Source organism: Hoeflea sp. 108 (genome assembly GCF_000372965.1).
In the GTDB taxonomy this organism is placed as follows: Bacteria; Pseudomonadota; Alphaproteobacteria; order Rhizobiales; family Rhizobiaceae; genus Aminobacter.
Map to the genome: position 1 here is coordinate 57,672 of NZ_KB890026.1, position 229,915 is coordinate 287,586.

Here is a 229,915-nt window from a genome sequence, read left to right on the forward strand (position 1 = left end):
TCGCTCCTTCAGGACTTCGTCGCAAATGTAGCTTGCCTGCTCCGCTTCATCGGGTACGCTAACGATGAACGGTTTTTCCTGAGATGTCCGTTCGGTCCAGAGGTTCTTGGTGAAGCGTTCGGTCGCTTCGCCGATGACAGCGTTAGCTGCATTCAGAATAGCGTCGGTCGAGCGATAGTTCCGGTCGAGCGTGACGACTTCGGCCGGCTCGGGAAACAGGGTAGGGAAGTCGAGGATGTTGCGGACTTCTGCCGCACGGAACGAATAGATCGACTGGGCATCATCACCAACAACAGTCAGGCCGCGGCCGTCCGGTTTGATAGCAGTCAGGATTGCTGCCTGTAGCACGTTCGTATCCTGATACTCATCGACGAGGATGTGGTCGAAACGCGAGGCGAGATGCGCCGCGATCTCCGGCTCGCCGGCCATCTGGGACCAGTAGAGAAGCAGGTCGTCGTAATCGAGGATGTTTTGGGCCTGCTTGGCCTCGACGTAAGCACCGAACAGCTTTTTCAGCTCGTCGCTCCAGGCGACGCACCACGGAAAATAGCTGCCCAGGACCGCCTCCAGCCGCTCTTGAGAGTTGACCGCACGCGAGTAGATCGAAAGGCACGTGGCCTTGGTGGGAAAACGGTTCTCGGTCTCCGAGTAACCGAGTTCGTGCCGCACCAGGTTCATGAGGTCGGCGGAGTCTTCGCGATCATGGATCGTGAAGCTGGGCTCCAAGCCGATTTCCCGTGCGTAGTCTCTTAGCAATCGTGCGCCAATTGCGTGGAAAGTGCCAGTCCAGGTGAGACCTTCCGTGAGGCTCGCTGCGCGTTCTTTTAGAACGTCGGCGGCGATGCGCTCAACGCGTTTGCCCATCTCGACTGCAGCCCGACGGGAAAAGGTCATCAAAAGGATGCGTCGCGGATCTGCCCCCCGCACAATGAGATGTGCGACGCGATGGGCGAGCGTGTTGGTCTTGCCCGATCCAGCGCCGGCAATAATGAGGAGGGGGCCAGAGATGGCTCCGTCGCCGTACATGGCCGCAAGCCGCTGCCCGTCATTCAGTTTGGACAGGTAGATGGGTTCTTCGGTCGAATCACGGATAGCGACGTTCATGGAGCCATGAAGCATTGTTTCCGTTTCGTTCGCAATGTTTCCGACGGCTTTTGGTGGCCGCCACGGAGATTCGCAAGGCGAAGTCTCTGCGGCGCGGATCAAGGCGATCATCTTGCAGACATCATGTGCTTTCTAATGACTCTGCCTCACATTGGCGCGCATTCCTCCGCCATGCCGCCCATGCGCATTCAAGGGGGCCGCTCGCGAGCTGTCCCCCGCAAGGGAAGCTCCGCCGCGCCCGAAATCACTCATTGTTTCAGTTTCCGACACGCGCCCTTGCGACCTCCGCTCTTCGCGGTTTGCGGGTGGGGTTCCGCAATACTGCGAGGAAACTGGGCAAGCAGGGTGTGACGTGCAGGCGTCCGGGAAGACGATGACCATGGCCGCCGCGATCATGGAGCAACGTCGGCTCGGCCTGATTGCCAAGGCGATGCTGACGGTCCCCGGTCACTGCCTCGCGCAGGGTCGCGCGCGAATTCCTGGCGCTCTACCCGAACGCCCGCATTCTCGCTGCGGACGAGACGAACTTCACCAAGGACAAGCGGGCGCGGTTGCCGGCGGTGTCTGTGTAGGTGATCAGGACTTTTTCACCTTCCTTCAACGTGCTGGCCTTGATGGTTGCCGGAAGCACGACTGATTTGCCATTGTCCAGCACGACGGCCCCGCCATGCTTGCGGCTGCCATCTTCTTCAGCATGCGGCGTCGGCGCTGGCCGTTTCGACGGTCTCCACAGCGCGTCACCTGCCGTCTATGTCCACGTGCTGCCCGATGTGGCGCCGGTCGACGCGTTCATCGTCGCCGAGCGTCGACACGAGACGCGATGTCGTGACGCCCACGCTGTGGCCTACGCCGTTGCCAACCAGCCGCTGACCGCTTGGCGTCTCGCGGTCGACAGCTAACTCGCACATCGACCGCACATTGCGGTTGCCTGCCCCCTTAAGGGCCGGTTGCCTAAAGCGGCGCCGGCCCGCTCCGCTTCTGTGGTTTGCCAAGAGCTGACCTATCGCTCAAGCCTCCCGCGATACTTTGAGAAGCGAGCGGCCAAGCAATTTTGCTACCGTGCGATCTTAACGTGTTCGCACAGCGCAGCGATCTCGCTCCAGTGATGGACGCTTCCAGATCGCGTCGTGATCATGCAGCGCGGCCGATGGCTATCGTGCATAGTCTCGACGGCATACTTCAGCGCAGCTGACAAGCTCGCGAACGGGATCATGTCGATTGCGGCAAGTGTTTGCCCCTTCTTTTCTTTGAACGAAAGTTCTGCAGGCTCGTCCAGATTCACGGCCTCAAAACGGCTGTTCATAAGAAGCTCCCTTCCAATGTGTGAAAGCAACCACAGGTAAAGCACCAATGGCGCTGACCGACAAGCAGCATAACTTCGTCACCGGATACCTTGGCGGCACCGCGTATGGTTCCTTCAAATCAGTATGGAGAAGCCGGCTCGCCGGCCGTTATTCGGAGTTTGGGAGATTCGGATTCCTCGTGACCATCGGTCTCCCAGGTGATGCTAGCCGTCCCGTTGCTGCGTCAGGTCCGCGCCACTTCACCGGCCGCGAGAAGCTGATCGCACAGTTCAACGAACTGAACGCCCAGGCGGCCAGCGAGTAGGCGCCAACTCGAGGGACGATCATGGCCGATATCTACGGAACCCTCGCAGGGGCCACGGCCTATCACGCCGATTGGGACAATTCGGCCTGGGTTGCTACCGGCGTCACCGATGCCAAGCGCAACGCCGCCCTTGTACGCGCCGCCGCTGCGCTTGATGGCCATTATGGGGGACAGTTCCCCGGCCGAAAGACCGGGGTCCGTGTGCAGGCCCTAGCATGGCCGCGAACGGGCGCACGAGACCACTGAGCCGGTGAGGACATCCCGGATGATGAAATCCTGGCTCAGGTCGTCAGCGCGGCCTATGAGCTTGCACTAGCCGAGCTGCAGCGGCCGGGCTCTTCATCGCCGACGGTAACGCCGGGCAGGGTGGCCAAGCGACAGAAGGTCGAGGGCATCGAGCGAGAGTTCTTCTCTGCATCAGAGGGCGGGTTCCATGTCGCCCGATGCTAGGCGGTCTGACTTGATGGCCATGGAAGACGCCCTGCGGTGCATCCTCACGCCGGCCAGCGCGTCGGTAGATTTGCTGCGGGTGTAGTGCCTGCTGGTCCCCGCCACTGGGGCCAGCGCCCGCATCATCAGTAGGGCTTGTCCTATGCCTTGGTCTTCCGCGGGGCTCGCTTCGCAGGCGTCTTCTCGGCAGGCTTGCGACCAAGGCCGAGTTCCTTCGCCAGCTGTGAACGCTGTGCGGCATATTTGGCGGCTACCATCGGATAGTCTGCGGGCAGGCCCCATTTGGCGCGATATTGATCCGGAGTAAGCCCACGGATCGATAGGTGGCGCCTCAGCGTCTTGTAATGCTTTCCGTCCTCAAGGCTGATGAGATAGTCGGGCGTGATTGTCTTCTTGATTTGGACCCGCGGCGTCGGCGGTACTTCCGCTGGGACTGCTGCAGCGACCAGAGTGCTGATGCTCGTGTGAATTTGGGCAATCAAACCTGGCAAATCCCCGGCGGGAATGGGGTTATTGGAAACATAGGCCGATACGATGTCGGCGGTCAGCTCAATCAGCTGATCATTCGGTTTGGACAATACTTCGGTCATTAGATTTCTCCGGCTATATCTCCCCGCTGAAATTCGGGTAGCCGAGATTTCGTTCCTGCGAAAGCAAAAATGTTGGTGCTCTGATGGTCGGCTTCTACGACGAGATGGCAGACATGGCGTGGGAACTTCTCGCGCCTGAACACGAAGGCGGGTTAGGGCACGGTATCGTCCAGTTGAAGCGCGTCACCACAGCACCGTGGCCGGACGAATGGACGCCGGGAGTGGAGACTCTCGCGACTTGGCCACTGTCGGCAACGGCCAAGAGACTGCACCAACGCTACGAGAATGGCGTACTGATCGTCCAGGCCGGCGACATGGTGACGTTGGCGATGCCGGAGGTTGAACCCCAGATCACCGACAAGCTAGTCATTGATGGCGCTGAACGTGCCATCACGAACCTAACACCGATTCCGCCGGCAGGAACGTCGTGGTTTGGAAGGCGTCGTGCGCCGCCTAGGAATAGGCCGCACTTGCAATCAAATACGCCACCAGTGCTAGCGCGAGTAAAAATTGCATCGTCATTGATGGTGCATTCGCTTGTCTTAATGCTCAAACGCCTATCACCTCGCGAGCGGGTAGAACAGCTTATCCCGAAAACGGTCGTAGAGTGGAAGGCGCGCGGGCGGCTTAGGGCTTCAAGTTGCGCCTGACTTCTTCGACTTCTTCGCGAGCAGGCGTGTCTGGGTTCTGTGCCGGATTGTCGCGAGTATCCCTAACGGGTTTCTCTTTCGCCGGATCTGGCTTGGGCTTAGGCCGCTTCTCCGTCTTCACATGTTTGGTCACGGGTCCGATCTCCTTTTGAGATCGACCAACCCGTTGACCACAACGATGGTTCCCCGATGCTTGTTCCTCTGACGCCTAGGCAGCGGCTGGAAATCCTCGCCAGCCAGTTCGAGCCTCTATTGCGTGCTGCCTTCATGGAGGCGATTGAGGATATCAGGTCGCAGGGCGTCTTGCGCCGGATTCTTGAGCGTCTGGAGCGTGGTGACATCGCCGGCGCCCTGGATGGCCTGAACCTCGAGTCTCAGAACCCAATCGACCAAGTCGACAAACCCAAACCGATCGCTCTCAAATGTCCCGACACCAACGGGGGAGCAGCCGAGGTAGATCATGTCCCCGAGGTCGGCGCCGTTGATGACCAGGATCACGTCACCCAAGTCCGCCGGCACCGCAACGCTGGGGTTGGCCCGCGACAGCGTTGGCATCGCGTCTGTCGGCGCCATAAGCGACGCCCGGAGGAAGCCCGTATCAACTGGCGCAAGCTGGTTCAGTTGCGACACCAACTCCTGGGCGGCTTGCTTGACCAACATCGCCGGTGCCCCCGGTGCGACCTACACACTGGTGGCCCGTGACGCGACCAGGAGCATTTCCGTCACGCGATCGGCAACTTCGAGAGCGAGCAGGAACGCTATCACCGGCATCTGGCCGATGCGCGCCGCAGGCTCGCATCCTTCCGTCAGCCGTGTTACCGATCTGATGTCCTCTTACTTCTTCTCGCTGGATCAGCCCGTCATGGTGTGGAGCACAGACACTCAGTTGCGCTTGTGCGGCTTGCGGTGGTTGACCACGGTGGCCGGCGTGACCCTGCCTGTGGCCTTGCAACCCTGGCACATTGGCTCCCTGGCGAGTTGCACCTTGCGAGCCTTGAGCCACACCTTCAGCCCATATCAGCGGCGGTAGATTTGAGCCTCAGGACTACGTCTTCGGGGCATGTATTCCTCTCGCCGGTTTGAGCGGTCGATTGGGTGAAGGGAACTCTCTGGCGTGCAGACTGTTGATTCCGGTCATCTAAGGAGATAGTCCGATGAACAGCAACACGGGCGTGTACGTGGCACTTGCCGCCCTGGCTTTCGCGGTCATCGCGATGTTCACATTGGGAATAGTGGACCTGGCGCACCGTCCCGGCCCCACCAAGGAAGCTACCCAGGTAGCGGCCGGCAAATGAGGCATCGTGCCTCACCGACCTCGATGTGCGGTGCTCCCGCCATCCGGTAAACGACACTCGCGGTCCCTGCGGAGCGTATGCGGCGGAAGTAATCCGGCATTCCCGTCCCGGCGCCCAAAGGCCACAACCTGAGTGGCCTGCACGCCAGTGCCCGCGCGCCTGAGGGGTCGCGGGCACCGCCCAACAGGCGAGGACCCGATTGGTTCCGGATTCGATGCTCTTTCGCCCGAAAAACAAAAGAATAGACGAGCGACTCGAAGGATCTAGGCAGGAACATGCAACAGGTTGCATCGTTTGCGTTTGGCAGATTTAGACCGTCGATAGGAGAAATCCTCATGAGGACGCCATATCTCGGATTGGCCTTCAACTTGGTGCTGAGCGCCATTGATCATGTTTGCGATGATCGATACAAGCGCGGATTTCTACAATAACATCAACATGGTCTATATGACGTTGACGATGTTGGCGCCGATGGCCCTGCTGATGCTCGCGACCATGGGACATATGTACCAACGACGGGCGCTCAATGCCGTACTTTATGTCGGCTTGATCTCTATCTTTATCGTTTCCCTAATATTCATCCGCGGCCAGCGCTATGTCGGCGACGAGCAATTCCTGCGCTCGATGATCCCGCATCATTCCGGCGCGATCCTGATGTGCCGCAAAGCAGGGATTGTCGATAGACAGATCAAAGACCTCTGCGACCGAATCATCGTAGCACAGCGCGCGGAGATCGATCAGATGAAGACAATGCTTCAGAGGGTCCACGGGACAGCAAGGTAGACGCTGACGCCGTGCCACTCCGCAGCAATGCCGTCAGGTCGTCTGGCGAGACCACCGGATGGTCGGGCCCGAATGGTTTCATGACGGCTCATGATCTGCATCCCAATAGTGCCAGAGCTTTCTCGTAGCGGTCGCGGCGTTCGGCATCGCCATCGGCCGAACTAGCTCGTAGATTGTCGCGCAAATCTGCAAGCTTGACCGGTAGCGCTAGAGCATTGCTGGCGGCACGCTTGACGAAGTCGAAGTAGTCTTCGTTCCGCCGGCGGGTCATGCAATCGACCGCACCGATCACCTCATCCTGAAAACCTTGGACAACGAGGTCGCCAAGGGTCAGATCGCTCTTTTCGACAACGTCATGAAGCACGCCGACGATCCGGCTCAATTCGTCATCCTGCGCCAGCATGACGCGCAAGGGATGCAAGATGTAGGGATCGCCATTCTTGTCCAACTGGCCCTCGTGGATTCTAGCTGCAAGGCAGATGGCGGTTTCAAGCTTCGACATGATGCTCTCCCGGCAAATTGAAGACTCAACGGCGCAATGGCGATTCCAGTTCCGACAATTTCACGCCTTCTCCCCGCCGGGAACCGACCGAAATGTCGCAAATTGGATGTTTGTCGGCGAGCATATCGCCTCCCCAATCGTTGACTGAACACACCAAAACTCCGGCCCGATCGTGATCGCCCTCGACGGAACCAGTCGGCATCGCGGCGGTTTGCCTACGTCCCGACAAGAACAGCTGACCAGTCGGCCATGCGGGGTAAGCTCGGCAAGTGGCTTCCACTGGAAGGGACAACAACCACAGAATGATCCAAATGGAGGCTCCCATGCTGATCAACGGAAAACAGGTCGACCTGAACGAACCGGCGACGTTCTACGAAAACCGCTTCAATCACGGTACTTTCTTTCCCTACCTCTCGCAGGCGATCCGCCATGCCGTTGCCGTCCCATCTGCAAGGCAACAACAGGCAGCGAGCATAGTCACACAATCTGGAGAACAGTTTGGCTGGGCCGAAATCAGCCTGTTGCACGACCATCTTCGACATGCTCAGGCAGAGCATTCGACCCCTCGGCGTGCCTAGAGCACCAGCGCTGCTAGCACCAGATAGAGGGCGGCGAAGGAAACCGATAATACGACGAGCATGACGGCATATTGCCGGACGGTTTTCGCAAGACCTCGCTGAACGTTGTGGTCCTTCATCCGTTTGAGTTCCTTCTGCGTCAGGGTCAATCTCGCAGGAGCTTTTCCGTTCCAAAGGACCACACCATTGTCGGGCCCATGGGAATTGTCGGGACGTTCGCGGGTTGAGCCCCACATCGCGCAAAGCTCTGAGTGAAGGAGAACAGCCGTGCTATCGCTACACTCGAAGATCGTTCCGTTCGACGGGACGGTGACAATCATTTTTTCGGATGCAATCATCGCGTCCAGCACCCAAGCCAAGATGCTCTGCGTCAATGGGGAAGGCGATGTCTTCTACGTCCCGTTCGAAGATGTCTATTTCGACTTCCTGACGGCCATGGAGCGAACAGTCTACCGTGTCGGCTGGGGTGCAGCTCACTTCTGGCGTGTGTCAGCCTGTGGCGCCGCCGCACAGGACTTCATGTGGGCCTACTTGGATCCTGAACCTGGGGTGGAATTGCTAGCCAACCACGGTGCCTTCAACCCAGAACTTGCTCGGATAGAGGCGATATCGGCGAGGCCACAGCCCACGCCCGCCGACATGCCTATATGATGTGAAGGATTGTAATCATGAACGCCCCAAGAAGCCGCGTGCTCACCTCAGCGCCAGCGCTGCCCACCGATGACGAACTCGTCCTCCATCTCGTCGAGACGAGCGACCTGTCGCCCTTGCAGGCTCAGGAGCTGGTTCGCCGATATGGCCATGACAAGGCAAGGCTGGAGGAACTGGCAAAGACTTGGAAGGCCGAAAGCTGATTTCGGCAGAGCAATTGTTGTCGCGAAAAATCAAGGAACCTCCTCCGAAGTCAGTTGTTACCCACCCATGTCCAGCAATGGAGACCGACATGATGTTGCGACTTTCGAGCACTGCACTGTTACTGGCTCTCACAACTTCGGGACTGTACGCCCAGACGCTCGTCCTTGAGCCAGCCCAGCAGACCATCGTGCGCGAGTATGTCATCGCGCACCCCGTTCAACCTGTTCAACCCCCGCCGGATTTCCAGATCGCCGTGGGTGCTGTCATCCCCGACGTGGTAGAGATTACGCCTCTGGATGCCCCTGATCTTGGCGCGAGCTACAGCTATGTCGTCATCGACAACCAAACCGTGCTGGTAGACCCCGGTACGCGCAAGATCGTTCAAATCATCCAATAGCAGACGGATATAGGGCCCATCCATGTCCGGCTGGGCCCTATATCGTGGGTGCCCAAGCAAATCCTCCTCAACAACCGAAGCATTCTCAGCGCCCGGCCCTGTCTGCGTGCCGTGCCAGCCACTTAGCTGCTTTGGTCTCGTCTTGCTCCATCCATGCGCTGCCTCTGTTCCGTACAGAACCAAGCTGAGACTGCAGCTTCCCGGCAGACCAGGCTTCAACTACGCCTGGGTGGATGTAGCCCTTCCGGCATACAGTTCGGGTATTGCCGAGATGATGTGCTACCTGATCGATTACCTCATTGCAGGCAAGCACTGCCGCCCGTTTGGCTTCTGGAAGAGGTCGTTCGGCAAAGAGCGCCAAAGCCCGAACGGTTCCTCCCCAGGTTCGAAAATCCTTCGATGAAAACTGTTCGCCGGCCGCCTCTCGGATGTAATCATTGACCTCGTCGGAACTGACAGCCGTTCGTGTGCCGCCTTCTTCCTCGACGTATTGAAACAGGCTTTGGCCCGGCAATTCCTGAATTTGCTTGACGACCCGGGCAATTCGTCTGTCGCTCAGCCTCACCAGCCATTCCTTGCCCGACTTGCCCTTGAATGCGAATTTGAGTTTCTCTCCCTCAATCTCGACATGGCGCGTGCGGAGTGTCGTCAGTCCGAAGCTCCCATTGTCACGGGCATAAGTGACGTTGCCGATCCGGATCATCGCGTTGTCCAGTAGCCAGACGACCGCGGCGAGGACCTTGTCACGCGGAAGGCCGCGTTTTCCCAGATCCCTGTGAACGCGTCGTCTCAAACGTGGGAGAGCCTTGGCGAAATCGCCGAGGCTGGCAAACTTTGCCTGATCACGGGTCTCTGACCATTTAGGATGATATCTGTATTGCTTGCGACCACGCAGATCGCGGCCTGTGGCCTGTATGTGACCTGTCGAATCCCGACAAATCCACACGTCGGTCCAGGCCGGCGGGACCGCTATGGCATCGATTCGATCGATATCGCCGGCATTTGTCAGCCTTTGTCCGTTGGCGGTCACGTAGCGGAAATGCTTGCCGGAGCGGCGACGTGCAAGGCCAAGCTCTCCGTCATTCACGTATCGCAACGAGGCGGCAGTCGCCGTGATCTTCGGGAGTTGGCGATGATTGTCCACTGTCGTAAATGACCTCACGGCCGGCATTCGCCGGCCGCCCTATCCTCATTTCTGCGGCACCCTCTAGGCAGCCCGAGCCGACGGTGGGGTCTTGTTGATCGCAGTTACTGCCAGGCTTGTCAGCTTGTTGTTAGTTGCCTTCTCCTGGTCGAGAATCTCACTGAGAAGGGTGTGCGCCTCTTCGTGGCCGAGGTCCTTGGCCCACTCGCGCAGCGAACCGTATCGCGATATTTCATAGTGCTCGACTGCCTGGCAGGCGGCCAGCAGCCCAGCATCGAGCGCTGTGCCCGAGGCTTCCTTCATCAATCCGTCGGCCTCCTTGATCAGGCCCTCGATCGCATCGCACTTCGTGCCCGTCGCCTTTTTGCCGATGGATTTGAAGACCTGCTCGAGCTTCTTGATTTGCCCCTTGGTCTCTTCAAGGTGGTCCTCTGCCGCCTTCTTCAGCTTGGCATCCTTGGCGGCGTTGGCCACTTTTGGTAGCGCTTTGGTGATCGCATTCTCGGCGAAGTACATGTCCTCGAGCGTGTGCTCGAAAATCTCAGCCAACGTCTTCATCTGCGGGGTCCTCCTGCCAGGATTGGCACGGAGGGAATGGATCAAAGGGGAGATGGTTCCCTCAGGCAAAAGCCAATCGACTGCTGAACCTTCAGCCCGCAGCCGCGTTCAATGTTCGCTACGGATCGTGTCAACCGGACCTGACGGTACGATGAACAGAAGGTCTTTTTCCCGGTTTCTCCTCCTGGCCAACGAACAGGCAGACGAGCATCTACCCCGTCCGATCCGTAGCGCTTTTTTTCCGAGCCCCGGAACGACCGAGGCTCCCACGGCGTTCGAAAAACACAACCAAGGGGAAGTCGTATGTTGCGTTTCGTTGCCTTACTGCTCTTCGGCTACTGTAGCTATCGCATCGGCCGTGAGTTCATTGACAGCATACCGGACGATTTCGAGCTCGTTGCCGAACCGCGGGGCCTCCTGGCTTCGCCGGAGCGACAAAGACACGATGCTCACATGGCGCGGAAGGATCGGATAGCGCGAAGGAAGCGCGCTGCCCACAGCTGATACTGTCGATCACAATTTCCGTCGCCTGCAACCCGAGCCCACCGAACGTCATTTCGATAGCAAGGTGCATGGGAGGCTTCAATGAACAGCCAACATACGTTCCATACCATTCCTTGCAGGCAAGGCTGGCGCGTCAAGGAGGGCGGAGAAATCCTTTCTACTCATCCCACGCAGAAGGAGGGATGGGACGCAGCGGTCAAGGCAAGCCGTTTGACCCTCGCTCAAGGCAAGCGATGCAGGGCAATCCTTCATCGTCTGGACGGTTCCATCCGCGAGGAGCGCGTGTACGGCCGAACTCTTCCGTGACAGGGCCCTCAGATGTCGGCCTGTCGCCTCGCGATCACAATCACGCCTTGCCCGGAACGGATCGCCGTCTGAGGTGTTTGTCGAACTTACCGACAAAGGAGGCAGACATGCCGCGCGGCGACAAAGACAAATACACCGACAAACAGAAACGCAAGGCCGAGCATATCGAGGATAGCTACACGGACCGTGGTGTGTCCGAAGACGAGGCCGAAATGCGGGCGTGGGCGACGGTCAACAAAGACTCCGGCGGCGGCAACAAGTCGGGATCGGGCCGCGGAAAGCTAGACACCAATGTGTCCGCAAAGAAAGGTGGTCAATTGGGGGGAGAGGCATCTGGCCGACGCTCGGCGGCCGCCCGCTCGGCTTCGGCCAAGAAGGCCGCCGCTACCAGAAAGCGCCGAGAGGCCCATTGAACATCTGGAGGTAGGCCATGTCGGCGCGATCCGAAGCGACGAAGCAACAAACGATCCAACGGAAAGTTCAATCGGACGACAAATCGAAGATGGAGATCGAGGCTCCGCCGATGCAAGCCGGGGCACGGCTCTACCCGGTTCCTCCATTCCCGAAGCAACAACTGTCTAAACCGGGCCATGAAAGCCTGGTGGAACCTGCTCCCCTCTACGACGCTCCTTACTACAAGGGCTCGGAGAAGCTGGCCGGCAAGGTGGCGCTCATCACCGGGGGGGATTCCGGCATTGGGCGAGCCGTAGCTGTTCTCTTCGCTCGCGAGGGCGCCGATGTCGCTATCAGCTATCTGAGTGAGCACCAGGATGCAGAGCGCACCAGGCAGGAAGTGGAGGCCGAGGGGCAAAAGTGCTTGCTGCTACCCGGCAACATCGCCGACAGAGACGTGTCGCGCAAGGCGGTCAGGGAAACCGTCAGGGAGCTCGGCCGGCTCGACATTCTCGTCAACAACGCCGCGTTCCAGATTCATTCCAGTGACTTCGCCGACCTGACCGAAGAGCATTTCGACACGACGATCAAGACCAACCTATACGGCTATTTCCACATGAGCCAGGCGGCGATCGAACACATGCCGCCGGGTTCGGCGATCATCAACACAGGGTCGGTGACAGGCATTCGCGGCAGCAAGGAACTTGTCGACTATTCAATGACGAAGGGTGGCATACATGCCTTTACCAGGGCGCTTGCCGCCAACTTGGTGGACAAGGGCATCCGGGTAAATGCCGTGGCACCGGGACCGGTCTGGACACCGCTCAATCCGTCCGACAAGGAGCCTCAGGATGTCTCGACCTTCGGGGCGAAAACACCGATGAAGCGGCCCGCGCAGCCCGAAGAGATCGCACCCGCATATGTGTTCCTCGCATCACCCCACTGTTCCAGCTACATCACCGGGGAGATCCTGCCGGTAATTGGCGGATACTGAAGCCACATGGGATCGAATGGGGCTTCCAGCCGTTTGCCGAAGGCGAGACGGAGGGTCCGATCATGATCAAACATCATAGCGACAAGCCTGGCGAGGCAGTTGCGCTCATCGACCGCTAAAGGGAAATCTAAGCTGGACGCAATTGCCCCTTGAAGGAGCAAACCGCCAGTTGAGTGCTCTTACCTGGCGCCGGCGACCGCGGTGCCGATTTCCTTCAGGATGCGGAAACGCGCTTCAGAGGGAGATTTCTTTCACGAGCGGTCTCAGCAAGATCCTGCTCCAAGGCTGAAGAGGCTGAAGGCCCATCGAGTTGGTGAGCTTACCAATGGGCCTTCATCACGAGGGGCGACCGAGAGACCAGCCCCCAGGATATCGCAACGCGGGTTGCGGGTTTTCGTTCCCGAGAAGACGCTGCATTGCTGCGGCCTTCGTCGGAACCCAACGGTTAATGCCGAGTTACGGTCTGAAGGAGGCGATCAGTCGGAGGTCGTCGGAGATGCGACATGACCGTCGAAGAAGTTCTTTACATCATGGTTATCTTGGCCGCCCTAGGTACTATCATCTGGCAGATGAGCTGAAAAACCGGGGAGCGCTTGACATGCAGGCTGTATCTTGCCGTAGGTGCCGCCGGCGGGCTTTTTTTGCCGACTGACTTCTAGGCAAACGATCAGCGGAACAAGCACCGAGCTATGCCAAGCTTGTTCCCGTATAGCGGCTCTGCACGGCATGTGCGATCGCGTCGCGACTCTCCCCCGGCTCCAGTTTCTCGTTGCGTTCGATAGCGTGGGCCTCGGCGGCGAGTTCCTTGTCCTTGACCTGATCGCGGAACCATTTCGAATAGTCCCCGCTCCTGAGGTGGTGTTCCCAGGTCGCGTCGTCGATACCTTCGGCGATATGCAGGAACATCATCAGGTTCTGGGCTTTCAATCGGAGCGCACCATCGACACCGCGGAAATAGAAGCTGCTGTCTCCAAGATCGCCTTCTGCATACTTGCGTTTGTGCCGCGTTCTCGCCTGTTTTGGCCTGTCTACCTTAATCTTCCGCACCGGCTGTTCGGTGGTGCGATTCCAGAACAGGATTTCTTGCTGAGCTGGTTCGTCTGACCACTTTGGAGGATCGATGCCGACAGCCTCGGAACATGTGGCAAGGATCTGGCTGGCATCCGCCCCAAGCGCCATGACCGTTTCAACTTTTTGCAGCACGTCCTTCGAGATCAGATTGGGGTGCACCGTCACCAGTACGGTTGCCGGAAGGTCCTTGGGCAAGGCAAAGGAGTTTCCAACTCGCGCCGCCGGCATAAGATGATGCGCCTCATCGATTACGAGCCAGTGCGGGCGACCTTTTCGCGCCCTGAGCGAGCCAAGCTCCGGAAGAAGCTTGGCGAAATAGTCCGGCCTCTCGTCGGTCTTGAGGCCAAGCATGTTGACAGCGACGTTGGTCGCAGGACTATCGAGCAGGTCCATGACCTCGCGAATGCTAGGTGGCGCATTAGCGTCGCCCACAACCACGACATTGTCGAGATGACTGTAATCGCCTTCGGGATCGAGTACGCAGAATTGGTAGCCCTTCTCGACGAAGCGCTCCGTCAACAGCGTTGCCAGCGTGGACTTACCGATTCCGGACGTTCCCGAAATAAGGCTGCCGCCGCCATAGGGTGAAATGACAGCCGGCACCCCGGCCCGATCGGCACCGACGTGTATCCGCTGCCTCGAGCAGGTCATGAGCTCGGCATCTTTTTCGAGGATCTTGGCGGCAAGTTCCGCGACACCAGCCCCCCGGGCTGCTCGTGTCGTGGCATCCGCTGTTTCCTTCAGAGTCGGCAAGGCGTTGGCGACAGCGACACCGTAACCGACAGCTTGCAAGAAGGCGTGGTCGTTCTCCGCATCTCCGATCCCGACGACATTGTGCGCGGAAAGGCCTAGTTCCTCCAGTGCAGCGGCAAGGCCGCTCGCCTTGTTCACTCCGCTGGGCAGCACCATCACCGCACCCTTGTTGAAGATGATCTTGAGCTCGAGGCCAAGTTTGCGGATTTCGTCCAGGACGATAGCCTCGTTTGGGACCAGGGTGGCTACGATGGTCTGCCCGACATATAGCGGTACGACCTCTCTTTCTCGCAGCCTGGAGACGAATGCCGCCGATGGCGCTGGAGCCAACGACCGCGCTTTACGAGTTGCCGGGTCGTAGAGCAAAGCCCCGTTCTCGGCGACAATCCTGTCGAAAATCTCGTGCTCGGGAAAGACGCGTTGCAAATCGGGCAGCTCCCGCCCGGTTACGAGCAGCAGCTTGCGCCCGGATTCCTTCAGTTTGCCCATAGCCTCAAGCGTATCTGCAGACACGCAGCCATGATCGGCAAGGGTTTCGTCATAGTCGGTGGCCAGTGCCAATGCATACATCGGATCACATACTCGTTTCAGGATGTGGGTTAACCACCCAGCCACCTGTTCGTTCCCTGCCCTCCGCGTGGAAACTCCATGGAAAAATCTGGAACCATCGCCGTTCGGAGGGATTTTCCCAAGGGCGGCGTGTGAATGAACGACGACAGGAAAACCAATGAAAATTGCCCAGGTTGCGCCGCTCTACGAGAGCGTGCCTCCCCGGCTATACGGCGGAACGGAACGGATCATCAGCTACCTGAGCGATGGCCTCGTTGATCTCGGACATCAGGTGACGCTTTTTGCCAGCGCCGAATCCGAGACGCGTGCCGAGTTGGTGGCGACGCGAGATTGCGCCTTGCGCCTCGATCCCTCGTTCCCGGTTTCGGCAATCGCGGCGCATCTGTCTGCGCTGCATGAAGTCCGCCGCCGCGCTGGGGACTTCGACATCATCCACTTCCATCTCAGCCATTTTCTCCACTTCCCGTTCTTTGAGGACATGGCATGGAAGACGGTTACCACCCCGCATGGCCGTCTCGACTATCGGGATCTTCCAAGCGCCTACAAGCACTGGCCCCGGTTCCCATTGATTTCCATCTCGGACCGTCAGCGATATCCTCTCGCTGACGCGAACTGGCTCGCCACGGTCCAGCATGGTCTGCCATCACGAGCACCGGGCTCTGTCGAATGGGCCGGCTCAGGCAAGTACCTGGCGTTCCTGGGGCGGCTGTCGCGCGACAAGCGTCCTGATCGGGCTATCGAGATCGCGATCCGAAGTGGTTATCCGCTCAAGATCGCGGCAAAAATCGGCGATGACGACCGAAGCTACTTTCGAGACAAGATTGAGCCGCTGATCGACGGCTCCAGCGTGGAGTTCGTCGGGGAGATCGATGAAAGCCAGAAGGACGAATTCCTGGGCAACGCCACAGCTCTGCTGTTCCCGATAGACTGGCCGGAACCCTTTGGATTGGCCGTAATCGAAGCCATGTCGGTGGGTACGCCAGTTGTCGCCTGGGACAATGGCGCGATGCCGGAGATCGTGGACGAGAACCTCACCGGAGCTATAGTCGATAGCATCGAAGCCGCCGTGGAAGCGGTTCATCGTGTTGCCAAACTGGACCGTTCGACGGTCCGTGCCACGTTCCAACGCCGCTTCACGGCCGAACGCATGGCGCGAGACTATGCCAACGCATACGCGCAACTCCTCGCCCTGCATGACCGATCCGGGAATTGAAAACATGGCCCAGCTCGACGAACGCCATCTCGACCCCGCGGTAGCCCTTGCCACCCTCGACGATACGCCCCCGAGGGCTCCACATCGACAGTTTGCCCTGAAAGACGGAGATTGCTTTGTCGTCACCAACGACCGTGGCGATATCCAAGGCCGCGGCGACGGCTTCTTTCGCGACGATACCCGCGTTCTGTCCCTGTTTCGCTTGACGGTCGGAGGCCGCGAGCCCTCGCTCCTGGGAGCATCCCTCAGCCAGGACAACATCATTTTCACGGCAAATCTGACCAACATGCCGATGGAGCACGTGCCCCAGGGCGTAATCCACATCGAGCGCTCGCGCTTGCTGTGGCAGGATCGGATGTATGAACGCATCCGGCTGTGGAACTACGGCGAACGGGATATGCAGATGCCCCTGTCGCTCGAATTCGATGCCGATTTTCGTGACATGTTCGAAGTCCGCGGCAGCACGAGACCCAAACGCGGCAAGACATTTGCAAGCGAGACATCGGCTGGTCACGTGTTGCTCAAATATGAAGGTCTGGACACCCTGGTCCGGCAGTCGGTGATCTCGTTCTCCGAACAACCGGTCCAGCTGAGCGCCGGAAGCGCCGAGTTCCGCATTGCTCTCCCCCGCCATGACGGCTTTTCCTTGTTCATCGAAGTTGGCACCAGCAACGTCGAACGGCCGAGCCGCGAACGCTATCGGTCGGCTGCTGCACATGCTCGATGGCGGATGCGTGCCAAGCGTCGGCACGGCGCGACACTTCATAGTTCGGGCCGGGTCTTCAACGACTGGATGTCTCGCGCTCGCGCCGACATCGCTCTTTTGACGACCGAACTGCAGACGGGTCCTTATCCTTACGCCGGCATCCCCTGGTTCTCGACCGCATTTGGTAGGGACGGTGTCATCTCGGCCCTCCAGATGCTGTGGCTCAATCCGGGCCTCGCCAAGGGCGTTCTCGCATTCCTTGCTCTGCATCAGGCGACCGAGACCCTAGCGTTCAGCGATTCCCAGCCCGGAAAGATTATGCATGAAACCCGCAAAGGCGAGATGGCGGCACTCCGAGAGCTGCCGTTCGGCCGCTATTATGGTGGCGTGGACACCACTCCACTCTACATCTACCTCGCGAGCGCCTATGCGAAGCGTACAGGCGACATGGCCTTCATCGAGCAGCTCTGGCCATCACTTCGGGCGGCGGCCGGCTGGATGGATGCCATGCAGGCACAGCATCCCAAAGGTCTCGTTGCCTACAAGAGAGCCTCCGAGACCGGACTGTCCAACCAGGGATGGAAGGACAGTTCCGATGCGATCTTCCACGCCGATGGCAGTATTCCCAAGGGACCGATCGCGCTGGTGGAGGTCCAGGGATATGTCTTTGCAGCCTATCGCGGCCTGGCCCAGTTGGCCGCCCGGCGTGGAGAAAGCGATCTGGCGAAGAACTGGGAAGACAACGCCGAGCGAATGCGTGCCTCCGTCGAGCGCGTCTTCTGGATGGAAGACCGCGGCTACTATGCCATAGCCATTGACGGCGAGGGTCGTCCCTGCAAGGTGCGTGCCTCCAATGCCGGGCACCTGCTTTACGTCGGTCTGCCGTCAAAGGACCGTGCCCGGCAGCTGTCCGAGGCCCTGCAGACAGCGGCGTTCCAAACCGGGTGGGGCGTTCGAACGCTCGCAGACGACGAGACCCCATTCAACCCGATGTCCTATCACAATGGTTCGATATGGCCGCACGATACCGCGATCTGCGGCGCGGGCATGGCGCAATACGGTGAACGCGACAGCGTGGTCAGACTGATGAGCGGTACCTTCGAGTCCGCCGTGCACTTCAACATGCGGCTGCCGGAACTGTTCTGCGGATTCACGCGGTCACCTGGCGAAGCACCGGTCGCTTATCCCGTCGCGTGCCTTCCCCAGGCATGGTCTTCGGGCTCGGCATTCATGCTCATGCAGGCGTGTCTGGGTCTGGAAGTCGACGGCTTCGAAAGCGAAATCCGGGTAAGCCGTCCAAGATTGCCAATCGGCATAGATACTCTGACCATCCGACGATTGAGAGTCGGCAATGTCGAAGTGGACGTGCATTTCCAGCGCGTTGGCGACCGCGTTGCGTGCTTCCTCGATGCCAGGGACGAAGGACGAGCGCCTCTCGTCGTCCGCAGTTGATCAAATCCAACTCCTGGGAGGAACTGATCCTCCGGGGATGAGTTGAGGTTCGGGTCAGGCACATGGTCGGCCCGATCTTCCTTTCATCCACTGAGGGCCAGCGGGCATGACCGACACAGCATTCTTGACCCTGGCCGGACTTGCCGCCGTGACGCTCCTGGTGTCGGCGGTTGCCTTGTGGTTTTCCATTTCAGCCATGCGTCGCGGGCCGGCATCAAAGCATGTGCCGCCGCCGGAACAACCCGCCAACGCCCAACTGCTTCCGGAGTTTGAGCAGAACAGTCGTCCGTCCGAGACCCCGCACATCACCTGGTCGCCCCAGATGATGCGGCAGGTAATCGCCCGCGACCTACCGGAGGCAGAGATCATCCTCGTCTCGAACAGGGAACCCTACATTCACGACCTTAGGGATGGTGAGGTCGAGATGCTGGTTCCGGCCAGTGGGCTGGTGTCTGCCCTGGAGCCTGTCATGCGGGCCTGTGCTGGCACCTGGATCGCCCACGGTGGCGGCAGTGCTGATCATCTGGTCGTCGACGAGCATGACCGCATCGACGTTCCTCCAGGGAGACCTGCCTACACTCTCAGCCGTGTCTGGCTCAGCGAGGAAGAACAGAATGGCTATTATCTGGGTTTCGCCAACGATGGACTTTGGCCGCTCTGCCACATTGCTTTTACCCGACCGGTGTTCCGGGCAAGCGACTGGGAGGCATACAAGGCAGTGAACCAGAAGTTCGCAGATCGCGTCGTCAAGGAAGCACGTACCTCTGACCCCGTCGTTCTGGTTCAGGATTATCACTTCGCGCTCTTGCCCCGGATGGTGCGCGAGAAACTTCCCGATGCCACCATCATCACCTTCTGGCACATCCCTTGGCCGAATTCGGAAGTGTTCAGCATCTGTCCCTGGCGCGAACAGATCCTCGACGGACTGCTCGGCAGCTCGGTCGTCGGGTTCCATATCCAATTCCACTGCAACAACTTCACCGAGAGCGTCGATCGCTTCCTGGAAAGCCGCATTGAACGCGAGCATTCATCGATATCGTATGGCGCTCAGACGACGCTGGTTCACCCCTATCCAATCTCGATCGAGTGGCCTCCCACAGTCCTTGAAAACCAGCCGTCAGTTCAGGATTGCCGCGACAGGCTAACTGATCGCTTCAATCTTCCGGCAGGCACGAGGCTGCTGGTCGGTGTGGAGCGACTGGATTACACCAAGGGCATCATCGACCGATTCCTAGCACTGGAGCAGCTATTCCTTCGGCACCCGGAATGGCTTGGCAAACTGGTTTTCGTCCAGATTGCAGCTCCGAGCCGGGGGACCCTGCCTGCCTACAAGCACTTGCACGACGAGTGCCGTGCCTTTGTCGAGGCGTTCAACGAACGGTTCGGGCACCAGCAATACCAGCCGATCCTGCTGCTCGACCAACACCACAACCAGGGCGACATCTACAGTGCCTATCGCGCTGCTGACGCGTGCGTCGTCAGCAGCCTCCATGACGGGATGAACCTTGTAGCCAAGGAATTCGTCGCCTCGCGGGATGATGAGCAAGGTGTGCTGATCCTCAGCACGTTCGCCGGCGCATCGCGCGAGTTGCTCGATGCCCTGATCGTCAATCCATTCGATCCCACGGCGATGGGCGACGCGATGCTGCGGGCCATCACCATGTCTGCGGACGAACAGCGCGACCGAATGATCCGCCTGCGCGATGTCGTCCGCACCAATAACGTCTATCGCTGGGCTGGCACCATGCTTCAGGACGCAGCCCGACTGCGTCTGCGTCAACGCGCTATGGATGCCGACGGGGGAAGCATGACCGCCACGCCCTCCAACAAGCTGACCCCGGCGCTCCTGCAAAGGCTTTTCCGCAAACCCAAGAGCTTGCGCCAGACATTGGAGCGGCGGAACTACCCAAGGGCATCAGCGGCGCGGCGAGGTGCCTCTAAGCCATCTGCTGGACCACAAGGGTCAACACCCCGTCCTCGGTAACGCCGGCAGCAACCACCTGGCTTGGATCAAGCCCGATGGACGCAAGCGTTATGACTGCTTGCCTCGTTTCCCCGATGATACCCTGCATCTTCTTCAGATCGCCGGCGGCAGTTTCATTGACGATCGTCTCCACCTCCTGTTTGGCGGGCGGATTCAACGTCTCGAATGGGATGACGATCACGTCGCTGTACACCTCGTCCGGGTCAAGCTGCGGAGATGCAAGGTCCGGCGGAATTGTCTGCGGAAGTGTTTCCTGAGCGATGGCCAAGCCACAGAACATGCCTGCAGCCAGGAAGAATGGAAGCAAGACCTTCATCATACTGGCCTCCTCTACACGCCCGGTCCTCTCACGGGCTCTCAAAGGGTGTCTGTCTCGAACCCATCGCAGAGCAGATGGTTCCAACAATCATTACAAGGCAAAAAGATCGGCATCTCGATCCTCGCGCCCTATGATGGACGAACAGACGATCTCGGCGGCAAGACGAGAGTATGTGATCCCGTTCCCTCCGTATCCCATGATCGCGAATACTCTTGGTCGACGTGGCACTGCTCCGATGTACGGCAGGCCAGTCTCGGTCGTCCCGAACGAACCCGTCCAAGCGAACTCTGGCGTTGCATCGAGTTGCGGCAAGAGTCGCTTCAATTTCCGCGACAGATTGCGAGATTTCGCAGCAATCAGGGAATCCCTCCTTTTCTCGTCGGTGAAGTCCTCATCCTCACCGCCGCAGATGACTCTCCCGTCCGGAAGAGCACGCAGGTAGAGATATGGATCCGAGGCTTCCCAGATCATGACTTCGTTTGGCCAGATAGAGCGCTTCTGCCGAGAAGTGGCTATCGCCCATGTTGAGATGATCCGGTGACCAGCCGGCCCTTGAATCCCCTTCATAAGTTCGTAGCCAGTCGCGACCACGGCATGGGATGCAGCTATCGTCGGGCCAGCTTTAGTTGAGACGACCACCTCGCCACCATTCGATACGATTCCGACAGCTTCGACCGGACTGTAAAGTCTTGCGCCGCGTCCATGCGCCCGGTTCAGCAGACCAGCAGTTAGTTTGCGAGGGTCAAGCGTCAGGGCTTCATGGCTTAAGATCGCTCCCTTTCTAACAAGCCCAAACTGCTCGTGAAGGTCAGCCATCGACAGGTAGGTCGAGTGCACGCCGCAATGGCAACGGGCGGCCACCTCCTCTCGAAGGTCATCTGGAGACAGAATGTCTCCAGCGAGATAAAGGGATTGTCGAAACTGCAGCCGACAATCCAGGCTGAGTTCCTTGATCCTCGCCTGCAGGTTCATCAATGCAGACCTTGACCTAATCCAGGCGCGCTGCGCGTTGTCTCGGCCTATGCGACGTGCCAATAGTGTCAGCGGCTGGTCGATCTCGTACATTACAAGTGCCGTCGTCGCAGCCGTAGATCCGGCGATCGGACCGCGGCGATCAATGCACGCAACTGCCAAGCCGCTGTCAGTCAGCGCATCAGCCGCCATTGCTCCACTGATGCCCATGCCGACGATCACTACATCGACCCTGATGTCGCTGTTCAGTTGGTCAGTGGAAATGGCAGGTAGGCGATAGGCCGACCAGACCGAGCGTCCCGTCCTTAGATCCAATTGGCGCGCCAAATGCGATGCCCCCGACAAACACGGCTGGTTGTAGGCAACGCCTCCATACCGTCATTGTTCCCCCGTCCTTGGCTGCAAGGATCATTACCCGCGCTGCTGGCGGCGCGCAGATGCTAGTTCATCTGGAGTCGGCGAGCGGTTCGAGTCGCGACTGCTGCAACTGCAACAGCGAGGCGAGCCGCCATTTTGCGCGCTCCAGAACTATGGTCAGTTCTCGATCGAGAGCGCCCTGCCGTCCCATTTTATGAGGAACACCTCGTTACGCGCCCTGGCTTCACTGTCTTCGCCGCCGACAACGAGCATGCCTCCGGGTACCGAGAACGAAGCGCCATAGCCGAGCCCCGTCGGCAGCTTGCCGACCTCCTGCCAAGCCTTGCCGTCGAAGGCGTAGATCTCGTCGCGCCAGCCCTTCTTGAGCCCTTCATGGGCGAACCACTTGCCCGCATCGGCGTTTGCCTGGGCGCCGACAAAATTGCCGCCGCCGGCGATGAGAACGATACCGTCGGCCTTGCCAGCGAAAGCGCCAGCAACGCCTTCCTGGCGGCTGTTGGCAACTGGCCTGGGTAGGTCGGCCAGCTTCTGCCATGAGGCAGAATGGCCATCGACCTTGACCTGCTTGACCTCGGGCGTACGCAAGCCGGGCTTGATCTCGCCGCTGATGACGGTGAAGGCATCGCCGCCTAGCGCCACCACGGCGGGGTCGCAGTTGGGCAGGAACGGGTTGTCGCCAAGGCTGCTCCAGCTGTTCGCCCCGGGATCGTAGGACAGCACCTTGGCGTTCCAGCGATAGTCCGTGGGCTTCATTCCCATGTAGCCGTCGACCAGCTTCTTGTAACCTTCCGGGTTTTTGTCCTTGTCGGTGGCGGCGACGTCGGCGAGATATCTGTCGAACAATTCCTTGTTGTAGCCGCCAACGATGGCGATGCGGCCGTCCTTCAGCGACAGCGCCCTGGCGCCCGACAGGCCGACCGGCGTTACCGTTTCGACCTTGGCCCAGACGTCGGCGGTCGTGTCATAGGAATAGACCGTGTCGAAGATGACAGGCGACTTTGCGTCCGCACTTGCCTTGCCGTTGCCGGAGAAGATGAAAACCCTGCCGCCCGAGACGGCCGCAGCCGCGCCATTGGTCGCCGGGCCGGCAAAAGCGGCGCGCTTGGCCCAGCCCGAGGCGGGATTGGTGAGATCAAGCGCGTAGAAGTCGGTGCCGGCAGAACCGAGGCCGACGTAAGCCGTATCGCCGACGCGCACGGCGACGCCGTTCTTGATGCCGACGGGCAGGTCCGGCCAGGCGTCAGCGGCCATGGCCGTCCCCGAGGACAGGAAAATTGCGGCAGCGGTCATGACCAGGACTTTCGACATAGGGTTTCGGGACATGCAGGCACTCCTCTCCATTGTGTTGCGTGCAGGGGTGACGGTGGTCGAGGCAGCGCGCGAGAGGGCACGGTCGGCGTCGAACGCACCGACTTCGGTAAATGAGTAGCGCACCGTCGCCGGCTGCAGGCGAGCTCGGCTTTCGACCCGATGAGGCCGAACGGTCAGACGGCATCCGGTTCGCAGAGCTGTGGACGACAGCACGATGGCCGGCACGCGGCGGCGAATGCGCTTCGGTCGTCCAGGCATGTGCGCTATCCCTCTGATGGAAATAAGCAACAAGTGGGCATTCTAATATCCCGTTGACAGATATCCTACAAGTGGGTAGGTACTCCATTCATAGCTGTTTTTCGGAACGCCCACAGGCAACCGGAGACGAAGATGAGCCTGAAATCGATCAAGCCCCTGAAGCGCGCGCCGCTTTTGCATGTGTCTGTGCAGGAAAGCCTGCGTGCCTATATCGACGACAACGGCCTCGCGGCCGGTGCGCCGCTGCCGCCGGAAGGCGAGCTCGCCAACCAGCTCGGCGTCAGTCGCAACTCGGTGCGCGAGGGCATCAAGGCGCTGGAATCGCTCGGTGTGGTGGAATCACGGCGCGGTATCGGCGTCTTCGTCAAGGCATTCTCATTCGAGCCTTTGCTCGAGAACCTGGCCTACGGGCTCGGTGACGCGCTGAAGCAGATCGAGGAGGTCATCACCATCCGCCGCACGCTCGAGGTCGGCCTCATCGACAGGACACTGGCGCTGATCGGCAAGCACGACATCGCCGAGCTGCGCGAGACGCTCGACAAGATGAAGGCGCTGGCCGAACGCGGCGAGAGCTTCCCCGAAGAGGACCGCCACTTCCACTATCTGTTGTTCCGCTGCCAGGACAACGAGGTGCTGTCGCGCCTGATCGAGGTGTTCTGGCTGGCCTTCTACAAGGCCTCCGACTTCGTCAACCTCGACAATGCCGACCCTGTCCAGACTTGGCGCGACCACGCGGCAATCGTCGACGCGGTCGAGGCCGGCGACCTCGCCGCCGCCCGGGACCGGCTCGACAACCATTATGCGGGCATCAATCGCGTGATCGCCGACAACAAGACAAATCAGTCAAACGGGAGGAGTACATGAACTACAGGACGATGATCTCGGCGCTTGCCTTGTCGGCGGCGCTCTTCGCAGGTGCTGCCACGACGGCCGCGCCGGCCTTTGCCCAGGGGGCAACCATCTCGGGCGGCTTCGATGTCGGCCCCGGCGGCTTCCAGGGCAACTTTAACCCGTTGGCCGCCACCGGCGGCTTCACCTGGCTCGTCACCTATTTCGAGCCACTGGTGATCTATGACGACAAGCTCGCCAACGTCATCGGCGCGCTGGCCGAACGCTATGAGGTCAGCGCCGACCAGAAGGCCTACACCTTCAAGCTCGTCGACACCAAATGGCACGACGGCAAGCCGTTTACCTCGAAGGACGTGAAGTTCACCATCGAGCTTGCCAAGAACGACAAGGCAGGCTCCGTGTTCGCCGCCCGCCTCGGAGCAATCGACGCCGTCGAGACCCCCGACGACCGCACCGTGATCGTCAAGCTAAGCACGGCCACGCCGAGCATGCTCGACACGCTGACCAAGCTGATGATGCTGCCTGAGCACGCGCTCGCTTCGATCCCGGCCGAACAGATCGCCAAGAATGCCTGGTGGTCGACCTCGCCTTTGGGCACAGGACCGTTCAAGTTTACCAAATATGTCGCCGACCAGTATGTCGAGCTCGCCGCCAATCCCGACTACCACGGCGGCAAGCCGGCGGCCGAAAAACTGATCAACCGCTATTTCGCCAATCCGGCGGCGGCCATCGCAGCGCTCCGCGCTGGCGAGATCCAGTTCACCTATGTCGATTCCAACGACGTTTCGACCTTCACCGGCGACAACGCCTTCACCGTCATCGAGGGCGACTCCTATGTCGTCAACTATGTCGGCTTCAACCAGGAAGTGCCTTTGTGGAAAGACCTCAAGGTCCGCCAGGCCTTCATGCATGCCATCAACCGCGACGCCATCATCCAGAGCCTCTATGGCGGCGCCGCAAAACCGGCCAACTGCGTCTATGTCGCCGACCGGCTGGTGCCCCAGGGTATCGACCCCTACGCCTATGATCCCGAAAAGGCCAAGCAGCTGCTCGCCGAGGCCGGCTGGGACAAGATCAACGGCGACAAGCCGATCACCATCCTGACCTATTACACCTCGCCGCTGGCCACCAACGTGCTGGCCGCCATGCAGGCGATGCTCGCCCAGGTCGGCATCAACATCGTGCCGCGCGCCGTCGACACGCCGACCTACAATTCGGTCGTCTACCAGCAGTCGGGCAATGCAGGCGACTTCCCGCTGATCTATGCCGGCCTGCAGAACGGGCCTGATGCCTCGAACATCAATATCGGCCTCAACGAAAAGCAGATCCCGCCGGCCGGCGCCAATCTGATGCGCATCCGCATGCCCGAGGTGACCGGCGCGCTCGACGCCGCCCTTGCCGAGACGGACGCCGCCAAGCGCGACGCCCGCTACCAGGACGTCTGCAAGGCGACCAACGCCAACCTGCCCTGGGGCACGATGTGGGTCGCCAACCGTTACGGCGTGGCCTCGAGCAAGCTCAAGGACTTCGTCTGGACTCCGGCGCCTGCCGGTGGCCCCTACCAGGCCCACCCGGAAAAGTGGTCGATCGCCGAATAGGCCAACTCCTCCCTCGGGGGGGGCGGCCATCCCAGTGGTCGTCCCCCAATTTTCTCCGGACGCCTGTTTCCTGCCGGACGCTTGTTTCCCCGGGGAAGCCGGCTTCTTGCTGGAGCCCGTTTGTTGCTGGATGCCCGTTTCTTGCTGGATACTTGCCGCCGCTGGCCTCGCTATCCGTTCGACAGAGAGCCCCAATGCTCCGCTATTGCCTCAATCGCCTGTTGATCGGGCTCGGCATGCTGCTCGCACTGACAGTGCTGATCTTCGTGCTGCTGCAGCTGACGCCGGGCGATCCGATTGACGCCTATATCGACCCCAACGTTGCCATGTCGAAGGAGGCGATGGACGCGCTTCGCGCCCAGCTCGGCCTCGACCGGCCGCTGCCGGTGCAATATCTCGCCTGGCTGTCGCAGGCCGTGCAGGGCAATCTCGGCCACTCGCTGCAGCGCTTCAACGAGACCGTTTCAGGCCTCATCGTCTCGCGCATCGGCCCGACGCTCCTGTTGATGGGGGCGGGCCTGGCGATCGCGATCATCATAGGCATCGCGTCCGGCATCGTCAGCGCCGTGCGCCGCAACTCCTTGTCCGACTACTCCTTTTCGGTGCTGGCGCTGCTCGGCATTTCGAGCCCGGCCTTCCTGACCGCCTTCCTCGGCCTGTACCTGTTTTCGGTCCGGCTGAAATGGGCGCCGTCCGGCGGCATGCTGACGCCGGCCAGCGATTTTTCGGTCGGCGACCTTCTGCACCACCTGATCCTGCCGGCCTGCGTTCTGTCCATCGGCCATGCCGCGTTGATCATGCGCTACATGCGCGCCTCGATGCTCGAGGTGCTGAACCAGGACTATGTCCGCACCGCCCGCGCCAAGGGCGTTAAGGAGTTCTGGGTGGTGACCAAACATGCGCTGCGCAATGCGCTTCTGCCCGTCGTCACGCTGATCGGCTCGACGATCGGCCTCGCCGTCGGCGGCGCGATCTTCATCGAGAGCGTGTTCAACTGGCCGGGCATGGGCCTGCTTTTGATCAGCGCTGTCGAGACCCGCGACTATCCCGTCATCATGGGGGCGACGCTGGTCATCGGCGCCTGCGTCATATCAGTCAACATCCTGACCGACCTTGCCTATGCCGTCATCGACCCGCGCATCGAGGTGGCCTGACATGAGTTTGCTGACCCTGTCCTCGACCGGCCCGATGGCCCGCGCCTACAACCGCTTCACCCAGAACCGGGCAGCACTTTTCGGCGTGGCACTGCTCTTGCCCATGCTGGTTGCCGTGCTCACCTATCCGCTGTGGCTGCCTTACAAGCCCAACGACATCGACCTCCTGGCGATGAATGGCGCCCCGTCCTTTAAGCATTGGTTCGGCAGCGATGGCGTCGGGCGCGATGTATTGGCCCGCACGCTCGAGGGCGGCCGCATCTCGCTGCTGGTGGCGGTCTCCTCGGTCGTCATGTCGACTGCGATCGGTTTCCTAGTCGGCGCCATCTCGGCCTTTGGCGGCCGCTGGGCCGATGCGCTTGCTATGCGCTCCGTCGACCTCGCAATGACACTGCCACCGGTCATCTTCCTGCTCGTGCTCGCCTCGATCGTCGGTTCGGGCATCTGGTCGACCGTCGTGGTCATCGCGCTGCTGTCCTGGCCGGTGCTGTCGCGCATGATCCGCGCCCGGCTTCTGGAGCTGCGCGAACGCGAGTTCGTCATGGCCTCGCGCGGCATGGGTGCTGGCCTCGGCCACCTGCTGTTCCGCCACGGCCTGCCCAATTCGATCGACATCCTCGTCGTCTACGCCACGCTGCAGGTCGCCAACGCCATCCTGCTCGAGGCCGGCCTGTCCTTCCTCGGCCTGGGCGTGCCACCACCCGCCGCAAGCTGGGGCAACATGCTGAACGCCGCGCGCTCGACGGCGGTGCTCGAACAATTCCCCTGGCAATGGCTGTTCCCGGGCGGGGCGCTGGTCCTTGTCGTGCTTGCCATCAACTTCATCGGCGACGGTCTGAGAGATGCTTTCGACCCCCGCGCCGAACTCAACTAACCCCTGGAAGAGAAGCTAAAAATGTCCAAGTTCTTCGGTGTCGTTCCTCCCGTCGTCACCCCGCTCAACGACGATTTTTCCGTCGACTACGCCTCCTATACGCGGGTCCTCGAATATCTCATCGACAATGGCTGCCACGGCCTGTTCCCGCTCGGATCGACAAGCGAAGTGGTGTTTTATGACGATGCCGAGCGTCGCAAGATCCTCGAACACACGGTCAAGGTCGCCAATGGCCGCGTGCCCGTGATCGCCGGTGTCATCGACCCGACAACCGACCGCGTCATCCGCCACGCCCGCACCGCAAAGGACGTCGGTGCCGACGCCGTCGTCGTCACAGCACCCTTTTACACCATCACCAACCAGACCGAGACGCTCGACCACTTCCGCATGATCCGCGACGCCGTCGACCTTCCGCTGATCGCCTACGACATCCCGGTCTGCGTCAACACCAAGCTCGCCCGCCAGACGGTGGTGACGCTAGCCAAGGAAGGCACGATCATCGGCCTCAAGGACTCCTCCGGCGACGATGGCAACTTCCGCTACGCGCTGAGCGATCTCGCCGGCAACAAGGACGTGTTCCTCATGACCGGTTCGGAAATTGTCGTCGACAACGCGTTGCAGATGGGCGCCCACGGCGTCGTTCCTGGCCTCGCCAATGTCGACCCAGCCGGCTACGTCCGTCTCTGGAACCACGCCGAGAAAGGCGACTGGGACGCCGCGCGCAAGGAGCAAGAGCGGCTCTGCCGGCTGTTCGAGATCGTCTGGGTCGCCGCCGGTCGCGTCAGCGGCGGTGCATCAGGCGTCGGCGGCTTCAAGACAGCGATGCGCAGCCTGGGCGTCATCTCGACCAACGTCATGGCCCGCCCGCGCGCTCCGCTCAACGACACCGAGGCGCGCAAGATCGACGAGATCCTGCGCTCGGTCGGCCTGCTCAACTGAGGTCGCCGATGAGCACCGAACCGATCCTCGAAATCAAGGGCCTGAGGACCGTTTTCCGGGTACGTGGGCGGGAGATCGCTGCCGTCAACGGCATCGACCTGGTCGTGCGTCCGGGCGAGACTGTGGCGCTTGTCGGGGAATCGGGTTCGGGCAAGTCGGTCACCAGCCTGTCGGTCATGCGGCTGCTCGCCCGCAAGATCGGCGCGATCGACGCGGGCCAGATGCTGTTCCGTGGCAAGGACGGCAAGGTCCGCGACCTTGCCATCCTTACAGAAGAAGAGATGCGGCGTATCCGCGGCAACGACATCGGCATGGTGTTCCAGGAGCCGATGACCAGCCTCAATCCCGTCTACACAGTGGGTGACCAGATATCGGAATCGCTGCGCGTCCATCGCGGCACGGGCAAGCACGAGGCGCTGGAAGCTGCCGTCGCCCTGCTCGACAAAGTCGGGATCCCCGATGCGCGCCGCCGCGCCGGCCAGTATCCGCACGAAATGTCTGGCGGCATGCGCCAGCGCGCCACCATCGCCATGGCGCTCGCCTGCGACCCGACGCTGCTGATCGCCGACGAGCCGACGACGGCGCTCGACGTCACCATCCAGGCGCAGATCCTCGAGCTGATGCAGGGACTGCAGCGCGAGCGCGGCATGGGTATGCTGTTCGTCACCCACAATCTCGGCGTCGTTGCCGAGATCGCACATCGCGTCGCGGTCATGTATGCCGGCCGCATCGTCGAATTCGGCCCGGTGGCCGAGGTCTTCCGCAAGCCGCGCCACCCCTACACGATTGGCCTGCTCAACTCGATGCCTCGGCTTGGTGCTGCCACCGCCATGAAACGCGCCGGCGAAAAGCTTAATGCCATTCCCGGCATGGTGCCGAGCCTCGCCAACATGCCATCCGGCTGCGCCTTCGCGCCGCGCTGCAGCTTCGCCGTCGACGCATGCCGCACCACCATTCCCGAACTCGCCAGCGTCGCAGCCGGCCACGGCAGCCGTTGCATCCGCTGGCAGGAGATCGCCCGATGACCCCAGCCCCGCTTCTTTCGGTCCGTGGCCTCGCAAAGCACTACCAGACGCGCGGTGCGACGCTGAAGATCCTAGAAAACATCTCTTTCGACGTCGCCAGGGGCGAGGTGGTCGGGCTGGTCGGCGAGTCCGGCAGCGGCAAGACCACGATCGGCCGCTCTGTACTTCGGCTGATCGATCCTACTTCCGGTGAGGTGACGTTCGACGGCACCGACATCACCAGGCTGTCGCATAGCGAGATGCGGCGCAGGCGGCCGCGCATGCAGTACATTTTCCAAGACCCATACGCCTCGCTGTCGCCGCGCATGACCATCGGCGAGATCCTGACCGAGGGGCTCGATATCCAAGGCATCGGCACCAAGGCAGAGCGTCTGGAGCGGGCGAACAAGGCGCTGGAGCAGGTCGAACTGCCGCCCGATGCCATCAACCGCTACGCCCACGAGTTCTCAGGCGGCCAACGTCAGCGCATCGGCATTGCCCGGGCGCTGACGCTTGCGCCTGAATTCATCGTCGCCGACGAACCCGTCTCGGCGCTCGACGTGTCAATCCAGGCGCAGGTGGTCAACCTGTTGCGCGACCTGCAGCAGCAGCTCGGGCTGACCATGCTGTTCATCTCCCACGACCTCGCTGTCGTCGAATACATCTGCGACCGAGTGATCGTGCTCTATCTCGGCCGCATCATGGAGATCGCCACCAGCGAGGATCTCTACGCCCGGCCGGAGCATCCCTACACACGTGCGCTGATGTCGGCGATTCCCTCGCCCGATCCCGACACCAGGAAAGAGCGCCAGATTCTCAAGGGCGATATCCCGAGCCCGGCCAATCCGCCCAGCGGCTGCGTCTTCCGCACCCGTTGCCCCAGTGCGGTCGATGCCTGCGCCGGCAGCGTCCCCGAACTTCGCGAGGTCAGGCCTGGACACTTCAAGGCCTGCATCCGCGACGACCTGTGAACGGCATATTCTCAGACCCTGATTTCCAGGAACTGCATCCACGTACCTTCGAGCAAATGGACCCGACATGAAAATAGCGTTCCTCGGCGTCAGCCACTGGCATGCGACGATGCATGGGGAGGCGGCGTTGGCGGCGGGCGCAGTATCGGCTTCTGCCTGGGATCCAACGCCTGGAGCAGCCGAGAGCTTCGTCGGTAAATTCGGTGGCGTCGTTGCCTCGAGCCTAGAAAAGGCGCTCCAAAACGTCGATCTCGCAGTGGTCATGGGACGGCCCTTCGAGATCGCTGAACGGGGGCTCGCGGCGATCGAATCGGGGCTGCCAGTGCTCGTAGAAAAGCCTGTCGGTATTTCAGCCGCCGCCTCCGATGTACTGATCGAGGCTACCGAGCGCAAAGGCACGTTCGCGGCCATGGCATTGCCGCACGGTATCGGCATGATGGCGGCGTTGCACGACCTGGACGTGAGCGGCCGGTTGGGGCCCATCTCGCACTCGCATTTCCGCCTCATCAACGGCCCGCCCCAGCGCTACGTCGATGACGATGTCTCATGGGTGCTGGAGCCCAATATTGGCGGCGGTGGAGCCCTGAGGAATCTCGGCATTCATGGGGTAAACGCCTTCCTGATGCTCTCAGGCGGGCAGAATATCGAGGTCATCAGCGCCTCCTTCGGAAGACCGATTCACGACACCGAAGTCGAGGACTATGCTGCTGTTGTGTTGCGCGCCGCAGACGGCATGTTGGGATTGATCGAAGCCGGCTATACCTTCGCCTCGATGAAGCGTGGCATCTTCGAATGGCGGGTGTCGTCCAGGAACGCCACACTCAGCGATTTCGGCGACAGGTTGACGCTGGCGACGCTCGATGATGAGCGGCAACTGGACCTGCCGGTCACGCCGACGGCCCGCCGCTATGACGACGTCATGACCGACACGCTTCGACGGCTTGCCGAAGGCCTGCCTCCGGCAGTGTCGCTCGCCGACAGCAGGCGCGCCATGGCCATCATCGACCAATGCTACGCACTACAAGGAGCCTCGACATGATCGGGATCGGCATCATCGGCGCTGGCCATTTCGGTACGGCACACGCCCGCGCCATGCATGAGATCAAGGGGGCGCGCCTCGTCGCCTCGTGCCGCAACGACGCGGCTGGTCTTGCAGACTTCACGACGGATTTCGGCGGCAAGGGTTATCTCGACTATCGCGAGCTGCTGGCCGATCCAGACGTGGACGCCGTAGTGGTGGCACTGCCACATCATCTGCACACCGACGTCGCCATCGCCTGTGCTGCGGCCGGCAAGCACATCATGATCGAAAAGCCGATGGCGCCAACGGTGGCCGAATGCCGGCAAATCATCGATGCGGCGAAGGCGGCCGACGTCGTGCTAATGCCGGGTCACACCATGCGCTTCACCTTGCCGTATCTCGCTGCGCGGCGGCTGATCGACGAGGGCGGTTTCGGAGAGATGCGTTACGGCTCGAGCCGCATGATCAAGCTCTGGATGGAGGGCAACCGCCGCAACTGGCACCTCGATCCGGCAACAGGTGGCGGCATGCTGTTCACGGCTGGCATCCATGCGCTCGACAGGCTGCTCGCCTTCGCCGGCCGCCGTGCTTCCCACGTGAGCGCCATCACGGCCACGTCTTTCCACGAGCAAAAGGCAGACGACGTGGCGCTGCTGTTGCTTCGGTTCGGTGAGGAAGCCGCTGGCCAGGTCGCCAGCATCGGCTACGCCGATGGTGCCTTCATCTCGGGCGACGAGCTGGTGTTCGACCGTGGCGTACTGGCGGTAGACTTCTTCAAGGGCGTGACGCTTGGACGAGGGTTGAAATGGCAGCCGGTCGACAACTCCATCGAACAGGATGTCGCAGGTCGTGCGCTCGTCCGTCAGTGGCAGGCTTTTCTCTCTGCAGTTCGCGATGGCACCAACCCGCCCGTCACCGCCGAGGACGGCATGCATGTCGTCGCTTGTATCGAAGCGGCCTTCAAGGCATCGCGCGAGCGTCGGGAAATGGTGGTGGTGGAGTAGCATCCTGCAAAGAGTGCAGGATGGCCAAACGGGGCAGACAAATGGCATTTATAGGCCAGCTCACATGACGCGGCCACGAATGCCTGAGGCTTGTGCGCAACAAGCAGTGTGGTGGGCAGGAACCCGAGTTCCCAACACCTGATAAACTGATGCTTGGCCGCGGCCGGGGAGACCGGAGCCCCTCCCCTGGTTCCGTTTTTCTGAATACGCGCGTGAGGCGCCCGTCTTCTCGCGCGCGTTTCGTTCTTTTCGCCGTGTCGCAGACAGTTATTGCTCGACCGGCTGCCTTGCCAAACATGGGCATGCAGCACGGGTTGCCTGTCAAATTGACCGTATCATTCCGCCATCTATCCTTATGAGCGAACCTGTCACATAGGACGCTTTTTCGCTGGCGAGAAACGCGACAACATCGGCAAATTCATCCGGCCTCCCGTATCTGCCGGCCGGAATGCTGGCCGCGGATTGGCGGGCCACCTCGTCGACGCTTGCCCCGGTCCTTTGGGCGGCGTTGGCGTCGAGGGAGGCGACACGCTCCGTAGCAATCCTGCCCGGCGCAACGACGTTCACGGTGACGCCGTGCTTCGCCACCTCGCCGGCCAGGGTTTTCGACCAACCGACGAGCGCTGCCCGTACGCCGTTGGAGATCGCCAGATTGGCAATGGGCTGTGCAACGCCGGACGACGCCACCGTGATGATACGCCCCCACTCGCGCTTCTTCATTGACTGTAACAACGCCTGGGTGAGATGAATGACGTTCGCAGCCATCGCTTCGAACTGGGCGACCCAATCGGCGCGCGGCGCCTCCTCGGCGCTGGCGGGCGCCGGCCCCCCGCTGTTGTTGACGACGATGTCGACGCCGCCGGCGGCATGGATTCGTTGCGCCAATGCATCCACCGAGGCAATGTCCGCAAGGTCCAAATGAACAGGTTCGATCAAGGCTCCAAATCCCCGAGGCAGGGCCTCCGTCCATTCGGCAATCCGCTCCACATTGCGCGCCGCTGCATAAACACGCACGCCTTCCATCGCGAGCGATCGTGCGATGGCTGCGCCCAGTCCGCGGCTCGCGCCAAGGACAAGGGCGCGCTTGCCGGATAATCCGAGGTCCATGTCAGCCGATCCTTTCGAGATAACTTGTCTGCCGCCCGATCAGGAAGGTGATGTCCTTGATATCGAGCGCGTTGAGCAGCTGTCGTGGTTTGCGCATGGTTGCAGAGGTGATTGCGCCACGTTGCGCCAGGACGTGCTTACGCACGGCGAGGCCTATGCCGGGCTGCTGCTCGTAGCGGGCCAGAGGCAGATAGGCATCGAAGATGTCGTGAGCTCGCGCGATATCGCCCCGGGCGTGTGCTGAGACGACATCTACCATCATCTCCGGATAGGCAAAGCCTGTCATTGCCCCGTCGGCGCCACGCGTCATCTCGTCCGGCAGGAACAAGCCACCATTGCCGACCAGAACCGAAACCCGCCTCAGGCCGTTCTCCGCCTCGCGTTTGCGCAGAGCGCTGATCTTGTTGAGACCAGGCCAATCCTCGTGCTTGACCATGACGCAGGTGGGAAGGGCCTCGATGATACGGGTCATGACCTGAACAGGGATCTGCACGCCGGTCACAAGCGGATAGTCCTGCAGCACGAATGGTATGGAGGACCCGAGCGTCTCGGCGACGGATTCGTAATAGCTGAAGATCTGATCGTCGGAACGCAGATGTCCTGGCGGGGCGACCATGACGCCGGCTGCGCCAAGAGACATAACGTCGTTGGCAAGCTCGGCGAGCGAGGCAAGCCCGCTGCTTGAGACACCGACGACAATAGGTGCGCGGCCCATCGTCGCCTCGATAGCCGTTTTGACAAAGCTCCGGGATTCCTCGGCCGTCAGCTTGGGCGCCTCGCCCATGATGCCCAGCAATGTAAGGCCGGTGCAGCCCTTGTCGATGTAGAAATCGACCATCGAGCGCGTGCTGTCGAGATCCACCGCCTCGCGGTCGGTGAATGGCGTGACGCAGATGGCGAACACGCCTCTGGCCTGTTCGTTCAAAGTACCCGACATGTCCCCTCCTCAACCGGCCATCACGTAGGCGGTCTTCACCGTGGTGTAGAATTCGGCCGCGTAGCGGCCTTGTTCGCGTGGGCCGTAGCTCGAGCCTTTCCGTCCCCCGAACGGGACGTGGAAATCGATGCCGGCGGTGGGCAGGTTGACCATGACGATGCCTGCCTCCGCATTGCGCCGGAAATGGCTGGCATGCTTGAGACTGGTGGTGCAGATGCCCGCCGACAGCCCGAACGCCGTGTCATTGGCGATCGCGAGCGCTTCCTCGTAATCCCTTGCCCGGATCACGCACGCAACCGGCCCGAATATCTCCTCGCGGGCGATCCGCATGGAATTATCCGCTTCCGTAAACAGCGCAGGGCGCATGTAGTGGCCGGGTTTGCCGGCATCGAGGAGCTCCCCCCCCTCCGCCAGCTTGGCGCCGTCGGTGCGGCCGATATCGACATATCCCAGGTTCTGTCGAAGCTGGTTGTCGTCGACGACGGGACCGATATGGCTTGCCGGATCCAGGGCGTCACCCACCGAGAGCGATCTCATGCGTGCGACCAGCGCCGCGACGAACCGGTCGTGGATGGCTTCGGTCACGATCAGGCGGGAGGATGCGGTGCAGCGCTGGCCCGTGGAGAAGAAGGCGCCATTGGCGGCGCATTCGACTGCAACCTCGAGATCGGCGTCGTCGAGCACGATAAGCGGGTTCTTACCGCCCATTTCAAGCTGCATCTTCTTGAACGAAGACACACAGGCAGCTGCGACTCGCGAGCCAGTCTGCACCGATCCGGTGAAGGTGACTGCTGCGACATCGGGGTTGGCGAGTATCGCCTCCCCCACCACCGATCCGCGGCCGTTGACGAGATTAAACACGCCTTTCGGGCAGCCGGCGCGTTTGATGATCGACGCAAGCGCATTGGCCGTAGCCGGCACGAGATCGGCCGGCTTCCAGACAACTGTATTGCCATAGGCAAGTGCGGCGGCGATCTTCCAGGACGGCAAGGCAATCGGGAAGTTCCATGGCGTGATGATGCCGATGACACCCACCGGTTCGCGCGTGATCTCAATATCGATAGCTGGGCGAACAGAGCCGAGTTTTTCGCCGGCAAGGCGCAGCACCTCCTGGGCGAAGAACAGGAATACCTGTCCGGCCCGCGCCGTCTCGCCGACGCCCTCGGCGAGCGTTTTTCCCTCCTCGCGTGAAAGCAGACGCCCGATCTCGTCCTTGCGAGCAAGGATCTCGTCGCCAATCTGCTTGAGCAGATCATGGCGCTGCTGAGGCCCCGAATGAGACCACCCGGCGAAGGCCTGTCGTGCGGAAGCGATCGCATGGTCGGCATCCTGGCGGCTCGCCCGCGCGCTGCGGCCAACGACGTCGCGCGTGTCGGAAGGATTGATGTCTTCGGCCAGTTCACCGCCGGTCGACCATTCGCCGTCGATTAAATTGCCGTAGATCGTCTGTGACCCGGAAAGGCTCATGGTTCGTCGTTCCTATGAAAGGCGATTGCGCAGATTGAGAACGTATGGGTGGTCGGCCGTGCTTTTGGGAGCCATCGAAACACCGCCTGGTGAGCCCCAGCCGGTGACCTGATCGCCGAAGAAGGCGGCGTTGACCTCCTCGAAAGGCTTGAGATCGTCAGGCAGGTCGACTTCGGCAAAGATCGCCTTGACCGGACAGACCGAGACGCAAAGCCCGCAGTTGATGCACTCCTCAGGCTGGATGTACATCATCGCCCCACCCTCATAGATGCAGTCAACGGGACAACTCACCTGGCAGGCGCCATCCTTGACGTCGATGCAGGCAGTGGTGACCACATAAGGCATCGTCCACCTACCTGCCCTGCCAGACAGGGGCGCGCTTCTCGCGGAAGGCCGTGACGCCTTCATGCTGGTCGCTGCTGCCGAGTGCCGTCATCAGGGCTGGCAGGCGCATGCCACTGGCGTCGTACGCGCCATATTGCTCGACCGCGCGGACCATCTCCTTGACCGCTTTGAGCGACAAGGGGGCGCAGGCAAGAATGCCTGATACCCAGCGGTCGACTGCGGCATCGAGCTGTGCGGGTTCGACGATCTCGTTGACGAGGCCGACGCGATGAGCCTCCGCTGCGTCGATACGCGCCCCGGTCAACAGCATACCCATGGCGATCGCCCTGGGTATGCGCTGCGACAGCTGGGTGATGCCGCCGGCGAGCGCCAGCCGCCCGAAGCGCGGCTCGGGAAGCCCGAAGGACGCCGTGTTCGAGGCAATCACGATATCGCAGCCGAGCACCATCTCGAATCCGCCGCCGAGCGCCAGGCCGTTAACACGTGCAATGACGGGAACATTGAGCGTGGTGCGCGTCGAGATACCGCCGAAGCCTCCGCCGAGCATCGATGCCCAGTAGTCGAGCCCCCGCTTCTCCGAGCCGCTCTTCATGTCGGCGCCGGCGCTGAAGGCGCGTTCGCCGCTTCCGGTGAGCACCACGCAACGCACGTCCGGATCGGCCTCGATCCGGCTCCAGATATGGGTCAGCGCGGCCTGGGTTTCGGCGTCGACCGCATTCATCACTTCGGGGCGGTCGATGGTGACGCGCGCCACATGGTCCTTCAATTCGTAGAGGACTGTCATCTTGTCATTTCACCTTCGAACCCGAAGCCAAGGGCCGCGGGCGCTGTTGCGTTGTGCGTTGGCGCGCATTAGGCGCGCTTTGCCGTGCGAAGTTCTTCAGCCGTATCAACTGGCTGCCGTGATCGCGTTTCCAGCTCGGCCAGGATTTCCTGGGTGTGTTCGCCAAGGCGCGGAGGGTCGTGACGCAGACGGAACGCGCCCTCCTGCATTCCAAGAGGCGAGCCGAAATAGCGTTCGCCGTTCTGGGTGGCCACGAGCCTGGCGTTGACCGAAGTCTGTGGATGATCGAGCGCTGCGCCAAGATCCAGGACAGGCGCGCAGAGAATATCCTGCTCGTCGAAGCGTCCGAGCCAATAGGCGGTCGTGTTGGTGGCTATGGTCGTGCGGAACAGGTGCTGCAGTTCCGGCTTGTGGGCGATCTGACCGTTGATGTCGGCGTATTTCGCCTCCTGCGACAGGTCGGCCACGCCGAGCGCCCTGCAGATGAGCTGCAGCGGATTTTCCTTGAAGGCACCGACGATGACGATGGCGCCGTCGGTCGTTGGAAAGACGCCGCTCAGTGGGCGGTCCCCCCAGTTGAGCTCGCGACCGTCCTTGAACCAGACGGCTACCTCCTGCATCTGCATCGCCAGCATGGAATCGAACATGGCCACCGCGACCTTCTGTCCAAGGCCCGTCTTCTGGCGCTGGAGAAGCGCCAGCATGATCGCCTGGGCGAGATGCATGCCTGCGGTGTAGTCGCAAAGGGCGGTGGCAAAGATGGCCGGTGGCGCATCGGCGTTTGGCTTTCGCGCCATCACGCCCGACAGCGCCTGAAGCAGAATGTCCTGCCCGCCCTTGTACGCGAGCGGGCCGGTGGCGCCGAAACCGGTGCCCGAGGCGCAGATGATGCGCGGATTGATTTCGGACAGGACGTCATAGCCGAAACCGAGACGTTCGATCACGCCTGCACGGAAATTGTCGACGACAATGTCGGCGGTCTTGACCAGATCGTAGATGATCTGGCGCCCTTCTTCACTTCGGACATCGACCTCCATCGAGCGTTTGTTGCGATTGACCGAACGGTAGACAGCGTTCTCGATACCGTCCGGATCCTCCTTGAACGAATGCCTGATGAGGTCGCCGAAGCCGGGCTTCTCGATCTTGATGACGTCGGCGCCATAATCCGCCAGCACCAGCGTGCCGCAGGGACCGAACATGACCTGGGTGAAGTCGATGATGCGCACGCCTTCCAACGGCTGGGGCATTTTCTGTTTGTCCATGTGCTTGCCTCCAGCTGTGATCAAAGCGCCATCTCGGCGGTCTGGGCCTCCGTCGGTGCGTCACCGGGGTCGGCGCCCTGGCTGCGCAGCAGGGCGCGAACCTTGGCGATGTCGACGTCGGCCACATCCACGCCGGCGTTCAGGGCGACGGCTGCAGCCACACCGACGGCCTCGCCCATGGCCATGCAAGGCGGGATCTCGCGGGAAATCTTCTGTGCGTCGGACGAGGACGAATAATGGCGCCCGGCGACGAGCAGGTTGTTGACGTCCTTCGGCAGGAACGAGCGATAGGGATAGTAGTAGTCGCGTCCGCGGGCGACGGTATCGTTGAAATACCGGCGCTCGAGCACGTCCTGCTTGGTGACCACATACTGGCCCTGCAGCAGGCGCGTCTGGCGCACGCCGAGCTGTGGCGCCACGTCGATGAAATAGGCGTTGGCGAAGCCGGGCAGATGGGCCTTGGCATAGTCCATCGCGTCATGCATGCGGCGACGGCCTTCGATGTCGGCCCTGGTCATATCGTCGACCTTCAGGCCGTCAAAGCCGGCCATATGTGGACAATTGCACCAGATCACGCCGGGCAACGGCGTCTTCAGCCACCACTTCTCCCAGCTGCCGCCGAGGATGCGCTTCACCTCCCGATCGATCTTCTGGAATTCCTCGGGCGCTTCATGTTCGAAGCGTTCGGCCTCGTCGGTGTCGATACCGCCAAGGCGGAACACCGTCGTGAGAATGAAGGCGCCGGCGGTGAAGGCGCTGCCCGCGGAGGCCGCGACGTCGAGATCGCCCGAGGCATCGATGATGATCGATCCCATGATGGCCTGGCGGCCTTCCTTGGTTTCGCAGATGACGCCGACCGCACGCCCGTCCTCGACGATGGTCTTCGAAAACCACGAGTGGGTGCGCAGATGCACGCCGGCATCCGTAACGATGTCGTTGGAGGCGCGCTTGAAGGCATCGGGGTCGAAGGCGGCCGCCGGGCAGATCTCCGGCGGCTTCTTCTTGGAATGCAGGTGGTAGACGCCCCAGCGGCCCCATTTGCGATAGAGCTCGGGGCTGGAGCCGTGCTCGGCCACCGGCGGAACGACGCAGAGACCCATCTTCTCCATGCGCTCGATGATCTCGGAGCAGATGCCCCGAACCGTCTGGTTCTTGCCGTCGGACATGTCGTCGAGGACGAGCACCATGCCGCCCGATGCCAGGCCGCCCAAGTAAGGGTAGCGTTCGAGCAGGATGACCTTGGCGCCGTTTCGCGAGGCGGCTACTGCGGCACTAATGCCAGCCGGCCCACCGCCGACAACCACGACGTCGGCATGTGCGACGACGCGGACATGGCCCTGATTTTCGACAATATGATCCCGTGCAATGGACATTGCATATTCCTCCAGATTCAGATTTTCGTGTATAAGATCAGCTAGTTAGTGCCGTCGAAACGCCACTTCAGCATGTGCTTTTCAAGCCAGGCGACAAGTCCGAAGAAGATCGCCGAGAAGGCAGACGCCACGATGATCGTCGCATAGAGCATCGCGGAGTCGTACTGGTAGGTTGCCTGGATGATGAGCGCGCCGATGCCGGTCGTGGCCCCGATCCACTCGCCGATGATCGCGCCCACCACAGCGCTCGAGGCCGTGATCTTGAGCGCGGAAAATAGGTAAGGCAGCGCCCCATAGAAACGCAGCTTAACGAAGACCTCGCGCTCGGAGGCAGAGAGGATCTTCATCAATTCGAGATGCTGCTCGGACACGTCGCGCAGGCCGCGCGTCATGTTCACCAGTGTCGGAAAGAAGCAGATCGTCGCCACGATGATGATCTTCGGCACGAAGCCATTGCCGAGCAGGAGCACCAGGATCGGCGCCTTGGCGACCAGGGGAATGGTGTTGATGACCACGATCAGCGGAAAGAAGGCCTGGTCGATCCAGCGGCGGTAGACAAATGCCACCGCAATCAGACAGGCAAAGACGTTGCCGATGACAAAACCCACGATGGACTCGAAGGCCGTCACGCCGAGGTTCTGCATGAGCATCGGAAATTCCGAGACGAGCGTGCCCATGACCGTCGAAGGCGCAGGCGCGATGAACGCTTTCACCTCGAAGAAACGCACTGCCCACTCCCAGAGAAGCAGTGCGCCCGCAAAGACCAGGAGCGGCAGGACGACCCCCTTGTTGCGGTCCAGGAAGCCCGGCCTCCGCATGGTCAGGGCAGAACGGGTCATGCTGTTGGCTGATGCGACGGCATCGGCTGGGGAAGAGAGCATCAGCAGGACTCCAGAGCTTTGCGCAGGCGTATCGAGGTTTCCACGAATTCCGGCAGATCCTTGGTTGCCGAAGTGCGGGGCCGCGGCAGCGGTATGTCGATGGTGTCTTTGGTCCGACCCGGACGGGCCTGCAGCAGCAGCACCTTCTGGCTGAGAAAGGCTGCCTCGTAGATGGAATGCGTGACGAACATGATCGTCACGCCCGTCGTTTCCCAGACGCGCAAGAGGGCCTCGTTGAGGTGATCGCGCGTGATTTCGTCTAGCGCGCCGAATGGCTCGTCCATCAGAAGCAGTTTCGGCTGGTTCACCAGCGCCCTTGCGATCGAAACCCTTTGACGCATGCCTCCGGAAAGCTGCCCCGGCAATGCATCGCACCTGTCGGCGAGCCCCACGAGCTCGAGCAACTCCATTGGATCGCGGCGATTGGCCTGTGCACCTGCATTGCCGATTTCAAGCGGCAGCCGCACGTTGTCGAGCGCGGTGCGCCACGGCAAAAGAGCGGAGTCCTGAAAGACGAAACCGATATCGCGACGCTTGCGCGCCTCCTCCGCCGTTCCGCCCAGGATCTCGACCACCCCCTGGGAGGGGCTGATCAGATCCGAGACAACGCGCAGCAAGGTGGACTTGCCACATCCTGATGGCCCCAGCAGCGTCAGGAAGTCGCCCTCCGCAACATCGAAGCTGACATTTTCGAGGGCGAGCACTGGTCCGAAATTGACGCTGACATTGCTCAGTTTCACGGCCGGCTTCGAGGCAGCCGCGGCGGGCGTCGAGCTCGCGCTTGCGGGGACCGAATGCAACATCAGGCAATCCTCGCACGCTTGCCTTGCGTGGCATCGAGGATGGCGGTTGTCATGACGGCCTCGACCTTCGGCGCGTTGGAACTGAACTGCTTGAGGTCGTCGAACATTGCGATCTGGTCGCTCCAGATCGACGGATCGAACGCGCCCCAGCCGTTGCTTGCCGACAATTCGCTCACGGCGAACTGGCGCAGGAGGCCGACGGCCTTGATCTCGTTTTCGTATTTGAGGTTCGGATAGGCCTTGATCAGGATCTCGACCGCCTTCTCCGGATTGTCGAAGGCGTATTTCCAGCCGCGCCCCGCTGCGCGCACATAGGCTTCGAAGGCCTCGTGATCGGATTTGAGTTTCTCGGAGGCTGCGAAGTAGGGCAAGGGCAGAAGGCGCACGCCATTGTCCCACAAGGGCAATTCGATGGCGTCGTCGCCCAGGAGTTCACGCTGGCCGACATTTGAACGCCAGCCGGCGATCGCATCAACCTGCCCTGACAGAAGCGGCTTGGCATCGGAGCCGATGGTGATCACCTCGACCTTGGATTCATCGACGCCGTTCTTGCGAAGCAACGCGCTCAAAAGGACCGCGCCGCCGGCGGGCTGTACGCCCACGCGCTTTCCGACCATGTCCTGGGGCGTGCTGATGGGCGCGCTCTTGAGGGAGAAATACGCAAAGGGATGAATCTGCAGCGCCACCGCAAAGCACTGGATCGGAATGCCCTTGGAGGCGGCCAGCATGATCTGCGGGCTCGAGGATTGCTGGCCGATATCGTACTGGCCGGAGGCGACAAGCGGCACCGGATCGATGTTGGGCCCGCCAGCTGAAATCTCTACGACATTGCCCTCTTCTTCCTGGTAGCCGAGTTCGCGAGCGACAACGTCGCCGATATGCTGGCTGTTGACCAGCCATCCGAGCTGGACATTGACCTGGCGCGTTCCCGCTGCCCTGGCGCGATGGGGCACGATTGCGGGGGCTGCCAGCGCCACCGTCGCTGCGGCCGAGATTTTGAGCATGGTCCGCCGGCTTATGCGGAGATTTTCCTGCATAACTACTTTCCTCCATTCACTCATCGATTGATGGTGACCGTTGTTCCCGATGAGAACGCTAGTCGAATAAGGGCATCGCAAAAAGTTCAAATATTCGAGCCCCCCGTTGCCAAGTCGGCAACGCCCTCCTACCCTCGATTTCAGCGAGTTTCTGATCCGCCCAGACCGTTGCGAGGATATGATGCACGCAGCCGTATTGCGCTATTTCGAGCAAGTTGCCGAAAACGGTTCGATCCGGGTCGCCTCCGAGGTCCTGCACGTGGCACCGTCTGCCATCACACGTCAGATCCTCAATCTCGAGGCCGAGCTCGGCTGCAAGCTGTTCGAGCGCCTGCCCACTGGAATGCGTCTGACCGCCGCTGGCCACGTGTTTTTGAGACACACCAGACGCACGTTGTCTGACTGGCGCAACACGGCAGGCGAATTGACCGCACTTACGGGCCAGATTGCCGGCGAGGTTCGTGTGCTGGCCACGCCTCCGTTGATCATCAGCGTGCTTCTGGGCGCGATCGAGACCCTCGTCGAGGAGCATCCGCGCGTTCGCTTCAATGTCACCGATGCCAATGTGGTCAACAAAGCCGAACAGATGCAGCTCGGCCATCCCGACATCGCACTCCTGCCGTTGGACAGGCGGTACAGGCAGTTCGAGCTGCTCGACCAGCTCGACGTGCGGGTCGGGGTGGTGGTGACGCCAAATCATCCCCTTGCCCGGGAAAAGACGCTCACGCTCACGCAATGCGCCGAGCATCCCGTGCTGATGGTCCAGGACATGTGGATCCAGAGACACTCGGACGTCGAATTCCAGGAGACGGGCGCCGAGTACCAGCCCCGCATCGTCTCCTCGTCCTGGCCGCTCGCGCGCGAAGCGGCGAGACGCGGCCTGGGCGTCGGGTTTTTCGCATCCGTCGGCGTTGCCAAGGAACTGGCATCGGGCGAATTGATCTTCGTCCCGCTGGACATTCCAGGCTACGTTACCAGCAGCCTGTCACTCTATGTGAATGCCGATCGAAAACTGGCGCCGGAGGTGGCGGTCACAGTCCAGCATATCAAGGCGAAGTTTGCGGAAGTGCGTGCACTTCTGCCGTCGGTGGCAATGCCGACGACAAGCAAGGTCGATACGCAAAATCGCGACCGCTGAATCTTTCTAGTTTAGGCCTTCAGGTGTTCCATGCAGCTTGGCGTAGCAACCGGAGCACAATGTTAATCCGAAACTGCCTGAAGTGCAGCATCTCCGGCCGAGAATAGGGACGTGAACATCGATCTCACAACCCGGAACGATCTCTCCAGTCGGCTTCAAATCGCCGCCAGTGTCGGTTTCATCCGGTGCGACAATGCAGTCCGAAGCGGAACACCAACGCCTTCTCGATATCCATTGAGAGATGGGGCCTCATACGGCTCATGCCTACGCTATCGGCACCCCAAACGTAGCCATCCCAGCTGAAATCAAGGTTGGCGCCAAGGTTTCCATTCATTGGTGGCCGAGTCGGTCAAATCGGCATTGGCTGGTCTAGATGGGCTCGGCTGGTACCTTCACCTCCGGCATCGCGCCGATCAGCATGCGGGCATAGTCGCTTTTCGGGGCGTCGAAGATGTGGGCGCAATCGCCTTGTTCGACGATTTCGCCGCGGTTGATCAGCGCCACGCGGTCGCAGAGGTAGCGGACGACGGCGAGGTCGTGGCTGATGAAGAAGTAGGTCAGGCCGAGCCGATCCTGCAGGTCGCACAGGAGGTTGAGCACCTGCGCCTGCACCGAGACATCGAGCGCCGAGGTGGGCTCGTCAAGGAGCAACAATTCAGGGCCTGAAGCAAGGGCGCGGGCGATGCAGATACGCTGGCGTTGGCCGCCGGAGAATTCGTGCGGGTAGCGGTGCAGGTGCTGTGGGCCCATCCCGACGAGCGACAGAAGTTCGGCGGCGCGGTCGCTGCGCTGCCGGTTGCTCAGCCCGAGCGTCTCGTGGTGGATGACGAGAGGTTCAGTGATGATGTCGTAGACCGACATGCGAGGGTTGAGCGAGGCGTAGGGGTCCTGGAAGACGATCTGGACACGGGAGCGCAGGCGACGCAGTTCGGTGTCGGAAAGCTTGCCCAGATCCTGGCCCTGCACACGGATGCTGCCTGAGGTCGGGGTTTCAAGATGCAGGATGGAGCGGGTCAGCGTCGTCTTGCCTGAGCCGCTCTCGCCGACGAGGCCGAAGCTCTCGCCCTTGCGAACGCTGAGCGACACGTTCTTCAGCGCATGGACCTCTGCCGACGAGCCGAAGATGCCCCGACGGCCGGGATAGATCTTCGAGACGTTGTCGATCTCAAGCATGATGTCAGCCATGGACAAGCGTCTCCATCTCGGCCACGCGGATGCAGGCTGCCAAATGATCGTTTCCGACCGATATGGCCGGCGGCGTCGCTGCGGTGCAGGCAGGTTGGGCGAACTGGCAGCGCGGCGCAAAACGGCAGCCCGGCGGCGGCGTGATCAGGTTGGGCACCGCGCCCGCCAGTCCGCGAAGCTCGCCGCGCTTGGTCTCGCGTGTCGGGATCGCCGACATCAAGGCGCGTGTGTAGGGATGGACAGGATTGCCGATGACAGCTGCGACCGGCCCGCTTTCGACAATGTTGCCGGCATACATGACCGCGACATGGCTGCATGTCTGGGCGACCACGCCGAGATTGTGGGTGATCAGCACGACACCCATGTCGAAATCTTTGACGCTGTTCTTGATGAGCTCGAGAATCTGCGCCTGGACCGAGACGTCGAGCGCCGTTGTCGGCTCGTCGGCGATCAGCAGGTCGGGGCGGCCAATCAGCGCCATGGCGATCAGCACGCGTTGGCGCATGCCGCCGGAAAACTGGTGCGGATAGTCGTCGAGACGAGCCAGTGCGTTGGGGATGCCGACGCGGGCCAGCATCTCGCCGGCCAGTTTACGCGCGGCCTGGCGGCGTTCGCGCCGGCCGGCATTGGGCGAACAGCCAATCACGTCAGGATCGCGCTCGGCCGCCGCCAGCGCTACGTCGACGAGCTGCTCGCCGATGCGGAAGGCCGGGTTGAGGTTCGTCGTCGGGTCCTGGAAGATCATGCCGATGCGCTTGCCGCGCAGGCGCTGCATCTCGGACGCACTGAGCTTGAGCAGGTCCTGGCCCTCGAGCAGGATCTCGCCGGCGGTGTAGTGCGCCGGAGGCGTCGGCTGCAGACGCGAGACCGACAGCCCAGTCAGCGACTTGCCGCAGCCGCTCTCACCGACGAGACCCCAGATCTCGCCACGGTTCACGGTGAGGTTTATGCCGTTCAGCACGTGCGCCCGCCCGTCGAAGCTGGACATCCTGAGGTGCAGGTCGCGGATCGAAAGGAGAGGCTGGGTCATCTCAGCGCCTCGCCTTCGGGTCGAGGACGTCGCGCAGGCCATCGCCGAGCAGGTTGAAGCCGAACACGGCCAGGAACATCGCCATGCCGGGCGCCATCGCTGTCCACCAGTAATCGGGCATGTAGGAGCGCGAGACAGACAGCAGCGTGCCCCATTCCGGCGTCGGCGGACGGACGCCGATGCCGATGAAGCCGAGGCCGGCGACGGTCAGGATGGCGAAGCCCATGTCGAGCGACATCTTGACGATGATCGGCGAGACGACGTTGGGCAGAATGTGGCGGAACAGGATGCGCTTGGGCGTGGCGCCGAGCGCGCGGGCGGCCGTGACATAGACTTCCTCGCGCGCAGCGAGCACCTCGCCGCGCACCAGCCTCGCATAGCCAGGCCACCATGACAGGGCAATGGCGATTACCATGTTGCCGAAACCCGAGCCGAGGGCTGCGGCGATCGCCATGGCGAGGATCAGGCCGGGAATGGTCAGCGTCAGGTCGGTCAGGCGCATCAGCACCTCGTCGACCCAGCCCTTGGCAAAACCGGCGATGGCGCCGACCAGCGTGCCGATCACCGAGCCGATGAGCACGACGCCGAAGCCCGCGAGCACCGATACCGTGGTGCCGGCCATGACAAGCGACAGCACGTCCTGGCCGAGTTCGTTGGTGCCGAAGGGGTGAGCCGCCGATGGCGGCATGAAGCGAGAGGCGGTATCGACGCCGCCGGCCACGTGCTCGGGATACGGGGCGAGCACGGTGCCAAAGGCGGTGAAGAAGATCACCACGGCGACGATAGCCGCACCCAGCATCGACAGCCTGCTCTGCGAAAAGCGGAAGAAGGCCCGGCGCAGCCGGTCACGGCGGGGCGTGGCGAGATCGTCCGCGGTGTTGGGCTCGATCGTGGTCATGAATAGCGGACCTTGGGGTTGATGACGCCGTAAAGCAGGTCGATGATCAGGTTGGCGAAGACGAAAAGCAGGCCAATGACCAGGGCGACGCCGATCACCGGCATCATGTCCTGCGAGACGATGGCCTTGGTGGCGTAGAGGCCGAGGCCCGGCCAATCGAACACGGTCTCGACCAGCACCGTGCCGCCGAGCAGCCAGCCGAAATAGAGACCGATCACGGTCAGCGTGGCCGAGACGGCGTTGCGGGCAACGTATTTGGTGATGATCTTGCGATGGGGCAGGCCAAGGGCGCGCGCCGTCATCACATAATCCTGCTGCATCACCTCGATCGTCGAGGCGCGCATCATGCGCATGATGGTGGCAAGCGGCGACAACGACATGGCGATCGCCGGAAGAGCGAGATGGCGCAGCGACATGAAGAACGCGTTCCAGTTGCCGGCGATCAAGGAATCGATGGTCAGGAAGCCGGTGACGAAGCGCGGCGGGATGACGATGATCGGCAGGCGGCCGCCCAACGGCAGCCACATCAACCACATCGCAAAACAGAGCTGCAGCAGCAGGCCGAGGAAGAAGCGCGGCATGGAAATCGCGCCGATGGCCGCCACCTGGGCTAGGTAGTCGGGCCAGCGGTTGCGCCAGATGGCGGTGACGAGGCCGAGCGGGATGCCTACGACAACGGCGATGAACATCGCCGCGAAGACGAGTTCGAGAGTTGCAGGGAGGTAGGCCTTGATATCGGCGGCGACGGGGCGGCGCGTCAGCAGCGACGTACCGAGGTCGCCATGGACCAGTCCGGAGACATAGGTGCCGTATTGCACCCAGATCGGCTTATCCAGGCCGTATTCGACGGCGAGTGCCGAGATCTCGGCTTTCGTGGCATTGGGACCTGCTGCGAGCGCTACCGGATCGCCCGGCAAAAGACGGGCGATGGCGAACATGATGATCGTCAGCCCGACAATGACTGGCACGAGCAGCAGGAGCCGACGCAGAATGAAACGCAGCATTGCCCATATCCTCCCGTTGGAGATTTGGCGGGCCCGGAGACCCGCCAAACATTTGACCTAGCTGAGCGACAGGCCCCAGGCTTCGATCGCGTTGGAGGCGACCGGCGTGAAGTGGTAGTCCTTCACGGTGTCGCGCATGGCCAGCTTGCGACGCTCAAGCACGCCGAAGACGTCGGGGGCGTCCTCGACGACCTTCTTCTGGAATTCTCCATAGATGGTGACACGCTTGGCCTGGTCGATTTCCTTACGGCCGGCCTCGATGAGAGCGTCGACTTCCGGGTTTTTGTAAACCGCGTTCTGCCAGGCGCCGTTGCGCGACGAGTGGTAGGCGGCATAGGCGATGTTGTCCGGGTCGCCATAATTCGCGGTCTGGTAGACCGGGAACAGGTCCGGGAAGGTTTCGGGCGATTTGCAGGCGGTCACCATGTCGGGCCAGTTCATCGGCACGATCTCGAGCTCGATGTTCAGCTGCTTGAGGCTGTCGAGCATGATCAGTGCCCAGCGGCGCTGCTGCTCGAGACCCGAGACATGGTACATCTTGAGCTTGAAGCCGCCTTCCGGCTTGGCCGACTTCGCCATATATTCCTTGGCCTTGGCCATGTCGGTTCGGTAGGCAACGAGATTGGCATCGAAGCCAAGGATGCCCTTCGGCAGCGGGCCGTTCATCAAGTCTGCATAGCCTGCCGCATCGAGAATCGCCTGGTAGTTCGTGGCGTAGGAGATCGCCTTGCGCAGGTTGATGTCGGTGCACGGACCGTGCTGCGTGTTCATCTTGATCGAGAAGGTGCGATATTCCGGCTCGATGACGCTGACAACGCCCGACGCTCCCTTCAGGGCGTCCATGTCCTCGCTAGTGAGGTCAGTGGCTATATGGGCTTCGCCGCGCTGGATCATAAGGCGCTGGGTCGCAGTCTCGCGCACGATCTGCCAGATCACGCCCTCGAGATTGCCGCCTCCGGCCTGCCATGCTTCCGGCGCGCGCGCCAGCTGGTAGAGCGTGCCGACCTCGAAGCGGGCGACAGTAAACGGACCGGAACCTGCAGTGTTTGTCATCAGGTAGGTTTCGCCTGAATCACTACCGAGATTGGCCTCGACCACCGCCTTCTCGACGATGAAGATCCACGGCAGCACCTGCAGGAACGGCGCGAAGGGGGCAGTGAGCTTGAACTTGACCGTGCCGGCGTCAACGGCGGTAACGCCATCGGCCGTGACGATGTCGCGGATCATCCAGGAGTTGCCCTTTGCGAGCTTCAGCGCGCGGGCGAAGGAGTAGACCACATCGTCAGCGGTAACGGCGTTGCCGGAGTGGAACTTGGCAGCCTTGTTCAGCACGAAGGTGAATTCAGTGCCGTCGGGGCTGACCGTCCAGCTCTCGGCGATACCGGGCGCGGGCACCGGCGGATTGCCTGAGATGCGCACCAGCGGATCATAGACGTTGCGCATGAAGAACGAGGCGGAATAGCCCGTCGCGGTGTGCGGGTCGAAATTGGGAATGTCCTGGCCGGCCGCGATGATCAGGACGCCGCCTGACTGGGCGAAAAGTTGGCGCGGGAAAACCGTGGTGGCGAGACCCACGCCGGCGAGCGCCAGCAGGCCGCGCCGCGAGATGTTGAACTGGTCAGAGGTCATTGCATTGCTCCTGTCGAATGTCTGGTCATCATTGCAAATGGGCGGCGCCAGTCGGCCGGGCGCCGCCGGATCTCGATGGGGCGGTCAGGCCCAGGCCACGTTCTCCTGCGGCGCCACGGTGCCAGAGGTTCCCGGTTCGTGGCGGTAGTTGAGCGCGACGTGGTCGGGCGTGACGAAACCAAGAGCGAGGTCGCGGGAGATTGCTGCCGGAGAACGCTCGGCGGAGTTGCCGTAGCCGGAGCCGCCGGCGAGCACGAGCTCGACCACCTGGTCGGTCCGGTGCAGCGACACCAGCTCGCCGGTGCCGCAATCGCGCAGCACGCGGCCGTCGGTGGAGAGCACCCTACCGCGGGCGCCGCCGCCGGCCCGGCCGCCGAACAGGCCGTCGATCGGGTTGTCGACGCCTTCTGGATAGACGGAGACGAGCATCTCCAGACCGTCCTCGTCCCGCTTGCGGAAGCGCACGACCTGGCCGAGGCCGCCGCGCATCTTGCCGGCACCGCCGCTGTCGGCGCGGAACGCCTTCTCCAGCACCAGCACGGGCACGCGGCTTTCCATCAGTTCGATGGACGTGTTGGCAGCTGAGGTCGGCCACAGCAGCGAGGAGTGGCCGTCGCCGCGCTCGGAGCCGCCTTGGCCGCCGCCGCAGAAGAGCATGTCCGAATAGAACTGCCCGTCAGTGGTCTTGCCGTAGATGTTTGCGGCTACGGCAAGCCCGGTGAATGATTGCACCATGTCGGGCGAGGCCGAGGCGAGTGCGGCGAAGATATTCGGCGCGAGATACCAGCCGGTGCGGGTACGCAGGTTCACGGCTGCCGGATAGGTCGGGTTCAGGATCGAACCTTCGGGCGCGGTCACGGTGAACGGGCGGTAGCAGCCGGCATTGCCGCGCACCGCCGGTGTCAGCATACACTTCAGCGGATAGGTTGCATGCGCTGCAGTGTAATTCAATGTAGAGTTAAGGCCACCCTGCGGCAACTGCGGCGGGGCGCCGTCGAAATCGACCGTGATGCTGTCGCCTTCGACCTTGACCAGGACCGGGTAGGTGATGGTCTCACCGAGCGGGTTGTTGGTGATGACCGAGCGGTACTCGCCATCGGGCAAAGCCCGGATCGCGTCGCGCATGGCCTTTTCTGACAGGCCCTGCACCACTTCGGCAAGGGCGCCGAGATCATGCATGCCATAGTCGTGCATGAAGGCGTCGAGACGTTCCGCACCGAGCTTGTTGGCCGCGACGAAGGAGAAGATGTCGCCCAGCACCTGTTCGCCGTTGCGGACGTTCTGGCGGATGAGCTGGATCAGCGTCTCATTGGGGCGACCTTCCTCGAAGATCTTCATCGGCGGGATCTGCAGGCCTTCTTCGTAGATCTCGCGGGCATGCAGCGAGTCCTTGGTGCCGCCGATGTCCGAGACGTGGCCGACGGTGCCCATCAGGCCGACGAGCTTGCCATTGCGGAAGGCCGGCGTCACGATGGCGATGTCGAACAGATGCCCGGCGCACAGCCACGGATCGTTGGTGATCAGCACGTCGCCCGGCTTCAGCGTCTCCGCCGGGTAGCGGGTCAGCAGCGCCTTGACCGCGCGGGGCAGGGTCAGGTTGAACACCGGCATGGCGCGCGGACTGTGGGCCAGGGTCTCACCGTCCTTGTCGAGCAACTCGCAGGCGAAGTCCTGTGCCTCGGCGATGACGAGCGAGAAGGCGGTGCGGCAGACGGTCAGCCACATTTCCTCGACAACGTTGACGAGGCGCGACCACATGATCTCGAGACCGATCGGGTCGCCCTTGATGCGGGCAACGGCCTCGGCACGGGTCATCTCGTCAGTGACGAAAGCTTCCGCGGCCTTGAGCGCGCCGACCTGCACGCAAAGGTTCTGGCCGGCGTCGATGGTGACGCTGTCGGACGGGCCGACGACGGTGGTGGACTCACGTTCCTCGATGATCGCGGGACCGGCGATGGTGTCGCCGCTGCGCAGCGCATAACGGTCGTAGACGGCCGTCTCGAACTTGCCCTCGTCGAACCAGCAGATGCGGTGGCCCTTAATCCGGGCTGCGGTATCGCCGCCGCCGGTGGCGCCGGTGAGCGAAAGCTGCGGCGTCGAGCCAGCGACGCGGACGCGGAAGTTGACGGATTCGAAGCGCGCGCCCTCGAAAGGTTCGGCATAGCGGGCCGAATAAGCGCGAACGAAGGCTTCGCGAATGGCCGGCAGATCGGCTTCGCCGAGCGTGGTCGTGGGCAGCTGCACGCTGATGTCGTGCATCTGGCCGACGAGGCGCATGTCGGCGCTGCGCTCGACAACGATGTCGCCTGCTGCGATGCCGGAGCGGGTCAGCTGGTGGCGTCCCTCGTCTTCTAGGGCGGTCAGCACGCCATTGACGGCGTCCGTATCAAAACCGGTCTTCAACTCGACGCGCAGCGACCGCACGCCCTCGAAGGACAAGGGAGCCGCGAGGAAGCCGAGCGCCGATGCAGCACCCGATGCCGGCGGGATCAGCACGGAGCTGATGCCCATCGCACGCGCGACGTCGACCGCATGGGCCGGGCCGGCGCCGCCGAAACCGACCATGGAGTATTCGCGCGGATCCTTGCCACGCTCGACAAGGTGCACCCGCGCGGCCGAGGCCATGCTCTCGACGACCACCTTGTGGATGCCGAGTGCGGCTTCTTCGATCGTCAGGTTCAGCGGCTCGGCGACGCGGGCGATGGCGGCGCGGGCTGCCTCTAGGTCGAGCTTCATGCGACCGCCGAGGAAGAAGTTGGGATCGTAATAGCCAAGCGTGAGGTTGGCGTCGGTAACCGTCGGCTGCTTGCCGCCCATGCCGTAGCAGGCAGGGCCCGGGTCGGAGCTGGCGGAATGCGGGCCGACCTTCAGCAGGCCAACGTCGTCGATGGCGGCGATTGAGCCGCCGCCGGCGCCGATCTCGATCATCTCGATGACAGGCGCCTTGATCGGCAGGCCGGAGCCCTTGACGAAGCGGTGGACGCGCGCGGCTTCCATCATCGGCGAGATCTCGGCGCGGCCGTCCTCGATCATGCAAGCCTTTGCGGTGGTGCCGCCCATGTCGAAGGAAATGACGTCGGACAGGCCGGCCGCCTTGCCGAACAGTGCGGTGGCGAGGCCGCCGCCGGCCGGGCCGCTTTCCAGCAGCCGGATCGGGAAGTCGCGTGCGGTTTCCAGCGACATCAGGCCGCCGGCGGAATGCATCAGCCTGAGCGCGCCCGCAAAGCCTGCACCACGCAGCGACTTCTCGAGCTTGGTCAGGTAGCGGTGCATCAAGGGCTGCACGAAGGCGTTGGCGCAGGTGGTGACCATGCGCTGGTATTCGCCCATCTCGGCCACGACCTCGCTTGAGATCGAGATCGACAGATCCGGGAACGCGGCGCGGATGATGTCGGCGGCGCGGCGCTCATGCGCCGGATTGGCGTAGGAATGCATGAAGGCGATGGCCACCGCCTCGCAGCCTTGTGCGACGAGCGCCTTGGCGGCCTGCAAGACCTGTGCTTCGTCGAGCGCCGTTTCCGCCTCACCCGAGGCCTTCATGCGCTCGTCGACCTCGAAGCGCATGTCGCGGCTGACCATTGGGTCGGGGAAGGAGACGAACAGGTCGTAGATGTCGTAGCGCTGCTCGGTGCCCATTTCGAGCAGGTCGCGGAAGCCGCGCGTCGTGATCATGCCGACCGGCGCACCCTTGCGCTCAATGACGGCATTGGTGACCAGGGTCGTGCCGTGGACGATCTCGCCGACGTCGCTGTGCTTGATGCTCTGGAGATCAAGCAATTCCTGTAGGCCGACCAGCGCTGCCTGGGACGGATCGTGCGGCGTCGTCAGGCGCTTGTGCAGCGTGACCGAGTGGTTCTGGCTGTCATAGAGCACGAAGTCGGTGAAGGTTCCACCAATGTCGAACCCCACGCGCCAGCGGTTGGGCAGATCACTCATTACATGATGTCCTTTTCTTCAAATCCGAGGGGCGACGAAAGCGCTGTCGCCCAGCTCCTCGGCTATGCGGGCGGCCCCCTTGGCGAGGGCGGCGATCATCTCGTCGCGGCCTTTGGTGTCGACGAGTGCGTGTGGGTAGACGATGCAGAGGCTGACGGCTTCGTCGGTGCGTGGGTCGGCGACCGAAATCGCGATCGCGTCGACCCCGGGGGTGGCTTCCTGGCTCGAATAGGCGAAGCCCTGGTGCCGTACTTTTGAGAGCTGCTCGGGCAGGTCCGCAAGCGCGACGTGTCCAGCGTAGAGCGCATGCACCTCGTCATCGTTGAGCCGCGCCAGGAGCGACCGGCCCGTCGAGCTGAGATGGGCGGGCAGGCGTCGGCCGATGTTGCTGACGACGCGAAGTGCATTTGTGCCCTGGAAGTCGGCCACAGCGGTCACTTCCTTGCCGTCGCGCACGGAGATGTACCCGGTATGGCCAAAAGTGGCGCTGGCTTCGGCGACCACATCGCTGGCGCGGCCGATCAGCAGCGAGGAACGGCGGTAGGCGGCGGCGAGATCGAGCATCAGGCGGCCCGGGCGGTGCCGGTGGCTGTCGCCGATCGTCTCCAGCATGTTGGCCTCGCGCATCGCCTTCAACAGGCGTGACGCGTTGGCCTTCGGCATGCCCAGCAGTCTCACGACGTCCGAGACCGTAAGGTCGGGACAGTCGTTGCCGAAGCACCTCAGCACATCCGCGGCATTGTTCAGGACCGACATTGCTCCTCCGAGTCGTTCCATTAAATGGAACTCGTGTTCCATTTTTTGAGACTAATGCTCTCGTCCGTTCATGCGGTCAAGCTAAAAAATGAGCCGACTTTCCGATGCCTGGTGGCAAGCGGCATCGCGGATCGAACAGGCAAAGCTCCGCCCATCCCGGCTGCGGCGCCGGGATCGAGCGAAGTCGTCAGATCAAGAAATTGATTTTATTGGCGCGGCCGCCCTCAGGCGGCGCCGCGCACCTCGACGAGCCGGGCCAGCAGGCTGGCGCCGACGGGCAGGATCGTGTCGTCGAAAATGAATCCGGAATTGTGCAGCGGAACGGTTCCGCCATGCCCCAGATTGAAGAAAGCGCCTGGAACCACGCGCAGGAGATCGGCCATATCCTCCGATCCCATCGTCAGTTCCGCGTTCGGCTGTGCCTTGTCGCCGACGATCTCCTGAGCCACCTCGATGAGGTTGCCGACCCGCTCCGGATCGTTCGACAGCACGTCGAAGATGTTGCGGATATCGGCCACGATCTCGATTTCGTGGGCGAGCGCGAAGCCGGCGCAGAGCTTGCGGATGCGGCTTTCGATCATTACGCCATCGGCGTCGTCGAAATAGCGGAAGGTACCGCGCAGGACCGCTGTTTCCGGAATGACATTGTAGGCGGAACCGGCATGGAACTGCGTCACCGAGACGACGGCGGGGTGCGTCGGATCGGTGTTGCGCGAGACGATTTCCTGCATTTCCTTGATCAGGCCGGAGCCGATGGTGATCGGATCGCGGCTGGCCTGGGGCATGGCTCCATGGCTGCCGCGGCCGTGGATCGTGATGTCGAAGAAGCTGGCGCCGGCCTGTGCCTTGCCCGGCCGGATCGTCAGCTGGGAATGGCCCTGATAGGGCGAATTGTGCATTCCATAGAGCTCGTCGCAGGGGAAACGGTCGAACAAGCCGTCGCGCAGCATGGCGCGCGCACCTCCGAGACCTTCCTCCGCAGGCTGGAAGATCAGCACGGCGCGGCCCGAGAAATCGCGGTTTCCCGCGAGGTAGCGCGCAGCACCCAAAAGCATGGCGGTATGCCCGTCATGGCCGCAGCCATGGAACACCCCGGGGTTCTTCGAGGCGTAGGGCAGATTGGTCAGCTCGTCCATCGGCAGGGCGTCCATGTCTGCGCGCAAGCCGATGCTGCGCCCCGGCTTGTTGCCCTCGATGACGCCGACAAGGCCGGTGCCGCCAATGCCACGCTCGACGGTGACACCCCAGCTGGCAAGCAGATCCGCCACGCGTTGGGATGTACGATGCTCCTCGAAACCGAGCTCGGGATGCTGGTGGAAATCCTGGCGTATCTCGGTGAGATCATGAGCGAACTGGGCAATCTGTTCAATCACAGGCATGGCGACCGTCTTTCGTGGCTTTGGCCTGTCAGTGGCACTGGCGTCTTGTGAAGGCAAGCGTTTCGTCCTAGGCGTCGAAGATGTGAAGGCAGGTGCGGGTCAACCGACCAGTGGGCGCCTGCGCTTCAGACCCAGCTGCCTGAAAGAGGAAAAGATGTCAGCACAGACGATCGAGACAATTGCGGAAGAAGCCGGGCAGTGGCGCCGCCACCTGCACCAGAATCCCGAACTCCTGTTCGATCTGCCCGAGACATCGGCCTTCGTCGCCGACAAGCTGAAGTCCTTCGGCTGCGATGAGGTTGTCACCGGCATCGCCAAGACGGGTGTCGTCGCGGTGGTGAAGGGCAAGCTGGGCGCCGGCCGCACCATCGGCCTGCGCGCCGACATGGACGCGCTGCCGATCGCCGAGCAGACCAACCTGGCTCACGCTTCGAAGAACCCCGGCAAGATGCACGCCTGCGGCCATGACGGCCATACCGCCATGCTTTTGGGTGCCGCGCGCCATCTTGCCTCGACCCGGGACTTTGTCGGCACGGCCGTGCTGATCTTCCAGCCGGCCGAAGAGGGCGGCGCCGGCGGCCGTGTTATGCTCGAAGAAGGACTGCTCGAACGCTTCGGCATCGAGGAGGTGTTCGGCATGCACAACGAGCCCGGCCTGCCTGTCGGTTCCTTCGCGATCAAGCCGGGTCCGATGCTGGCCGCCGCCGACCGCTTCGTGGTCACGCTGAACGGCAAGGGCTCGCATGCCGCCTCGCCGCATGAATCGCGTGATCCCGTGCTGATGGCAGCGCATCTGGTGACGGCGCTGCAGTCGATCGCCTCACGCAACGTCGATCCCTTCGACCCGGTCGTCGTCTCGGTCACCTATCTCGCCGGCGGAAGCGCGGCGGCACTCAACGTCATTCCGGAGCAGGCCATCGTCGGCGGCACGATCCGCACTATCAATCCGCAGACGCGCAAGGCCGTCGAGCAGCGCTTCAGGGATATCGTCGCCAACACTGCGCGCCTGTTCGAGGCCCAGGCTGAGATCGACTGGCGCCCCGGCTACCCGGTGACCGTCAACGACCCCGAGATGACCAAGGCGGCGATCTCAGTCGCCTCCGGCGTCGCCGGCGTGGATAAGGTCAATGGCAACTGCCAGTGCACGATGGGCGCGGAGGATTTCTCCTACATGCTCGAAAAGCGCCCCGGTGCCATCATCTGGCTCGGCAACGGTGACTCCGCCGGACTGCACAACCCAGCCTATGACTTCAATGACGACGCCATTCTTCATGGCGTTCGCTACTGGACGGCGCTCGTCAGCGAACGACTGTCGTCCCCAGACCCGCATTGAGGACATGGCAATCCTCGTGCGTACGGTCCATTGTGGCCCGCACGTGAGTGAGAGCAAGCAGCATGCGTACGAAGCTGATCAAGGTGTTCGCCATTGGCCCGGCATTGCCTCACTTTAGGCCGATGGCAATCGTCCCAATCAAAGCGCTCCGACTGGCGAGGGGGTCTCGCGGCCCCATCCCCTACCACTGTATGGCGGGGGGCATCCTTGATGAAGCGGGTCGGGTTATCCGGAAAGGACGCGCGGTAATCTTCAACGCCAGTTGCGAGAGCGCCTCACAGCTTGATCGAACAGATGCCGACGGCGTGCGCGATCTGTTGTCCGCGCAACAGAGGTGGCATTGTCGTGCCCAACCGCCGGAAGGTCAACGCCGAGTGCCATCGTCGCGAGAGAGGCACAACCATAGCTGGTCAGCTCGTCGAACGACGTATTTTTGATATCGCGACCCAGGCTGTCAGCGAGAAATTCTACAAAATAGGCACTTCGCGAGAGACCGCCGTCGACGGATAGGCTTTTGGTGATGGCAATCCGACTCGCCATCGCCTCAACCACCTCGACAGTTGCCAAGGCAATACCTTCCAGAGCCGACTGAAGCATTTGCTCTCTCGTCGTATCGGCCGTGATACCTATCCACACTCCCGCAGCGCTTCGGTCCCAGTAAGGACAGGCTAGCCCCGAAAGCGCCGGGACAAATACCAACCCGCTATCTAGCGCAGTACGGCCTTCGAAGGCTTGCAGGTCCTCGTAGCTCTTCATCAATCCGATGCGGCCCAGCCACTCGACCGCCGATCCGGCATCATAGACGCCACCATCAACGGCATAGACGGTCTCGTTGGGCGTCTGCCAGGCGACGGTGGGCAGCAGGCCGATCTCCGGACTGCGCACGATCTGCGCACCGGTCACCGCCAGGGCGAAAGCGCCGGTGCCGAACGTGATCTTGGCATCGCCTGCCTTCCGGCAGCCATGACCGTAGAGGGCAGCCTGCTGGTCGACCACCGATGCGGTGATCGGAACCTTGCCGACGCTGCCGAACACATGGCCCGCCGATGGCACGATGGCTGGGAGTGTCTCAAGCGGCACACAGAAAAGCCGACAAAGCTCCTCGTCCCAGTCCAAGGTCTCGAGATTCATCAGCGAGGTGCGCGATGCCGTCGTCGCATCGGTGACGTAGCGGCCAGCGAGGCGATCGAGGAAGAACGCATCGGTGGTGCCGAGGCGCAGCCGACCGGCCCGATGCGCATCACGGGCGGCAGGCAGGTTCTGCAGGATCCATCCGAGCTTGGAAGCGGAGAAATAGGGATCGAGCGGCAGGCCCGCACGCTCCAGCGTCATCGCCTCGACGCCTTCGGCGCGCATCTGTTCGATCACGTCCTTGGTTCTATTGTCCTGCCAGACGATGACCGGCGACAGCGGCTCGCCCGATATGGCGTCCCATGCGAGGCAGCTTTCGCCCTGGTTGTCGATACCAAGGGCATCGACCTCTCCAGCAACCTCGATACAGGCGGCAACGTTGCGCAGCAGTTCGAGCGGATCGTGCTCTACCCAGCCGGGATTTGGATAGTGCTGGGCATGGCGAACGGAATGTGCAACGCGCAGGAGCCCGTTGCCGTCGGCCAGGAGGACGCGGGTCGAAGTGGTTCCCTGGTCGATCGCAGCGATCCGCATCATGCCGTCCCATCCGTTTCGAAGCTGATCGAAATTGCCCCCGCCGTGGTCCCGGCGGCAAGCAGGTCTGCAAGAGGTATCAGGATTCGGCGCTCGGGCAGCACACTCATGCGCCTCTGCCAAATAGTCCTGCCCTCGCTCTCGGCTCGTAGAGTGCCCTTGCCGACCGCACTGACGCGGAGCTGGAGATGTCCGAGACCAGCATGTGCAGACGGCACCGCAATGCGCTGAGGCACTGCAAGCTTGAGCCCTGAGCCGCACTCGATCCCGATGGCGCGATCGGATACCGGCAGTGCTCCCTCGATATCGTCGGCGACAAAATTGCCGATCAGCTTGCCTTCCCGGAACGACCAGCCGGCGGTCTCGATCGGTCGCAGCAAATTGCCTGCCGCGAAATAGGTTGGATCGCTGCAACGCCCGTACTGATCGATGACGGGACCGCCGGAACCAGCATCGACCTTTAGATGGCTCAGGCGTGCAAGCGCCGATTCAGGTACGAAACGACCGGTCAGGAGCACACCGTCGCACGCAACTTCACGGGTGCTTCCATCCGAAAGCTGAAGATCCACAGCTTCGACCCGTCCGCCGCCCCTGATGTCGGAGATCGACGCACCATAGTGGATAGGAATACCAAGCAATCTCGGAAACAGGCCGAGCGGGCGCCGTGCGGTGGAGCGATCGCCCGCTTCGACAACCGCCACCGGACGGATGCCGGCCTTCCAGCACGTCAGCACGGCCGACAGGCTGACCAGTTCCGTGCCGACGATAGCCGGCCGACGGAACGGCTTCAGACGTTCGATATAGATGCTGTGCTGCAGGGTCCCGGTGGTGATGACGCCAATCGGTCGGTCGCCGGTCACGAACCTGGCGGAACGCGGCGCTTCGCGCGCCCCCGTGGCCAGAACGACGCGGTCAGCGATCAGCTCGCCCACACCCGCCGGTGTGGTGACGACCAGCCTGCCCGAGGGATGCAAGGCGGTAACCGATGTACCAAGCCTGATGTCGACCCCTGCTTCCGTCGCTGACCGGCAAAGCCGCCTGGCGTAGGCAGGTCCATCTAGGATGCGTCCGAATTCCCGCATGCCGAAGGGCGGATGACCGCAATGCCGTGGCACGCCACCGGCGGAGTCTTCGCGCTCCAATACGGTCACCCCGGTGATGCCCCGGGCGCGCAGGGCAAGTGCGGCTGCAATGCCAGCTGGGCCTCCACCAACGATTGCGACGCTCACCCTCTCAGTCATCCTGCGTCTCCACTGCCAATGGCTCGGCCAGCTTGCCGGCGGCGAGTGCAGAGACACGTGCCTGGCAGTAAAATCCTTGGCAGCGCCCCATTCCGGCGCGCGTGCGGCGCTTCAACCCGCCTGCATCTCCGGCTGGCAACGGACCTTGGAGCGCGTTTTCGATCTCCCGGCACGTGACCAGTTCGCAGTGGCAGACGATCTCGCCGTGGTTCTCGGCCTGCCAGTCGCGCTGAAGATGTTCGGCCAAGTTTGGCACAGATGGCCATCGCGGGTCTGCAGGCGGCGCCAGGGGCTGCCGATCGAATTCGGCATGGAGCTGACTGACATGTCTGGCAATGCCGAGTGCAGCCGTCAGTCCAGTCGAGCGGATACCGCCAACGCTGATCCATTGCTGCGCGGGTCTCGCAGTGATCCGATATTCCTTGCGCTCGGTCGCGGGCCGCAGACCGGCATAGATCGCGGTGACGGGAATGTCCGCCAATGCCGGGATCATCTCGATTGCCTTGGCGACAAGCATCCGCAACGTCGTTTCATCGACGTTGGCGCGAGTGCGATCAGGCTGCTCTTCGGCCGTCGGGCCGATCAGGACGTTGCCGAAGATGGTTCGTGCGATCACGACACCTTTCGTGCGCTCATTGGGCACGGGCAGGATGGTGGTGCGGATATGCGCCGCGGCTGCCTTGTCAAAAACGACGAACTGGCCCTTTCGAGGCATGATTGTGAAGTCCGAGGCTCCGAGCAGGCGCTTTTCGAGCACGTCACCGAAAAGGCCGGCGCAATTGACCACCGTCCGCGCCATGAAAGTGCCGCGCGCGGTCTCGAGGAACCAGCATCCATCCCTCAGTTCGCCGCCGCGCACTTCGGCATTGAATTGGGCCGTCGCTCCGTTCGACACGGCCTGGGTCAGATAGGCGAGCGGCGCCGACCAGGGGTCGATAACGTGTTCGCCCGGGACCAGCAGCGCACCGTAGGTCGAACTGGCGAGTTGCGGTTCACGCGTCAGGACTTCCGATCTGTCCAACATCCGGACGTCGTTGACGCCATTGGTTCTCGCCTGAGCCTCAATGTCGCCGAGCCTTGCAGCATCCTGCTCGGACCAGGCGACAACCATCGCGCCCGTTTCGAGGACGGGCAGGTTCAGGCGCTCGCGAATGTCCATGTACTCGCGGTAACCGGCCTGCATGCAGGCCAGTTCGACGCTGCCGGGCGGTGCGTCGAAGCCCGTGTGCAGCAGCGCGCTGTTGGCCTTGCTGGCCCCCGCCAGGATGTCCGGCGCCTTTTCGAGCAGCAGCACGCGCGCGCCATCCAGTGCGAAGCGCCTGGCGACAGCGCAGCCAACGACGCCGCCACCGACGACGGCAACGTCGAATAAGCCAGATTGGCTTGTCATCATCTTACTCTTGAGCGTTCAGGTTTCAGACGCCGGGCATCGGGAACGGTGTCGGATCCATGAACCGTCGCAGCACGTTCAGGGTCAGACGCGAGATGTTGTTGTCGAAATTGTTCCAGGGCAGCGAGCCGGAATAAGCGATCGAACCGACCGAGAACACCGCGCCGCCGTTTGGCGTCTCGAAGAAGACGAGGTCGGCGTGAACCTTGTCGCAGACGTCGCCGGTGGTGCCCATGAAATTGAACAGCATGTCCTCGACGACGAAGACGTGCGCCTCAGTATGGTGCTCGGAACTCGCCACGACGATGGAGTGCGGCGGCGACCCGACCGAAAAGTCGTGCCGGTCGAGCTCCATGCCGGCCGCCCCCCCGCCGGTCAGGCCGAAATCGCCAAGGATCTCGTCGTCCACGCCTTCCATGATAAAGGCGGCACGCGGGTCGGTAGCGCCGGGCGCGCGGCGATAGTAGGACGAGCGGTCGAAGCCCTGGGCGGTGAAGCCGACACCGACGAGATGGTTGGGGCTGCGGCCACCCTGACGCCGCCACAGGCCGCCATATTCGCCGGTGAAGCTGTGATAGTACTCGCCCGTCGGCGGCTCCCAGGCGCGGCTTCCACCTTCGGCGCGGCGCACCTCGATGATGCCGGGCTGGGTGGCATGGTAGGCGATGCGCCAATAGAAGCCATTGCCGCCGAGATAGATCAGCCGGCCGCCACTGTGGGTGAAACGATGGATGCCGTTGCGCATCTCCTTCGAATAATATTCCGGGTGGGTGGCGGTGACGACGGTGCGATATCCCTTCAGCAGGTCGTAGCCTTCCTCATGCAGGTCCTCGTCGGTGATGACGTCGTAGTCCTGATCGAAGTGCTCGAGCCAGCTCGTGATGTGCGTGTCGGCGTTGAACAGCCACAGATGCGACGGCCCCGCGCCGTGGTTGGCCTCGACCTTCGGGCGAAGGTTGAGAACGGGCCGCAGCCGCGACGAATAGTAGACGCCGCTGCCGTCCGAGTGCAGGTCGTAGAGCGAATGGCCGTATTCGCGGTGCTCGTTCAGGAACTGCTGGTGCGGGTGGAGGACGAGCGCGCGATTGAGATGAAGCTCGACAAGCCCGTCATTGGTGCCGAAATGCTCGTTGGCATATGCCATATAGGTCGCAAGCGGGAACAGGAACGCCAGCTTGGAAGTCGGCTTGCCGCGCGCCGGACGCACCACAAAGGTGACGAACTGCTCTTCGCCCTGGGCCTCGATGCGCACCGCATAGATGCCGCTCTTCATGCCTTCGGGAATGGTCAGGGTGAAATCGACCTGCCAACCGGCATCATAGATGTCATCGTCGTGAAAATGGATCGCCGACCACTGGCCCGGGCTATCCATCCAGCACATCCCGTCCTCGCCGGTGAAATTGTGTCCGGTCACACCGCGGGTCGGCATGTTGACGACCTCGCCGTGCAAACCCCGCCCGGATATGTCATCCACGCGAATGCCCGGAATATCGAGCGAGAAGTCCCATGCTCCCGCAAGCGTGCCCGACAGGCGCTCGGGCCACTGGTCGCCCCGCAGCAGCTGCAACTCGCCAAGCGAGAGGCTGGCGGCGGAGACCCGCGGCCGATCGATCTTGCCGTTGTAGAGCGCGCGCCCGACGGTGCGGCCGGCATCCTCGCCGCCCCAGCTCGCCGCAAACAGCAGTGGTGCTGCGCTCTGCCAGGCGAGACCGGCCTCGAAAGCCCCGCTTGCGAAGCCTGAATCGTTGATGGTGGCGAATTCGTGCTGCGACTGCTGATGGACGCTCACCGCCCCGGTTTCGGCATCATAGGTTGCGGCCGCGAAATACCAGTGCCGGGCAAGCATCGGCCGACCGACCGACAAGGTCCGCTTGTGCGCGCCGTCCGAAATCTCGATGCCGATAGAACCGTCCTCGGCAACGATCATGGCTACGCCACGTCCGGCAGCCTCGTCCCATTTGGAGATAATCGCCTGCCGGCCCTTCTGCGGGGTTGTCGGCATCACCATCGCCTGGAGCGAGATGCTTGACGCGTCGGCAAACGTATCGCCGCAATGGATCTGCGCGAAGGAGCCGGCATGAATGACCTGAGGCCTGCCTGCGTATTGGCCGTCGATCGAGCTCGGAACCGGCACAAGCTTCACCGGCGGCGCCTCGGGTGCCGTGTCGCCCTGGACCACCCTCACGACGCTTGCCTGATAGCTCGGGTATTCGCAGTTGATCATGAAATCGACGGAGCCGCCCGGCATAACGCTGACGCGATCGGCATAACCAGTGATTTTCAGCATGTGCGGGTCTCCAGAAGCGGCGTCGGATTAGTCGTTCAGGTCGATGTCGAAGTGGCGCTTTATGCGCCGCTTGAAGATCTCCCACTCGGCGTCGTCGAGGTTGTGGAAGACGCCGTCCAGCAAGGTCATCGGCTTGCCGCGCCCGTTCATCTGGACAAGGCGCCATTCCTCATGCGGACGCGTGCAAAGCAGCGCCAGCTTGCCGGTCATCGGCTCGCTCCGGATGCGATTGACGAGACGCTGCAGCTCCGGGCTGTGCTGGCCCGTCGTCTTGACGCGAAACTCGGCCACAAGTTCATCCAGGCTACGGCCGTTGATGAGTCTTTCCAGCTCCAGTCTTGCCACCATCGACTCCTTAAGGTCTGCGGCAACTGCACTTCGACCGCCCCAATCGGCGCCTCGTCGAAAAGCAGCGGCTGCGTCTCGCATTCGGTCAATAAAACGACTGGATCAAGCATTGTCAATGACCGAACGGTCAATTCAACAAATGACGGGAACAGAAGCACAGACTTCATGGAATTCAGACGTATCGCTTCAGACGCCCACCGGCGCCCCCGTCCGTCAGCTCGCGACGATCACCTCGACGCCGGCAGCAAGCAGCGCATCCATCATGTCTGTCGGCGGCCGCCTGTCGGTCACGAAGCGGTCGATCATGTCCAACTGGCAAACCTTGGCAAAGGCACCCCGGCCGACCTTGGAATGATCGGCGACGACGGTGAGCCGATCTGCCTGCTCGATCATTGCGCGCGCCACCTGGGCTTCGCCGAGGGAGAAGTCCATCACGCCATTGCGGGCATGGATCGCGCCGATGGTGAGAACAGTATGCGCGGCGCGGAAATTGGCGATCTGCTCGATCGTCGCCTCGCCCGTCGTCTCGCCGGCATCGGCCTGGTACAGGCCACCCAGCAAGAACACGCTGTTCGTCCGCCCCGACAAGGTGCCTGCGATCGCCGAGGAATTGGTGACAACCGAGAGATTGTCGAGCCGTGACAGCTCTTCGGCAAGGAAGAGCGTCGTCGTCCCGGTGTCGATGAACATCGTCTCGCCATTGCCGAACAGGCGCGCGGCGGTGCAGGCAATCGCCCGCTTGCCCGCTGTCTGTTCCGACATCCGCATGGAGAAAGGATTCTCGTCGACCAGGGATGGCAGACAGGCCCCGCCATGGAATTTCCGCAATGCGCCCGAAGCGGCCAATTGGTTGAGGTCCCGTCGAATTGTCTCGCTCGAAGCGGACAGTTGCAGGACCAGATCTTCGACCAGGATGCGCCCCTTTTCACGGGCGATATCCATGATCATGGTGCGACGCTGCTCGGGGGTGAAACGGCTAAAAGTCATTGATCCTTCACAATATCTCGCGTCGAAATGTATCCGGCCTTCCGGCGCCGAGTAAAGGCCCGGATCCCGGTTCCCCATCCCTCGTCCACCCCCTATCCGGCCCCTGATTACCAGGCCCTCAAGGCGGCGCGCGATGACCGAACACGAGAACGACAAAAATATTCGGTCATCCGCATTGACTGAACGGTCATATTCGATACCATATTCGGGCTAACGGTTGCCTGCAAGACGTTGCTGACAAAAACAGGGTTCGGCATCAATTCAAGGTATCCGGCGGCAAATTCAAGTAACTTGACAGAGACTACTGCTCTGTTGAAGACTTGATCTGCTGCGAGCGGGGAGGTGCGCGGTTGATGCGCCTCTCGCGCAGTGCGCAATCAACGCCACGGTCAACGTGAGGGGAGCTTTTCAATGAAGACGACTAGACGGACATTTCTTGCCGGCGCGACCGCGCTCGGCACCGGAACATTGCTGGTAGGCTCGGCGACGGGGCGCTTCGGCACGGCCTGGGCCCAGGACGCCAAGACGTTGTCCTTTGCCGCGGCCGGCACGGTGACCAGCAGTTGGGACCCCACGTCCCACACGATCGCACCGCAGATCACCGCCGAAATGCTGGTGTTCGGCCGCCTGACCAAATGCCTGATGACCTCCGAGAACCCAGGTGAAATTCTGCCCGACCTGGCGCTCGAATGGAAAGTGGTCGACAAGTACACGCTCGAATACAAGCTGCGTCAGGGCGTCAAGTTCCACGACGGCAAGGAGTTCAAGGCCGAGGACGTCAAGGCGACCTACGAATACGGCTCGCAGCCGAGCCGTCCGGCATCCGCCTGGTATCCGGGCCAGGTCGAGGTCGAGATCGTCGACGACTATACCGTTCGCCTCAAGACCGAGAAGTTCGGCTATCCGGCCCTGAACTTCTGGTATGTCGCAGCCTTCCTGCCGATCCTTTCCGCCAAGGATGTCGCCGACCCGAACGTGCTGAAGCAGCGCCCGAACGGCACCGGCCCGTTCCGCTACGTGGAGACCAAGGGCGACCAGATCGTCTTCAAGGCCAACGAAACCTACTACGACGGCAAGCCGGAGATCGAGACGCTGCTGTGGAACTACGTGCCCGACGCCAACACCCGCGTCCTGGGCCTGCTCAACGGCCAGTATCACCTGACCGAGCGCCTCGAGCCGGAGCAGTATGAATCGCTCAAGAAAGAGGCCAACATCGTCACCAATCGTGGCCTGTCGAGCGAGAACAAGTATCTGCACTTCCGCTGCAACAAGCCGCCCTTCGACGATGTTCGCGTTCGCATGGCCGCTGTCCACGCCATCGACCGGGATCAGGTGCTCGCGGTGCTGGGCGAAGCCGGCCAGGCATCGAACAGCCACATCTCGCCGGTCAAGTTCGGCTACACCGACGTGGCCAACTACCCCAAATACGATCCCGAAGAATGCCAGCGTCTGCTTGCCGAGGCCGGCTATCCGAAGGGCGAGGGCCTGCCGGAACTCGAGTTCATCACCTCGGTCGGCTTCTATGCCAAGACGCGCGAATATGGCGAACTGGTCACCGCCATGCTGCAGGAACAGGGCTTCCCCGTGAAGCTGACAACGCTCGAACCGGCAGCCTGGGAAGAGCAGATCTATCGCCGCGCCGACGGCCAGGGCCCGGGGCACATCGTCGACGTCGGCTGGATCACGGGTTCGCCCGAGCCGGACCTGGTCCTGCGCCCGAACTACTACTCGAAGTTCGCGCTGATCAACGGCATCAACGATCCCGAGATCGACGCTGCCCTCGACAAGGAGCGCAACGCGGAATCGGCCGAAGAGCGCCTGAAGATACTTCAGGAAGAAACCCTTCCGCTGCTCGCCACCAAGGTGCCGAGCCTGTCGCTGTTCTCGGCCGTGTCGCTGCGGGCGATGTCGAAGAAGCTCGAAGGCGTCTATTTCTATCCCAACGGCCCGATCGATCTCAGCAAGGCAAAGCTGTTCTAGGGAACATTTGCTTCGGCGGCCGGTGGCGCACACGCCATCGGCCAATTGATACAGCGAAGAGCGCGTCTCGCGACGCGCTCAATCCCTTCTTTGATACAGGACCATATCCATGGCCTTCGCTATCGAGTTCTTCCTCCGCCGCATAAGTCAGGGCCTGGTGATCGTTCTTTTGGTCGCCTTCGTGATCTTCACGCTTTTGCGCGTGGTACCCGGCGATCCGATCCGTATCATCCTGGGGCCCATGACCGCCGCCAGCGTTCTCGAAGAGAAGGCAAAGGAACTTGGGCTGCGCGACCCGCTGCTGGTTCAGTTCGGCCGTTTCGTGGGCCAGGTTACCACAGGAGATCTCGGCCGCTCCTACATCAGGGGTGCACAGGGCGGCAGCACTGGCGGCTCGCAGGACGCGACCGGCTTCAACCCGGAGAGCCGCGCCTCGGTCGCCGAGCTGATCGGCAAGGCCCTGCCCTACAGTCTCCAGCTCGCCGCGCTCGGAATTGGATTTGCGCTGCTCGTTGCGGTGCCTATCGGTATGGGCGCGGGCATGCGCGCGGGCAAATGGCCCGACAGGCTGGGACTTTATGTAAGCTCGCTGCTGGTTTCGCTTCCGAACATCTGGGTCGGCGTGGTCCTGATCTTCCTGCTTTCTGCAAAGACCGGGTGGTTGCCGGCCATCGGCTACCAGGGTTTTGCCTACACCATCATCCCCGCCATGGTGCTCGCCATCGAGCTGTCTCCGGTGATGATCCGCGCCATCTCCGTCTCGGTGGCGGCCAATCTCGGCGAGGTCTATTTCGATGTCGGCCTGGTGCGGGGCCTGTCGCGCCGCGTCATGATCTTCAAGCACGTGCTGCGCAATGCTGCCGTGCCGCTGCTCAATCTCTTCGGTGCACAGATGATCGGCATGCTGCTCGGCGGCCTCTTCGTCGTCGAGTACATCTTCAGCTACCCGGGCATCGGCATGCTGACCATCAACGCCGTCTTCCAGCGCGATTTCCCCATCATTCAGGCTGTCGCGATCCTGGCCAGCGGCGCGCTCGTCGCCATCAACATGCTGGTCGATTTCGCCTCGACCACCATCGACCGTCGCCTGAAGTTCTGAAGGACTGCCCGTCATGATCACTTCGACCGAAGAGGCAGCCCTGTCGACTGCCCAAACACAGCCAAAGAAGCGCGGCGTCACGGCCCGCATCGTCCGCAAGGCCTGGGGCTACACCGAGATGAAGATCGCCGCGACGGTCTTCATTGCCCTGGCGCTGCTCACCGTGTTCGGACCGTTCCTCATCGACGCTTCGGCCACCAAGATGAACGTCGCCAACAAGTTCCTGCCTCCCATCTTCATGGAGGGCGGGAAACTGCCCCACTTCTTCGGCACCGACCAGCTCGGCCGCGACCTGTTGCTGCGCTCGCTGATCGGCCTGCGCAACGCCTTCGCCATCGGGGTCGCCAGCGTCATCGGCATTTTTGTCCTCGGCTGTGCCATCGGCATCTATGCCGGCTATCGCGGCGGCTGGACCGACGTCATTCTGATGCGCCTGACCGACGTGCAGATGTCGATCCCCGTAGTCATCCTCGCGATCACCATCCTGGGCATGTCGCGCCCCTCGCCCGCCACCATCATCGCCGTTCTGGTGCTGGCGAGCTGGCCGGTCTATGCCCGCGTTTCCCGCGGGGTCACCCTGGCTGAGCGCCAGAAGGAATATGTCAGGGCTGCGAAGATTCTCGGCGCCAGCGACCTGCGCATCATGGTTCGCCACATCGCCCCCAGCGTGCTGCCGCCGATCGCCTTCGTCGCCGTGCTCGACGTTGCCCGCATGATGATCTTCGAAGCCATCTTCGGCTTCATCGGCATTGGCATCCAGCCCCCGACGCCAACCTTCGGAACCATCATCTCCGCTGGCACCCAGTACCTGCTGAACGCGTGGTGGATCACCATCGTCCCCGGCATCCTGCTGGCGCTCGGTCTCGGCAGCCTCAATCTGATGGGCGGCGTCCTCGAGCGCGCTCGCAACCACATCCTGCAGGGAGGTGAGTGATGACCCAGCCACTGAACATGCAGGACAACACCGCGACGCAGGCCCCGGTCATGGAAGTTCGCAACCTGTCGGTCGTGGCCCGAGCCGCAGCCGGCGAACGGACGATCCTCTCGGGCATCGATCTTTCGGTTGCGCCGCGCTCGGTGCTCGGCATCATCGGCGAGAGCGGATCGGGCAAGACGGTGCTGTCGCGCGCCCTCGTCAACTGGATCAAGTCGCCGCTCGCCATCACGAGCGGGTCGGTAAACTACGGCGGCCGCGATCTGCTGACCCTGCCGGACGAGCAGATGGCCGGCCTGCGCGGTCGCGAGATCGCCTATATCGGCGCGAACCCGACGAGCGCGCTCGATCCGACCGTACCGGTGGGACACCAAATCCTGGAGAAGCTTCGCGCCGTCGCGCCGAACCTGACACGCGACGAAGCGCGCAAGCGCGTCATCGAAACACTGGATGCCGTCCGCATTCCGTCGCCCAAGCAGCGCTTCGACGAATACCCGTTCCAGTTCAGCGGCGGCATGATGCAGCGCGCCATGATCGTCGATGCGCTGGTCTCCAATCCGAAGCTGCTCATCGCCGACAACATCACCCAGCCCCTCGACGTCACCGTCGCAGCGCAGATCCTGCGCCTGCTGCGCGACCTGCAGCAGGATTTCGACACGGCGATCGTCTTCGTCTCGTCGTCGCTGGGCATCGTCACGGAAATCGCCAGCAACCTAATCGTGCTGGACCGCGGCCACATCGTCGAGCGTCAGTCGGTCGAAAACCTGATCAAGCGGCCCGAACACGGCTACACCCGGGAACTGATCGCCAAGGTGCCGAAGATCTGGGCCACCAGCGAGCAGCCACCCGCCCCATCGACGAGCGACGTCGTCCTCGACGTGCGCGACGTCGAGAAGACCTATCGCGTGCGCGAGCGCAAGACCCTCTTTGGCGAGCGCATGGTCCGGGCGGTCCGCGGCGTTTCTTTCACCGTGCGCCGGGGCGAAAATTTCGGCATCATCGGCGAGTCCGGCTGTGGCAAGTCGACCCTGTCGCGGCTGCTCAGCAGCCTTGAGGCACCGGACAAGGGCCAGATCCTGTTCGAGAATGACGACATCGCCACCTTGCGCGGGTCGCGGCTGCTTGGCTTGCGGCGACGCTTCCAGTTGCTCCTGCAGGATCCCTACAATGCGATTGCTGCGCACAGTTCGATCGGCCGGACCATATCCGAACCGCTGCTCATCCACGGACTCGGCTCGCGCCAGCAAATCGAAAAGAAGGTGAAGGACGTCATGGCCGAGGTCGGCCTGTCGCCCGCTCTCTACGACCAGTTGCCCGTCGGCCTCAGCGCCGGCCAGCGCCAGCGCGTCAACATCGCCCGCGCACTGGTGCTCGAACCCGAGCTGCTGATCCTGGACGAAACCCTGTCGTCGCTCGATCAGGTCGAACAGGCAAAACTGCTCGATCTGTTCGAGACACTGCAGGTCAAGCGCGGCATCACCTATGTCTACATCTCGCACGATCTGGCCATGGTCCGGCGTGTCTGCGCCCGCATCGCCGTCATGTATCTCGGACGCATCGTCGAGCTGGCCGACAATGAAACGATGTTCGGCCGATCGGCACATCCTTACACGCGAGCGTTGCTGAGCGCGGTCCCCACCGTCGAGGAGAAGCCGTACCGCACCGAGACCTATCTGCTTGAGGGCGAGCCGCCGGATCCGATCGACATTCCGGCCGGATGCAGCTTCCGCACTCGCTGCCCGTTCGCCTTCGATCGCTGTGCCACGGACGATCCGACGCAAACGGTGCGGGAAGACGGCAACGCCAGCGCCTGCCATCTGCAGTTCAGCCAGATGCCCGTCGTCGATGTGGCGCGTCTGGCGCAAGGGGCCGGGACATGAAAGCCGGGACCGGTCGAACCGCAGTGGACGCTCGTATGGGGCGCACGTCTAGATGACATCGGCCGAAGCATTTTTTCGCGAACGCCATGCAGTCCATACCGGCTGGCGCCGGCATCTGCACCAGTGGCCGGAGGTCGCGTTTCAGGAGCATCGTACCGCGGCTTTCGTGGCCGAGAGGCTGGTCGAGATGGGCATGACCGCGGAGACCGGCATCGCCGGCACCGGCCTCGTGGCGACGCTCGCCGGCCGGCGCCCCGGCCCGACGATCGGCCTGCGGGCCGACATGGATGCGTTGCCGACCACTGAGGAAAGCGACCTCTCCTACCGATCACACAATGACGGCGCCAGCCATGCTTGCGGCCATGACGGCCATATGACGATGCTGCTCGCGGCGGCCGACTACCTGTCGCGCGAGCGCGACTTCGCCGGCTCCGTGCGCTTCATCTTTCAACCCGCTGAGGAAGCCGAAGGAGGCGGCCGCCGGATGGTCGAGGAAGGCCTCTTCGAACGCTTTCCGGTGGACGCCGTCTTTGGCCTGCACAACTGGCCCAGCCTGCCATTGGGCACCGTGGCCGTGCGGCCGGGGCCGGTGATGGCGGCGATGGACCTCTTCACCATCACCATCGATGCCAAGGGCGTACATGCCGCCTTGCCGCATCTTGGCACCGACGCCATCGTTTCGGCCGGCGCCGTCATCGCCGGTCTCCAGACCATTACGAGCAGATCCGTCAATGCCCAGCAGCCGGCGGTGGTTTCGCTGACGCAGATCCATGGCGGCAACTCGCTCAATGCGCTGCCCAGCAGGGTCGTCCTCAACGGCACCGTCCGCGCCTTTTCCGACGAGGCCCGTGCTGTGGTGCAGGAGCGGCTGCAACAGATCATCGATGGCGTCGCCATCACCCACCGTGTCGACATCTCTCTCGATTTCGAGCCGCGCTATCCCGCGACCGTCAATGACGGCGGCATGGCCGCCATAGCCGAGGCGGTGGCGACCGCCACGTTCGGGCGTCGTTCGGTGCTGACCGAGTTCGAGCCCAGCATGGCGTCGGAGGACTTTGCCTTCATGCTGGAGGCCAAGCCCGGATGTTACGCCTGGATCGGCAATGGAACCGCGACCCCGCTGCACAATCCGTCCTTCGACTTCAACGACGATCTGATCGCGCCGGGCGCGCTCTATTGGACCGCCCTCGTCAAGGACTGGTCGACTGCGCCTGCCACGATGCCGGTGCCGGCAGCGGCGTAGCGACCGACGATACCTCGCTTGCAAACAGAAGACCCAAGGGGAACGAGATGAGACTTTCGGGAAAGCGTGCATTGATGATCGGAGCGGCTACGGGCATCGGCCGTGCCTGCGTCGAGGATTTCGCCCGGAACGGGGCCAGCATCGTTGTCGCCGACATCAACGAGGCGGCCATGGCGGAGGCTGTTCATCTGGCCGGCGCGCAGAATGTCCGCGCCTTTGGCACCCGTTGCGACGTGCGTGACGAGGCATCAGTTCGCGACGCCGTCGAATATGCCGAAAAGGCACTGGGCGGTCTCGACACGCTGGTCTTCTTTGCCGGCTTGATGCGCACCGGGCAAGTGGACGGCTTTGAGGCGGAGACATGGGACGCCATCTTTCAGGTCAACGCGCGCGGCACCTTTTTCGCCGCGAAATACGGAGCACCCGCACTGAAGCGCCAGGGCGGCGGCAGCTTCATCACCACGGCATCGCTGGCAGGTCTTCGTGGCGCGCCGGGCATGACCGCCTATGCCGCGGCAAAGGGCGCGGTGATCGCCTTCACCACGGCCCTTGCCCAGGAACTTGCGCCGGCAAACATCCGGGTCAACTCGGTCCTGCCGGGCTGGATCGATACGCCGTTCAACAATCCGGCGATCGATTACATGGGCGGCACCGACGCGCATGGGGCGATCGTCAACCGCATCGTCCCGCTCGGCCGCCAGGGCACGCCGGCTGAGGTTGCCCCCATGTACACCTTCCTTGCTTCCGAGGAATCGCGCTACATCACGGCAAAATCGATGATGGTCGACGGCGGCATGGCCCATTGACCGGGGTGCGTCGCCTTCGAAATGAAGGAAAAAGCGAGCCGTTTGGCCCAAAACCTGAAAGAACAGCCTGACGGAAGGCAGCAGCCAGGCCATGATTCTGAGGCGCAGATGACGGAAACGAACGTCTTGCAGGACGACCTCGAAGAGGCGTCGGATGAACTCTTGGAGTCGCGCCGGCGACTTGGCGTCAAGCTGAAGCTGGCCAGGCAAACCAAGGGCCTCACGCTGAAGGAGCTGGCAGCCCGGAGCCAATGTTCGGAGAGCCTGCTGTCCAAGGCCGAGAATGGTAGGGCCTTGCCTTCCCTGCCGCTCATCCACCGTCTGGTCAGGGTGCTGGAAACCAACATCAGCTGGTTGTTCGAGGAGGGCGAGCCGGACGATTCACCCGTCTTTCGCGCAGGCACGCGCCCCGTGGTGACATTGGACGACCGACCCGGCGACTGGGCCGGCGTCTCCTTCGAACGCATCATCCCCTACAAGGGCGGTCATCTGCTCCAGAGCAACATCCACCACATAGCCGTCGGCGCCAAAAGCGGTGCCGCGATCACCCATGAGGGTGAAGAGACCGGCTATGTGCTTCGCGGCCAGATCGACCTCATCCTGGATGGCATCGTCTACAGCTTGAAGGAAGGCGACTCCTTCTGCTTCCGCTCGCATGTACCTCACTCTTATCGCAACATCGGGACGGAACCGGCGAGCATACTTTGGACCTGTACCCCGCCCACCTTCTGACCGGCTTCAATCGCAACCACTTTCAACACCCGCCGTAGCGGCCGAACAACAGCCTCGAAAAGAGCGACACCGACAGGCCGGAGCGGATCGCGTAGCGGGTGATGACGGCGTTGATCGCCGACTAGGAGATCACCGTCAGCACCAGGCCGATGATGGTGTTGGCGGTCGCCGAGACGAGAAAGAACATGGCGCTGCAGATCGCCCAGAAGGCCATCGTCAGATTGAGCTTGGGCATGCGGCCGCTGGGCGGCACAGGCCGTTGCGAATAATCGCGGTGGCAGCCATGATTGTCTCCTTGTCGGCAACATATTCGTAGCGCAAAATACAATACAGAGTCTCCGCAGGAACACTCCTCCCGGAGAACTTAGGCCGAATGATCTGTTGCCCCATGTAGCCGATCGTGTTTTGCGCGCCGCCACAGATCGCACACAGCAGACGATCCACCCATCGCCTCATGCTGTGGCATGCCTAGGCACGAGGCTATGGATCTGGTGGATGCACAACGACGAGTGCGTCAACCGCTACCGCTCTGTCGGGCAGAACGATCACCGGGTTTAGATCAAGTTCCGAAATGAGCGGACCGGCCGCCAGACCGAGCTGGGCCACCCGGAAAGCCAGTTCGACCAGAGCCACCTTGTCCGATGGCTTGGCTCCGCGAGCACCGTCCAACAGCGGCGAAAGCCTGAGGCTCGCGATCATCTCACGAATGTCGTCCCTGTCGACCGGCAAGGGGCGTGTGACGGCATCCCTGAGGATCTCAGCATAGATGCCCCCCGCCCCCAACGTGATGGTCGTCCCGAGGTCGGCGTCCTGTGTCAGCCCGACGATCATTTCGACACCCGGCCCAATCTGCTCCTGCATCAAAACGCCTTCAATGCGAGCGCCTGGCGCATGGGCCTTTGCCCTTGCAACGAGTTCGTCGTGGATCAAAGCTGCGGCCTCGCCGTCGGTCACGTCGAGCTGGACCAGCCCCGCATCCGACTTGTGGGCGATGTCGGGTGACGCGAGTTTCATGGCAACGCGACCGCCAAATTCTGCGACGAGGTTGCTCGCCTCCGCAGCAGTGTGGGCCATGCACTCGCGAGCGCGGTCGATACCGGCGCCCTCCAGCAGAACCGCAGCCTCCCGACTGTCGAGTACGCCAGGACGCGCCAGCGCTTCAAGCTGAATTGGCGCGAGGACCGGCACACTCCAGCTGCGAGGCCTGAACGAGGCTTTCGCGGCTTCATAGTCGGCGCGCGCGCGCAACGCACGGAAACACTTGCGGAACGAGCGAAAAATGGGAACTCCTGACTTGACTAGGTCGCGGTAGCCAGGGCTGTCGGTCAAGACCGACCCCCACACGGCAACGATCGGTTTGGGCGAGCGCGGGGCGAAAGCGAGCACATCGGCGGCGAAACTGTCGGACAGGAGGCCGAGCGCGGCGGTAAGCCCCACAACGATGACATCGACATTGGGATCGGCGGCGATAAGATCGAGAACTTCGAGCCGCTGCTGCTGCGGGGCGGAAATCGCGAAGCCGCCGCCATTGTCGATCGGATTGGAAACCGTCACATAGCGCGGCAGATGGGCATAGAGCTTTTCGACTGTCGTCCCATCGAGGTCGGGAACGCTCACGCCGTAGCTGTCGGCCAGCTCTGCCATCAAGGTCGTCGATCCACCCGACACCGAATAAAGCGCGCAATTCGGCCCGGAGCCGGCCGGCACCTTGGCCAGGAGATTAGCGGTTTCGAGCAGTTCATCGAGATCGCGGACACGGATCACGCCATACTGCTTGAACAGGCCATCGATAACGGCGTCGGCGCCCGCGAGATGACCGGTGTGCGAAGCGGCCATTCGGGCGCCACGTTCGGTCGAGCCCATCTTGAGCATGACAACCGGCTTTCGCATGGTATTCGCCGACTCCAGCGCAAGCCTGAGTTTGGGGATCGACTTGAAGCCTTCGACATAGGCGGCAATGACCGTGGTCTCGGGGTCGTGGGCAAAGTAGTTGATGAAGTCGGCGACCTCGAGATCAACCTCGTTACCGACAGTCACCCAGCGCCGGAAGGCAGCGCCCATGGCAACGCCTTCGACGATGGGACGGCCATTGAAGCCGCTTTGGGTGACCAGCCCTATCAACCCGCCGCGGTGGTGCTCCGAGACAGGGAACTGCTCGAACGTATTGTCGTTGGTGTTCGGCCCGATCACGCGCACGCCGTGCGCCCTTGCCGCCTCCGCCACCTTTGCTTCAAGCGCCGCGCCTTCCGCACCGACCTCCGAGAAGCCGGAACTGAAGACTATGACGTCGCGCACACCCCTGCTGCCACAATCGGCGATCACTTGCGGCACGATCGCCGGGGCCACCTTGACCACCGCAAGGTCGATATGATCGGGCACCTCACTCATCGAGGCGAACACAGGCACACCGCCGGCCTCGCCGCCGCGCGGATTGACGTAGCAGAAACGGACGTCCTCGCCGAAGCGGCGAAACCAGTTGTGCGCCTGCGGTGACGCATCCACCCGGCCGACATAAGCGATACCGCGCTTCTTTCGGAACATGCGCTGGAGATCGATCAGGCTGCGGTCGAGTTCGGCGCGAGCCTGCAGGATTGCCGGTTGAGTGGTAAGCATCATCTGGTCTTTCATGGACTGTCGGAAGGATAGGCCAGCGGCATAGGCCAAATGGCCGAATACAAATGCCAGGAAGGGATGCAGACTGGCTGCGAACGCTCTGTGCCGGCCTGCCGGCACAAGGAGAGGAGAGCGCCATGGGAACCGCGGCCTGCCCGGCAAGACGGTTGGAACTGGGTTTTGAGGAAGAACCCAACGAATTGCTGCGCGGCGTCACCAACGACCGCTCCGGCGGGGTGGTGAAATCCAGCCTGCGCGTGCTGTCGGTGCTGGAATACTTCCAGGCCAATCCGCGGCCGGCCCGCACGACGGAAATCAGCCGCGCGCTCGCCATCCCCAATTCCAGTGCCGACGACATCCTCAAGACCCTGGTGCGGACCGGGTACCTTGCATTCGAGCCACGGCAGAAAGTCTACCTGCCCTCCTACCGGATCGTTACGCTCGCTCGGCGCCTCGAAAGCACCTTCTTCGGCGGCACGGCGGTCTCCGATCTTATGGAGGAGGTTCATCGCTGCACCGGCCACACGGTGTGGCTGTGCATGGAAAACGATCGCTGGGTGCAATGCTCGGCAATCATTCCCGGTTCTGATTTTCACGCCGGCATCCATGTCGAGGGCTTTACCGACTACGACTGGACGACTGCCGCAGGCCTGGCGCTTCTGTCGGGCAAGCCGCAGGAGGTGGTGGTGGAGATTGCCAAGCGCATGTTCCGCACCGAGCCGCCGGCCAGGCGCACGGCCAGTGTAACCACGCTCCTCGACAAGGTGAGACTGGCTCGAAAACAAGGCTATGCCACCTCCCGCGGCTTCTCTGGGGAAGGCGTGACCGCTGTGGCGGCACCCTTCCAGTCCAAGGTCATGCGTGTTTCGGTTGCCGTCGGTCTGGTCAGTCCCGATCCGGAGGAGAGCCCGGGCACCCTTGCCCTCGGCAACACGCTCCGCCAGATCGCGGCACGGCACCAGCGGCTTTCAGAGCTGCAGCGGGCCAATGACGACCTGCCTATTTCGCCGGAGTGGGAATTCCCGCCGCAGCTATGAAACCCTGGTCAACGACCCGGTCTTCGGGCATCAACTCGGTGTAGGAAAGCACTTCGGGGATGAGGGCGTAGGTCTTCTGCAAGCGCGCCGCGAGATCTGCCGGCATGTAAAGATTGGGGTCGAAGCTCAGCGAGACGCCCTTTTTGAGCGTTTCCTCGGGCAGTTGCAGTTCCTCGACCATGATCTTCATGATCTCGGAGTTCTGGTGGTAGTCGCCCTTCAGGTAGTTGCGCGTCGTACGAACCAGCGCCCGCATCACCGCCTCGCCGACGTCGCGTCGCTCCTTGAGCAGGCGCGGCCCGAAGCTCCACGAACCGGCCGACATCTCCGGTCCCTGCACGAATGCCAGCGACACCTTGGAGGTATCGGCCTTCTGCCAGATCGAGTCGATCAAATAGCCGAAGTTAACGGCGCCGTTCTCGAGGGCGACCAGGATGTCAGGCGACGCCATGGTCTGGAACTTCACGTCCTTGAGGGAAAGCCCAACCTTTTCCAGTTCCGTCTGCAGGAAATAGGAGGCCGTCGAACCAAGGCCGATGGCGCTGGCGATGGTCTGATCCTTGAACAGGTCGACGGTAAACTTGCGGCCGTTGAGAAAGGCGTTGTTGGCCCAGATGCCCTGCTTCTGCTGGGGTGACTGGACAAACAGCGGTGCAACCACGCGGATGTCGGCACCACCGGCGATGGCGTTGAAGACGGCCGCACTTGGCTGGCCGCCAAGCACATCGGCGCGCCTGGTCGCCAGGAGCACGATGCCGTCGCTCGACTTGGCGAAGGTGTATTCGATATCGATGTTTTCCTTGTCGAACTCGCCCATACGGTCGGCCAGGATCATCGGAAGGTAGGCCTCGACTTTCGCGGTCATGGCGACCGTCACTTTTTCGCGCTGCGGCAGCGGCTTTGGCGCGTCGGAACCTTGAGCGCGGGCGCCCAGGCTCATGCCAGCCACTGCGGCCGCAACCGCCAACGTCTTCCATAGAGATTTCATAACTTCCTCCCTGTTGCTCTTCCTGCCGCCGGCCCTCCACCGGACGGCAAATTTTTCGTCAGTCGGCGTCGTAGACCAGCTTCCAGTTCGACCCCGCAAGTTGCCGGACGCGCGGACCGCCAAAGTGGAACGCCGGGTCTCCCGGCGGTTCAGCAAACGAAATGACGGCCGTATCGGGCGCCGGCGGCAGTGCTGCCCAGATGCGTCTCCCGGCGGTATCGATGTCGACGCGGTTGGAAATATTGTGCTTGAGGCTGGCGACACGCGGGTAAATTTCGGGGTCGACCTCGGCGGCGGCACGCAGGGCCGGCGTATCGACGCCGCCGGGCCTCACGGCCACCACCCATGGCCCGGTTCCGCCGCGGCTCTGACGCTCGCGTGCGACCACCTCGACCCAGTGCTCGATCGCGACCTTGGACGCACAATAGGTGGCGAGCCCCTCGAGCGCCGCGACAGCCGCGCCCGACGACAGCATGGCCAGGCCCGCCTCGTAAGCTGGACGACAGGCATCGAGGAAGGCCTCGGCCAGCACGAAGGGAGCGGCGAGATTGGCCAGAACGCCCTTTTCATACTTGGCCGAAGCCACCTTGCCGACCATCCCGATCGCCTCGGAATAGTAGGCGTTGTGGATGAAGATCGCGCGCTCGCCGCGGAAAGCCGCCAGCTCGCGGATGAAATGGCCGCGGACGCGATCCCATGAAGAGGGATCCGCCAGGTCGAACTGCAGCGTCTCGAAATCCGGATGCTTGCGGCGCGACAGATTGATGACGCGAGCGTTGCCAAAGGGAACGTTGCGGGCAAGACCAAGGCCGATGCCCTGGGTCGCCCCACTGATCCAGACGAGAGTGTCGTGCATCTCTTCTCCCCTTGACCTCAGTTGCGCAACACGACGGCCGAGGTCGGACCCAGGTCGCTCGAACTGACGAAGCAACAGTCGGCGTTCGCGACCTGGCCGGTCGAGGCGCCACGCATTTGCTTGACACCCTCGGTGATCATGTTGAAGCCATGCAGATAGACCTCCGACAGGCTGCCGCCGCCGGTGTTGACAGGCAGCCGGCCGCCAAGCGCAATGCCGCCATCCTCGGTGAAGGCAGCCCCCTCGCCGCAGCCGCAGAAACCGTAACCCTCGAGCGTGAAGAACACTTCCGGCGTAAAGGCATCGTAGAATTGCGCGACCTTTATGTCGGATGGTCGAATGTCGCTCTGCCGCCACAGCGACTTGGCGCAGGTTGCTGCCTGCGAGCGCATCGGATCGGCCGTGAAGTAATTGGCCAGGATGGCGCTGCCGCCATCGAAGCCCTGCGCCGCCGCATGAATGTAGACGGGCCGGTCGCGGCAGTCCCTGGCGCGGTCCGCCGCGGTGACGACGAACGCAATGGCGCCGTCGGTCTCCAGGCAGCAGTCGAAAAGGCACAATGGCTCACTGATCCAACGCGCCGCGAAATAGTCCTCTCGGCTCATCGACCTAGAATACATGAAGGCGTTGGGATTGCGGTTGGCATGGCTGCGAAACGCCAATGCGACATTGGCCAGGTGATCACGGGTCGCACCGAATTCGTGCATGTAGCGCGTGTACATGACGCCCACTTCGTCGACCGGGCGAATGATGCCCCAGGGTCGCAACCAGGTGTCCCGGCTTCCCTGAATACGCTGGTCGAGCTGCGCCCAGACGCGGCTGGCCCTGCCGCTGCGCTTGCGCGAGCGCCAGCCGACCACGACCTTGGCCTGGCCGGTGGCGACGGCCATCGCCGCATGTCCGACGGTGCCGCAGCCGCCATGCCCGCCAGCCGGCATCTGCGAATAGTAGGTCACCTCTCGCATGCCGAGGTCGCGCGCGATGTCGTGCTGGAAGACATTCTCCATGTTCAGCGAACAGAGTCCGTCGACTTCCGCAGGCGCAATGCCGGCGTCGTCGAGGGCGGCCTTGATCGCGATGCAGGCAAGCTGCTCCTCGCTTTCGGACATCGCCTTTCCAAAGGCAGTCTCGCCAATGCCGACGATCGCCGTGCGGTCCTTGAGGGAAACGATGTCGCTCATGGCCTGATGTCCTCGGAAGCGCGCGGCATCCAGCGCGGCAAGGTGATGTCGTCCGAGACGGTGACAAAGGTAACGTCGACTGGCAGACCAATGCGGATCGTCGACGCGGCGACGCTGTTGATGGCAGCGTCCGGCCCGGCAACCAGGCTGCCGACCATGCGGATGTGCGGATGGTCGTCGAGCTCGACCACAATCATTGAATATGGCACCAGATCCTGGAACCCCGGAAGGGTCGGACCATGCGCCACGCCGTATGACCAGATGGTGCCGCGACCGGCTGCGTCGACCCATTCGGTCTCGGGGTGAGCGCAGGCAGCGCAGAACGGATGCGGCGGAAACTGACTGCGGCCGCAAGCCTTGCAGCACTGCACGACGAGACGCTTCTGCCGTGTGGCCTGCCAGAACACCATTGTGTCGGGATCGTCACCGTAAGGCAGCGGAATAGCGTTCATGATCGTGCCTCGCTCTTGGCTTGGGGGCGCACATCCATCGCCTCGAGCACCGGCTCGCCCGCCAGCGCCACCTGAACGTCAACCTGCCGGGCGCATCCGGGACAATAGAAATGGCGGATTCGGAATCGCTCGCTGCCGGGATAACGATCGGTGATCGCGGAGCGTTCGCCCGCGGGGGCCTCATGGAGAACGAGGCTGCTGTAAAGGCGTTCGCCGAGCCCGCAGAGACGGCAGCCGCAAGACGCGCAGGCGACCTGTTCGCCATTGGCGGTTTCGACCGCCCGGAAATGGCTGGAGAGCCGTCGTCCACCAACAGCGCCGCCCCCCCGGTACGGCTCACGCTCGCCAATCCTGGTGCTGCGCCGCGCCTTGCGTTCGGCGTCGGTGGCTTGTCGATCGACCAGGACCCGTTCATCATCGCGCCGCATGACCACACCGAAATCGCGTAGCGCACCCTCCGTGCTGACCAGGCCATCGAGCACATCGGCCAACACGGCCGCGGTATCGCGCTCGAGCGGGTCGCCAAAGCCGCCGCCACCCTGTGAAGACGTGACAAGCATATGTCCGGGATGGAGCTGCGTACGCGCGTCAGGGAGGCGGATTTCGACGACATCGGCCAGGTCCGGCCAGCCCATCGCATGATCGACGGGGACATCACCGCTCATGATCGCAAAACCGCTCGGAGATCCTGGCTCGCCACCTGCCAGCCCCATCGTCGCCGGATGCTGCAGACCCTGCGCCATCGACAGCAGCGCGATGGAACGATCCGTCCGGTGCGGGCGATAGGCATGCATTGCACCAACCCCGCCGCGGCGCATCCCCGGCCCGCCCGTGTCGGCAAGTTCAAGCCGCGTCAGATAGAGAACCGGATAATAGGCCTCGTTGGTCTCGATGTTCGACGGCGTCGCGCCCGGCGAGGTTGCCGTTCCCGAAGTATCGCATCCATCAGTGTCAACGGTGGCGCCACCGCCACCGCTGAGCTCGTCGAGGAACAGCGTGGTGAACGGGCGGCCGTCAAGCCGATGGCCCGAGATCGACATGCCACCGGCGCCCGATGACTGTGAAGACGCCATGGCCATGTGTGCGTGCTTTTCAGATCCGTCGAGCAGGCGGGCAAGACAGGCACTGACGCAGTTACGGATCGCCTGGGCCGAGGTACCCGTGCTCATGGCGACGCCGGCTGGCCACTCGGCATCGACAACCGAGGCCTTGCGGGTGCGGATGTCGATCGTGCGCCAGATGGCGCCGGGCATCCATGGCAAGCCCTGGCAGATGTGGACGAGCACCGCCGCCATGGTGAAGTTGGCCAGCGTCGGATAGGTGGAGTTGACTGCACCGGGCGCCTGGTCATCGCTTGCCGTGAAGTCGAAGGTCAGCCTGTCGGCCGACTTAGCCATGGCCAGTCTCACCGCATAGACCTGATTGGGCATATAGTCGGCGCCCCTGCGCTGCTCGTGCTGGATGAAGGAATTTTCGCGCCAGATGCCATCCGGCAACTCCTTGAGGCGGCGGCGGAAGGCTGCCTCGGTCGAGGCCAGCAGCGTGTCCATCGCCTCGACCAGCCCGTTCGCACCATAGACAGCGCATAGCTCGAGCAACTGGCGCTCCGACGCACGGTTCGCGGCAATCTGGCCGAGCAGGTCGAGCGCGTTCAATTCGGGTGTACGAGTGCGGGCGAGATAGTCGCGTTCGATGTCACGCCGGATCCGGCCGCTCTCGACGATCTTGACCGGCGGAATCGGTATCGCCTCGTCGAAGATCGAGCGGGCGGCATAGTTGAAGCCGCCGCTGACCGGACCGCCGACATCCGGCTCGTGCACGGTCGAACCTGCCCAGGCGATCAGCCGTCCGTCGTGGAAAATCGGCGCCACCAAGGTCACGTCAGGCTGGTGGAGCGTCCCGAGATAGGGGTCGTTGGTGAGGAATTGGTCGCCCGGCCCGATGCCCGGGTTCTCACCGTAACGATCGAGGATGTCACGGACGATCAGGTTGAGCGAAGTCGACTGCACCAGAATGAACTTGCTGCAGGAGACGACGGTGCCGTCGGCGGTCATGATCGCCGTATTAAAATCGCTCGCCTCGGACGCGATCTGCGATCCGGAGACCCGCACCAGCGTCTCGCCTGCGTCGGCGTTTATCGCCTCCATTCTGTGGCGAATGATTTCCAGTTCGATCGGACCGATGGTCATGCAAGTTCCTCGATGCTCGGCTGCGCCGGAGCCTTGCCGTGGCGCAACACCGCTATAGTCAGGTTGCCGTCCGCGTCGGTTGCGGCTGTCTGATCGGGATGGATCACCGCCGTCGTCTGCTCGGATTCGATGAAGGCCGGTCCCGCGATCTCCGCGCCCTCGCCAAGGTCGTCCCAGAGATAGACAGGCGTTTCCTGTTCGCGGCCATGGAACCAGGCGTTGCGGCTGCGTACCGGCTGCGGCACGCCCCGGCGTGGGGCCTTTGCGGCTTCGGGCATGGAAATCGGCATACGCGCCTCGACTACGATTGCCGCGAGTTCGATGGTGCTGCCGGCATGAGCAGCACCACGGCCGACGATCTGCTCGTAGCGCGCCCGGAAAGCCGCTTCAGCGACGGCGATCTCCGCCGGCCCAAGGCACGCGCCCGGTACGTCGATATCGATCCGATGCAGCTGGCGGGAGAATTTCAGGCCGACCTTGCGCCGGATGTCGACTGCCTTCGAAAAGCCCGCCTCCCCCAGCCCGTCGAATTCGCCGCGGGCGCGCTGCTCCAGCCGGTCGAAAGCCTCGATCTCAATGTCGCAGAAGTCACGCAATGACCTGGCCGGCAGCTCGATTTCGCAGGCTGTCCGCATGTCGCTGGCAGCAGCGCCCCAAGCGGAAAACTCCGGTGCCAGGCGTGGAATGACGATCGACTTGACGCCAATCTCGGCGGCATAGCGCCCGACATGCTGAGGTGCTGCCCCACCGTAAGCGTAGAGGACGAAGTTGCGCGGATCGTAACCGCGCTGGACGCTGGCCCGGCGGACGAGATCAGCCATCTGCGCATTCGCCACGCGCAGGATACCTTCAGCCGCCGCCTCGATCTCCATTCCGAGGTGTTCGGCGAGCGCCAAAATCGCCGCCTGTGCAGCCCCGCGGTCAAGGTGCAAAGCACCACCAAGGCGGTCGAGATAACCGAGCACGACGGCAGCGTCGGTGACCGTAGGCTGCGTCCCGCCACGACCATAGCAGGCAGGGCCCGGCATGGAGCCGGCGCTTTGCGGACCTACCCGCAACACGCCCAGCTCGGCATCGACATAGGCAATGCTGCCGCCGCCGGTGCCGATCGATGCAAGGTCGATGACAGGGACGGCAAGGCTGTGGCGGTCTATGCGCGGCCGCGTTGCATTGGGCAATGTGCCGCCAACGACGAGACCGACATCAAAGCTGGTGCCACCGACATCCGTTGCCAGCACATCGGCATGCCCGAGCCGTGCGCCCACCTGGCGCGCGGCCATGATGCCACCGACTGGTCCCGATTGCAGGAGATGCACCGGCGCGTCGCGCAGCGACTTTGCGCGCCGTACGCCGCCGCCCATCGTCACGATGAGGAAAAGGCCGACAAACCCCTCCGCACGCAGCGCTTCTTCAAGCGAGGCAAGGTAATCTCCAACCAGCGGCGCGACATAGGCGTTCATCGCAACGGTCGCCGTTCGCTCATATTCGCCGATGCGGGGCGCAAGCTCGCTCGATAGGGTCACATGCAGGCCAGGCGCCTCCTCCGCTACGAGGTCGGCGAGACGGCGTTCGTGCACGGCATTGACCGGCGACCACATCAGCGCAATTCCGATCGCCTCGGCACCGCGCGAGACGAGCTGCCGGATCGCGCGGCGTGCCTGCTGCTCATCCAGCGGCTGGACGATCCTGCCGTCGACATCGATGCGCTCGTCGACGCCGACGATGCGGCGACGCGACACGAGCAGATCTGGCTTTCGCCATTTGAGGGCGTTGATGCTGTCCTCATCGGGCAGGCCGTGCACCTTGTTCGAGCGCGCCATGGGCAAGGTCGATTCGAAGCCGGCGGTCACGAGCAGGCCGACACGGGCGCCGCTGCCGGTCAGCAAGGCGTTGAGGCCAACCGTGGTCCCATGAGACAGGATGTCGGTCGTCTCGAGAATGTCGCGCAAGTTCCTGCCAAGCGATCTCGCTGCTACACCTAGAGAGGCGATCACACCCTCCATCAGGCGGCCATGCGTCGTCAGCGACTTGCCGACTCCGATGCGTCCATCATCGGCAAGGATGACCGTGTCGGTGAAGGTGCCGCCCGTATCGATGCCAACGATCTGCATGAGCAATCTCGCAAGTCTCTCTAAGCGCGCAGTCCATCGTCCGGCGAACGCAACGCATCCACCGCCCGAGGCTGCTCCAGTCGCCGTGACCCGGCGCGGTATTGAAACGATATCGCGGGGCGCGGATTTCACCGCACTACGCCCGCCGTCCGGCGCGGCGACGAGGCCCCGCTTGGACCAGGCGATTAGGCGTCGAACCATCCGGCCTGTCAAACGTAAGCGGTGGTTTTCCGGCTATCCGGAAAATCCACAGAAGCGATTGTTTCGACATGGATTGCCAGCCTAGCCTTCCGTCCGCGAACGCCCCTCAGGCGCGCCGAACGCACTTGCTCACGGAGCGACAGATGAACTCATTGCGCACAACCGACGTCGAAGGTGCCGTGGCAGTTACCGGCCCGACCCCGGCCAAGATCGAGGTGCGCGGGGTGCGTAAGCGCTACGACGCTAATGGCAATGTCGAGGCCCTGTCAGGTGTCGATCTGACGGTACGAAGCGGCGAGTTCGTCTGCCTTGTCGGCCCCTCTGGCTGCGGCAAGTCAACTGTTCTCAGGATGGTTGCCGGGCTGCACAAGCCGAGCGAGGGCGAGATATTGGTCCATGCAAGCGGCGCCCGCGCGGTGCCGACAGCCATGGTGTTCCAGAGCTATAATGTGTTTCCGTGGAAGACGATCCGGGCCAATGTCCGCTTCGGCCTGGAAATGACGGGCATGGCCAGCGCCGAAGCTGACGAGCGCGCTATTTTGTGGCTGCGAAAGATGGGCCTCGGCGACTTCGCCAATGCTTACCCGCCGGCACTTTCTGGTGGAATGCTGCAACGGGTCGCAATCGCCCGCGCCATGGCAGTCGAGCCGGAGATCTTGCTGATGGACGAACCGTTCGCCGCCCTCGACGCACAGCATCGGCGTATCCTGCAGGACGAGTTGCTGACGCTCTGGCAGGAGGACAGGCGCACGGTGGTCTTCGTCACCCACAGCCTGGAGGAGGCCCTGCTGCTCGGCGACAGGGTTGTGGTGATGTCGGCGCGACCTGGGCATGTCATTGCCGAGTTCGAGGTGCCGTTCGCGCGGCCACGTACGCCCGACATTCGCGGCGAGCCGGCATTCGCCCGGCTCGAACAGGAAATCTGGAACCTGCTGCGCGAGCAGGTCGGTAGGCACGCCGGTTAGAACCGATCGACGCGGAGGAGGCGACGAGATGGAACGGACAATAACGATCAAGCCGGGCGAGGCAGAACGGGACCCGCGTGGCTACGCAAGCAAGGCAAACAGGCAGGAGACTGCGCTCGCCGTGGCAACCCCGATCATCTTCTTCATCCTGTGGGAGATCTTTGCCCGGGCGGGCGTGCTCGACGTCAGGTTCTTTCCTGCACCCAGCGCCATTTTCATGTCGGCTGTCGAGATGGCCCGGAGCGGAATGCTGCAGCAGGACGTTCTGGCCAGCGCGCTGCGCGTGCTTGCCGGCTTTGCCATCGGTGTCATCAGCGGCCTGGGAGCAGCATTGCTGCTTGGCCTGTCGCGGCTGATGCGTGCGGCGCTGGAGCCGTTTCTCACCGCGCTCTACACAGTTCCCAAACTGGCGCTCCTGCCGCTGCTGCTGCTGATCTTCGGGCTTGGCGAATTGCCCAGCGTGCTGCTGGTCGGCATGACAGTGTTCTTTCTTGTCTGGATTCAGTGCATGGAAGCGGTACTTGCCATCCCTGAGAATTACCGCGAGGCGGCCCGCTCCTTTGGCGCCAAGGGTTGGGCCATGTTTCGCCATGTCACCTGGCCGGCCCTGCTGCCACAACTCTTCATCTCGATGCGCATCGCAATCGGTACCGCGGTTCTGGTGATCGTCGGCGTAGAGTTTGTCCAGGCAAGCCAGGGGATCGGCTACCGCATCTGGCACTCATGGTCATTGTTCCAGGCCAATCGCATGTATGTCGGCATCTGCACCGTCGCTCTCATGGGTTTCCTGTTCAGCACCCTGGTTCGCTGGCTGGGTCGGCTGATGCTGCCTTGGACCGCGTCCACGACCAAGAGCGCGCGCTGACAAAGCTCCGCAGTGTCGCGCCCGCATGAACCCCCGAACGCTCCAGCAGAGGTGCGGTATGAACGCACGGGTCTACATTCATGAATACGTCGACATCATCGGCGCCAACCGAGCCAACTACTTCAGGCACATGACCACGGACTGGGGCAAACATTGCGCTGAGCGCAATCAGAAATGCTTTGGTATCTGGGGCACGCTCGGCAGCTCCGGCCGGTGGCCGCAGGTCGTCAATCTGTGGGAATATCACGACTGGGACGGCCTCGCCGCCAGTTTTGCGCACGAAACTGCCTCCGACACCATGCAGGACAAAGCCCTCGAGGCTTGGTGGCTTACGGCCCAGAACTACCGAAGCGGCGGTTTCGACCGATTGCTGATTGCCGCTCCCTACTCGCCAGACATCGAGCAACTCTGTACCGAAGGCACTGTGGTTGGAGCAAAGGTGTTCCTGCACGAGATCGTCAGCGTAAGGCCGGGCCTTGCGCAGGACTATCTTCGACTGATCTCCGAACATTGGCTTGAGAAGGCAGCGAGACTCGGCCTTCATTTGGTTGGCGCCTTTCGAACTGCCATGCGCAACGATTCAGAGGTTGTCCTGATCTGGGCGATGCAGGAGTGGAGCGACTGGGCTCGCTTGAGCATGGCTGAGAGCGGAGAACCATTCCGGAGCTGGCACATCAGGACGGCAGACGTTGTGCTCGACTGTGTCGGACATCTCCTATGCTCGGCGCCGGCCTCGCCGCTCAAGACGGGTTTCCAGCCCTAGTTCGGAAACAGGCACCCGTGACGTCAGGCCAGCAGCGCGACTTGGAGTTACGGCGGCCGTCGTGAAAGTCTTGAAACCCAGCATCGGTCGCACCCGCCGCTTGATGCGGCGGTGATCCTGCTCAATCCGGTTGTTGAGGTATCGGCTCTTGCGGATCCGGATCGCCTTCAACGCCTGCCGCGATCGTTCCCGCGGGGAAGCGCAACAAGCTCGTGCACTTATAACCACCAATGAGCAGAAAACCGCACGCCGTGTCGGCTAGTAATAATGACTGATAATCTTGCATTATCGTTCATAAAGTGATCTGCTGCCGAAATGGCCTCTAATGTCGAGCAGAATTGTCGGATGAGCAGAATTGATGAGACTCAAGGGCCTGGGCGGGACTCTCGCGCATGATTATGAGATTCCCCGAGCATGATTATGAGACTGGGTGAATCGGAATTGTGAGACTGGCCGCCTCTTTCCGGCAAAAGGGTCGCGATGCGCGTCATTCTGAGCGTCGCGAAGCCGCCTGAACCGTCCGTAGATACGCCGGCGCAACTTCAGCGGCCACGCCCGCAATGTTTCGCGCAACCGTTCCTCGCCTTCCGGGTCGCTCGCCAGCAACACCGCTGCCGCGTAACCAGCCGGATCGGCGGACAGTCGCCCCAAGCCGACGGCAAGCGCATAGTTCTGCAGGAGAGAGCCGTGCGCCAGCGCGAACAGGCCACGCGGAACCGGCTTGGCCAGGATGGGTGCAACGCGATCATACTCCGGCACGATGACCAGAAGCGCCTGGCGCGCGATCGGACGCGTCAGAAACGCGTGATTGGCCCGACGTGCCTCCAGCGAAAGAACGGGCTGTTCATCGAGCGACGGCGGCGAAGGTTTGCGATGCCGCGTCGTCAGGAAATCCAGCAGCGCCTCGATTGACGGGGCTCCCTCATCCCTCCCCCGTGTCCAGTCCGCCATCCGCAGCGCACTGGCGCGCGCGTAGCGGTCGAGAGCCATCAATTGCGGTTTTGACATCAGGGTCTGCAGACTTCCGCCTCCCTTGAAGCGAAACCGCATTTGATGCTCGCCGCACCACAAATTCCAGGGGAGCGCGGCCGTCTTTCGGTTAACGCCCGCACGACAGTGCGGGCAGACATAGCGATTGCTGGTCGCGATCATCAGCCGTGCATGCGGTCCGATCCCGGCAAAGGTCAGTGCCCGCAAGGCATCCAGACTGATGCCGGTGCGGCGGGCCAGCAAAGCCCCCTCCCCTGCCCCAAGCCGCCATTCCAGCTCGCCGATCCTGCGGCCGCTCAAGCCGCAGTGCTCCAAAAACGCGTCGATCGGCATGGCGTAGAGACGCGCCAGCCGATGCATCCACGAGGACAACCGTTCGTCCTTTTCCGGCCTCGGCACGACCGGCAACCGCGTCAATGTCGGCGCGGTGATCACACCGGTTCTCCCAGCAGTGCAAGAATGTTGCGCTTGTCGGCGACATCATGGGCGACGATCCGCTCTTCGCCGCTTTCGATCGCGGCAGCGGCGAGCATGCCCATCAGCGAGAAGATCCCGGCGGTGATGCCGCCGGTCGTCTCGACCAAGCGCTTCAGCATCGGCTCAGAAATCTCGCTCGGCCGGCGCAGCGGCAAGGTACGCTGCAGGCTGCCGATCAGGCCGCCAAAATCCGCGTCGTTCTGCCAGGGCGGCAGCGCGAAGGCTTCGAAACGGCGCACCAGCTGATCGTCGGTGCGCAGCGCGTTGCGCGCCTGCTGGGTGCCGACGCAGACGAGCGAAATCCTGAGCTCGTTGCCGAGAAAGCGCAGCATGTTCAAAAACCGCGTCTGCTCGCGCACCGAGCCGGCCTGCAGGCTGTGCACCTCGTCGATGACCAGCAGCCCGGGGCGGATTTCTGAAAGCAGGCGCAAGGTCAGGTTTTCCAGGACTGACAGCGTTGCGCGCGGCGGTTCGGGCGCGCCGATCGCCGCCAGCAACCGCTTGTAGAACCGCGCCTCGTCGGGCCCCGACACCATCTGCACGACGATCACCGGCATGTGCATGCATCCGGTCACCGCGTCGAAACTGGAGGGATGATCTCGCGAGAACTTTTCCACGATCATGGTCTTGCCCATGCCGCTGGCGCCGACAATGAGCAGATTAGGCATGCGGGCGCGCTGCGGGAAGACGATCAGCTCCTCGAGTTTTTGCAGCGCCTGTTCGGCGCGCGGATAGTTGATCCAGCGGTCGGCGCGGATCCTGCGGATGCGTTCCTCTGCGCTGAGCGCGGCGACCTGTCGGCTGGCGGGAAACAGATGCTCGAAATCCTCAGTCATCCCATTCCTCCACCGCGAAATAGGGTAGCTGCAGGGGTCTGTCGTCGCCGATCGGGGCGATCTCCGGCGTGATGTCGATCATCGTCGCGGTAAGGTGCTCGCGCCGTGCAAGATCCCTTCGCATCGCCTTGGTCGTGCGCGTCGCTTCGTCGACCAGAGCGCGCTGGGCGAGGATCGTAGAAAAAATGAGATCCTCGTCGAGGGCCTTGCGCCCTTCTGCCCGCAACGCACGACGCGCCGCCTGGTGCTCCCACAAGGCGATCGCCGGACGGGTGCGGTCGGCTGGCCGCACATCCAGATACGCCTCCCCTGTCGCCACGAACACGCAAGACAGGTCGCGTGGATCATATTTGATGGGCAATCGCCGCGGATTTGGGCCCATTAGCCAGCGCAACTCATCCGACCAGTAGCGGATATGGAACAGATGCAGCCCGTCGCGCTGCAGCGTGCGCTCCTCGAACGGCAGGAAATCGATCAGGAATTGCCGTGGATCGGACGGCATCCGCACCGTGTCCTCGACGATCCGGGTTCGCCAGGCCGTTGCCGGCGGCAGATCGAGGGTCTTGTGGATGCGTGCATGGTAGGACCCAACGATTTCCAGCGCGAGGTAGGTTTCAAGTTCGCGCAGCGTCATCACCGCCTCGGCTTCCGGGTTGAGATCGCCGCGTTCGCGAATGTTGGAGAAATGCGAGCCGGGAATGAGATGCACCGCCCCCATCATCGTGCCGATCAACCGTTCGATATGGCCGCCGAAGCGCGGCGTGCCGGGTGGGCGGTAGGTTAGGTCGATGCGGTGCTCGGCGCAGGCGCGCTCGAAGGCCCGCGCATGGAATTCGGCGCCGTTGTCGACATGAATGGTCCTGGGAATGCCATGCGCGGCCCAGTCGGCCGCGATGCCGCGCGAAGCCAGCCAGCCAGTCTTGTCCATCACCGTATGGGTCAGGCACAGCGCCACGACCGTGAGAGACGGCGCTTCCAGCGACAGATAGTACCCCATGACCATCCGAGTGTTGACGTCGATGGCCAGCGTCAGCGTCGGCCTGCCGATCGGCAACCGCGTCACCGGATCGACCACGGTGACGTCGACCTTGGTGTGGTCGATCTGCACGATGTGGAGCGGTGCTGTGGCCTCCAGTCCGCCCGGCGTCGCCAGGAAAACCGGCTCGGATCTTTTGGCACCTTCGCGGCGACGCAGGAGGTCAGCCTGATCATGCATGGCAAGCCAGCGCCCGAGCCGGCGAATGGAGGGCGGTTGCAATCCCGCCATTCGGCAATCCGCCGCCACCTCGCGCTGAAAGCGCGTCCGTGTGGGCTTTCGCCGAGTGGCATAGAGTTTCTGGAAATGCTTTTCGACAATGGCGAGCACTGTCGGCTCCAGCGGCTGCATGCCCGCATCCGGGCCGCGTCGACGCGGCAACAGCGCGCTTGTGCGGTCATCCTTGCGGAACTGCTTCAGCCAGCGAAACAGCGTTGCCCGGCTGATCCCGAGCGCAGCCATCGCATCGCCGACATCCACGTCGCCTGGTCGCGACGGCATTTTCGACAGGATCTCCGCCCGCCGCCGGGCTTCGGCCCATCTCTCGGGATCGGCGTCGTCATGATCCACGGGGCAACCTCGCGTCTGGCCGAAGCTGGTCTGACAAACGCCGACTCACCTTCGAGGTCAGTCTCAATAACCCCGAATCGATTGCAGAATTACGTCATCGACAAGGCAGCTCCGCCGAAGGCTCATGACCCGGAAGCTATCCAGCGCCTATTGCAGGATCTGCAACCCGTGCTTCCGGACAATGGCCAGCAGCTTCAGGGCCATGCCGCTCGGCCGCTTGGCGCCGGTTTCCCACTTCTGCACCGTCGATTCCGACGTGTTCAAATAGCGCGCGAACACCGGCTGGCTTACGTGGTGGCTCTCGCGCAGCGTCTTGATCTCATCGGGTTCGAGGTTCGGCGTCGTCAGACAGCTTTCGTCAAAACTGCGCATCGTCGCCTTGTCGATCGTTCCGACTTTGTACATTGCGTTGGCCGAGCTATGGATAGCCTCGAAGGCATCGCTCTTGAACCTCGGTTTAGTTGCCATAATGACCTCCAATTCTACGACGTTTACATGCCCGGTGTCGGGATCCGTGGACAGCTTCGCCGGTTGGCTGCAATCTGGTCTCACAAATTCCGACTCAGTTTTATCGCCAGTCTCAATAACCCCGATTCAGTCTCACAATGGCGTCACGGACAAACCATTGACAACAAACAATCCGGAGTCTCATGAAACCCGGCAATCCGACAAGAATCGCGAAAACCGTGCTCAGCAGCACTCTGCTCGACGAGAAGGCACGTCGAAATCAGTCGATTCTGCCCAAGAAGGTGCCGGAAACGACGCTTCGGCCGAAGATTTGCCCGATATCGTCGACGTCGTGATGGCTATGGGACGACAGGCCGAAGCTCGCGCCGACGGTTCTCTGGATGCACAAGGCGACGCCACCCTCCCCTCCCCTGGCTTGCCGGCAGCCGAAAGCTCGCTTTCCGGTCGCATGCCTTCCCATCTTGGAGAACTGGCCGAGCGCGCCCGCAGCTATGTCGAGGCGGCGAGTTCGGCCAACACACGCCGGGCCTATGCCGCCGACTGGAAGCATTTCGGCGACTGGCTGCGCCGCCAGGGATTGTCGGCAATGCCGCCGGATCCCGAGACCGTCGGGCTCTACATCACCGCCTGCGCTTCGGGTGCCGCTTCCCAAGACGCTGTGGTCACCAGGTCGGGCAAGGCAGCCGGTCGCAAGGATGCGGTTTCGACCATCGAACGGCGGCTGTCTTCGCTGTCGTGGAACTATGCCCAGCGCGGCCTTGCCCTAGACCGCAAGCACCGCGCCATCGCAACCGTCATGGCCGGCATCCGCAACGCGCACGCCCGCCCGCCCCGGCAGAAGGAGGCGATCCTGCCGGAGGACCTGATCGCCATGCTGGAGACGCTCGAACGCGGCACTTTGCGCGGCTTGCGCGACCGCGCCATGCTGCTGCTCGGTTTTACCGGCGCCCTACGCCGTTCCGAAATCGTCGGGCTCGACTGCGCCCGCGACCAGACCGAGGACGGCCGTGGCTGGATCGAGATTTTCCCGAAGGGACTGCTGGTGACCCTGCGTGGCAAGACCGGCTGGCGCGAGGTCGAGATCGGCCGTGGTTCGGCCGACGCCACCTGCCCGGTCACCGCGCTTGAAACCTGGCTCAGCCTCGCCCGCATCGGCCACGGCCCGCTGTTTCGGCGCGTCACCGGGCACGGCAAGAAGGTCGGATCCGAGCGTCTCAACGACCAGGAGGTCGCCCGTCTGGTCAAGCGCGCAGCCCTTGCCGCCGGCGTGCGCGGCGACCTCCCCGAGGGCGAACGCGCCGCCCTGTTTGCCGGCCACTCGCTGCGCGCCGGCCTCGCCTCCTCGGCTGAGATTGAAGAGCGCTACGTGCAAAAACAGCTCGGCCACGCCAGCGCCGAAATGACCCGCAAATACCAGCGCCGCCGCGACCGCTTCCGCGTCAACCTGACCAAGGCGAGCGGGCTCTAGAACCATACCCTGTTCGTCGAAGCGGCGTCAGAAATCCCAAGGGGACATCAATACGAGGCCCGTCGTGCCAAAATCACTCAGATTTCGCGTGGCCAAGCTGCCACCGTTAACGTGGGCGATGGCCGCAATCATACCGTCAGGCGCCGACATAGGACGAACTTTGCGTGAGGCAGCACCCATGATTTCGCCGTAGGCCAGCGCCGCTTCCTCTGTTAGCCCGAAGATTCGATCGGCAAAGCGTCGGCGCCAATCCGAAAGGCCCTGTTCCAGACGCTAGGCACGTTGGTCTGGCTTGATCTTTTGGATGCCAAAGGCAATCTCGGCGATCGTCACAGTTGATAGCGCCAGTTCGGCATCATGCCGGACCAACCAAGCGATCACGGCGTCATCAGGCAACTTCTTCAGCGTCTCTGAGATGACATTCGTATCGACAAAAATCACAGATCGATGCCCTCATGAGGATGCCGATGGGCACGAATTGTGGCCTCAAGGTCAATGTCGGTGCCTGATTGCATTTTCAATCGGCTGTAGAAGGCCAGCGCAGGCTCACGCCCTGCTTCGCGTACTTCGTAGGATTCGAGGGCACGCTCAACGACATCGGCGATCGTGCGGTTTTCACGCCGGGCTAGCCTATGCGCCAGGTCGCGAGCCCGAGCGCTCCTTATCGAAAGTTGTGGTTCAGCCATGACGCGCCTCCTTTTCAAAGAACATAGAGCTAGCGCCACCTGCTAGTAAGATGGCAGGTGATGGCAAGACAGCTCACCCCGTCTTGGCCTGGACCCCTCCCCTGCCCCGCAGCAGGGCCATCAGCACCGGGCCGATCGAGAATTCGCCCGATCGTGCCTTGGCGGTCAGGCTGCGCAGATAGCCGCCGGGGCTGGAAATCGCCTCGCCCTTCTGCAGCATCGCTGCCACCATGATCGCGGCATCCACCGCCCCCATTGCCTCGCAGGCCTGATCCCACGCATCCGGACTGACGCCAAGGGCGCCGCGCACCAGATTTGCCGTTTCCACCAGCTCGCCCCAGCCGGAAATTCCGTTTCGGGCATAATCCGCAATATCGGGGCAGGCACGCAGCACCATGCCAAGCGGATATCCCGTTGGCGGCTGGCTCTTCATCTCCAGTTTTGGCGCGGCGGTTGTCCCATGGCCGTTTTCGAGGCCGGGTTCAATATCAAGGTGTTGTGGGTTTGAATTTTGTATGTGGCGCTCAGAATGAGACTCATTGGCGCTTGTTTCTTCAGTTTTAACGTGGCTTTCCAGTGCCTTGCGCACCTCCTGGGCCAAAACCGCAAGCTCCGCAGCAACAGGCTCCAGCTCCAGGCGGCTCGCCGTACGCGGGATGGCACCCACGATCTGCCGGAACTCAATGTGCAGGCGCTGCCAGTCGGCCGCAATGCCCTCCTCGAGGCCAAAGGCGATCATCTTGCCGATGTCCCGGCGCAGAATGGTGATGCGCTCCCTGACCAGCAGAAGCGCCCGCCGCTCGGCACGCACGGTCTCCGCCAGGCGTTCGAATTCCGCGGCGCGCGCCAGAAGCGGCGTCATGTCGAAGCCGAAGGCCTGCTCGATCTCGCCGTCAACGCCTTTGCGGGCGTAACGCTTGCCATTGGGGCTGTCGCGGCGAACCACAAGGCCGCAATCGACCAGCACGGCCAGATGCCGCCTGAGCGTCGCCGGCGCCATGCCATGGGCCCGCAAGGCAAGCTGTGCGTTGGATGGAAAAACCACCAGCCCCTCCCCTTCCACGAGATCCGTGTCGGGGTGAAAGCTCAGCAGCGCGTTCAAGACGGCCAGGGCGCGATCGCTGGCGCCCAGCATGGCCTTGGCTTCGCAAACGGCCCTGAAGACCTGCCACTTGTTGGCACTGGCCCCAGCCGCGCAGCTTTCTGCGGCCCTTTGCCCTGCCATCATGGCACGCGTCAACGACCGCCGCCCAAAGGGCGTCGTCGAGATGTGCTCGATCATTATTCCTTCGCCTTTCCATCAGGCAAAAGAAGTCAGCCCACCGAAGTCGATGCCGGGACTCTTGACAGTGATTCGTGGAAGTGCGATTCTCTAGGTGTTCAAGCTATGAGAAGGGCTTCCACGACGGCAACGTTTGGGGGCCTTTTTCTTTTGCGATCAGTCTCCCGTTTCCTGCTTCCCAGACTCTCTGTACGCCTCATAAAGGCGCTCGAGATTCTCCGAAATCCAGCCACCGAAGCCGGCGGCGTCCTTGTCCTTGAGGGCAAGCGTATAGGTCTTTCCGGCAGCCTTTGCCGTCACGCTCACCATCTTGTCTGTCGCGACCCAGCGCTCAGCCTGGAAGCGCGTTGCCTCCTTGGCTGGTTTCTTTGCGAGCTCGGAAAACACCATCTGGAACCTGGCATCGCTCGACGCCTCCCTGATGTTGTCTTGCGTCAGCTGCACAAGAAGCGCCGGCACGGCCGGAAGCTTCACCATCTCTGCGAGCTCCATCCAGCGGCGTCGGCCCACTTCGGGAGCCGGCCCGATCGCTTCGATCAGTTCGAGCGGGATTTCGCGCACGACGCTGATCAGCTTCGAAACCGCGGTCTTCTCGATGCCGAGGGCCGACATGATGACATCACGGGAAAAAGAGCGGTCTTCGAGGCGAGCTGCAAAGAGCGCACGCTCGATGAAGGACAGATTGGTTCGCGCATTGTTTTCCTGGCCCTGGCTCACGACCAGTTCGTCATCTGTCAGGTTTCGCACGACCGCACGGACCTTGAGCCCGAGCTGGGAGACAGCGGCCAACCGGCGATGCCCGTACGCCACCTGGAAACGCCCCTTGGTTTCGGGGTGCGGACGAACAAGGATAGGCACCTGTTGCCCATGGTCCCTGATCTGCTCGACCAACTGGCCAAGTTCAACCGGGTCCATGATGAGGCGGTCGCGCACAATTGAGGCGTCAAGAAGTGCCGTATCGAGCTCGACGACCGTCTGCCCCTCGGCCATCTGGCGTTCGAGGTCGTGAGCGCGCTCCACTTTTTGCGTGATATTGCCAAGCGTCTTGGCAATGCCTCCAACTGGAGCATTGCCTCGTGGAGCAGGAGCAACCAACCCAGCGATCGGCCTTGAAGCCGCGAGCGGCTCAGCTGGCCTGAGGGCTGCAGTGCTTTCGGAGACTTCGATAAGGTTTTTCCGAGCCATTATTTCCGGCCCCATGTGCTCTTCAGGAGCCCCTCGATCTCCGAATTGACCTGATTGAGCGACTCCATCGCGCGATCATAGGTGCCACGGGTGAACTGAGCCCTGTCAACTTCGTAGAGGGTCTGCTTGGTCACTCCGGCATCAGAGATAGCCGTCGACTTCAGCATCGGATACTGAAGCATACGATTGCCAAAGATTGCCCGCATAAAGCCGGTCATCTGGCTTTGTGGGCTGTCATTTGGCTCGAAGCGGGTAACGAGATAGCGCATCCAGTCATAGCTCGTGCGGCCGCCTGCGTTTTCGACAACGGCCATCAGCTCGCTGGTCATGGCCAGGAACTGGCTCATCGACATGACGTCGAGCATCTGGGGGTGCACTGTGATCAAAACAGAAGTCGCAGCGCACAGGGCCGACATTGTCAAAAAGCCCAGCTGCGGTGGGCAATCGATGACAACCACGTCGTAAAGGCCCTCGATGGGAGCAAGAGCCTCACCGATACGAGCAAAAAACATCGTTTCCGCGGTCCCGGACGCGATCGCTGTTGGCGTCTCGTGCTCGAACTCCATCAGTTCAAGGTTGCCCGGGATGATATGGAGGTTTGGTGTATAGGTCGCCCTGACGATATCGGCGATCGATCGCGGCTCGTCATATCGGATCGCACCGTACAGGGTCTCGCCCTCCCCGACATCCAGTTCGGGCTGATGGCCAAACAGCGCAGAGAGCGACGCCTGCGGATCAAGATCGATCGCAAGCACTCGATATCCACGTATGGCCAGATATTGGGCAAGATGGGCGGAGGTCGTAGTCTTCGCTGAGCCGCCTTTAAAATTCATCACGGCTACGACCTGAAGCTTTTCGTCAGGCCGTCGCACAGGAACGTATTTTTGGGCGCCGTTCTTTTCGTCGAGGCTCCTGCGGATTCTATCCATGTCCTCGGGGGAGTACATGCGCCGGCCATTGGCCAGGGGTTCTGGTCCATAGCCCTCGGACGCAACCTGCCGAAGATACCCCTCCCCTATCCCGATATAATATGCTGCCTCGGCAGGGGTGAACTGCCTGATCGACTTTTGGGAGGTAGGCGGAAAAATCTTCTGCTGATGGAGCTGCAGCTGCCGTGACAGCTCCTGCGAATCCGCAGACAACATCGACGGAAGGTGCTCTTGCTCTTGGTGTATCCTGCTCTGCAACATCCCTGAACCTTAAACTACGCATTTCGCGAAAGAAGAAGCTAAACTGCGCAGCTGCAATATGGCCCGATTCGTGAAGATTTGACAAACGCTTAACCATAAGAGCTCAACTAGCGAGTTGCCCGCGGGCAACTTATCTTCGCGACAGGATTTTCCTCGCGCACGAAGCGGCCCCGCCAAACCAATCTACGGCACATTCAAAAGCACCTTCCAAAATGGCCGACAGCAAAAAGTTACCGCAGGCAACTTCTTGCTGTCGCTCAAGCACAGGCTGCGGATTGGTCCATACGGCGTCACAGCCGGCACCACAACGACCTGTCCACAACGGACAAACCTCCCGCCTTCTCAAAAGTTGCCCGCGGGCAACTTTATCGCTGTTAGGCAACAGCCACGGCTCCACGCTGCGTCAGCGTGGGTGCGCATGATCGTTGATGATCCAGTCTCATTCATCTCACCTCCCGATTGCCCCGGGCAATCGGGAGGTGAGATGGAGACACCGGCTCTCCCTGGAAAGTATACCACTTCCCTGCCGGAGAAAGTTGCCCGCGGGCAACTCGGCTAACCGGTTATTTGCACGTCACCATCACGGCCAAGCCGGACAAACGCCATCCTCAAATTTGAAGATGAGCTTTCCGCGCGGAAGCTCCTATCTTGTGCGCCCTTCCAACCGGACTGGTGCGAGAATGTCAGGTCCGCTCTGCGCAACAGGCGACACCCAACACCCCAAAGCCGGTACAGGCCACGCAATCGGCCATTATGGAGAATTGCTCCAAGGGCGTATTTGTAGCCCGCGGCAAGCGTCTTGTTCGCGCACTGATAACCTTGCCTCTGCCACTCTCAGGGCCGGTGCCCGCTTTTTCCTGTCGGGCAGCGGAACAGTCCGCGTCTAGCCACCGAGCAAGACAAAGGCTCGCCGTGCCGCAAAACTCGCATTGTAGAAGTTTGGCCGAAGGCAACTCGGCGGAGACCTCGTAATCGAAAGCACGATCCCGGTTGGCTTCGGATACAGTTCGTCCACTGCCGATGTCGCAGCTTCGATACGGGCGGTAGCGTCCGTATGAGCAGCTGCGCTCGAGGACAATTGGAAGCCTGGCTGTAGCCACCGAATTTGCCAGTGACTCTACCTGCTGAGCCTGGGGCAGGCCCCTGCATCAACCGTACACACACTCAAGCTCCCAAGTCGCAACCGCCAGCGCGACTATTAGCCAGAGATACGTGGCTCAGGCAGGCGCTGAAGCGGCGCTGGAGTTGAGCAAGCGCCATGGTGCCTGCAGCTCAATTATCCCACAGCGGATCATTTTTTGGCCTCCCGTTTGACGCGCAGCAGCCCAAAATGCGGGATCACTGTTGAATGCGGCACGTGATGCCTAAGCTGAAGACTTGGTGCGGCGGCCACCCACGGCATCCAGTCTGGTCGATGCATCTTTTGTGGAGCGGATCGGTCAGTTAGGCGCCTGATCGTCAGCGAAGATCCAACGGCCTCAGGCGATCAGCGCGGCCGCCTCCCCGTACTTGAACAGCACATGACTGCAAGACCAGGAAGCTATTGGCCAAGGCAATACGACAATCCCGACAATCCGGCCGCCTATGCCCAGCTCGCAGAGCGTGCCCGCCAATCTTCACCACCGCGAGATCGATGAAGTCCACCGGGTAGGGACTTTCATGGCGACCCGCAAGCTCTACCGTAGTCACGGGCCCCATGTGGGACCGACAAGCGGTGCTGCCGCATTGGTTGACCAATGGTACGCCAATCAGAACCCTTCAGCATCAATGGCCGTCATACTGCCGGACGAGGGAGCTAGCTACCAGCAGACGGTCTACGATGATGCGTGGCTCAGCGGCCTCTCCAGCTGGCCAGTTCCCCAGCTCCGCAGTCGTCATCTTCTGGACCAACTGCAAGAACACGGTGAAAGCACCTGGGCCATGCTGAACTGGTGCCGGCGATCGCCGGGCTCACGTGTCTGATGGTGTCAGGAAAGGCGGTCCGAACCAAAGCTCCGCCAAGCAACCCCAGTCGACGCAAAAGGGGAGGGAAGTCTGACATGCGCGCTTATATCCAGATCCTTGAGGCCACCAGCGGTCAACACTGCCACCACTCGATCGGTGCGCTTGATGATTTTGCGCTTGCGAGCCCAGGCAATGGCCGTTACCGGCAAGATCGAAGCGAGCTCTGCAAAACACCTTCCTTCCAGGCAATGGTTTTCTGGAGTTCGATCACTCCCTCGTTGTCTATGGGGAGAGCTAGGCTTTGGGATTCACGAACCGCGCAAAGCGCCTGATATGTGCTTTACGGCGCGCCCGCGAACGCGAAGTTTTCAAATGGGCGTCTCGCGGCAAGACAGCATGGGAAATCTCCCAGATCCTTTCCATTGGAAAGCGCACGGTGAACACTCACCTTCGCAATTTCCCGGCACAAGCTCGACACCACGAATGTCGTGCACACCGTCGCTGAAGCAATGCAACGGGGAGAGATCGAACTCTGAGCCTCAGGACCAATTTAATGCCGAGACCTCGACTGCCATTCGCCGTTCACGTCATTGATCGCTATAACCGCAATGACTGCGCAAGCGAACTGGAACAACATTTCCGCATTCGCCACGACATCTATGTCGGGCACCGTCAGTGGACTGACTTTGCGCGTCCCGACGGACGGGAAGTCAATCCATTCGACAATGACGATGCGATCTATCTGCTTGGCCTCGAAGAGGGGAGGGGAGGGGTTGCCGGGAGCAGGTTCGTGCCAATCAAAAAACCGAACCTGTTCAAGAACCTGTTTCCGCATCTGGCCACAGATGGCGTGCCCGAGCGAGTTACTTGAATAGACCAGGTACTTCGTCGTTCCAGATCGCAGGCAAGCACATACCCTTGGCTGGCGGGCGCAACGGTTGCTGCATGAGACCGGTCGGATAATAGGTGTGCTCGCGCTTGCAATAGGCGCAGCCGACCGTGATGAGGTCGCGGGCAACGTTCAGCCTGGATAGCGGAAAAGGGTTCGGCTCGATGCCGCACTGGAACAAAATAGGAACATCTGCCTGCGGAGTCAATTCACATCACGCTAACGTATGGGCATGCCGACGAACAACCCTCAGCCTCAAACCGCGCGCCATCAGGCCTCTACGAGCAACTCTTGCGAACTGCAAGAAGGATGGCGGCTGGGGCTTCGCCACTGGCAAGCAGGCGCCGCATTGGTTCTGCTACGAGTACACGGCCGATGGCGAGAAGTATGTCGCTTGAGGCAACGAGCATTTGGTACAATTGCCGCAAGCAATTGGCACGCATTAGGCGATTGAAATTATTGAAGACAGCGCTAGGTTCGCCAGACTTTTTCTTGGGGGATTTCTGCGATGAAGGCGATTCTGCTAGCGAGCGTCCTGCTCGGTATTTCTGCTGGCCAAGCACTTGCAGCGGACGCGACGGCAACCGCTCCGGCAGCCTTTGTCTGGACTGGCGGGTATGTTGGTCTGCAAGCCGGCTATGCCTGGGGAACGTCAGATGCAGTATTGCGCAACCTTGGCACTCCGCAGTCGCACTTTCCGCTTGATCCAGACGGCAGACTGCTCGGCGTCTATGCCGGATACAACCATCAGTTTTCAAGCAGTGTCGTTCTAGGAGCTGAGGCCGACCTCACCTACGCGCGCATTCGAAGTGGCACGGTAGAGCTTTTGGACGACGCAAGCGGTGGAGTTATTGCAGGCAATACGGCCGACGCGGACCTCAAATGGACAGGCGCAATTCGTGCGCGAGCCGGATACGCCCTCGATCGCTTTTTGCCCTATGTAACAGCCGGCGTTGCATTTGGCCGCTACGAGGCGACACCAGACTACATGTCGACACCAGCATTACCAGGATCCAAGACGCAAACCGGTTGGACGATCGGTGCCGGCGTCGACCATGCAGTAACTGACAAGATAGTTGCCCGGCTAGACTATCGCTTTGTCGATCTCGGACACGCAACGTACGGTATTACAGGCTTCCCGAGCCACGATACACGCGTCGATCTGAAGACGCACGACTTCCGCCTCGGTGTCGCCTACAAATTCTAGGAATTGGGCTAGTCCTCGACAGGATCAAGAATGTCGAGCGTGTCGTTCTTCGGCGAGCCGATCTTCCACATCGTCATCGGACCCGACGGGCGGCTTCAGGCGGCTGGCCATTCTATAAATTCTTATGGAAGGATATGAGCAGCACGCCTCATCTGTGATCACCACGCGCTTGCAAAATCGGTCTTGAAACTGAAATTCTCGAACACATATCGATGGCAGGCTGGTGCCGCTGTCGGCGCCAAGCCTATCCTAGAAACACACTTTCGTTAGACCTGGAGGATCTGATGAGCGATCGGATGTTCGACAGCCCGGTTTTTGTAAAATCCGGAAGCAATCTCATTGAGGAAATTGCCTGCCTGGAGGATGCACTCGAGTTTCTCTATGAGTGGCCCAGGAACCGCCGAGGCCCGATATACGGTACGGCGTTAAGGGCGTGTCAGCGCGCCTTTGATAACGGCTATCCGCTCTCTGCTGCCAAGCAGGCTTTCACGGGCTTTGCCAAATCCGTCAACATACTGGAAGACGTCAGCATTCCACTACCTTGGATGGTGGGCGGCAAAACTGGCGCAAGCGGTGTCGGTGTTTGATCGGAAGGGCGACAAGATGTTTGCACAACCGTTTAGCAAACCCGTCCGCGTATGGGTCGGCCTTGGATTCCCCCGTCAGCTGAACACGGTTGCCGACGCCTACCAGTTCGCAATGGATTGGTGCGGCAACAGTCCGGAGCAAAGGGCTGCCATCAGGGCCTGTCGCGCTGCTTTGGCAGGCGACATAGATGCCGAGACTGCGCGGGGTGTCCTTGTCGCTTTTGCGCGCAAAAAGGACATACTTGTTCAGGACGGCACCGCCCCGCCGCCGACCGGATCGGGGCAGATGAACCACGTCTGATCTAAGTCAACGGGTGGCGACATAGAGCCGCCACCCACAGCAATTCATGGATATGCCACCTATGTCAAAAGACTTGGCGATCAAATCGCCGGAAAGTAACCTGAATTCTTTCGCCTATGATGCCGAATGCCAAAGCGCACTGGTAGATCGCCTTGAAAGACTGCTGGATGATGCCCAAGCTGCCGGGTGGGATCGCAGCAAAGCTGCTGCTGCATTGATGTACCTCAGCGCAAAACGCCTGAGAGAACCGACTGAATAGCTTTGATGCGAGCTGGAACGAACTTCGGCCACCAGCCTCGCCTGTCGGACAGGCGGGGCATGTTTCTCGACCCTTGCCCGCATGGTCGGTCAGATCAAAGGCCCATACAACGACCAGAGGTAAACATGCTCCGATCTATAGCATGTGGTGGATGCCTCATCCGAACGTGCGAGCCTATCAGATGCGAATCTCCGACTGGAGACGTTGCGGTCTCTCTGATGCGGAAGGGTTTTGCCGAGCGTGGTTCTTCACTCGTCGAGCGAATCTGAGCTGGATTGCTAAACCCGATTTGCCGCGCCGTAGGTGATCCAGCCGGGTCGCGGTGCCGTATCAACCTGCGAGTGCAAGTTTTCGAGAGGTTGGAGGCATGCGATGCGAAGCGGTAAATTTCGGCCTTGCAGGCTTGGCAATGACATTGTTGCTTGGCCTGGCACCTGCTGCCGCGGGCGACTTTTCGCTTGAAGCATATTTTGCCGGAAGAACATCCGCGATCGGCAGCTTCAGTGCGGTCAATGGCGTCAAGCGCAAGTTCACGGTCGATCTGCTGGGCAAGTGGAACGGCAAGACGTTGACGCTTGTGGAGGACTTCATTTATGACAATGGCGAACGCGAGCGGAAGACCTGGCGCTTCGAAAAGATCTCCAGAAACAAATATCGTGGCACACGCGAGGACGTGATCGGCGAGACGCTGGTGACGATCAGCGGCGGCACCGCCCGCTTCAGTTACCTTGTCGACCTAGACCCGAAAGGCAAGGGTAACCGTGTACGTTTTTATGACACCATGAAGCTGCGGGGCGACGGCACGGTGCTCAACAAGGCGATCGTGACCAAGTTCGGACTGCCTGTGGCGCTTACGCGTGTGGAATTCCAAACCCGCTGAGAGGCCGGTCCGCCAAGGCTGCCAAACCGGCATGCATGAAGCTGCATCAAGAAGGAGCTGATCATGTCAAATCCTGCGCAAAAAAGCCTCGTCATGCTCCTTTTGTCCGCGCTGTGCCTGACCAACGGGGCGGCCGCGGCCGACCAATTGGATGGCCCAAAGATCAAAAAACTGATTGCTGGAGAGACAGTGAGATTGAACACGCCATTCGGCATTGCTCTGCCTTTGCGCTATCGCACGGATGGCGTTGTTGTCGGCGATGTCTCGGGCATTTCGGCGGCAAGAATGTTTACGCCAAAGGAGGAGGGCCGCTGGTGGATCGAGGACAACTCTCTCTGCCAGAAATGGCCAAGCTGGTACAAGGGGCGCCAATTCTGCTTCAAGATCACGTCGCTCGGCGACCGCAGGATTTCCTGGATCCGAGATGATGGCGCCAAGGGCACTGCCCGTGTCGGCGACTAGATGGGTAATCGAGACAAGCCCCTCCCGGAACATGCAGTGAAACTACTGTGCTATGCGTTGCCGGCGATACCCCTGGCAACGGTGGCTTTGCCAATTTATGTCGTGGTGCCGACCTTCTATGCTCAGAATCTCGGCCTGCCTATCGCTGACGTGGGAACGGTTCTGTTGCTGATCCGGCTGATCGATGCGGCAAGCGACCCGCTGATTGGCTGGCTCTGTGATCGCGTATTCACGAAATCCGGGCGCAGGCGAACTCTTTTTCTACTGTCGGTGCCTTTGACGGCCCTCGCCGCGTTCATGGTCTTCTGGCCACCTTCAGGCGCGAGCGTTGCCTATCTGGCGCTGTGGGGCACGCTGCTTTCGGTCGGCTATACCGGAACGCTGTTGCCCTACACTGCCTGGGGCGCGGAACTGGCAACGGACTATCGCGGGCGCTCGGTGGTTTCGGCCTTTCGCGAAGGGGCGACGCTCATCGGAACGCTGATTGCGGTCGTGCTGCCCTTTGCGGTCGGGCTCGACAGGAATAACGGCATCCACGGCCTCGCGGCCGTCGCCCTGCTTACACTTGTCTTGCTGCCGGCTGCCAGTGTGCTTGCCGTCAGGACCGTGCCGGAGCCGGCCAATCGTTCGACGACGCGACTGAACTTGGCGGACAGTCTGCGCTTCGTTGTCCGAAACAGGCCGTTCGTCCGACTTATCGTCGCGTTTCTGCTCAACGGCTTTGGCAACGCGATCCCGGCGACGCTGTTTCTCTATTTCGTCTCCGAACGGCTCGGTGCTGCCGAGCTTCGCGGTCCGCTGCTTTTCCTCTATTTCCTGTGCGGGATCCTAGGCGTGCCACTAGCCGTCTGGCTCGCGTCGAAAGCGGGCAAGCACCGCACTTGGTGCGGGGCGATGACCATCGCCTGCGCGGTGTTCGCTCTTGCCGGTTTCCTGGGTGCTGGCGACACCGTGGCGTTCGCCGTCATCTGTGCGACAACGGGCCTGCTTCTAGGCTTTGATCTCGCTTTGCCGCCAGCCATCCAGGCCGATGTCATCGACTACGACACGGCAAAATCAGGCGAACAGCGTTCGGGACTCTATTTCGCCGCATGGGGCCTAGCGACCAAGCTGTCGCTCGCACTCAGCGTCGGCCTGGTGTTTCCCATTCTTGCCTGGTCAGGTTTCGACACTGCCGCCGGCCAGACCATGCCGGAAACGGCCCTGAGCACGCTGTCCGCGCTATATGCCTGGTTACCCATTCTGCCCAAGGCCGCCGCCATAGCCGTGATGTGGAACTTTCCGCTCGACGAAGACGCCCAACAGGCATTGCGAGCACACATCGACGCCAACGCGTCATACGGCAAAGCATTTGGTGAAGAACCAAGCTCGCGTGCGGCCGTTGTCCCCTTGTCACCGTCGAGCGCCGATGGAAAGGAAGCCTGATGTCGAGAGCTTTCTCCCTTATCTTATTCGTGCTGGCGGTTGTCCTGATCGGCATGCTCATCGGCTACGCAACGCTGCCGGGGGAATGGTATGCGAGCTTGAACAAACCGTCATTTACGCCGCCAAACTGGATCTTTGCCCCTGTGTGGACGGTGCTCTACATCTCCATAGCGATTGCCGGCTGGCGGTGCTGGGTTCGCGATCGAAACAGCACGGCGATGAAACTCTGGTTCGTACAGATGTCGCTGAATTTTCTGTGGTCGCCGGTTTTCTTCGGGGCACAGCAACCGGGTATGGCATTGGTCGTCGTGATAGCAGCATTGGCGGCCGTGCTGACCTTCATAGCAGCGGCATGGAACAGTGACAGACTGGCAGCGGTGCTGTTTCTACCCTATGCGGCATGGACCGCATTTGCTACCGCGCTAACTGCGGGCGTCGTGTACATGAATTAAGTTGACTGCCACAACCGGGACTTGGCCGTTTGTAGATGCTCCTGCCTTGCACCGATGCCCGCGCCGCCGGTGACGGTCAGCCGTCCTTTGCCAGCGTCAGGGCAGTGAAGAGGTATCCGCAAGTTGCCGCAGACGCGGTGAGCGCAATGCCCCAGATCATGTCGACGATGCTGACGGAAACCGACCAATTCTTCAGCGTAGCAAGGTTGGTCATATCGTAGGTGCCGTAGGCGACCAGCCCGAGCAGCGCGCCATTGAGCAGCGCTGTCGTCCAGTTCGCGCTATGCACCGCCGGTATCACCGCGAAATGCACGATTCCGGCGACATAGACGAGATAGAACAGGCCGGCAACGCCGAGATCGGGCTGGTCGAGGAGCAGGCTGCCGATCCGGTTGCGGTAGAAGCTGGTGGAAATGGTCGACAGCCACACGAAGTCAATACCGAAGAAAACCACGGCGGTGGCTGCATAAGCGATGGCGTAGCTGGCGAACATAGATGCGATGCTCTCGGCGGCTCCGGGCGAGGGCGCCCGGTCAGATACCCAGGAAGGGCTGGATTGCACGGACGATCCAGCTGCGGAACTTGAGCGGCGCGTCCGTCACCGCAAGGCAGATGCAGTCGATGTCCGGCGTGGCGACGGGCTGGTGTGTCAGGCTGGCGTCAGCGTCCTCGAGATCACCGCGCGCGAAGACGTCGTCGCCGTCGACGAAGCTGCCGCTGAGCACCAGGGTCAGCTCGCGCCCGCCATGGCTGTGCTCCGGCACCGGCTTGCCGGCGGGGATGCGCAGCAGTCGCACCTTGGTCTCGCGATCCCCTGTTCTGATCGGGATCTGGTAGGCGCCGCGGCCAAGTGGCCGCCATTTGAGCGCCTCGATGTCGCCGCCGACATAGGAGCGCAGCGGCTCCGGCAAGCCGCCGCTGCGATGGCTTACGACCGGCGTTGCGCGGGTGGCGGATGAAGCCGCTTGCGGCTGCTGTCGCAGCCGGCTGCGCACGCTGGCCCATGCGTCATCGACCGAGCCATTGTCGGGAAGGGTCTCTAGCAGGTCGCCGCCGATGCCTTCGGCGACAGTCAGGCGCCGCCGGCAAGAGGGGCAGAGGGCAAGGTGCGTGGCGACCGCGATACTCCAGCCTTCGGCGAGGCTGCCTGCGGCATAGCTCAAGAGTAGGTCGTCGCTGATATGGTGACGGATGGTCACGATACGTCTCCCGAGCGGGCGAGGGCGGCCCGCAGTTTGTCGAAGGCGAGGCGCATGCGCGACTTTACCGTCCCAAGCGGGAGTTTGAGGCGCGTCGCGATCGCGCTGTGCGACTGGTCTTCGAAGAACGACAATCTCAGCAGTGCCGCCTGTTCCTCCGGCAGCGCTGCGATGGCCTGGTGCAGTTGCTCGGAGGCCTCGCGTGCGTCGAGTTCGGCATCGGCCGGAGCAACGTCCTCGGGCACAAACGCTGGATCGTTGGGGTCGAAATCCGGGCGCTTCTCGCGCCGGAACGCGTCTATTCGCAGGTTGCGCGCAATGGTGAAGATCCAGGTCGAGACCGCGCCCTTCGAGGGATCGAAGCGCTCGGCTTTATTCCAGACCGCGATCAGGGTTTCCTGCATCAGTTCCTCGGCCAGCTGGCTGTCGCCGCCCATCCGCGCCATGTAGGCCTTAACCCGCGGCGCGAAGTGGCGGAAAAGCGTCTCATATGCTTCTATGTCGCGCCGTGCGCCCACCGCGCAAAGCAGCTCGCGCATGTCTGGAACCTTGTCGGCATCAGTCTGGCGGCTCATACCCAAAATTCCCAATTCGCCACGCCTTGGCGCGGAGCGCCACCGCCCCACCACAGGGCGCTTGTGCCACGCCGGCGAGCTTATGGGAACGTTCGTGTCCATGCCGGTGATACGTGGCCGGCAAGGCGCCAGATCACCGACGCACGAAAATTTGACGCCCACCGATCCGGCGCGGCCGTGGTTGCGTATCAAAGCACAAGGCCATTGCAGGATCGGAAAGGCGTAAAGTGCGAAGTCATTCCAACAGGAAGTTGCCGGACCATGCTCGCCGCGTGGCGGTCGTCGGGGCTGGGATTTCGGGACTGTCGGCGGCATGGCTGCTCAGCCGCAGGCTGAGCGTCACGCTCTATGAAAGCGAAAAGCGCCTCGGCGGTCATTCAAACACGGTCATGGTTCCGACGAAGGACGGGACGATCCCCGTCGATACCGGCTTTATCGTCTACAACGAGCGCAACTATCCGAACCTGGTTGCTTTGTTCAAGGAAATCGGGGTGCCGACGGCAGCCTCCAACATGTCCTTTGCCGCCTCGCTCGAGGGTGGCAAGCTCGAATATTCCGGCTCCGGCCTCAACGGGCTGATCGGCCAGCGGGGCAATGTCGTGCGGCCGCGCTTCTGGCGGATGATGCGCGACATATTTCGCTTCTACCATGAGGCGCCGGCCCTGCTGCATCGAACGGACCTCCACGGCATCAGCCTCGGCGAATATCTCGACCGCAACGACTATGCCCCGGCCTTCATCGAGGACCATCTGTTGCCGATGGGGGCCGCGATCTGGTCTACCACGGCGCGCGAGATGCGCGCATATCCGCTGCTTGCCTTCGTCAGGTTCTTTGCCAGCCATGGCTTGCTTAGCCTTGCCGACCGCCCGAAGTGGCGAACCGTGCTTGGCGGCAGCCGCGAATATGTCCGGCGCCTAAGCGGAAGCTCCATCGAAGGCGTACGGCTGGGCGTCGGGGTCCGCAGCATCTCGCGGGAAAACGGCCGCGTCGTCGTCACCGACACGACGGGTAATTCCGACACCTTCACCGACGTCGTCATTGCTACCCATGCCGACCAGGCGCTCGGCCTGTTGGTCGATGCCGATCATGAGGAGCGCAGCCTGCTCGGCGCCTTCCGCTACACCGACAATCTGGCCGTGCTGCATTCCGATGTAAACCTGATGCCCAGGCGCCGGCGTGTCTGGTCGAGCTGGAACTATATCGGCGAAAGCAGGGACGAAGGCGCCCAGCCGCTGTGCGTGACCTATTGGATGAACCGGCTGCAGAACCTCGACAGGCGTCATCCGCTCTTCGTCACGCTCAACCCGACCCGCGAGATCGCGCCGTCGAAAGTCATCGGGCGCTATGACTACACCCATCCCCTGTTCGACCAGCGCGCGCTCGACGCCCAGCAGCAGCTCTGGCGCCTGCAGGGCAGGCGCAACACCTGGTTCTGCGGTGCATATTTCGGGTTCGGCTTCCATGAGGACGGCTTGCAGGCCGGGCTGGCCGCGGCCGAGAGCGTCGCCGACGTGCGGCGGCCCTGGCAAGTGAGCGACGAATCCGGGCGCATTGGGCTGCAGCCACGACTGGAGGCCGCGGAATGAGCGGCCAGTCGGCTTTGTTCTGCGGCAAGGTCATGCACATGCGCGTGCGGCCGCGCCGGCACAAGCTCCGCTACCGCGTCTTTTCGCTGCTGCTCGATTTCGACGAGCTGGAGGCAGTGAGCGCGGCGTCTCGACTGTTCGGCTACAACCGCCCGGCCATGCTGAGCTTCTGGGACGCCGACCACGGCGACGGTAGCCCTGGTGGCCTGCGCGCCTGGATCGAAGCGCGTCTGCGCGAAGCCGGCAGGCTGGAGGAGGGCATGAGCATCCGCGTACTCTGCTATCCCCGCATCCTCGGCTACGTCTTCAATCCGCTGACGGTCTACTTTTGCTACGCCTCGGGCGGTACGCTGCGCGCCATCCTCTACGAGGTCTGCAATACCTTCGCCGAGCGACATACCTATGTCATCCCGGTCGAGGATGGCGCGACGGGGCCTGTGCGGCAGGGCTGCGCCAAGGAACTCTATGTCTCGCCCTTCATGCCGATGTCGTGCTTCTACCGTTTCCACATCGAGCCGCCAGGCGAAAACGTGCTCGTGCGCATCGATGAATCCGACGCCGGAGGGGCGCTTCTGGTCGCTTCGTTTTCCGGCCGGCGCCAACCGCTGACGGACCGCGCGCTTCTGCGTGCGCTGTTCCGCTACCCGCTGATGACGCTCAAGGTGACCCTGGGCATCCACTGGGAGGCGCTGCGCATCTGGTGGAAAGGCATTCCCGTACACCACCATAGCGCCGCAGCGAGCAGGGTCGCCACGACCGTCGTGGCGGGAAAAATTTCAGGACATACAAATTCATGAGCAATATTGAAGGAAAGTCGATCTCCGCGAGGAGCCTTCGCCGGCTGCTGTGGGCGCGACTTCTTTGCGGCTGGGCCGACAGGATCGCTGCCGGCAAACTCACCATCCGATTTCCGAATGGAGACACGCACTTTGCGCAAGGCGCCCTGCCAGGTCCGTCGGCAAGCCTCAATGCGCGTTCGGCCAAGCTGGTGTGGAAGGTGGCAAGCGGCGGCAGCCTGGGTTTTGCCCGCGCCTATCTCGACGGCGACTGGGACACACCCGACCTCGGCGCGTTGCTGCAGTTGGGTGCTGCAAATGAAGCTGCGTTCGCCACTCTCCTCGACGCACCGGGTGCGGCCAGGCTTTTCGCTTTCCTCAGGCATCGGCTTCGCGCCAACACACGCACCGGCAGCCGCCGCAACATCGCCTTCCACTACGATCTCGGCAACGACTTCTACCGGCTCTGGCTCGATGAGACGATGACCTATTCGTCGGCCATGTTCGAGCGCGATGACCAGCCTTTGGCCGATGGGCAGCGGGCCAAATATGCCCGCATCGTCGAAGTGCTGGAGCTTGGGCCGGATGATCATGTGCTGGAGATCGGCTGCGGCTGGGGCGGCTTTGCCGAATATGCGGCGGCCGAGACGGGCTGCAGGATAACGTGCCTTACGCTATCGCGCGAGCAGGCCGAGTTCGCGCGGGACCGCCTCGCCGCCGCCGATCTTTCGGACAGAGCAGAAATCAGGCTCCAGGACTATCGCGACTGCGCCGGCCGGTTTGACAAGATCGTCTCGATCGAGATGTTCGAGGCCGTAGGTGAGGAAAACTGGCCAACCTATTTCGATACGCTGCGGGCGCTGTTGAAGCCAGGTGGCCGCGCCATGGTGCAGTCCATCACCATTGCCGCAGAACGTTTCGCCCACTATCGCCGCAACGCCGACTTCATTCAGACCTACATCTTTCCCGGCGGAATGCTGCCGTCGCCGACAGCGTTCACGTCCGTGGCGAACCAACGCGGGCTCGAAGTGCTGAACCAAAAGTTCTTCGGGGCCGACTACGAAAGGACGCTGCTTGCCTGGGACAGGGCGTTCGCCGCCGCCTGGAATCGCATCGAGCCGCTCGGCTTTGATACTCGCTTCAAGCGCATGTGGCGCTACTATCTGCACTATTGCGCAATTGGATTTCGCAGCGGCAGGATCGACGTCTGCCAGTTCCTCCTGGCTCGTGATTGACCGATTGGACGCGATCGTCAGTTACGCACCATGCGCCGCGTCACAGCAAGGCGCAACCATGCCGGCAGTGCCGCAAGGAGCTTCATCGATAGCGCCATCTTCCACGGAAAGGCAATCTCGAAATGCCGCGATATCAATCCAGCCATGATGTGGTCGACCGCCGCATCGGCCGAAATCAGGAACGGCATCGGAAAGTCGTTCTTCTGCGTCAGCGGCGTGTCGACGAAGCCCGGATTGATCAGGCTGAGGCGCACGTTGCGGGCGGCGAGATCGGGGTGCAGCGCCTCGCACATGTTGATGAGGGCCGCCTTGGACGCGCCATAGGCGGCGGCGCCTGGCAGGCCGACATAGCCGGCAACCGAAGACACGACAGCGATGTGTCCCGACCCACGCGCCAGCATGCGCGGCATCAGCGCAGCCAGGCAATGGACAGTGCCCATCAGGTTGACCTCGACGGTAGCGCGAAAGGCGGCCGCGTCGAAGCGGATTGCGGAGTCGCGGGCGTAGGTGCCGGCATTCAGAACAGCAAGATCGAGCGGCCCAAGGTCATCTTCGATGCTGGCAACGGTCTCGCGCACGGCCTCAGCGTCCGTCACGTCGAGCGGAAAGGCATGGATGAGGTCAGGCTCATCAGCTGCAAGCGTGGCGAGGTCTCGGGCCGTCCTCGAGCTGACAGCGACTTGCCAGCCCTCATGGGCGAGGCGAACCACCAGGGCACGGCCGATGCCGGAACCGGCTCCCGTGACCCACGCCGTCCGTCCGGCCGGCCTGGCCCGGCCGCGCTTGTCTACGTCTATGTTTCCACGCATGTCGGCTCCCTTGCAAGATCGGGTCTTCACTCCTGTTACGTTGGAAGCAGGCGATTGGTTCAATGGGTGGTCCGTGTAACGGGCCGAACGGCATGCCCGGCATGTGCGCCCGAAGGGCAGGGGATTGCATAATGGTTGGTTCGCTGGTCTGGTTTCGCGACGACCTCAGGCTGGCCGACAATCCAGCGCTAGACGCCGCGGTCGCGCAGGGCGGTCGCATCACGGCCCTCTATGTGCTTGAGCAGGCCGCCGGCTTGCGGCCCCTCGGCGGCGCGGCTTCGTGGTGGCTCGGCAAAAGCCTCGCATCACTGGCCCAGAGCCTGGATGCTGTCGGCATCGATCTGCAGATCGAAACCGGAGATCCCCACAAGATCGTACCTGCCGCAGCCCAACGGCTCAGCGTTGCAAATGTTCTCTGGAACCGCCGCTATGCGCCTGGCGCGCGCGCGATCGACAGTGCGATCAAGACCACGCTGCAGGATGGTGGGATAAAGGCGATTTCCTTTCCCGGCAACGTGCTTGCCGAACCATGGAACATCAAGACCGGCAGCGGCGGCGCGTTCCAGGTTTACACGCCCTTCGCCAGGGTAGTCCGGCAATGGCCGATCGCGTTTCCGCTGCCAAATCCTGTCCCCAAAGATCGAGAACCCTCGGAGGACGGCGTCGCCACGTCGACCTTTCAGTCCAAATGGGCCAAGAAGCTAGAACATCACTGGTCGGTCGGCGAGACCGGCGCACTTTTATCGCTGCTGCGCTTTTTTGACGAGGCACTCGCTGATTACGTCGAGGATCGCGACCGTCCGGACCAGCCGGGCACGTCTGTCCTGTCGCCGCATCTGCGCTTCGGCGAGATCAGCGCCCGGCAGGTCTGGCATGCCGCTCAGGCCGTTGCCGCAAACGATCCGGCCAAGGGCACGGCGGTCGAAAAGTTCCTGTCGGAACTGATCTGGCGCGATTTCAACTACCACCAACTCTACCATCGCCCCGACATTGCCAACATCGCCATGCGCGACACGCTCGCCGGGTTTGAGTGGCGCGACGACCAGCCCGCCTTCGCGGCCTGGAAGCGAGGGCGCACCGGCATTCCGATCATCGACGCCGGCATGCGCCAGCTTTGGGAGACCGGCTGGATGCACAACCGGGTGCGCATGCTGGTGGCGTCGTTCCTGACCAAGAACCTGCTCATCGACTGGAGGCGGGGCGAGCAATGGTTCTGGGTCACGCTGGTCGACGCCGACGTGGCGAGCAATCCCGGCAACTGGCAGTGGGTGGCCGGATGCGGCATGGACGCTGCACCCTATTTCCGTATCTTCAATCCCGTGCTGCAGGGTGAACGCTTCGATCCTACTGGTACCTACGTCCGGCAATGGCTGCCGGAGCTAGCCCGATTGCCGGATGCCTGGATACACCGTCCGTCAGAGGCGCCAAAAGACGTGCTCGCAAGCGCTGGGGTGGTACTCGGCGAAACATATCCACGCCCGCTCGTCGATCTCAAGGCGTCGCAGCGGCGAGCGCGGGAAAGCTTCGCCTCGCTCAAAGCATAACCGCCGTCGGATCAGACTGACTGAGCACCGCGCCCTTTATGTTCCGGCAACTGCACCCGGCATGGCTCTTGGGAGGTCGCCGAATGTTTCGGGTGTCCTTGCATCCTCTTCCATGGCCCTTCGTCGTCATGACTGCCAGAAACGAGCGCGCTCCATTGTGGTGGCGCAGCCTCAGTGTTGCCGTATGTCTCGGCGGATGGCCTGTTTTCCGCGGCTTTTCGGCTGTCTTGGTTGCGAATAGTTGTGCGCCGGTGTGCGGGTCGCAGATTGCTGTTTCGTCAGACATGGTTTGCCACCTGGCTCTCTGAGACAGCAGACCGGTATCGCACCAAGTGCGGTCGTCGCCAACAGCGCGAACACGGGTGATATGGAGCCCAGGCCCGATGCCACGACAGGCCACAGTGGCGAACACACCTTCGTGCTGGCTCTGCCCATGTTGGATGAGAAATGGACTAACCATCACTTGCCAACTTAAATGCGGTATCGCCCGATGAGTTCGATCATCCGCTCGGCCGCCTTCACCGCCGCCGCATGATCCTGTGAGAAGTTCAGCCGCACGCTATCTGTGGAATGCGGACAGAACTCGGTGCCCGGTGTCACTATGACGCCAGCCTGATGGCGCAGGATACGGATGAAGTCCGCGGGGGCCACGGAAAGTTCCGGCAGGCGCGGGAACAGATAGCTACCGGCCCTTGGGGTGCAGGCTTCAATGCCTTCGACGGCGCGCAAAACCTCTAGCAGATCGTCGCGGATGGCCTCATGCAGGCGGATGCGCTCATCCATCCAGCCCTCGGGCTCAGAGAACCATGTGTGCAGAACTGCCTGATTGTAACCGGCAGCGCGCAAGGAGACGACGGCCTGGAGCTTTTCCATGCGCTCAAGGAGGTGCGGTGCTCCAAAGGCCACGCCAAGCCGGTAGCCGCTGAGCGATTCCGTCTTGGACGGCCCCATGATGGTGATCACATTCGCCGGGTCGATGCCGTTCGCACGCAAGTGAGTGTAGGAGGCACCCTGATAGCGCAGGCGCGAGTAAAGTTGATCCACGATCACAGTCACGCCGTATTTGCCAGCCAGCGCGGCGATCTCGTGTATCTCGGCCTCGGAGTATATCACGCCTGTCGGGTTGTTCGGGTTGGAGAAGACGAAGACTTTCGCGCCTTGACGGAAGGCCTCTTCCAGTTGGCCAAGGTCGAGACCCGCATCGGCATCCGACTTCATGTAGTCGAGCCGCACGGGAACGATCTCGCCTTCGAAGAACTCGACCAGCTTTCGGTTGGCGAAGTAGTCGGGCTGTACGATGGCGACCTTGTCGCCATGCGCGACCGTGCTAGCGACCGCCAGGAAAAGTGCCCCCTGCGTTCCGGGCGTCAGGATCATGGCATCCGCCGCATCGACCGGAGCGCCGGTGAAGTCGGCCAGCTTGCCGGCTAATTCCTCACGAATCTGGCTTGATCCGCGATATTCAGTATAGGCCTGACGGCCGCCGCTGCGGACACCTTTGGCGAAAACCTCGAATGCGCCGGGCGTGGGCGTGAAGGCGTCTACATCGCCGTGCGAGAAATCGACGGGCACGCCCGCAAGAGGCTCGCCGCGCAGCAGGCTATGGAGGTCGCCCTTCTTTTGGCGCACCTCTTGGCCGGGAGCGTTGTCTGTGCCGAGCTTGCTAAACTTGTCCTGGACTGACATCGAGAAATTCCTTGCACCGGGGAGCGGGGAGCGGGGAGCGGGGAGCGGGGAGCGGGGAGCGGGGAGCGGGGAGCGGGGAGCGGGGAGCGGGGGAACATGAGCCGAATTGCACACTTGGCAATGGTTGTAGCTTGCTTTGACAAGTAGAAAAATCTCTTTTCCGCTAACATCAGAAGATAGGAAAAGTTATCTATGGACATACGCTTCCTGGAAAGCCTGGTGGAGGTTGCCGAATGCGGCTCTATTGCCGAAGCGGCACGTAGGTTGAACCTGACGCCGGCAGCAGTATCGCAGCGGCTGAAGGCGCTCGAGCAGGAACTGGGACATTCGCTGATCGCTCGTGCCGGGCGTACCGTGCGCCCGACCGCCTCCGGTCTTGCCGTGCTGGAGAAAGCTCGGCACTTGATCGCGGGTGCGCGCGACCTGCGTGCCATCGCCGCCAATGATCTGCCTGCCGGAGAATTGCGGCTTGGCTCGACGGCGACAAGCTTGACTGGCATTCTGCCCGAGGTCATCGCCTCACTGAGCCAGCGCTACCCTCTCATTGAATTCTTTGTTCGACCGGGCGCTTCAGTGGACCTTTATCACAGTTTGCTCTCGGAGGAGATCGATGCTGCTGTGATTGTGCAGCCACCATTCCAGATCCCAAAGTCGATCGGGTGGATGACCCTGCGCGAGGAGCCGCTTGTCTTGATCGTGCCTGAGACGATGGAGATCAGTCACCCCGAGATGGCCATCAGCACTGCGCCCTTCATCCGCTACGACCGGAACCAGTGGGGTGGGCAGATTGTGGACAGCTACCTGCGGCAGCATCGGTTGAAGGTGCGCCAATGGTTGGAGCTTGATGCGTTGGACTCAATTGCCGCACTGGTGAGCCGAGGAATTGGAGTTGCCATCGTGCCGGACTGGTCTCCTCCTTGGCCCGAGGGGCTGCGGCTGCGCAAAATCCCTCTTTCGGACGGTGAGCGACGAAGGGTCGGCGTCCTTTGGAGGCGCTCTGGTCCTCGGAGCGCTGCAATCCGTGCCTTCGTCGATACCTGTGGAGAAATCCAGCGGTGATACCAATCGCCGAAGGCGATTAACGGGAGCATATGCCCATCGGTCTGACCGAGAAGGGCGTTCCAGTTCAGTTTTTTTGTTGCACATCCTATGGCCGATGGCGACCTCGCCGCCCGGTCATCGTTTCAGCTTCCGCTTAACGTCGGGATCAACCCTGCGAGCCCGGATTCTTCTTGCGAGCTATGAGGAACATGTGATCCTCGAGCGCCTTTTGGACGTCAGTCGCATTGGTTTCAGGCTTAGCGATTTCCGCTAAGATCCAGTCGCGAAAGGCTTCATGCTGGTGGGGAATTGCAGACAAGTCTTCATCGCGGAATCGCTCAAGATTTGAAACGATAAGGACATGCCGGGCAATCGTATCCCAAAGAATCCCGGCAATCGCATTGTCGGCAGCATTCCGAATTGATCGATGGAACTCCAGGTCGGCCGTCAGAGAGCTTTGGGCATTCCCCGCCTTGGCTGAGGCGTACATTTTCTCTATTGCGGCATCAAGAACCGCTGGGCTGCCGTTGCCCATGCGCCAATTCTGAATTGCATCCCGCAGCAAGAAAGCCTCGAGAGACAGCCGGACCTCCATCACTTGCTGAGCCACTTTGGGATCGAATGCCGCGATTCTGTATCCCTTGTGGCCAACGCCGCTGATGATGCCCTGGGCATGCAGCACCTTGAGTGCTTCTCGAATCGGTACTCTGCTAACACCAAGCTTCTCAACGAGTGTGGCTTCTACAATCCGCTCGCCCGGAACGATGATGCGGGTCGCTATCGCCTCGGCAATCGTGTCAGCAACGCTCTCAGACAGAGATGTGCGTTTCGGTTGCGGCAGTTCAATAGAAGCCAAAATTCCAGCCAACAGCCTTCCCCTTCTATTTGCCTGCCAATGGTCTCAAGTATGTTTCCTGTCTCGCCATCGAAAATTCGTCACTCGACAGCCGGGCTTCGGTAACGACCATCATCAATAACGTCGCATACTACATGGCTCATATCGGGATGCCAGAAGGCAAGCAATACAGAAGCTCGCACATGTCCAGGCAGCCGTTTGAAGAGAGGGAGAAGTTGTGGAGGGTGGTCTATCCGGTGCCCGCAATCGTGCTGTGCCCTGGGCGCGACGATGCCGGTGCGAAGGCAGTAGTCCACTGACCGCGCGCCAACCGCCCCATCCACAATCATCTTCAACCGCTTCCAAGGGGCCGCAACTCTTCAGAACGGGAAGGGAAGCGCGATTCCCCAGTCCATACCGCCAGCATTTTTGACGTTCCTATTGTAATACAATCAGACAATCATACAATGATACCTTGCGCTTTGATTTCCAGACAGAAGGGATGCAGCGGTGAGACTAGAAGGCCAAGTTGCGGTGATAACCGGTGGTGCAAGTGGCATGGGGCGATCAACCGCCCTGCTGTTTGCAAGGGAAGGAGCCAAAGTGGTTGTCGGCGACGTCGATACCGCGGCCGGCGCCACGCTTGAAGGTGAGGCAAGGGCCTTTGGGGGTGACTTGCGTTTTCAGCGTTGCGACGTGTCCGTCGAAACGGACGTGGCACAGCTCGTTGCAGCAGCCGAAGACGGCTATGGAAAGCTGGACACGATCTTTAACAATGCCGGCATTGAGCAACCCGTCACACCCTCAGATCAAGTAACCGAGGCACTGTTTGATCGGGTCATAGACATCAATCTCAAGGGCGTATTCTTTGGTTGCAAGCATGCGATCCCTGCGTTGTTGCGCAACGGAGGGGGCACGATCGTAAACAATTCATCCGTGAGCGCATTTGCCAATGTGGGCGGAAATCTGTCTTATGCGGCTTCCAAGGGTGGCATCATGTCCATGACCCGGGTCATCGCAGTCGAATATGCGTCCCGCAATATCCGCTGCAATGCTATCAATCCGGGTGTGATCGACACGGGCATGAACCGGCGCAATCTGGACCTATCCAGCAATCCTGAGGAGTTGGAACAGCGCTGGCGTGCGATCACGCCCATGGGCCGTATGGGCACAGGCGACGAGATAGGGGAGGCAGTCCTGTTCCTCGCCTCGCGTCAATCCTCTTTCATCACAGGTGTTGGCCTGCTGGTCGATGGGGGGCGGGTGGCAACATGAGTGGCAAACTCGCTGGCAAGGTCGCCGTCGTCACAGGCGCGGCGCGAGGATTGGGGCGTGCTGTAGCCCAGCTTTACGCTCAGGAAGGCGCCACAGTCTATGCGCTCGACCACCTGGTGGATGAACTGACCTTACTCCAGCAGGATACTGGCGGCATAAGGCCCCGGCCGCTCGACCTCACGGATGTCGACGCAATAGAATGTGTCTTTGGTGCTATCCACGATGAAGCCGGCCACATTGACGTCCTGGTCAATAATGCGGGCATCATTTTTTTCAAGCCGGTTGAAGAGGTCTCGGTGGCGGATTGGGACAGGCTGATGGCCGTCAATCTGCGAGGTGCGTTTCTTTGCGTACGAGCGGTTGCTCGGGGGATGAAAGCTCGCCGAGCTGGCGCCATCATCAATGTTTCCAGCAATGCCGGCATTACCGGTGGGCTCGACGAATCCACCTATTGCGCATCCAAGTTCGGACTTGAAGGCTTGTCGCGATCGCTCAGCCATGAGTTCACGCCATACAATGTATCGGTCAACACAATTACACCGGGCCATCCGATGCGTACGCCAATGAGCGAGGTGACCTATTCGGCCGAGTTGCGGAAGATCTGGAAGGATCCAGTCGAACTGGCCCCTGCCTTCGTTCACCTGGCTCTTCAGGATGCCACGGGCATCAACGACCAGCGTATCAAAGCTTGGGACATGGTTTTGGAGCTGCGCAACAACGCTGGCTGACCCCGCCCGGCAAACGCAGCTTTGACAAAGGCCCCAAAATGCCATTCGGGGCCTTTGCTTTTCAGATTGGTCGCTACCCTATGACGCGACTAACTCGCTTCGTGCCGCCTTTCTCCGAACGGGCGACGACGGTGATTGCGCCTTTGCCGGCAATTCGTACGAGCCATTCGGTCGGCTTGGCGTTCGCGGTCCATTGCTGACCCCATGGGGACCATGGATAGAGACGTTCATTGCGGCCCGCCAGGTGGCCAAGGTCGGCGCACTCAGGATTCATCATGAGCTCACCGCCTTCAACCTCTATGGAAGCAGTCACCGTCTTTGCAACTTTGTTGGCGATGGCGACATCGGAAAGATTTGTCGGAAGATAACCATGATTGGCGATGATGGAGCGGACCTTGTAGAGGCCCGCCCCAAGATGGGTCACGGTCACATCGTCAATCTTGATCTGGGGGGCAGCCGCGGCGTGCTTGAGGTTGAAGAGCACGTTCTGTCTGCAGATTTCTTCCAGCAGCTCGCCTGGAGGATTACGATAAGTCCAAATATTGACCATGCCGCCGATCTCGATCGCCCCGAGCTGGGGGTGGTCAAAATGCTTCCAGTCGCGCCAGCCTCTTTCGGCCATATTCTTCTTTACGTAGTCATAGACCTTCTGCTGCACATCTTCATTACGCGGATAGAGGTTGTAGTAGCCCTCCTTCGGCACACCCGCAGCACGTTCGATGTCCCACAATTCCGTACCGAAAGAAATGATGCCCATCTCTTCATAGGTCCAGTCCATTAGCCCGCCGCGACGCACGACCGATTTGTCAGGCGTGAACTCTTCATAGATCGATATCGTCGGATAACCGGTCAGTGCAGTGCCGACTTTTCCGATCTCTTTGTAGAGGTTGATATCACGCGCGCTCATCGCACTGTCTGGGCGCGTCATCGACGGGCGCAGGATGATCCCGCCGTGGGTATGATATGCGCACATGCCGCAAATATTGGGATGATCGAGGATGACCTTCGCCATGCCGTGCGCTTCCGGTTCCGAAAGCGGATGTACGCCGCCGCCATACTCCTGAGGCGACCAGTTGGTCGGGAAGTTGCGGTTCATGTTGCCGTCGAAAGGTTTCTCGATGGGCACATTCACGTTGTCGTAGTTGCGAACCGTGCCTTCTGGATACATCCGGTAATATTCGCCGCCTTCCTCGCCGGGCTCGCGCTGCACCATGATGTCAGGATTACTGGTACTCTTCTTCCATTCTCCTTTCGGATCGGGAACCCGCATCCAGACAAGGAAACCGTCTCCATCGATATCTTCGGGGATTAGACCCTCGACACGGTCGGCTCCCGGCATGAAACGGCCGTTGCCGCACCAATTGTAGTAGGGTGGGACTAACGAGAGCTCGGCTCCGTCGGGATTGATGCGAGGGAGAATGTAGAAGGCTTGGCTGTCTACGAGACGGGTGACCTCCTTGTCGATTCCATACTGTGTAAGCAGGTGATTGACAGCGTAAAGCGCGGTGGCACTCGTCGCGTGCTCCTCGGCATGAATCTGTCCGTCAATGTAGTAGCCGGGCTTTTCCTCGAGTGGTCCGGTCTTCCTGTTACCAATCTCGACCAGCCAAACGTCGCGCCCCTGGAAGGACTTTGCGATAGACGTCAGCCGTGCCAACTCTGGATAGGCGTCGACCAGCGCCTGAAGCCGTTCGGTCATTTCGGCGTAGGTGTAGTAGCGATCAAAGCGTATATCGAGCGTGCTCATAGGTGTTCCTGGATGAGGCTGGGTACTGCAACGTCGCCTGGCGTAGGCGCGGTGCGAATACAGGCACTGAAATGGCCGGGCGAGATTTCGTTCAAGGACGGCACGACCCGAGCGCAGTCCGCAATGGCAAGCGAACAGCGGGTTCGAAAGACGCAGCCTGAAGGAGGATTGATCGGACTCGGGATATCACCCTTCAATATGATGCGGTCGGGTCGGGCTCTCTTGTCTGGATCAGGCACCGCCGAAAGGAGCGCCTTGGTGTAAGGATGGTTGGGAACGCGATAGAGATTGCGGGTGGGGGCCACTTCCATGATCCGTCCCAGATACATGACGATCACACGGTCGCTGATATGTTCGACCACAGCGAGATCATGCGCAATAAACAGCATGGTCAGATTGTAATGTGCCTTCAGATCCTCAAGGAGATTGACTACCTGCGCCTGAATCGAGACGTCCAGCGCAGAAACCGGCTCGTCGGCAACGATGAACTCGGGCTCAACCGCCAGTGCTCGGGCTATGCCGATACGCTGGCGCTGCCCACCTGAGAATTCATGCGGGAACCGATCCAAATAATCGCCGGAAAGCCCGACCTGTTCGAGCAAGGCGACAATCCGGTCCTCTCGTTCCTCGGGGCGGCCGATCTTGTGCACGGCCAGCGCATGGCCGAGAACCGTGCGAACCTTCTCACGCGGGTTGAGGCTCGCGTAAGGGTCCTGAAAGACGATCTGCATGCGCTTGCGGAAGGCACGCATTTCTGAGGCAGACAGCCGGGTAATGTCAGTGCCCGCGAAATTGATCTCGCCTTCCGTAGGTTCCAGCAATCGCAGTACCGTGCGGCCCACGGTTGTTTTGCCCGAACCAGATTCACCAACGAGCCCGACGACCTCGCCCCGCTTGATGGAGAAAGAAACGTCATTGATGGCCCGCACATTGGCGACCACGCGGTTGAAGATTCCGCCCCTGATGGAGAAATACTTCTTAAGGCCGCGCACGCGCAGCAGAATATCGTCGCCTGTGGCCGCACGCGGGTCGACAATGGCGTTCATGTGCTGGTCCTCGTCGGGAGTTCGAGTTCTTGCCAACGGATGCAGCGTACGCTGCGCCCGGCCTCCAACTCTTCCAAGGGCGGCACGGCATCCGCGCATCTCTCCTCGGCGAAAGCGCAACGTGTACGGAAGCGGCAGCCGCCCGGGAGTTTTGTGAGGAGCGGTACGTAACCGGGAATTGCTTGCAGGCGGGTCTTTTCCTCCGCGCCCATTCGCGGAATGGATTGCATCAAGCCTGATGTGTAGGGCATCAGCGGTCGCGTGAAGATTTGCTCAACCGTGCCCGCCTCGACGACCTGGCCCGCATACATCACGACGACACGGTTCGCCATTTCAGCAACTACGCCAAGATCGTGCGTGATGAAAACTATCGCCATACCAAGGCGTTCCTGGAGATTGCGCATCAGGTCGAGAATCTGGGCCTGGATCGTAACATCGAGGGCGGTCGTCGGTTCATCGGCGATAAGCACGCTGGGTTCGCAGGCAAGCGCCATGGCGATCATGGCCCGCTGGCGCATGCCACCAGACATTTCATGTGGAAACTGCGCGGCTCTTCGCGCAGGCTCCGGGATGCCGACGATTTCCAGCATTTCCACGGCCCGTCTGTGGGCCTCGGCCTTCGAAACCTTCTGGTGCTGGATCACAACTTCTGCAATCTGCCTGCCGATCGTGTGCACCGGATTGAGGCTCGTCATCGGCTCCTGGAAGATCATGCCGATATCGTTGCCGCGAACGGTGCGCATCTCTTTCTCGCTCAGTTCCGCGAGATCTCTCCCACGCAGTCTGATGGCGCCGCGCGCAATCTTGCCGATCTTCTTCGGCAGGAGCCGCATGATGGAAAGGCTTGTCACGGATTTGCCCGAGCCGGACTCGCCCACGATAGCCAGCGTCTCGCCGGCATTGACGGCAAAACTCACTCCGTCAACAGCGCTCACAATCTGGCCTTCGCCAACCAGAAATGTCGTTTGCAGGTCATCCACTTCCAGGAGAGGCGATTCTGTGATCCCTGTGAAGGGGTATGGAGCTTGAGGCATGGCAGTCATGTGTTACACGCTCGATCTGGCCGTTTATCTGACTGTGGTGTCACGCTAGGGGATGCAAAGCGTCCCCAACCCGGGGCGCCGACGACCGATCCATCAAAGACAGTTCGGCCGCGTACAATTGTCCGGCGCACCCGTCCCTTGAACCGGGCACCGTAGTAGAGATGGGCGACATCGCGCGCAAAAGTGTGCAGTGTTTCTGACGAAATCTCCGTCGTACTTGCCAGGTCGACAAGGATGAGATCGCCATCCGCGCCAACCGCGATGCGCCCCTTGTTGAGCAGGCCAAATCGCGCTGCGGCGTTGGCGCTCAGCAGGTTAGAAGCCTTTTCAAGCGATAGACGCCCCTCCGAAACCGCATGAAGCATGGAAGGCACCAGCATTTCGGAGCCGGGCGATCCTGGCGGTGCGGCAAGGAAGTCATTCGAAGCCGCCAGCTTCTCTGGGTATGAAAAGGCAGCATGGTCAGTGGTTACATGGGTTATGATGCCTTCAGCGATCGCTTGCCAGAGCGCGTCCTGATCCGACTTGTCGCGTACAGGGGGATTGATCTTTGCGAAGACGCCGACACGGGCGACGTCTTGGTGAGTGCGAAATAGATAATGAGGACAGGTTTCTGCCGTGAAGTCGGACGTGCCGGCAAAGGCGCGCAGCACACGAACGGTTTTCTCGCTTGTCACATGGGCGATATGCAGCTTCGCGCCCGCCTGGACATTCATGGCGAGCAGCTTTGCTACCGCGACGGACTCGCAGATGGCAGGGCGTGCTGCGGGATGGGTATCCGGATTGGCGAGATCCAGTGTGCGAGCTCGTTGCTCAGCGGCAGCGAGCAACTGGGCGCTTTCGGCATGAACGACGACGGGAAGACCTACCTTGCCTGCGGCCTCAAGGACTTTGAGCTGATCAGCCTCGTCAGGATATGACAGGCCGTAAAACTCGTCCTCGCGACCTTCGGGGGGAGATGTCGTGAAGATTTTCAGGGCAACCACACCTGCTGCCTTCATTGCCTCCATTCTCTCAGGTAGCAGGTCGGCTGGCGCGCCGTAGAGCCCAAAGTCGATCAGCGCATGCTCAGCGAAATGCACCCGCCGAATGCCAACACGTTCGGCCGAATTGCAGCAGGGTTTGCTGATCGGCATTTCAAACAGGGTGGTTATTCCACCTGCGGCCGCGGCTCTGGTCTCGCTTTCAACAGTTCCGCGGTGTGGGAAGGCCGGTGCCCGAATGTGGAAATGGATGTCGATCGCCCCTGGCAGGAGGTGCAGGCCAGAGCCATCGATGACTTCTCGAGATTCTCCAGCGCCGGGGTTGACGAGGGCCGCAACGCGGCCTTCGTCAAGCGCAACATCCATCTGTACTAGCCCCTCGCTGGCCAGAACATTCGCATTGCGGATGATCGTGTCGAACACAGTCACTCTTTCAGTCCCAGTTCGGAAAGCGCCTGCGCGACTCCATCAAGATGCTTGAGATGCATGGATGCATAGTTGGGGGCCAGGACGATGCCGTGCCCGCCTGCACGATAGGTGGCCATGACAGAACGATAGGCGATATCTGTAGTCATCTTCGCCGTTTCCGCTCTGGTGCGCGGCGCATCCACACCGATGCCCATGTAAACCTTGGCCTTACCGTCGACGCCACGCAGTGCATCCGCGCACTGGCCGTGGACGTATGTGTCGGGGTCCATGCCGGCGGAGATGACCTCAGAATAGGGGGCTTCCTTGAGCCCAAGCATTCGGTAGAGGACTGCCGTCGCCTCGTCGGGCGAGAAATCTCGCAGGATCGTTTTCTGGAAGAAACCGAGTTCCTTCGTGAAGACCTCACCCGCCTGGTGCTGGTAGGTGATCGGCTTCACCCAATCCGCATAACGCGTCTGTTCCTCCCACGGCCATTGGGCGCGGCGGAAGATGTTGAAATGATTTCGATTCCACACGTTGAGGCCGAAAGGCAAACTGGGTTTGCACCATTTGACAAGGCCGTAAAGCTCGCGGTCGAGATCCTTGTTGCGTTCCAGCCAGAACCGCTCCCAAATCAACGCCTCCGGATTGGCCCAGAGCGTCCGGATGAACGTGACAAAAGCGCCGTCGGCGAATTGCTTGCCAGAGGCCGCTTCTTGCATGAAATCGTAGAGGTTGAGGAGCGCCCGGCGGCAAGCTTCTACGTCAATGCCGCGCTCCATGGCTTCACGCCGTGCATGGGCCGAGAAATCTCCCGGCGCGGCGCCCTGGATCAAAGTGTCGAGCGGCGAGTTGCGCTCGTTGCACCACATCACTCCGTCGATGTCGTAGTTGCGTACCTGGTCCTCGACCATGGAGAGGATCCAGTTGCGGTAGTCAGGATGGCTGGTTGCCGGGTCACCGGACAGGCGGCCGAAGACATCAACTTCCATGGCTTGCGCCAGGTTGGGAATATCCACCGTATTGGTGGAGCCATGGCCGGTATATTTGAAGAAGGGCTCCATCAGCTCGATGTAAACCTTCATGCCTCGGTCATGGGCGGCGGGGATCACCATGTCCAGGATGTCCTTGCCCTGAAACTCCGGATCTCGAGTACGGTAATCCTTGATGAAGGTGCCGCTGTAGTACTTCGGATCGGGCTTGAAGTAGGCGCCGCCCCTCATTGCAAAGGGCTGTGGAACGCCATGATCGGGCCAGCCGTCAAGCTTGTGGGAAATCGATCGCCCTGTCTTGAGACCGAGCCAGGAGACCGTTCCAAGCATCAGAACGTTTACACCCACACGGTCCTTTAGAGTATCGAGAACTGTGTCCACGCCTTCGTCGAGGAAGCTGATCGGGCTGATCTGAATGCCGACGAATTTTTCATCTGGATTAGGTTTGCCGATCATGCCGCAGCCTTCCCGCAACGATCCATGAACGCCTTCATGCGTTTGACCGCTTCCTTCAGCACTGGCAGAGGCTGCAAGAAGGAGAGGCGAATGTAACTCGGGTCGTGATCGCCAAACATGGTGCCTGGGAAGAGCATGACGCCCGTTTCGCGCAAGAGCCTCTCGCAGAAATCGGGGGTCGACATCCCAGTGCTCGAGACGTTGATGTAAACGTAGAATGCTCCTCCGGGATTGCCGTAGGTGAGGCCCATGTCATCAAGTGCCGGCAGAAGAAATGCCCGCCGCGTTGCATATTCGTCGATCATTGCCTTGATCGGCTCATGTGGACCGGTGAGTGCGGCGAGGGCGGCATATTGCGACACGGTGCATGTGTTGATGGAGAGCGTATGACGCATCTCCGTGACCTTGCTGACGAAGTCTGCGGGTGCTGCAAGATACCCGACCCGCCAGCCCGTCATCGCATAGGTTTTGGAGAAGCCGTTGAGGGTGATCGTACGCTCTTTCATCCCCGGCAGCGAGCCGATCGAAAGGTGCTCATGGCCCTCGTAGATGATCTTGGCGTAAATCTCGTCAGAGACGACGACGAGATCATGTTTGACGGCGAGCTCCGCAATCTTGCGAATGACATCTGGTGGGGTCACCGCGCCGGTCGGGTTGTTCGGCGACACAAGCACGAACATGCGCGTGCGCGGCGTGATGCGTTTCTCGATCTCTGCGATATCGAGAGCGAAATCGTCTATCTGGAAGGTGGGAACCGGAACTGGAAGCCCGCCCGCGAAGTTGACCGCTGTGTCGTAAGTCATGAAGCGCGGCGAAGTTATCAGCACCTCGTCGCCCGCGCGGATCAGCGCCAGCATGATCAAGGTAATAGATTCCTGAACGCCGGCAGTAACGATGACCTCGTCGGCGGTGTACTCAAGCCCGTACTCCTTTTGAAGGTCGGCCGCGATCGCCGCGCGCAAGGCAGGTATGCCGGTCGGCGGCGTGTAGTGGTGCTGGTTGGCGTCGATCGCCTCCTTTGCCGCTGCGGCGATATGGACTGGTGTGTGGAAATCGGGATCTCCACGCCCCATAGCGATGACATTGTTCATGTCGGCGGCAATGGCGAGCATCTTGGAGCGGAAGGAAAGGTCCTCTTCAACGATGCGGTTTGTCAGTTTACTGGTGATCGCACTCATCAGTGCATCCTCTTGCCGGCGATATAGGTCTGCTCGACCTGTTCCAAGGCGTACAAATCCTTGTCGGGCTTGCCATTGACGATGATGAAATCGGCTTCCTTGCCTGCCTCCAGCGAGCCGATCCTCTTGTCGAGCCGTGAAAGCTCGGCTGCGCGGATGGTAATAGAGCGAAGCGCGTCCAGTCGGTCAGGGCAAACCCCGACCTCGACCATAAACTCGAGTTCCGGGGCAATTGAGTCGTGCTCGACGGCTGGGCTGCCTGCGTCTGTCCCGAAGACGATGGGGACGCCGGCCTTGGCGGCGCGCACGAGCCCGTCGAACCGCGACTTGTCGCCCACCGCGCGCTGACGCTCCTCGATTTTCCATTCAGGGATCGCGAATTTGCGGGCTATCTCGGGTTTGGCCTGCATGACCAGCGCCGAGAAGGTCGTGACGATCGGGATTTTCTTGTCGAGAAGGACCTGGATCGTCTCGTCACTCATCGATCCTCCATGCTCGACGCAGTCAACGTCGAATTCCGCCACCCGGCGGATGCAGGTGTCATATGTGGCATGCGCTGTGATGGGCAGTCGGTTGCGATGGGCTTCGTCGATGACGGCCTCAAGCTCCGCATCGGTAAACTCCAAAGTGTCATGGCAGGCCATGATTTTGATCAGGTCGGCGCCGCCTTTCACCTGGTCGCGCACCGCACGTCGCATCTCGTCGGCGCCGGACGCTTCGCGACATACCCAGTAGGTGTGTCCCCCGGTTTGAATAATACTTTCGCCAGAGACCAGCAGGCGCGGCCCTGGAAAGATGCCCTGTGCCACGGCCTGCTTGGTAAAGAGATTGGCATTGTGGACGCCGAGGTCGCGCACCAGCGTAATGCCGGCTCGCAGCGACTTGATCATGTTGCCTGCCGCCTTGTAGGCCCGGATTTCGGGTGGGTCGTACATGGACTGGAAGGAGAGTTCATGGATGCCGTCCCAGGAGAGATGGGCGTGCGAATTCGCCATGCCCGGCATCAATGTCTTGCCGCCCGTGTCGAACACGGCGATGTCGGCGGGGGCAACGCCCAGATCGGCGCGCTTGCCTATGCGGATGATCTTGCCGGTCCGTATTTCCATGAAGCCGTCTTCGATAACCTCGTCACCCACAGCCGTAATGATGCGGCCGAAGATGATCTGGTCGATTGATCGGTTCTCGAACATCGGCTTGATGATCTTGGTGTAGTGCCAGAAAGGGGGTTCGGCCATGGTGCTTCCTCAGAGTGCAATGACGCGGTTGTCGATGGGATGATCGGCCTGGAACCGACTGGGTATCTCGACCCCGCCAGCGTGGACAATCATGGTGTTGATGGTGCGGTAGCCGTCGCGACCAGGGCGGTAGACACCCGGTTCGCTCGAAAAAATCATGCCCGGACGCACCTGCGTAGTATCGCCGGGAGCGAGCCAGGGTGCCTCGTGTCCCTCAAGACCCATGCCATGGCCGATCCGGTGTCGTATGGCATCGCCTAGTCCGGCGTTGCGGAGCGCTCCTAGAGCGGCCTCGTTGACTGCTTCGCATGCAGTGCCAGGTCGCAGTGCACGTGCTGTGGCGGTGTCGCAGTCTTCCATCGCTTTCATGATGCGGCGCTGTTCGGCACTCATTTCGCCGACGATAAGAGTAATTCCGCTTTCTGCGTGATACCCGCCCAGTGAGCAGCCGATGCCGGCAATGAGCGTATCGCCAAACAGCGGCTGGCGCCTGCTGGTCGCACCATGAGGCAAAGCGGCGAGGGGCCCCGAATGAACCGAGGCACTGATGCCCAGCTTCGTGCCTGCGAAGGCCTCACCGTGATCGCGCTTGAGTGCGGAAAGGGCGAAACTGGTGCATTCAGCAAGAAGATCGAGCTCAGTTCCGCCCTGCGCAATGATATTGCCGCCTTCGTCAAGCAAACGCTGCAGGCAAAGATCCGCATAGCTGGCGGCGACCCGTGTTAAGGCAAACTCGGCTTCGCATTTGATGAATCGAGCTGGAGCGACAAGGTCCTCCAGCACGACCTTGTCGAGCATGGCCTCAAGCGGTGCGAGTAGCCGGGCATCGAGCCCATCGACTGCTAGCTTTTTCGCCAAGCTCTCCCGCGCCATCCACAGGACGGGATGTTCGTGACCCGGAAACTCGTCGTAGATTTTGATCACGACGCCTTCGACAGGTTCTGCGTTTTCCAGCTCCAGAAGCGGTACGAACAGGACGGGCTTGCCCACCGCCGGGACAAAAAGACCGACCGGGCGCTCGTTGACGGAGAAGTTGAACCCGCAGGTATAAAGGACATTGGCAGGCGAGAGGAAAAGAGCGCCGTCCAGGCCGTGTGCGACAATAGCTCCACGCAGTTTTTCCTGGACACCCGAGCGAAAGGCAAAATCGAGTGGTGCAATTTTCGGAAGAGGCGGCGCAGAGCTGTTCACAGCTGCACCTCCCGGTATGGACCCAGAATCTCGATTTCAGCTTTGACCCCAAGCTCTCTTCGCAACGCGAGGAGGTCCTTCAGAACCTCGTCGTCCAGTGGCACACCATCCTTTGACTTTCTGTCGACCCTCCGTGCTTCCTGTTCTCCAGGGATGAGGATGTCGGAAAACCCGGGCCTGGTCCTTCGAGACTTGACCATCCCTGCGAAAGCGCCCATCCGCTCCTCGAAGAGATCGAGGGGCATGAACCATTCGATATCGATTGCCGTGAGAGAGTGCGAAACGTCCTGACGCTTCGGATCGGCATAGGGGGTGAGCCCGAAACCGCCACCGGAAAGGACACCGGTCAATACGTCGGTCATAAAGGCAAGGCCATAACCCTTGTATTCGCCTATGGCGAGGAGAGGGCCTTGCATGGCTACATTGGGATCATCGGTGGTTTCGCCGTCTGGGGTCAGTGCCCAGTCGAATGGCATCTTCTGCCCTTCGCGTGCGCGCCACTGCATCATGCCCTTGCCCGCAGTGGTAAGGGCAAAGTCCATTACAGCCGGGAAGCCGAGATTGGTGGGAGCGGCAATGCCCCACGGGTTGGTGCCGACCGCCCCTTCGCGAGCGCCCCACGGGGCCATCTCCGGGCCGGCATTGGTGTAGGCGACACCGACACACCCCGCTTCAACAGCTTGGCAGGCATGGACGGCGGACGAGCCGTAGTGAGTGGAGTTGCGGACGATCACCTGGCCGATACCACAGGTCTTGGCTTTGGCGATCGCAAGCTTCATGGCGCGGGCAGCAGCCACTGTGCCGATGCCGTTGTGGGCATCGACCAGCGCAAGCGCCGGACTTTCCTTGACCACTTCCCATTTGGCCCGCGGATCGATGAGCTTCTCACTGATCCGCTTCTGGTAGTTGCGCAAGCGACGTACGCCCTGACCATGGCCTGGGTGAAAGCGCAATTCCGAGAAGATTAGAGCATCGGCGAAGGTTGTGGCGTCATCCTGCGCCAGACCGAGCTGTACGAAGCCCTCGGCAATGAAAATTCGAAGGCTTTCGCGCGAGACATTTGTGAGGGAGATCGCCACGACGTTCAGTCCTCGAGATTGAGAAGGGTCTTGAGGTTGGCATCTGGCGCAGGGAAACAGCCGAGCTCTCCCTGCGGTGCCGTCATCAATACGGTGACACCTGGTCCGAAACCCGCGCGGGGGCCGTCGGTTTGCCCGACAATGCCGATCGATACGGCGCCGCGCAGATAGCCGTGATTGTAACGACTGTCCGTGTCCTCGAACGCCACGATGTCGCCCAGCCTGAGCGTGTCCAGTCCGGCCTTGGCCAGTGCCGCCCGATCAGTAGACTGTATATGCAGGCTGCCTGCATCTGAGCTAAGTCCCGCACCGGCGCCAACCAGGTGGGAAGGGATTGTGGCGACAACACCGATCTCCATCTTGCCGTTGTTCGTGCGTTTGGCGAGAACATCGAACAAAGTCGGGGACAGGCTTTTGCAGGTGACGCCGGGGTGGCCGTCGACCAACATGCCAATGCCAACGGATCGGACGACTATCTGGTCGCCAACCGACATTTCCTTGCGGACGGATTTGGGGAAATGCAGGATAAGTTGTTCGGAAAAGCGACCGGATTTACCCGTCACCACGCCCTTGGCGCCTTGAGCCCGGCCCGTCATGACCACGGCGGTGTTGCCCACGCATGCAAAGACGGTGAGGCCGCGATTCTTCATGTCGTCGGCGGCCTTGATCGAAATGCCTGGGTGAATGCAATCAGCAGCCCATCCAAAAGCGCTGTCGCCTACCGAAACATTATAGACGATGCCACCCCATGTCGGCAGCAGGAAGGGCCTGCCATCGGCCGAGAGCCGATAAGGCTCGGCCGGCAAACCAGGGAAGCCCGGATGGACGATAGCGCCGCCGACCGATACTGACACAAGATCTTTTGCGTTTACGGAAATTGTCATTTGTCCCGTCCGATTCCGAAATAATTGGCAATGTTGGCGGCCGGATCGATCTCGAAATCGATCGATCCGTCAGTAGCCGTCATCAGCGTCAGAATGCCGGGGCCGTGACCGGTCATGACTGAATCTCCGTGAATACACAGCGCTATGGAGATGGCTCCCTTGCGATAGGACCGTCCAAAGTGATGGTCAGCATGGCGAATGGCTATGAGATCGCCCAAGCGCATCTGATCGATGCCGAGGTCCGCCATCAGTAGGCGGTCGCCGCTCATAAGGTCCTGATCAACATATTCGGAGTTGATTTCCGCCCCTGAACCCATGATCTCGATAGGCAATTCCATCGCCACAGGCACCCTTACCGTGCTGTCGCTTGCGCGCCGAATACGAAGTGCCGTCAATAGGTTGGGGCTTGTCTTCTTAAATTCGATTCCGGGAAACTCGGTGAGCGCAATGCCGCGCCCCAGTGCTTCGATCTGGACCTGATCACCAATGTTCAGCTTCTCGTTGACCTCTTCGGGGAAGTCGATGAGCAAACGTGCATGTTCGCCCGTCACAATGCCCTTGGCGCCTTTGGCAAGACCTGACGTGACGGTCGCCTCGTTGCCAATGCAGGTGAGATAGTGGAGCGCGAAGTCATTTTTCTCGTCCGGATGCGCGATCGACACGCCCGGCTCAACATGATCTCCGGCCCAGCCGAAGGCGCGGTCTCCGCTTCTGACATTGTAGGTTACTCCGAACATCCCGGGCAGCAGAACGCTCTTGCCGTCCGGATGTTGAAGGTAGGCGCCTGGGCGTAGCGAGGGTTGGCTCACATAGCCGCAGACCGCCATTGCGACGAGCTGCTCGGCATTGGATGTCAGGTCCGAAGGCGCTCCGTTCATCTGTCCCTCCCGGTTTTTTTTCGATGGGCTTCTTGCATCGCTTGACAACCGTCCAATTCCCTGTCCAACTTTAGCTAATCTGATTGTCGACAATCTAATTGATGACATCAGTGCACAGATGACGGGGCCCGTCAAGCGGTCGAAAGAAAAAGCGATGCCAGCAAATCAAAGGCTGGCAGAAAGCGGAAAGGTATTTTGCGTCAATGAGTTACGCTAAGCTCATGGATCGCATTGGGCAGGTGAATGACTTGCTCAATGCTCAGTCCATTCTCAGCTGGGATGCGCGCACGATGATGCCAGAGGGTGGGCATGGAACGCGTAGCAAGCAGCTTGCCACCCTATCCGTCCTAACACGTGACCTGCTTGTATCAACCGAAACGCGCCGTCTGCTGGAGACAGCCGAGAGCGAGGTCGCCTCGCGCTCGGAGGCGGGCGTCGAGGCGGGAATGGTGCGCCAGGTGCGCGAGGCAATCGACTATCACGAAGCCATTCCGGCCAATCTAACCCGCCGGCGGGCGGAACTCGGCTCGATCGGCCATGCAGTTTGGGCCAAGGCGCGTGCCGAGAGCGACTTCTCGCAATTCGTTCCACTGCTTGAAGAAACCGTAGCACTCAATCGCGAAATGGCAGAGGCCATCGGTTACAAGGAACACCCTTACGATGCACTCATGTATCGCTTCGAGCCCGGTGAGACTGTTTCTTCGCTGAAGCCGCTCTTTGCGCGCCTGCGTGAAGGGCTCCTGCCGCTCGTCAAGACAATAGCGCAGAAGGAACAGCCGCGCTTCGATTTCCTGGAGCGTAATTTTGCGCCCGACAAGCAGCACCAGCTGTCGCTCGCAATGGCACAGAAAATTGGCTACGACCTCAAGCGTGGTCGCCTCGATACGACACTACATCCGTTCGAAGTATCCTTCACGCGCAACGATGTGCGCATCACAACGCGCTTCTATCAGAATTATCTCCCGGCGAGCTTGTTTGGCGCGCTGCATGAGGCTGGCCATGCGCTTTACGAGCAAGGCGTGGATCCGGCATTTACACGCACGCCCTTCGCCACCGACTTGGTCGGACTTTATGCGGTCGGCGGTGTGAGCTTCGGGGCGCATGAATCCCAGTCGCGCCTTTGGGAAAATCATGTCGGACGCGCGCGCAGCTTTTGGGATCTCCATTTCGGGACGGCGAAGGAAATCTTCCCTGAGCAGCTTGCCGATGTTTCATCGGAAGAATTCTGGCGTGCCGTAAACCGCGTTCGCCCTGGTTTCATCCGGGTTGAGGCGGACGAGTTGACCTATGATTTCCATGTCATGTTGCGTACCGACATCGAAGCTGCGCTGATCGACGGCTCGCTCAAGGTCCGGGATCTGCCAGAGGCCTGGAATGCCAAAATCAAGGAGTATCTCGGGCTAGATGTTCCCAATGACGCAATGGGCGTGCTTCAGGACGTTCATTGGTCCTCCGGGCAGATAGGTACCTTCTGCAATTACACGATCGGCAATGTGATGGCAGGTCAGCTGTTCGAGACCGCGAGCAGGGATGCGACCATCACGAGCGGCCTGAAAGACGGCAACTACGACCGGCTCCGCACATTCATGGCTGACAACATCTATCGGCATGGCCGTCGCTACGGTCGCGACGAGCTGCTTGTCCGTACTACGGGCCGCAAGCTCGATCCTGAGCCGTACATTTCGTATCTCACCGCGAAATACACCGAAATTTACGGCCTCTGAGGGGACGAAAATGGAAACAACCGATTTGCACTCGAAGCGCCTTGCCGACCGCATCAAACTTCGGGAAGAGCACCTGATCACGAAAATGGCCAACCTTGCCGAAGGGCTCGCAGATGTCATCCGGCTGGGCCGCGGAGATCCCGATCTCGATACGCCGGCCCACATCATCAAAGCAGGTCAGGAGGCCCTGGGCCGCGGCGAGACCCACTATGGCCATCCGCTCGGATTGCCCGCACTGCGCCAAGCCATAGCGGCGAACATCAAGGCGTATGGTGGTGCCGACTATTCTCCAGACGAGATCGTCGTCACTCCAGGCGGTCAGCACGCCATGTTCGTCATTGCGCTCTCACTGCTTAACCCCGGCGACGAGATCATCGTCCCATGCCCTGGCTACAATCCATACAGCCAGGCCGCCGAACTGGCCGACGCCACCGTAGTTCCGGTCCGTATGACGATGGCCACGAATTTCACTCTCACCGCAGAGATGGTGGCCAGACATATTACGCCGAAATCAAAGGTCCTTGTGCTGATCAACCCGAACAATCCGACCGGCACTGTCACTCCTCCCGATGAAGTGGAAAAGATCGCGAAACTGGCGATTGAACATGACCTGATCGTGATTTCGGACGAGATCTATGCGCGACTCACCTACGGCAATCAGCGCATTCAGCCTGTTGCGGCGCTGCCGGGTATGCGCGAGCGCACAATCACGCTGTCAGGCTTCTCCAAAGCTTACGCGATGACGGGTTGGCGCATCGGCTATTTCGCCGGCCCGCGCGAATTGATTGTTCCCATGGCCGAAATCAACCACGCCTTCGCCATTTCGGTTGCTTCCGTCAGCCAGCACGCCGCACTGGCGGCGCTCAATGGCTCCCAAGATTGCGTCGAGGAGATGCGCCGGACCTACGATCAGCGCCGCAAGGTCTTGTGCGAGGGATTGGAAGCAATCGGCATCCCCCATGCCGAAACCCAGGGCGCCTTTTATGTCTATGCCGATGTTTCGGTCACAGGATTGCCTGCAAGCGAATTCTGCCAGCGGCTGCTCTCCGAAGGCCGGGTGATGATCTATCCGGGCGTCATTTATGGCGACCACACCGACGATTTTGTGCGCATGTCGCTGACACAGTCAGTCGAGCGCATCCAAGAGGCAGTTTCGCGTATTGCGGCGGTCGTTGCCACTATCCGCGCCGAACGCAAATCATCCGTAGCTTGAGGAGCCACAATGACCATCAAATCCGACAATCCAAACATCAAGTCGATAAAGCACATGGCCTTTGCCGTGCGCGACGCCAAGACTGCGCTCGGGGCTTACTCGAAATTCCTCCATGTGCCGACCGACACTCAGCTCATCGACTATCCGAAATCCAAGAACCGCGTTGCCCTCTTCAATCTGGGCGGTATCGAATATCAGCTTTGCCAATCGCTTGAGGAAGGCGGCCGCTTCGACGCCTGGATCAAGGAGCGTGGCGCCGAGGGCCTTCATCACATCTGCTATGAAGTCGAAAACATCGAGCAAGCGCTCGATCATGCCAAGTCGCAAGGTGCCCAGACGCGTATCTGCCAAGCTTGCGGTGTCCACGGCTCTCACCCCCATCCGGAAGGCTATGTGGCTTTCCTCGACAACGATGCCGGCGGCATCGAGATCGAGTTCATGCAGGTATACACCCCTGAAGAGCTTGAAAAATACAACGAATACAAGGGTATCTGAGCATGACCGAAGCTAGAACTGTAACCATCGGCACTGCGAGTGCCAAGCCCGGCGAGATCGTGCGCGGCACCATAGCTGTCACCGAACTGGCCGGGGGCTCGAAAGTTGAAATTCCGCTGGTTATCGTCAACGGCGTCAACCCCGGCCCGGTCTTCTGGGTGAACGGCGCCATCCATGGCGATGAGCCTGAGGGTCCAATGGCCTGTGCCATTGCTCTCCGGGAAGTTGATCCCAAGCAGCTTTCCGGCACATTGGTGATGGTTCCGGTCATCAATGTAATGGCTTTCGAGAATGCCAATCGCGGCAATCCGCTCGACACGTTCTCGTTCGACATGAACCGCATCTATCCGGGGCGTCCCGATGGTTACCTTTCCGAGCGCATTGCCTGGGCGCATTCGGAGTGGATGAGCAAGATCGCCGATTTCGAAATATCGATCCATTCGGGTGGGGCTCATTCATTCCTGGCAAAGGCGATCTTCGTCGACGAAACGCCCGCCTCGGTCGAACTCGCGAAAGCGATGGGCGAAGGCTGGGGATGCATTATGAGCAACTTCCTGCCCAAGGGTTCTCCGATGGCGCAGATGAAAGCCATCGGCAAGACCGGCATTACAGTTGAACTTGGCGGTCGATCTGCCACCTCGCCGGAACGCTTTGCCGAGGTATCGCGCGAACTCGCCAATTCGATCGTCAACATCCTGCGCCACTACAAGATGTATCCCGGCCAGGCGACCTACCCGAAGGACGCCACCAAGGGGCAGCAAGAGGCACTCCTTGCTCCTGCGTCAGGCATTTTCGTGGCCACGCCCGGAGTCGATTTCCTCAAGCCAATGAAGAAGGGGGATTCGATTGCCAAGATCGTCAACATCTTTGGTGACGAGCTCGCCGAATTGAAGGCACCTGCAGACGGCATGATTTTCGGCCTCCGCGCTTTGCCCAATGTCAACACCGGGGACTGGTGCTGCTTCTTCAACAAGGTTGAAGGCAAGCGGGACTGAGTGGGAAGCGAGAGGCGAGGTAGATGGACGCAATGCGTGATTACGTGGGATATGCCAACCATCCACCGCAAGTGCGATGGCCTGGAAGCGCTTCAGTCGCTGTCAATTTCGTAATCAACTACGAAGAGGGCTCGGAGTACTCTATCGACGATGGAGATGGTCGTTCAGAGACCTCTCTGATCGAGGTCAATGCCCCGCGTGTTCCGCTGGGTGAGCGCGACCTCGCCTCTGAAAGCATGTACGAATATGGCTCGCGGGTAGGCTTTTGGCGACTTTATCGGCTTTTCCGCGAGCGGAATCTGCCAGTCACGATCTTTGCGGCGGCGCTTGCCCTCGAGCGCAATCGGGAAGTTGCGGATGCGATTGCCTCAACTGATTGGGATATCGTTGCCCATGGCTATCGCTGGGTGGAGCACTATCGCCTAGATGAAGCAACAGAACGAGATCATATCTCCAAGGCATTCGAGACGATCGAGCGGGTCGTCGGTCGTCCTCCAGGCGGCTGGTACTGCCGTTACAGCCGCAGCATCCATACACGCCGACTTGTGGTCGAACATGGCGGCTACGGCTACGACAGCGATGCCTATAACGATGAGATACCTTACTGGACAAACGTTGCCGGCAAGCCTCATCTGGTGGTGCCCTATTCGCTCGTCACCAATGACGCCAAAATTCTTGCCGGCGGCGGCATGCAGAGCCCGACCGACTATGCGCAATTCCTGATCGAAAGTTTCGAAGTACTTCAGCGCGAAGGCCAGACGACGCCGCGCATGATGTCGGTGGGCCTGCATCCGCGGGTGATAGGCCACCCTGGCAGGTTTTCTGGTCTGGTGAAATTCATCGATCACATCTCCGGTCGCGACGGCGTGTGGATCGCTCGTCGTGCAGACATAGCTGAGCATTGGCGTCGGGTGATGCCCCCAAGGGAGGGTGAATGAGCCCGGTAATGCACGTTTCGCGCGTCATAGAGGTCGAGCCGGCCCCGTCGGACCACGTCTTCGAGCCTTTTGGTGCCATAGTTCGCCGTCCGGACGATTATGGCGAGCGCCGGTTCTATTCCGAATGGCTCGGTGGCGAAGGTTTGACGCCACTCTTTCATGTCAACAAACTTGCAGAGACCCGCCTACCGGCACAGATAGATCGGTTGGAACGCCATCCCCATGCGGCGCAATGCTTCATTCCGCTGAACGTGGAACGCTACCTCGTCACGGTGGCGCCGGCGCTTCGCGACGGCACGCCTGACCTCCTCAACATAAGGAGCTTCCTGTTCCCGCCCAGCCTGGGGGTGATTTACCGACGTGGTGTTTGGCATGCTCCGGCCAGCGCGCTCGGGCGGCCGGGAGCATTTGCTGTTCTGATGTGGCGTGGCCGGCAAGACGACGACGAGTTTCTCGACATCCCAACGGTTACCCTGGCCGTGGAAGGACAGAAAGCATGACCAGAACACCCAAGCTTTACGTTCCGGTCATCACTCCTTTCAACGCGGACCTGCAGGTAGATTGCAACCGTTTTGTCGCCAATAGCCAAGCGCTGCTAGACGACGGGGCAGACGGGCTGGCACCGTTCGGCACCACGAGCGAGGCCAACTCCATGTCAGTAGCAGAGCGCATGGAAATGCTCGATGCCCTGATAGACAGCGGCATCGACGCCGCGCGTCTCATACCTGGCACTGGCTGTGCGGCATTGCCTGACAGCATCGCTCTGACCCGCCATGCCGTATCCCGCGGTTGCCACGGAACGCTCACCTTGCCGCCTTTCTACTACAAAGGCGTATCTGAACAGGGGCTTTTGGACAGTTTCGCTGCCATCATCGACGGAGTAGCCGATCACAGGCTCAGGATCTATCTCTACCATATCCCTCAAATGTCGGGCGTACCGATCACCCCTACATTGATCGAAGCGCTGACAACCAAGTTTCCTGGAGTCTTCGTCGGCCTCAAGGATAGCTCCGGCAACTGGGAAAGCACCGAAGCCATCATCAAGGCATTCCCGGCACTTGAGGTATATTCCGCATCGGAAGCACTGATCCCCCAGAACGTTGTTGCCGGCGGCGCCGGCTGCATCAGTGCGTCGGCGAACATAAATACGCGAAATATCAAGGCGTTGATGGCTGCGCTTGGAACTGCGCATGAGGTTGCATTAGCTGCGGTCGTGACTGAAGTCCGCAAGATATTTGAAGGATTGCCGCTGATCCCTGCGATCAAGGCAGCAACCGCACGCCGTCATGGCGATGGCGCTTATGCCATCGTGCGGCCGCCTTTCGTGAAGCTGCCGGAAACTCACGCCGCCGCCATTGAGAGAGCGGTCGAACTGACCTTTGGAAAGGGGCGACTAGTATGAGTGTTGCTGAACCCGCGACCGACATTGCCCGCATCGAGAATGTGCCGTTGCGTGTCTCGGTCGCCGACATCCTTCGGCAGGCCATTGTCAATGGAACGATGAGACCGGGAACGCCCGTCGTCGAGATGGCTCTCGCCGAGCAACTCAATGTCTCCCGGGCACCGGTGCGCGAAGCCATCCAGATCCTCGAGGGTGACGGGCTCATAGAGAATGTGCCTTACAAGGGAAAGCGAGTGAAACCGCTGACGTTGAAGGAGGTGGAGGAACTCTACAGCCTACGCGAGCAGTTCGAGGTTTTCGCCATCCGCCGCATCATTGAACAAGGCGCGGATCCATCCGAGCTGAAGGTGCATAGCAGTGCCATGTTCGAGGCCGCGGAGGCGGGCGATGTGGTGACTTTGATGCTCGCCGACGAGGCGTTCCATCGCACGCTCATCCAGCTCGCCGATCACAGCCTGATGCTGACGATGTGGGAAACCCTCTATCTGAGAATTCGCCAAGTCATGGCCCTGCGAAACAGCGCCAACCGGGATCTGACACGCGTAGCGGCTAATCATCCCCCCATCATCGAGGCCATCGAACAGAGGAACCTATCACTCGCTGTCTCACTCATCGCCGAACACACGCGCTCAGTCTCACCGATCACGCCCGAAGAACTCGGAATCGAGGTGTAGTGATGCGGGTCCTCGTTACTGGCGCTGGCGGTTTTGTCGGAAGCTTCCTGGCGGAAGGGTTCATCGCTGCGGGGCATGCCGTCGTAGCGCTCGACCGCGCCTTCGATCTTCCCGTGCGTGCGCGGTTGTCGGGGGCAACCATCGTAGAGGCTACCATCAATGCTGAAACCCTTGGCCGGCTTGAACCAGTCGAACTGGTGGTACATGGGGCGGCAGTAACCACGGTCCCATCTGTATTAGGCCTTTCAGAAATCGAGCATATCAGGCTGCACTGCAACGCACTGCTTGATGTGCTTGCTTATGCCCGGGAGTGCGGAGCGCGGGACTTCGTTTCGCTTTCATCATCCGCCGTTTTCGACACGGTCGATGGCATCGATCTCCTGCTGGAAACGACGCCAGCAAACGCCACCAGCGCCTATTCGCTCGCCAAACGCGCCTGCGAGATACTCGTCGAGACCCTGGAGAATGACTCGATACGCGCGCTCTCCGTTCGTCTCGGCCCTGTCTATGGGCCCAGCGAACGCTCGCGACAATCTCGGCAGAACGTGTCTTTGGTCAGGCGCTGGGCGGATGCGGCTTCTGCGGGCGAGCCTATTGTCGTTGGTTCACCAGACTCTCGTCGAGACTGGACTTATGGGCCAGATTTGCCAGGTGCAATATTGGCGCTTCTTGCCCGGCAGCCGGCAGTGGCTGGCATTCTCCATTTGACAGCCGGCGAAGCAGTTTCGGACGCCGAACTCGGCGCGTACATGGCAACCCTTTGCGGAGTGAGCTGTCACATCCAACAGGAACGTGGCGCTGTCCGGCGTCTGCCGATGTCAAGTGAGCGCATTACCCCACGCGAGCTTTACGATTGGACACCTCTGGAGCTGGGCCTGACGAAAATTCTGGAGGAACAGCAATGAACTACCGGATCATTCTTGTTGGCCTGGGAGCCAGGGCACAGTTTTGGATGCGCGTCATCCATGACAATCCTGATTGCACGATAGTCGGCCTCATCGATCCGTCTGAAGATGCACGCAAGAGGGCGCTCGCTCAGTGGCCGGAAGCGCAAGCGTCCGCCGATCTCGACCTCATCGATCGTCTCGACGCGGATGCAATACTGCTCGCGACACCGCCCAGCGGCAGAGAGGCGCAGATGGAGGCGGCCTGCCGAGCGCGCCTGCCAATTCTCGCGGAAAAGCCGCTTGCCGATGATGTCGGCCTGGCGGCTCGATATGTTGCAATGGCCGAAGCCGCCGGCATACCACTGATGGTGGGGCTCAATTTCCGGTTTCTGCCCGTTACCCAAAAGACCCGCCAACTCTTCGCCACCAAAATGGGGGCTCCGGAGTTCGCCCGTTTCACTTATGAGCGCTGGCGCGACGGTTGGCAGCCGCGGTTCAACAAATACCCACTCACCATGGCGCAGCCCATGCTCTGGGAGCAGTCGATCCATCACTTCGATCTGCTTCGCTACGTCTATCAGTCCGAGCCAGTAAAGATCTTCGCCAAGACGTTCAATCCAAGTTGGTCCATGTATGCGGATGACGCCAACGTCAGCGCGATCATCGCCTTCGCCAACGGAATGATCGTCAACTACCAGGGGCTGTGGCAAGCAGGCTGGAAGGAGCCGAGCTTTACCTGGCGGCACGACTGCGAAAAGGGCGTTGTGATCCAAAACGATCAGTTCGGCGATCTGACCTATGCCCTGCATGACGATCCAGCGCCGATCAATGTGCCGCTGCCGCCATACGAGCAGTGGTACCATGATGCCGCTGCTCTGCTGACCGCCTTCGTCGCCATGCTGAAGGGCGAGGCGGAACTCGTATGCTCGGGGCGGGATCACCTCAACTCGTTGCGTATGGTTGAAGCCTGCATCATCTCGTCCCGGACCGGTGAAGCAGTCAATCCCGCAGAGCTTGAAAGCATTTCGGTGTCTGTGCCCGCGAGCCAGATGCAGGAAATCGGCAATGGGAACCGACAATGAGAAGGAGGATATGCGCAATCACGGCTATGCGGCCACAGAAGTGAAAAGCGTGACCGCATAGGATGGAAAAGAGATGGAGCCGAACCACTTTCTGACGTTTCGCTGCTCTTCGATCCGTTGAATTCAATCGCGATTTTGACGCGCGGATTGCTGCGCGTGGCTGTCGTCCTGGCAAGATTGTCAGGATGAATCGAAAAGGGGAACGACAATGATGACTAGCCTAAGAAGCCTGCTTCTGGTCAGCGTTGCGGTGGCTGCGGCCCCAAGCGTGACCATGGCGCAACCATCGGACGACACAATCGTCGTCGGCATAAGCGCCGACGCCAACACATTTGACCCGGCTGCAATCTCTAGCCGGGACAACTCCAATATCGCCAAGCATATTTTCGGCACACTTTACGAGGTCTCGGCTGACGGAAAGATCGTGCCCGATCTCGCTGAGAGCTATGTCGAGGCTGAGGATGGAAAATCCTACACCTATACATTGCGGCAAGGCCTGACTTGCGAGGATGGCGAGGCGTTGACAGCAGAGGATGCGGCTTACTCGTTCAACCGCGCGGCTGATCCGGCCAATGCTTTTACAGGCAATACGCCTGGCTTCGTCTACTCCTCCATTCAGTTCAAGAGCGCCGAAGCAATCAGCGAACGGGAGGTGAGGATCAATCTGGGCCAGAAAAACCCGGTATCCTTTGGACTGATCGCCGAAGTATTCATCCATTGCAAGGACAGCTACCAGAAGATGTCCTTGGACGAAGCGGCAACCAAACCCGTCGGCTCGGGGCCGTACAGGCTTGCCCAGTGGGATCGCGGTAGCCAAGTCGTGCTCGAGCGGGTCAAAAAAGACGAGGCAAATTTCCAGAATATGGTCTGGCGGATCATTCCGGAGGCCTCGACGCGTTCGGCGGAGCTTATTGCCGGCAATGTCGACGTCATTACCAATGTAGCTCCCGACCAACTTGACGCGATCAACAATTCAAGCAGCGCGAAGGTGAAGGCGGTGCAGGGTACGCGTCGCATTTATGTTGGGTTCAACCTTCGCAAGGATTTTGCGGAAGCGGGCAAGGGTGGTGCCGCCATCCAGGACCAGAAGGTCCGCGTTGCCTTGCAGTACGCCGTCGATGTTCCGGCGATTTGCAAGCAGTTGCTCAATTTTGAGTGCGAGCGCGCTACCAGCCTCGTGAACCCACCTAACGGCAACCCCAAGCTGAAGCCGTATCCCTACGATCCGAAAATGGCCGAAAAACTGCTTGACGAGGCGGGCTATCCTCGCGGGGCAGATGGCGTGCGCTTCAAGATCACGATGCAGGCGCCACGGGGTCGCTATCTGAACGACGCAAACGTCGCCTTGGCCGTCGGACAATATCTGACGGATATTGGCGTCGAAACGAATGTCGAACTGCTCGAATGGGCATCAGTGTATGTTCCACTCATCAGCAAGCACGATGCCGGCCCGATGTTTTTCTTGGGCACTGGCGGAGGGACCTGGAGTCCGCTCTATGACATGACTGATCTTTCGACGCCGGAAGCGGGAACCAACTACACGAGTTGGAGCAACCCAGACTGGTTTGCCGGTTGGAAGGAAATCTCAGCCGCTGCATCCGAGGAAGAGCGTCGCGTTGTCATCGATCGGATGCTCGAAGTGTTCTACAATGATCCGCCTTGGCTGCTGATGTATTTCCAGCCAGATTTCTACGGCGTCTCCGATCGCCTGGATTTCACTCCGCGGCGCGACGAGAAGGTTTATCTCTTTGACGCGAAGCTCAAATCCGCTGGATGAGTTGGCAGGCACTGTGCGGAGAGCCACTCTCCGCACAGTCGGCTGCGTCTGGTTATTACACCGCTCAAGGACAATGCAGTGATAAAACGGTTACAGGTCCTCTCGGGGGCTGCGCTTCTTGCATTCGCCAGCTCCTTTTCTTCCATTGCAGCTCCTGCCGACGACACGATCATCGTCGGGCTCAGTGCTGATGCCGCGACCTTTGATCCTGGCCAGATCTCAAGTCGCGACAACGCAAATATCGCCAAGCATATTTTTGCCACCCTGTTCACCGTCACCTATGACGGAGAGATAAGGCCTTATCTCGTGGACAAGACCGAACTTAGCGATGACGGACGGTCATACACCTTCAGCCTCAAGGATGGCCTGACTTGCGAAGATGGCGAGCCACTGACCGCAGAAGACGTCGCATACACATTCACCCGGGACGCGGACCCGGCCAATGGCTTCACCGGAAACGCGCCGGGCTTTGTCTTTACCACCCTCGGATTCCAGTCGGCTCAGGCATTGGATGAACGGCGCGTTCGCATCGATCTAAAAGCGCGTACCTCGCTAGCGCTGGGAATGTTGGCTCAGGTCTATATCCATTGCAAAGACAGCTATTCCAAAATGTCGCTGGAGGAAGCGTCTGCCCATCCCGTGGCATCTGGATCATACCGACTTGCCCAGTGGGACCGCGGCTCCCAGGTGGTGCTCGAGAAGATAAAGGACCCGGGTAACTTCAAGAAGATCGTCTTCCGCATTGTTCCCGAGGTCTCGACAAGGACAGCCGAGCTTGTGGCAGGCAATGTTGACATCATCACCAACGTGTCGCCGGACCAGATAGATGCCATCAACAGCTCACAAACGGCAGTAGTCAAAGGAGTGAGTGGTACGCGCCGAATGCTGGTAGGCTTCAATCTCGGCAAAGGTGTGGAAGGGTTGCCGGGATCAAAGGAAATACAGGATCCGAAGGTACGCTTTGCTCTGCAGTATGCGGTCGACGTGCCGGCGATCTGCAAGCAGCTTTTGGCAGCCACTTGCGAAAGACTGACCAGTCTTGTCAATCCGCCGAACGGCAATCTGGATCTCATGCCGATTCCGTATGATCCTGTGACTGCCGAGAAGCTTCTGGACAAGGCCGGCTATCCTCGCGGAACGGATGGCGTTCGTTTCCAGATACGGCTTCAGGGGCCGCGAGGACGGTATCTGAATGATGCAGCTGTCATCCAGGCAATTGGCCAGTATCTCACCGATATCGGGGTCCAGACCGACGTGGAACTGCTGGAATGGGCATCTGTCTACACGCCGATGCTTCGTACCAAGACCATGGGACCACTTTTCTTCCTTGGGCATGGCGGTGTCACCTGGAATCCGCTCTACGACATGAGCCTGTTCGCCACACCTGATGCTGCCACCAATCATTCCGATTGGACCGATCAGCGCTGGTTCGACGATTGGAAGGTGGCTCGCGACGCAAAGACACCGGAAGAGGCGCGCCCCGTCATCAATCGCATGCTGAAGCTTTTCTACGAGGAAGGCCCATGGCTGCAGCTCTATCTCCAGCCCGACTTCTACGGCGTCTCGAAACGAATCGTTTGGGAGCCGCGGCGCGACGAGGAAATAGAGTTGTTTGCAGCCACGCTCGCGCAGTGAAGAGGTTCACGATGCGCGACCAAAGTCGCGCATCGCAATCCCAGAACAAGGGCCGTACACCATGACCTTTATTGTCCGCCGCCTCTGGCAAAGTCTCATCGTCATTATCGGCGTGACACTTATTACGTTCCTCGCGTTGCAGATGAGCGGTGACCCGACTTATCTCTATGTAAGTGAACGTGCAACGCCGGAAGAAATCATACGCACGCGCCACGCCCTTGGCTTTGACCAGCCAATGCACATCCAATACCTCACTTTCCTTGTCAATCTGGCGCAGGGGGACTTCGGCAACTCGCTGTCTTACAAGCGCCCAGCGCTCGATGCCGTTCTCGAGGCCCTTCCAGCGACGCTGGAACTCACGATGTTCGCCATGATCCTGGCGGTGGTTGTCGCCATACCGCTGGGAGTAGTGGCAGCGCTGAATCGCGGTACTGCCGTCGACGGCTCCATCATGACCGTGGCCATGGCCGGTCAATCAATCCCCAGCTTCTGGCTGGGCATAATGATGATCATGTTTCTGGGTCTGCAGCTGCGCATACTGCCAATCTCCGGCCATGTTCCCTTCATCATGCCGCTGGTCCAAGGTGAGGTAGTCAAGGCATTCTCGCAGCTGCCCCAGGCTCTGTACTACCTGATCATGCCGGGTTTCGCCGTTGCGTTCTATTCGATCTCCCGCAATGCGCGGCTGGTACGATCGTCTATGCTCGAGGTTCTCAGCCAAGACTATGTCCGGACGGCTCGGGCCAAGGGCATAAGCGAGAGCGCCGTCATCGTCCGCCATGCCCTGCGCAATGCTTGGTTGCCTGTCGTCACCATGATCGGCCTCGAATTTGGCTTTATGCTCGGCGGCGTCGTGGTGGTGGAGATGGTGTTCTCATGGCCAGGCATCGGCCGATTGATTTTTAACGCCATCAACCAACGCGACATTCCAGTTGTGCAGGCAGCCGTGGTCATATTGGCGCTGGTGTTCATTTCCCTCAATCTCATTGTCGATCTGATCTACGCCAAGATCGACCCGCGCGTGAAGCTCTAGGAGCCGGACATGTCTGCAGAAGCTTCTTCAGGATCTGTCTCCACCCCCAACCAGCTAACATTGCGCCAGCGAGAATGGAGGCGTGCAAAGCGTTCTCTTGTTGCCGCCAAGTGGCCCTTGCTCGCTATCTTTATTCTGAGCTGTGTAGCCTTCGCGGCCTTCTTTGGACCCTGGATTTCACCGATGGATCCCAACCGCCAGAACATCATGATGCGGCTGGCGGACCCCTTCGCGCAGGGGCCGCAAGGGATGTATTTCCTAGGTACGGATGGACTTGGCAGAGACGTATTCTCCCGTCTGCTTTATGGCGCCCGCGTTTCCCTGCTGGTCGGCATCTGCGCCATCATGGTGGGTGGCACCATTGGCGTTGTGGCGGGACTGGTGTCAGGCTATTTCGGCGGCTGGGTCGACGACGTCATCATGCGCCTGGGCGATATCCAGCTCGCCTTCCCGTTTATCCTTCTTGCCATATTGTTCCTGGTAATTCTCGGGCCAGGCGTGATGAATATCATTATCGTGCTCGGAGTAGGCCAGTGGGTAACTTATGCGCGTATCGTCCGAGCCCAGACTCTCTCTCAGAGAGAGAAAGAATACGTCGAAGCTGCTCGAGCGCTTGGCGATCCAACGTTCCTGATCATCTTCCGCACCATCCTTCCCAATATCATAGCCCCACTTACCGTGATCGCTTCCTTCAACGTAGCATCAGTGATCCTATCCGAAGCATCGCTATCGTTCCTCGGTCTGGGCGTGCCGCCAAATGTTCCCACCTGGGGAGCGATGCTTGCCGAGAGCAGGGAGCAGCTGCTGGCAAACAAATGGTGGCTGGCATTTTTCCCAGGGTTTGCAATCGTCGTCACCGTGTTGAGTTTCAATATTCTGGGCGACTGGCTGCGAGACTTTCTTGACCCACGTCTCAAGACCATTTCGTGAAAACGGAGCGTATCTATGAAATTCGCCATCATCGGCGCCAGTTTTGCCAAGGCCGCCTATCTGCCTGCACTTCGCCACGTACCCGGCGCGGAAGTTGTCGCTCTAGCATCCAATCGTCTTGCGAGCGCACGAGCGGCGGCCGACGAGTTCGGAATAGCAGACGCTTATGCCGATTGGCGTGAGATGCTGGCTCGACACAGGCCAGACGCGGTACTAATCGCGACGCCAACAAACACCCATGCCGAGATGACGCTTGCCGCGCTGGATCATGGCGCGCATGTGCTTTGCGAAAAACCGACTGCGATGGATGCAGGAGAGGCCGAGGCAATGCTGGACAAAGCCGAGGCACTAGGGCGCCTGCATATGATTGATCACGAATTGCGCTTCAATCCTAACCGTATGCGCATTGCTGAGATGATCGCGAGCGGCGACCTCGGCGAGATTCGCCACGTCAACATCTCGAACATCGGGGCCAGCTGGGCCGATCCGGCAAGCCGCCCGATCGGCGATTGGTGGAGCTTGATTGACCAAGGTGGTGGACGGCTTGGAGCAAACGGCAGCCATCAGGTCGACATGCTGCGATGGTGGCTGGGCCCGGTGGTCTCTGTCATTGGGGAGGCGATCACAATGGTCCCTGATCGGATCGATAAGCGCACCGGGCAACGCTGGACGGCCACTGCCGATGACGTGTCTTATCTCACCTTGCGTATGCAAAGCGGCGCACGCGCCCAGGTTTTCATGAGCGGCGTCGCCGCTCACAACATCGGCAATGTTACCCAAGTCTTCGGTTCGAAGGGGACGGTTCTCCTTTCCAATGAGGATGAGCGTCTTTATTTCGCCAAAGCTGGCCAAGAGTTCAGCGACATCACGGTCGAAGACCCAAACTCTTCGCTGCCGGGGTTAAACAAAGGTGTATGGAATAGCTCGGTCGTCAGTGCTCTCAGGGAGTTTGCCGTAGCTATTTCGCAAGGTAGGTCCCTGAAACAAGGTGCGAACTTCTTTGACGGGCTCGCGAACCAACTGGTGCTGGACGCTGTTCGAGAATCGACGGCGACCCGCGCATGGGTGGACCTCCCAACGGAGCGCTGCAAGAGATGAGTGACATGAACGGGCAGCGCGTCATCGTAACTGGCGCAGCACAAGGACTGGGAGCGGCTATTGCGCGTAGTTTTGCGCGGCTCGGCGCCCGTGTTGTGCTTATGGATTACAATTCCGAGGGACTAGACCAAGTTAAGGACGAGTACGGTGGACGCTGCTTGGCGCTAACGGTGGACCTTGCAGATTCTGCAGCCACGGATGTGGCAATCGGGGAGGCTTTAGCCTGGCTGGGTAAAGTCGATACGCTCGTGCACAATGCCGCCATCCTCGACCCCAAGCCCATAGCGACGATGCGGCTTCCTGACTTCCGTCGAACAGTGGACGTCGGGCTTCAGGCAGGTTTTCAACTTGCTAGGGCTGTTTGGCCGGGTATGGCGGAAGCAGGCCAAGGTGTACTTATCTTCCTATCTTCGCGTTCCGGCATTGAGGGCTTTGTCGAAGAGACTGCCTATTGCGCAGCGAAGCATGGCCTGGAGGGACTTTCAAAGTCGTTGGCTTTGGAGGGAAAGCCTGTAGGGATCGCGTCAGTGACCGTCACACCGGGCATGTTTATGCGCACACCAATGTCTGAACGCACCTACGATGCGGAGGCTCGACGCAACTGGGTCGAGCCCGATGCGCTTGCTCCCGCCTTTGTCTACTTGGCGCAAGCTGGTCTCACCCATACCGGCGAGCGGCTAAGTGCATGGGATCTTGTCAGAAATGGTGATTCAACAACCAACGAAGTCTGAGCAATATCGCACTGCTCGTTTCGTCGCACGCAGGCCTCAATCATCCCCACCCTCCGCGCGGCGCAGATCCTTCTGTGTCACCCACGTTCGCCGAACACCCTTGGTTCGGCGGAAACGGGCAGGGCAGCACCTCGTGTTATGTGCGGCCAGTGCAGCGGCTGCCAGGTATGCAATCACCGGCCGTCCACCACCGTAGGTCGAAGGCCGTCCCAGCTGCGCTTTGGCGAGCAATATTTGCCTTGGCAGGCGGCAAACGATACCGCGCCCGTGCGTGATTGAAGGCGTAATTTATGGCCTTCTAGTAGTTACGCAGCTGAACGGATAGGTAGGTTACAGGGGCCGCTGCTGTCGGATTTGGACGAAATGGGCTTACCTTCACATTGCTTCACAATGTAGCGTTCCGACGACCTGGTATGCGCTTCGGCATCGGAAATCGGAACGTTGTACTTCATCTCTCTCTCGCAATTGATGCGCTCATGGAAGCGGCCATGGCGCCGACGGTCAGGAAGATCGCGACGCCACAGATGAGCAGTTCCCGAACGGAAGGCCTTGCCGTTGAGAGGCCTGTTGCGAGCGCCTCATCCAAACTTGATGTGGAAATGCAGTCTCGGGGCCCTGCCCCAAATGATTAATGCGAATTTCGCATCGGCGCTTGTTTATCAGTACTCTGATTGTCCTCAGCTGTTCCCGGATGTTCCGAAATTTCATTTCCTGCCGCCCGCCCTCGTAAGATCGGCGAAAACTAAATAGTGCAAGGATTTCAATCGTTAACAATATTGGTGCTGCTGCTTTTGATTGGCCCGGCCGCCCGGACAGGTCGGGCGACTGTAGAATTCCGCACTCCTTCCAAGACATGATTTGTGATGACTTCGCCCCATCCAAATGTTGGGGCTGTGAGGGGTGATGCGGAGTGCAATAGATGGTTCGACTCAAGGACGAGCATGCCACTACTATGATTATTTGCAGGCCCACAACTTCCATGCACCCAGGCGGCAATCTGTCGCTGCGACGCTGAACGAAAACGCGTGGTTCGAACCGACGCGTGGCCTACTGCAAGCGAGGCAGCGGGCTCTCCTTGGGGCAACACCGCGTCGAGTGGCGTGAGGTAGCCGACATGCCCCAACTTCGTTCCCATTCTCGCCTCATCCGCAAGCTGCAAGACGCACTCGGCCACGACCTTTGCGTTGCGCTCGACGATGGATCTGTCGTCGAGATTATGCTGAACCCCGACGGGCGGCTGTTCATCGAACGGATTGGCCACGGTACTTCGCCAGCCGGCCAGATGGATGCAGCCGCTGCCGAGGTCATTATCGGCAGCGTCGCACACGTACTGCACTCCGAGGCTGACGAGCGACACCCGATTATTTCCGGCGAATTGCCGATCGGAGGCCATCGTTTCGAAGGATTGCTGCCGCCTGTTGTCCCGGCCCCGACATTCACAATCCGCCGGCGCGCTTCCAGGCTGATCCGGCTTGCCGACTATGTCTCATGTAATCTCATGACCGAGAAGCAGGCATCCGTGATCCGCAACGCGATCACTTCGCGGCTGAACATCGTCATATCCGGCGGAACGGGTTCAGGCAAAACAACCCTGGCCAATGCTGTCATTGCCGAGATCGTCGAAACAGCGCCAAAGGACCGTTTGCTCATTCTCGAGGACACAACGGAGATACAATGCGCGGCCGAGAATGCGGTGGCGCTACATACCAGCGATATGGTCGACATGAGCCGTCTGCTCAAGAGCACGATGCGGCTGAGGCCAGACCGCATCATTGTCGGCGAGGTTCGTGACGGTGCGGCTCTGACGCTTCTGAAAGCCTGGAACACCGGCCATCCCGGCGGCGTGACCACGATCCACTCCAATACGGCAATGTCTGCGCTACGCCGCCTCGAACAGTTGACTGCGGAGGTCAGCCAGCAACCGATGCGAGAAGTGATCGGGGAGGCAGTAGACCTCGTCGTGTCGATCGAGCGAACGCCGAGAGGTCGACAGGTGCGCGATGTCATCCGCGTCGAGCGTTTCGCCGGCACTCAGTACCACACGGAAACCTACGCTCAGGTCGAGGAACAGCGCCATGTCGCATGACCGTCAGTCCATTCTTGTATGCGGCGCATTGGCGCTGTCGCTTTCATTGATACTGACCGATCCGGCGCTTGCCAGTTCGGGAGGAGGTCTGCCGTGGGAGGGCCCGCTGCAACGGATCCAGCAATCGATCACCGGGCCTGTCGCAGGCTTCATTGCACTTGCGGCCGTTGCCGTTGCAGGTGGCATGCTGATCTTTGGCGGAGAACTCAACGATTTCGCGCGCAGGCTCATGTATGTAGTGCTTGTTGCCGGCATTCTCCTTGGTGCAACTCAGATTGTTGCCTTGTTCGGCGCTACCGGCGCGGTTCTCGGTGATGGCGAGGCCTCTGCTGTCCATACCGAGACTGGGGAGGGGAGGAATGGCTGACGCCGGCTCCAATCTCCAGCGCAACCGCATCCATCGAGCGCTGTCACGCCCTAACCTACTGATGGGCGCAGACCGCGAACTGGTGCTCCTCGCCGGCCTTGCCGCGGTGATCCTGATCTTTGTGGTGTTGACCATTCATTCCGCTGTGCTTGGCATCGCAGTGTGGATCTTGGTGGTTGCGGCGCTTCGAATGATGGCCAAAGCCGACCCGATGATGCGGCACATCTACCTCAGGCACGTCTCTTATCGGTCGTACTACCGGCCTACCTCGACGCCTTGGCGCCGATACTGAGGACCATTGAACAATGGCCAAGCTGCGTTCTTTTCGCCATTCCGGACCGTCCTTTGCCGATCTTGTTCCCTATGCGGGACTGGTCGCCAATGGCGTCATCCTGCTCAAGGACGGGAGCTTGATGGCAGGCTGGTACTTCGCCGGTCCGGATTCGGAGAGCTCTACTGATACAGAGCGCAACGAGATTTCACGCCAGATCAATGCGATCCTTTCGCGCCTCGGCTCGGGCTGGATGATCCAGGTCGAGGCGGTACGCGTACCGACCGTTGCCTATCCCGCAGTTACAGAATGCCATTTCCCCGATCCCGTTACGCGCGCCATCGACGACGAACGACGCGCGCATTTCGAGCGGGAGAAAGGGCATTTTGAGAGCCGGCATGCGCTGATCCTGACCTATCGTCCGCCGGCGCGGCAACGTTCAGGCCTCACCCGCTACCTCTATTCGGACCCAGGGAGCCGAGCTGCAACCTATGCCGACACAGTGCTGCAGACGTTTGAGACTGCAATACGCGAAGTCGAGCAGTATCTCGCCAACGTCTTGTCGATCAAACGGATGGTTACCCGACCGGTCGAGGAGCGAGGCGGCTTTGTGACCGCTCGCTATGACGAAATGTTCCAGTTCATCCGCTTCTGCGTCACCGGAGAGAACCATCCGGTGCGCCTGCCTGACATCCCGATGTATCTCGACTGGTTGGTGACGGCTGAGCTTCAGCATGGGCTGACACCGGTCGTCGAAAACCGCTTTCTTGGGGTGGTTGCAATCGACGGATTGCCAGCAGAAAGCTGGCCCGGAATACTCAACTGCCTCGACCTGATGCCGCTTACCTATCGCTGGTCGTCGCGCTTCATGTTCCTCGATGACCAGGAAGCTCGCCAGAAGCTCGAGCGCACCCGCAAGAAGTGGCAGCAGAAAGTCCGGCCGTTTTTCGATCAGCTTTTCCAGACGCAGTCCCGTGCGATCGACCAGGACGCCATGACCATGGTGGCAGAGACGGAGGATGCGATCGCGCAAGCTTCATCGCAGCTTGTCGCCTACGGCTACTACACCCCAGTGATAGTCCTGTTTGACGAAAGCAGCACCCGCCTTCGGGAGAATTGCGAGGCAATTCGGCGCATGGTCCAGGCTGAGGGTTTCGGCGCGAGGATCGAGACGCTCAACGCAACCGAGGCATTCCTTGGCTCGTTGCCTGGCAACTGGTACGCCAATGTCCGCGAGCCGCTGATCAACACGCGTAATCTTGCCGATCTCATCCCTCTGAACTCGATCTGGTCCGGAAACCCTGTTGCGCCATGCCCATTTTTTCCTCCGGCCTCGCCGCCACTGATCCAGGTTGCGTCGGGCTCGACACCTTTCCGACTGAACCTGCATGTCGACGACGTCGGCCACACGCTGGTCTTCGGGCCAACGGGGTCGGGCAAGTCGACACTCCTTGCCCTGATCGTCGCTCAGTTTCGACGCTACCCAGATGCCCAGATCTTCGTCTTCGACAAGGGCCGGTCGATGCTGCCGCTGACACTGGCGGCCGGCGGCGATCATTACGAGATCGGGGCAGACAGGGACGTTTCACCGGGAGGTGAAGTCAACTCCGGTAATGGGCTCGCTTTCTGCCCGCTCTCGGATCTTTCCACCGATGCTGACAAGGCCTTCGCGTCCGAATGGATCGAGATGCTGGTGGCCCTACAGGGTGTTTCCATCAAGCCGGATCACCGCAACGCGATCTCGCGGCAGGTCACACTTTTGGGGGAAGCCCGCGGCCGCTCGCTGTCGGACTTCGTTTCTGGCGTCCAGATGCGCGAGATCAAGGAAGCACTTCATCACTACACCGTCGACGGACCGATGGGGCAACTGCTCGATGCCGAGAGCGACGGGCTGTCGCTTGGATCTTTCCAGACCTTCGAGATCGAGCAACTGATGAACATGGGCGAGCGCAACCTCGTCCCAGTCCTGGCCTACCTCTTCCGCAGGATCGAGAAACGCCTGAGTGGCGCGCCAAGTCTGATCGTCCTCGACGAGGCATGGCTGATGCTGGGTCACCCTACGTTTCGCAACAAGATCAGGGAATGGCTGAAGGTGTTGCGCAAAGCCAACTGCGCCGTGGCGCTCGCGACCCAGTCGATTTCCGATGCGGAGCGCTCAGGCATCGTCGATGTGCTCAAGGAATCCTGCCCGACCAAGATCTGTCTGCCCAATGGGGCGGCACGCGAGCCAGGCACTCGCGAATTCTATGAGCGAATTGGCTTCAACGAGCGCCAGATCGAGATCGTGGCCGCTGCTATCCCCAAGCGCGAATACTACGTCGCTTCACCTGAAGGCAGACGGCTGTTCGACATGTCGCTCGGACCAGTTGCCCTGTCCTTCGTCGGCGCATCTGGCAAAGACGATCTCAAACGCATCCTGGCACTCAAGCGAAAACACGGCCTGGAATGGCCGACCCATTGGCTTGAACAGAGAGGAGTTGGTCATGCCGCATCACGGCTTCCATCCACATAGGTTGCGGGCTGCCAGTGCCGCGGTCATGTTCATTTTCACGACAATCACGCCGGGGACCGGCCATGCCGGCGGCGTGACTGGCCAGGCAACCGAATGGACGCAGCTCCTCAACAACGCCGAGTTGATCTCGCTGGTCGGCAAGTCTGCTGAACAGGTCAACAACCAGGTCAAACAGATCACGCAGCTGGCTGAGCAGATTCAAAACCAGCTGAACATCTACAACAACCTGCTGCAGAACACCGCCCGGCTGCCCGATCACGTCTGGGGACAGGTCGAAGGCGACCTCAAGAAGCTGCAAGCGGTTGTCGGGCAGGGGCAGGGCGTCGCATTCTCGATGGGCAACGTCGATGACGTGCTCAAGCAACGCTTTCAGAGCTTCGCCGATTTCAAGACAGGCCTTGCCGAGGGCCAGACCTTTTCCGGCAATTACCAGAGCTGGTCGGCCACAAACCGCGACACGATTGCCGGCACGCTCAGGGCGGCGGGGCTGACGGCAGATCAATTCACCTCGGAGGAATCAACCATGAACTCGTTGCGTTCGATGTCGGAGACCGCCGACGGTCAAATGAAGGCGCTTCAGGTCGGTCATCAGATAGCGGCTCAGCAAGTTGCGCAGTTCCAGAAGTTGCGCGGGTTGGTCTCGCAACAGATGACGATGATGGGAACGTGGTTCCAATCCAGACAAGCAGACAAGGATTTGGCGCAAGCGCGTCGAGAAAGCTTCTTCAGCTCTACGTTACCCAGTGTGCGGGGCGGCCAAATGATGGAGCCGCGCTGGTGAGTTCCGCAACGGTCACGGCAATTGCGATCGGGATCGCCATCGGCCTCTGCGCGTGCAGCGCCATCTGGATGCTGCGGAAATCCGCGCCGACGGATGCAGCGCCTGCATCCGTGTCGGAAACCGGGCGCCGAGAACATGCGGAAAAGTTCTTCGGCGGCGATCCGGAACGGACGCCGCGAGGCGGCCAGGAGATGCGGCCAAGATGGTAACTGCCAGACAATTCGCCAGCTGCCATCTCGCATGCGCAGTGATCGGTACAATTCTGCTTGCCAGCACGCCCGTACTCGCCCAGCAGGGCTCGGTGCTGACGACGCTGGAGAACCAGGTCGTTACGGCCGCGCGCGGTTGGCAATCGACTGTGATGAACGCAGCCCGCTCATTGTTCTGGATCCTCGCCGGAATTGAAGTTGCGATCGCAGCAGTCTGGCTTGCCATAAACACCGCATCGCTCGACAGCTGGTTTGCCGAGCTGGTGCGCAGGATCATGTTCATCGGGCTCTTCGCATTCATCCTTGACCAAGGTCCGAGTTTCGCCAAGGCGATCGTCGACAGCCTGTTCCAGATCGGCGCCAGCGGTGGATCGGCATCTCCCGCCAACATCTTCGACGCCGGCATCCGCGTCGCCTCGAAAATGTCCCAGCAGGCAAAGTTCGGCCTGTTCGAAGACAACGCGCTGGCGATAGCCGCCGTCTTCGCCATGGTCGTGGTGGTCGTCTGTTTCAGCCTGGTCGCGGCGATCTTCGTTGCGGTCCTGGTCGAGATGTATGTCGGCCTTCTCGCCGGCATGATCATGCTCGGCCTCGGGGGATCGTCCTTCACCAAGGATTTTGCCGTTCGTTACCTGATCTACGCCTTTTCCGTTGGCATGAAGCTCATGGCGCTGGTGATGATCGCGCGGATCGGCTCGGAAGTGCTGATTGGACTGGCGGAAGCGCCAACGGCCAACTCCGAGAAATTCGTCACCACGCTCGCCATCGCCGGCATAGCCGTCGTCGTATTCATCATTGCCATGTATGTGCCGGCGATCCTCCAAGGGGTTGTGCAGGGAGCCTCTGTATCCGGCGGCATGGAGGCAATACGCCACGGCGGCCAGGCGGCGACCTTCGCGGCTGGTGGCGCCTTCCTTGGTGCAAGTGCCGCCACCAACGGCGCGTCCACAGCAAGTGCTGCCCGGGCGGCAGGCGCCTCCATGGCAGCCGCAGCCTTTCGCGGAATGGTTTCCGGCATTGGCAGTGCCGGATGGGCGGCTGGATCAGCCGCCAAGGACAAGGCGATCGCGTCACCAGGAGCCCATGCCGGCTCGCTGCTTGGGCTCGCCAATGCCAAGCTCGACCAGAGCAGGCCCTCGGGCAAAGCGGCACCCGCTCCGCTGCCTGCCAACGAAAACAAGTAATCGGAGATGAGCCTGCCATGGCCGAGCGCAACCCACCAGAAAACCCTTATCTCGCCGCCCGCCAGGAATGGAACGAGCGCTATGGCTCTTATGTAAAAGCGGCGGCCGGCTGGCGTGTGGTCGGCGTCACCGGGATGGCTATGGCGGTGATCAGCTTCTCCTATGCCCTGTTTCAGAGCACCCAGGTCAAGCTCGTCCCCTACATTGTCGAAGTCGACAAGCTTGGCTCGGCGGCTCATGCGGGGTTCCCCCAGCAAATTGAGTATGCCGACGCGCGCGTTGTGCGTGCGACCCTTGGCAGCTTTGTTTCCAACTTTCGAAGTGTGAGCCCGGATGCGGTCGTGCAAAAGCAATACATTGACCGCACCTATGCCCTTTTGCGGACGTCAGACCCCGCGACCGAAAAGGTCAATGCGTGGTTCCGGTCGAATTCGCCGTTCGACAGGGCCAAGACTGCCACCGTCGCCATCGAGGTCAACAACATCGTGGCGCTCTCGGCGCAATCGTTCCAGATCGACTGGACCGAGTTTGAGCGCGATCGCAGGGGCAAGGAAACTGGCCTTCGCCGGTTCCGCGGCATCGCCACCGTGACGCTCACCGCGCCACAGGACGAGAGCGTCATCCGGCTCAACCCCATTGGTCTCTATCTCCGCGACTTCGACTGGACCGCGCAGCTGTGAAAGGCATGGCCCCGATGAATACGACCACCTCCAGCATTACTGCGCGCGCCATCGCCGTCGCGCTTGCCGCCACGTTCGCTGCGGCTCCGATCTTCTCATTGCGAGCCCGTGCCGAAGGCATGAGTGCCAACGAGCAAAAAGGCACCGGAATTTCCGGGCAGTGGCGTGGGAAAAGGGGTCTCGTCACCAAGGGCACCGATGGCAAGGTGATTTTTCTCTTTGGCGAGATCCAGCCGTCGGTCGTCTGCTCGCCCTTGCAGGTCTGCGATATCGAGCTTCAGCCTGGAGAGGCAGTACGCGACGTGCTGGTCGGCGATACTGTCCGCTGGAAGATTGAACCTGCGACCTCCGGTGCGATCGGGGGACAGGCGATCCATCTGATCGTCAAGCCATCCGAGCCCGATCTTGTCACCTCAATGGTGGTGACAACCTCACGGCGCACCTACCATATCCAGCTCAAATCGCATCATAGCCAATACATGGCGCGTGTCGGCTTCGAGTATCCGGAAGATGTCACCTCGAAGCTGACTGACATGAACGCGCGGCTCGAGGCGAGCATCATTCCAGGTGCGGGCGTTCCAGCCGAGCGGCTGAACTTTGGCTACACGGTCTCCGGTAATGCGCGCTGGCGGCCGACACGTGTATATTCCGATGGAACCAAGACCTACATCCAGTTTCCGCGATCAATCTCCGGGCAAGACGCTCCCGTGCTGTTCGTCGTCTCTGGAGGCGAGAACCGCGTCGTCAATTATCGGATGAAAGGCGATATGATGGTGGTCGACTATCACCTCGAACGCGCCGTTCTCATCTCAGGCGTGGGCTGGAGGCAGGACAAGATCACCATAAGGCGAGGACGCTAAGATGCGCCACGTCCTGGCTGTTCTGTCGCTATGGTCTGCTGTTGCCGGTTGCCAAGCCCCTACAACCGATCGGCTTGTCGCCAGTTCGGCACCGCCCGAAATTTCTGGGTCCGCCGCCAGCGCTATTGCGGGCGACATGGTTACGAAACTTGCCGAACAGATAGGGCCCGGAAACAACACCATCATATTGAAACCCGATAGCTCACCGTTCGGTCAGGCACTCGAGATCGCGCTGAAAAGCTGGGGTTATGCGGTCGCCACCGATCAGAAGACGGAGGGCAAGACGATCCCGCTCGCCTATGTCATGGACATCTATGAAGGCCAGGTCCTGGTACGCATGTCGACAACTAACGTCGAACTCGGACGTGCCTACGAGACAACAATGTCAGGCGCGTCCCCGGCGAGTCCGCTCTCTGTCATGCGTCGTGGATAGGGGAGGGACAAGCATGGTGCAATCCTTAAAACTCGGCGGTACGCCAAACCAGGAGAACGGCTCCGGCATTCAGCGCCTCAACAGGTTGCCGGTGGTTGCCGCAGTCGTACTCGTCCTGCTCTTCTTCGCCGTCATCATCTTTGGATTGACGTCGCGTGGCCTGCTCTTTCGCAGCGACGATGGCATCGACGCTGCCTCGAACAACCCGGCATCGACATATGCCGAGCAGCTGAAGCGCGGAGTGTCGGATGGCATTATTGGAGACCCCGCCGAGGTGAACACGCCCCCACCGGCGCCACCAGTGCCGGCTCAAGTAGCAGCGCAGGTGGCCGAGAACCCTTTCGAAACAAGGCACGATCGCCAAGATCAATCGCCTGAGCAGGGTGAACCCGAGAAAGCCTGGAAGGCCCGTTTAGAACGTGAACAGCGAGAGCAGTACATTCGTGAACGCCATCGCCAGAAAATGGCTCGCCTGCAGGCCAGTGATGCTGCCTACGACTCGCCTCTCGCAGTCAGCCTGAACAATCTCGAAGCACCCGATGCAAACGAAAAACAGAACCCCGGAAACGCATCGGCAATATCAGCCAGACCTGCTGCGGCCGGCGATCTCTATGCTGCAGCCATTCAGGCAGGTATCGGCGGCCAGAACCTCGATCCGAATGGCCAGCGTGCCAAGACTGATTTCTTCAATGCTGACATGAGAGATCTCGGCTACCTGCCGAACAGGCTGGTTCATCAGCAATCTGTCTATGAGCTGAAACGCGGCTCGGTGATACCCGCAACGTTGATCACCGGGATCAATTCCGACCTGCCGGGCCGCATCACCGCCCAGGTCAGCCAAAACGTCTATGACAGCGCCACCGGCCACCGTCTGCTCGTTCCACAAGGCACGAAGCTATTTGGCCGCTATGACAGCAATGTTTCATTCGGCCAGTCGCGCGTGCTCGCAGTCTGGACCGACGTCATCTTTCCGAACGGGGCAACATTGCAGATCGGCGGCATGGCAGGCACGGATGCGCAAGGCAATGGTGGATTCAAGGACAAGGTCGACAACCACTATTTCAAGACATTCGGCTCAGCGATCCTGCTCGCAATCATCGGCACTGGCATCGACATGGCAGTTCCGCAATCATCTACAAGCTCAAACCAGAACAATGCATCAGATGCAGCGCGCCGGAATTTCGCCGAGACCTTTGGGCGGCTGGCAGAGCGCACCATCAGCAAGAACCTCGACGTGCAGCCGACCCTCGAAATCCGACCGGGTTACAAGTTCAACATCCTTGTTGACCAGGACATAGTCTTTCCTGGGGCCTATCGAGGCTGAGATCCGCGGCCGCAAATCAAAAGTGGCTGTCCTTGCAAATTCCCATTTGGAAGAGAGCTAAGCCCGCCCTATGCGCCTCAGGCCATCACTTCTCCCAGCACATCCCATGGTATGGGCCAAATATTCGGGACGATCATCAATCCTCAAATTGTGCGATTGCATAGCTTTTTCTATCCGGTACCTCGGTTGTTGCTGAAAGTCGTTACCCGCGCAACGCAACAATCTCTGATCCCGGAGAATTCATTTGGACGGACAGATCACGGCGCTTATCGATGCGCTTGACATTTCGAAGGATCAGCGATCGATCCGCGGAGCGTTAAAGTCATTCTCGCTTGCATGCGGCTACGAACGCTTTGCCTACTTCGAGATAACGTCAAAGGAGATTTCAACGATCAACAGCTATCCGCTTGAGTGGCAGCATGACTATCTGCGGAACCAGTTTGCACGTATCGATCCAGTCGTAACGACCGCCAAGCGCCTTATGCAAATGTTCACCTGGTCCGTCCAGGACTGGCCAAGTCGCTGTCTGACGACCGAGGAAAAGCGGTTTCGTTCCATGGCCAAGGAGTACGGACTATGCTCAGGATTGTCTATTCCGGTGCTTGGCAGCTACGGCAGCATCCTGATGCTGTCACTCACCTCTGCGAGGCAGAAAAGCCTGCTTCCCACGTCTGCCAATGTAGCGCGCGCGGAACAGGCAGTTCTGTACGTTCACCATCGGCTTCGAGCCATCAGCGACAGCGATCTCATGAGTTGCTCGCTGACCCTTACATCTCAAGAGGCGGTATGCTTGAAGTGGGCAGCGAAGGGTAAGTACATGCGAGAAATCTCGATAATCACAAACCTTCAATACCGAACAGTTCAGTTTTATCTCGACAATGCCCGCAAGAAACTTGATGCGGCCAATTTGGTACAGGCCGTTTCGATCGCGAAAGATAAGGGAATTATCTGACGATATGCACGCTGCGTCGGCATATACGGGCCTGATTTACGTAATTCATTACCCACGCAGTGAACCAGAAAATTTGGAAGGCAGAAACTGAACTGACGGTCCTGGCCATCGCATCAGGCTTAGTGAGGTTGCATTTGCATTCACTAGCTCAAGGACATTCTTCCTGACGTGTTGACTCTATTTGCCACTCGTTCGAGTAATGCGCTGTCAAACGAGGGCGGTACAAATGGCTGACGAGAACAATACACCGGCTGCGGCCGGCGAACCCACTGAGGGAACTGCTGCTGCAAAGCAGAAGACACCGAGGCGCAAGAAAACTGCGGCCGCGACCATTCATGCTGCACCGAAAGCAGCACCAGCAAAAACGCAGAGCACCAAACGCAAGATATACAGCGGAAGTGAGAAAGCCGATCTACTCAAGGCAATCAGCGCACAAATCGCTGAAGGCAAGGGCCCGCTGCGAGAGGTAGTCAAGGGCGCAGGAATCTCAATGCAGACCTACTATCTGTGGCAGCGCCATGAAAAGCCTGTCGCCAAGAAAAATGGGAAACCCGCTGCTTCAAAGGTTGCAAAGGCTTCTTCAGGCGGCCACGAGCTGGCCGAGTTGGTTCAGCTCGAAGCGGAGAACCAGCGGCTTCGTTTACTTCTGGCCGAAAAGTTGCGGGCGGAAAATCTCGAGTTGCGCAAAAGGCTTGGAATGAACTAGAGCGTTCGCGACTAGCTTATTGAGTTGCGACGTCTTTTGACGACGCGCAGCAACTTTGGTGAGTGGCACTGCCATTTACGCTGTCCGTTGCCGCGGACAGCCGCCTGCTGTATGTCCAAATCAGGTGGCAAGGCGCTGACGAGCGGTTGCCACTTTGGAAAGTTACCTGGAATTGATCATGAAGACGCCACAGCGGAAATTCGTTGTCGAGTTCAAATCGCCTCGGCGCCGGACAAAGGCACAGACAAACTCGATTTGGGACGACACTGATCTGAAGGCGTTGACCAGGGAAGTCGAAGATCTGCACCCCAATCTGGCTCTTCCGGGCCACGAGCCCGATACCGTCATCGCAGGTGCAGTGACGTTACCCGAAGCGTTCGAGGCTGCAGACGAAGCAGACGCTGCCGCTGACGTTGTTCAAACTACCAGCACAGCAACTGGTATTTTGGCGACTGACGGGTTGCCCGACGCTGATACCGAACATCCCGAGGCTGCATCGTTGGCGGCAGTGCAAGAAAATGTACGCTCAACGAAACCTCGTTTGAAATCGCAGGGTCCTGCTAAAAGGCGTGTCGAACGCAGCCAACGGTCGAAGCGAGCCAGCGATTATCAGAGCGCAAAAACCACGCCTGTCGCAGGATCAGTTTCGTCGGATGAACTTGCAGCTCTTGAGGTAGAGAACAAGCGCCTGAAACAATTACTGGCCGAGCACCTTCGATTCCAGAACGTACAACTCACGCAGATGCTGTCACGGTTTGGTCCCAACTAAGCTCTGCCCATGAGCCTTATATGACCGTTGCGGCGCCGCTGGTCGCGAAATAAAAACTGCTGGTTTGCAGCGGGAAAAGTCTGCCGGAAATCAGTTGAAATACGCCTGATTTAGCCGCTGTATGAGTCGTCACGGCGATGGATCTTGCCCCCATCATAGTGACGAAGACCTCCGCTTTTGGCCGCCATCGCATAGTCGTCTATTCTGAAAGTCCGGCAATCGCCAAATGTGGCGAGTGACGTGTACGCTTTCCTCGATCAAATTCTTCATCCAGCTCGATGTTGCGATGGAGAAGAGTGATGACAGGGCTCGCGAAATCGTATCCCGACCCGATTCAGCCAAATGTTGTCCAACACGACGGAAAGGGTCGGGCCTGTGCACATCACGGCGAACTGATTCAGGGCGTATTCCAGGATGAAACGGGACGGCTGCACCGCGGACTGGTCACGCTTCCACTGCGCAACATGGGCTCTCACGCAATCTTTCAGAGAGCTGACCGGCAAGGGGTCAGCGTGGTTCCGCCGGAAAAGACCAAGGCGGCAAAGGCAGCGCTCCTCACTCTGAGGCATTTGGACCGCCAAAATCAGGGCGGCCTTCTCACGGTGGAAGGCACAATTCCTGTAGGCCATGGATATGGCTCCTCCACGGCCGATGTCGTTGCATCGATACGCGCTGTCGCCGATGCATTTACGACGATGCTTCGACCTTCGGTTGTCTCACGTTTGGCGGTCGAAGCCGAGATAGCAAGCGACGCCATAGCCTATGAGGACCAGGCTGTTCTGTTTGCCCAGCGCGAAGGCACGGTGATCGAGCATTTCGGTGACGCCTTGCCGCCGCTCTGGGTCATAGGCTTCAAGGCAAATGGCGGGCAACCGGTCGATACGCTCGTTTTGCCTCCTGCTCGCTATTCAGGCGAAGAGATCCAGACTTTTGCAATGTTGAGAGGGTTGGCAGCCCGCGCAATAAGGCATCAGGACCCATATCTGTTGGGTCAGGCAGCCAGCCTCAGTGCAAAGATCAGTCAACGTCATCTCGCCAAGGACCAATTCGAAACTGCCATTGGCATTGCGAACGCGTATCGGGCCTGCGGAGTGCAAGTCGCCCATAGCGGATCTCTGATCGGTATTCTCTTGGACGCTACGGCATACGGCCTGGCCGACGCTAGCCGCAACATTGCAGAAGCAGCCGTCGCAGTCGGTTTCAGAGACGTTTCAGTGCAGCCGATCTACCCGAGAGGAGGGGCAGATGAGCATTGACGCAGACTATTTCAGGGCGCTCGAGACGCCCCGAATGGCCCGGTTGGCCGACAACCTTGTCGGGGCAGCCTTTCCGTTGATGAAACTGATGCCAGCCCGTTTCATCCTCGACCGGGCTGAAGCAGCAGGCGAGCTCAAAAGCGGAGCGCATGTAGTCGAAACAACATCGGGCACATTTGGCATGGCGGTGGCGCTTCTCACCGCAGCCCGCGGCTATCGACTGACATTGGTCACCGCCTCAAGCCTGATGGACCCTAAGTACCAGGCGCGACTTCAGCGCCTTGGTTCTGAAGTCATCGCCCTCGACGATCCCCGAGGCGATGGCAATCAGACCGGTCGGCTCGAAAGTCTGAACACCATACTGCGAAAGGAGACGGACGCCTTCTGGACCCGCCAGTATGACAGCGACGGGAACTGGCTCGCATACGCGCGTCTAGCCGATCTTTTTGTGCGCGCAATGGGCCAGATAGACTGCCTTGTCGGATGCATCGGTACCGGAGGGTCACTTTGCGGAACCGGCACGTTCTTGCGATCTGTGTTTCCGGATCTCAAGATCATTGGCGTCGACACGCATCGCAGCATCCTGTTTGGACAGCCGCTCGGAAAACGCGTTCTCAGGGGCCTGGGAAACAGCGTTCTTCCCAGGAATGTTCGCCACGAGCTCATAGACGAGATTCACTGGGTTGGGGCTTACCCGGCATTTCATGCTGCCCACCGTCTGTTTCGACAGCATGGAATGTTCATGGGCCCAACCAGCGGTGCCGCAGCCCTTGTCGGTCAGTGGGTGAGCAAAACCTCTCCCGATGCGCGGGTCGCCGTGATCTTGCCGGATGAAGGCCATCGGCATGCAGACACAGTTTACAGCGACATTTGGCTCGCCACCTTGCCTGGTTGGAGGACCCCAGCATCCAGCGCGCCCACAAGAATCTCCAGGATCGAACCCAGACCAGAGACTGCGTGGACACGTTTTGACTGGGGGCGGCGCAGCCTTGATGACGTGTTGCGCCTCCAGCAGACCGACGGCTGACAATGTGCGGGGCCCCGGCAGCTCAAGGCAATTACCCTCAGGCCATTCCGTGGCCCTTCAGGAACCAGTTCCAGGCATCCTCAGTTGTGTTGAATGCGCCATAGTCTGCCCCAGGGTCGGTCGACCGATCGAGATCCTTGAGGCCGCCAGCAGTAACGACTGCAACGACGCTATCGGTTGCGGCAATTATCCTGCGATCAGTCAGGGCCCTTATCGCCATGAGAGGGGTAACGGACGCCAGTTCTGCAAAAATTCCTTCGCTCCTGGCGAGGCGTGACTGCATGTCGACCAGGCCATCGTTGGATACCTGAACCGCATGGCCTGACGATTCTCGAAGTGCCCGGAGCGCCTGATAGGTACTACGCGACGTGCCGATCGAAACGGCGATTGAGGCGAAACTGGCTTCCTGTTCCGCAACCTGATCCGTCCCTTCGGCGAGTGCGGCCGTCAGGGAACCGTGGACCTCCGCTGCCACCATTTTCGGGAGGCAGTCTATGAGACCGGCGTGGAAAAGTTCCTTGAACCCGGCCCACACGCCAGAGAGTGCGTCGCCATAGCAGACCGGCATGACACACCAGTCTGGAACATTGCCTGATCTCTGTTCGACAATCTCGTATGCGATCGTCTTATAGCCCTCGATGGCAAGTGGATGACTACCCACCACAGGTGCGCTGAAAGGAGAGGTAACAAACCAGCCAAACCGGTCCTGCGCTTCGGCAAGGATCTTCCACCTGTCAACCTTGTTGGCCAGCGTAAGGACAATGGCCCCATGCTTCCTGATCTGGGACAGCATCGGACCGGCAGTGCCCGCAAACGTCGCCACGACACAGTCCATGTCCGCTTTTGCGGCGTAGGCTGCAAGAGAAGCGCCTGCATTGCCCGATGATGCCGTGGCAACTACCTTCGCGCCCTGCGCCCGCGCAATCGAGACCGCTACCGTCGAGAACCTATCCTTGTACGACCAAGTCGGATTACGGCTCTCATCCTTTATGGCAAAGTTGGGCACGCCCAATGATGAACCTATCCGGGAACAAGGGGTCAGAGGTGTCTGGCCTTCACCCAGGCTAACGATGTCCTTGGATGCACAAGGTAGCCTTTGGATATATTTCCACAACGACGAACCACCGGCTTCCTCCCCTGAAAAGGCCCGGCCGACGTCTGACTGCTCACCATATATCGGCGCCAGGTTGGCAGGTGCGACCGGCGCACAAAGCGGACAACCCCTCGAGTCAATCGCCAGTGTTGCGGGATAACGCGCGTCGCACCTTATGCAGGCATAGCCCGTTACGCTTGTCACGAACGAGCCTCCGGGAAAGACTTGGCGCTGCTGGTGGCTCCCCACACCAGGGCCAGTGGAGTAAACCGGATAGCCGTTCTGTTCGATTTCTCCAAACGCACTTCAGAATTGATAAGCTTGACCATCAAATTCTGAGAAAACTGCTTCATCTCAACTCTCACCATAGCGAGTTCATGCCACTCGACTTCAATCAGGCATGTCGGTTGAAGTCAATCAAAATGACTCCTAAAGTGTGCCATCCTATAATGAACAATGGAGAGGTTGCACCGTATGGACCTGCGACATCGACTGGGCCTTAACGTACGCCGGCTGCGGAGAGACAGAGAGCTGTCGCAAGAGCGCCTCTCGCTTCTGTCGGGTCTCTCGCGGGCCTATGTAAGCAGCGTTGAGACAGGTCGCCGAAATGCAACACTGGATACGTTGGAGATCCTGGCACGGACCCTTGGCGTCGACGGATGGGAACTGATTGCCGTCCCCACTGAGCTCGACACTGAAGCCGCGCCGATCGCAGCGGCAAAGAAAACAGATGACAATTTTGAGGATTCTTAAAAAGAAGCCCCTAAGACAAATTTAGGCTATTGACCAACCCGTCTGCAAAGACCTCTAGTTATTAGATACATTCCTTTCAATAGTACCTTCGTTACATTGCATTTTCGGCCGTCAAAAATATGATTTCTTACACCATTCTGTCCACGATTCGGGAGGCCCACGATACGTCTCGACGAAGAAAGACTAATCCTTGAACTGGTCCAGGCGGCCCATGACCTCTCGCAGGTCAGTGCAACTTCCGATGTCCTGAAAGCCCTCAAAGGCCATCTGGCGCGCTTTGGCTTCACTGATCTCCTGATCACTGGCCTGCCGGTACCCCAGGATCGACAGTGGCACCGCGAAATACTTTGCGATGGCTGGCGCCAGGAGTGGTTTCGCCGTTATGTCGAAGAGGGGCATTTTCAGCATGACCCTTGTGTCGCTCGATGCAGGCATCGAGCCTTCCCCTTTCTTTGGAGCGACTTGCAGTTCGAGCCCATGTCACCGCGCGCAAAGCTGGTGATGGATGAAGCCCGGGCTTTCGCCATGAAAGACGGACTTTGCGTTCCGATCCACATCCCTTTCCGGGGGCCTGCCGTCGTGACCGCAGCCGGGGAAAGACTAGAACTGTCTCAAGTGGCGCGCCCCCTGGTTGAAGTCCTCTGCGTGAAAGCCTTTCAAACGATCTGTCGGCTGGAAGGGCTGCTTGACGTCGAATGCGGACCAATACTGGGACCTCGCGAAGCCGAGGTTCTCCAGTGGAATGCCGCGGGCAAGACCGCTGAGGAAATCGGGATTATCCTGAACGTATCGACATTCACAGTGCAATCGCATCTCCGCCACATCCGCGAAAAGCTCGGCGCAAACAACGTCTCGCGAGCCGTTTCCAAGGCAATCGTCCTTGGCGAAATCCAGGCAGGCAATGACAAGATCTGGCGATAGCGACTAACCCGCCGGCCAAATACAAACGGGGCAGGAGGTCGCCATGCGCCGCGTATTCATCGTCGACTGGTCAAACAGGAAGCTGTTTCAGCAACAGATGGAACAGCATTTTCGGCTGCGTCATGAAATCTACGTCGTCGAACGACAGTGGCAGTCAATTGCACGCCCCATCGATATCGAGATGGACGCATTTGATACCGAGCATGCAATTTATCTGCTTGCTCTGGATAGTTCTGGCGATGTCATAGGAGGATCAAGGCTAATCCCATCAACCCGACCACATCTCCTTGGCGACGTGTTTCCCCATCTCGCCAAGGGCAATCCGCCCCGCGCTCCCGCCATCTACGAATGGACCCGCTTCTTCATTGCATTTCCGCACCGTGCCACAGGCAAATCCGCGCGCCTGGCAGGCGAAGTGCTTTGCGGCTTGATGGAAGCCAGCCTGCAATTGGGAGTTAGGCAGATCAGCGTCGTGTGTGAGGCATTCTGGCCAGCCAGGCTGCGGACGCTGGGTTGGACAGTGGAGGTTCTGGGCGAACAACTGGCGCTCGACGACAGCGAGATAGTCGCAGCACTCATCGAGGTCACTGAGGCGGCGCTGGAAGGCACCCGACGCTTTTACAGCATAGAAGGGCCAGTGCTCCATCCATCGGTCGTTCTTGCACCTGTTCGCGCGACTGAGGCCGCGGGCCATGCACATTAGGAGGCGCCGCAGATGCAGTTGCACCTCCGGGCGCTTCTACTGTCCGACGAGCATCTCGTCGCAGGGCTACATCTCGACGCAGATCAGCGGGAGTTTTCGGGCGGACATGTCAGGGAGATTTTCGACCGCCTTCGTAACAGCCCGTATCCGGAAGCTCTTTACCCTTTCATCGTGCATCACGGCGACGATGCAATTGGCTTCTTCGTTCTCAGAGAGGCGCCGGCGCTCCCTGTCTGGGCGTCTTTAGACGTGATGACACTGCACAATTTTCGTATTGGCCGACAGTTCCAGCGCCGGGGCTTTGGCGCAACAAGTGTCAGGCAGGCAGCGCACTGGGTGGCTAAAAACCGTCCGAAGATCTTGCAGTTGATGTTGTCAGTGAACCCTCAAAACGAACCAGCTTGCGCTCTCTATCTGAGCTGCGGGTTCCGTAGCACCGGCGCCTTCCACCAGGGGCGCATTGGCCCCGAAACGATAATGACGGGCGAGATTGCCATCCTCTGCGCCTCATAGGTGGCAAGCGGAAGCATTCGCGGAACCACCATCGGAAAAGCAAGCTCACCCTGACTTGGAGCCTCCGGACCATGTCTCAATCAGATCCAAGGATTGGACAGTGGCGTGTCCACCACGAGCTTGAACAGGCAGTCCCCAGGCTCTGTTAGGGCAAGGGCCCGCTGACAAGCGACAACACCCGACTGGCCGAAGTGCACCGATCTTGGCGCTGTTGCCGGCTCCGCAACAGAATGAATGATGCCGGCGAGGTCTCCAGTCTGGATCTCGTCGCCCAGAGCCACCGCCGGCTCGAATATGCCCCCAACCGGCGCATAGGTGAACGCCTGCCTGCCATCGACCCGCATGGATCGGGTTTTCGCGGCCGGCTCGACGATGGCGTCGGGCAAGATGGCCATGTGCTTCAGCACACGCAGGATCCCGTTGCGCGCGAGGGCTTCCCCTTGCCGGGACATTGACGCTCCTCCGCCGAGTTCAGTGGTCAGTGCCGGAATGCCAAGCATCTGTGCCGTCGCCGAGAGTGTCGTGGCGCCGCCGCCGCCCGAACCATCGCTGATCGAGCCGATGGACGCGCCAAAGACATGCATAAGTTCAACGAGCCTTGCCGTCTCGGCTTCGGTCTTGCCGACCCGGATCAGACAGCAGGGGAGGTAAAGCAGCGAGGTGCCGCCCGAGTGCAGGTCGATGACGATGTCGGCAAGCGGCAGCAACACCGTCGAGACGTAATGGGCAATCATCTGCGTCGGTGAGCCATCGGCGTCGCCTGGAAACATCCTGTTGAGATTGCCTTCATCGAGCGGCGACACCCGTCTGCCTGCGTCTACGGCAGGATAGTTCAATGCCGGAAGGAGGATAATCCGGCCACGGAGATCGCGCTCATCAAGCTGCCGGGCTAGCTTGCCCAAGGCAACCTGACCCTCATACTCGTCGCCATGATTGCCAGCGATCAGCAGTGCGGTCGGTCCATCGCCGTTTCTGATGCAGATAATCGGGATTGGAATGGTGCCATAAGCTGAACGGTCGCTCGAAAACGGCAGCCGCAGGCAACTTACCTGCTTGCCGTCCCTGCGGAAATCGACGTCCGTCCAGATGCGTGTCTCGTTCGCCAATGTCGCCTCCACCCTCAGTGCAACAGCGTGTTGAGGAAAGACCGGGCGCGGGGGTGGTTCGGCGTCGAAAAGAACGCTGTCGGCTCGCCCTGCTCGACAATGCTGCCCTGATCCATGAACACTACCTGGTCGGCCACCTCGCGGGCAAAACCCATTTCGTGGGTGACGCAGATCATGGTCATGCCCTCGTGAGCCAGCCCGGTCATGACGTCGAGCACCTCCTTGACCATTTCCGGATCGAGAGCGGAGGTTGGCTCATCAAACAGCATCAGGCGCGGGTTCATGCAGAGCGCACGCGCAATCGCCACCCGCTGCTGCTGCCCGCCCGACAGCTGTGCAGGATATTTGTTGGCCTGCTCGGGAATGCGGACCTTTTCGAGGAAATGGAGAGCCAGGCTCTCGGCTTCGTTGCGCGGCATGCAAAGCACCCGCCGCAGTGCGAGAGTACAATTCGACAATACAGTCAGATGCGGAAACAGGTTAAAGCTCTGGAACACCATTCCGGTCTGCCGACGAGCGAGAGCTGTCTGCTTGCTGTTGGCGCCGACCTCGATCACCCCGAGTGTCACCGTTCCCTGCTGATAGGCCTCAAGCCCGTTAAGACAGCGGATGAGGGTGGACTTGCCCGAACCGGAGGGCCCGCAGATGACGACGCGGGATCCGTTAGGGATGACGAGGCTGACCTCCTTCAACACGTGGAAGGCGCCATACCATTTGTTGAGCGATGATATCTGGACGGCAGGCTTATCGACTGTCTGGGTCATGGATTTTCTCTGCAGTTCGCCTGAAAGGAGCGAGCTAGGTCTATGATTTAGCTAAGATGTTGCCGGCGGCTGGGTTGCCAGACGGTGGGCTATCTGCCTGTCGGCCCAAGCAGGCGGACCTCAAGCCGTTTGATGACCTGGGAAATCAGGAGTGCAAGCCCGAGGAAGATGAGACCGGCAACCATCAGCGGCTCGGCATAACGATAGGTGTCGGATGCAATGTCGAAGGCACGACCCAGCATCTCCGGCACCGCAAGCACCGCAAGATAAGGTGTCGCCTTCAGGATCGAGACGAAGTAGTTGCCCATGGGCGCTGCGATGTTGCGCAACATCTGCGGCGCAACGACAAAGATGGTTGCATCGATCCTGCCGAGACCGAGCGCCTTGGCGGCTTCCGCCTGACCGTTGGGGATAGCGTCGATACCCGCCTTGAACACCTCAGCGAGATAACCACTGTAATAGAGGCTGAGCCCGATCATGCCTGTGGTTAGCGCGCCGAGGCGAATGCCGTAGAAGGGCAGAATGAAGTACAGGCAGTAGAGCCAGACCAGCACCGGCGTTGCCCGGATGAAGTCGATGACGAACCCGATGAACAGGCCTCCCACACCGCCCGAACGCCTGACGAGCTCGAAGCCGAAACCGATAGCGGAGGCGCCAAGACAGCTGACCGCTGCCACCAGCAGCGTCATGCCGATGGCGCCGAGGATGGTTGGCGCCGTCGAAAGCGCAAAGGCGGGATCAAACTGCACGAAGCGCCTCCCTTGCGGGGTTGATACGCCGTTCCACCCATCGACCGAACAGCGCAATCGGATAGCAGACGATGAAGTAAGCCAGCAGCAGCGAGGTGTAGATCGGCGCCGGGTCGTATTCGATCTGTGAGATCTCCTTGGCGCGAAAGGTCATGTCGGTCAGCGTGACCAATGAAACAAGCGATGTCGCCTTCACCAGCTGAATGATGTGGTTGATGAAGGTCGGGCTCATCGCCACCAGCGCCTGCGGCAGCTCGATGCACAGGAGGATGGTGGACCGCGACAAACCCAATGCCTGGCCAGCCTCCTTCTGCCCGCGGTCCAACGCCTGCAGGCCGGCTCGAACCGCCTGGCTCGCATAGCCGCCAATGTTGAGGCCCAGCACCATGGCGCTGACTGTCATTGCCGACAGTGCCAGACCGGCGATGGGCAGGGCGTAATAGAATACAAAGAGCAGGATGATGACGGCGGAGCTGCGCCAGAACTCAATGATCGATGTCACCACGAAGCGCGCCAGGCCCTTGGTCAGATATTGGGCGACGCCGAAAACGAGGCCGAAGGGGATGGCAAAGACAAGGCCATAGAGCGTCACCAGAGCGGTGACGCGAAACCCCTGCAGGATGCCGAGCCAAATTTCTAGGATGCTCATTTTGCGGCACCAGCCATGCTGCCACCGCAGAGCTTCTCAACGGTGACGGTTTCTGGAACGATCTCGGTCTCGCCAAAGCCATATCTGGCCATGACCTTGCGGGCCGTGCCATCTTTCGTCAGTGCCGCAAGCCGTTCATCCCACAGCGCCCTGAGATCCTGATCCTCGGTGCGAAAGGCGACCGCTGCATAGGTGGCCTGTTCATCCGTCGTCACGAAGGGAGTGGCGCTTTCCAGACCCTCAAGCTTACCGCTCGAAAACAGCCCGATCGCGGTAGGAGAAGACAGCACCGTCACGTCGACGCGGCCGGAGCGCAGGGCAGAGATGTTCGCCTCAATGTCGGGGAACAGCAGCATGCGGCTTTCCGGAACGCCGGCTGCGGTCGCATTCCTGACTGACACACTGCCGCGGCCCGCACCCATGATGATGTCTTGCCGCACGATATCGTCGAAGCCATGGATCCGCTTTGGATTGCCGGCCAGCACGATCGCCGCGTCATGGACCTTCAGATCAGGAGATCCGAAGGCGACCTGCCTGCAGCGCTCCGGCGTGATGGAAAGACCGGAAGCCACCGCATCGAAGCGGCCGGCCAGCAGCCCCGGGATAAGGGCGCCAAACTCGGTTACCCTGATATCGAGTTCCTTGACGCCAAGTTCGGAGAAGGCAGCCCTCAACAGGTCCGGATGCCATCCTTTGGCTTCGCCAGTGGCCTCATCGCGAAAGCCCCATGGGGTCCGGTTGTGAATTCCGATGACGATCTTTCCCTCGCGCATGACACGCTCCTTCGTCGTCTCGGCCATGGTCGCGCCGCAGGGCAGGGCGAAGGTCAACGCAAGCAATGCCCTCCACATCGGCGCAAACCGCTGAAGCACAGAACTCCCAAAAGTCATTTTCTCTCTCCCATTCTTGTCAAAAAGGTTGCTTCGGCGGCGAATGCGAGGACGCCTGGCATCTAGCCGTGCAACATCGCGGTCTCGCCTCCCGCGATCCCGAGATGCGCTCAGCCTCGCCGTGGATGGTGTTTGGTGGCTTTTTTGGCGGCGGACACGGATGGGCGAAGACCGGAGGTCTCTGCGTCCAACCCGCTTTCGCCCAATGCCTTTAGATCCGCCAAGGTCGACTGGATTTGCGGCCAGGGGAACGCCGATGTGTCCGCCATGGTCTCGCCACCGCCGACAATGATCTTCAGTTTTGCGATCACCCCGGCGATTGACTGGGCGGGTGTGTCGGCAACAGCGTCGACAATCTCTTCTTCAGCCTCGATGGCCTGCGCCTCGGCGGCACGGGCTCGCGAGTATCCGATCTCGCGATCGAACTCGTCCCAACGTGTCTGACGAGCTGTCGGTACGGATGCTTGCGGCGGGCGCTTCTGGTCGTTTTGGAGGCCACCTTCGGTTTCCGAGGAAGCCAGGGCGTTCCTGATCCTTATCTCCAGGCGCTGCTGCAGGCGGCACAAAACCAAGGCCATGTGGTGTGCCTGTTCCCAATCCTGCAGCAGGACAACACAAGGATCCAATGGCGTAAGGAAATGCGCGGGGCGCCGCTCGGCATGTGCCACGCCATTACTTCTCGCATCGTCATCCACAGCGCTGCCCTTCTTTCGTCCTCCTTGGATGACGAAAGGCAAAGCTGTGGTATTGTCGGAATCAGCCATGATCCGAGCTCCAACCAGCTTGGGTTTGGTCAGGCTGGCCAGGATGTTCGCGCATCACGGTCAGCCGCTCTGGGTGGCGGGCCCGGTTTTGCCGTGCGCCCTCAGAGGATTGATAGAAAAAATATCAATAAGCCCTTTTGGATGTCAATAGAAAAACTATCAAATTACAAAATCACTACTCGGCAAGTGAAGGCCGCGAGGGCGCTCCTCGGATGGTCTCAGGGAGACCTTGCCAATCACTCTGGGGTTTCAGAACCGACTATCGCTCGTCTGGAGGCAGAGGACGGTGTTTTTGGTGGTCGCCCAGATACCACTGCCAAAATATTCAATGCCCTCGTAATTGCTGGCATAGTGTTCATCCCTGAAAACGGTGGTGGAATGGGTGTAAGGCTCGTCCGCGCGCCCAGTCCCTGACAGGCGCCTCGAACTTGTGGAAGGTCGGAGGCGGCCGCTACAAGCAATATCAGCCTTTGTCTAACCCCTCGGCCTCGCAAGCGGTAGCATTGGTGCGCATCCAGCCGCTCCTAGTCGACGCCTCCTTGCGGCAGCCACGCTTCGCAACCACGAATCCGATATCTCAGGCTGCCCAACTCGGAGCCGAAAGCTGTACGCCTAGCGACCGGTTTGCCTTTCGTGCATCCCGCTTTGCTTGCAAGCTTCTTTTTGGGCAGGCTTGCGGCCGAGTCCAAAGCTCTTGGCTACCTCAGAGCGACGAAGCGAATAGTTTCGGCGCAACCATGGGATGATCCATGGGGAGCCCCCCACTTGGCACGATATTGTTCTGGCGTGAGCCCATGAAGCGAAAGGTGGCGCTTGAGCATCCTGTACGGCTTGCGCCAGCATCGAAACCCAGCTTTCCGGGAACATTGATGCACGAAAGTCCACCTCGATCAGGCGGGGAGGGGAGGTGACTCCAATTCAGAGACGGCCAACCCGTGCGGTCGACAAGCGACTTGGATTTCCAGGCTGGCTGAAGGCAGCTGTATGGCAGCTATGCGCCCTTAACCCGGCCATTCCGTCTGGCTTTTCGATCTTCCACAAGCGGTCGCTCAGTTGGGTCGGCATAAAGATGGGACCCGCTCGCGATGCGGTACAACCATATGTCGAGGTCACTGTTTCTCGAAGCTAGAGGTTGACATCTCGACGTGACTATCCTAAACGTCCGCAATCGATATTTGCTTGCTGAGCTTTGGTTACCGCGCGTTTGGCACCGCGCCTTGAACGAACCTTTTCTTTCAAAAATCGCTATCACCATCTGCAGCGCTTCGGCGTTGTGGCTCCCGTATTGCTATGAAAGGGTTCATCATGACCACTGGCACCGTTAAATGGTTTAATTCCACCAAGGGCTTCGGCTTCATCCAGCCAGACAACGGCGGCGCAGACGCCTTCGTTCATATCTCGGCTGTCGAACGTGCTGGGATGCGCGAACTCGTCGAAGGCCAGAAGATTGGCTTCGATCTTGAGCGCGACAAGAAGTCGGGCAAGATGTCGGCCTGCAATCTGCAATCCGCTTAAATAAAGGTAGCTACTTCTCTTTGACCACGGATGTACTGGCATCGTAGGAAGCGCGTTATCATTCTGAGGCCAGGCGGTTTGCCTGGCCTTTTCATTTTGGCCGCATGGCTGTACCTGGCTAATCTGATGACAGAAACGTACAGCAGGTATCGCTTGCGAGCTTAGCCTGCCCCAGCAATGTCGGGATCAGGTCCGTTTCAGAATCAACCCATCGGCAAGGCTCGAGCGCGCGACGCCATTGAGCGAAGCTGAGACGTCTTGGCTTCGTTAAGTGCGCCCCGCAAAGGGTACTCGGAGCGGACCTCCGCTATATCCAGCCTTTGGCCGAACTCACCAGGACAGACTGTTCGCCTTCTGCCTCTTTAAGGAAAAAGATTTGAGAAACCTTCGAAACAATGATTTCGTCGATAGACGTTCCACTGCTGCGGACGCCAAGGCGCACCTTCTTAACGCCTATCGGACCGCGAAGGAAATTGCCGAACCAACGCGTCTCGCCAGACAAGCTGAGCGAGTCACACTTGTGGAAGCTCGTGACGCACGCCGTGCCGAAAGGAACAGACTAAAGCTTGAAGAGCAGACCCGATTGGAATTGATCGCTGCCGCGGAGAAAGCGACCGCCGCTGCCGCAGCTACGGCAGAGACAGAGGCGCGCAAGGGTGCCGAGAACGCTCGCATTGCGCGGTTGGTGGAAGACGAGGCCGCACGTAAAGCCGAACGAGACAGGCGATATGCGGCCCGCAAGGCTAGGCAGGCTTAGGGCTTTGAAGAGCGGGCTTTCCACGCGAAATTCTCCATAAACTCGCGCGATAGGAGCATGCATGGCACCGGATAGAAACGAGTTACAAGCGATCAATACGGCCTGGCAAATTGCAATTCAGGAAATACTGCGCATGGTCATACGTGATATGTATCATGCTAGCGGAGAAACTGAATTCAAGACGCATATCAAGCGAGTTGAAGAAGCCGCGGTAGACAGTATTCGTACTGATCTCAGGCTCCGCGGTACCGACGAGTGGACAGAGGTGCTCGTCAAGGAACGCGCGAGCAATTTCGTCACGACGCTTTTGACATCCTTCAGTTACGATCGCGCCTGACGCTACAGCTTTACTCATGCCCGGCGACAATCGCGCGTATCATCTAGCCGAGACAATGCTGGCCTTAGTCAGGCGCTTGGCCTATGTGAGGCTATGGATAGCAATCGTTTTGAGAACCACATTACCGTCAAGGTAGATGCCACAGGCGCGATACATACGCTCCGCACGCCCACCGAAGCATACGAATTTCTCCTGGGAAGTTGGAATGCAAAGCGCAGCGAGAAATATCGCGCAGCACTGCAAGCGTGTTCTGATGCCAGCCTCAGCGGCAAAACGACGATGGCCGCTCGTCGCGCGGTCCTAGCGGTCGCTCGTGAGGCTGGCATCCTCTACGACGAAAAGGCCTAGTCGCTCAACGTCTTCCGATTGGTTTCATTTTGCTCCGATGTATCGTCATCGGATTTACGAGCGTTAGCCTTGGCCGCTTGCTTGTCAGCCTTCTTCGCCGCCTTGGCGCGATCTCGCTCCATTCGCTCGTGATTGTAGTTTGGTGGTCTAGCCATAAGTTCTCCTTAAAAAGCTGGAGTACACGTGCCAGGGGGTGTCGGCAACGGCAAAGCAGGATCTGGCCCTACCGACAGCCAGTTCGGCTGGGAACGACGGCTTCGCCGTAATAGCTGCTACGGCAAAGCGACAGGCCTCGATCATTTTCACCGAAGTCCGCATGTTGACGACCAGCGTCTTCCTAAGGCCGACGCGCAGGCGGCGTCACGTGGCCACGGCGGCACTCGATTATGGGAGTGCGAGATGTATTCCCTTAGAAAATTCGGGTGAGGGAATAATTTTATCGCTCAATTTCGTCGGTTTAATTTGTAATTCCTGGATTCTTCCGATCCCTCTAGGAGGTTTACTTGCCTCGAAGAGCCATTGTTTGATTCCATATAAAATAAAATCTGCTCACGCCTTGCAAAAGTGACAGATAAATCCCATATGAGAAGCTCGTTGATTTGGCCGACTGGCTTCTTGCGGTGTCAGAGACACCGCCATTTACCACCGAATTATCGATAGCGAATGCATCAAGCGCCACGCCGGTGCGCATATCGCTCTATTCGAACCTTGGGATGAACCTGACGCTGACCACGGATGTACTGGCAGCGCCGATTTCGTTCCGGTTCGAGTAGGAAAAATGCAGGAGTGCGCTCGCGTGCTTCTGCGGAGGTATCGACCGTGGCAACACGCACCACACAAGCCATCGTCCGCTTCTCCGTGCCCTTCATGCTACCCGGCTTCGACGCCGCACAGCCTGCCGGTGATTATCGCGTGGATCAGGATGAAGAGTTGCTGGAAGTATCGTCCCGCCTTGCCTGGAGACGTGTTGGTGCCTTCGTTCATCTGCCCGCCATCGGCATTGATGGCCAGGGACATCAGATGGCGCCGATAGATCTCAAGGATCTCGACGCCGCTCTCGCACAGGATCACCGACAATCATGAGATCGACCACCCCTATCCGACGCCCGGTCCGTCCCACCCGCCACGAAACTCCTTCTCATCTCTTCGCGATCGGACAGGCTGTCCGGCTCAAGGGGGGATTCGGGAGAACAGCTTTGGCTGACGATATCTACCGCATAACCGGTACACTCCCGGCCCATGGAGATTCGCTGCAATATCGCATCCGCAACGACGACGAACGCTATGAACGAGTGACGACACAAGACAGCCTCGAGCCGGTCGGCATGTCGCAAGCCGTCAATGGCGCAACTCTCATGGAAAGAACATTCGGACATGGCTAAGGGCCATAAACGAAGCAGTCGCGAGATCAGAAAGCCTAATCAGGAGAAGGCCTCACTAACGCCTGAAAGCACCTTCGGCAATCAGATAAAGGCCGCTACAAATGCCAAGGCGTCACAAGGCAAAGTTAAGCACTGAGGCAGTGCCGCTCCGACTGAAAGACCAAATTGCGCCATGAAAGTTATCATCGAGTTTTACCGCACGAGGGAGACAGATGACGCCCATGCTGTCGTGGGCCGAGAGGTGGTAGAAACCACCAATCTCGCCAACGCCATCGAGATTGCGCATCTGCTTTCACAGACACTCGATATGCCTCAACGGCCCGATGCCATGGCGATCACCGATTTATCCGGTAACGCACTGTTTTCTGGCATCGTTGATGGTGCGGCAACCAAGAAAGGGCACGATCATGACCCGATACGTAGATGAAACCGAACGGGCGCAGCACAATCGCGCGAAAGGCGTCTGGGACAATGACGACGGCGTATCCGTCCGCGCACCAATCGACGAACAATATGGCCGCCGCATCGAAGCTGACCGATCCTGGACCATCTACCATGTCTTTACCGGCGTTCCAGCCAGCCGGGAAGGGCTCCGGATGATCGGCCTTAGCCGCTCGGTCGCAACCGACGGCATGCTTTCCCTGAATCGTCGGAATGACAGGCGCCGAATTGGGGGCATGGACGGCCTTTTGCGGGTGCCATTTCTGAAGCAAGCAGCCAGAGGAGATCGACAATGACCCTTGAATTCCTGAACCCCAGCCGCAGCTTCGATGAAGTGCGCAAAGCCATTCGCTTTATCGGGCACGACGGTATGTTCGAGGTGCCGTTCTTTGTCGAAGTGGAGGCGTTGGCTAGGTCCTCTGCCGGACTGCGCAGCATGGAGCTATCGGAGGAGATGTATCTTTCTACTTTCGATTACGCGCGCGGGTCGATCGAAAATGTCGCCCGTGAAGCCTATTCCCATGGCCGCCAAACCTCCTATACCCTTACCGCTGCCGATTTCCGGTAAAGAGATCAATCTCTGCTGATCCGCAACAGGTGTTAGATCACACTGACCTGTCACCAGCCAACTGCCTCTTGTGTCTGCCGTTGGTCCAGGAGATCGCAGCTGACATCCTCCTACTGCGCCCTTTTCGGCAACCGCTGCCGGAGAGCGGTTGCGCCCGCTGGCAGCTTGACCATGTGCACGATCGGCTATCACGACGAGCTTGGGTGCGACGGACTTGCAAGGTTCGCCGCCCCGTGAGGGTGGCGTGTCTCTGGTCAAGGGCCTCTATTTCATCGGTAGGCCGTGACAGCAGAACCGGGCATCCGCGCTGATCATGGGGATCGGCTCCGGTGTAGGAACCACCGTTGACAAGGTCGCGTTGGTGCAGGGAATACCCATCCACATTCGGCCCCCAACTCCGCCGCCTAAAGGAATTTAGCGAACGGCATGTTTTAGCCGAATGGAGGACGCACCCGAACGGACCCGATGAAGTCGGCTGTGAACGGCAACTATATGCTGGGTGCCACCCGGAACCGGACAGTCTGCAATTCGGCCCCGAAACGACCTTTGATATGACGACCTGCGTGTCTTCAATGGGGCCGATTGGGATTTTTGATCAGTAGACCGATGATCTGCTTCTCATCCTCGATAGGGCAATGGAGAATTCGACCGTCCGTCTAGCCGACTTCTAAGGGCATCGCGGAAGAACGATCACGGTTGGTTCATGCGCGAAGGAACTGCTAAAAGCGCCCCGGCGCGTCGAAGACTTCGCCGCCCGGTGTCGGTGCGAATTGCCCTCAAGTTTCACGCTGTGGACAACGATGCGAAGTGGTCGCGGATATAGGCAGCGGCTCGCAGCGCCAGCGCTGAGATTGTCGGCGTCGGGTTCACGGTTCCGCCTGTCGTCAGGACACTTCCGTCGATGATGAACAGATTGGGCACTTCCCAACTTTGGGCCCAGACGTTGACCACAGAGCTTTCAGGGTCCTTGCCCATCCGGCAGGTGCCCAGCATGTGCCAAGCGGGTGTTCGATATACGCCATCCTGGTCACGGTAGTCCTGGAGGCGGTAGTCGATGGCGCCGCACGCCCGCGCAAGGTCCTTCAGCTGGTCAAGCATGTAGTTCATCATGCGTTTGTCGTTCTCGCCCGGGCCATCTGCACCTTTGCCCCAGGCATTCCGTCTGAATCTGTTCGGACGGTATCAAGCGTCACGCGGTTTTCTGGATTGGGAAGGTCATCGCCGATGGCAAAGACGCCGATCGAATGGCCGAAATGACTTTCGAACCACTGATGGTGGCCGGCGCCCCAGGGGGCGCGGGCCGAGGAGAACCGTCCGGCCGCCAGCTCGCCGGCGGAAGGGGTCGAGCTGACACAGTTGAGATTGAAGCCATTCACGAAACCGCGCGATATGTCGGTTTCCGCGAACTCGCGCGAGATAAGCGAGGCGGCAAAGCCGATATGGCCGTCGACGGGGCCATTGACCCACATTTCGCTAGCGACAAGCGTGTGGCGCAGCAGGTTGCGGCCGACCTGGTCATTGCCATTGGCCAGGTTGTCCGAGGCGAGCAGAAGCCGCGGCGTCCCTATGCCGTTTGCCGCGAGGACGACAATTCGGGCTTTCTGAAACAGGACCTGGCCGGAGTTGCGGTCGACGTAACACACGCCGGTGGCGCGGCCATCGGGACCTTTCTCGACCTTGAGGACGCGGGCATGGGTTCGCAAGTCGCACCCTGCGCGGATCGCCTTGGGCCACACCGATGTCGCAAACTCATTCATCGAACCGCGAGGACAGCCGTTGCATACGCCGCAGTTGTTGCAGCCGGGGCGCCCGTCATAGTCTTCGGAAATGACGGAGGCCTCCACGGGCCACCAGTGCCATGCGGGCGCGTCAAAACCTCTCGAGAGCCGTCGTGCTACGTCAGACATAGGCAATGGCCGTGTCGGGCAGCGCTCGCGCGGCGGCATTGCCCTGTCGCCTGACAGGCCTGAGACGCCTATGATCTTGTCGGCAAGTTCATAGTGAGGCGAGATGTCGTCATAGGTGATGGGCCAGTCGGGCTGGAGTCCGTGCTCGGTACCCTTTCGAAAGTCGGATGGACGATACCGAGGCCAGAGGCCGCCGTACACATTGGTGGACCCTCCAATGGCATTCCACATCAGGATCTGTGACGAGTCGGAATTGACCGGATAATCATCGGCATGTTCGCGCTTGTTGACGTCAGGGTCCAGCCGGTGCGTCTTTGCCAGGACCAGTCCGCGAGGCGATGCGGTCGGTCGGCAGCATTCAACCACGATCCCTGCTCAAGGCACACCACATCCAGTCCCGCCTGCGCGAGCACCAGTGCTGCCAGGGACCCGGTCGCCCCGGCACCGACAATCAGGATGTCACAAACACGCTGCCCGCTCATCGCTCCAGCCCCCATTTCACTCAACGAGGAGCATGGGCGGATCGAATACACCAGCGAGTTGCCGCCTGCGGTAGGGGATCTTCTGCGCATCGTTCCAAACCACGCCTGCGTCGTCAGCAACATGGTCGATTCCGTGCATCTCGTCAGGGGCGAGCACTACGTCCAAGCAGAGCCCGTTGCCGCAAGAGGACGGATCACCTGACATCGATTGCAGTGCACCCGCCAACTCTTGGTCGGCTTGGTTGACGGCTATCTATCGACCGGTTCGTCCGTGACGGCGGACTGGGTTGAGCGCGCGGCGCGCCTGCTGATGCTGGCGCTGACAACCACTCAGGATTTCAGGGAAATCCAGGAGATCTTCCTGCGATGTTGACCGCACGCGTGTTCGACCGCGTGCGGTGTAGGCTTCAGAAACGGGCATCGATCCGCTTGCCGGCTTCGGTCCCGGCTAGGTTCGCCATCTGTTTATCTATTATGTCCTGCACCTGGCCTATCACGTCCAGGTAGTGCTCGGTCAGGCTGGCGGCGAGGCTGTCGAACATGGTGCTGTAGCCGACGCTCGGCGCATGAACCACGGACAACTCATAGCCGATGCGCGGCACGAATCGTCGAACGGCCGCTCGGGTGGTGTCGACCTGGACGGCAGCCAGCGGATCGATCACGGCAATGCCCAGCCCTCGATTGACGTATTGCGCCACGGTTCCTGAGAAAAGGCTTTCGACCCTCAGGCGCGGATGCGAATCCGCTGCCCGGAGCAGCGCGTGGAGTTCCAGCCGCATCAGGCTGCCGGGTCCGAGCGCGACATAGTCCTGCCCATGCAGATCACTCGGCCCGACAAACTCCTTGGCGGCAAGAGGATGCTCCAGCGGCATCACACAGACCACCTCCGTCACCGGCAGCGGCAGGAATTTCAGGTCGGTCCGGCCCGGCGGCAGTGCGACGAAGCCGATGTCCGCCTGCCCGACGGCGACATGATCGATGATTTCCGACGATGCGCCGGTGTGGATAGAGATAAGGATATCCGGGAACTTCTGTGAAAAATCGCGAACCGCATCCGGCATGCAACTCGCCGAGAGCGATGGGATCGCGGCGATGCGCAGCGAGCCGGCGCTGTGCTCGCGGATGATCATGGCCGCCTCGCGCAACCGGTCCGTGCTGACGAAATACCGCTCCACCTCGCCGAAGAACGCCCTGGCCTCGGGTGTCGGCGCCACCGTCGCTCCAGCCCGCGTGAACAGCGGCATGCCGAGATCGTGTTCAAGGTCGTGGATCAGCCGGGTGATCGCCGGCTGCGACACAGACAGCAGCTTTCCTGCGCGGGTGATGCTGCCGGAGACCATGACGGCACGGAATGCCTCGATCTGACGAGGGTTCAGGGATCGCGATGAACGTTTCATGCCGTCATCATGCGCGGTGCGCCGCATCCTCGCAACGACACTGGGCGGGCCTATCCCGCCCAGCGTCCCTGCGAACCGGGCTGTGTCACTTGGATAGCGAAATACCCAGCTTGGTGATCAAGGCGTTGTAGTTCGCCTCTTCCATCGTGAGCATCTCGCGGGCCTGATCGGGCGTGTCGGCCACGACCTGCGCGCCCATCGATTGGAACTTTTCCTTCACCTCGGGCATCTTCAGCACCTTGACGACGTTTTCGTTCAGGCGTGCGACTATGTCCGCGGGCATGCCTTTCGGGCCGATGACCATTGCCCACGAATTGGCGGCGAAGCCGTCCAGTCCTTGCTCTGCGACGGTCGGCAGGTCCGGGTATGCCGTCGAACGTTTGGGACCGCCGGCCGCGATTGCCTTCAACTGGCCGTTCTCGAGATAGCCGCGTACCGCCGGCAAGGTGTCGAAACCCATCTGGGTGACGCCGGCCAGCAGGTCCGGCATGGAATCGCCGCTGCCCTTATAGGGAACGTGGATCATGTCGACCCCAGCGGCCTCGGCGAACCACGCTCCGAACAGATGCGAGTTGCTGCCCTGTCCGGCGGATTTGTACGCCATCTCGCCCGGCTTCGCCTTGGCGAGCGCAATGAATTCCTGCACCGTCTTGGCCTCCAGCTTCGGCGGCACCACCAGCACCATTTCGGTCAGCGCCGTTGTCGTGATCGGCGTGAAGTCGGCCACCGGATTGTAGGGCAGGTTCGGCACCAGCGCCCGCGCCATGGCGTGTGATGCGACCACGACGCCCAGCGTGTACCCGTCGGGCTGGGCCTTGGCGATCTCGGAGATGCCGATGACGCCGTTGGCGCCGGCCCGGTTTTCCACCGTCACCGGCTGGCCGAGAAGCGGCGAAAGGTGTTCGGCGATCAGCCGGCCGGTGATATCGCCCTGCCCACCCGGAGCGTAGGGAACGATGATGGCGATAGGCCTGGACGGGAAGTCCTGCGCCATCGCCGGAGCTGCGACCATGAAGGCAGCGGCTGCCAGCGCGTTGAGGGCGCGGCGGGTCAAACGGATCATTACACAGTCTCCCTTTCCTTGGTGCCTTCTTTCATTTTTCCGTGCGACAGGCCGCGGTCCGGTGCGGCGAGGTTCAGCCGCAGCATGTCGTGCAGTAGTTGAACGATGGAGATCGAGCTCTCGCCGACGGTTCCGTCGACGATGAAGCGGTTGCTGCAGTAACGCATCTCCCAGCCGCCATTGTTCAGGCAGGCTTCCAGGATCCGCCGCTCCATCTCAGGAGTTTGGAGAGCCTCGCGATCCTTGATCAGGAACGACACCATCGCAGCGATGCCGTAAGCGCCCCAGTTGGAGATCGACGCCGGCAGGAATACGTCGGTGGCGATGGTGGTGATGACGCCGGTGCCGCCTTCGTACTGGCATTCCCGCCCGTAGGGATGGAAGTCGCGCATGAAGTCGTAGATGCGGCCGAAGCCGATCTCGTTACCATTGTCGCCGATGCCGATCGTCAGCGCACCGGCCTTCTGCGCGGCGAGGAACACGTGGCCAAGATCGACGCAGTCCTTCTTCACGCCGGTCGAGCCGTGCACGAAGCCCTGGTCGTTCGGCCCCAGCCTTTCGATGGCAATAACGGCGGCGGGCTTGTATTCGTCGACGATAGACTGCGCCCACCGAGCCGTCGCCGTCTTGTCTTGCGGCGCAGTGATCAATGCACCGCCCATCCTGCGGGTCTTCGCCAGATGGAACTCACGGATCATCACATGCGCGGCCTGCGACGAGGCGATCACCGGCGGCGCGTGGCATTCCTCGACCACGAAGACGGGTATGGCTTTAAGCCCCCAGTAGATAGCGCGCGCCAGCGAGGCTGCTCCGGGGGGGCCGTCGCTCTCGCCGTTGGGCACCTCCGGATAGTAACCGGCTCCGGTCACGATGAACACGACATCGCCCGGCTTGACCCTGCCCACGAGGGCTTCCGCCGCGCGGGCGCTGATCGGACGGCCGCCGCCTTCCTTTCTCGCCTCGTCATAGATCTGGCGAACGATCCCAAAGTTCATACCCCGGTTTCGCATCTCCACCGTGACGAGACGGTCGACGTATTCACCCATGATGTCGGGCATGGCTTCCTCTTTCGTTGGTATTCAAGGCAAAGGTTTTGGGGTTCATTCTTCCGCGAAAACTTCCTCGCGTTTTCGTCGGATCGCCGGCGACAATACCGAAACCAGCAGCAGCAAGGCTCCCACGAGCAAAGCGGCCGAAAGCGGATCGGTTACGAAGACGGACGGATCGCCGCGCGACAAAAGCAGTGCGCGGCGGGCATAGACTTCCATCATCGGCCCCAGGATGAAGCCGAGCAGTAGCGGTGCAGGCTCGCATCCCAGCCGGTTGAAGACATAGCCAAGGAGCCCGAAGCCCGCCGCCATGAAGATCGGAACCGGCGAGTTGGTGATCGAATAGAGACCGATCATCGAGAACACCAGGATGGCGAGATAGAGATAGAAATACGGGATGCGCAGGAAGCTGACCCAGATGCCGATCAGGGGTAGGTTGATAACAACCAGCATCAGGTTGCCGATCCACATCGAGGCCACCAGTCCCCAGAACAGGTCAGCGTTGCGGGTCATCACTTCCGGTCCGGGAACGATGTTGTGGATCATCATCGCCCCGATCATCATCGCCATGACCCCGTTCGAGGGGATGCCGAGCGTCAGCATCGGAATGAAGGAACTCTGGGCGCCGGCATTGTTCGCTGCCTCGGGCGCCGCCACGCCCGCCGGCGCGCCTTTGCCGAACCGTTCGGGAGTGCGCGAGATCTTTTTCTCGATGGAATAGCTGGCAAAGGATGACAATGTCGCGCCGCCGCCCGGTAACAGCCCCAAGACCGACCCCAGGCCGGTGCCACGCATCACCGCCGGCCAGGCCTCGCGGAACTCCTCGCGATTCGGCCACAGCCCGCGGATGCTGCCCTGCATGACCTGCCGGTCATGGTCCTTGCCGGCATTGGCCATGATGTCGCCGAAGGCGAAGAGACCCATCGCCAGGGCGGTGAAATCGAGCCCGTCCACCAGTTCGAAGGAGCCGAAGGTGTAACGCGCGGTGCCGGTAGTGAGGTCGAGGCCGACCGTGCCCAGCAGCAGCCCGACGAGGATCATCCCGAAGGCCTTCAGCAACCCGCCGGACGCCAGCACGATGGCGGCCACCAACCCCAGAACCATGAGGGAAAAGTAGTCGGCTGGAGTGAACGAGAGCGCGATCTTCGACAGGTAGGGCGAAAAGCCTGCGATCAGCAGCGTTCCGACCGTGCCGGCGAAGAAGGATCCCAGCGCCGCGATGGCCAGCGCCGCGCCTGCCCGACCGTTGCGAGCCATCTGGTGGCCGTCGATGCAGGTGACGACCGAGCCGGATTCGCCTGGCAGGTTTACTAGGATCGCCGTGGTCGAGCCGCCATACTGCGCGCCGTAATAGATGCCCGACAGCATGATCAAAGCGCTGGTAGGCTCCAGCGAATAGGTCATCGGAATGAGGATGGCGATGGTCACCAGCGGTCCAACGCCGGGCAGCACGCCGATGGCCGTGCCGAGCAGGACGCCCGTGAAGCACAGCAGCAGGTTGTGGACCGTAACGGCCGTGGCGAAACCGCCTGATAGGTGCGTCAGCCACTCCATCGTCACAGCCCCGCGACCAGCGGCAGGCGCACGCCCAGCCCCGCGACGAAGACAAGCCAGGCAATCAGCGTCAGCACCGCGGCTGCGACCAACACGCCGACGGGACGCCGTTCGCGCGACGCGAAACTCGCCAGGATCACCGCGCCGGGAACCGCGACCACCAGCCCGAAACGATTGAGGCCAAACGCGCCGAACAGCATGCCCGCCACGATGAACACCATGGCCCGCAGGTCGAAGGGCAGGACCTTGTCGCCTTCTCCGGCAAACGAGCGCAGGATGAGCGCCACCCCGACCAGTCCCAGCAGGATGGACACCGCCAGCGGAAAGACCCCTGCACCGAGGCGGGCAAAACTTCCCATGCCGTAGCTGAAAGCCGGCACCGCAAAGAGCCCGGCTAGTGCGACAAAGACGGCTCCGGAGGCCCGGTCAGTTTCAACAGACTTCATGTCAACTCCCCATGGATCGCATTGCCATCCGATGGGTCAAGGAAGCCGCAGCGCGGGCATAATACAAATATAATCTCAGGATCACTTTATTCTAAAATGTTATGCCATTTGCGCTGCGAAGCAAAAAACGCCCGCTCTTGGCGGCGGGTCCAACGTTGCATCAGAACGGACCCCGTCGAGTCGGGTCAGATTGTCCAACGCATATTGGCCACAGTACGTCTTGTGAGACGGGATCCCACAGAACTTAGCGCCCGAATGTCCGCTTTCCCTGAGCCATCAGCCAAACCCAGACAGTCCGGTTCCGGCCCCGATCCTGCCTGAATGATTCCTTCCCAGGAGGGACGATCAAAGGATTCGCGTAGGTCTCGATTGGGGTGGTTTCCTGCCTTTCGGCACTTGGGCGACGAACCTGCAAAGCTGTCAACGCTCTTCGCTCTCGCGATGCTCTTGCGTCTGTTGCAAGCCCGATACCTCGTAAGTCCATACTCGGAACGCCTTCAGAACATGCGGGCCGAAGGAATTGACGAGCGGTATGTCGGCTGCGTCGCGGCCGCGCGCGACGACGATCCTACCGATCCGCGGTGTGTTGTTGCGCGGATCGAAGGTGTGCCATTCGCCATCGAGGAACACTTCCATCCAGGCGCTGAAATCCATCGGATCGACGACCGGCACGCCGATGTCGCCGAGATGGCCATTGATATAGCGAGCGGGAATGTTGAGGCAGCGGCACAAGGTCACCGCGAGATGCGCAAAGTCGCGACAGACGCCAACGCGCTCATGGAACGCCTCGAAAGCCGTCCGCGTAGATCGGGCCTGCATGTAGTCGAAGCGGATGTGGTTGTGGACGAAATCGCAGATCGCCTGCACCCGGCCCCAGCCGGGCGCGAGCGTGCCGAAGTTGTCCCAGGCGGTCTGACTGAGACGGTCGGTTTCGCAGTAGCGGCTGCCCATGAGGTAGACGAGGCAATCGTCCGGCAATTCCGGCACCGGCAACTCCCGGGCACCCAGCAGAATCGGGTCCGGCCTCCCATCGTCCTCGATCGTGGCATCGCCCCACATCGTCAGGTCGCCCGCAGGCGCGACTAGACGGCGGCAGCGGTTGCCAAAAAGATCGCGGTAGATCGAGACCGGTACGTCAGGGTTGATGAACGTCGTCTCCGGCGCCCTTATGTCAGCTGCGCGATCCTCGTGGACCGATAGCAGACACACCAGGGCGGTCGGCTGCTGGCAGGTCAGAGTGATCTCATACCCGTAGCGGATCAGCATCGAGTGATGTCTTTACCGGAAATCGGCGGCGGTAAGCGTATAGGAGGTTTGGCGGCGATGCGAGTAGGCCTCGCGTGCTACATCTTCGATCGACCTGCGCGCCGAATCAAAGGTCGAAAGATACATCTCCTCCGACAGCTCCATGTTGCGCAATCCGGCAGACGACTTGGCGAGCGCCCCTACCTCGACAAAGAACGGCACTTCGAACATGCCGTCGTGCCCGATAAAGCGAACGGCGTTGCGCACTTCGTCGAAGCTGCGGCTCGGGTTGGGGAATTGGAGTGTCACCGCTGACACTCCGGTCTTGCCTGTGCCGTGGTGCGGATATCTGCCAACAGGCTGCTTCCGGCTCGGCGACCCACTTCGTTGCGGCGATTGAGCGACAGCATCCCGTCGGTTGCGACCGAGCGGCTGAGGCCGATCATCTCCAGCCCTTCCCGGGCGGCTGGAACGCCGGTGAAGACATGGTAGATGGTCCATGAACGGTCGGCTTCGATGCGGCGGCCATACTGTTCGTCGCCTGCTGTGCGGACGGATGCACTCCCTTCATTGTCCCAGTCGCCGATCGCGCGGTCATGCCGCTCCCGTTCGGTTTCATCTACGTATCGGGTCATGATCGTGGCCTTTCTTTATTGGTCACGTCGACATCAATGATGCCGGAAAATAGCGCGTTACCGGATAAGTCGGTGATCGCGACGGCGTCGGGCCGCTGAGGCATGTCGAGCGTCTGCGAAAGCAAGTGCGCAATCTCAATCGCGTTAGCGAGATCGACGGCTTCCACCGCCTCTCGGCCCACGACCGCATGGGCGTCATCTGTCTCCCGCGTGCGGTAAAACTCGATGACAACTTTCATGGCGCCCAATGCTCTTTCAGCCGGAGCAGCACTGCCTCAGTGCCTGCCTCGACCTTGTGACGTGTTGGCATTTGCAGCGACCTTGATCTGGTTGCCGAAGGTACTTTCAGGCTTTGGTTGGGCCTTTTCCTGCTTCGGCTTCCTGATCTCGCGATTGCTTCGTTTCTGGCCTTTAGCCATGTCCGAACGTCCTTTCGATGAGCGTTGCGCCATTGCCGGATTGCGACATGTCGACCGGCTCGAGACTGTCCTGCGTTGTGACCCGCTCATGGCGTTCGTCGTCATTGCGGATGCGATATTGAAGCGAATCTCCCCGTGCCGGCAACGTGCCGGTTATGCGGTAGATATCGGCGGGCAACGCTGGTCTCACGAAACCGCCCTTGAGCCGGACAGCCTGTCCGATCGCGAAGAGATGAGCAGGAACATCGTGCCGGGCGGGACGGATCGTGCGTCGGATTGGGTTGGTCGATATCATGATTGTTGGTGATCCTTTTCGAGAGCGGCGTCGAGATCGGCGGGATCAATCGGCGCCATCTGATGTGTCTGGCCATCAATGCCGATGGCGGGCAGGTGAACAAAGGCGCCGACACGTCTCCAGGCGAGGCGGGAGGATACCTCCAGCAGGTCTTCATCCTGGTCCACGCGATAGTCGCCAGCAGGCTGTGCGGCGTCGAAGCCGGGCAGCGTGAAGGGGGCGGAGAACCGGACGATGGTTTGTGTGGTGCGCGTTGTCATGGTCGAAACCTCCACGAAAGCACGCCAGCGCGCCTCCCGCATCATTCCCATTCGAACCGGAATGAATTTCCGTGCTGCCAGTACATCCGTGGTCAGCGACGGGTTTCATTCCAGGGTTCGAACAGAGCGATATGCGCGCCGGGCCGGCGCTTGATGCATTCGCTATCGAGAATTCGGTGGTGAATGGCGGGTCTCTGACACCGCAAAAGCCAAGTCGGCCAAATCAACGAGATTTATATATGGGCTTTACCCGCCACTTTAGCAAGGAGCAAGGCGATGTTATTTCATATAGAATTGAATAATGGCTCTTCCATAAAAATAAACAGCCTTGAAAAGGCAGGAAATACGTATTGAAAACAACGAATATCGCATCGATAGAAGTGAAATAAATTCTTCCAATTCCGCCTTTTCAAAGAAATGCATTTGGCACTCCTATCATTCGAGTGCCAAAGTCGCTATGTATCTGAGGTGGCTGCCTTATGCGCCGGCCTCAGAAAGAACCCCCATGAAATTCCGGCCCCTCCATGACCGCGTCGTCATTCGACGTGCGGAAGGCGATCTCAAATCCAAAGGCGGGATCATCATTCCCGACACCGCGAAGGAAAAACCGCAGGAAGGCGAGGTAATCGCCGTCGGACCCGGTTCACGCGATGAGAGCGGCAATGTGATCCCCCTCGACGTTAAAGCCGGCGACCTCATCCTGTTCGGCAAGTGGTCCGGGACCGAGGTCAGGATCGATGGCGAAGACCTCCTGATCATGAAGGAGAGCGACATCCTGGGCATTGTCGAGAAGACCGGTAGTGCCGCCAGGAAGGTCGCCTGATCTTCCATCCCGCATCTCAAGACCGAACTGGACGAACACCATGTCTGCCAAAGAAATCAAATTCGCCGGCGACGCCCGCGACCGCATGTTGCGCGGTGTCGAGTTGCTCAACAACGCCGTCAAGGTGACGCTCGGCCCCAAGGGCCGCAACGTCGTCATCGACAAGGCCTATGGCGCGCCGCGCGTCACCAAGGACGGCGTCACCGTCGCCAAAGAGATCGAGCTTGCCGACAAGTTCGAGAACATGGGCGCGCAGATGGTCCGCGAGGTCGCTTCGAAGACCAACGATCTCGCCGGCGACGGAACTACCACCGCGACTGTGCTCGCCGCCTCGATTTTGCGGGAGGGTGCCAAGCTGGTTGCTGCTGGCATGAACCCGATGGACCTGAAGCGCGGTATTGATCTCGGCGTCGCCGCCGGCGTCAAGGAAATCCAGGCGCAATCGACGAAGGTCAAGTCCTCCGAAGAGATCGCGCAGGTCGGCACCATCGCCGCCAACGGCGATGCGACCGTCGGCGAGATGATCGCGAAGGCAATGAAAAAGGTCGGCAACGAAGGCGTCATCACCGTCGAGGAAGCCAAGACCGCCGAGACCGAACTCGAGGTAGTCGAGGGCATGCAATTCGATCGCGGCTACCTGTCTCCGTACTTCGTGACCAACGCAGAGAAGATGCGCGTGGAACTGGAGGACCCATACATCCTCATCCACGAGAAGAAGCTCTGCAATCTTCAGGCCATGCTGCCGATCCTCGAGGCGGTGGTGCAGAGCGGCAAGCCGCTGCTCATCATCTCGGAGGATGTCGAGGGCGAGGCGCTCGCAACGCTGGTCGTCAACAAGCTGCGCGGCGGCCTGAAAGTCGCGGCGGTGAAAGCTCCGGGCTTCGGCGACCGCCGCAAGGCCATGCTGGAGGATATCGCCGTCTTGACCGCCGGGCAGATGGTCTCCGAAGACCTCGGTATCAAGCTCGAGAACGTCACGCTCGACATGCTCGGCCGCGCCAAGCGCGTGGTGATCGAGAAGGATACGACCACGGTGATCGACGGCTCCGGCGCCAAGGCCGGAATCGCCGAACGCATCGCCCAGGTCAAGGCGCAGATCGAGGAAACGACCTCGGACTATGACAAAGAGAAGCTACAGGAACGGCTGGCCAAGCTCGCCGGTGGCGTTGCCGTCATCCGCGTCGGCGGCGCGACCGAGACCGAAGTCAAGGAGAAGAAGGATCGCATCGACGATGCGCTCAACGCGACGCGCGCGGCCGTCGAGGAAGGCATCGTTCCCGGCGGCGGCGTGGCGTTGCTGCGCGCCAGGGCTGTACTGGCCTCGCTGACGGGCGGTAACGCAGACATCACCGCCGGCATCTCGATCGTGCGGCGGGCACTCGAAGCGCCGATCCGGCAGATCGCGGAGAATGCCGGTGTCGAAGGCTCGATCGTGGTCGGCAAGCTGACCGATAGCAAGGATCGCAACCAAGGGTTCGATGCCCAGACCGAAACCTATGTGGACATGATCAAGGCAGGCATCGTCGACCCCGCAAAGGTCGTCAGAACCGCACTCCAGGACGCTGGCTCGATCGCGTCCCTGCTGATCACCGCCGAGGCGATGATCGCCGATATTCCCGCGAAGGATTCCGCACCAGCGGCCGGCAACGGCGGCATGGGTGGAATGGGATACTGAGAACAGTGCCTGAACCGTTCGGTCAGCGCGGCCGGACAAAGCAGTCCGCACTCCAACCTGGAAGGAATACCTCCATGGCCATGCAGAGCACGACGAAACAATCTCTCTCCCGTCGTTGGGAAAACTACCAGCCTTCGAAGGCCATGCTGGTCTGGGCATGCATCGCGGCGATGATCGCCACGATCGTCGTCGGCTTCAGCTGGGGTGGCTGGGTCACCGGCGGCACTTCGCAAACCATGGCGAAAGCGGCTGGCGAGACGGCGCGCGGAGAGCTGGCATCCGCCATATGCATTGAACGGTTCAACGCAGCGCCAGATGCGGCTGCGAAGCTTGTCGAGTTCAAGGCTGCTACCGATAGCTACAAGAAAAGGCAGTTCATCGAAGCCGGTGGCTGGGCGACAATGCCGGGACAGACGACCGCCGACCGGCTTGGAGTCCAAGACTGTGTCACCGCGCTTGGAGCATAATACCCTTTAAAGCGCTCAGGCAGGCGCCAGGGCGTTTCCACCCGCCACAGGAAGGAACGCCAGCAATGATCTCGTTTGTGAAGAAGACAGATACGCAGCCGACGCCCAAGCAGGTCGAAGAAAATCGCTTTGAGCAGATCCGCAAGGCGGTGGCTGAACGGCACCGCAAGTCGGATACCGACGGCACGCGCCGCCGCGCCCGCCAGAAGGCCGAGGACAACAGGCTGATCTGAGGTGCATGTACGCTACTCGAAAAGGCAGCATCCGATGCGATATCTTGATCGAATAAGAACGGAACCGTCACTCTGGCTCCTGATACTGATGGTCGGTGGCTTGGCCGCCACGATCCTTTACGTGGTTCTGACTAGCATCACCTATTGAGTGAAGTGCAAGCCAGCTTCTCCGATCCACGCCGACATTGGGACGATGGATGGGCATGGGGATGCGATCGGCGTCTCCGGTATCCGGCCGCCCGGGGAGCTTGCTTTGCTGATCGCAGAGGCGTTGAGGGAAGAGCAGGCTGACATGCCGAAGCTGTCCGACTTGGGTGCGGAATAGTCCTTGGAGGCGGACCAATAAGGGCGCCAAGCAGCGATCAGCCGCAGCGGCTCAACGGCAGCTTTCGGGATTTTGCCATCTCGTACCCGATGACGACAAAGAGGTCGGTTGCCGAATGGCGGGTTATTGCGAGATTTCGCCAAAACCGGACCGACCGCAAACGGCCCCTTTAGGCAAAGTTTGCGCTGGCGCGGCGCAAGTCGTCAGCAAGACAACTGCCACGAACTAGGGCCTGATAGAAATCAAGTGGGTGCAGTAGATCGTCCGGGTTACGAATGATCGGAAGCAAACCTTAAGCCAGAGCAAGCTCGAGCGAGAAAACCCACCCGGCCAGCCGAGCGGGTCTGATCAAAAAGCAGCAAAGGCTCAAGCCTACCGCCTGATCTATTTGTCTCGGGATTTGTCTGCCTGCATTCGTTTCGAGGCCTCTGAAACATGTTGTGCGGCCAAATGCATCAATGTCGACGCCGCGGTGCGGCGAACCCAACCCGCAGCCTCCGCCTTGTCCAGTAAGTTGGCAAGCAGCGGCTTCAGAACAGCACGGCACTCCAGTTCATAATCGAGGAATTCACTTGTTTCGTGGGTCGGTGCCGAAACCAATGGCGAACCAGTCATAGCATTCATGAAGATCACCTCATCTTAGACCTGCCTGCCCCCGCACCGGCGGAGGCAGGCATTTGCCAATGGCTTAGAAGTCCATCCCGGCGCCGGCGGGCAGGGTCGGGGACGCTTCTTTCTTAGGCTTTTCCGCAACCATAGCCTCGGTGGTTACCAGCAGGCCGGCGACGGAGGCTGCATCCTGCAGCGCGGTCCGCACCACTTTGGCCGGGTCTATGACGCCCTGACTGTAGAGGTCGCCATATTCACCGGTTTGGGCGTTCCAGCCATAGGCGAAATCCGTCTTTTCGCGCAGCTTGCCGACGATGATCGAACCTTCGGCGCCGGCATTCTCGGCGATCTGACGGACAGGAGCCTCGATAGCGCGACGAACGATGTCGATGCCGTATTTCTGGTCGGCATTGTCGGCTGTCAGTGTGCCGAGGGATTGTACAGACCTCAGCAAGGCGACGCCGCCTCCTGGCAGCACCCCTTCCTCGACCGCAGCACGGGTTGCGTGAAGGGCGTCATCAACGCGATCCTTCTTCTCTTTTACCTCCACTTCGGTGGCCCCGCCGACACGGATCACCGCAACGCCGCCAGCCAGCTTGGCAAGCCGCTCCTGCAGCTTCTCACGATCGTAGTCGGAGGTGGTCTCCTCGATCTGCGCCTTGATCTGGACAACGCGGCCCTGGATTTCCTGCTTCTTGCCGGCGCCGTCGACGATTGTGGTGTTCTCCTTCTCGATCACGACCTTCTTGGCGCGGCCCAGCATCTGCAGGGTGACGTTCTCGAGCTTGATGCCCAGGTCTTCGCTGATCGCGGTACCGCCGGTGAGGATGGCGATGTCTTCCAGCATGGCCTTGCGGCGGTCGCCGAAGCCAGGCGCCTTCACCGCCGCGACCTTGAGGCCGCCCCGCAACTTGTTGACGACCAGCGTTGCCAGGGCCTCGCCTTCCACGTCCTCGGCGATGATAAGCAATGGTTTGCCCGATTGAACCACCGCTTCGAGAACCGGAAGCAGCGCCTGCAGGTTGGCGAGCTTCTTTTCATGGATCAGAACATAGGGCTCTTCCAGTTCGACCCGCATCTTGTCCTGGTTGGTGACGAAGTAGGGGCTGAGATAGCCACGGTCGAACTGCATGCCTTCGACCACTTCCAGCTCCGTCTCGGCGGTCTTGGCTTCTTCGACAGTGATGACGCCTTCGTTGCCGACCTTTTCCATCGCTTCGGCCAGGTAGCGTCCGATTTCGGCGTCGCCATTGGCCGAGATCGTACCGACCTGGGCAATCTCGTCATTCCGGGTGATCTTGCGGGCGTTGGCCTTGAGCTCCGAGACGACCGCTTCAACGGCCTTGTCGATGCCGCGCTTCAAGTCCATCGGATTCATGCCCGAAGCGACGGCTTTTGCGCCTTCCCGGACGATGGCCTGCGCAAGCACGGTGGCGGTGGTGGTGCCGTCACCGGCCAGGTCGTTGGTTTTCGAGGCGACTTCGCGCACCATCTGTGCGCCCATGTTCTCGAATTTGTCCTCGAGCTCGATTGCCTTGGCGACGGTAACGCCATCCTTGGTGATGCGCGGAGCCCCGAACGACTTGTCGATGACGACATTTCGGCCTTTTGGACCGAGGGTCACCTTGACGGCATTGGCGAGGATATCGACACCGCGCAGCATGCGCTCGCGCGCGTCGGAATTGAATTTGACTTCCTTGGCAGCCATGGGATCACTCCTTCAATAGGCAGTTTTCTTGACTTGGTCGGGCTGTGCTCACGCGGCTTTCTTCAGCGCCGCGGTCTCCTCGATCACGCCCATCACGTCGCTTTCCTTCATGATGAGCAGATCTTCGCCGTTGAGCTTGATCTCCGTGCCGGACCATTTGCCGAACAGGATGCGGTCACCGACCTTGAGGTCGAGTTCCACAAGCTTCCCGCTTTCGTCGCGCGCACCGGAGCCCACGGCGACGACTTCGCCCTGCTGAGGCTTCTCCTTTGCGGTATCGGGAATGATGATGCCGCCAGCCGTCTTTTCCTCGGCTTCGACGCGGCGGACCAGGACACGGTCATGCAATGGACGGAACGTCATATCGTTCTCCTTCAGGACAAACAGATTGTGAGAGGTTCCTCCACTCCGGACCGGACGGACCGGAGCGGGGGGCGCGCAACCCAAAAAGGCATCACGCGCACATGGAGCTAATTTTGCGGTTTTTGAGTTTCAAGAGATGCGGCGAAAATTTTTTTGCAAGCCCGTGCCAGATCACTAGAGCGCTGAAAAGGAACAACAAAATTCGCTGTTATACGACTATGTGATCTTGAATTCGTGCCGGCTCGAGTCAAAAATGTTCAGACCTTGGCAAGGTCCGGGCGGTCGGTAGTAGGTCGCTCTGGATGGGTTCGAAGCAAGGAGGGCGAAATATGGTTGCCACTGTGAGCAAGCAGTTCCGTCGGCAGATGGAAGGATACGGCCTGACCACGGCCGAAATCCATTACCGCTTGCCCGATTATCCCAGTCTGCTGCAACTCTATGTCTGGCAGGAATACGATCTCGCGCCGCATTTCCCTGAACTGAAACAGTTCCTCGGCTATTGGGAACGTGAACTGGAAGGTCCGCTTCATTCGGTGCGCATTGCTCACCAACGGCTGATCCGCCCGTCGGAATGGCGCGCTACCGACGGGGTTATCGTAATCCATTGAAGGTTATTTCAAGCAGCAGCCCGTCAATTGCCTGTGCCGAGTGCAGTTGCGGAGTGGCTGCGCTTTCAATGCAGCCAAAGCCGAGCCTTGCTAGCTTGTGAAATGCTTTGTGCCCATCGCTGGCGCTGCGCTGTCTATCCAGCGCCCGACAAGCACCATCGGCCGTCTGTCAATGCGGCTGCATGCGACCCGCCACGGCGAGAAGGCGTTCCAGGAGTGGATTTCGCGATCTTGCCGAAGACGCCGGGCGCACAGTCGCAGGTATCCCGATTGGTTGCCGCCTGGACAGCCCAGCGAGCAGACGCACTGTCCGACTGCCCGCTTTCACATATCAAGATTGGAGACGCAGTCCGGCGCGCGTCCAATACTCAGTTCGCGGGCACGCTTCGCGCGATCAGCCTCGACATCCGCTGTGAGAAGGCCTTTGCGTCGGCCGGCTTATCCCCGTCGAGGACGCGAGCTTCGTCATACAGAAGATGGACCACATCCTGACGGAACGGCAGGTCTCCATCGCCCAGTCTCGCAAGGGCAAGAATGCGGTCATGACGGGGGTTGATTTCCAGGATCGGCTTTGCAGCCTTGTCGAGACGGCCTGCCGCGCTGAGCAGCCGCTCGATCTGGCGGTCGGGCCCGCCCTCGGGGGCCACGAGACAGACAGCGCTTTCGGTAAGACGGTCGGACGCCTTCACATCGGACACCTCCCCGCCCAGGGTCGATTTTACGAAAGCGATGAAGGTCGCGATCTCGGGCGATGCTTCGGTCTCGGTTTTTGTGGCGTCGTCAGGAAGCGCGATCTCGGAGAGGTCGGCGCCGCCTTGCGTCACCGACTTGAACGGCTTGCCATCGAATTCGGGCGCCATTGTCACCCAGAAGCTGTCGACAGGGTCCGTCAGCAGAAGAACTTCGACGCCACGCGCTTTGAACCCCTCGAGCTGCGGGGAGGCTTCGAGCCGGGCCTTATCGTCGCCGGTCATGAAGTAGATTGCCTGCTGGCCGTCCTTCATTGCAGCGACATAATCGGCGAGGCTGCGCCAGCTGTCTCCCGATGCGGTTGAATGGAAACGCGTCAGTTTCAGCAACTGCTCGCGACGCTCCCAGTCCTCGTAGAGGCCCTCCTTAAGGACGACGCCGAAGTTGTCCCAGATTTTGTGGTAGCGAGCGCCGTCATCCTCCGAGATTTTTGCCAAGTCGCCGAGAATGCGGCTGGTCACGCCTTTGCGGACTGCCGCCAGAAGCGGGCTGTCCTGTATCATCTCGCGCGAAAGGTTGAGGGGTAAATCCGCGGAATCGACAAGACCGCGCACAAAGCGCAGATAGCGTGGTACCAGATCCGCATTGTCGGTGATGAAGACGCGCCGCACATAGAGCTTCATGTGGCCGCTGCGATGCTGGTCGAACAGGTCGAAAGGACGCGAACCAGGGATGAAGGCGAGCGTGTTGTATTCGTGGCGTCCCTCGGCTTTGAAATGAACGGTTGCAGCCGGTTCGTCATACAGTCCGGAAACGCCGCGATAGAAGTCGGTATACTCTTCAGCCTTGATGTCGCTCTTCGACTTCACCCACAACGCCGTGCCGTCAGCGACCTCTCGTCGCTCGACGCCGGGTTTTTCGATTAGCGCCACCGGAACCGGGACATGGCCGGACTGTTCCTTGATCAACCTTTCCAGCTGATAGGGTTGCATATAGCTGGTGGCATCTTCCATCAGATACAGCACGACACGGGTGCCGCGCTTCGGCGCGTCCGCAGCCGAGGCTGACGCGATCTGGTAGGAGCCCTTGCCGTCGGAAGACCAGCGCCAAGCCTCGTCGACGCCTGCCTTGCGCGTAATGACGTCAACCTTATCGGCAACCATGAAAACTGAATAGAAGCCCACACCGAATTGGCCGATCAGTTCGGTACCGTCTCCAGACTTTGCAGCTTCGACGCGCTCCATGAAGGCGCGGGTGCCGGAGCGTGCGATCGTGCCGAGCGCCTCGACCAGTTCGTCGCCACTCATGCCAATGCCGTTGTCCTCGACGGTCAGGCGTTTCTGGTCCGGATCGGCTACAATGGTGATAGAAGGCTTCGGATCGGCGCCGAGCAGTTCTGGCTTGGTGATCGCCTCGTACCGCAGCTTTTCGCAGGCATCGGCGGCGTTGGAAATCAGTTCGCGCAGGAACACGTCGCGATCGGAATAAACTGAATGCACCATCATGTGCAGAAGGCGCGATACATCGGCTTCGAAAGATCGGGTCTCGGCTTCTCTCACATCTGTCGGCATTGAACATTACCTGCTGTTGGACGACTAGGATTGACGGCGGATGAGATGGCGAAATGCGGATGCGCTTTCAAGTGTTGATCGCAGAAACCCACCCCGGTTGTGGCAACGACGCTCATAGTATTTGCGAATCCTGTCATCTTGGCTCTGCATAGCGCTGCTTTCGATCAGTCCTTGTCGGCACGGACCGAGCCGGGCTTCCGCGAAAGCCAGCAACTCTTCAACCGTGGAATGTCGTCTCGATCTTGACGCGGAAAATCGGTCTTCACATATTTTTGGCGGGACATCGCCGATTGCGGGCGATGACCGTCACTCGACCCGTTGAACCGTCGAAACATGGGAGATTTCGATGACCGATAAAATGTTCGATACTCATATGCTTTCGCGAGATGCCACTGGCGAAGCGCTTGCCGGATTTCCGCTTTCTGGTCAGTCGGGCGCTGTCGCGATGTCCCGGGCGTCCGGCGCATGCCGAGCGGTTGTGCTCTGATCTTCGTGAGCGAGAGAAAACCATGCTTTCTCAGCCTTTCGAAAAACCCGTCCGTGTCTGGGTCGGGCTTGGGTTTCCGCGCCAGCTCAACACCGTGGTCGACGCTTATCAGTTCGTCACCGACTGGTGCGGCAACAGCCCGGAACAGAAGGCAGCCATCCGTGCCTGCAAGGCCGCGCTGGCAGGCGACATCGATGCTGAAACCGCGCGAAGCATCGTCGTCTACTTTGCCAGGAAGAAGGACATTCTGTTTGAGGACGCAGACATGGCGGCGGTGACGTCTGAACGACCGCTGCATCTTTGAGATAATGGCTCGGAGGGCGGTTGCGATTGAAGTCCGCCCTCAAGCCGCGGTCCGCAAGCAAGCTCGCTCCGTCGCTTGCGACGGAAGGGCAATCACGCGCCGCTTCTCCCGCATCCGGCAGATCCATCGCTCCGGGGACTTTGGAAAAAAGCGGAACCAATTGTTTGTGAGCAGATTTTCTTGCTGTGCCTGAATTCAACAAGGAGCCGATTATGGGTAGCACATCCGATAAGGTCAAAGGGACGGCCAACGAGGTCGCCGGGAAGGCGCGCCAGGCCATCGGCAAGGCGGTGGGCAACCACGAAGAACAGGCCAAGGGCAAAATCCAGGAAACCAAGGGCAAGGCGCACGTCGCCAAGGGCCGGGTTAAAGACGCTGTGAAGAACCTCGTCGACAAGGCCTGATCGGAAAATACGCACCCAGCAACGAGCCCGCGGCGACGCGGGCTTTTCCTTGGAGAACGAAATGCGAATCGAGATATTGGCTGCAGTACCGGTTGTCTTCGCGCTGTTGGCGGGAAGCGCCCAGGCTCAAACTCCCGACGAGCCTACCGTCACCGCCTGCAAATCGAATGGCTTGTTGGCCCTGCAAGAGAAGTCCAAGGACATCACCGACTTGGTGATTCGCGGTCAGCAAGGCTGATACCAAGGTTGAAGATGTGCCGGTCAAAACCGTCATCCTCGGCGAAGCCTATATTGCTCGAAGTGGCAAAACCGGAGCGCCTGATCGCTTCGTCTGGCTTCTAGGCGAAAAGGGCAAGGTGCTGTTGACCTTCTTCACTGCACAGTAAAGCAAATTCCGGCACGGCGCGTTTCGAGAATTGCGGGGAGGGACGGTACGAAGTCCCCGTGTTCGTTCCAAGTGCACGCGAGCGTCCTGGCACGGATGTCTACGAATTCCACCTCGTTACAGCTCTGAGCGAAGGGCCGCTTTGCGCCCTCAACTCGGCCGTTCGAGGAACCGATCGCATTTCCCGGAAGCAGACATTCTTCGCCTTTTCCAGTGATGCCATTTGGGGGCCCACTTTCCATGGCGCTTCCGCAGCAAGGTGCCGCCCATCTCGCCCTGTGCCCTGCCGGCAACCGCCCGAGGCGGATGTCCCTTCGCCTCGGGCTTTTTGTTAAAGTTGCGGTCACGCTCGGCCACCGCATTCCTGGGGCGACGCTATTTTTCAAGCGCCATTAAAAAGATCCCGACTTCGAGGCGACCCGTCCGACGTAAGCATTACCAACATAAATCAAGGACTGACACAAACAGTGCTTACCAGAAGTGAAGTTCTTGGAATTTTGTAGAGGAAGCATCAGCAAGAAAAATATTTCGCAAACTGTGGCTGTGGCGCAGTGAACCCAGTCGCATCGCAGGTTATGTTGTAAGCGAATCGTCGTTGCACCCGCTACGACCAACGTCGGGGCAAGCAACGACGCACGGAAAATTGGAGAGGTAGACTTGAAGCTAACGCGTCTCGAAATTCGCAATTTCCGAAATTTCAAACACCTTGATGTCCAGCTCGACGGAAGCGCCGTCGTCGTGGGAGAGAACCGTGTCGGAAAAAGCAATCTCCTCTACGCACTCAGGCTGATTTTCGACCCGACGCTTCCAGACAGCGCCAGGCAACTCACTCTGGCGGATTTTTGGGACGGAGTGGCGACGCCAGGCGCAACCGACACGATCTCAGTCTCGGTTGAAATACAAGATTTCGAAAGCGACCTCGACGTTCTACGCGTCCTGACAGATTTTCGATTGGACACCAATTCGTCTATCGTCCGCCTCTCCTACGAATTTCGCCCGCTCGCCAACCTTCCCGGCGCTCCCGCATCCGACGATGACTACCAGTTCATCTGCTTCGGTGGAGAGAGCGAAACCAAGACGTTCGGCCATGACGTCCGGCGTCGGATTATCATGGACCTGCTCCCCGCCCTCAGAGATGCTGAAGGCGATCTGTCGAACTGGCGACGCTCTCCGTTGCGGCCTCTGGTCGAATCCGCGTTCGGCAGCGTCGACCGCGACGACCTTGAAGCTATCAAGGATGCGATCGAGACGGCTACCGCCGGGCTGACCGACTTCGTTGCCGTGGATGAACTACAAGACGATCTTCGGAGCCTTTTCCTGCAGCTCAGTGGTGCCAAGCAAGATGTGAAGCCAAGTCTTGGATTCGGAGCGACCGACATTGCTCGCGTGTATCGCAACGTCAAGCTGCTGATTGACGACGGCAAGCGGACGATTTCAGACGCGAGCCTCGGTTCATCGAACATCGTTTTCCTGGCGCTGAAGGCATTGGAGCTCAAGCGCCAGATCGATGAGAACAAGAGAGACCATACGCTCTTCGCCATCGAGGAGCCCGAGGCGCATCTCCCTCACCTGCAGCGATCCGTTTATCGGCACCTGTTCACCGGCCTTGACGGTCCGGACGACGCGGGCTCCATATCGATCTTCCTGACAACGCACTCTCCGCATATCGCGAGCATCGCGCCTCTGAATTCTATCGTGCTGCTGAAGGATGCACCCAACGAGGGAACCGTGGCCACGTCTGCGGCGCAGATGACCCTCACAACCACCGACCGCGATGATCTCGCGCGATACCTGGACGTCACGCGCGCGGAAATTCTATTCGCACGCGGTATCGTGCTGGTCGAAGGAGATGCCGAGAAATTTCTCATTCCCGAGTTCGCAAAACAGCTGAATATCGACCTCGACAAGCTGGGGATTTCGATCTGTTCGGTCGCGGGCACGAACTTCAGGCCTTACGTGAAGTTCCTGACATCCCTCGGCATCCCGACGGCCGTGATTACGGACTGGGATCTTGTGGGTGAAAAAACACCGCTAGGCATCAAACGCGCGGCGAAACTGTGTCTTCTGATCGAGGAGTTAAAAGGTGATGGCGACGTTGCGGCCCTCGAAGATGAGATCAAGCGGATCAACGATGATGAGGATGAGGACGACCTAGCGGAAAAATTCGAGGAATTCGGCATCTTCACCAATGCCCACACACTGGAAGTAGACCTCTTCAATGGGGAGTTCGCAGACGAAATCCTGGACATACTCGATAGTGTTAAGTTCGGACCCGCTCGAAAGAAGAAGATATCTGATTGGCGCGCCGACAACAGCGACCTCGACATCGACGAATATCTCAAGATGATCGAGGTTCTGGGAAAGGGCCGCTTTGCCCAGCGGCTCGCTTCCAAGATAGAGGGCATCGAACCGCCCGTATACATCCGCAAAGCACTGGAGTTCGTGGCGACCCGTGTCTAGCCCAAACCTTTACCTCCGTGCCGCCGAGGAACTTCGTGAGAACGAAGGTCAATGGGACGCCTATAATTCGACGGGCCACTGTGTCGTTCTCGCCGGTCCAGGAAGCGGCAAGACAAAGACCTTGACGCTGAAGCTGGCGAGGATGCTTGCCGAGGATGTGGAAGAGCCCCGGGGAATAGCCTGCATCACGTACAACAACGAGTGTGCCCGTGAGCTTGAGGACCGGCTGAGCGACTTGGGCATCGAACCGAGCAAGCGCGTCTTTATTGGCACGGTTCACTCTTTCTCGCTGACGCAGATCGTTCTCCCCTATGCAAAAGTCGCGCAGATGGGCTTGCCGGACGACTTTCAGGTTGCGACGCGCGCTGAGCGGTCGCTGGCATTGGAAAGAGCGTATCGGCGTATCGGTGGAGGGCCGCTTAACCCGCAGACCTTGGATTTCTCCATGGGGACCTACCGCCGTTCGATCTTGAATCGGCAATCAGCCCAGTGGCGAGAAGCGGATCCAACAATGGCGGCGCTGGTCGAAGCGTTCGAAGCGGAATTGCGATCGCTTGAACGGATCGACTTCGACGACATGCCGCTTCTGGCGGTCCGCGCGCTGCGGCAGCATGACTGGTTGCAGAGAGCGGTACTCGCCAAATACCCGATCCTTGCGGTGGACGAATATCAGGATCTGGGCAGAGCATTGCACCGGATGGTTATGGCGCTCTGCTTCAGCACCGGAATGCGCTTGTTCGCGGTTGGTGATGTCGATCAATCGATCTACGGGTTCAACGGAGCATACCCCGAGCTCCTGCAGCAAGTCACCGATCGTTCTGATGTAGAGACCGTGCCGCTTCGCTTGAACTACCGCAGTGGGTCGCGGATCGTCACAGCATCTACTTATGCCTTAGGGGAAGACCGAGATTACCAGGCAGCCGAAGGCTCGCCAGAGGGCGCAGTCTATTTTCACCCTCGGTCCGGGGGCTATGACCAACAGGCAAGCTATGTCTTCGATACGCTCCTACCAGCCATCCAGGAGAGGCTGCCGGACATTGGGATGGGCGACATAGCTATCCTGTATCCCGCGGCATGGATCGGGGATGCTTTGGCAACAGCTGCCGCTGCCCGTTCCACCGCGATACTACGAACCGACGGGAACTCCATATACCCGCGAAACAGCCGCTTGATGAGATGGGTCGAGCTGTGCGCGGAGTGGTGTTGCGGCGGGTGGCGAACCGGCGTGCCACGTTTCAGCAGAGTCGCGAACGAAGGATTGAGGTTCTTTTCCGAGGAGCTGCCCGACGAAAATGCGCAGCTGGAATTTCAGAGGCAGCTCGTGCAGTTTCTTTGGGATCGCCGCGACGGGACAGTGGATCTGCGCGACTGGCTCGAAAGCCTGCATACGGAATTCCTGACCGACCTGCTCACTGGCGCTCGGTCTCTCCAGGACGAACGCGAAACGTTCCAGACGTTTCTGGACCGTTGCAAGGATGGGAATTGCAGTCACATGGTGCTGTCGGAGTTCGCCGGACAGAGTGACGGGAATCATCTCAAACTGACCACGCTGCACAGTTCAAAGGGGCGTGAATTCTCAGCCGTAATCATGTTCGGAACGGATGAAGGCAGAATACCCCGCGCGGGTGACACGGGCCGAAGGCTTGTTGAGGCTCGCCGGCTCTTCTACGTCGGGTTCACCCGGGCAAAGCGCGAGGTGCATATCGTGTACACTGCGCACAATCCCTCGCAATTTGTAACCGAAGTGGAGGAGCGTCTTGTAGGCTAGCAGCGTGTTTGTGTATCATATTACGTTTGCCGTTTGGTTTCGTGGTATTCGCCCAGGTTTTCCACGTAGTCTGCTTTCGCCAGCAACCAATCAATAGCCGCTATTCCGCATACGGCCCCCAAATTTGTCTTGCAGATTTGGAAAACGTCTTAGGCTGGTTTGGGTTTTTTGCCTGTCTGCTTTCAGATGGGGCCCCGAGACAGCGGACTTTCATCCGTTCGCCGACCTGGGGTCTGAATCGATCCTTAAGATTTTGCATTTTTGCTGTCTCTGCCAGAACGGCCATTCACCCAGAAGTATTGATCCGCAAACTACCCCTCAAACAGAGACATTGACAACCTAACAACTGAATCTATTCTAACCGTATAGATTTTCATAGTAGCGGCAGGAGCTTGGAATGCCGAGTGCTATTTCTCATCTTCTATTGCTGGAACGTGCTGCGGCTGGAGCCCCCGCTGATGTTCGAGAAATCATCCGCGACAATCCGATACATGCAGCCTGGGGGTCCGTTGGGCCGGATTACCTATTTTTCCATCCTAAAGACTGGTCCAGCTTCGGGCCGGCTATGGAATTTATCTTCCAGGCTCAGGAAAACTTGCGGGAGGTTAAGAGGTTTTTCGACGAGATCGACGCGATGACAGGATCCGCAGCCGACTTCGTCACTGGCGGAGCTTACTCCAGCCTGAAGACCACTGGAAACTACCTGAGCGCAACCATTCTGACAGCCGCGGCCGCTGCGATCTCTCAAACAACAGACCTCTTCCGCCTTTTTGAGTCCCCACAGCAGAAGTATCAGCCACTCTCGGAGTGGTGGTGGATGGATGTAGCCCACAGCTATCGGTCCGGGCGGCATCTGTCCGCGCTTTGGGAGCACGCCAGTGGAAGCTCTCGCTTGCAGGCCTACGTACTTGGCTACGCCACTCACGTTGCGGGCGATGTAGTCGTACACCCGTTCGTCAACCACGTCGCCGGCGGAGGTTACAGGCTGCATGCTAGGAGGCATGTGCTGGTCGAGAAGGCCTTTGACACATACGTGCTCAAAGCGCAGGGCATGCACATCTCGACATGCGGTTGGCACAAAAAAATGGACTTTTCCAGCGGCGGCGACCCATACCCCCAACTTCCCGACGACGTTTCCAACCTGATGCATAACGCTTTGAGCGACAGCTATGCGGATCTTGCGATCAGGACCGGCGTGCCCTCACCTGACGAGATCAAGCTGATGTATCGGTTCTACTACACATGGCTGGAAGGGGTAACCGGACCCGGCATGATCAACCTTGGTCCGCCACCTGCATTCAATCCCCTGAACTTCCCGCCAGAGATCAAGAACATCCTTTCTCGTAGACCTCCCGCCCTGCCAGGTGGACTACCCCAGGACGAAGCCGACTGGCGCGCGTTGCTTCTCGCGCTGTTTGGATTCATGAAGTACGCGATAGAAATGTTCATCGCGCTCGTTTCGGTCGGATATCAGATCATCGCCAATCTTGCGGCTGTACCATTCAAGTACTTTCTTTGGATGCTTCAGCGGCTTCTATATGAGACCTATCGGAAGTTTCGATTGATCCTGTCTCTCGGTGCATATGTGCACCCCGCGAACGAGGACTTATCGTACTTCGACGGCGTGACTTCTGGATTGGGGCGGTACTCAGAGTATCCCAGTCCTTGGGAAAGCTACCGCAATAGCGGACAGACCTATCACCTTGTCCACCCCGCCACTGCGCCTGGCGCGCAGAAGGAAACGCCAGCAACCCACATCTTTTCGAAATACCGAGGACCGCTGGTTTCTTCGGTTGGGCCAGTTAACTTCGACGACGTTTTCGGCCCATTGTTCGGTAGCGCTCCGAACGGTCCTTACCACGATCACCTGGGGATTTGCGCGTTAGGCGACATGAACGGCATCAACACGTATGTTGACCAGAAGCGCGGCTTCGTGTCGGCAGAACGTGTCAGCCTCGAATTGTTCGACGCTCTCAAAAACAAAGTGGCGCTTCCGAATTGGAATCTCGATGGTGACCGCGGAATTTCGTGGCCCGCCTGGCGGTCGAATTCGCCCAAGCCTTGGACTTCCGCAACTGACTTCACTTTGGAATGCTAGGAGGAGCGATGACGGGAGTTCACCCGGTCGGCCAGGAAGCTCCAGTCTCCGGTGTCATCCTTTCGATTCCGCCTAGTCCGCAGTCACATAACCTGGGCGGCATTGGAGTTCACGACACCTCGCGCTCATGGAGCACTTCGAACTCTATCCGTGTGAAGAAAGCTTCCAGCGGATGGGAGGTATCAGTTGTCGTGTACAACCTCGGAATGACTGAGGGTTTAGTTTGTGTCGAAGCGGTCTTCTGGACCCTTCGGAAGGACGGCATGCGGTCGAGTTTCAAGAAGTCGCTCGCTTTAAATGTTTTCATTGAGGGAAATGCCCCGGGCACATATGCGCCGACAATCCAGACTGACTGGATTTTGATCGAGACGCCACCGGATGAGGAAATCACACACATCTACGCCTTGGCGTACGACCCAATGTTCGATTGGATGGATGCTGCCGCCGTAAAGCTCATGGCGGATGCTGTCCCGGATTTCTCGACGAATGCGGCGCGGGCAAGCCGGCAGATCGGATGTCTCAACGTGGCGTACGCCGAACGACTGGGGCCGTTGAAGCTCGATTGGGTTTTCAAGCACGTCATCGGTCACACATCGCCACGCATCGAGAATCTGTCAGCCGCCCCCCTTGAGTTCGTCATAATGAATATAAAAGCGCTACCTACGCCCGTGGAACTGCGCAACGGTGCTGACGGGCCCCTTTTGGCCGCGGACATACGAAGCATTGTGGGGCAGATTTTCTCGTTCGGAGAGACCATTAGCGAAGACATCTATATTTCGCTGGCTTCCCAGAATCCTCGATGCGCGCCGAACTGCGATAGCGATGATCCCGCCATGTATCGATACAAGTCGCCTTATTTCCTCAGAGACAAAGGCGTATTTATTGACGGAGTTCACTCGGGGAAGGGAACAGTGGTCGACGTTCGTGACTTTAGCTTCGATACTCCCTGGGGCGTGAACGGCGAAGTCAGCATTCGACTGATCATGCGGTGATTGATCATGGCCGGACGACAGTCACCCCGATGGGGCTCCCAGATGTTCTAATCGACTAGCTGCCACCGCTTCACGCCTGCCGATGATTGCTTTGGGATTCGACATAGCGAACCCGGAACGGCTCACTTGAGGTCGTAGGCCGAATGGCAGGTATCACCTGGGCGGCTCCTGAAACCGGACAGTCCGGTATCGGCCCCAGATCTGCCGGTCAGCAACGCGCCCGCAGATCGGTCGTTCGGTGCTGCACTCGATCATCTCCCAAGCGGTCGTTCGCTTTGGAATGACGTTCACTTCGCCTTTACCGGGATTATGGCAACCTCTCCGATCATGCGGGCCGGTCCGAATTTTCACCACTGATTGGATCTATGAACTACTACAATGTCATAGGTTTGCTGAACACGAGCATGGCTGCGATATTCTGTATCGCGCTGCTAACGATATGGCGAAACAATCGCGCCCTGAAATATATAGGGGTGCTCAGCCTATCTTATGGGATTCGGTCGCTGTGCTTCGGCATTTTCTACTTTGCCTTCTCCCTTGAAAATCCGGTTTTGCGATATTCGGCGAACATCTTCCTCCTGTTCGCGATAATGCTGCTCTCTATCGGCTTGTCCAATCGGCGCTTACGACAGCCCCGCTACGGCGCTCTCCTTGCTATCGCTGCGATCACGCTCGGAACGCTCTACTATTATCAGTTCATCGAACCGAACCTGCTCGCCCGCGTCATCATTCTCAATTCTGGGCTGGCCCTGCTCAGCCTCCTGATGTTGTGGGATGTCGCGAAGGCGCCGCGCCGCTCACCGGTCGAGCAGGTGCTGCTCGGGTTGTTACTCGTATCTTGCGCAGGCTATCTTCTTCGCCCGCTCTTCCTGATCGCGTCAGGGGCCTCCGGCGACCGGTTCGAAGGTTCCTACTGGCTTGTCGTTTCGATTTCTGATGCTCTTATCTGCGCGATGACTGCTGTTGGTGTGCTTGCGGTTATTGCAAGCGACGTGATGGATGAAATCAAGACTGATGCACTGATCGACACCCTATCCGGATTGTTCAATCGCCGCGGCTTCGAACCGCGCGCACTAAGAGCATTAGCGAAGCGGACGGCCGCCAACCCGCCTGCCATGATCCTCGCTGATCTCGACCACTTCAAATCGATCAACGATCTATTCGGCCATAGCGGTGGCGACTTGATCATTCGGAGGTTTTCCGAGGTTCTCAAGCAGAAGGCGCCCGGCGATGCGATCATGGCGCGTCTTGGTGGTGAAGAATTCGCAGTCATGTTGCCTTCAAACGCGAGCGCCTCTGCCTACCAATTGGCGGAAGAGGTAAGAACAGCGTTTAAGCAAATCGCATTTGACACCGTAGCGGGTGAGGCACACCCGACAGCCAGTTTTGGCGTCGCGATTGCGCGGGAGGATGAAGGCCTCCCGTCTTTGATCGAGCGTGCCGATCATGCCCTCTATAGGGCAAAGGGCAACGGTCGAGATCGCGTTAATCTTGCCGAGTAAGCCACGCTAATATGGCCCTCTCGGAGGGCTACTGCAAACGCCGGACCGACAGTCCGCTATCTATATTGGACGTCCCAAGATCGGACAGTCAGCAATTGATGCGGTGGACGGCTCTCCTCCCTCCCTGCGGTATGATCGCGGGATTAGAGCTGGAGGAGCGCTATGATGAGCAACGTTGCAACGATCGGTCTGGATATTGCGAAGTCCGTGTTTCAAGTCCACGGCGTGGATGCAGCGGGCGAGGTTGCGGTTCGCAGGAAGCTGACTCGTGGGCGCGTGCTGGCATTCTTTGAGAGCTTGCCGCGATGCTTGGTCGGGATAGAAGCCTGCAGTTCGTCGCATTATTGGGCCCGTGAGCTCATCGCGCGTGGTCACGATGCGCGGCTGCTGCCGGCACAGTATGTGAAGCCCTATTTGAAGCGGCAGAAGAATGATGCGGCCGATGCAGAGGCGATCTGTGAGGCCGTAACACGGCCAACCATGCGCTTTGTGCCGGTGAAGTCGCCCGAGCAGCAAAGCGTGATGATGCTGCATCGGGTCCGGTTGATGCTCAACCGCCAGCGCACTCAGATATCGAACGCGTTGCGGGCACACCTGTCTGAGTTCGGGGTTGTGGCGCCGATTGGGCGCAACGGAATTGAGCAACTGCTCATGGTCATCAACGACGAGTACGATGCCAGGATACCCGCTGACGCACGGCTGTGCCTGCGCATGCTTGAGGCGCAGCTCAAGGTCGTGAAGGAACAGATCCTAGAGAACGACCGCCGGGTCCGGGCGAGTGCGAGAGAGACCGAGCTTGGCCGGAGGCTGATGGAAATCCCGGGCGTCGGCCCGTTGCTGGCGAGTGCATTCGTGGCCACGGTCGCCGATGCGCATACGTTCAAGTCGGGTCGCTGTCTTTCTGCCTGGATCGGGCTCGTGCCGAAGCAGAACTCGAGCGGGGGAAAGGAGAAGCTCGGCAGTATCTCCAAGGCCGGCAATCGCTACCTGCGACAGTTGCTCGCGGTCGGCGCAATGGCGGTTATCCGATATGCCGAGCGGAATGGGACCAAGAGGCCATGGCTCGTGCAGTTGATGGCGCGGCGAACAACCAAGGTGGCGGCGGTCGCACTGGCCAACAAGACTGCCCGGATGGTCTGGGCACTGATGACGAACGGCGAGCGCTACAGGGAGCCGGTCATCGCATAGAACGAGACAAGGCGAGCGATCGCTGACGAGGTTGGAAAGGGCGGATAGGAGCTAATGCACTAAGCCGGTTGATACCGCCGGATCAGGAGAACCCACTGGGGCCGTGCACTTCGAGTGCGAGCTTTCGATCGGGACCTGAGCCGCGCGAATGGCATTATGGCCAGCGGCGTATGAAAGGCCGCACCTACAGGTCGGATACATGGCCGCACCAACCAGCAACTGCAAAGCTCGTGCAACCCCTTGCCAACGGAGAGCCGTCCATACACGGCCCCGATCCTGTCAAACGGCAAGGCGCGTCCTTTCGCCGCTCATTGAACCTCCGTCATCTCCAGATATCGGCAGAAGCCGTTGGCGAGCTGCATCTGTCGGGGCGTGCGGCACTCGGGCTCGAACACGTCTGGATTGGCGACGAGGATGCACATGGCCTTCGCGCGACACGTCGCCACGTTGAGGCGATTCGCACTGGAGAGGAACTCCATACCGCGCGGCGCATCGGCATGGCTGGAGGTCGTGATGGAGTAGATCACGATGGGGGCTTCCTGCCCCTGAAATTTTGTCCACCGTACCGACGCACGCGCCCGGCAGTTGCTCGGCTCTGGTATCCTTCAATACCGGCCCAACTTCCGCATCTCGCGCTGAAGTCCGCGTCATCGTGCATGTCCAGGTCGCGGAAAGATAAGGCTGCAACACAACTGTCACGAACTCGAAGCCGGCACTTCGTACGTCCATACCCTGAATGTCTTGAGAACATGCGGCCGAATGAATTGATCGGGGGTATGTCGGTCGCGTCGCGGCCGCGCGCCACCACGATCCTGCCGATCCGCGGGACATTGTTGCGCGGATCGAATGTATGCCATTCGCCATCGAGGAAGACCTCGATCCAGGCGCTGAAATCCATCGGATCTACGACCGGAACGCCGATGTCGCCGAGATGACCGTTTACGTAGCGCGCCGGGATGTTGAGGCACCGACAAAACGTGATTGCCAGATGCGCGAAGTCGCGGCAAACGCCCACGCGTTCATTGAAGGTCTCGAAAGCCGTGCGTGTCGATCGGGCCTGCATGTAGTCAAAGCGTATATGATTGTGGACGAAGTTGCAGATCGCCTGCACGCGACTCCAGCCAGGCTGGATCGTGCCGAACAGGTCCCACGCAATCTGGCTGACGCGGTCAGTCTCGCAGCAGCGGCTTCCCATCAGGTAGACGAGGCTATGGTCCGGAAGTTCAGGCACTGAGAGTTCGCGTGCGCCAGGTAGCACCCTGTCGAGTTGTCCGTCATCCCAGATCGTCGCATCGCCCCACATGGTCAGGTCGCCGGCGGGCGCGACGAGCCTCCGGCAGCGGTTGCCGAACAGATCGCGGTAGGTCGATACGGGCACATCGGGTGTTGTGAATGTCGTCTCCGGCAGGCGAGCACGCCTTGGCAGTGATTACCCGTTGGTCGCTGTGCGAACTCGCAAGGGCAGGGGATGTCGCAACTGCAGATGTCGAACCAGTCGCCTGCGAGACTCCACTGAGGTACTGCATTCATAGCTGTCCCTCCCGGAAAAATTCAGGGCCAGATCATACGTCGACGGGTCGCAATCCAGCGTCGTTCGCTGGCCGTCCGGCCACAAGTCACCGCTTGTGCGCAGCATTCATGGTGCCGCCTGCGTCGAAGCGGGATTTGGTCGAAAACTCTTTCGCAATTTCTCCGACCTCGTCTCCTCAAGCATCGTAAACAATAAACTAAGCACAACGGCCAGCGCTGTGAACGCTGCATTCTATTGCAAGAGTTTTGTGAAAGAAATCAGAATATCCTGAAAGACAGACCTTCCGGAATGTGCGCCTATCCCAGTTTACGAAACAGGCGGGCGGAAGGCGCCTGGGTATCGATGCACCTTTGGAAGCTGCGGAATTCCAACGAGGTACCTGGGCACCTGCATTCCACCCGGATGGTTGTCATAACGAGGGATTATCCATGCTCGGTGCGGTCAGGTTACAGCGTTCAACGCTGATCAATGTCACTTGTGAGCTGAGTGAGTGGTTCGGTGATGTGTCTCGGATGCGGAGCCTAAGCCTCACGGACACGGATCGCCTCAGCAGAGCGCGTCTCAATCATTGATTTAGGTATGCTTTTTCTGGCCGGCGCCGCGGTTGCCTGTTGGGCCTTCCGCTCGCCTGCCTTGGCAATCCGACATGGCTAGCGAGCGCTCATCCGCCACGCAAAGACGTTGCGGCCAGCGTCTGCTTGGGACGGACGTTGAGAGGGGATTGAGTTACATGCAGGACGTCTCGACGGCCCACGCTTCAATACCAACACGGCAGGCGAACGTATCGTCGGCAACATCGCGTGGCGTTTCTGCATTGCGTCGTGCCATGCGCGGTGGGCGTATGACCAAATGGAAGGGCCATGCCGCAAGTTACGCACCGAATGTTACCGAGATCGCCGGCTGGATGTTGGCGCGCGCCCTGCCGCTTTCGCTCGCTTCGGTCCTGGTGTTCGGCGCGGCGGCGGCCGCGGACCGGTATTGGGACCCCAATGGCACGGCGGTCGGACGCGGCGGTGCCGGGGCCTGGAACACGACATCCGGCTTCTGGAGCCCGAGCGCCGACGGCGTCAGCGGCCCCTATTCAGCGTGGAACAGCGCCGCGCTCGACAACGCGATTTTCGGAGGTACGACTGCCGGGACGGTGACTTTGACGTCGCCAATCACGGCCAACAGCCTTACCTTCGAGACCGGGGGCTATGTTCTGACCGGCGGGACATTGACCTTGGCAGGTGCAAACCCGACGATTGCGACCGTCGGAAGCACCGTTGGCGCAACCGTCAATTCGATCATTGCCGGAACGGCTGGCCTTACAAAGGACAAAGCCGGATCGCTGGTCCTCAACGGCGCGAATACCTTTGCCGGTACGATTAATCTGTTGGCCGGTACGCTCAGCGTCAATGGCGATGCGGCCCTTGGTGCTGCGGCAAACCGCATGGTGACGACGGGCGGCACCTCGTTCATCGCCTCCGGCGCACTCGGCGCCAATCGCATCATCGAACTGGGCAGTGGGCTTACCAGCATCGGCGGCTCAGGTGTCGGCTCGGCCCTGTTTACCGGCGCCGGCGGGCTGCGGATCGTTCAGGACGTCGTGATGAGCAACGACGCGAACGACTTCACCGGCCAGGTCAATTTTTCAGTGAATGGGGCCGCCTTCTTCACGTCCGTTAGAAATGTTGGCGAGGCGAGTTCCTTGGGGGCGGGCGGAACCATCCGTTTCACCGCCACCAACCAGTATCAGGACTGGCTCTACTATACCGGCAGCGGCAACAGCTCCAACCGTGACTGGGAGTTTGCAACCAGCGGCGGCACCTCGGGGGCCGTGTTCGTCAACAATGGCACCGGCATGCTGAAGCTGAGCGGCAACATTGCCGCGATTGGCGCGGCAGGCACCGGGTTGTCCTTTGTCGCCCAGAAGGCGGATATGGAGTTGCTGGGGGTGATCAGCAGCCCCGCCAATCGCAATGTCGTTTTCCGCGGCGCAGGCGTTGAACGCACCATCACCTTGGGCAATGCCAACACCTATGTTGGAGCAACGGGTATCGGCTCCGGCGGTGCCGTCACGGTGCGCGCGGGTTCACTGGCCGATACCGGCTTCGTCAGTTCGTTCGGCACGGGTACGGCGGGCGGCATCGAAATCTATTCGGACAGCGTCCTGAGCTATACCGGATCAGGTTCGAGCAGCAACCGGGCCTGGACGATCGGCCCGGCCGTGGTCACAGGCGGCATGGGCGGCACGATATCGAATGACGGTACCGGGGCGCTGGCGCTCAGCGGTGCGGTGGAACTTGCTGGAGGAGCGAAAGGCGGCCTCGGGCTGGGGGGCAGCTATACGGGCGTGAATACGCTGTCCGGAGTCATTTCCGGAAATGGCGCGCTGGGTAGCCGCGGATCCGGCACCTGGGTGCTGACGGGCGCCAACACGCGCTCCGGCGCAATTGTCGTGGACGGTGGCACGCTGCGTGCCGGCAGCACACAGGCGTTCGGCACGACCACCGGCATCACCGTCAATGGCGGCACGCTCGACCTCAACAGCTTCGACCTTTCGGCATCGACCCTTGCCGGTACCGGCGGCGTCGTCGAACTTGGCAGCGCGACGCTGTCCTTGAACAGCGCCACCAGCACTGCCTTCGCCGGCAGCATTTCAGGCAGCGGCGGTCTGACGAAAACGGGTGCGGGAATCCTGACGCTCAGCGGCGCGAGCACGTATAGCGGCGATACGACGCTCAGCGGCGGCGGGCTGACGCTCGACTTCTCCGCGTCGGGCGCGCCCGCAAGCAACATCCTTTCGGCCAACTCAACCTTGAACCTGGCCGGCAGCTCGGTGCGGATCGTGGGGGGCACCGGCGCTGCCAACAGCCAGACCTTCGATGGCCTGAACATTTTCGCTGGCAGCAACCGGATCATTGCGACCACCGGGGCCGGCGGCAGCGTCACCGTGAACCTCGGCGCAGTCAATCGCACCGGCGGCCTGGTCGACTTTGCAATACCATCAGGCGCCATCTTCAAGACCACCAGCCTGGCCTTGGGCGGCTGGGCGACGGTGAACAATTCCGACTATGCCAAGGTCGGCGTCGGTGGGGTGATCACCGCCTTCGAAGAGACGGACTACGCTCACAATGACGATGCGGCGACCTGGCAGGACGGCGATATCATCTCGGATACGACCGGCTTCTTCGGCACTGTCGGCACAAGCACGCAACTCGGCGGCCTGCGATACACCCGGCCGGTCGCAACGACGGTGACGATCGCCAGCGGGCAGACGCTCGGCACCGACGGCACGATCATCGTCGCCCCGAGTGTCCTTAACAACAACCAGGTCATCACCGGCGGTTCGTTGACCGGCAGCCTCGGCGGTGGCGTGCTCGGCCTTCAGCAGAACAGCACCGGCAACTTCACCATCGCCTCCACGATCACCGACAATGGCGGCGCCATCGGCTTCACCAAGGGCGGCAACGGGCTCGCGACACTGACCGGCGCCAACACCTATACCGGCGCCACGACGCTGAGCGGCGGCATCCTGGCGATCAATAGCGTTGCCAATGGCGGCCAGGCGAGTAGCCTGGGCATGTCGAGTGCGGACTCCTCCAACCTCGTCCTGGAAAGCGGCACGTTGCGCTATACCGGAGCCGGCGGCTCCACCGACCGAGGCTTCACGCTCGTCAATGGCGGTCCATCGCGCACGATCGACATAGTCAACAGCGCGGCGAACGTCGTCTTCAGCGGTCTTGTCACCAGCCCGGACGATTCCGGGTTCACCAAGACGGGCAGCGGCACGCTGACGCTCGCAAACGGCGCCAACGACTATGTCGGCGTTACCACCGTGAATGGCGGCGTGCTGGCGGTGGCGGCGCTCACCGATGGCGGCTTGGCCAGCAGCATCGGCATGTCGGGCAGCGACGCAGCCAATCTTGTCCTGGCAGGAGGCACGCTGAACTATCTCGGCGTGACCACCAGCAGCGATCGCGGCCTTACCCTTGGGACGGGCGGTGGCGGCATTGGCGTCGAAAACGCAGGCTCGACGCTCACCTTGAGCGGAACGCTTATCGGGGCGGGCGGCCTGCACAAGGAGGGTGCCGGAACGCTGGTGCTCACCGGCGCGAACAGCTATGCCGGCGATACTGTCGTCAACAAGGGCATCCTGCGGGCTGGATCGGCCCAGGCCTTCGGCAGTGCATCAAGTTTCATGACCGTCAACAGCGGCGCCAAGTTGGAACTGGGCGGTTACAATGCAACCGTTGCCGGGCTGCTCGGCGGCGGTACGGTCGACCTTGGCAACAACACGCTGACGTCGAGCGGCGGTTCCGCCAATGGTTTCACGGGCAAGATCACCGGCACAGGGGGTTTTACCCGTACTGGCTCGTGGACGCAGACCCTGAGCGGCTGCAACAACGACTATACGGGCAAGACGACGATCTCCGGCGGCGGCACACTCAGCGTCGATTGTCTCGCCGATGGCGGCGTGGCCAGCGGTATCGGCGCGTCGAGCAACGCTTCGGCCAATCTGGTCTTCAACAACGGCACACTTGCCTATTCCGGTGGGAGCGTCACCACCAACCGCGGCTTCACGCTCCAGGGAAGCACGGGCACCATCGCCGTCGGCAATGCCGCCACGACCCTGACCTTCACCGGCCAGGTCGTCGGCGCCGGCGGGCTCGGAAAATCCGGAGCCGGCACCCTCGTCTTATCGGGCAACAACACCTATGGCGGGGGGACCAGCGTCAGCGGTGGGATCCTGCGGGCCAACTCGGCAAGCGCCTTCGGCAATTCCGGTGCGATGTCGCTTTCGAATGCAGCCGGGGTATTGGTCGACCTCAACGGCTTCAACACCACCATTGGTCATCTGGCCGGCGGCGGTGCGCTCGGTGGCGATGTGGCGCTGGGCGGCGCGACGCTCTCTCTTACGACAGGCGGCAGCGGCACCGGCACCTTCGCCGGCGCTATCAATGGGGTCGGTTCGCTGATCAAGGGCGGCACATACACCCAGGTGCTCAACGGTTGTGACAGCAACTACACAGGCGGCACGACAATCAACAGCGGCGTGCTGGCGGTAGCCTGCCTGACCGATGGCGGCACGGCCGGTTCCATCGGCATGTCCAGCGCCAATGCCGCCAATCTGGTAATCAACGGCGGCACGCTGCGCTATATCGGGACCGGCGGCAGCACGGATCGCCGCTTTACGCTGGGCGCCAGCGGCGGTAATGCGCTCGACGCCTCCGGCTCCGGCGCGATCAATTTCACCAGCAATGCGCCAGTCACCTTCGCCGCGGCCAACACTGCGCAGACCTTGACGCTGACGGGCACGAGCACGGCCTACAACAAGCTGGGCACGCAACTGACCAACAACGGCACCGGCGTGACGTCGCTCACCAAGACGGGCACCGGCACCTGGATCCTGACCAATTCGGCCAGCACCTACACGGGTGTCACCAAGATCGACGGCGGCGTGCTCGGCGTCGACAAGCTCGCCGATGGCGGGCTGGCGAGCAGCCTTGGCGCATCTTCGGCAGCCGCATCGAACCTGATCATCGGCAACGGCTCGACGCTGCGCTACACCGGCTCGGGCGACACCACCAATCGCCTGTTCACGCTTTCGGCGGGTGTAACCTTCATCGAATCCTCCGGTACGGGCGCAATCGTCTTCACCGACACCGGACCGGTGACCCTTGCAGGCGCCAACCAGAGCCGCACCATTGCGCTTGGTGGCACCAACACCGGCAACAACACGCTCGCCGGCTCGATCGGCGATGCCGGCACGGGCAAGACCATTCTCGCCAAGAACGACAGCGGCACCTGGGTGCTGACCGGCAACAACACCTTTACCGGTAACACCGTCGTCAACGCCGGAACGCTGGTGCTGGGCAACGGCGGCACAAAGGGCTCGATTGTCAGCGACGTCATCGTTGCCGGTGGTGCGCTGGCCTTCAATCGTTCCGACAGCTACAGCTACGGCGGCCTGATCTCGGGTGCCGGCGGCATCAGCCAGATCGGTTCGGGAACGACGATCCTGACCGGCAACAACAGCTACACCGGCGCAACGAACGTCGATTCCGGCACCTTGCTCGTCAATGGCAACCAGTCGGCTGCAAACGGCGTCACGACCGTCCAGTCAGGCGCAACACTCGGCGGCACCGGCATCGTTGGCGGCAACGTTGCCGTTATCGGCGGCACGCTTGCGCCGGGCAGCAACGGCGCCGGCACGCTCACCATCAACGGCAACCTTTCGCTCGATGCGGCGTCAACGCTTGCCATGCAGTTCGGGCAGGCCGGCGCAGTCGGAGGGGCGCTCAACGACCTGATCGACGTCAAGGGAGATGTGACGCTCGACGGTACGCTTGACGTTTCGGTCTCGGCGGGCGGCAGCTACGGTCCGGGCATCTATCGCATCATCAGCTATACCGGAAGTCTGATCGACAAAGGACTGGACCTCGGCACCCTGCCGAGCGGTACCGGCGTGATCCAGACCTCGGTGGGGGGACAGGTCAATCTTCTGGCTGGCGGGAACAGCTTCAGTTTCTGGGACGGTGATGCCGGTCCGAAGTTCAACAGTGCCGTCAATGGCGGCAACGGCACCTGGCAGAACGGCACCGGCAACGACAACTGGACGGATTCAAGCGGCGTGCTGAACGCCGCCTACAGCGACGGCACCTACGCGATCTTCGCTGGTGCGGCGGGAACCGTCACGGTCGACAACGGCCTTGGCCAGGTGACGGCCGAAGGCATGCAGTTTGCGACGAACGGCTACCGTATCCGGGGTGGCGTTCTCCAACTCGTCGGTCCGCAATCGACCATCCGGGTCGGTGACGGCACCGGGGCGGGTGCGGGCATGACGGCCACCATCGCCTCCGTGCTCGCCGGCAACACGCAGCTGGTCAAGACCGATGCCGGAACGCTGGTGCTGACCGGTACCAACAGCTACAGCGGTGGCACGGCGATCAATGGCGGCACTGTGAGGATCGCCAGCGACGCCAATCTCGGTGCCGCCGCGGGCGGCCTGAGCTTCGGTGGCGGTACGCTCCATACGACCGCGAACATGATCACGAACAGAGCCGTGACGCTGGCGGGCGCGGGAACCTTGCTCACCGATGCTGGCACGACACTGACGCTCTCCGGCGCGATGACCGGCATCGGCGCGCTGACCAAGAGCGGTACGGGCACGCTGCTGCTGACCGGCGATGCCACGCATAGCGGCGGCACGACAATTGCGGCGGGCCTGCTCCAGGTCGGCAATGGCGGGACGACCGGCAGCATCGCCGGCAACATCGTCAACAACGGCGCGCTGATCTTCAACCGTTCGAATACGCTTCTCTATGCCGATTCCGTTTCCGGCACCGGCACCCTGACGCAGAACGGCACCGGCACGACGACCATGACCGGTATCAGCACCTACACAGGAACGACCTCGGTCAATGCGGGCAAGCTCGTGTTGCAATCGGGCGGCCAGATCAACGGAACATCCGCCTTGAACGTCGCCACTGTTGCTGGCATCAGCGCTGAAGCGGTCATCGACGGACCCGGCTCGCGTATCGTAACAGGCTCGGGCATTTCCACGATTGGAAACAGCGGAACGGGCACCTTGACCGTGCGAAATGGCGGGTCGGCGTCCTTCGGCACCCTGGTTGTCGGCGCCAATGCGGGAAGCAACGGCACGCTCAACATTGTCGGAACCAACTCTCTGGTCACCACGACAGGAGGGCCCACGCAAGCGATCGGCTTTGGTGGCACTGCCAGCCTCAATATCCTGAACGGCGGCAAACTTGTCGCTGGCGGCGTCGCCGGAATCAAAGTCGGCTTTGGCCCAGCCGGCAACGGCACAGTCACTGTTTCGGGTGCAGGATCCCGCTTCGAAACGACCGGTGCACTCACCCTTGCAAGCAATGCGACCGCAACGGGCAGCGTGACCATAACCGACGGCGGTGTGGTCAAGGTGGGCGGCGGCACGCTTGCGATGGGCCCCGGCAACGCTGTGCTCAACATCGGCGGAGCCGAAGGTGGCCTGGCTGCCCATGCGGGCGAGCTCCAGGCGGCTGCGCTGACGCTTGGGGCGGTCGGAAACCGCGTCAACTTCAACCACGACGACAGCAACTATGTGTTCGAGACCGCGATTTCCGGCGTGGGGACTGTCAATCATAACGGCCCCGGCGCAACGGTGCTGGCCGGTGCCAACAGCTACACGGGCGCCACCACGATCAATACCGGCAGTCTCTATATCAACGGCAATCAGTCGGCTGCGACCGGGCTCACCACGGTCAATTCCGGCGGCACGCTCGGCGGTATCGGCACCATCGGCGGCGACGTCGTGGTCGCCAACGGCGGCGCGATCAATCCGGGCAACCTGGGCGACGCGCCGGGAACGCTCGCCATAAAAGGCAACCTCACGCTCAACGGGGGCTCGACGCTCAACTATAGCTTTGGACAGGCGAATGTCGCCGGCGGTCCGCTCAACGACCTGATCAATGTCGGCGGCAACCTGACACTTGACGGCACGCTCGATGTCGCGACCTCAGGCGGCGGCAGCTTCGATCCCGGTGTCTACAGGGTCATCAACTATACCGGCACGCTGACCAACAACGGGCTCACCATCGGAACGATCCCGTCGCCGGACTTCTATCTCCAGACCTCGGTCGAACATCAGATCAACCTGGTCAACACCGGTGGCTTGACGTTGCGCTATTGGGACGGCGATGCGGGCCCCAAAAACAACGGCGCGATTAATGGTGGAGACGGCATCTGGCAAAACGTCGCCGGCAACGACAACTGGACCGAGGACACGGGCGCTGCCAACGCACCCTTCCAGGACGCGGCCTTCGCCGTGTTCATGGGGGCTTCCGGCACCGTCACGGTCGACAACGGCTCTGGCCCCGTCAACGCAGCCGGTATGCAGTTCCTCACCGACGGCTATGTCATCGCCGGCGGCGGCATCAACCTTGCCGGCACGCCCTCCTCGGTGATCCGTGTCGGCGACGGCACGACCGGGGGTGCCGGGATCATGGCCACCATCGAGTCCGTTCTTGGAGGCGGATCCCAGCTGGTCAAGTCCGATCTTGGCACGCTGATCCTTACAGGCAACAACACCTACACCGGCGGCACGGCCGTCAACGGCGGCAAGCTGCTGGTGAATGGCAACCACTCCGCGGCAAGCGGAACGACATCGGTAGCGGCGGGCGCGACGCTCGGCGGCACCGGTATCATCGGCGGCGACGTCGTGGCTGCCGGCGGCACGATCTCGCCGGGCAGCAACGGCGTCGGCACGCTGACCATCAAGGGCAGCATGACACTCGACGCCGGCTCGACGCTGGCGATGGAGTTCGGCGAGGCGGACGCGGTCGGCGGCGCGCTCAACGACCTGATCAATGTCGACGGCGACCTCGTCCTCGACGGTACGCTCAATGTCTCCGAATCTGCGGGCGGCACCTTCGGCGCCGGCATCTACCGCGTCATCAACTACGGCGGCACGCTGACCGACAACGGTCTGAACCTGGGCACCGTGCCTGTCGGCAGCCACGCCCAGATTCAGACGTCCTTCTCCGGCCAGGTCAACCTGATCAACACCGGCGGCCTGTACCTCAGCTTCTGGGACGGCGCGGCCGGACCGAAATTCGACGGCGCCATCAATGGCGGCGACGGCGTCTGGCAAAACGGCACCGGCAACGACAACTGGACCGATGGCGCAGGCGCGCTCAACGCGCAATATGACGACGGCGGCTATGCGGTCTTCGCGGGCGCGGCCGGCACCGTCACCATCGACAACGACCTCGGGCAGGTCACCGCATCCGGCATGCAGATCGCCAGCAATGGCTATCTGATCACCGGCGGCGCACTGGACCTCGTCGGGCCGCAGGCGATCGTCCGTGTCGGCGACGGCACGGCGGCGGGCAGCGCCGTTACAGCTACGATCGCCTCGGCGCTTTCCGGTGCGAGCCAACTCGTAAAGACCGACCTCGGCACGCTCGTGCTTGCCGGCAACAACAGCTACACGGGCGGTACGGCCATCAATGGCGGGAGGCTGGAGATCGCGGCCGACGTCAATCTCGGCGCCACTGCCGGCGGTGTCAGCTTCGACGGCGGCACCTTGCACACGACCGCCGACCTCGATAGCGACCGATCGGTCACGCTTGCGGGCAATGGCACCATCGCGACCGATGCGGACACGACGTTCACGCTGAACGGTCTGCTCTCCGGTGCCGGCGTACTGACCAAGGGCGGAGCGGGAACGCTGCTGCTCACGGGCGACAGCAGTTCCTACCTTGCCACCAGCGAGGTCGCAGGCGGTACGCTCGCCGTCAACGGCATCCTCGGCGGCAAGGTGAATGTGGCGAGCGCCGGCCGGCTCGAGGGCAACGGGCATGTCGGCGGCGTCACCAATGCGGGTGTTGTCGCAGCGGGCCATGGCGGTATCGGGACCCTGACAATCGACGGCGACTATGTCGGCGTGGGCGGCGTTCTCGAGATCGAGGCAACCCTTGGCGGCGATGCGTCCCCGACCGACCTGCTGGTCGTCAACGGGGCCACCTCCGGATCGACGACGGTCAATGTCATCAACCGCAATGGGCTGGGTGCCCAGACGCAGAACGGCGTCAAGATCATCGATGTCGCCGGTGCTTCCAACGGCACGTTCACGCTCAACGGCGACTATGTGTTCAACGGCGAGCAGGCGGTCGTGGCGGGAGCCTATGGCTATCGTCTCTACAAGAACGGCATTGCCAATCCGACCGATGGCGACTGGTACCTGCGCTCGGCACTGCTCGATCCAGCCGGTCCGCAGCCGCTCTACCAACCGGGCGTGCCGATCTATGAGACCTATGCCGGCTCGCTCCAGCAGCTCAACAAGCTCGGCACATTGCAGCAGCGTGTCGGCAGCAGGGCATGGGCAACCCGCACCGACGGTGCGCGTGTGACCGCCGAGGGGCAGACCCCGACCGACAGCAACGGCATCTGGGCGCGCATCGAAGCGGCCCATGCCGAATTCGAGCCGGAGGTCTCCACCAGCGGCGCCAACTATGACGCCACCACGTGGAAGCTTCAGACGGGCGTCGATGGCATGCTCATGGAAAGCGAGGACGGGCTGCTGATCGGCGGCGTCTATGCGCAGTACGGCACCGTTTCCTCAGGCGTCTGGTCACCCTTTGGCGTTGGCGGCATCGACGCCACTGGCGTCGGCCTGGGGGCGACGCTGACCTGGCATGGCGAAAACGGCTTCTACCTGGATGGCCAGGCGCAGGTCACGTGGTACAACAGCGATCTGCATTCAGCGACATCCGGACGCAACCTCGTCGACGGAAACGACGGTGTGGGCTACGGCCTTAGCATCGAAGCCGGCCGGCGCGTGGCCCTCTCCGGCAATTGGTCTCTGACACCGCAGGCTCAGTTGGCCTATTCCTCGGTCCAGTTCGACGACTTCACCGACACGTTCGGGGCCGATGTGGCGCTTGGCAGCAGCCGCAGCCTCGTCGCTCGCCTTGGTGTCGCTGCCAACCATGATGTCGAATGGCGAGACGGAGATGGGCGCATCAACCGCGCGCAGCTCTACGGCATTGCCAATGTATACTACGACGTGCTGGGCTGGTCGGAGATCGACGTCGCCGGCACGGCTTTCGCAAGCCGAGACGACCGCCTGCGCGGTGGCCTCGGAGTCGGCGGTTCCTACAACTGGGCCGGCGACAAATATTCGGTCTATGGCGAGGCGCATGTGAACACGAGCCTGGAAAATGTCGGCGGCAGCAATGCCATCGGTGGCACCGTCGGCTTCCGGATGAACTGGTAGCGCCCGCTTGTAGCTATTGAGCCACATCGTGCCGGTGTGGCAACCAATCCTAGACCTTGATGGGCCACGCTCGTAAACGGCGTGACCCATCGAGGCCAAACTCACCAGAGCGAGTGCGAAAACACCATGAAGACCTCCAAATTTGCCAGGCATCTGCTGCTCGCATTGATCGCCACGGCTTCGACCACGGCTGCCATGGCCCAGTCGACAGGCGACGTGCAGGGGCCGAGCGCATTGTCCGAAACCTACGAGGCCTGGACCGTGCAATGCGCCAACAGGATGGAAGGCGAACAAGCGAAACGCTCCTGCCAGATGAGCCAGGAACTGCTGCAGCAGGGTACCGGCCAGCGCGTGCTCATGTTTGCACTCGGCAACACCGGCCAGGGCGCCAAGGCGACAATGGTGCTGCCATTTGGCCTGCGTTTGTCGGACGGCGTGCGCGTCAGTATTGCCGAAGAGGAGGTCCTGCGAGGTGCCTTCCGCACCTGCCTGCCAGCCGGATGTGTCGCCGACATCGACTTGGCCGAGGAGCTACTCGGAAAGCTCGCGAACGCCGAGACTGCCAGCGTGCTGCTGACTGCCGACAACGGCCAGCCGGTGAAAACCGACGTCTCCCTAAAGGGGTTCAAGCCGGCCTATCAGCGATTGGTCGCGTTGGCAGGTTCAGGTAAGTGACGCGCTGGAATATGTTGAGGGTCCAATGACATGAAGATCATTCTTGATCGAACCTGCTCTAGGATCTCAGCCATCAGCAGACAGTATCGCGATTCGTCTCCATGAACATTGCACGAACGGCTCTCGACTTCATTCCAGACAAGGATCGCAGCCGGATCGTAACCTCAAGTGGTGGCGCTACCCATTCAATCCGCTCCGCCACTTCGCTTACGTTCATTGCCGAGAGCCACTATGCGACCGTGTTTTTCACTCCCGCTAAAAAAGTGAGGGCTTCGGTCGACACCAGTATGGCGCAGGAGTTCGACGTACCCGCGGGGGCGCTAGGTATTGTACCTGCCGGCGCCGAACCTATGACGATCTGGCCCAGCAGGAAGGAAAGCGTCTCAGTGGTAATCACGCCAACTGCGATGGCAGCCCTTTCGGAGGGGGAATATGACGGCAAGATATTCGAGCCGCGCCCGACAATGGCCACCGCAATTGACCTGAACGCCCTGCATTTGGCCAATCTGCTTAAAACAGAGCTTACAGAGAGACCTGCAGCGAACGAACTATATGTCGATTCGATCGTTACCTTATTCGGCATACATCTTCTGAGAAACTATTCTCAGGCCGAGCATCGGGCGACCGCGGCCCGCGGGGCGTTGTCACCACGCAATGTACGACGCATTAGGGAGTACCTCGCCGAGAACTTCACCAGCAAACTGCTTGTGGCCGATCTGGCCGCGGTTTGCGAATTGTCCCCGCGCCATTTCATCCAGGCCTTCACCAAATCCTTCGGCAGGCAGCCACATCAGTATCTGATGGGTTTGCGATTGGATTTCGCCGAACACCTGTTGATCGAAGGGAAACTGACGGCCACGGAGGTTGCCTTGCTCAGCGGCTTTGCCAGCCAAAGTCACCTTACTTATACGCTCAAGAAACATCGAGGATTGACACCGGTCCAGGTGCGGCAGCGGTAACCAAACAGTGTTGAGGAAAGAGGGCGGGTAAGGATGTACGGGCGGAGGAAGCCCCAATGCCGGTATCGGCAAGAAATCGATGGCGAACCATCTGTTTTAAGTCAGGCTGCTTGCCGTAAAGAGGCCCAACGCGACAAAGCCAGATCACTCCGATATGCCCGACCGCACCGCGCAACGTTGCGTCAACCGAACGGCCTGTCCGTGTCGAGGTCCCCCCGAAGCGGATCATCAATTTCCGGGCCTAAGTGGACGCTCAAAAAGCCATAGATGCGCCTGTAATTCGCCGGCACAAAAAGAAGCAGCGCACAAAGTGGAGACATCGGCGCGTCCGATCGGACGACAGTGCCGGGGCGATGTCGAAGCAGGTTCGCGCCCAATTCGCTCGGTTAGCAAGGCGACCTAAGGAGGTTCAGCATGGCGCCGCGTAGCGGGAACCGGGACTGATCGCCTCCGACGAATGGTCAATTCAGACAGGCGCGATCCGGGAGCGCGTGTACCCGCTCCGAGAAATGTGCGCCTGTCTCCAGGATTGCCGGCGCCTTGTCTCAGGAGGCAAGGCGCGGCGTTGCTTATCCTGGGCTGCAGTCGCACGAAAACCATGGCGACCGATCGGTCGGCGATGGCGGCATCGCCATCGATAACGCCCTCATCATTTGCGCTTCGGGTCGCTCTCGACGCAAGGCAGGCAGGGCGGAACGATCCTCAGGTCAATACCAGTATCCCGCAAGTGACTGGCCGAGCCTGCGCCCCCATCATTGGAGCAGACGTTCGTTGTTCGGGAATAAAAGCCCATGCCAGTCGTTGCCAACAGTCCACGATCCAAGCCGGCCAGGCAGGCAGACGGAGATGCAATTGCCCATCACGGGGAACTCCTGCAGGGGGTATTCGAGGATAATCATGGGCGCGCGCATCGTGGCCTGGTGACGCTGCCACTGGATAGTCTTCGTTCCAGCGCGTGGATTGAACTCGATGTTGGCGGGACCGTCTGTGTCAAGCCCGCCTACCGGGTGAAAGCACTGCGGGCCGCGCAACTGACCTTGGAGCATCTCGGGCATCCGGGCTTGGGCGGCCGCCTGATCATCGAAAGCGACATACCGATCGGACATGGCTACGGCTCGTCGACTGCCGACGTTGTTGCCTCCATCCGAGCGGTGGCAGCCGCGCTTGGGAAAAGGTTGCTCCCTTCGACGATCGCTCACATGGCAGTTGCCGCTGAAATCGCCTCAGACGCGATTGCGTTCGAAACTGAAGCGCTGCTTTTTGCACAACGAGAAGGGAAGATCCTGGAGCATTTCGGTGGGGCGCTGCCCCCATTTGTCCTGGTAGGATTCAAGGCCGATGCGACTGCTGGTGTCGACACGCTCGAGCTTGCTCCGGCTCGATACAGCAGCGAGGAAATCCAGCTCTTCCGTATCCTTCGTGGGATGGTCGCGCGCTCGGTTGAGATCCAGGATGTGCGTCTGCTTGGCCAGGCGGCGACAATGAGCGCGCGCATCAGTCAACGCTATTTGCCCAAGCCGCGTTTCGAAGAGGTGATCGACGTCGCTGAGCGCTTTCAGACTTGTGGCATCCAGGTGGCGCACAGCGGATCGCTCGTTGGGCTCATGCTCGATGTTCCATCGGCCAGCCGGGAGAAGCTCAGTACGATCAACGCGGTGCTCGGGGAGAAGGGGTTCCAGGACATCGGTATCTTCTCAATCAACTCGACGGTGAGCGCTCATGTCCTTTGAGGTCGACTATTTCAGAGCGCTGGAAACGCCACGTCTGGCACCGCTCGGTCCAAACATTGTCGCGGCCGCTTTTCCATTGATGAAACTGATGCCAGCGCGATTCATCCTCGACCAGGCCGAGAGGTCGGGCGAACTGAAGGCAGGCGCCCATATCGTAGAAACCACCTCCGGCACATTCGGCATGGCGGTGGCGCTTCTCGCCGCAGCACGTGGGTTCCCGCTCACCTTGGTTACCGCGGCCACGTTGATCGACCAGACTTATCAACATCGGCTGGAGCGGCTCGGTGCGAAGGTCGTCGCACTTGCCGACGAACGCGGCGACGGCAACCAGGCCGGAAGACTGGCGTATCTCAGGGAACTACAGGAAAATGAGCCTGGCGTCTTCTGGACGCGGCAGTACGACAGTCCGGGAAACTGGCAATCCTATGCTCGCCTTGCCGAACAGTTTGTTCGCGCGATGGGCCAAATCGACTGGCTCGTCGGTTGCATCGGGACCGGTGGCTCCTTGTGCGGGACAGGGACCTTTCTGCGTCAGATCTTCCCGCATCTGAAAGTTGCCGCTGTCGACACGCATCGAAGCGTGCTTTTTGGTCAACCCTTGGGCAAACGCATGCTGCGCGGGCTCGGCAACAGCGTGATCCCGGCGAATGTCAGGCATCATCTGGTCGATGAAGTGCATTGGGTCGGCGCCTATGCCGCCTATCATCAGGCTCATTCGCTGATGCGTGACCGTGGGATCTTCATGGGGCCGACAAGCGGAGCTGCCGCGCTCGTCGGCAACTGGATAGCACGGACCAATCCGGATGCGACCGTCGCGGTCATCATGCCTGACGAAGGGCATCGTCACGCCAACGCGGTCTATGACGACGATTGGCTCACGACGCTGCCCGGTTGGCCGTGTGAGCCCGTGCAGGAGCCCGAAACTCTTCTCACAATCGAGCCAAGAGCCGAATGGGAGTGGACGCGGTTCGAATGGTCAAGGAGGCATCTGGAGGATGTCATTGTCACCCCAGGCGATCTGAACTGAACGCCTATATCGCGAGAGCCTCAGACATGCATTTTTCTTTGAGGCAACGCTTTTGCTCAGCCACCCCCATGCGTCCTCAACACGGTCAAAAGCAACCGGGGAATCTGCCGACGCCATCGAAACATCGAAATCTTTCAAACCGCTGGCAGTCGCAACGGCAACCACCCGATCATTGGGCGACATCGTCTGTTTCTCGCGCAATTGCTGAATTGCGACCAGCGGGGCGGCCGATGCCAGTTCGACGAAGAGACCTTCTTTGATTGCCAGTTTCCTTTGCATGCGCAGCAGTTGTTCGTTGGAAACGCAGACAGCCAAGCCGCCAGTATCACGCAATGCCTTCACAGCCTGGTATGTGCTGCGTGTCGTGCCAATCGACAGTGCTATCGTTTCGCAGGACGGCTGCTGTTCCTCGATCCGGTCGAAGCGAGCCATGCACCTCAGCAGCGACGAGCCTTGGAATACGCCCGATCTTTCCCCGGCTGAGCAGGTCTCGGAAGCCTGCCGCTACTCCTGCCAGCGCATCCCCATAACAAACGGGCAGCACACACCAGTCGGGCACATCGCCATACAATTGCTCCGCGATCTCGTAGGCAATCGTCTTGTACCCTTCGATACCTATCGGGTGGCTGCCGACCACCGGGTGACGGTAGGGAGACGCAACAAACCAGCCCGGACGATCGGCGACGCGCTCGAGAAGGCTCCACCTGTCGTTCTTCTGTGCCATCGGGACCACCGAGGCACCAATCTCAGGATCACTTTATTCTAAAATGTTATGCCATTTGCGCTGCGAAGCAAAAAACGCCCGCTCTTGGCGGCGGGTCCAACGTTGCATCAGAACGGACCCCGTCGAGTCGGGTCAGTTTGTCCAACGCATATTGGCCACAGTACGTCTTGTGAGACGGGATCCCACAGAACTTAGCGCCCGAATGTCCGCTTTCCCTGAGCCATCAGCCAAACCCAGACAGTCCGGTTCCGGCCCCTGAGCGGCGATGCTGGCGATCCCGTTTTCTCCTCTGGCCAATCAAGGCCGAGGAGAACTCACATGGGTCACTCTGAATATGATGATGCTAGCCGCGAGCGTGCAGCTTGAACGCTGGGAAGAAGGTAGGGACGAAACGCCCACTCACGCAGAAGCAGATCTGGGCTGTTCGCTTCTTTCTCGATCGCGAGCGCCGTATCAGGGATCGTGCGCTGTTCGATCTAGCGATCGACAGCAAGCTTCGCGGCTGCGACCTGGTCAAGATCAGGATTCGCGAGCTGGTCGCCGGACCGGAGATCAGGACGCGAGCGATCGTCGTTCAGCAAAAGACGGGGCGGCCGGTCC

220 protein-coding genes and 8 pseudogenes (2 of these 228 only partly in view) are annotated in these 229,915 nt (G+C 60.6%); 125 read left to right on the top strand and 103 right to left on the bottom strand.

Annotation, left to right across the window (positions count from 1 at the left end):
* Positions 1–1,104: the 5' portion of an ATP-dependent helicase gene (locus B015_RS0128220; protein ID WP_026227841.1), read on the bottom strand. It extends 975 nt beyond the left edge of the window; 1,104 of the gene's 2,079 nt are visible here — the first part of the coding sequence; it begins with the start codon at positions 1,102–1,104; its stop codon lies beyond the left edge, outside the window.
* Between the two features lie 379 nt (positions 1,105–1,483).
* Here B015_RS0128220 and B015_RS32845 point away from each other — a divergent pair, with 379 nt between their 5' ends.
* Positions 1,484–1,741, top strand: a complete 258-nt coding sequence (locus tag B015_RS32845) for a hypothetical protein (protein WP_245262434.1) — start codon at positions 1,484–1,486, stop codon at positions 1,739–1,741.
* A 100-nt stretch (positions 1,742–1,841) separates the two neighbouring features.
* Here the strand turns inward: B015_RS32845 and B015_RS33470 are convergent, their stop codons facing one another.
* Positions 1,842–2,012: a hypothetical protein gene (locus B015_RS33470; RefSeq protein WP_157632948.1), complete on the bottom strand. Its 171-nt coding sequence runs from the start codon at positions 2,010–2,012 to the stop codon at positions 1,842–1,844.
* Between the two features lie 146 nt (positions 2,013–2,158).
* Complete coding sequence (locus B015_RS0128235) at positions 2,159–2,407, bottom strand: hypothetical protein (RefSeq protein WP_018431130.1); 249 nt, start codon at positions 2,405–2,407, stop codon at positions 2,159–2,161.
* Between the two features lie 47 nt (positions 2,408–2,454).
* On the opposite strand from B015_RS0128235, the gene B015_RS0128240 reads away from it, so the two are divergent.
* The gene (locus B015_RS0128240) at positions 2,455–2,712 is read left to right on the top strand and encodes a hypothetical protein (protein ID WP_018431131.1); all 258 of its coding nucleotides are present in this window, start codon (positions 2,455–2,457) and stop codon (positions 2,710–2,712) included.
* Positions 2,713–2,733: 21 nt separating this feature from the next.
* A pseudogene (locus B015_RS34190) lies at positions 2,734–3,162 on the top strand (DnaT-like ssDNA-binding protein).
* Positions 3,163–3,302: 140 nt separating this feature from the next.
* Here B015_RS34190 and B015_RS0128245 read toward each other — a convergent pair.
* Complete coding sequence (locus tag B015_RS0128245; RefSeq protein ID WP_018431133.1) at positions 3,303–3,752, bottom strand: MucR family transcriptional regulator; 450 nt, start codon at positions 3,750–3,752, stop codon at positions 3,303–3,305.
* An 83-nt stretch (positions 3,753–3,835) separates the two neighbouring features.
* Between B015_RS0128245 and B015_RS31800 the strand changes: the two genes are divergently transcribed.
* Positions 3,836–4,402: a hypothetical protein gene (locus B015_RS31800; protein WP_018431134.1), complete on the top strand. Its 567-nt coding sequence runs from the start codon at positions 3,836–3,838 to the stop codon at positions 4,400–4,402.
* 249 nt (positions 4,403–4,651) lie between these two features.
* On the opposite strand, the gene B015_RS33685 is transcribed toward B015_RS31800, so the two are convergent.
* The gene (locus B015_RS33685; RefSeq protein WP_018431135.1) at positions 4,652–5,062 is read right to left on the bottom strand and encodes an HK97 gp10 family phage protein; all 411 of its coding nucleotides are present in this window, start codon (positions 5,060–5,062) and stop codon (positions 4,652–4,654) included.
* Here B015_RS33685 and B015_RS33735 point away from each other — a divergent pair.
* The 3 genes from B015_RS33735 to B015_RS31810 all read left to right on the top strand — a co-directional run bounded on the left by B015_RS33735 (position 5,052) and on the right by B015_RS31810 (position 6,480).
* Positions 5,052–5,432 (top strand): hypothetical protein, encoded by a 381-nt coding sequence (locus B015_RS33735; protein WP_210162995.1) that lies wholly within the window; start codon positions 5,052–5,054, stop codon positions 5,430–5,432. The genes B015_RS33685 and B015_RS33735 overlap by 11 nt on opposite strands.
* A gap of 124 nt (positions 5,433–5,556) precedes the next feature.
* Entirely contained in the window at positions 5,557–5,697 is a 141-nt protein-coding gene (locus B015_RS33690) for a hypothetical protein (RefSeq protein WP_018431137.1), read from the top strand.
* A gap of 390 nt (positions 5,698–6,087) precedes the next feature.
* The gene (locus B015_RS31810; protein WP_051092027.1) at positions 6,088–6,480 is read left to right on the top strand and encodes a DUF305 domain-containing protein; all 393 of its coding nucleotides are present in this window, start codon (positions 6,088–6,090) and stop codon (positions 6,478–6,480) included.
* An 88-nt stretch (positions 6,481–6,568) separates the two neighbouring features.
* On the opposite strand, the gene B015_RS0128275 is transcribed toward B015_RS31810, so the two are convergent.
* A complete protein-coding gene (locus B015_RS0128275; protein WP_018431139.1) occupies positions 6,569–6,982 on the bottom strand; it encodes an HD domain-containing protein in 414 nt (137 codons plus the stop codon).
* Positions 6,983–7,305: 323 nt separating this feature from the next.
* Here B015_RS0128275 and B015_RS0128285 point away from each other — a divergent pair, with 323 nt between their 5' ends.
* Positions 7,306–7,560, top strand: a complete 255-nt coding sequence (locus tag B015_RS0128285) for a hypothetical protein (protein ID WP_157632949.1) — start codon at positions 7,306–7,308, stop codon at positions 7,558–7,560.
* On the opposite strand, the gene B015_RS34110 is transcribed toward B015_RS0128285, so the two are convergent.
* A complete protein-coding gene (locus tag B015_RS34110; RefSeq protein ID WP_267322476.1) occupies positions 7,557–7,679 on the bottom strand; it encodes a hypothetical protein in 123 nt (40 codons plus the stop codon). The genes B015_RS0128285 and B015_RS34110 overlap by 4 nt on opposite strands.
* A gap of 148 nt (positions 7,680–7,827) precedes the next feature.
* On the opposite strand from B015_RS34110, the gene B015_RS31820 reads away from it, so the two are divergent.
* From B015_RS31820 to B015_RS0128305, 3 genes are all read left to right on the top strand, one after another.
* Positions 7,828–8,211, top strand: a complete 384-nt coding sequence (locus B015_RS31820; protein ID WP_051092021.1) for a DUF427 domain-containing protein — start codon at positions 7,828–7,830, stop codon at positions 8,209–8,211.
* A gap of 17 nt (positions 8,212–8,228) precedes the next feature.
* Positions 8,229–8,414 (top strand): hypothetical protein, encoded by a 186-nt coding sequence (locus tag B015_RS31825; protein ID WP_018431143.1) that lies wholly within the window; start codon positions 8,229–8,231, stop codon positions 8,412–8,414.
* Positions 8,415–8,503: 89 nt separating this feature from the next.
* Positions 8,504–8,812 (top strand): DUF1236 domain-containing protein, encoded by a 309-nt coding sequence (locus B015_RS0128305; RefSeq protein WP_026227843.1) that lies wholly within the window; start codon positions 8,504–8,506, stop codon positions 8,810–8,812.
* Between the two features lie 85 nt (positions 8,813–8,897).
* Here B015_RS0128305 and B015_RS0128310 read toward each other — a convergent pair whose 3' ends face one another.
* Both B015_RS0128310 and B015_RS0128315 read right to left on the bottom strand, forming a co-directional pair.
* Complete coding sequence (locus B015_RS0128310; RefSeq protein WP_245262435.1) at positions 8,898–9,956, bottom strand: DNA topoisomerase IB; 1,059 nt, start codon at positions 9,954–9,956, stop codon at positions 8,898–8,900.
* 63 nt (positions 9,957–10,019) lie between these two features.
* Complete coding sequence (locus tag B015_RS0128315) at positions 10,020–10,514, bottom strand: DUF892 family protein (RefSeq protein ID WP_018431146.1); 495 nt, start codon at positions 10,512–10,514, stop codon at positions 10,020–10,022.
* A gap of 585 nt (positions 10,515–11,099) precedes the next feature.
* Between B015_RS0128315 and B015_RS32865 the strand changes: the two genes are divergently transcribed.
* The 3 genes from B015_RS32865 (at position 11,100) to B015_RS0128330 (ending at position 12,711) form a co-directional block, all read left to right on the top strand.
* A complete protein-coding gene (locus B015_RS32865; RefSeq protein WP_081623595.1) occupies positions 11,100–11,324 on the top strand; it encodes a DUF2188 domain-containing protein in 225 nt (74 codons plus the stop codon).
* Positions 11,325–11,431: 107 nt separating this feature from the next.
* Positions 11,432–11,737 (top strand): hypothetical protein, encoded by a 306-nt coding sequence (locus B015_RS0128325; RefSeq protein ID WP_018431148.1) that lies wholly within the window; start codon positions 11,432–11,434, stop codon positions 11,735–11,737.
* A 17-nt stretch (positions 11,738–11,754) separates the two neighbouring features.
* Positions 11,755–12,711, top strand: coding sequence for an SDR family oxidoreductase (locus B015_RS0128330; protein ID WP_018431149.1), 957 nt, complete (start codon positions 11,755–11,757; stop codon positions 12,709–12,711).
* Positions 12,712–13,398: 687 nt separating this feature from the next.
* On the opposite strand, the gene B015_RS0128335 is transcribed toward B015_RS0128330, so the two are convergent.
* The gene (locus B015_RS0128335) at positions 13,399–15,105 is read right to left on the bottom strand and encodes an HAD-IIB family hydrolase (protein WP_018431150.1); all 1,707 of its coding nucleotides are present in this window, start codon (positions 15,103–15,105) and stop codon (positions 13,399–13,401) included.
* A 157-nt stretch (positions 15,106–15,262) separates the two neighbouring features.
* Between B015_RS0128335 and B015_RS0128340 the strand changes: the two genes are divergently transcribed.
* The 3 genes from B015_RS0128340 (at position 15,263) to B015_RS0128350 (ending at position 20,460) form a co-directional block, all read left to right on the top strand.
* On the top strand, positions 15,263–16,318 hold the full coding sequence (locus B015_RS0128340) for a glycosyltransferase family 4 protein (RefSeq protein ID WP_018431151.1): 1,056 nt from the start codon (positions 15,263–15,265) through the stop codon (positions 16,316–16,318).
* A 4-nt stretch (positions 16,319–16,322) separates the two neighbouring features.
* Entirely contained in the window at positions 16,323–18,476 is a 2,154-nt protein-coding gene (locus B015_RS0128345) for an amylo-alpha-1,6-glucosidase (protein ID WP_018431152.1), read from the top strand.
* 106 nt (positions 18,477–18,582) lie between these two features.
* The gene (locus tag B015_RS0128350; RefSeq protein WP_018431153.1) at positions 18,583–20,460 is read left to right on the top strand and encodes a trehalose-6-phosphate synthase; all 1,878 of its coding nucleotides are present in this window, start codon (positions 18,583–18,585) and stop codon (positions 20,458–20,460) included.
* Here B015_RS0128350 and B015_RS31830 read toward each other — a convergent pair.
* The 3 genes from B015_RS31830 to B015_RS0128365 all read right to left on the bottom strand — a co-directional run bounded on the left by B015_RS31830 (position 20,414) and on the right by B015_RS0128365 (position 23,452).
* The gene (locus B015_RS31830; RefSeq protein ID WP_157632950.1) at positions 20,414–20,779 is read right to left on the bottom strand and encodes a hypothetical protein; all 366 of its coding nucleotides are present in this window, start codon (positions 20,777–20,779) and stop codon (positions 20,414–20,416) included. The genes B015_RS0128350 and B015_RS31830 overlap by 47 nt on opposite strands.
* A 90-nt stretch (positions 20,780–20,869) precedes the next feature.
* Positions 20,870–22,078, bottom strand: coding sequence for an FAD-dependent oxidoreductase (locus B015_RS0128360; RefSeq protein WP_018431155.1), 1,209 nt, complete (start codon positions 22,076–22,078; stop codon positions 20,870–20,872).
* A 207-nt stretch (positions 22,079–22,285) separates the two neighbouring features.
* Complete coding sequence (locus B015_RS0128365) at positions 22,286–23,452, bottom strand: N-acetylneuraminate epimerase (RefSeq protein ID WP_026227844.1); 1,167 nt, start codon at positions 23,450–23,452, stop codon at positions 22,286–22,288.
* A 378-nt stretch (positions 23,453–23,830) separates the two neighbouring features.
* Here B015_RS0128365 and B015_RS0128370 point away from each other — a divergent pair, with 378 nt between their 5' ends.
* The 9 genes from B015_RS0128370 to B015_RS0128410 all read left to right on the top strand — a co-directional run bounded on the left by B015_RS0128370 (position 23,831) and on the right by B015_RS0128410 (position 33,112).
* Positions 23,831–24,562, top strand: a complete 732-nt coding sequence (locus tag B015_RS0128370) for a FadR/GntR family transcriptional regulator (RefSeq protein ID WP_018431158.1) — start codon at positions 23,831–23,833, stop codon at positions 24,560–24,562.
* Positions 24,559–26,145, top strand: a complete 1,587-nt coding sequence (locus tag B015_RS0128375) for an ABC transporter substrate-binding protein (protein ID WP_018431159.1) — start codon at positions 24,559–24,561, stop codon at positions 26,143–26,145. The genes B015_RS0128370 and B015_RS0128375 overlap by 4 nt, the downstream gene beginning before the upstream one ends.
* A gap of 194 nt (positions 26,146–26,339) precedes the next feature.
* Positions 26,340–27,299 (top strand): ABC transporter permease, encoded by a 960-nt coding sequence (locus B015_RS0128380; RefSeq protein WP_018431160.1) that lies wholly within the window; start codon positions 26,340–26,342, stop codon positions 27,297–27,299.
* A gap of 1 nt (position 27,300) precedes the next feature.
* Positions 27,301–28,173 carry an ABC transporter permease gene (locus B015_RS0128385; protein ID WP_018431161.1) on the top strand — a complete coding sequence of 291 codons (873 nt, stop codon included), beginning with the start codon at positions 27,301–27,303 and terminating at the stop codon, positions 28,171–28,173.
* Between the two features lie 21 nt (positions 28,174–28,194).
* Positions 28,195–29,112 carry a dihydrodipicolinate synthase family protein gene (locus B015_RS0128390; RefSeq protein WP_018431162.1) on the top strand — a complete coding sequence of 306 codons (918 nt, stop codon included), beginning with the start codon at positions 28,195–28,197 and terminating at the stop codon, positions 29,110–29,112.
* 8 nt (positions 29,113–29,120) lie between these two features.
* The gene (locus B015_RS0128395; RefSeq protein WP_018431163.1) at positions 29,121–30,137 is read left to right on the top strand and encodes an ABC transporter ATP-binding protein; all 1,017 of its coding nucleotides are present in this window, start codon (positions 29,121–29,123) and stop codon (positions 30,135–30,137) included.
* Positions 30,134–31,087, top strand: coding sequence for an ABC transporter ATP-binding protein (locus B015_RS0128400; RefSeq protein ID WP_018431164.1), 954 nt, complete (start codon positions 30,134–30,136; stop codon positions 31,085–31,087). Before B015_RS0128395 ends, B015_RS0128400 begins: the two co-directional genes overlap by 4 nt.
* Positions 31,088–31,154: 67 nt before the next feature.
* Entirely contained in the window at positions 31,155–32,126 is a 972-nt protein-coding gene (locus B015_RS0128405) for a Gfo/Idh/MocA family oxidoreductase (RefSeq protein WP_018431165.1), read from the top strand.
* Positions 32,123–33,112 carry a Gfo/Idh/MocA family oxidoreductase gene (locus B015_RS0128410; RefSeq protein ID WP_018431166.1) on the top strand — a complete coding sequence of 330 codons (990 nt, stop codon included), beginning with the start codon at positions 32,123–32,125 and terminating at the stop codon, positions 33,110–33,112. Before B015_RS0128405 ends, B015_RS0128410 begins: the two co-directional genes overlap by 4 nt.
* A gap of 321 nt (positions 33,113–33,433) precedes the next feature.
* Here the strand turns inward: B015_RS0128410 and B015_RS0128415 are convergent, their stop codons facing one another.
* The 10 genes from B015_RS0128415 to B015_RS0128460 all read right to left on the bottom strand — a co-directional run bounded on the left by B015_RS0128415 (position 33,434) and on the right by B015_RS0128460 (position 43,075).
* A complete protein-coding gene (locus tag B015_RS0128415) occupies positions 33,434–34,219 on the bottom strand; it encodes an SDR family oxidoreductase (RefSeq protein WP_018431167.1) in 786 nt (261 codons plus the stop codon).
* 1 nt (position 34,220) lies between these two features.
* Complete coding sequence (locus tag B015_RS0128420) at positions 34,221–35,156, bottom strand: dihydrodipicolinate synthase family protein (protein WP_040457418.1); 936 nt, start codon at positions 35,154–35,156, stop codon at positions 34,221–34,223.
* A 9-nt stretch (positions 35,157–35,165) separates the two neighbouring features.
* The gene (locus B015_RS0128425) at positions 35,166–36,623 is read right to left on the bottom strand and encodes an aldehyde dehydrogenase family protein (RefSeq protein WP_018431169.1); all 1,458 of its coding nucleotides are present in this window, start codon (positions 36,621–36,623) and stop codon (positions 35,166–35,168) included.
* A gap of 12 nt (positions 36,624–36,635) precedes the next feature.
* Entirely contained in the window at positions 36,636–36,968 is a 333-nt protein-coding gene (locus B015_RS0128430; RefSeq protein ID WP_018431170.1) for a ferredoxin family protein, read from the bottom strand.
* 7 nt (positions 36,969–36,975) lie between these two features.
* Positions 36,976–37,752, bottom strand: coding sequence for an enoyl-CoA hydratase-related protein (locus B015_RS0128435; RefSeq protein ID WP_018431171.1), 777 nt, complete (start codon positions 37,750–37,752; stop codon positions 36,976–36,978).
* Between the two features lie 68 nt (positions 37,753–37,820).
* A complete protein-coding gene (locus B015_RS0128440; RefSeq protein WP_018431172.1) occupies positions 37,821–39,014 on the bottom strand; it encodes a CoA transferase in 1,194 nt (397 codons plus the stop codon).
* 20 nt (positions 39,015–39,034) lie between these two features.
* Positions 39,035–40,387 carry an FAD-dependent oxidoreductase gene (locus B015_RS0128445; RefSeq protein ID WP_018431173.1) on the bottom strand — a complete coding sequence of 451 codons (1,353 nt, stop codon included), beginning with the start codon at positions 40,385–40,387 and terminating at the stop codon, positions 39,035–39,037.
* Between the two features lie 41 nt (positions 40,388–40,428).
* On the bottom strand, positions 40,429–41,268 hold the full coding sequence (locus B015_RS0128450) for an ABC transporter permease (protein ID WP_018431174.1): 840 nt from the start codon (positions 41,266–41,268) through the stop codon (positions 40,429–40,431).
* On the bottom strand, positions 41,268–42,071 hold the full coding sequence (locus B015_RS0128455) for an ABC transporter ATP-binding protein (protein ID WP_018431175.1): 804 nt from the start codon (positions 42,069–42,071) through the stop codon (positions 41,268–41,270). The genes B015_RS0128450 and B015_RS0128455 overlap by 1 nt, the downstream gene beginning before the upstream one ends.
* Entirely contained in the window at positions 42,071–43,075 is a 1,005-nt protein-coding gene (locus B015_RS0128460) for an ABC transporter substrate-binding protein (protein WP_018431176.1), read from the bottom strand. Before B015_RS0128460 ends, B015_RS0128455 begins: the two co-directional genes overlap by 1 nt.
* Positions 43,076–43,286: 211 nt before the next feature.
* Between B015_RS0128460 and B015_RS0128465 the strand changes: the two genes are divergently transcribed.
* A complete protein-coding gene (locus B015_RS0128465; protein ID WP_018431177.1) occupies positions 43,287–44,246 on the top strand; it encodes a LysR family transcriptional regulator in 960 nt (319 codons plus the stop codon).
* Between the two features lie 369 nt (positions 44,247–44,615).
* Here the strand turns inward: B015_RS0128465 and B015_RS0128475 are convergent, their stop codons facing one another.
* From B015_RS0128475 to B015_RS0128510, 8 genes are all read right to left on the bottom strand, one after another.
* Positions 44,616–45,431: an ATP-binding cassette domain-containing protein gene (locus tag B015_RS0128475; protein WP_018431178.1), complete on the bottom strand. Its 816-nt coding sequence runs from the start codon at positions 45,429–45,431 to the stop codon at positions 44,616–44,618.
* Positions 45,424–46,461 carry an ABC transporter ATP-binding protein gene (locus tag B015_RS0128480; protein WP_018431179.1) on the bottom strand — a complete coding sequence of 346 codons (1,038 nt, stop codon included), beginning with the start codon at positions 46,459–46,461 and terminating at the stop codon, positions 45,424–45,426. Before B015_RS0128480 ends, B015_RS0128475 begins: the two co-directional genes overlap by 8 nt.
* A 1-nt stretch (position 46,462) precedes the next feature.
* Positions 46,463–47,359 carry an ABC transporter permease gene (locus B015_RS0128485; RefSeq protein WP_018431180.1) on the bottom strand — a complete coding sequence of 299 codons (897 nt, stop codon included), beginning with the start codon at positions 47,357–47,359 and terminating at the stop codon, positions 46,463–46,465.
* Positions 47,356–48,363: an ABC transporter permease gene (locus B015_RS0128490; RefSeq protein ID WP_018431181.1), complete on the bottom strand. Its 1,008-nt coding sequence runs from the start codon at positions 48,361–48,363 to the stop codon at positions 47,356–47,358. Before B015_RS0128490 ends, B015_RS0128485 begins: the two co-directional genes overlap by 4 nt.
* Positions 48,364–48,420: 57 nt before the next feature.
* Positions 48,421–49,992 carry an ABC transporter substrate-binding protein gene (locus B015_RS0128495; RefSeq protein ID WP_018431182.1) on the bottom strand — a complete coding sequence of 524 codons (1,572 nt, stop codon included), beginning with the start codon at positions 49,990–49,992 and terminating at the stop codon, positions 48,421–48,423.
* A gap of 84 nt (positions 49,993–50,076) precedes the next feature.
* Positions 50,077–53,928: a hydantoinase B/oxoprolinase family protein gene (locus B015_RS0128500; RefSeq protein ID WP_018431183.1), complete on the bottom strand. Its 3,852-nt coding sequence runs from the start codon at positions 53,926–53,928 to the stop codon at positions 50,077–50,079.
* A gap of 18 nt (positions 53,929–53,946) precedes the next feature.
* A complete protein-coding gene (locus B015_RS0128505; protein WP_018431184.1) occupies positions 53,947–54,684 on the bottom strand; it encodes an IclR family transcriptional regulator in 738 nt (245 codons plus the stop codon).
* Between the two features lie 224 nt (positions 54,685–54,908).
* Entirely contained in the window at positions 54,909–56,063 is a 1,155-nt protein-coding gene (locus B015_RS0128510) for a M20 aminoacylase family protein (protein WP_018431185.1), read from the bottom strand.
* 154 nt (positions 56,064–56,217) lie between these two features.
* Here B015_RS0128510 and B015_RS0128515 point away from each other — a divergent pair, with 154 nt between their 5' ends.
* Positions 56,218–57,396 (top strand): M20 aminoacylase family protein, encoded by a 1,179-nt coding sequence (locus B015_RS0128515; RefSeq protein WP_026227847.1) that lies wholly within the window; start codon positions 56,218–56,220, stop codon positions 57,394–57,396.
* 252 nt (positions 57,397–57,648) lie between these two features.
* Here B015_RS0128515 and B015_RS0128520 read toward each other — a convergent pair whose 3' ends face one another.
* From B015_RS0128520 to B015_RS0128545, 6 genes are all read right to left on the bottom strand, one after another.
* Positions 57,649–59,064, bottom strand: a complete 1,416-nt coding sequence (locus B015_RS0128520) for an FGGY family carbohydrate kinase (RefSeq protein ID WP_018431187.1) — start codon at positions 59,062–59,064, stop codon at positions 57,649–57,651.
* On the bottom strand, positions 59,061–60,302 hold the full coding sequence (locus tag B015_RS0128525) for an FAD/NAD(P)-binding oxidoreductase (protein ID WP_026227849.1): 1,242 nt from the start codon (positions 60,300–60,302) through the stop codon (positions 59,061–59,063). Before B015_RS0128525 ends, B015_RS0128520 begins: the two co-directional genes overlap by 4 nt.
* Positions 60,295–61,695: an FAD-dependent oxidoreductase gene (locus B015_RS0128530; protein WP_018431189.1), complete on the bottom strand. Its 1,401-nt coding sequence runs from the start codon at positions 61,693–61,695 to the stop codon at positions 60,295–60,297. The genes B015_RS0128525 and B015_RS0128530 overlap by 8 nt, the downstream gene beginning before the upstream one ends.
* A 22-nt stretch (positions 61,696–61,717) precedes the next feature.
* A complete protein-coding gene (locus tag B015_RS0128535) occupies positions 61,718–63,979 on the bottom strand; it encodes a N,N-dimethylformamidase beta subunit family domain-containing protein (RefSeq protein ID WP_018431190.1) in 2,262 nt (753 codons plus the stop codon).
* A 27-nt stretch (positions 63,980–64,006) separates the two neighbouring features.
* Positions 64,007–64,327, bottom strand: a complete 321-nt coding sequence (locus tag B015_RS0128540) for a hypothetical protein (RefSeq protein ID WP_018431191.1) — start codon at positions 64,325–64,327, stop codon at positions 64,007–64,009.
* Positions 64,328–64,540: 213 nt separating this feature from the next.
* A complete protein-coding gene (locus tag B015_RS0128545) occupies positions 64,541–65,314 on the bottom strand; it encodes a DeoR/GlpR family DNA-binding transcription regulator (protein WP_051092022.1) in 774 nt (257 codons plus the stop codon).
* A 411-nt stretch (positions 65,315–65,725) separates the two neighbouring features.
* Between B015_RS0128545 and B015_RS0128550 the strand changes: the two genes are divergently transcribed.
* The 7 genes from B015_RS0128550 to B015_RS0128580 all read left to right on the top strand — a co-directional run bounded on the left by B015_RS0128550 (position 65,726) and on the right by B015_RS0128580 (position 73,988).
* Positions 65,726–67,294: an ABC transporter substrate-binding protein gene (locus B015_RS0128550; RefSeq protein WP_018431193.1), complete on the top strand. Its 1,569-nt coding sequence runs from the start codon at positions 65,726–65,728 to the stop codon at positions 67,292–67,294.
* Positions 67,295–67,403: 109 nt separating this feature from the next.
* Entirely contained in the window at positions 67,404–68,393 is a 990-nt protein-coding gene (locus tag B015_RS0128555; RefSeq protein WP_018431194.1) for an ABC transporter permease, read from the top strand.
* 13 nt (positions 68,394–68,406) lie between these two features.
* A complete protein-coding gene (locus B015_RS0128560; protein ID WP_018431195.1) occupies positions 68,407–69,327 on the top strand; it encodes an ABC transporter permease in 921 nt (306 codons plus the stop codon).
* Positions 69,327–71,207 (top strand): ABC transporter ATP-binding protein, encoded by a 1,881-nt coding sequence (locus B015_RS0128565; RefSeq protein WP_018431196.1) that lies wholly within the window; start codon positions 69,327–69,329, stop codon positions 71,205–71,207. The genes B015_RS0128560 and B015_RS0128565 overlap by 1 nt, the downstream gene beginning before the upstream one ends.
* Before the next feature lie 52 nt (positions 71,208–71,259).
* Positions 71,260–72,450: a M20 aminoacylase family protein gene (locus B015_RS0128570; RefSeq protein ID WP_018431197.1), complete on the top strand. Its 1,191-nt coding sequence runs from the start codon at positions 71,260–71,262 to the stop codon at positions 72,448–72,450.
* A 47-nt stretch (positions 72,451–72,497) separates the two neighbouring features.
* Positions 72,498–73,256 carry an SDR family NAD(P)-dependent oxidoreductase gene (locus B015_RS0128575; protein WP_040457420.1) on the top strand — a complete coding sequence of 253 codons (759 nt, stop codon included), beginning with the start codon at positions 72,498–72,500 and terminating at the stop codon, positions 73,254–73,256.
* A 21-nt stretch (positions 73,257–73,277) separates the two neighbouring features.
* Complete coding sequence (locus B015_RS0128580; RefSeq protein ID WP_018431199.1) at positions 73,278–73,988, top strand: cupin domain-containing protein; 711 nt, start codon at positions 73,278–73,280, stop codon at positions 73,986–73,988.
* 480 nt (positions 73,989–74,468) lie between these two features.
* On the opposite strand, the gene B015_RS31835 is transcribed toward B015_RS0128580, so the two are convergent.
* Complete coding sequence (locus B015_RS31835) at positions 74,469–76,604, bottom strand: acetate--CoA ligase family protein (RefSeq protein ID WP_198292923.1); 2,136 nt, start codon at positions 76,602–76,604, stop codon at positions 74,469–74,471.
* Between the two features lie 134 nt (positions 76,605–76,738).
* Between B015_RS31835 and B015_RS0128595 the strand changes: the two genes are divergently transcribed.
* The gene (locus tag B015_RS0128595; protein ID WP_198292924.1) at positions 76,739–77,638 is read left to right on the top strand and encodes a helix-turn-helix domain-containing protein; all 900 of its coding nucleotides are present in this window, start codon (positions 76,739–76,741) and stop codon (positions 77,636–77,638) included.
* Here B015_RS0128595 and B015_RS0128600 read toward each other — a convergent pair.
* Genes B015_RS0128600 through B015_RS31845 form a run of 6 tightly spaced genes read right to left on the bottom strand, consistent with a single transcriptional unit; the run spans position 77,601 to position 85,415 of the window.
* Positions 77,601–78,626: an ABC transporter substrate-binding protein gene (locus B015_RS0128600; RefSeq protein ID WP_157632952.1), complete on the bottom strand. Its 1,026-nt coding sequence runs from the start codon at positions 78,624–78,626 to the stop codon at positions 77,601–77,603. The two genes, B015_RS0128595 and B015_RS0128600, sit on opposite strands and share 38 nt — an antisense overlap.
* Before the next feature lie 58 nt (positions 78,627–78,684).
* Positions 78,685–79,482, bottom strand: coding sequence for an SDR family NAD(P)-dependent oxidoreductase (locus B015_RS31840; protein ID WP_018431203.1), 798 nt, complete (start codon positions 79,480–79,482; stop codon positions 78,685–78,687).
* A 17-nt stretch (positions 79,483–79,499) separates the two neighbouring features.
* Positions 79,500–80,663, bottom strand: coding sequence for a hypothetical protein (locus B015_RS0128610; protein ID WP_018431204.1), 1,164 nt, complete (start codon positions 80,661–80,663; stop codon positions 79,500–79,502).
* Entirely contained in the window at positions 80,660–81,115 is a 456-nt protein-coding gene (locus B015_RS0128615; protein WP_081623597.1) for an OB-fold domain-containing protein, read from the bottom strand. Before B015_RS0128615 ends, B015_RS0128610 begins: the two co-directional genes overlap by 4 nt.
* On the bottom strand, positions 81,112–83,304 hold the full coding sequence (locus B015_RS0128620) for a hydantoinase B/oxoprolinase family protein (protein ID WP_018431206.1): 2,193 nt from the start codon (positions 83,302–83,304) through the stop codon (positions 81,112–81,114). The genes B015_RS0128615 and B015_RS0128620 overlap by 4 nt, the downstream gene beginning before the upstream one ends.
* Positions 83,301–85,415: a hydantoinase/oxoprolinase family protein gene (locus B015_RS31845; protein ID WP_018431207.1), complete on the bottom strand. Its 2,115-nt coding sequence runs from the start codon at positions 85,413–85,415 to the stop codon at positions 83,301–83,303. Before B015_RS31845 ends, B015_RS0128620 begins: the two co-directional genes overlap by 4 nt.
* Before the next feature lie 344 nt (positions 85,416–85,759).
* Between B015_RS31845 and B015_RS0128630 the strand changes: the two genes are divergently transcribed.
* From B015_RS0128630 to B015_RS31855, 3 genes are read left to right on the top strand one after another with little or no spacing between them, the layout of a single operon-like run.
* Positions 85,760–86,581, top strand: coding sequence for an ABC transporter ATP-binding protein (locus B015_RS0128630; protein WP_018431208.1), 822 nt, complete (start codon positions 85,760–85,762; stop codon positions 86,579–86,581).
* Positions 86,582–86,609: 28 nt separating this feature from the next.
* The gene (locus B015_RS31850; RefSeq protein WP_040457422.1) at positions 86,610–87,446 is read left to right on the top strand and encodes an ABC transporter permease; all 837 of its coding nucleotides are present in this window, start codon (positions 86,610–86,612) and stop codon (positions 87,444–87,446) included.
* Positions 87,447–87,504: 58 nt separating this feature from the next.
* Positions 87,505–88,209 carry a hypothetical protein gene (locus B015_RS31855; protein WP_040457457.1) on the top strand — a complete coding sequence of 235 codons (705 nt, stop codon included), beginning with the start codon at positions 87,505–87,507 and terminating at the stop codon, positions 88,207–88,209.
* Positions 88,210–88,263: 54 nt separating this feature from the next.
* Here the strand turns inward: B015_RS31855 and B015_RS32870 are convergent.
* The 5 genes and pseudogenes from B015_RS32870 to B015_RS0128660 form a co-directional block, all read right to left on the bottom strand.
* A pseudogene (locus tag B015_RS32870) lies at positions 88,264–88,377 on the bottom strand (DDE-type integrase/transposase/recombinase); the annotation flags it as partial.
* Positions 88,378–88,605: 228 nt separating this feature from the next.
* Complete coding sequence (locus B015_RS0128645) at positions 88,606–89,634, bottom strand: TniQ family protein (protein WP_018431028.1); 1,029 nt, start codon at positions 89,632–89,634, stop codon at positions 88,606–88,608.
* Entirely contained in the window at positions 89,631–90,512 is an 882-nt protein-coding gene (locus tag B015_RS0128650) for a TniB family NTP-binding protein (RefSeq protein WP_018431027.1), read from the bottom strand. The genes B015_RS0128645 and B015_RS0128650 overlap by 4 nt, the downstream gene beginning before the upstream one ends.
* Positions 90,505–92,118 carry a Mu transposase C-terminal domain-containing protein gene (locus B015_RS0128655; protein ID WP_018431026.1) on the bottom strand — a complete coding sequence of 538 codons (1,614 nt, stop codon included), beginning with the start codon at positions 92,116–92,118 and terminating at the stop codon, positions 90,505–90,507. The genes B015_RS0128650 and B015_RS0128655 overlap by 8 nt, the downstream gene beginning before the upstream one ends.
* 147 nt (positions 92,119–92,265) lie before the next feature.
* Positions 92,266–92,586: a DNA-binding transcriptional regulator gene (locus B015_RS0128660; RefSeq protein ID WP_026227817.1), complete on the bottom strand. Its 321-nt coding sequence runs from the start codon at positions 92,584–92,586 to the stop codon at positions 92,266–92,268.
* 340 nt (positions 92,587–92,926) lie between these two features.
* Here B015_RS0128660 and B015_RS0128670 point away from each other — a divergent pair, with 340 nt between their 5' ends.
* Positions 92,927–94,054 carry a site-specific integrase gene (locus B015_RS0128670; RefSeq protein ID WP_018431211.1) on the top strand — a complete coding sequence of 376 codons (1,128 nt, stop codon included), beginning with the start codon at positions 92,927–92,929 and terminating at the stop codon, positions 94,052–94,054.
* Between the two features lie 27 nt (positions 94,055–94,081).
* Here B015_RS0128670 and B015_RS32875 read toward each other — a convergent pair.
* The 5 genes and pseudogenes from B015_RS32875 to repA all read right to left on the bottom strand — a co-directional run bounded on the left by B015_RS32875 (position 94,082) and on the right by repA (position 98,397).
* Positions 94,082–94,495 (bottom strand): annotated as a pseudogene (locus tag B015_RS32875) (type II toxin-antitoxin system VapC family toxin).
* Positions 94,492–94,740, bottom strand: coding sequence for a type II toxin-antitoxin system VapB family antitoxin (locus B015_RS32880; protein ID WP_081623610.1), 249 nt, complete (start codon positions 94,738–94,740; stop codon positions 94,492–94,494). Before B015_RS32880 ends, B015_RS32875 begins: the two are co-directional and overlap by 4 nt.
* Before the next feature lie 73 nt (positions 94,741–94,813).
* Positions 94,814–96,022: a plasmid replication protein RepC gene (gene repC / locus B015_RS0128685; protein ID WP_018431214.1), complete on the bottom strand. Its 1,209-nt coding sequence runs from the start codon at positions 96,020–96,022 to the stop codon at positions 94,814–94,816.
* A gap of 156 nt (positions 96,023–96,178) precedes the next feature.
* Positions 96,179–97,207 carry a plasmid partitioning protein RepB gene (gene repB / locus B015_RS0128690; protein WP_026227855.1) on the bottom strand — a complete coding sequence of 343 codons (1,029 nt, stop codon included), beginning with the start codon at positions 97,205–97,207 and terminating at the stop codon, positions 96,179–96,181.
* Positions 97,207–98,397 carry a plasmid partitioning protein RepA gene (gene repA, locus B015_RS0128695; RefSeq protein WP_018431216.1) on the bottom strand — a complete coding sequence of 397 codons (1,191 nt, stop codon included), beginning with the start codon at positions 98,395–98,397 and terminating at the stop codon, positions 97,207–97,209. The genes repB and repA overlap by 1 nt, the downstream gene beginning before the upstream one ends.
* A gap of 2,245 nt (positions 98,398–100,642) precedes the next feature.
* On the opposite strand from repA, the gene B015_RS32890 reads away from it, so the two are divergent.
* From B015_RS32890 to B015_RS0128745, 10 genes are all read left to right on the top strand, one after another.
* The gene (locus B015_RS32890; protein WP_081623599.1) at positions 100,643–100,846 is read left to right on the top strand and encodes a helix-turn-helix transcriptional regulator; all 204 of its coding nucleotides are present in this window, start codon (positions 100,643–100,645) and stop codon (positions 100,844–100,846) included.
* Between the two features lie 48 nt (positions 100,847–100,894).
* Complete coding sequence (locus tag B015_RS32895) at positions 100,895–101,212, top strand: acyl-homoserine-lactone synthase (RefSeq protein ID WP_081623600.1); 318 nt, start codon at positions 100,895–100,897, stop codon at positions 101,210–101,212.
* Between the two features lie 526 nt (positions 101,213–101,738).
* Positions 101,739–102,437, top strand: coding sequence for an outer membrane protein (locus B015_RS0128715; RefSeq protein ID WP_018431220.1), 699 nt, complete (start codon positions 101,739–101,741; stop codon positions 102,435–102,437).
* A gap of 284 nt (positions 102,438–102,721) precedes the next feature.
* Positions 102,722–103,024 (top strand): DUF982 domain-containing protein, encoded by a 303-nt coding sequence (locus tag B015_RS0128720; protein WP_018431221.1) that lies wholly within the window; start codon positions 102,722–102,724, stop codon positions 103,022–103,024.
* Positions 103,011–103,325 (top strand): DUF982 domain-containing protein, encoded by a 315-nt coding sequence (locus B015_RS0128725; protein WP_018431222.1) that lies wholly within the window; start codon positions 103,011–103,013, stop codon positions 103,323–103,325. The genes B015_RS0128720 and B015_RS0128725 overlap by 14 nt, the downstream gene beginning before the upstream one ends.
* Positions 103,326–103,386: 61 nt before the next feature.
* Positions 103,387–103,584, top strand: a complete 198-nt coding sequence (locus B015_RS33130) for a hypothetical protein (protein ID WP_157632953.1) — start codon at positions 103,387–103,389, stop codon at positions 103,582–103,584.
* Positions 103,585–103,951: 367 nt separating this feature from the next.
* Positions 103,952–104,464, top strand: a complete 513-nt coding sequence (locus B015_RS0128730) for a DUF3833 family protein (RefSeq protein ID WP_198292925.1) — start codon at positions 103,952–103,954, stop codon at positions 104,462–104,464.
* 63 nt (positions 104,465–104,527) lie between these two features.
* Complete coding sequence (locus tag B015_RS0128735; protein WP_026227858.1) at positions 104,528–104,926, top strand: hypothetical protein; 399 nt, start codon at positions 104,528–104,530, stop codon at positions 104,924–104,926.
* Positions 104,927–106,351, top strand: coding sequence for an MFS transporter (locus B015_RS31865; RefSeq protein ID WP_081623601.1), 1,425 nt, complete (start codon positions 104,927–104,929; stop codon positions 106,349–106,351). It begins immediately after the preceding gene.
* Positions 106,351–106,803, top strand: coding sequence for a TspO/MBR family protein (locus B015_RS0128745; RefSeq protein WP_018431226.1), 453 nt, complete (start codon positions 106,351–106,353; stop codon positions 106,801–106,803). The genes B015_RS31865 and B015_RS0128745 overlap by 1 nt, the downstream gene beginning before the upstream one ends.
* 76 nt (positions 106,804–106,879) lie before the next feature.
* Here B015_RS0128745 and B015_RS0128750 read toward each other — a convergent pair whose 3' ends face one another.
* The 3 genes from B015_RS0128750 to B015_RS0128760 are packed head-to-tail and all read right to left on the bottom strand — an operon-like array spanning position 106,880 to position 108,541.
* Complete coding sequence (locus tag B015_RS0128750) at positions 106,880–107,296, bottom strand: DUF2177 family protein (protein WP_018431227.1); 417 nt, start codon at positions 107,294–107,296, stop codon at positions 106,880–106,882.
* A 40-nt stretch (positions 107,297–107,336) separates the two neighbouring features.
* Positions 107,337–108,002: a ChrR family anti-sigma-E factor gene (locus B015_RS0128755; RefSeq protein WP_018431228.1), complete on the bottom strand. Its 666-nt coding sequence runs from the start codon at positions 108,000–108,002 to the stop codon at positions 107,337–107,339.
* Entirely contained in the window at positions 107,999–108,541 is a 543-nt protein-coding gene (locus tag B015_RS0128760; RefSeq protein WP_040457461.1) for a sigma-70 family RNA polymerase sigma factor, read from the bottom strand. The genes B015_RS0128755 and B015_RS0128760 overlap by 4 nt, the downstream gene beginning before the upstream one ends.
* Before the next feature lie 287 nt (positions 108,542–108,828).
* On the opposite strand from B015_RS0128760, the gene B015_RS0128765 reads away from it, so the two are divergent.
* The 3 genes from B015_RS0128765 to B015_RS0128775 are packed head-to-tail and all read left to right on the top strand — an operon-like array spanning position 108,829 to position 112,174.
* A complete protein-coding gene (locus tag B015_RS0128765; RefSeq protein ID WP_026227859.1) occupies positions 108,829–110,163 on the top strand; it encodes an FAD-dependent oxidoreductase in 1,335 nt (444 codons plus the stop codon).
* The gene (locus B015_RS0128770) at positions 110,160–110,960 is read left to right on the top strand and encodes a DUF1365 family protein (RefSeq protein WP_018431231.1); all 801 of its coding nucleotides are present in this window, start codon (positions 110,160–110,162) and stop codon (positions 110,958–110,960) included. Before B015_RS0128765 ends, B015_RS0128770 begins: the two co-directional genes overlap by 4 nt.
* Positions 110,957–112,174: a cyclopropane-fatty-acyl-phospholipid synthase family protein gene (locus tag B015_RS0128775; RefSeq protein ID WP_018431232.1), complete on the top strand. Its 1,218-nt coding sequence runs from the start codon at positions 110,957–110,959 to the stop codon at positions 112,172–112,174. The genes B015_RS0128770 and B015_RS0128775 overlap by 4 nt, the downstream gene beginning before the upstream one ends.
* Before the next feature lie 17 nt (positions 112,175–112,191).
* Here the strand turns inward: B015_RS0128775 and B015_RS0128780 are convergent, their stop codons facing one another.
* Entirely contained in the window at positions 112,192–112,983 is a 792-nt protein-coding gene (locus tag B015_RS0128780) for an SDR family NAD(P)-dependent oxidoreductase (RefSeq protein WP_018431233.1), read from the bottom strand.
* A gap of 131 nt (positions 112,984–113,114) precedes the next feature.
* Between B015_RS0128780 and B015_RS0128785 the strand changes: the two genes are divergently transcribed.
* On the top strand, positions 113,115–114,527 hold the full coding sequence (locus B015_RS0128785; protein ID WP_018431234.1) for a deoxyribodipyrimidine photo-lyase: 1,413 nt from the start codon (positions 113,115–113,117) through the stop codon (positions 114,525–114,527).
* A 471-nt stretch (positions 114,528–114,998) separates the two neighbouring features.
* Here B015_RS0128785 and B015_RS0128790 read toward each other — a convergent pair whose 3' ends face one another.
* Complete coding sequence (locus B015_RS0128790; RefSeq protein WP_018431235.1) at positions 114,999–116,213, bottom strand: pyridoxal phosphate-dependent aminotransferase; 1,215 nt, start codon at positions 116,211–116,213, stop codon at positions 114,999–115,001.
* Positions 116,214–116,405: 192 nt separating this feature from the next.
* On the opposite strand from B015_RS0128790, the gene B015_RS0128795 reads away from it, so the two are divergent.
* Positions 116,406–117,272 carry a LysR family transcriptional regulator gene (locus B015_RS0128795; protein ID WP_018431236.1) on the top strand — a complete coding sequence of 289 codons (867 nt, stop codon included), beginning with the start codon at positions 116,406–116,408 and terminating at the stop codon, positions 117,270–117,272.
* 148 nt (positions 117,273–117,420) lie between these two features.
* On the opposite strand, the gene B015_RS0128800 is transcribed toward B015_RS0128795, so the two are convergent.
* Positions 117,421–118,122, bottom strand: a complete 702-nt coding sequence (locus B015_RS0128800) for a GntR family transcriptional regulator (protein ID WP_026227860.1) — start codon at positions 118,120–118,122, stop codon at positions 117,421–117,423.
* Between the two features lie 477 nt (positions 118,123–118,599).
* Here B015_RS0128800 and B015_RS0128810 point away from each other — a divergent pair, with 477 nt between their 5' ends.
* Both B015_RS0128810 and B015_RS31870 read left to right on the top strand, forming a co-directional pair.
* Positions 118,600–119,364 carry a glucose 1-dehydrogenase gene (locus B015_RS0128810; RefSeq protein ID WP_026227861.1) on the top strand — a complete coding sequence of 255 codons (765 nt, stop codon included), beginning with the start codon at positions 118,600–118,602 and terminating at the stop codon, positions 119,362–119,364.
* Positions 119,361–120,092 (top strand): SDR family oxidoreductase, encoded by a 732-nt coding sequence (locus B015_RS31870; protein WP_018431240.1) that lies wholly within the window; start codon positions 119,361–119,363, stop codon positions 120,090–120,092. The genes B015_RS0128810 and B015_RS31870 overlap by 4 nt, the downstream gene beginning before the upstream one ends.
* A gap of 73 nt (positions 120,093–120,165) precedes the next feature.
* Here the strand turns inward: B015_RS31870 and B015_RS0128820 are convergent, their stop codons facing one another.
* The 11 genes from B015_RS0128820 to B015_RS0128870 are packed head-to-tail and all read right to left on the bottom strand — an operon-like array spanning position 120,166 to position 133,212.
* Entirely contained in the window at positions 120,166–121,839 is a 1,674-nt protein-coding gene (locus B015_RS0128820) for a M14 family metallopeptidase (protein ID WP_018431241.1), read from the bottom strand.
* Positions 121,836–122,885: an ABC transporter ATP-binding protein gene (locus tag B015_RS0128825; RefSeq protein ID WP_018431242.1), complete on the bottom strand. Its 1,050-nt coding sequence runs from the start codon at positions 122,883–122,885 to the stop codon at positions 121,836–121,838. Before B015_RS0128825 ends, B015_RS0128820 begins: the two co-directional genes overlap by 4 nt.
* A complete protein-coding gene (locus B015_RS0128830; protein ID WP_026227862.1) occupies positions 122,882–123,889 on the bottom strand; it encodes an ABC transporter ATP-binding protein in 1,008 nt (335 codons plus the stop codon). The genes B015_RS0128825 and B015_RS0128830 overlap by 4 nt, the downstream gene beginning before the upstream one ends.
* A 35-nt stretch (positions 123,890–123,924) precedes the next feature.
* The gene (locus B015_RS0128835) at positions 123,925–125,340 is read right to left on the bottom strand and encodes a dihydroorotase family protein (RefSeq protein ID WP_018431244.1); all 1,416 of its coding nucleotides are present in this window, start codon (positions 125,338–125,340) and stop codon (positions 123,925–123,927) included.
* On the bottom strand, positions 125,337–126,767 hold the full coding sequence (locus tag B015_RS0128840; RefSeq protein WP_018431245.1) for a hypothetical protein: 1,431 nt from the start codon (positions 126,765–126,767) through the stop codon (positions 125,337–125,339). Before B015_RS0128840 ends, B015_RS0128835 begins: the two co-directional genes overlap by 4 nt.
* Positions 126,764–127,945 carry a pyridoxal phosphate-dependent aminotransferase gene (locus tag B015_RS0128845; RefSeq protein ID WP_018431246.1) on the bottom strand — a complete coding sequence of 394 codons (1,182 nt, stop codon included), beginning with the start codon at positions 127,943–127,945 and terminating at the stop codon, positions 126,764–126,766. Before B015_RS0128845 ends, B015_RS0128840 begins: the two co-directional genes overlap by 4 nt.
* Positions 127,945–129,180: an amidohydrolase family protein gene (locus B015_RS0128850; protein ID WP_018431247.1), complete on the bottom strand. Its 1,236-nt coding sequence runs from the start codon at positions 129,178–129,180 to the stop codon at positions 127,945–127,947. Before B015_RS0128850 ends, B015_RS0128845 begins: the two co-directional genes overlap by 1 nt.
* Before the next feature lie 9 nt (positions 129,181–129,189).
* Positions 129,190–130,371 carry a Xaa-Pro peptidase family protein gene (locus B015_RS0128855; RefSeq protein ID WP_018431248.1) on the bottom strand — a complete coding sequence of 394 codons (1,182 nt, stop codon included), beginning with the start codon at positions 130,369–130,371 and terminating at the stop codon, positions 129,190–129,192.
* Entirely contained in the window at positions 130,368–131,450 is a 1,083-nt protein-coding gene (locus tag B015_RS0128860) for an Ldh family oxidoreductase (protein ID WP_018431249.1), read from the bottom strand. Before B015_RS0128860 ends, B015_RS0128855 begins: the two co-directional genes overlap by 4 nt.
* Positions 131,451–131,455: 5 nt before the next feature.
* A complete protein-coding gene (locus tag B015_RS0128865; protein WP_018431250.1) occupies positions 131,456–132,334 on the bottom strand; it encodes a DUF4438 domain-containing protein in 879 nt (292 codons plus the stop codon).
* Positions 132,331–133,212 carry a DUF4438 domain-containing protein gene (locus tag B015_RS0128870; RefSeq protein ID WP_018431251.1) on the bottom strand — a complete coding sequence of 294 codons (882 nt, stop codon included), beginning with the start codon at positions 133,210–133,212 and terminating at the stop codon, positions 132,331–132,333. Before B015_RS0128870 ends, B015_RS0128865 begins: the two co-directional genes overlap by 4 nt.
* A gap of 203 nt (positions 133,213–133,415) precedes the next feature.
* Between B015_RS0128870 and B015_RS0128875 the strand changes: the two genes are divergently transcribed.
* From B015_RS0128875 to B015_RS0129035, 32 genes are all read left to right on the top strand, one after another.
* Positions 133,416–134,936 (top strand): carboxypeptidase M32, encoded by a 1,521-nt coding sequence (locus B015_RS0128875; protein ID WP_026227863.1) that lies wholly within the window; start codon positions 133,416–133,418, stop codon positions 134,934–134,936.
* Positions 134,937–134,946: 10 nt separating this feature from the next.
* Positions 134,947–136,149: a pyridoxal phosphate-dependent aminotransferase gene (locus B015_RS0128880; protein WP_018431253.1), complete on the top strand. Its 1,203-nt coding sequence runs from the start codon at positions 134,947–134,949 to the stop codon at positions 136,147–136,149.
* A 9-nt stretch (positions 136,150–136,158) separates the two neighbouring features.
* Positions 136,159–136,644 (top strand): VOC family protein, encoded by a 486-nt coding sequence (locus B015_RS0128885; protein ID WP_018431254.1) that lies wholly within the window; start codon positions 136,159–136,161, stop codon positions 136,642–136,644.
* Between the two features lie 2 nt (positions 136,645–136,646).
* Complete coding sequence (locus tag B015_RS0128890) at positions 136,647–137,639, top strand: M14 family metallopeptidase (RefSeq protein WP_018431255.1); 993 nt, start codon at positions 136,647–136,649, stop codon at positions 137,637–137,639.
* Positions 137,640–137,662: 23 nt separating this feature from the next.
* Entirely contained in the window at positions 137,663–138,577 is a 915-nt protein-coding gene (locus B015_RS0128895; protein ID WP_026227864.1) for a polysaccharide deacetylase family protein, read from the top strand.
* The gene (locus B015_RS32330; protein WP_018431257.1) at positions 138,574–139,077 is read left to right on the top strand and encodes an ureidoglycolate lyase; all 504 of its coding nucleotides are present in this window, start codon (positions 138,574–138,576) and stop codon (positions 139,075–139,077) included. Before B015_RS0128895 ends, B015_RS32330 begins: the two co-directional genes overlap by 4 nt.
* Positions 139,074–139,979 (top strand): dihydrodipicolinate synthase family protein, encoded by a 906-nt coding sequence (locus B015_RS0128905; RefSeq protein WP_018431258.1) that lies wholly within the window; start codon positions 139,074–139,076, stop codon positions 139,977–139,979. Before B015_RS32330 ends, B015_RS0128905 begins: the two co-directional genes overlap by 4 nt.
* Positions 139,976–140,653 carry a GntR family transcriptional regulator gene (locus B015_RS0128910; protein ID WP_018431259.1) on the top strand — a complete coding sequence of 226 codons (678 nt, stop codon included), beginning with the start codon at positions 139,976–139,978 and terminating at the stop codon, positions 140,651–140,653. Before B015_RS0128905 ends, B015_RS0128910 begins: the two co-directional genes overlap by 4 nt.
* A gap of 2 nt (positions 140,654–140,655) precedes the next feature.
* Positions 140,656–141,558: an NAD(P)-dependent oxidoreductase gene (locus B015_RS0128915; RefSeq protein ID WP_018431260.1), complete on the top strand. Its 903-nt coding sequence runs from the start codon at positions 140,656–140,658 to the stop codon at positions 141,556–141,558.
* Positions 141,555–142,622 (top strand): Gfo/Idh/MocA family oxidoreductase, encoded by a 1,068-nt coding sequence (locus B015_RS0128920; protein ID WP_018431261.1) that lies wholly within the window; start codon positions 141,555–141,557, stop codon positions 142,620–142,622. Before B015_RS0128915 ends, B015_RS0128920 begins: the two co-directional genes overlap by 4 nt.
* Positions 142,623–142,830: 208 nt before the next feature.
* Positions 142,831–144,399 (top strand): ABC transporter substrate-binding protein, encoded by a 1,569-nt coding sequence (locus tag B015_RS0128925; RefSeq protein WP_026227865.1) that lies wholly within the window; start codon positions 142,831–142,833, stop codon positions 144,397–144,399.
* 78 nt (positions 144,400–144,477) lie between these two features.
* The gene (locus B015_RS0128930; RefSeq protein WP_018431263.1) at positions 144,478–146,034 is read left to right on the top strand and encodes an ABC transporter substrate-binding protein; all 1,557 of its coding nucleotides are present in this window, start codon (positions 144,478–144,480) and stop codon (positions 146,032–146,034) included.
* 61 nt (positions 146,035–146,095) lie between these two features.
* Positions 146,096–147,067 (top strand): ABC transporter permease, encoded by a 972-nt coding sequence (locus B015_RS0128935; RefSeq protein WP_018431264.1) that lies wholly within the window; start codon positions 146,096–146,098, stop codon positions 147,065–147,067.
* Between the two features lie 9 nt (positions 147,068–147,076).
* Positions 147,077–147,997: an ABC transporter permease gene (locus tag B015_RS0128940; protein ID WP_026227866.1), complete on the top strand. Its 921-nt coding sequence runs from the start codon at positions 147,077–147,079 to the stop codon at positions 147,995–147,997.
* A gap of 15 nt (positions 147,998–148,012) precedes the next feature.
* Positions 148,013–149,095 (top strand): Gfo/Idh/MocA family oxidoreductase, encoded by a 1,083-nt coding sequence (locus tag B015_RS0128945; protein ID WP_018431266.1) that lies wholly within the window; start codon positions 148,013–148,015, stop codon positions 149,093–149,095.
* A complete protein-coding gene (locus tag B015_RS0128950) occupies positions 149,092–149,826 on the top strand; it encodes an SDR family oxidoreductase (protein ID WP_018431267.1) in 735 nt (244 codons plus the stop codon). Before B015_RS0128945 ends, B015_RS0128950 begins: the two co-directional genes overlap by 4 nt.
* A gap of 1,114 nt (positions 149,827–150,940) precedes the next feature.
* A complete protein-coding gene (gene trbB / locus B015_RS0128960; protein WP_018431269.1) occupies positions 150,941–151,912 on the top strand; it encodes a P-type conjugative transfer ATPase TrbB in 972 nt (323 codons plus the stop codon).
* Positions 151,902–152,279, top strand: a complete 378-nt coding sequence (locus B015_RS0128965; RefSeq protein ID WP_026227867.1) for a TrbC/VirB2 family protein — start codon at positions 151,902–151,904, stop codon at positions 152,277–152,279. The genes trbB and B015_RS0128965 overlap by 11 nt, the downstream gene beginning before the upstream one ends.
* The gene (locus B015_RS0128970) at positions 152,272–152,571 is read left to right on the top strand and encodes a conjugal transfer protein TrbD (RefSeq protein ID WP_026227868.1); all 300 of its coding nucleotides are present in this window, start codon (positions 152,272–152,274) and stop codon (positions 152,569–152,571) included. Before B015_RS0128965 ends, B015_RS0128970 begins: the two co-directional genes overlap by 8 nt.
* 13 nt (positions 152,572–152,584) lie before the next feature.
* Positions 152,585–155,062, top strand: coding sequence for a conjugal transfer protein TrbE (locus tag B015_RS0128975; RefSeq protein WP_018431272.1), 2,478 nt, complete (start codon positions 152,585–152,587; stop codon positions 155,060–155,062).
* Entirely contained in the window at positions 155,034–155,843 is an 810-nt protein-coding gene (trbJ, locus tag B015_RS0128980) for a P-type conjugative transfer protein TrbJ (protein WP_026227869.1), read from the top strand. The genes B015_RS0128975 and trbJ overlap by 29 nt, the downstream gene beginning before the upstream one ends.
* Entirely contained in the window at positions 155,840–156,052 is a 213-nt protein-coding gene (trbK, locus tag B015_RS32905) for an entry exclusion protein TrbK (RefSeq protein WP_018431274.1), read from the top strand. Before trbJ ends, trbK begins: the two co-directional genes overlap by 4 nt.
* Positions 156,046–157,236 (top strand): P-type conjugative transfer protein TrbL, encoded by a 1,191-nt coding sequence (trbL, locus tag B015_RS0128990; protein ID WP_026227870.1) that lies wholly within the window; start codon positions 156,046–156,048, stop codon positions 157,234–157,236. Before trbK ends, trbL begins: the two co-directional genes overlap by 7 nt.
* A gap of 17 nt (positions 157,237–157,253) precedes the next feature.
* Positions 157,254–157,916 carry a conjugal transfer protein TrbF gene (locus B015_RS0128995; protein WP_018431276.1) on the top strand — a complete coding sequence of 221 codons (663 nt, stop codon included), beginning with the start codon at positions 157,254–157,256 and terminating at the stop codon, positions 157,914–157,916.
* Between the two features lie 14 nt (positions 157,917–157,930).
* Positions 157,931–158,776 carry a P-type conjugative transfer protein TrbG gene (gene trbG / locus B015_RS0129000; RefSeq protein ID WP_026227871.1) on the top strand — a complete coding sequence of 282 codons (846 nt, stop codon included), beginning with the start codon at positions 157,931–157,933 and terminating at the stop codon, positions 158,774–158,776.
* A gap of 1 nt (position 158,777) precedes the next feature.
* A complete protein-coding gene (gene trbH, locus B015_RS0129005) occupies positions 158,778–159,209 on the top strand; it encodes a conjugal transfer protein TrbH (protein WP_040457427.1) in 432 nt (143 codons plus the stop codon).
* Between the two features lie 13 nt (positions 159,210–159,222).
* The gene (trbI, locus tag B015_RS0129010; protein WP_026227873.1) at positions 159,223–160,533 is read left to right on the top strand and encodes an IncP-type conjugal transfer protein TrbI; all 1,311 of its coding nucleotides are present in this window, start codon (positions 159,223–159,225) and stop codon (positions 160,531–160,533) included.
* A 244-nt stretch (positions 160,534–160,777) separates the two neighbouring features.
* A complete protein-coding gene (locus B015_RS0129015; protein ID WP_018431280.1) occupies positions 160,778–161,485 on the top strand; it encodes an autoinducer binding domain-containing protein in 708 nt (235 codons plus the stop codon).
* A gap of 226 nt (positions 161,486–161,711) precedes the next feature.
* Positions 161,712–162,191, top strand: a complete 480-nt coding sequence (locus B015_RS0129020; RefSeq protein ID WP_018431281.1) for a hypothetical protein — start codon at positions 161,712–161,714, stop codon at positions 162,189–162,191.
* Positions 162,192–162,369: 178 nt separating this feature from the next.
* Positions 162,370–162,960: a hypothetical protein gene (locus B015_RS0129025; protein ID WP_026227874.1), complete on the top strand. Its 591-nt coding sequence runs from the start codon at positions 162,370–162,372 to the stop codon at positions 162,958–162,960.
* 299 nt (positions 162,961–163,259) lie between these two features.
* Entirely contained in the window at positions 163,260–164,216 is a 957-nt protein-coding gene (locus tag B015_RS0129030) for a hypothetical protein (protein ID WP_018431283.1), read from the top strand.
* On the top strand, positions 164,206–165,243 hold the full coding sequence (locus tag B015_RS0129035) for a PLP-dependent cysteine synthase family protein (protein ID WP_018431284.1): 1,038 nt from the start codon (positions 164,206–164,208) through the stop codon (positions 165,241–165,243). The genes B015_RS0129030 and B015_RS0129035 overlap by 11 nt, the downstream gene beginning before the upstream one ends.
* 37 nt (positions 165,244–165,280) lie before the next feature.
* Here B015_RS0129035 and B015_RS31880 read toward each other — a convergent pair whose 3' ends face one another.
* The gene (locus B015_RS31880) at positions 165,281–166,357 is read right to left on the bottom strand and encodes a threonine synthase (RefSeq protein WP_280657987.1); all 1,077 of its coding nucleotides are present in this window, start codon (positions 166,355–166,357) and stop codon (positions 165,281–165,283) included.
* Between the two features lie 179 nt (positions 166,358–166,536).
* Positions 166,537–166,689: a hypothetical protein gene (locus B015_RS33475; RefSeq protein ID WP_157632954.1), complete on the bottom strand. Its 153-nt coding sequence runs from the start codon at positions 166,687–166,689 to the stop codon at positions 166,537–166,539.
* A gap of 121 nt (positions 166,690–166,810) precedes the next feature.
* On the opposite strand from B015_RS33475, the gene B015_RS0129050 reads away from it, so the two are divergent.
* The 4 genes from B015_RS0129050 (at position 166,811) to B015_RS0129070 (ending at position 169,226) form a co-directional block, all read left to right on the top strand.
* Positions 166,811–167,089: a helix-turn-helix transcriptional regulator gene (locus B015_RS0129050; RefSeq protein ID WP_040457469.1), complete on the top strand. Its 279-nt coding sequence runs from the start codon at positions 166,811–166,813 to the stop codon at positions 167,087–167,089.
* A 297-nt stretch (positions 167,090–167,386) separates the two neighbouring features.
* On the top strand, positions 167,387–168,010 hold the full coding sequence (locus B015_RS31885) for an autoinducer binding domain-containing protein (RefSeq protein ID WP_245262443.1): 624 nt from the start codon (positions 167,387–167,389) through the stop codon (positions 168,008–168,010).
* A 43-nt stretch (positions 168,011–168,053) separates the two neighbouring features.
* On the top strand, positions 168,054–168,713 hold the full coding sequence (locus B015_RS0129065) for an acyl-homoserine-lactone synthase (RefSeq protein WP_018431290.1): 660 nt from the start codon (positions 168,054–168,056) through the stop codon (positions 168,711–168,713).
* Positions 168,714–168,725: 12 nt separating this feature from the next.
* Positions 168,726–169,226, top strand: coding sequence for a GNAT family N-acetyltransferase (locus B015_RS0129070; protein WP_018431291.1), 501 nt, complete (start codon positions 168,726–168,728; stop codon positions 169,224–169,226).
* 80 nt (positions 169,227–169,306) lie between these two features.
* On the opposite strand, the gene B015_RS0129075 is transcribed toward B015_RS0129070, so the two are convergent.
* The 7 genes and pseudogenes from B015_RS0129075 to B015_RS33975 form a co-directional block, all read right to left on the bottom strand.
* Positions 169,307–170,332: a succinylglutamate desuccinylase/aspartoacylase family protein gene (locus tag B015_RS0129075; protein WP_040457474.1), complete on the bottom strand. Its 1,026-nt coding sequence runs from the start codon at positions 170,330–170,332 to the stop codon at positions 169,307–169,309.
* A gap of 14 nt (positions 170,333–170,346) precedes the next feature.
* On the bottom strand, positions 170,347–171,096 hold the full coding sequence (locus tag B015_RS0129080; protein ID WP_018431293.1) for an amino acid ABC transporter ATP-binding protein: 750 nt from the start codon (positions 171,094–171,096) through the stop codon (positions 170,347–170,349).
* 89 nt (positions 171,097–171,185) lie between these two features.
* Positions 171,186–171,845, bottom strand: a complete 660-nt coding sequence (locus tag B015_RS0129085; protein ID WP_018431294.1) for an amino acid ABC transporter permease — start codon at positions 171,843–171,845, stop codon at positions 171,186–171,188.
* Positions 171,835–172,494, bottom strand: a complete 660-nt coding sequence (locus B015_RS0129090; protein WP_018431295.1) for an amino acid ABC transporter permease — start codon at positions 172,492–172,494, stop codon at positions 171,835–171,837. The genes B015_RS0129085 and B015_RS0129090 overlap by 11 nt, the downstream gene beginning before the upstream one ends.
* Positions 172,491–173,384, bottom strand: coding sequence for an ectoine/hydroxyectoine ABC transporter substrate-binding protein EhuB (ehuB, locus tag B015_RS0129095; protein ID WP_245262436.1), 894 nt, complete (start codon positions 173,382–173,384; stop codon positions 172,491–172,493). The genes B015_RS0129090 and ehuB overlap by 4 nt, the downstream gene beginning before the upstream one ends.
* 110 nt (positions 173,385–173,494) lie before the next feature.
* Complete coding sequence (locus B015_RS32345) at positions 173,495–174,148, bottom strand: hypothetical protein (RefSeq protein WP_157632956.1); 654 nt, start codon at positions 174,146–174,148, stop codon at positions 173,495–173,497.
* Positions 174,149–174,760: 612 nt separating this feature from the next.
* A pseudogene (locus B015_RS33975) lies at positions 174,761–174,981 on the bottom strand (MucR family transcriptional regulator); the annotation flags it as partial.
* A 472-nt stretch (positions 174,982–175,453) separates the two neighbouring features.
* Here B015_RS33975 and B015_RS0129110 point away from each other — a divergent pair.
* The 10 genes and pseudogenes from B015_RS0129110 to B015_RS33980 form a co-directional block, all read left to right on the top strand.
* Positions 175,454–175,663, top strand: coding sequence for a cold-shock protein (locus tag B015_RS0129110; RefSeq protein ID WP_026227877.1), 210 nt, complete (start codon positions 175,454–175,456; stop codon positions 175,661–175,663).
* A gap of 376 nt (positions 175,664–176,039) precedes the next feature.
* Positions 176,040–176,420 (top strand): DUF6481 family protein, encoded by a 381-nt coding sequence (locus B015_RS0129115; RefSeq protein ID WP_018431299.1) that lies wholly within the window; start codon positions 176,040–176,042, stop codon positions 176,418–176,420.
* Between the two features lie 61 nt (positions 176,421–176,481).
* Complete coding sequence (locus tag B015_RS0129120; protein WP_018431300.1) at positions 176,482–176,757, top strand: hypothetical protein; 276 nt, start codon at positions 176,482–176,484, stop codon at positions 176,755–176,757.
* A gap of 93 nt (positions 176,758–176,850) precedes the next feature.
* On the top strand, positions 176,851–177,105 hold the full coding sequence (locus B015_RS0129125) for a DUF982 domain-containing protein (protein ID WP_018431301.1): 255 nt from the start codon (positions 176,851–176,853) through the stop codon (positions 177,103–177,105).
* A gap of 819 nt (positions 177,106–177,924) precedes the next feature.
* The gene (locus B015_RS32920) at positions 177,925–178,188 is read left to right on the top strand and encodes a hypothetical protein (protein ID WP_081623613.1); all 264 of its coding nucleotides are present in this window, start codon (positions 177,925–177,927) and stop codon (positions 178,186–178,188) included.
* On the top strand, positions 178,185–178,487 hold the full coding sequence (locus B015_RS0129140; protein WP_026227879.1) for a hypothetical protein: 303 nt from the start codon (positions 178,185–178,187) through the stop codon (positions 178,485–178,487). The genes B015_RS32920 and B015_RS0129140 overlap by 4 nt, the downstream gene beginning before the upstream one ends.
* 172 nt (positions 178,488–178,659) lie before the next feature.
* Positions 178,660–178,914, top strand: coding sequence for a hypothetical protein (locus B015_RS31895; protein WP_018431306.1), 255 nt, complete (start codon positions 178,660–178,662; stop codon positions 178,912–178,914).
* Positions 178,895–179,224 carry a hypothetical protein gene (locus B015_RS32925; protein ID WP_081623603.1) on the top strand — a complete coding sequence of 110 codons (330 nt, stop codon included), beginning with the start codon at positions 178,895–178,897 and terminating at the stop codon, positions 179,222–179,224. The genes B015_RS31895 and B015_RS32925 overlap by 20 nt, the downstream gene beginning before the upstream one ends.
* The gene (locus B015_RS0129150; RefSeq protein WP_018431307.1) at positions 179,221–179,496 is read left to right on the top strand and encodes a DUF1488 domain-containing protein; all 276 of its coding nucleotides are present in this window, start codon (positions 179,221–179,223) and stop codon (positions 179,494–179,496) included. The genes B015_RS32925 and B015_RS0129150 overlap by 4 nt, the downstream gene beginning before the upstream one ends.
* A gap of 36 nt (positions 179,497–179,532) precedes the next feature.
* Positions 179,533–179,670: pseudogene (locus B015_RS33980) on the top strand (transglutaminase family protein); the annotation flags it as partial.
* A 609-nt stretch (positions 179,671–180,279) separates the two neighbouring features.
* Here the strand turns inward: B015_RS33980 and B015_RS33985 are convergent.
* The 3 genes from B015_RS33985 to B015_RS33990 form a co-directional block, all read right to left on the bottom strand.
* Positions 180,280–180,606, bottom strand: coding sequence for a GMC family oxidoreductase (locus B015_RS33985; RefSeq protein WP_081623604.1), 327 nt, complete (start codon positions 180,604–180,606; stop codon positions 180,280–180,282).
* Positions 180,603–181,442 carry a GMC family oxidoreductase N-terminal domain-containing protein gene (locus B015_RS31900; protein WP_343123013.1) on the bottom strand — a complete coding sequence of 280 codons (840 nt, stop codon included), beginning with the start codon at positions 181,440–181,442 and terminating at the stop codon, positions 180,603–180,605. Before B015_RS31900 ends, B015_RS33985 begins: the two co-directional genes overlap by 4 nt.
* A 191-nt stretch (positions 181,443–181,633) precedes the next feature.
* Positions 181,634–181,900, bottom strand: coding sequence for an FAD-dependent oxidoreductase (locus tag B015_RS33990; RefSeq protein WP_343123014.1), 267 nt, complete (start codon positions 181,898–181,900; stop codon positions 181,634–181,636).
* Here B015_RS33990 and B015_RS33140 point away from each other — a divergent pair.
* Positions 181,860–182,087 (top strand): hypothetical protein, encoded by a 228-nt coding sequence (locus B015_RS33140; protein WP_085941147.1) that lies wholly within the window; start codon positions 181,860–181,862, stop codon positions 182,085–182,087. The two genes, B015_RS33990 and B015_RS33140, sit on opposite strands and share 41 nt — an antisense overlap.
* A 205-nt stretch (positions 182,088–182,292) precedes the next feature.
* Here B015_RS33140 and B015_RS0129170 read toward each other — a convergent pair whose 3' ends face one another.
* From B015_RS0129170 to B015_RS0129220, 11 genes and pseudogenes are all read right to left on the bottom strand, one after another.
* Positions 182,293–183,282 (bottom strand): LysR family transcriptional regulator, encoded by a 990-nt coding sequence (locus B015_RS0129170; RefSeq protein WP_081623615.1) that lies wholly within the window; start codon positions 183,280–183,282, stop codon positions 182,293–182,295.
* An 85-nt stretch (positions 183,283–183,367) separates the two neighbouring features.
* Positions 183,368–184,345 (bottom strand): tripartite tricarboxylate transporter substrate binding protein, encoded by a 978-nt coding sequence (locus tag B015_RS0129175; protein WP_018431311.1) that lies wholly within the window; start codon positions 184,343–184,345, stop codon positions 183,368–183,370.
* A complete protein-coding gene (locus B015_RS0129180; RefSeq protein WP_018431312.1) occupies positions 184,345–185,403 on the bottom strand; it encodes a glutamate cyclase domain-containing protein in 1,059 nt (352 codons plus the stop codon). Before B015_RS0129180 ends, B015_RS0129175 begins: the two co-directional genes overlap by 1 nt.
* Before the next feature lie 42 nt (positions 185,404–185,445).
* Positions 185,446–186,948: a tripartite tricarboxylate transporter permease gene (locus B015_RS0129185; RefSeq protein ID WP_018431313.1), complete on the bottom strand. Its 1,503-nt coding sequence runs from the start codon at positions 186,946–186,948 to the stop codon at positions 185,446–185,448.
* Positions 186,949–186,950: 2 nt separating this feature from the next.
* Positions 186,951–187,394, bottom strand: coding sequence for a tripartite tricarboxylate transporter TctB family protein (locus B015_RS0129190; protein WP_018431314.1), 444 nt, complete (start codon positions 187,392–187,394; stop codon positions 186,951–186,953).
* Positions 187,395–187,814: 420 nt separating this feature from the next.
* Positions 187,815–188,660, bottom strand: coding sequence for a transglutaminase family protein (locus B015_RS0129195; protein WP_018431315.1), 846 nt, complete (start codon positions 188,658–188,660; stop codon positions 187,815–187,817).
* A 12-nt stretch (positions 188,661–188,672) separates the two neighbouring features.
* Positions 188,673–188,948, bottom strand: a complete 276-nt coding sequence (locus B015_RS0129200) for a DUF1488 domain-containing protein (protein ID WP_026227880.1) — start codon at positions 188,946–188,948, stop codon at positions 188,673–188,675.
* Positions 188,945–189,274 carry a hypothetical protein gene (locus tag B015_RS31910; protein WP_018431317.1) on the bottom strand — a complete coding sequence of 110 codons (330 nt, stop codon included), beginning with the start codon at positions 189,272–189,274 and terminating at the stop codon, positions 188,945–188,947. The genes B015_RS0129200 and B015_RS31910 overlap by 4 nt, the downstream gene beginning before the upstream one ends.
* Entirely contained in the window at positions 189,271–189,513 is a 243-nt protein-coding gene (locus tag B015_RS0129210; RefSeq protein WP_018431318.1) for a hypothetical protein, read from the bottom strand. Before B015_RS0129210 ends, B015_RS31910 begins: the two co-directional genes overlap by 4 nt.
* Before the next feature lie 175 nt (positions 189,514–189,688).
* Positions 189,689–189,988: pseudogene (locus B015_RS33995) on the bottom strand (hypothetical protein); the annotation flags it as partial.
* Positions 189,985–190,248 carry a hypothetical protein gene (locus B015_RS0129220; protein ID WP_026227882.1) on the bottom strand — a complete coding sequence of 88 codons (264 nt, stop codon included), beginning with the start codon at positions 190,246–190,248 and terminating at the stop codon, positions 189,985–189,987. The pseudogene B015_RS33995 and the gene B015_RS0129220, both read right to left, overlap by 4 nt.
* Before the next feature lie 505 nt (positions 190,249–190,753).
* Here B015_RS0129220 and B015_RS0129225 point away from each other — a divergent pair.
* The 4 genes from B015_RS0129225 (at position 190,754) to B015_RS33705 (ending at position 193,446) form a co-directional block, all read left to right on the top strand.
* On the top strand, positions 190,754–191,071 hold the full coding sequence (locus B015_RS0129225) for a co-chaperone GroES (protein ID WP_026227883.1): 318 nt from the start codon (positions 190,754–190,756) through the stop codon (positions 191,069–191,071).
* 40 nt (positions 191,072–191,111) lie between these two features.
* Complete coding sequence (groL, locus tag B015_RS0129230) at positions 191,112–192,746, top strand: chaperonin GroEL (protein WP_018431322.1); 1,635 nt, start codon at positions 191,112–191,114, stop codon at positions 192,744–192,746.
* A gap of 74 nt (positions 192,747–192,820) precedes the next feature.
* Positions 192,821–193,213 carry a hypothetical protein gene (locus B015_RS0129235; RefSeq protein ID WP_026227884.1) on the top strand — a complete coding sequence of 131 codons (393 nt, stop codon included), beginning with the start codon at positions 192,821–192,823 and terminating at the stop codon, positions 193,211–193,213.
* Positions 193,214–193,278: 65 nt separating this feature from the next.
* Positions 193,279–193,446 carry a hypothetical protein gene (locus B015_RS33705; protein WP_018431324.1) on the top strand — a complete coding sequence of 56 codons (168 nt, stop codon included), beginning with the start codon at positions 193,279–193,281 and terminating at the stop codon, positions 193,444–193,446.
* A 709-nt stretch (positions 193,447–194,155) separates the two neighbouring features.
* Here B015_RS33705 and B015_RS32940 read toward each other — a convergent pair.
* The 3 genes from B015_RS32940 to groES all read right to left on the bottom strand — a co-directional run bounded on the left by B015_RS32940 (position 194,156) and on the right by groES (position 196,451).
* On the bottom strand, positions 194,156–194,395 hold the full coding sequence (locus tag B015_RS32940; protein WP_081623616.1) for a hypothetical protein: 240 nt from the start codon (positions 194,393–194,395) through the stop codon (positions 194,156–194,158).
* A 64-nt stretch (positions 194,396–194,459) separates the two neighbouring features.
* On the bottom strand, positions 194,460–196,088 hold the full coding sequence (gene groL, locus B015_RS0129250) for a chaperonin GroEL (protein WP_018431326.1): 1,629 nt from the start codon (positions 196,086–196,088) through the stop codon (positions 194,460–194,462).
* Between the two features lie 48 nt (positions 196,089–196,136).
* Entirely contained in the window at positions 196,137–196,451 is a 315-nt protein-coding gene (gene groES, locus B015_RS0129255) for a co-chaperone GroES (RefSeq protein WP_018431327.1), read from the bottom strand.
* A gap of 329 nt (positions 196,452–196,780) precedes the next feature.
* On the opposite strand from groES, the gene B015_RS0129260 reads away from it, so the two are divergent.
* Positions 196,781–197,059 carry an usg protein gene (locus B015_RS0129260; RefSeq protein ID WP_018431328.1) on the top strand — a complete coding sequence of 93 codons (279 nt, stop codon included), beginning with the start codon at positions 196,781–196,783 and terminating at the stop codon, positions 197,057–197,059.
* A gap of 368 nt (positions 197,060–197,427) precedes the next feature.
* On the opposite strand, the gene htpG is transcribed toward B015_RS0129260, so the two are convergent.
* Entirely contained in the window at positions 197,428–199,320 is a 1,893-nt protein-coding gene (gene htpG, locus B015_RS0129265; protein ID WP_040457429.1) for a molecular chaperone HtpG, read from the bottom strand.
* 404 nt (positions 199,321–199,724) lie between these two features.
* Here htpG and B015_RS0129270 point away from each other — a divergent pair, with 404 nt between their 5' ends.
* From B015_RS0129270 to B015_RS0129310, 10 genes are all read left to right on the top strand, one after another.
* Positions 199,725–200,111, top strand: a complete 387-nt coding sequence (locus B015_RS0129270; protein ID WP_245262438.1) for a DUF982 domain-containing protein — start codon at positions 199,725–199,727, stop codon at positions 200,109–200,111.
* A gap of 212 nt (positions 200,112–200,323) precedes the next feature.
* Positions 200,324–200,515, top strand: a complete 192-nt coding sequence (locus B015_RS0129275; RefSeq protein WP_018431331.1) for a CsbD family protein — start codon at positions 200,324–200,326, stop codon at positions 200,513–200,515.
* A gap of 61 nt (positions 200,516–200,576) precedes the next feature.
* The gene (locus B015_RS34000; protein ID WP_018431332.1) at positions 200,577–200,753 is read left to right on the top strand and encodes a hypothetical protein; all 177 of its coding nucleotides are present in this window, start codon (positions 200,577–200,579) and stop codon (positions 200,751–200,753) included.
* 16 nt (positions 200,754–200,769) lie between these two features.
* On the top strand, positions 200,770–200,901 hold the full coding sequence (locus tag B015_RS34115; RefSeq protein ID WP_018431333.1) for a hypothetical protein: 132 nt from the start codon (positions 200,770–200,772) through the stop codon (positions 200,899–200,901).
* Positions 200,902–201,557: 656 nt separating this feature from the next.
* Entirely contained in the window at positions 201,558–203,360 is a 1,803-nt protein-coding gene (locus B015_RS0129285) for an AAA family ATPase (RefSeq protein ID WP_018431334.1), read from the top strand.
* Complete coding sequence (locus B015_RS0129290; protein ID WP_018431335.1) at positions 203,353–205,128, top strand: ATP-dependent helicase; 1,776 nt, start codon at positions 203,353–203,355, stop codon at positions 205,126–205,128. Before B015_RS0129285 ends, B015_RS0129290 begins: the two co-directional genes overlap by 8 nt.
* A gap of 397 nt (positions 205,129–205,525) precedes the next feature.
* The gene (locus tag B015_RS0129295) at positions 205,526–207,226 is read left to right on the top strand and encodes a zinc dependent phospholipase C family protein (RefSeq protein ID WP_081623606.1); all 1,701 of its coding nucleotides are present in this window, start codon (positions 205,526–205,528) and stop codon (positions 207,224–207,226) included.
* A gap of 8 nt (positions 207,227–207,234) precedes the next feature.
* Positions 207,235–208,218 carry a hypothetical protein gene (locus B015_RS0129300; RefSeq protein ID WP_157632957.1) on the top strand — a complete coding sequence of 328 codons (984 nt, stop codon included), beginning with the start codon at positions 207,235–207,237 and terminating at the stop codon, positions 208,216–208,218.
* A 365-nt stretch (positions 208,219–208,583) separates the two neighbouring features.
* On the top strand, positions 208,584–209,720 hold the full coding sequence (locus tag B015_RS0129305; RefSeq protein WP_018431338.1) for a GGDEF domain-containing protein: 1,137 nt from the start codon (positions 208,584–208,586) through the stop codon (positions 209,718–209,720).
* 165 nt (positions 209,721–209,885) lie between these two features.
* Entirely contained in the window at positions 209,886–210,908 is a 1,023-nt protein-coding gene (locus tag B015_RS0129310; protein ID WP_081623617.1) for an IS110 family transposase, read from the top strand.
* Positions 210,909–211,216: 308 nt separating this feature from the next.
* Here the strand turns inward: B015_RS0129310 and B015_RS0129315 are convergent, their stop codons facing one another.
* The 3 genes and pseudogenes from B015_RS0129315 to B015_RS34005 form a co-directional block, all read right to left on the bottom strand.
* Positions 211,217–211,435, bottom strand: coding sequence for a DEAD/DEAH box helicase (locus B015_RS0129315; RefSeq protein WP_018431340.1), 219 nt, complete (start codon positions 211,433–211,435; stop codon positions 211,217–211,219).
* A 168-nt stretch (positions 211,436–211,603) separates the two neighbouring features.
* A pseudogene (locus B015_RS31920) lies at positions 211,604–212,319 on the bottom strand (transglutaminase family protein); the annotation flags it as partial.
* Positions 212,214–212,438, bottom strand: a complete 225-nt coding sequence (locus B015_RS34005) for a DUF1326 domain-containing protein (protein ID WP_245262439.1) — start codon at positions 212,436–212,438, stop codon at positions 212,214–212,216. The gene B015_RS34005 and the pseudogene B015_RS31920, both read right to left, overlap by 106 nt.
* An 842-nt stretch (positions 212,439–213,280) precedes the next feature.
* Here B015_RS34005 and B015_RS31925 point away from each other — a divergent pair.
* The 5 genes from B015_RS31925 (at position 213,281) to B015_RS0129345 (ending at position 228,591) form a co-directional block, all read left to right on the top strand.
* Complete coding sequence (locus tag B015_RS31925; RefSeq protein WP_018431341.1) at positions 213,281–224,200, top strand: autotransporter outer membrane beta-barrel domain-containing protein; 10,920 nt, start codon at positions 213,281–213,283, stop codon at positions 224,198–224,200.
* A gap of 126 nt (positions 224,201–224,326) precedes the next feature.
* Positions 224,327–224,875: an invasion associated locus B family protein gene (locus B015_RS0129330; protein WP_018431342.1), complete on the top strand. Its 549-nt coding sequence runs from the start codon at positions 224,327–224,329 to the stop codon at positions 224,873–224,875.
* 101 nt (positions 224,876–224,976) lie between these two features.
* Complete coding sequence (locus B015_RS0129335; RefSeq protein WP_018431343.1) at positions 224,977–225,834, top strand: AraC family transcriptional regulator; 858 nt, start codon at positions 224,977–224,979, stop codon at positions 225,832–225,834.
* A 791-nt stretch (positions 225,835–226,625) separates the two neighbouring features.
* On the top strand, positions 226,626–227,564 hold the full coding sequence (locus B015_RS0129340) for a kinase (RefSeq protein WP_081623608.1): 939 nt from the start codon (positions 226,626–226,628) through the stop codon (positions 227,562–227,564).
* Complete coding sequence (locus B015_RS0129345; protein ID WP_018431346.1) at positions 227,554–228,591, top strand: PLP-dependent cysteine synthase family protein; 1,038 nt, start codon at positions 227,554–227,556, stop codon at positions 228,589–228,591. The genes B015_RS0129340 and B015_RS0129345 overlap by 11 nt, the downstream gene beginning before the upstream one ends.
* Here B015_RS0129345 and B015_RS34120 read toward each other — a convergent pair.
* Positions 228,541–229,023: a pyridoxal-phosphate dependent enzyme gene (locus B015_RS34120; RefSeq protein WP_280657956.1), complete on the bottom strand. Its 483-nt coding sequence runs from the start codon at positions 229,021–229,023 to the stop codon at positions 228,541–228,543. The two genes, B015_RS0129345 and B015_RS34120, sit on opposite strands and share 51 nt — an antisense overlap.
* A complete protein-coding gene (locus B015_RS34125) occupies positions 228,917–229,315 on the bottom strand; it encodes a pyridoxal-phosphate dependent enzyme (protein WP_026227889.1) in 399 nt (132 codons plus the stop codon). The genes B015_RS34120 and B015_RS34125 overlap by 107 nt, the downstream gene beginning before the upstream one ends.
* A 318-nt stretch (positions 229,316–229,633) precedes the next feature.
* Here B015_RS34125 and B015_RS31935 point away from each other — a divergent pair.
* Positions 229,634–229,915 (top strand): annotated as a pseudogene (locus B015_RS31935) (tyrosine-type recombinase/integrase); it runs 350 nt beyond the window's last position.

Coding starts and splice junctions, on each gene's coding strand:
- B015_RS0128335 (WP_018431150.1), bottom strand. CDS start 15,105: ATGTATGCATTGGCACTGGCCACCGACTATGACGAAACCCTTGCCGAT.
- B015_RS0128795 (WP_018431236.1), top strand. CDS start 116,406: ATGGACATACGCTTCCTGGAAAGCCTGGTGGAGGTTGCCGAATGCGGC.
- B015_RS33690 (WP_018431137.1), top strand. CDS start 5,557: ATGAACAGCAACACGGGCGTGTACGTGGCACTTGCCGCCCTGGCTTTC.
- B015_RS32345 (WP_157632956.1), bottom strand. CDS start 174,148: ATGGCTGATTCCGACAATACCACAGCTTTGCCTTTCGTCATCCAAGGA.
- B015_RS0129050 (WP_040457469.1), top strand. CDS start 166,811: ATGGACCTGCGACATCGACTGGGCCTTAACGTACGCCGGCTGCGGAGA.
- groL (WP_018431326.1), bottom strand. CDS start 196,088: ATGGCTGCCAAGGAAGTCAAATTCAATTCCGACGCGCGCGAGCGCATG.
- B015_RS0129020 (WP_018431281.1), top strand. CDS start 161,712: ATGGCTGACGAGAACAATACACCGGCTGCGGCCGGCGAACCCACTGAG.
- B015_RS0128995 (WP_018431276.1), top strand. CDS start 157,254: ATGGCCGAGCGCAACCCACCAGAAAACCCTTATCTCGCCGCCCGCCAG.
- B015_RS0128750 (WP_018431227.1), bottom strand. CDS start 107,296: ATGTTCGCCAGCTACGCCATCGCTTATGCAGCCACCGCCGTGGTTTTC.
- B015_RS0128245 (WP_018431133.1), bottom strand. CDS start 3,752: ATGACCGAAGTATTGTCCAAACCGAATGATCAGCTGATTGAGCTGACC.
- B015_RS31910 (WP_018431317.1), bottom strand. CDS start 189,274: ATGACCCGATACGTAGATGAAACCGAACGGGAGCGGCATGACCGCGCG.
- B015_RS0128525 (WP_026227849.1), bottom strand. CDS start 60,302: ATGACTGAGAGGGTGAGCGTCGCAATCGTTGGTGGAGGCCCAGCTGGC.
- B015_RS0129300 (WP_157632957.1), top strand. CDS start 207,235: ATGACGGGAGTTCACCCGGTCGGCCAGGAAGCTCCAGTCTCCGGTGTC.
- B015_RS0128660 (WP_026227817.1), bottom strand. CDS start 92,586: ATGGCAACTAAACCGAGGTTCAAGAGCGATGCCTTCGAGGCTATCCAT.
- B015_RS0128435 (WP_018431171.1), bottom strand. CDS start 37,752: ATGACAGTCCTCTACGAATTGAAGGACCATGTGGCGCGCGTCACCATC.
- B015_RS0128950 (WP_018431267.1), top strand. CDS start 149,092: ATGAGTGACATGAACGGGCAGCGCGTCATCGTAACTGGCGCAGCACAA.
- B015_RS31925 (WP_018431341.1), top strand. CDS start 213,281: ATGACCAAATGGAAGGGCCATGCCGCAAGTTACGCACCGAATGTTACC.
- B015_RS0129070 (WP_018431291.1), top strand. CDS start 168,726: ATGCAGTTGCACCTCCGGGCGCTTCTACTGTCCGACGAGCATCTCGTC.
- B015_RS0128970 (WP_026227868.1), top strand. CDS start 152,272: ATGGCTGACGCCGGCTCCAATCTCCAGCGCAACCGCATCCATCGAGCG.
- B015_RS0128580 (WP_018431199.1), top strand. CDS start 73,278: ATGAAGGAAAAAGCGAGCCGTTTGGCCCAAAACCTGAAAGAACAGCCT.
- B015_RS0128845 (WP_018431246.1), bottom strand. CDS start 127,945: ATGAGTGCGATCACCAGTAAACTGACAAACCGCATCGTTGAAGAGGAC.
- B015_RS31870 (WP_018431240.1), top strand. CDS start 119,361: ATGAGTGGCAAACTCGCTGGCAAGGTCGCCGTCGTCACAGGCGCGGCG.
- B015_RS32845 (WP_245262434.1), top strand. CDS start 1,484: ATGGCCGCCGCGATCATGGAGCAACGTCGGCTCGGCCTGATTGCCAAG.
- B015_RS0128745 (WP_018431226.1), top strand. CDS start 106,351: ATGTCGAGAGCTTTCTCCCTTATCTTATTCGTGCTGGCGGTTGTCCTG.
- B015_RS0128450 (WP_018431174.1), bottom strand. CDS start 41,268: ATGCTCTCTTCCCCAGCCGATGCCGTCGCATCAGCCAACAGCATGACC.
- groES (WP_018431327.1), bottom strand. CDS start 196,451: ATGACGTTCCGTCCATTGCATGACCGTGTCCTGGTCCGCCGCGTCGAA.
- B015_RS0128885 (WP_018431254.1), top strand. CDS start 136,159: ATGACCATCAAATCCGACAATCCAAACATCAAGTCGATAAAGCACATG.
- B015_RS0128870 (WP_018431251.1), bottom strand. CDS start 133,212: ATGAACGGAGCGCCTTCGGACCTGACATCCAATGCCGAGCAGCTCGTC.
- groL (WP_018431322.1), top strand. CDS start 191,112: ATGTCTGCCAAAGAAATCAAATTCGCCGGCGACGCCCGCGACCGCATG.
- B015_RS0128595 (WP_198292924.1), top strand. CDS start 76,739: ATGGGAACCGCGGCCTGCCCGGCAAGACGGTTGGAACTGGGTTTTGAG.
- B015_RS0128615 (WP_081623597.1), bottom strand. CDS start 81,115: ATGAACGCTATTCCGCTGCCTTACGGTGACGATCCCGACACAATGGTG.
- B015_RS31850 (WP_040457422.1), top strand. CDS start 86,610: ATGGAACGGACAATAACGATCAAGCCGGGCGAGGCAGAACGGGACCCG.
- B015_RS0128235 (WP_018431130.1), bottom strand. CDS start 2,407: ATGAACAGCCGTTTTGAGGCCGTGAATCTGGACGAGCCTGCAGAACTT.
- B015_RS0128415 (WP_018431167.1), bottom strand. CDS start 34,219: ATGGACCTCGGATTATCCGGCAAGCGCGCCCTTGTCCTTGGCGCGAGC.
- B015_RS0128825 (WP_018431242.1), bottom strand. CDS start 122,885: ATGAACGCCATTGTCGACCCGCGTGCGGCCACAGGCGACGATATTCTG.
- B015_RS31845 (WP_018431207.1), bottom strand. CDS start 85,415: ATGCAGATCGTTGGCATCGATACGGGCGGCACCTTCACCGACACGGTC.
- trbI (WP_026227873.1), top strand. CDS start 159,223: ATGGTGCAATCCTTAAAACTCGGCGGTACGCCAAACCAGGAGAACGGC.
- B015_RS0128340 (WP_018431151.1), top strand. CDS start 15,263: ATGAAAATTGCCCAGGTTGCGCCGCTCTACGAGAGCGTGCCTCCCCGG.
- B015_RS0129170 (WP_081623615.1), bottom strand. CDS start 183,282: ATGAAACGTTCATCGCGATCCCTGAACCCTCGTCAGATCGAGGCATTC.
- B015_RS0128915 (WP_018431260.1), top strand. CDS start 140,656: ATGCGGGTCCTCGTTACTGGCGCTGGCGGTTTTGTCGGAAGCTTCCTG.
- B015_RS31800 (WP_018431134.1), top strand. CDS start 3,836: ATGGTCGGCTTCTACGACGAGATGGCAGACATGGCGTGGGAACTTCTC.
- trbJ (WP_026227869.1), top strand. CDS start 155,034: ATGCCGCATCACGGCTTCCATCCACATAGGTTGCGGGCTGCCAGTGCC.
- B015_RS33705 (WP_018431324.1), top strand. CDS start 193,279: ATGATCTCGTTTGTGAAGAAGACAGATACGCAGCCGACGCCCAAGCAG.
- B015_RS0129035 (WP_018431284.1), top strand. CDS start 164,206: ATGAGCATTGACGCAGACTATTTCAGGGCGCTCGAGACGCCCCGAATG.
- B015_RS33685 (WP_018431135.1), bottom strand. CDS start 5,062: ATGTTGGTCAAGCAAGCCGCCCAGGAGTTGGTGTCGCAACTGAACCAG.
- B015_RS0129030 (WP_018431283.1), top strand. CDS start 163,260: ATGACAGGGCTCGCGAAATCGTATCCCGACCCGATTCAGCCAAATGTT.
- B015_RS0128820 (WP_018431241.1), bottom strand. CDS start 121,839: ATGAGCACGCTCGATATACGCTTTGATCGCTACTACACCTACGCCGAA.
- B015_RS0128540 (WP_018431191.1), bottom strand. CDS start 64,327: ATGGTGGCAAGACTGGAGCTGGAAAGACTCATCAACGGCCGTAGCCTG.
- B015_RS0129195 (WP_018431315.1), bottom strand. CDS start 188,660: ATGCTGATCCGCTACGGGTATGAGATCACTCTGACCTGCCAGCAGCCG.
- B015_RS0128975 (WP_018431272.1), top strand. CDS start 152,585: ATGGCCAAGCTGCGTTCTTTTCGCCATTCCGGACCGTCCTTTGCCGAT.
- B015_RS32865 (WP_081623595.1), top strand. CDS start 11,100: ATGAACAGCCAACATACGTTCCATACCATTCCTTGCAGGCAAGGCTGG.
- B015_RS0128475 (WP_018431178.1), bottom strand. CDS start 45,431: ATGGCTGACATCATGCTTGAGATCGACAACGTCTCGAAGATCTATCCC.
- B015_RS0128575 (WP_040457420.1), top strand. CDS start 72,498: ATGAGACTTTCGGGAAAGCGTGCATTGATGATCGGAGCGGCTACGGGC.
- B015_RS0128570 (WP_018431197.1), top strand. CDS start 71,260: ATGACATCGGCCGAAGCATTTTTTCGCGAACGCCATGCAGTCCATACC.
- B015_RS0128965 (WP_026227867.1), top strand. CDS start 151,902: ATGTCGCATGACCGTCAGTCCATTCTTGTATGCGGCGCATTGGCGCTG.
- B015_RS34125 (WP_026227889.1), bottom strand. CDS start 229,315: ATGGCACAGAAGAACGACAGGTGGAGCCTTCTCGAGCGCGTCGCCGAT.
- repB (WP_026227855.1), bottom strand. CDS start 97,207: ATGGCTCGGAAAAACCTTATCGAAGTCTCCGAAAGCACTGCAGCCCTC.
- B015_RS34005 (WP_245262439.1), bottom strand. CDS start 212,438: ATGAATGCAGTACCTCAGTGGAGTCTCGCAGGCGACTGGTTCGACATC.
- B015_RS0129225 (WP_026227883.1), top strand. CDS start 190,754: ATGAAATTCCGGCCCCTCCATGACCGCGTCGTCATTCGACGTGCGGAA.
- B015_RS0128715 (WP_018431220.1), top strand. CDS start 101,739: ATGAAGGCGATTCTGCTAGCGAGCGTCCTGCTCGGTATTTCTGCTGGC.
- B015_RS0128240 (WP_018431131.1), top strand. CDS start 2,455: ATGGCGCTGACCGACAAGCAGCATAACTTCGTCACCGGATACCTTGGC.
- B015_RS0128515 (WP_026227847.1), top strand. CDS start 56,218: ATGTCAGCACAGACGATCGAGACAATTGCGGAAGAAGCCGGGCAGTGG.
- B015_RS0129210 (WP_018431318.1), bottom strand. CDS start 189,513: ATGAAAGTTGTCATCGAGTTTTACCGCACGCGGGAGACAGATGACGCC.
- B015_RS0129125 (WP_018431301.1), top strand. CDS start 176,851: ATGGATAGCAATCGTTTTGAGAACCACATTACCGTCAAGGTAGATGCC.
- B015_RS0129340 (WP_081623608.1), top strand. CDS start 226,626: ATGCCAGTCGTTGCCAACAGTCCACGATCCAAGCCGGCCAGGCAGGCA.
- B015_RS31865 (WP_081623601.1), top strand. CDS start 104,927: ATGGGTAATCGAGACAAGCCCCTCCCGGAACATGCAGTGAAACTACTG.
- B015_RS33985 (WP_081623604.1), bottom strand. CDS start 180,606: ATGATGAACTACATGCTTGACCAGCTGAAGGACCTTGCGCGGGCGTGC.
- B015_RS0129090 (WP_018431295.1), bottom strand. CDS start 172,494: ATGAGCATCCTAGAAATTTGGCTCGGCATCCTGCAGGGGTTTCGCGTC.
- B015_RS0128380 (WP_018431160.1), top strand. CDS start 26,340: ATGCTCCGCTATTGCCTCAATCGCCTGTTGATCGGGCTCGGCATGCTG.
- B015_RS0128720 (WP_018431221.1), top strand. CDS start 102,722: ATGAGCGATCGGATGTTCGACAGCCCGGTTTTTGTAAAATCCGGAAGC.
- B015_RS31830 (WP_157632950.1), bottom strand. CDS start 20,779: ATGATGAAGGTCTTGCTTCCATTCTTCCTGGCTGCAGGCATGTTCTGT.
- B015_RS31825 (WP_018431143.1), top strand. CDS start 8,229: ATGAACGCCCCAAGAAGCCGCGTGCTCACCTCAGCGCCAGCGCTGCCC.
- B015_RS0129345 (WP_018431346.1), top strand. CDS start 227,554: ATGTCCTTTGAGGTCGACTATTTCAGAGCGCTGGAAACGCCACGTCTG.
- B015_RS0128425 (WP_018431169.1), bottom strand. CDS start 36,623: ATGAGCCTTTCCGGGTCACAGACGATCTACGGCAATTTAATCGACGGC.
- trbG (WP_026227871.1), top strand. CDS start 157,931: ATGAATACGACCACCTCCAGCATTACTGCGCGCGCCATCGCCGTCGCG.
- B015_RS0128565 (WP_018431196.1), top strand. CDS start 69,327: ATGACCCAGCCACTGAACATGCAGGACAACACCGCGACGCAGGCCCCG.
- B015_RS0129110 (WP_026227877.1), top strand. CDS start 175,454: ATGACCACTGGCACCGTTAAATGGTTTAATTCCACCAAGGGCTTCGGC.
- B015_RS0129190 (WP_018431314.1), bottom strand. CDS start 187,394: ATGAAGTCTGTTGAAACTGACCGGGCCTCCGGAGCCGTCTTTGTCGCA.
- B015_RS0129180 (WP_018431312.1), bottom strand. CDS start 185,403: ATGCCCGACATCATGGGTGAATACGTCGACCGTCTCGTCACGGTGGAG.
- B015_RS0128505 (WP_018431184.1), bottom strand. CDS start 54,684: ATGTCGGTCCTGAACAATGCCGCGGATGTGCTGAGGTGCTTCGGCAAC.
- B015_RS0128850 (WP_018431247.1), bottom strand. CDS start 129,180: ATGGCCGAACCCCCTTTCTGGCACTACACCAAGATCATCAAGCCGATG.
- B015_RS0128285 (WP_157632949.1), top strand. CDS start 7,306: ATGCTGATCAACGGAAAACAGGTCGACCTGAACGAACCGGCGACGTTC.
- B015_RS31810 (WP_051092027.1), top strand. CDS start 6,088: ATGTTTGCGATGATCGATACAAGCGCGGATTTCTACAATAACATCAAC.
- B015_RS0128785 (WP_018431234.1), top strand. CDS start 113,115: ATGGTTGGTTCGCTGGTCTGGTTTCGCGACGACCTCAGGCTGGCCGAC.
- B015_RS0128370 (WP_018431158.1), top strand. CDS start 23,831: ATGAGCCTGAAATCGATCAAGCCCCTGAAGCGCGCGCCGCTTTTGCAT.
- B015_RS0129175 (WP_018431311.1), bottom strand. CDS start 184,345: ATGATCCGTTTGACCCGCCGCGCCCTCAACGCGCTGGCAGCCGCTGCC.
- B015_RS32895 (WP_081623600.1), top strand. CDS start 100,895: ATGCCGAGACCTCGACTGCCATTCGCCGTTCACGTCATTGATCGCTAT.
- B015_RS0128560 (WP_018431195.1), top strand. CDS start 68,407: ATGATCACTTCGACCGAAGAGGCAGCCCTGTCGACTGCCCAAACACAG.
- B015_RS0129235 (WP_026227884.1), top strand. CDS start 192,821: ATGGCCATGCAGAGCACGACGAAACAATCTCTCTCCCGTCGTTGGGAA.
- B015_RS0128910 (WP_018431259.1), top strand. CDS start 139,976: ATGAGTGTTGCTGAACCCGCGACCGACATTGCCCGCATCGAGAATGTG.
- B015_RS31855 (WP_040457457.1), top strand. CDS start 87,505: ATGAACGCACGGGTCTACATTCATGAATACGTCGACATCATCGGCGCC.
- B015_RS0128455 (WP_018431175.1), bottom strand. CDS start 42,071: ATGTTGCATTCGGTCCCCGCAAGCGCGAGCTCGACGCCCGCCGCGGCT.
- B015_RS0129065 (WP_018431290.1), top strand. CDS start 168,054: ATGCGCCGCGTATTCATCGTCGACTGGTCAAACAGGAAGCTGTTTCAG.
- B015_RS0128775 (WP_018431232.1), top strand. CDS start 110,957: ATGAGCAATATTGAAGGAAAGTCGATCTCCGCGAGGAGCCTTCGCCGG.
- B015_RS0128445 (WP_018431173.1), bottom strand. CDS start 40,387: ATGTCCATTGCACGGGATCATATTGTCGAAAATCAGGGCCATGTCCGC.
- B015_RS0128375 (WP_018431159.1), top strand. CDS start 24,559: ATGAACTACAGGACGATGATCTCGGCGCTTGCCTTGTCGGCGGCGCTC.
- ehuB (WP_245262436.1), bottom strand. CDS start 173,384: ATGACTTTTGGGAGTTCTGTGCTTCAGCGGTTTGCGCCGATGTGGAGG.
- B015_RS0128650 (WP_018431027.1), bottom strand. CDS start 90,512: ATGACTGAGGATTTCGAGCATCTGTTTCCCGCCAGCCGACAGGTCGCC.
- B015_RS0129220 (WP_026227882.1), bottom strand. CDS start 190,248: ATGACAACGCGCACCACACAAACCATCGTCCGGTTCTCCGCCCCCTTC.
- B015_RS0128935 (WP_018431264.1), top strand. CDS start 146,096: ATGACCTTTATTGTCCGCCGCCTCTGGCAAAGTCTCATCGTCATTATC.
- B015_RS0128895 (WP_026227864.1), top strand. CDS start 137,663: ATGGACGCAATGCGTGATTACGTGGGATATGCCAACCATCCACCGCAA.
- B015_RS0128330 (WP_018431149.1), top strand. CDS start 11,755: ATGTCGGCGCGATCCGAAGCGACGAAGCAACAAACGATCCAACGGAAA.
- B015_RS0129310 (WP_081623617.1), top strand. CDS start 209,886: ATGAGCAACGTTGCAACGATCGGTCTGGATATTGCGAAGTCCGTGTTT.
- B015_RS0128465 (WP_018431177.1), top strand. CDS start 43,287: ATGATGCACGCAGCCGTATTGCGCTATTTCGAGCAAGTTGCCGAAAAC.
- B015_RS0128890 (WP_018431255.1), top strand. CDS start 136,647: ATGACCGAAGCTAGAACTGTAACCATCGGCACTGCGAGTGCCAAGCCC.
- B015_RS0128730 (WP_198292925.1), top strand. CDS start 103,952: ATGCGATGCGAAGCGGTAAATTTCGGCCTTGCAGGCTTGGCAATGACA.
- B015_RS33990 (WP_343123014.1), bottom strand. CDS start 181,900: ATGGGGGCTGGAGCGATGAGCGGGCAGCGTGTTTGTGACATCCTGATT.
- B015_RS33130 (WP_157632953.1), top strand. CDS start 103,387: ATGTCAAAAGACTTGGCGATCAAATCGCCGGAAAGTAACCTGAATTCT.
- B015_RS0128510 (WP_018431185.1), bottom strand. CDS start 56,063: ATGCCTGTGATTGAACAGATTGCCCAGTTCGCTCATGATCTCACCGAG.
- B015_RS32880 (WP_081623610.1), bottom strand. CDS start 94,740: ATGGCTGAACCACAACTTTCGATAAGGAGCGCTCGGGCTCGCGACCTG.
- B015_RS0129140 (WP_026227879.1), top strand. CDS start 178,185: ATGAGATCGACCACCCCTATCCGACGCCCGGTCCGTCCCACCCGCCAC.
- B015_RS0128865 (WP_018431250.1), bottom strand. CDS start 132,334: ATGACAATTTCCGTAAACGCAAAAGATCTTGTGTCAGTATCGGTCGGC.
- B015_RS0129295 (WP_081623606.1), top strand. CDS start 205,526: ATGCCGAGTGCTATTTCTCATCTTCTATTGCTGGAACGTGCTGCGGCT.
- B015_RS0128840 (WP_018431245.1), bottom strand. CDS start 126,767: ATGATCGGCAAACCTAATCCAGATGAAAAATTCGTCGGCATTCAGATC.
- B015_RS0128495 (WP_018431182.1), bottom strand. CDS start 49,992: ATGACCTCTGACCAGTTCAACATCTCGCGGCGCGGCCTGCTGGCGCTC.
- B015_RS0128550 (WP_018431193.1), top strand. CDS start 65,726: ATGAAGACGACTAGACGGACATTTCTTGCCGGCGCGACCGCGCTCGGC.
- B015_RS31835 (WP_198292923.1), bottom strand. CDS start 76,604: ATGATGCTTACCACTCAACCGGCAATCCTGCAGGCTCGCGCCGAACTC.
- repC (WP_018431214.1), bottom strand. CDS start 96,022: ATGATCGAGCACATCTCGACGACGCCCTTTGGGCGGCGGTCGTTGACG.
- B015_RS0128410 (WP_018431166.1), top strand. CDS start 32,123: ATGATCGGGATCGGCATCATCGGCGCTGGCCATTTCGGTACGGCACAC.
- B015_RS0128420 (WP_040457418.1), bottom strand. CDS start 35,156: ATGTCGGGTACTTTGAACGAACAGGCCAGAGGCGTGTTCGCCATCTGC.
- B015_RS0129335 (WP_018431343.1), top strand. CDS start 224,977: ATGAACATTGCACGAACGGCTCTCGACTTCATTCCAGACAAGGATCGC.
- B015_RS0129275 (WP_018431331.1), top strand. CDS start 200,324: ATGGGTAGCACATCCGATAAGGTCAAAGGGACGGCCAACGAGGTCGCC.
- B015_RS34110 (WP_267322476.1), bottom strand. CDS start 7,679: ATGAAGGACCACAACGTTCAGCGAGGTCTTGCGAAAACCGTCCGGCAA.
- B015_RS0128905 (WP_018431258.1), top strand. CDS start 139,074: ATGACCAGAACACCCAAGCTTTACGTTCCGGTCATCACTCCTTTCAAC.
- B015_RS0128275 (WP_018431139.1), bottom strand. CDS start 6,982: ATGTCGAAGCTTGAAACCGCCATCTGCCTTGCAGCTAGAATCCACGAG.
- B015_RS0128520 (WP_018431187.1), bottom strand. CDS start 59,064: ATGATGCGGATCGCTGCGATCGACCAGGGAACCACTTCGACCCGCGTC.
- trbB (WP_018431269.1), top strand. CDS start 150,941: ATGCCCCAACTTCGTTCCCATTCTCGCCTCATCCGCAAGCTGCAAGAC.
- B015_RS0128490 (WP_018431181.1), bottom strand. CDS start 48,363: ATGCTGCGTTTCATTCTGCGTCGGCTCCTGCTGCTCGTGCCAGTCATT.
- B015_RS0128325 (WP_018431148.1), top strand. CDS start 11,432: ATGCCGCGCGGCGACAAAGACAAATACACCGACAAACAGAAACGCAAG.
- B015_RS0128880 (WP_018431253.1), top strand. CDS start 134,947: ATGGAAACAACCGATTTGCACTCGAAGCGCCTTGCCGACCGCATCAAA.
- B015_RS0128345 (WP_018431152.1), top strand. CDS start 16,323: ATGGCCCAGCTCGACGAACGCCATCTCGACCCCGCGGTAGCCCTTGCC.
- B015_RS0129330 (WP_018431342.1), top strand. CDS start 224,327: ATGAAGACCTCCAAATTTGCCAGGCATCTGCTGCTCGCATTGATCGCC.
- B015_RS0128400 (WP_018431164.1), top strand. CDS start 30,134: ATGACCCCAGCCCCGCTTCTTTCGGTCCGTGGCCTCGCAAAGCACTAC.
- B015_RS0128620 (WP_018431206.1), bottom strand. CDS start 83,304: ATGACCATCGGTCCGATCGAACTGGAAATCATTCGCCACAGAATGGAG.
- B015_RS0128945 (WP_018431266.1), top strand. CDS start 148,013: ATGAAATTCGCCATCATCGGCGCCAGTTTTGCCAAGGCCGCCTATCTG.
- B015_RS31900 (WP_343123013.1), bottom strand. CDS start 181,442: ATGCCGCCGCGCGAGCGCTGCCCGACACGGCCATTGCCTATGTCTGAC.
- B015_RS0128535 (WP_018431190.1), bottom strand. CDS start 63,979: ATGCTGAAAATCACTGGTTATGCCGATCGCGTCAGCGTTATGCCGGGC.
- B015_RS0128770 (WP_018431231.1), top strand. CDS start 110,160: ATGAGCGGCCAGTCGGCTTTGTTCTGCGGCAAGGTCATGCACATGCGC.
- B015_RS0128480 (WP_018431179.1), bottom strand. CDS start 46,461: ATGACCCAGCCTCTCCTTTCGATCCGCGACCTGCACCTCAGGATGTCC.
- B015_RS0128440 (WP_018431172.1), bottom strand. CDS start 39,014: ATGGACAAACAGAAAATGCCCCAGCCGTTGGAAGGCGTGCGCATCATC.
- B015_RS31840 (WP_018431203.1), bottom strand. CDS start 79,482: ATGCACGACACTCTCGTCTGGATCAGTGGGGCGACCCAGGGCATCGGC.
- B015_RS0128545 (WP_051092022.1), bottom strand. CDS start 65,314: ATGACTTTTAGCCGTTTCACCCCCGAGCAGCGTCGCACCATGATCATG.
- B015_RS0128395 (WP_018431163.1), top strand. CDS start 29,121: ATGAGCACCGAACCGATCCTCGAAATCAAGGGCCTGAGGACCGTTTTC.
- B015_RS0128780 (WP_018431233.1), bottom strand. CDS start 112,983: ATGCGTGGAAACATAGACGTAGACAAGCGCGGCCGGGCCAGGCCGGCC.
- htpG (WP_040457429.1), bottom strand. CDS start 199,320: ATGCCGACAGATGTGAGAGAAGCCGAGACCCGATCTTTCGAAGCCGAT.
- B015_RS0128430 (WP_018431170.1), bottom strand. CDS start 36,968: ATGCCTTATGTGGTCACCACTGCCTGCATCGACGTCAAGGATGGCGCC.
- B015_RS0128920 (WP_018431261.1), top strand. CDS start 141,555: ATGAACTACCGGATCATTCTTGTTGGCCTGGGAGCCAGGGCACAGTTT.
- B015_RS0128555 (WP_018431194.1), top strand. CDS start 67,404: ATGGCCTTCGCTATCGAGTTCTTCCTCCGCCGCATAAGTCAGGGCCTG.
- B015_RS32940 (WP_081623616.1), bottom strand. CDS start 194,395: ATGAATGCTATGACTGGTTCGCCATTGGTTTCGGCACCGACCCACGAA.
- repA (WP_018431216.1), bottom strand. CDS start 98,397: ATGTTGCAGAGCAGGATACACCAAGAGCAAGAGCACCTTCCGTCGATG.
- B015_RS0128670 (WP_018431211.1), top strand. CDS start 92,927: ATGGGACGACAGGCCGAAGCTCGCGCCGACGGTTCTCTGGATGCACAA.
- B015_RS0128760 (WP_040457461.1), bottom strand. CDS start 108,541: ATGCGCGAGCTGCTTTGCGCGGTGGGCGCACGGCGCGACATAGAAGCA.
- B015_RS0128500 (WP_018431183.1), bottom strand. CDS start 53,928: ATGAGTGATCTGCCCAACCGCTGGCGCGTGGGGTTCGACATTGGTGGA.
- B015_RS0129305 (WP_018431338.1), top strand. CDS start 208,584: ATGAACTACTACAATGTCATAGGTTTGCTGAACACGAGCATGGCTGCG.
- B015_RS0129185 (WP_018431313.1), bottom strand. CDS start 186,948: ATGGAGTGGCTGACGCACCTATCAGGCGGTTTCGCCACGGCCGTTACG.
- B015_RS0128315 (WP_018431146.1), bottom strand. CDS start 10,514: ATGAAGACGTTGGCTGAGATTTTCGAGCACACGCTCGAGGACATGTAC.
- B015_RS0129025 (WP_026227874.1), top strand. CDS start 162,370: ATGAAGACGCCACAGCGGAAATTCGTTGTCGAGTTCAAATCGCCTCGG.
- B015_RS0128875 (WP_026227863.1), top strand. CDS start 133,416: ATGAGTTACGCTAAGCTCATGGATCGCATTGGGCAGGTGAATGACTTG.
- B015_RS34120 (WP_280657956.1), bottom strand. CDS start 229,023: ATGGCTCGCTTCGACCGGATCGAGGAACAGCAGCCGTCCTGCGAAACG.
- B015_RS0128405 (WP_018431165.1), top strand. CDS start 31,155: ATGAAAATAGCGTTCCTCGGCGTCAGCCACTGGCATGCGACGATGCAT.
- trbH (WP_040457427.1), top strand. CDS start 158,778: ATGCGCCACGTCCTGGCTGTTCTGTCGCTATGGTCTGCTGTTGCCGGT.
- B015_RS32330 (WP_018431257.1), top strand. CDS start 138,574: ATGAGCCCGGTAATGCACGTTTCGCGCGTCATAGAGGTCGAGCCGGCC.
- B015_RS0129120 (WP_018431300.1), top strand. CDS start 176,482: ATGGCACCGGATAGAAACGAGTTACAAGCGATCAATACGGCCTGGCAA.
- B015_RS0128530 (WP_018431189.1), bottom strand. CDS start 61,695: ATGATGACAAGCCAATCTGGCTTATTCGACGTTGCCGTCGTCGGTGGC.
- trbL (WP_026227870.1), top strand. CDS start 156,046: ATGGTAACTGCCAGACAATTCGCCAGCTGCCATCTCGCATGCGCAGTG.
- B015_RS0128460 (WP_018431176.1), bottom strand. CDS start 43,075: ATGCTCAAAATCTCGGCCGCAGCGACGGTGGCGCTGGCAGCCCCCGCA.
- B015_RS0128385 (WP_018431161.1), top strand. CDS start 27,301: ATGAGTTTGCTGACCCTGTCCTCGACCGGCCCGATGGCCCGCGCCTAC.
- B015_RS34000 (WP_018431332.1), top strand. CDS start 200,577: ATGCGAATCGAGATATTGGCTGCAGTACCGGTTGTCTTCGCGCTGTTG.
- B015_RS0129260 (WP_018431328.1), top strand. CDS start 196,781: ATGGTTGCCACTGTGAGCAAGCAGTTCCGTCGGCAGATGGAAGGATAC.
- B015_RS33475 (WP_157632954.1), bottom strand. CDS start 166,689: ATGAAGCAGTTTTCTCAGAATTTGATGGTCAAGCTTATCAATTCTGAA.
- B015_RS33470 (WP_157632948.1), bottom strand. CDS start 2,012: ATGTGCGAGTTAGCTGTCGACCGCGAGACGCCAAGCGGTCAGCGGCTG.
- B015_RS0128735 (WP_026227858.1), top strand. CDS start 104,528: ATGTCAAATCCTGCGCAAAAAAGCCTCGTCATGCTCCTTTTGTCCGCG.
- B015_RS0128485 (WP_018431180.1), bottom strand. CDS start 47,359: ATGACCACGATCGAGCCCAACACCGCGGACGATCTCGCCACGCCCCGC.
- B015_RS0128940 (WP_026227866.1), top strand. CDS start 147,077: ATGTCTGCAGAAGCTTCTTCAGGATCTGTCTCCACCCCCAACCAGCTA.
- B015_RS0128365 (WP_026227844.1), bottom strand. CDS start 23,452: ATGTCCCGAAACCCTATGTCGAAAGTCCTGGTCATGACCGCTGCCGCA.
- B015_RS31895 (WP_018431306.1), top strand. CDS start 178,660: ATGAAAGTTATCATCGAGTTTTACCGCACGAGGGAGACAGATGACGCC.
- B015_RS33140 (WP_085941147.1), top strand. CDS start 181,860: ATGTCACAAACACGCTGCCCGCTCATCGCTCCAGCCCCCATTTCACTC.
- B015_RS0129080 (WP_018431293.1), bottom strand. CDS start 171,096: ATGACCCAGACAGTCGATAAGCCTGCCGTCCAGATATCATCGCTCAAC.
- B015_RS0128630 (WP_018431208.1), top strand. CDS start 85,760: ATGAACTCATTGCGCACAACCGACGTCGAAGGTGCCGTGGCAGTTACC.
- B015_RS0128390 (WP_018431162.1), top strand. CDS start 28,195: ATGTCCAAGTTCTTCGGTGTCGTTCCTCCCGTCGTCACCCCGCTCAAC.
- B015_RS0128925 (WP_026227865.1), top strand. CDS start 142,831: ATGATGACTAGCCTAAGAAGCCTGCTTCTGGTCAGCGTTGCGGTGGCT.
- B015_RS0128610 (WP_018431204.1), bottom strand. CDS start 80,663: ATGAGCGACATCGTTTCCCTCAAGGACCGCACGGCGATCGTCGGCATT.
- B015_RS0128790 (WP_018431235.1), bottom strand. CDS start 116,213: ATGTCAGTCCAGGACAAGTTTAGCAAGCTCGGCACAGACAACGCTCCC.
- B015_RS0128350 (WP_018431153.1), top strand. CDS start 18,583: ATGACCGACACAGCATTCTTGACCCTGGCCGGACTTGCCGCCGTGACG.
- B015_RS32925 (WP_081623603.1), top strand. CDS start 178,895: ATGACCCGATACGTAGATGAAACCGAACGGGCGCAGCACAATCGCGCG.
- B015_RS0129150 (WP_018431307.1), top strand. CDS start 179,221: ATGACCCTTGAATTCCTGAACCCCAGCCGCAGCTTCGATGAAGTGCGC.
- B015_RS0128600 (WP_157632952.1), bottom strand. CDS start 78,626: ATGAAATCTCTATGGAAGACGTTGGCGGTTGCGGCCGCAGTGGCTGGC.
- B015_RS0128305 (WP_026227843.1), top strand. CDS start 8,504: ATGATGTTGCGACTTTCGAGCACTGCACTGTTACTGGCTCTCACAACT.